The organism is Haladaptatus cibarius D43 (genome assembly GCF_000710615.1).
GTDB lineage: Archaea > Halobacteriota > Halobacteria > Halobacteriales > Haladaptataceae > Haladaptatus > Haladaptatus cibarius.
On the sequence record NZ_JDTH01000006.1, the window covers coordinates 115,344 to 324,664 of the forward strand.

General features: G+C 58.8%; 200 protein-coding genes, 1 rRNA gene and 3 pseudogenes. 96 read left to right on the forward strand and 108 right to left on the reverse strand.

What is annotated here, in order from left to right; translation table 11 throughout:
- The first annotated feature begins 5 nt into the window (after nt 1-5).
- A complete protein-coding gene (locus HL45_RS16445; RefSeq protein WP_049972280.1) occupies nt 6-2,567 on the forward strand; it encodes a heavy metal translocating P-type ATPase in 2,562 nt (853 codons plus the stop codon).
- 78 nt (nt 2,568-2,645) lie between these two features.
- Here HL45_RS16445 and HL45_RS16450 read toward each other — a convergent pair whose 3' ends face one another.
- Both HL45_RS16450 and HL45_RS16455 read right to left on the reverse strand, forming a co-directional pair.
- Nucleotides 2,646-3,995 (reverse strand): sodium:calcium antiporter, encoded by a 1,350-nt coding sequence (locus tag HL45_RS16450; protein ID WP_049972281.1) that lies wholly within the window; start codon nt 3,993-3,995, stop codon nt 2,646-2,648.
- 320 nt (nt 3,996-4,315) lie between these two features.
- On the reverse strand, nt 4,316-4,504 hold the full coding sequence (locus HL45_RS16455) for an HVO_2922 family protein (protein ID WP_049972282.1): 189 nt from the start codon (nt 4,502-4,504) through the stop codon (nt 4,316-4,318).
- A 148-nt stretch (nt 4,505-4,652) separates the two neighbouring features.
- Here HL45_RS16455 and HL45_RS21675 point away from each other — a divergent pair, with 148 nt between their 5' ends.
- From HL45_RS21675 to HL45_RS16475, 6 genes are all read left to right on the forward strand, one after another.
- Nucleotides 4,653-5,213: a hypothetical protein gene (locus tag HL45_RS21675; protein ID WP_233274825.1), complete on the forward strand. Its 561-nt coding sequence runs from the start codon at nt 4,653-4,655 to the stop codon at nt 5,211-5,213.
- A gap of 84 nt (nt 5,214-5,297) precedes the next feature.
- A complete protein-coding gene (locus HL45_RS21680; RefSeq protein WP_233274826.1) occupies nt 5,298-5,783 on the forward strand; it encodes a hypothetical protein in 486 nt (161 codons plus the stop codon).
- Nucleotides 5,780-6,256 (forward strand): hypothetical protein, encoded by a 477-nt coding sequence (locus HL45_RS21685; protein WP_233274827.1) that lies wholly within the window; start codon nt 5,780-5,782, stop codon nt 6,254-6,256. Before HL45_RS21680 ends, HL45_RS21685 begins: the two co-directional genes overlap by 4 nt.
- A 132-nt stretch (nt 6,257-6,388) precedes the next feature.
- Nucleotides 6,389-7,270 (forward strand): universal stress protein, encoded by an 882-nt coding sequence (locus HL45_RS16465; protein WP_049972283.1) that lies wholly within the window; start codon nt 6,389-6,391, stop codon nt 7,268-7,270.
- Between the two features lie 170 nt (nt 7,271-7,440).
- On the forward strand, nt 7,441-8,862 hold the full coding sequence (locus HL45_RS16470; protein WP_049972284.1) for a DUF6498-containing protein: 1,422 nt from the start codon (nt 7,441-7,443) through the stop codon (nt 8,860-8,862).
- Nucleotides 8,863-9,071: 209 nt separating this feature from the next.
- Nucleotides 9,072-9,500, forward strand: a complete 429-nt coding sequence (locus HL45_RS16475) for a DoxX family protein (RefSeq protein WP_049972285.1) — start codon at nt 9,072-9,074, stop codon at nt 9,498-9,500.
- A 97-nt stretch (nt 9,501-9,597) separates the two neighbouring features.
- On the opposite strand, the gene HL45_RS16480 is transcribed toward HL45_RS16475, so the two are convergent.
- Together HL45_RS16480 and rdfA are read right to left on the reverse strand one after the other, a co-directional pair.
- The gene (locus HL45_RS16480; protein WP_049972286.1) at nt 9,598-11,025 is read right to left on the reverse strand and encodes an amidohydrolase; all 1,428 of its coding nucleotides are present in this window, start codon (nt 11,023-11,025) and stop codon (nt 9,598-9,600) included.
- Nucleotides 11,026-11,503: 478 nt separating this feature from the next.
- Nucleotides 11,504-12,124, reverse strand: a complete 621-nt coding sequence (gene rdfA / locus HL45_RS16485; protein WP_049972287.1) for a rod-determining factor RdfA — start codon at nt 12,122-12,124, stop codon at nt 11,504-11,506.
- A 324-nt stretch (nt 12,125-12,448) separates the two neighbouring features.
- On the opposite strand from rdfA, the gene HL45_RS16490 reads away from it, so the two are divergent.
- The 3 genes from HL45_RS16490 to HL45_RS16500 all read left to right on the forward strand — a co-directional run bounded on the left by HL45_RS16490 (nt 12,449) and on the right by HL45_RS16500 (nt 17,192).
- On the forward strand, nt 12,449-13,774 hold the full coding sequence (locus HL45_RS16490) for a glycerate kinase type-2 family protein (RefSeq protein ID WP_049972288.1): 1,326 nt from the start codon (nt 12,449-12,451) through the stop codon (nt 13,772-13,774).
- Nucleotides 13,775-14,358: 584 nt separating this feature from the next.
- Entirely contained in the window at nt 14,359-16,164 is a 1,806-nt protein-coding gene (locus HL45_RS16495; RefSeq protein ID WP_049972289.1) for a formate/nitrite transporter family protein, read from the forward strand.
- Nucleotides 16,165-16,277: 113 nt separating this feature from the next.
- A complete protein-coding gene (locus HL45_RS16500) occupies nt 16,278-17,192 on the forward strand; it encodes a DMT family transporter (protein WP_049972290.1) in 915 nt (304 codons plus the stop codon).
- A gap of 289 nt (nt 17,193-17,481) precedes the next feature.
- Here HL45_RS16500 and HL45_RS16505 read toward each other — a convergent pair whose 3' ends face one another.
- A complete protein-coding gene (locus tag HL45_RS16505) occupies nt 17,482-17,865 on the reverse strand; it encodes an amphi-Trp domain-containing protein (RefSeq protein ID WP_049972291.1) in 384 nt (127 codons plus the stop codon).
- 319 nt (nt 17,866-18,184) lie between these two features.
- Here HL45_RS16505 and HL45_RS16510 point away from each other — a divergent pair, with 319 nt between their 5' ends.
- The gene (locus HL45_RS16510; RefSeq protein WP_049972292.1) at nt 18,185-19,363 is read left to right on the forward strand and encodes a M24 family metallopeptidase; all 1,179 of its coding nucleotides are present in this window, start codon (nt 18,185-18,187) and stop codon (nt 19,361-19,363) included.
- Between the two features lie 45 nt (nt 19,364-19,408).
- On the opposite strand, the gene HL45_RS16515 is transcribed toward HL45_RS16510, so the two are convergent.
- Nucleotides 19,409-20,380, reverse strand: a complete 972-nt coding sequence (locus tag HL45_RS16515; protein ID WP_049972293.1) for a D-2-hydroxyacid dehydrogenase — start codon at nt 20,378-20,380, stop codon at nt 19,409-19,411.
- 131 nt (nt 20,381-20,511) lie between these two features.
- Between HL45_RS16515 and HL45_RS16520 the strand changes: the two genes are divergently transcribed.
- Together HL45_RS16520 and ilvA are read left to right on the forward strand one after the other, a co-directional pair.
- The gene (locus HL45_RS16520; protein ID WP_049972294.1) at nt 20,512-21,792 is read left to right on the forward strand and encodes an amidohydrolase; all 1,281 of its coding nucleotides are present in this window, start codon (nt 20,512-20,514) and stop codon (nt 21,790-21,792) included.
- On the forward strand, nt 21,789-23,075 hold the full coding sequence (ilvA, locus tag HL45_RS16525) for a threonine ammonia-lyase (protein ID WP_049972295.1): 1,287 nt from the start codon (nt 21,789-21,791) through the stop codon (nt 23,073-23,075). Before HL45_RS16520 ends, ilvA begins: the two co-directional genes overlap by 4 nt.
- A 14-nt stretch (nt 23,076-23,089) precedes the next feature.
- On the opposite strand, the gene HL45_RS16530 is transcribed toward ilvA, so the two are convergent.
- From HL45_RS16530 to HL45_RS20910, 3 genes are all read right to left on the reverse strand, one after another.
- A complete protein-coding gene (locus tag HL45_RS16530) occupies nt 23,090-24,430 on the reverse strand; it encodes an aminotransferase class III-fold pyridoxal phosphate-dependent enzyme (RefSeq protein WP_049972296.1) in 1,341 nt (446 codons plus the stop codon).
- Between the two features lie 129 nt (nt 24,431-24,559).
- Nucleotides 24,560-26,191: a BCCT family transporter gene (locus tag HL45_RS16535; protein ID WP_049972297.1), complete on the reverse strand. Its 1,632-nt coding sequence runs from the start codon at nt 26,189-26,191 to the stop codon at nt 24,560-24,562.
- Nucleotides 26,188-26,349, reverse strand: a complete 162-nt coding sequence (locus HL45_RS20910; protein ID WP_158413709.1) for a hypothetical protein — start codon at nt 26,347-26,349, stop codon at nt 26,188-26,190. Before HL45_RS20910 ends, HL45_RS16535 begins: the two co-directional genes overlap by 4 nt.
- A gap of 384 nt (nt 26,350-26,733) precedes the next feature.
- On the opposite strand from HL45_RS20910, the gene HL45_RS16540 reads away from it, so the two are divergent.
- Entirely contained in the window at nt 26,734-27,387 is a 654-nt protein-coding gene (locus HL45_RS16540) for a hypothetical protein (RefSeq protein ID WP_049972298.1), read from the forward strand.
- 10 nt (nt 27,388-27,397) lie between these two features.
- On the opposite strand, the gene HL45_RS16545 is transcribed toward HL45_RS16540, so the two are convergent.
- The 3 genes from HL45_RS16545 to HL45_RS16555 form a co-directional block, all read right to left on the reverse strand.
- Nucleotides 27,398-27,787: a Rid family detoxifying hydrolase gene (locus tag HL45_RS16545; RefSeq protein WP_049972299.1), complete on the reverse strand. Its 390-nt coding sequence runs from the start codon at nt 27,785-27,787 to the stop codon at nt 27,398-27,400.
- Between the two features lie 29 nt (nt 27,788-27,816).
- Entirely contained in the window at nt 27,817-29,196 is a 1,380-nt protein-coding gene (locus tag HL45_RS16550; protein WP_049972300.1) for an aspartate aminotransferase family protein, read from the reverse strand.
- Between the two features lie 104 nt (nt 29,197-29,300).
- Entirely contained in the window at nt 29,301-30,329 is a 1,029-nt protein-coding gene (locus HL45_RS16555; RefSeq protein ID WP_049972301.1) for an LLM class flavin-dependent oxidoreductase, read from the reverse strand.
- A gap of 287 nt (nt 30,330-30,616) precedes the next feature.
- Between HL45_RS16555 and HL45_RS16560 the strand changes: the two genes are divergently transcribed.
- Nucleotides 30,617-30,853: a hypothetical protein gene (locus HL45_RS16560; protein ID WP_233274828.1), complete on the forward strand. Its 237-nt coding sequence runs from the start codon at nt 30,617-30,619 to the stop codon at nt 30,851-30,853.
- A 50-nt stretch (nt 30,854-30,903) separates the two neighbouring features.
- Here the strand turns inward: HL45_RS16560 and HL45_RS16565 are convergent, their stop codons facing one another.
- The 5 genes from HL45_RS16565 to HL45_RS16585 all read right to left on the reverse strand — a co-directional run bounded on the left by HL45_RS16565 (nt 30,904) and on the right by HL45_RS16585 (nt 36,838).
- A complete protein-coding gene (locus tag HL45_RS16565; protein ID WP_049972302.1) occupies nt 30,904-33,489 on the reverse strand; it encodes an efflux RND transporter permease subunit in 2,586 nt (861 codons plus the stop codon).
- Between the two features lie 212 nt (nt 33,490-33,701).
- Nucleotides 33,702-35,084: a S8 family peptidase gene (locus tag HL45_RS16570; protein ID WP_049972303.1), complete on the reverse strand. Its 1,383-nt coding sequence runs from the start codon at nt 35,082-35,084 to the stop codon at nt 33,702-33,704.
- A gap of 182 nt (nt 35,085-35,266) precedes the next feature.
- A complete protein-coding gene (locus HL45_RS16575) occupies nt 35,267-35,818 on the reverse strand; it encodes a PH domain-containing protein (RefSeq protein ID WP_049972304.1) in 552 nt (183 codons plus the stop codon).
- 74 nt (nt 35,819-35,892) lie between these two features.
- Nucleotides 35,893-36,480 carry a PH domain-containing protein gene (locus tag HL45_RS16580; RefSeq protein ID WP_049972305.1) on the reverse strand — a complete coding sequence of 196 codons (588 nt, stop codon included), beginning with the start codon at nt 36,478-36,480 and terminating at the stop codon, nt 35,893-35,895.
- Between the two features lie 61 nt (nt 36,481-36,541).
- Nucleotides 36,542-36,838, reverse strand: coding sequence for a HalOD1 output domain-containing protein (locus tag HL45_RS16585; protein ID WP_049972306.1), 297 nt, complete (start codon nt 36,836-36,838; stop codon nt 36,542-36,544).
- Between the two features lie 159 nt (nt 36,839-36,997).
- On the opposite strand from HL45_RS16585, the gene HL45_RS16590 reads away from it, so the two are divergent.
- On the forward strand, nt 36,998-37,183 hold the full coding sequence (locus tag HL45_RS16590) for a hypothetical protein (protein ID WP_049972307.1): 186 nt from the start codon (nt 36,998-37,000) through the stop codon (nt 37,181-37,183).
- A 114-nt stretch (nt 37,184-37,297) separates the two neighbouring features.
- Here the strand turns inward: HL45_RS16590 and HL45_RS21955 are convergent.
- Nucleotides 37,298-37,522, reverse strand: a pseudogene (locus HL45_RS21955) (transcriptional regulator FilR1 domain-containing protein); the annotation flags it as partial.
- Nucleotides 37,523-37,614: 92 nt separating this feature from the next.
- Here HL45_RS21955 and HL45_RS16595 point away from each other — a divergent pair.
- From HL45_RS16595 to HL45_RS16605, 3 genes are all read left to right on the forward strand, one after another.
- Complete coding sequence (locus tag HL45_RS16595) at nt 37,615-38,160, forward strand: Ntn hydrolase family protein (protein ID WP_049972308.1); 546 nt, start codon at nt 37,615-37,617, stop codon at nt 38,158-38,160.
- 56 nt (nt 38,161-38,216) lie between these two features.
- The gene (locus tag HL45_RS16600; protein ID WP_049972309.1) at nt 38,217-38,918 is read left to right on the forward strand and encodes an SDR family NAD(P)-dependent oxidoreductase; all 702 of its coding nucleotides are present in this window, start codon (nt 38,217-38,219) and stop codon (nt 38,916-38,918) included.
- A gap of 309 nt (nt 38,919-39,227) precedes the next feature.
- Complete coding sequence (locus HL45_RS16605; protein WP_049972310.1) at nt 39,228-39,482, forward strand: hypothetical protein; 255 nt, start codon at nt 39,228-39,230, stop codon at nt 39,480-39,482.
- A gap of 43 nt (nt 39,483-39,525) precedes the next feature.
- Here HL45_RS16605 and HL45_RS16610 read toward each other — a convergent pair whose 3' ends face one another.
- On the reverse strand, nt 39,526-40,878 hold the full coding sequence (locus HL45_RS16610; protein ID WP_049972311.1) for a cytochrome P450: 1,353 nt from the start codon (nt 40,876-40,878) through the stop codon (nt 39,526-39,528).
- An 88-nt stretch (nt 40,879-40,966) separates the two neighbouring features.
- On the opposite strand from HL45_RS16610, the gene HL45_RS16615 reads away from it, so the two are divergent.
- From HL45_RS16615 to HL45_RS16625, 3 genes are all read left to right on the forward strand, one after another.
- Entirely contained in the window at nt 40,967-41,626 is a 660-nt protein-coding gene (locus tag HL45_RS16615; RefSeq protein WP_049972312.1) for a helix-turn-helix domain-containing protein, read from the forward strand.
- Between the two features lie 72 nt (nt 41,627-41,698).
- Complete coding sequence (locus HL45_RS16620; protein ID WP_049972313.1) at nt 41,699-42,145, forward strand: universal stress protein; 447 nt, start codon at nt 41,699-41,701, stop codon at nt 42,143-42,145.
- A 79-nt stretch (nt 42,146-42,224) separates the two neighbouring features.
- Entirely contained in the window at nt 42,225-42,587 is a 363-nt protein-coding gene (locus HL45_RS16625) for a DUF7344 domain-containing protein (RefSeq protein ID WP_049972314.1), read from the forward strand.
- 30 nt (nt 42,588-42,617) lie between these two features.
- On the opposite strand, the gene HL45_RS16630 is transcribed toward HL45_RS16625, so the two are convergent.
- Nucleotides 42,618-43,160 (reverse strand): SprT-like domain-containing protein, encoded by a 543-nt coding sequence (locus HL45_RS16630; RefSeq protein ID WP_049972315.1) that lies wholly within the window; start codon nt 43,158-43,160, stop codon nt 42,618-42,620.
- Nucleotides 43,161-43,266: 106 nt separating this feature from the next.
- Between HL45_RS16630 and HL45_RS16635 the strand changes: the two genes are divergently transcribed.
- Nucleotides 43,267-43,713 carry a DUF6653 family protein gene (locus HL45_RS16635; RefSeq protein ID WP_049972316.1) on the forward strand — a complete coding sequence of 149 codons (447 nt, stop codon included), beginning with the start codon at nt 43,267-43,269 and terminating at the stop codon, nt 43,711-43,713.
- Nucleotides 43,714-43,747: 34 nt separating this feature from the next.
- On the opposite strand, the gene HL45_RS16640 is transcribed toward HL45_RS16635, so the two are convergent.
- A complete protein-coding gene (locus HL45_RS16640; protein WP_049972317.1) occupies nt 43,748-44,593 on the reverse strand; it encodes an aldo/keto reductase in 846 nt (281 codons plus the stop codon).
- A 113-nt stretch (nt 44,594-44,706) separates the two neighbouring features.
- Here HL45_RS16640 and HL45_RS16645 point away from each other — a divergent pair, with 113 nt between their 5' ends.
- From HL45_RS16645 to HL45_RS16655, 3 genes and pseudogenes are all read left to right on the forward strand, one after another.
- Nucleotides 44,707-45,198: a DUF6789 family protein gene (locus HL45_RS16645; RefSeq protein ID WP_049972318.1), complete on the forward strand. Its 492-nt coding sequence runs from the start codon at nt 44,707-44,709 to the stop codon at nt 45,196-45,198.
- A gap of 120 nt (nt 45,199-45,318) precedes the next feature.
- Nucleotides 45,319-45,726 (forward strand): annotated as a pseudogene (locus tag HL45_RS16650) (sugar phosphate nucleotidyltransferase); the annotation flags it as partial.
- A 208-nt stretch (nt 45,727-45,934) separates the two neighbouring features.
- Nucleotides 45,935-46,858 carry an NAD-dependent epimerase/dehydratase family protein gene (locus HL45_RS16655; RefSeq protein WP_049972319.1) on the forward strand — a complete coding sequence of 308 codons (924 nt, stop codon included), beginning with the start codon at nt 45,935-45,937 and terminating at the stop codon, nt 46,856-46,858.
- A 295-nt stretch (nt 46,859-47,153) separates the two neighbouring features.
- On the opposite strand, the gene HL45_RS16660 is transcribed toward HL45_RS16655, so the two are convergent.
- A complete protein-coding gene (locus HL45_RS16660) occupies nt 47,154-48,884 on the reverse strand; it encodes a cbb3-type cytochrome c oxidase subunit I (protein ID WP_049972320.1) in 1,731 nt (576 codons plus the stop codon).
- 164 nt (nt 48,885-49,048) lie between these two features.
- A complete protein-coding gene (locus tag HL45_RS16665; protein WP_049972321.1) occupies nt 49,049-49,447 on the reverse strand; it encodes a universal stress protein in 399 nt (132 codons plus the stop codon).
- Between the two features lie 124 nt (nt 49,448-49,571).
- On the opposite strand from HL45_RS16665, the gene HL45_RS16670 reads away from it, so the two are divergent.
- Together HL45_RS16670 and HL45_RS16675 are read left to right on the forward strand one after the other, a co-directional pair.
- Nucleotides 49,572-50,327, forward strand: a complete 756-nt coding sequence (locus HL45_RS16670; RefSeq protein WP_049972322.1) for an SIR2 family NAD-dependent protein deacylase — start codon at nt 49,572-49,574, stop codon at nt 50,325-50,327.
- 66 nt (nt 50,328-50,393) lie between these two features.
- The gene (locus tag HL45_RS16675) at nt 50,394-50,852 is read left to right on the forward strand and encodes a hypothetical protein (RefSeq protein WP_049972323.1); all 459 of its coding nucleotides are present in this window, start codon (nt 50,394-50,396) and stop codon (nt 50,850-50,852) included.
- 24 nt (nt 50,853-50,876) lie between these two features.
- Here the strand turns inward: HL45_RS16675 and HL45_RS16680 are convergent, their stop codons facing one another.
- The 3 genes from HL45_RS16680 to coxB are packed head-to-tail and all read right to left on the reverse strand — an operon-like array spanning nt 50,877 to nt 54,414.
- Nucleotides 50,877-51,137 carry a cytochrome C oxidase subunit IV family protein gene (locus HL45_RS16680; protein ID WP_049972476.1) on the reverse strand — a complete coding sequence of 87 codons (261 nt, stop codon included), beginning with the start codon at nt 51,135-51,137 and terminating at the stop codon, nt 50,877-50,879.
- A gap of 35 nt (nt 51,138-51,172) precedes the next feature.
- The gene (locus tag HL45_RS16685; protein WP_049972324.1) at nt 51,173-53,635 is read right to left on the reverse strand and encodes a cbb3-type cytochrome c oxidase subunit I; all 2,463 of its coding nucleotides are present in this window, start codon (nt 53,633-53,635) and stop codon (nt 51,173-51,175) included.
- On the reverse strand, nt 53,632-54,414 hold the full coding sequence (gene coxB / locus HL45_RS16690) for a cytochrome c oxidase subunit II (protein ID WP_049972325.1): 783 nt from the start codon (nt 54,412-54,414) through the stop codon (nt 53,632-53,634). The genes HL45_RS16685 and coxB overlap by 4 nt, the downstream gene beginning before the upstream one ends.
- Before the next feature lie 89 nt (nt 54,415-54,503).
- On the opposite strand from coxB, the gene HL45_RS16695 reads away from it, so the two are divergent.
- Nucleotides 54,504-55,025: a DUF6789 family protein gene (locus HL45_RS16695; protein WP_049972326.1), complete on the forward strand. Its 522-nt coding sequence runs from the start codon at nt 54,504-54,506 to the stop codon at nt 55,023-55,025.
- A gap of 125 nt (nt 55,026-55,150) precedes the next feature.
- On the opposite strand, the gene HL45_RS16700 is transcribed toward HL45_RS16695, so the two are convergent.
- Both HL45_RS16700 and HL45_RS16705 read right to left on the reverse strand, forming a co-directional pair.
- Nucleotides 55,151-55,357: a hypothetical protein gene (locus tag HL45_RS16700; RefSeq protein ID WP_049972327.1), complete on the reverse strand. Its 207-nt coding sequence runs from the start codon at nt 55,355-55,357 to the stop codon at nt 55,151-55,153.
- Between the two features lie 100 nt (nt 55,358-55,457).
- On the reverse strand, nt 55,458-56,810 hold the full coding sequence (locus tag HL45_RS16705; RefSeq protein WP_049972328.1) for a M28 family peptidase: 1,353 nt from the start codon (nt 56,808-56,810) through the stop codon (nt 55,458-55,460).
- A 166-nt stretch (nt 56,811-56,976) separates the two neighbouring features.
- Here HL45_RS16705 and HL45_RS16710 point away from each other — a divergent pair, with 166 nt between their 5' ends.
- The 5 genes from HL45_RS16710 (at nt 56,977) to HL45_RS21315 (ending at nt 64,215) form a co-directional block, all read left to right on the forward strand.
- Nucleotides 56,977-58,836 carry a bacterio-opsin activator domain-containing protein gene (locus tag HL45_RS16710; protein WP_049972329.1) on the forward strand — a complete coding sequence of 620 codons (1,860 nt, stop codon included), beginning with the start codon at nt 56,977-56,979 and terminating at the stop codon, nt 58,834-58,836.
- Between the two features lie 472 nt (nt 58,837-59,308).
- Nucleotides 59,309-61,564: a beta strand repeat-containing protein gene (locus HL45_RS21440; protein WP_049972330.1), complete on the forward strand. Its 2,256-nt coding sequence runs from the start codon at nt 59,309-59,311 to the stop codon at nt 61,562-61,564.
- A gap of 168 nt (nt 61,565-61,732) precedes the next feature.
- Complete coding sequence (locus HL45_RS16720; RefSeq protein WP_049972331.1) at nt 61,733-63,514, forward strand: asparagine synthase-related protein; 1,782 nt, start codon at nt 61,733-61,735, stop codon at nt 63,512-63,514.
- A 276-nt stretch (nt 63,515-63,790) separates the two neighbouring features.
- A complete protein-coding gene (locus HL45_RS16725) occupies nt 63,791-64,036 on the forward strand; it encodes a hypothetical protein (protein WP_144240110.1) in 246 nt (81 codons plus the stop codon).
- A gap of 17 nt (nt 64,037-64,053) precedes the next feature.
- Nucleotides 64,054-64,215 (forward strand): hypothetical protein, encoded by a 162-nt coding sequence (locus HL45_RS21315; RefSeq protein WP_162833892.1) that lies wholly within the window; start codon nt 64,054-64,056, stop codon nt 64,213-64,215.
- 9 nt (nt 64,216-64,224) lie between these two features.
- Here the strand turns inward: HL45_RS21315 and HL45_RS16730 are convergent, their stop codons facing one another.
- Entirely contained in the window at nt 64,225-65,970 is a 1,746-nt protein-coding gene (locus tag HL45_RS16730; RefSeq protein WP_049972477.1) for a helicase HerA domain-containing protein, read from the reverse strand.
- Nucleotides 65,971-66,261: 291 nt separating this feature from the next.
- Between HL45_RS16730 and HL45_RS16735 the strand changes: the two genes are divergently transcribed.
- Nucleotides 66,262-67,287, forward strand: a complete 1,026-nt coding sequence (locus tag HL45_RS16735; RefSeq protein ID WP_049972333.1) for an NAD(P)/FAD-dependent oxidoreductase — start codon at nt 66,262-66,264, stop codon at nt 67,285-67,287.
- Between the two features lie 6 nt (nt 67,288-67,293).
- On the opposite strand, the gene HL45_RS16740 is transcribed toward HL45_RS16735, so the two are convergent.
- Nucleotides 67,294-68,076, reverse strand: coding sequence for a helix-turn-helix transcriptional regulator (locus HL45_RS16740; RefSeq protein WP_049972478.1), 783 nt, complete (start codon nt 68,074-68,076; stop codon nt 67,294-67,296).
- Between the two features lie 147 nt (nt 68,077-68,223).
- On the opposite strand from HL45_RS16740, the gene HL45_RS16745 reads away from it, so the two are divergent.
- Genes HL45_RS16745 through HL45_RS20525 form a run of 3 tightly spaced genes read left to right on the forward strand, consistent with a single transcriptional unit; the run spans nt 68,224 to nt 69,541 of the window.
- Complete coding sequence (locus HL45_RS16745; protein ID WP_049972334.1) at nt 68,224-68,634, forward strand: DUF4870 domain-containing protein; 411 nt, start codon at nt 68,224-68,226, stop codon at nt 68,632-68,634.
- 1 nt (nt 68,635) lies between these two features.
- Complete coding sequence (locus tag HL45_RS16750; protein ID WP_049972335.1) at nt 68,636-69,325, forward strand: hypothetical protein; 690 nt, start codon at nt 68,636-68,638, stop codon at nt 69,323-69,325.
- Between the two features lie 24 nt (nt 69,326-69,349).
- Nucleotides 69,350-69,541, forward strand: coding sequence for an FmdB family zinc ribbon protein (locus HL45_RS20525; RefSeq protein ID WP_158413710.1), 192 nt, complete (start codon nt 69,350-69,352; stop codon nt 69,539-69,541).
- On the opposite strand, the gene HL45_RS16755 is transcribed toward HL45_RS20525, so the two are convergent.
- Nucleotides 69,538-69,879: a DUF192 domain-containing protein gene (locus HL45_RS16755; RefSeq protein WP_049972336.1), complete on the reverse strand. Its 342-nt coding sequence runs from the start codon at nt 69,877-69,879 to the stop codon at nt 69,538-69,540. The genes HL45_RS20525 and HL45_RS16755 overlap by 4 nt on opposite strands.
- 124 nt (nt 69,880-70,003) lie before the next feature.
- Nucleotides 70,004-70,222, reverse strand: coding sequence for a hypothetical protein (locus HL45_RS16760; protein WP_049972337.1), 219 nt, complete (start codon nt 70,220-70,222; stop codon nt 70,004-70,006).
- A gap of 335 nt (nt 70,223-70,557) precedes the next feature.
- Here HL45_RS16760 and HL45_RS16765 point away from each other — a divergent pair, with 335 nt between their 5' ends.
- The 7 genes from HL45_RS16765 (at nt 70,558) to HL45_RS16790 (ending at nt 77,170) form a co-directional block, all read left to right on the forward strand.
- On the forward strand, nt 70,558-70,869 hold the full coding sequence (locus tag HL45_RS16765; protein ID WP_144240112.1) for a HalOD1 output domain-containing protein: 312 nt from the start codon (nt 70,558-70,560) through the stop codon (nt 70,867-70,869).
- A gap of 38 nt (nt 70,870-70,907) precedes the next feature.
- On the forward strand, nt 70,908-71,048 hold the full coding sequence (locus HL45_RS20915) for a hypothetical protein (protein ID WP_158413711.1): 141 nt from the start codon (nt 70,908-70,910) through the stop codon (nt 71,046-71,048).
- Entirely contained in the window at nt 71,045-72,157 is a 1,113-nt protein-coding gene (locus HL45_RS16770; RefSeq protein WP_049972339.1) for a tyrosine-type recombinase/integrase, read from the forward strand. The genes HL45_RS20915 and HL45_RS16770 overlap by 4 nt, the downstream gene beginning before the upstream one ends.
- 97 nt (nt 72,158-72,254) lie before the next feature.
- Nucleotides 72,255-72,560 (forward strand): DUF7344 domain-containing protein, encoded by a 306-nt coding sequence (locus HL45_RS16775; RefSeq protein ID WP_049972340.1) that lies wholly within the window; start codon nt 72,255-72,257, stop codon nt 72,558-72,560.
- Between the two features lie 89 nt (nt 72,561-72,649).
- On the forward strand, nt 72,650-74,017 hold the full coding sequence (locus HL45_RS16780) for a hypothetical protein (protein WP_049972341.1): 1,368 nt from the start codon (nt 72,650-72,652) through the stop codon (nt 74,015-74,017).
- A gap of 90 nt (nt 74,018-74,107) precedes the next feature.
- Nucleotides 74,108-75,379 carry a DUF7405 family protein gene (locus HL45_RS16785; RefSeq protein ID WP_049972342.1) on the forward strand — a complete coding sequence of 424 codons (1,272 nt, stop codon included), beginning with the start codon at nt 74,108-74,110 and terminating at the stop codon, nt 75,377-75,379.
- 732 nt (nt 75,380-76,111) lie between these two features.
- Entirely contained in the window at nt 76,112-77,170 is a 1,059-nt protein-coding gene (locus HL45_RS16790) for a DUF7350 domain-containing protein (protein WP_049972343.1), read from the forward strand.
- Between the two features lie 140 nt (nt 77,171-77,310).
- Here the strand turns inward: HL45_RS16790 and HL45_RS16795 are convergent, their stop codons facing one another.
- Nucleotides 77,311-78,300 (reverse strand): transcription initiation factor IIB, encoded by a 990-nt coding sequence (locus HL45_RS16795; protein ID WP_049972344.1) that lies wholly within the window; start codon nt 78,298-78,300, stop codon nt 77,311-77,313.
- Nucleotides 78,301-78,655: 355 nt separating this feature from the next.
- Nucleotides 78,656-79,282 carry a phosphoribosyltransferase gene (locus HL45_RS16800; protein ID WP_049972345.1) on the reverse strand — a complete coding sequence of 209 codons (627 nt, stop codon included), beginning with the start codon at nt 79,280-79,282 and terminating at the stop codon, nt 78,656-78,658.
- Between the two features lie 135 nt (nt 79,283-79,417).
- Here HL45_RS16800 and HL45_RS16805 point away from each other — a divergent pair, with 135 nt between their 5' ends.
- The 7 genes from HL45_RS16805 (at nt 79,418) to HL45_RS16835 (ending at nt 87,747) form a co-directional block, all read left to right on the forward strand.
- Nucleotides 79,418-82,102, forward strand: coding sequence for a PAS domain S-box protein (locus tag HL45_RS16805; protein WP_049972346.1), 2,685 nt, complete (start codon nt 79,418-79,420; stop codon nt 82,100-82,102).
- Nucleotides 82,103-82,714 carry a hypothetical protein gene (locus tag HL45_RS16810; RefSeq protein WP_049972347.1) on the forward strand — a complete coding sequence of 204 codons (612 nt, stop codon included), beginning with the start codon at nt 82,103-82,105 and terminating at the stop codon, nt 82,712-82,714. It begins immediately after the preceding gene.
- Nucleotides 82,715-82,742: 28 nt separating this feature from the next.
- Nucleotides 82,743-83,780, forward strand: coding sequence for a zinc-dependent alcohol dehydrogenase (locus HL45_RS16815; protein WP_049972348.1), 1,038 nt, complete (start codon nt 82,743-82,745; stop codon nt 83,778-83,780).
- Between the two features lie 29 nt (nt 83,781-83,809).
- The gene (locus HL45_RS16820) at nt 83,810-84,187 is read left to right on the forward strand and encodes a 6-pyruvoyl trahydropterin synthase family protein (RefSeq protein ID WP_049972349.1); all 378 of its coding nucleotides are present in this window, start codon (nt 83,810-83,812) and stop codon (nt 84,185-84,187) included.
- On the forward strand, nt 84,187-85,272 hold the full coding sequence (locus HL45_RS16825; RefSeq protein WP_049972350.1) for a glycosyltransferase family 4 protein: 1,086 nt from the start codon (nt 84,187-84,189) through the stop codon (nt 85,270-85,272). The genes HL45_RS16820 and HL45_RS16825 overlap by 1 nt, the downstream gene beginning before the upstream one ends.
- On the forward strand, nt 85,269-86,150 hold the full coding sequence (locus HL45_RS16830) for a class I SAM-dependent methyltransferase (RefSeq protein WP_049972351.1): 882 nt from the start codon (nt 85,269-85,271) through the stop codon (nt 86,148-86,150). The genes HL45_RS16825 and HL45_RS16830 overlap by 4 nt, the downstream gene beginning before the upstream one ends.
- A gap of 199 nt (nt 86,151-86,349) precedes the next feature.
- Nucleotides 86,350-87,747: an arylsulfotransferase family protein gene (locus tag HL45_RS16835; protein ID WP_049972352.1), complete on the forward strand. Its 1,398-nt coding sequence runs from the start codon at nt 86,350-86,352 to the stop codon at nt 87,745-87,747.
- Here HL45_RS16835 and HL45_RS16840 read toward each other — a convergent pair whose 3' ends face one another.
- From HL45_RS16840 to HL45_RS16865, 6 genes and pseudogenes are all read right to left on the reverse strand, one after another.
- A complete protein-coding gene (locus tag HL45_RS16840) occupies nt 87,748-88,209 on the reverse strand; it encodes a NuoI/complex I 23 kDa subunit family protein (RefSeq protein ID WP_049972353.1) in 462 nt (153 codons plus the stop codon).
- Complete coding sequence (locus HL45_RS16845; RefSeq protein ID WP_049972354.1) at nt 88,206-89,843, reverse strand: NADH-quinone oxidoreductase subunit D; 1,638 nt, start codon at nt 89,841-89,843, stop codon at nt 88,206-88,208. The genes HL45_RS16840 and HL45_RS16845 overlap by 4 nt, the downstream gene beginning before the upstream one ends.
- Nucleotides 89,840-90,454: pseudogene (locus tag HL45_RS16850) on the reverse strand (NADH-quinone oxidoreductase subunit B); the annotation flags it as partial. The pseudogene HL45_RS16850 and the gene HL45_RS16845, both read right to left, overlap by 4 nt.
- Nucleotides 90,455-90,671: 217 nt before the next feature.
- Entirely contained in the window at nt 90,672-92,036 is a 1,365-nt protein-coding gene (hflX, locus tag HL45_RS16855; protein ID WP_084157063.1) for a GTPase HflX, read from the reverse strand.
- Nucleotides 92,037-92,302: 266 nt separating this feature from the next.
- Nucleotides 92,303-92,893: a DsrE/DsrF/DrsH-like family protein gene (locus tag HL45_RS16860; protein WP_049972356.1), complete on the reverse strand. Its 591-nt coding sequence runs from the start codon at nt 92,891-92,893 to the stop codon at nt 92,303-92,305.
- A 2-nt stretch (nt 92,894-92,895) separates the two neighbouring features.
- The gene (locus HL45_RS16865; protein ID WP_049972357.1) at nt 92,896-93,153 is read right to left on the reverse strand and encodes a sulfurtransferase TusA family protein; all 258 of its coding nucleotides are present in this window, start codon (nt 93,151-93,153) and stop codon (nt 92,896-92,898) included.
- A 222-nt stretch (nt 93,154-93,375) separates the two neighbouring features.
- Here HL45_RS16865 and HL45_RS16870 point away from each other — a divergent pair, with 222 nt between their 5' ends.
- The 10 genes from HL45_RS16870 (at nt 93,376) to HL45_RS16915 (ending at nt 102,940) form a co-directional block, all read left to right on the forward strand.
- A complete protein-coding gene (locus tag HL45_RS16870; RefSeq protein ID WP_049972358.1) occupies nt 93,376-94,575 on the forward strand; it encodes an MBL fold metallo-hydrolase in 1,200 nt (399 codons plus the stop codon).
- Between the two features lie 18 nt (nt 94,576-94,593).
- Nucleotides 94,594-95,112: a YeeE/YedE family protein gene (locus HL45_RS16875; protein WP_233274830.1), complete on the forward strand. Its 519-nt coding sequence runs from the start codon at nt 94,594-94,596 to the stop codon at nt 95,110-95,112.
- Nucleotides 95,109-95,603 (forward strand): DUF6691 family protein, encoded by a 495-nt coding sequence (locus HL45_RS16880; protein ID WP_049972359.1) that lies wholly within the window; start codon nt 95,109-95,111, stop codon nt 95,601-95,603. Before HL45_RS16875 ends, HL45_RS16880 begins: the two co-directional genes overlap by 4 nt.
- Nucleotides 95,604-95,703: 100 nt before the next feature.
- Nucleotides 95,704-96,102 (forward strand): helix-turn-helix domain-containing protein, encoded by a 399-nt coding sequence (locus HL45_RS16885; RefSeq protein ID WP_049972360.1) that lies wholly within the window; start codon nt 95,704-95,706, stop codon nt 96,100-96,102.
- Between the two features lie 108 nt (nt 96,103-96,210).
- Entirely contained in the window at nt 96,211-96,648 is a 438-nt protein-coding gene (locus HL45_RS16890) for a CopD family protein (RefSeq protein ID WP_049972361.1), read from the forward strand.
- 171 nt (nt 96,649-96,819) lie between these two features.
- Nucleotides 96,820-97,251, forward strand: coding sequence for a universal stress protein (locus HL45_RS16895; protein ID WP_049972362.1), 432 nt, complete (start codon nt 96,820-96,822; stop codon nt 97,249-97,251).
- 132 nt (nt 97,252-97,383) lie between these two features.
- Nucleotides 97,384-98,643 (forward strand): ABC transporter permease, encoded by a 1,260-nt coding sequence (locus HL45_RS16900; protein ID WP_049972363.1) that lies wholly within the window; start codon nt 97,384-97,386, stop codon nt 98,641-98,643.
- 207 nt (nt 98,644-98,850) lie between these two features.
- Nucleotides 98,851-100,479 carry a glycosyltransferase family 39 protein gene (locus HL45_RS16905; RefSeq protein ID WP_049972364.1) on the forward strand — a complete coding sequence of 543 codons (1,629 nt, stop codon included), beginning with the start codon at nt 98,851-98,853 and terminating at the stop codon, nt 100,477-100,479.
- Nucleotides 100,480-100,573: 94 nt separating this feature from the next.
- Complete coding sequence (locus HL45_RS16910) at nt 100,574-101,815, forward strand: outer membrane protein assembly factor BamB family protein (protein WP_049972365.1); 1,242 nt, start codon at nt 100,574-100,576, stop codon at nt 101,813-101,815.
- Nucleotides 101,816-101,917: 102 nt separating this feature from the next.
- Complete coding sequence (locus tag HL45_RS16915) at nt 101,918-102,940, forward strand: Gfo/Idh/MocA family protein (protein WP_049972366.1); 1,023 nt, start codon at nt 101,918-101,920, stop codon at nt 102,938-102,940.
- A gap of 11 nt (nt 102,941-102,951) precedes the next feature.
- Here HL45_RS16915 and HL45_RS16920 read toward each other — a convergent pair whose 3' ends face one another.
- The 3 genes from HL45_RS16920 to HL45_RS16930 form a co-directional block, all read right to left on the reverse strand.
- Nucleotides 102,952-103,194, reverse strand: coding sequence for a DUF6684 family protein (locus HL45_RS16920; RefSeq protein ID WP_049972367.1), 243 nt, complete (start codon nt 103,192-103,194; stop codon nt 102,952-102,954).
- The gene (locus HL45_RS16925; RefSeq protein ID WP_049972481.1) at nt 103,194-104,960 is read right to left on the reverse strand and encodes a cytochrome c oxidase subunit I; all 1,767 of its coding nucleotides are present in this window, start codon (nt 104,958-104,960) and stop codon (nt 103,194-103,196) included. The genes HL45_RS16920 and HL45_RS16925 overlap by 1 nt, the downstream gene beginning before the upstream one ends.
- A 757-nt stretch (nt 104,961-105,717) precedes the next feature.
- Nucleotides 105,718-106,572: a succinate dehydrogenase/fumarate reductase iron-sulfur subunit gene (locus HL45_RS16930; protein ID WP_245800208.1), complete on the reverse strand. Its 855-nt coding sequence runs from the start codon at nt 106,570-106,572 to the stop codon at nt 105,718-105,720.
- Nucleotides 106,573-106,841: 269 nt separating this feature from the next.
- Between HL45_RS16930 and HL45_RS16935 the strand changes: the two genes are divergently transcribed.
- Nucleotides 106,842-108,416 carry an acetolactate synthase large subunit gene (locus tag HL45_RS16935; protein ID WP_049972368.1) on the forward strand — a complete coding sequence of 525 codons (1,575 nt, stop codon included), beginning with the start codon at nt 106,842-106,844 and terminating at the stop codon, nt 108,414-108,416.
- A 57-nt stretch (nt 108,417-108,473) separates the two neighbouring features.
- Entirely contained in the window at nt 108,474-109,397 is a 924-nt protein-coding gene (locus tag HL45_RS16940) for a phosphorylase family protein (RefSeq protein WP_049972369.1), read from the forward strand.
- Here the strand turns inward: HL45_RS16940 and HL45_RS20055 are convergent.
- The 8 genes from HL45_RS20055 to HL45_RS20920 form a co-directional block, all read right to left on the reverse strand.
- On the reverse strand, nt 109,302-110,471 hold the full coding sequence (locus HL45_RS20055) for an aldo/keto reductase (RefSeq protein ID WP_084157064.1): 1,170 nt from the start codon (nt 110,469-110,471) through the stop codon (nt 109,302-109,304). The genes HL45_RS16940 and HL45_RS20055 overlap by 96 nt on opposite strands.
- On the reverse strand, nt 110,468-112,108 hold the full coding sequence (locus tag HL45_RS16950) for an MBL fold metallo-hydrolase (RefSeq protein ID WP_049972483.1): 1,641 nt from the start codon (nt 112,106-112,108) through the stop codon (nt 110,468-110,470). Before HL45_RS16950 ends, HL45_RS20055 begins: the two co-directional genes overlap by 4 nt.
- A gap of 137 nt (nt 112,109-112,245) precedes the next feature.
- Nucleotides 112,246-113,076 carry a phosphosulfolactate synthase gene (locus tag HL45_RS16955; RefSeq protein ID WP_049972370.1) on the reverse strand — a complete coding sequence of 277 codons (831 nt, stop codon included), beginning with the start codon at nt 113,074-113,076 and terminating at the stop codon, nt 112,246-112,248.
- Between the two features lie 129 nt (nt 113,077-113,205).
- Nucleotides 113,206-113,553 carry a hypothetical protein gene (locus HL45_RS20530; protein ID WP_144240113.1) on the reverse strand — a complete coding sequence of 116 codons (348 nt, stop codon included), beginning with the start codon at nt 113,551-113,553 and terminating at the stop codon, nt 113,206-113,208.
- A 168-nt stretch (nt 113,554-113,721) separates the two neighbouring features.
- Nucleotides 113,722-114,063: a hypothetical protein gene (locus HL45_RS16960; protein WP_049972371.1), complete on the reverse strand. Its 342-nt coding sequence runs from the start codon at nt 114,061-114,063 to the stop codon at nt 113,722-113,724.
- A 333-nt stretch (nt 114,064-114,396) separates the two neighbouring features.
- Nucleotides 114,397-115,740, reverse strand: a complete 1,344-nt coding sequence (locus HL45_RS16965) for an MmgE/PrpD family protein (protein WP_049972372.1) — start codon at nt 115,738-115,740, stop codon at nt 114,397-114,399.
- A 73-nt stretch (nt 115,741-115,813) separates the two neighbouring features.
- Complete coding sequence (locus tag HL45_RS16970; protein WP_049972373.1) at nt 115,814-116,770, reverse strand: DUF3179 domain-containing protein; 957 nt, start codon at nt 116,768-116,770, stop codon at nt 115,814-115,816.
- A 57-nt stretch (nt 116,771-116,827) separates the two neighbouring features.
- Nucleotides 116,828-116,971, reverse strand: a complete 144-nt coding sequence (locus HL45_RS20920) for a hypothetical protein (protein ID WP_158413712.1) — start codon at nt 116,969-116,971, stop codon at nt 116,828-116,830.
- A gap of 283 nt (nt 116,972-117,254) precedes the next feature.
- Between HL45_RS20920 and HL45_RS16975 the strand changes: the two genes are divergently transcribed.
- On the forward strand, nt 117,255-118,727 hold the full coding sequence (locus tag HL45_RS16975) for a stage II sporulation protein M (protein WP_049972374.1): 1,473 nt from the start codon (nt 117,255-117,257) through the stop codon (nt 118,725-118,727).
- A 21-nt stretch (nt 118,728-118,748) separates the two neighbouring features.
- Here the strand turns inward: HL45_RS16975 and HL45_RS16980 are convergent, their stop codons facing one another.
- Nucleotides 118,749-120,383, reverse strand: coding sequence for a potassium channel family protein (locus HL45_RS16980; protein ID WP_049972375.1), 1,635 nt, complete (start codon nt 120,381-120,383; stop codon nt 118,749-118,751).
- Between the two features lie 207 nt (nt 120,384-120,590).
- Between HL45_RS16980 and HL45_RS16985 the strand changes: the two genes are divergently transcribed.
- Nucleotides 120,591-121,376 carry an HAD-IIA family hydrolase gene (locus HL45_RS16985; RefSeq protein WP_049972376.1) on the forward strand — a complete coding sequence of 262 codons (786 nt, stop codon included), beginning with the start codon at nt 120,591-120,593 and terminating at the stop codon, nt 121,374-121,376.
- Nucleotides 121,377-121,423: 47 nt separating this feature from the next.
- Here the strand turns inward: HL45_RS16985 and HL45_RS16990 are convergent, their stop codons facing one another.
- From HL45_RS16990 to HL45_RS17030, 9 genes are read right to left on the reverse strand one after another with little or no spacing between them, the layout of a single operon-like run.
- Complete coding sequence (locus tag HL45_RS16990; RefSeq protein WP_049972377.1) at nt 121,424-123,142, reverse strand: Na(+)/H(+) antiporter subunit D; 1,719 nt, start codon at nt 123,140-123,142, stop codon at nt 121,424-121,426.
- The gene (locus tag HL45_RS16995) at nt 123,142-124,890 is read right to left on the reverse strand and encodes a cation:proton antiporter (protein WP_049972378.1); all 1,749 of its coding nucleotides are present in this window, start codon (nt 124,888-124,890) and stop codon (nt 123,142-123,144) included. Before HL45_RS16995 ends, HL45_RS16990 begins: the two co-directional genes overlap by 1 nt.
- Nucleotides 124,887-126,419, reverse strand: coding sequence for a monovalent cation/H+ antiporter subunit D family protein (locus HL45_RS17000; RefSeq protein WP_049972379.1), 1,533 nt, complete (start codon nt 126,417-126,419; stop codon nt 124,887-124,889). The genes HL45_RS16995 and HL45_RS17000 overlap by 4 nt, the downstream gene beginning before the upstream one ends.
- Nucleotides 126,412-126,768, reverse strand: coding sequence for a cation:proton antiporter subunit C (locus HL45_RS17005; protein ID WP_049972380.1), 357 nt, complete (start codon nt 126,766-126,768; stop codon nt 126,412-126,414). Before HL45_RS17005 ends, HL45_RS17000 begins: the two co-directional genes overlap by 8 nt.
- Nucleotides 126,765-127,253 carry an MnhB domain-containing protein gene (locus tag HL45_RS17010; RefSeq protein ID WP_049972381.1) on the reverse strand — a complete coding sequence of 163 codons (489 nt, stop codon included), beginning with the start codon at nt 127,251-127,253 and terminating at the stop codon, nt 126,765-126,767. Before HL45_RS17010 ends, HL45_RS17005 begins: the two co-directional genes overlap by 4 nt.
- Complete coding sequence (locus HL45_RS17015; protein WP_049972382.1) at nt 127,250-127,783, reverse strand: DUF4040 domain-containing protein; 534 nt, start codon at nt 127,781-127,783, stop codon at nt 127,250-127,252. Before HL45_RS17015 ends, HL45_RS17010 begins: the two co-directional genes overlap by 4 nt.
- Nucleotides 127,780-128,094 carry a monovalent cation/H(+) antiporter subunit G gene (gene mnhG / locus HL45_RS17020; RefSeq protein WP_049972383.1) on the reverse strand — a complete coding sequence of 105 codons (315 nt, stop codon included), beginning with the start codon at nt 128,092-128,094 and terminating at the stop codon, nt 127,780-127,782. The genes HL45_RS17015 and mnhG overlap by 4 nt, the downstream gene beginning before the upstream one ends.
- A complete protein-coding gene (locus tag HL45_RS17025) occupies nt 128,094-128,369 on the reverse strand; it encodes a cation:proton antiporter (protein ID WP_049972384.1) in 276 nt (91 codons plus the stop codon). The genes mnhG and HL45_RS17025 overlap by 1 nt, the downstream gene beginning before the upstream one ends.
- Nucleotides 128,366-129,418 carry a monovalent cation/H+ antiporter subunit E gene (locus tag HL45_RS17030; protein WP_049972484.1) on the reverse strand — a complete coding sequence of 351 codons (1,053 nt, stop codon included), beginning with the start codon at nt 129,416-129,418 and terminating at the stop codon, nt 128,366-128,368. Before HL45_RS17030 ends, HL45_RS17025 begins: the two co-directional genes overlap by 4 nt.
- 308 nt (nt 129,419-129,726) lie before the next feature.
- On the opposite strand from HL45_RS17030, the gene HL45_RS17035 reads away from it, so the two are divergent.
- The 4 genes from HL45_RS17035 to HL45_RS17050 all read left to right on the forward strand — a co-directional run bounded on the left by HL45_RS17035 (nt 129,727) and on the right by HL45_RS17050 (nt 133,750).
- Nucleotides 129,727-130,188: an Lrp/AsnC family transcriptional regulator gene (locus HL45_RS17035; protein ID WP_049972385.1), complete on the forward strand. Its 462-nt coding sequence runs from the start codon at nt 129,727-129,729 to the stop codon at nt 130,186-130,188.
- A gap of 136 nt (nt 130,189-130,324) precedes the next feature.
- Nucleotides 130,325-130,756, forward strand: coding sequence for an NAD-binding protein (locus tag HL45_RS17040; protein ID WP_049972386.1), 432 nt, complete (start codon nt 130,325-130,327; stop codon nt 130,754-130,756).
- A gap of 70 nt (nt 130,757-130,826) precedes the next feature.
- Nucleotides 130,827-133,022 (forward strand): amino acid permease, encoded by a 2,196-nt coding sequence (locus HL45_RS17045; protein WP_049972387.1) that lies wholly within the window; start codon nt 130,827-130,829, stop codon nt 133,020-133,022.
- A 110-nt stretch (nt 133,023-133,132) separates the two neighbouring features.
- Nucleotides 133,133-133,750 carry a class I SAM-dependent methyltransferase gene (locus HL45_RS17050; RefSeq protein ID WP_049972389.1) on the forward strand — a complete coding sequence of 206 codons (618 nt, stop codon included), beginning with the start codon at nt 133,133-133,135 and terminating at the stop codon, nt 133,748-133,750.
- A gap of 40 nt (nt 133,751-133,790) precedes the next feature.
- On the opposite strand, the gene HL45_RS17055 is transcribed toward HL45_RS17050, so the two are convergent.
- From HL45_RS17055 to glmS, 12 genes are all read right to left on the reverse strand, one after another.
- Nucleotides 133,791-134,018 (reverse strand): hypothetical protein, encoded by a 228-nt coding sequence (locus HL45_RS17055; protein ID WP_049972390.1) that lies wholly within the window; start codon nt 134,016-134,018, stop codon nt 133,791-133,793.
- Entirely contained in the window at nt 134,011-134,484 is a 474-nt protein-coding gene (locus HL45_RS17060; protein ID WP_049972391.1) for a universal stress protein, read from the reverse strand. The genes HL45_RS17055 and HL45_RS17060 overlap by 8 nt, the downstream gene beginning before the upstream one ends.
- 53 nt (nt 134,485-134,537) lie before the next feature.
- On the reverse strand, nt 134,538-136,181 hold the full coding sequence (locus HL45_RS17065) for a VC_2705 family sodium/solute symporter (protein ID WP_049972392.1): 1,644 nt from the start codon (nt 136,179-136,181) through the stop codon (nt 134,538-134,540).
- On the reverse strand, nt 136,178-136,606 hold the full coding sequence (locus tag HL45_RS17070; RefSeq protein ID WP_049972393.1) for a DUF4212 domain-containing protein: 429 nt from the start codon (nt 136,604-136,606) through the stop codon (nt 136,178-136,180). Before HL45_RS17070 ends, HL45_RS17065 begins: the two co-directional genes overlap by 4 nt.
- Nucleotides 136,607-136,653: 47 nt before the next feature.
- A complete protein-coding gene (acs, locus tag HL45_RS17075; RefSeq protein WP_049972394.1) occupies nt 136,654-138,645 on the reverse strand; it encodes an acetate--CoA ligase in 1,992 nt (663 codons plus the stop codon).
- A 159-nt stretch (nt 138,646-138,804) separates the two neighbouring features.
- Nucleotides 138,805-140,694 (reverse strand): bacterio-opsin activator domain-containing protein, encoded by a 1,890-nt coding sequence (locus tag HL45_RS17080; protein ID WP_049972395.1) that lies wholly within the window; start codon nt 140,692-140,694, stop codon nt 138,805-138,807.
- 157 nt (nt 140,695-140,851) lie between these two features.
- The gene (acs, locus tag HL45_RS17085) at nt 140,852-142,786 is read right to left on the reverse strand and encodes an acetate--CoA ligase (RefSeq protein ID WP_049972396.1); all 1,935 of its coding nucleotides are present in this window, start codon (nt 142,784-142,786) and stop codon (nt 140,852-140,854) included.
- A gap of 63 nt (nt 142,787-142,849) precedes the next feature.
- Nucleotides 142,850-143,872 carry an L-malyl-CoA/beta-methylmalyl-CoA lyase gene (gene citE, locus HL45_RS17090; RefSeq protein WP_049972397.1) on the reverse strand — a complete coding sequence of 341 codons (1,023 nt, stop codon included), beginning with the start codon at nt 143,870-143,872 and terminating at the stop codon, nt 142,850-142,852.
- 29 nt (nt 143,873-143,901) lie between these two features.
- Complete coding sequence (gene mch / locus HL45_RS17095; protein WP_049972399.1) at nt 143,902-144,975, reverse strand: 2-methylfumaryl-CoA hydratase; 1,074 nt, start codon at nt 144,973-144,975, stop codon at nt 143,902-143,904.
- Nucleotides 144,976-144,978: 3 nt separating this feature from the next.
- Nucleotides 144,979-146,289 (reverse strand): methylaspartate ammonia-lyase, encoded by a 1,311-nt coding sequence (locus HL45_RS17100; protein WP_233274831.1) that lies wholly within the window; start codon nt 146,287-146,289, stop codon nt 144,979-144,981.
- Nucleotides 146,286-147,734 (reverse strand): methylaspartate mutase subunit E, encoded by a 1,449-nt coding sequence (locus HL45_RS17105; protein WP_049972400.1) that lies wholly within the window; start codon nt 147,732-147,734, stop codon nt 146,286-146,288. The genes HL45_RS17100 and HL45_RS17105 overlap by 4 nt, the downstream gene beginning before the upstream one ends.
- A 14-nt stretch (nt 147,735-147,748) precedes the next feature.
- Nucleotides 147,749-148,189 (reverse strand): methylaspartate mutase subunit S, encoded by a 441-nt coding sequence (gene glmS / locus HL45_RS17110; protein ID WP_049972401.1) that lies wholly within the window; start codon nt 148,187-148,189, stop codon nt 147,749-147,751.
- Nucleotides 148,190-148,341: 152 nt separating this feature from the next.
- Here glmS and mct point away from each other — a divergent pair, with 152 nt between their 5' ends.
- Both mct and HL45_RS17120 read left to right on the forward strand, forming a co-directional pair.
- Nucleotides 148,342-149,496, forward strand: a complete 1,155-nt coding sequence (gene mct, locus HL45_RS17115) for a succinyl-CoA:mesaconate CoA-transferase (RefSeq protein ID WP_049972403.1) — start codon at nt 148,342-148,344, stop codon at nt 149,494-149,496.
- A gap of 70 nt (nt 149,497-149,566) precedes the next feature.
- Nucleotides 149,567-150,607: an enolase-like domain-containing protein gene (locus tag HL45_RS17120; RefSeq protein ID WP_049972404.1), complete on the forward strand. Its 1,041-nt coding sequence runs from the start codon at nt 149,567-149,569 to the stop codon at nt 150,605-150,607.
- A gap of 7 nt (nt 150,608-150,614) precedes the next feature.
- On the opposite strand, the gene HL45_RS17125 is transcribed toward HL45_RS17120, so the two are convergent.
- Nucleotides 150,615-152,867, reverse strand: coding sequence for a PAS domain S-box protein (locus HL45_RS17125; RefSeq protein WP_049972405.1), 2,253 nt, complete (start codon nt 152,865-152,867; stop codon nt 150,615-150,617).
- A 556-nt stretch (nt 152,868-153,423) separates the two neighbouring features.
- On the opposite strand from HL45_RS17125, the gene HL45_RS17130 reads away from it, so the two are divergent.
- The 5 genes from HL45_RS17130 (at nt 153,424) to HL45_RS17150 (ending at nt 158,920) form a co-directional block, all read left to right on the forward strand.
- Entirely contained in the window at nt 153,424-154,389 is a 966-nt protein-coding gene (locus HL45_RS17130; protein WP_158413713.1) for an outer membrane protein assembly factor BamB family protein, read from the forward strand.
- 358 nt (nt 154,390-154,747) lie between these two features.
- Nucleotides 154,748-155,944, forward strand: coding sequence for a hypothetical protein (locus tag HL45_RS17135; RefSeq protein ID WP_144240114.1), 1,197 nt, complete (start codon nt 154,748-154,750; stop codon nt 155,942-155,944).
- Between the two features lie 110 nt (nt 155,945-156,054).
- A complete protein-coding gene (locus HL45_RS17140; protein WP_049972409.1) occupies nt 156,055-157,110 on the forward strand; it encodes a hotdog family protein in 1,056 nt (351 codons plus the stop codon).
- A gap of 86 nt (nt 157,111-157,196) precedes the next feature.
- On the forward strand, nt 157,197-158,171 hold the full coding sequence (locus HL45_RS17145) for an aldo/keto reductase (RefSeq protein WP_049972410.1): 975 nt from the start codon (nt 157,197-157,199) through the stop codon (nt 158,169-158,171).
- Between the two features lie 122 nt (nt 158,172-158,293).
- Complete coding sequence (locus tag HL45_RS17150) at nt 158,294-158,920, forward strand: hypothetical protein (RefSeq protein ID WP_049972411.1); 627 nt, start codon at nt 158,294-158,296, stop codon at nt 158,918-158,920.
- Nucleotides 158,921-158,928: 8 nt separating this feature from the next.
- Here the strand turns inward: HL45_RS17150 and HL45_RS17155 are convergent, their stop codons facing one another.
- Nucleotides 158,929-159,261 (reverse strand): SHOCT domain-containing protein, encoded by a 333-nt coding sequence (locus tag HL45_RS17155; protein ID WP_049972412.1) that lies wholly within the window; start codon nt 159,259-159,261, stop codon nt 158,929-158,931.
- A 103-nt stretch (nt 159,262-159,364) separates the two neighbouring features.
- Between HL45_RS17155 and HL45_RS17160 the strand changes: the two genes are divergently transcribed.
- Complete coding sequence (locus HL45_RS17160) at nt 159,365-160,048, forward strand: haloacid dehalogenase type II (protein WP_049972413.1); 684 nt, start codon at nt 159,365-159,367, stop codon at nt 160,046-160,048.
- Here the strand turns inward: HL45_RS17160 and HL45_RS17165 are convergent.
- Nucleotides 160,045-161,832, reverse strand: coding sequence for a S9 family peptidase (locus HL45_RS17165; protein WP_049972414.1), 1,788 nt, complete (start codon nt 161,830-161,832; stop codon nt 160,045-160,047). The genes HL45_RS17160 and HL45_RS17165 overlap by 4 nt on opposite strands.
- Before the next feature lie 247 nt (nt 161,833-162,079).
- Between HL45_RS17165 and HL45_RS17170 the strand changes: the two genes are divergently transcribed.
- Together HL45_RS17170 and HL45_RS17175 are read left to right on the forward strand one after the other, a co-directional pair.
- Nucleotides 162,080-162,475: a DUF302 domain-containing protein gene (locus tag HL45_RS17170; RefSeq protein ID WP_049972415.1), complete on the forward strand. Its 396-nt coding sequence runs from the start codon at nt 162,080-162,082 to the stop codon at nt 162,473-162,475.
- Between the two features lie 124 nt (nt 162,476-162,599).
- Nucleotides 162,600-163,079: a twin-arginine translocation signal domain-containing protein gene (locus HL45_RS17175; RefSeq protein WP_233274832.1), complete on the forward strand. Its 480-nt coding sequence runs from the start codon at nt 162,600-162,602 to the stop codon at nt 163,077-163,079.
- A gap of 105 nt (nt 163,080-163,184) precedes the next feature.
- Here the strand turns inward: HL45_RS17175 and hemG are convergent, their stop codons facing one another.
- From hemG to HL45_RS17195, 5 genes are all read right to left on the reverse strand, one after another.
- Nucleotides 163,185-163,739 (reverse strand): menaquinone-dependent protoporphyrinogen IX dehydrogenase, encoded by a 555-nt coding sequence (hemG, locus tag HL45_RS17180; protein WP_049972416.1) that lies wholly within the window; start codon nt 163,737-163,739, stop codon nt 163,185-163,187.
- A gap of 174 nt (nt 163,740-163,913) precedes the next feature.
- Complete coding sequence (locus tag HL45_RS17185; RefSeq protein WP_049972418.1) at nt 163,914-165,332, reverse strand: sulfatase-like hydrolase/transferase; 1,419 nt, start codon at nt 165,330-165,332, stop codon at nt 163,914-163,916.
- A 132-nt stretch (nt 165,333-165,464) separates the two neighbouring features.
- Nucleotides 165,465-165,632, reverse strand: a complete 168-nt coding sequence (locus HL45_RS20925) for a hypothetical protein (protein WP_158413714.1) — start codon at nt 165,630-165,632, stop codon at nt 165,465-165,467.
- Nucleotides 165,633-165,856: 224 nt separating this feature from the next.
- Nucleotides 165,857-167,194, reverse strand: a complete 1,338-nt coding sequence (locus tag HL45_RS17190; protein ID WP_049972419.1) for a tryptophanase — start codon at nt 167,192-167,194, stop codon at nt 165,857-165,859.
- Nucleotides 167,195-167,322: 128 nt separating this feature from the next.
- Entirely contained in the window at nt 167,323-167,880 is a 558-nt protein-coding gene (locus HL45_RS17195) for a DJ-1/PfpI family protein (protein WP_049972420.1), read from the reverse strand.
- 99 nt (nt 167,881-167,979) lie between these two features.
- Between HL45_RS17195 and HL45_RS17200 the strand changes: the two genes are divergently transcribed.
- Nucleotides 167,980-168,789: a DUF7537 family lipoprotein gene (locus HL45_RS17200; protein ID WP_049972421.1), complete on the forward strand. Its 810-nt coding sequence runs from the start codon at nt 167,980-167,982 to the stop codon at nt 168,787-168,789.
- A gap of 24 nt (nt 168,790-168,813) precedes the next feature.
- Here the strand turns inward: HL45_RS17200 and HL45_RS20535 are convergent, their stop codons facing one another.
- Both HL45_RS20535 and HL45_RS17210 read right to left on the reverse strand, forming a co-directional pair.
- Nucleotides 168,814-169,629: a hypothetical protein gene (locus tag HL45_RS20535; protein ID WP_144240115.1), complete on the reverse strand. Its 816-nt coding sequence runs from the start codon at nt 169,627-169,629 to the stop codon at nt 168,814-168,816.
- A gap of 412 nt (nt 169,630-170,041) precedes the next feature.
- Nucleotides 170,042-170,791 (reverse strand): ABC transporter ATP-binding protein, encoded by a 750-nt coding sequence (locus HL45_RS17210; protein ID WP_049972423.1) that lies wholly within the window; start codon nt 170,789-170,791, stop codon nt 170,042-170,044.
- Between the two features lie 155 nt (nt 170,792-170,946).
- Here HL45_RS17210 and HL45_RS17215 point away from each other — a divergent pair, with 155 nt between their 5' ends.
- Nucleotides 170,947-172,176: a M20 family metallo-hydrolase gene (locus tag HL45_RS17215; RefSeq protein WP_049972425.1), complete on the forward strand. Its 1,230-nt coding sequence runs from the start codon at nt 170,947-170,949 to the stop codon at nt 172,174-172,176.
- 21 nt (nt 172,177-172,197) lie between these two features.
- On the opposite strand, the gene HL45_RS17220 is transcribed toward HL45_RS17215, so the two are convergent.
- On the reverse strand, nt 172,198-172,899 hold the full coding sequence (locus HL45_RS17220) for a DUF502 domain-containing protein (protein ID WP_049972427.1): 702 nt from the start codon (nt 172,897-172,899) through the stop codon (nt 172,198-172,200).
- A 128-nt stretch (nt 172,900-173,027) separates the two neighbouring features.
- Between HL45_RS17220 and HL45_RS17225 the strand changes: the two genes are divergently transcribed.
- Nucleotides 173,028-173,696 carry a helix-turn-helix domain-containing protein gene (locus HL45_RS17225; RefSeq protein WP_049972428.1) on the forward strand — a complete coding sequence of 223 codons (669 nt, stop codon included), beginning with the start codon at nt 173,028-173,030 and terminating at the stop codon, nt 173,694-173,696.
- 16 nt (nt 173,697-173,712) lie between these two features.
- On the opposite strand, the gene HL45_RS17230 is transcribed toward HL45_RS17225, so the two are convergent.
- Both HL45_RS17230 and HL45_RS17235 read right to left on the reverse strand, forming a co-directional pair.
- Nucleotides 173,713-174,948 (reverse strand): AI-2E family transporter, encoded by a 1,236-nt coding sequence (locus HL45_RS17230; RefSeq protein ID WP_084157072.1) that lies wholly within the window; start codon nt 174,946-174,948, stop codon nt 173,713-173,715.
- Between the two features lie 61 nt (nt 174,949-175,009).
- A complete protein-coding gene (locus tag HL45_RS17235) occupies nt 175,010-175,384 on the reverse strand; it encodes a winged helix-turn-helix transcriptional regulator (protein WP_049972429.1) in 375 nt (124 codons plus the stop codon).
- Between the two features lie 262 nt (nt 175,385-175,646).
- Between HL45_RS17235 and HL45_RS17240 the strand changes: the two genes are divergently transcribed.
- Nucleotides 175,647-176,021 (forward strand): hypothetical protein, encoded by a 375-nt coding sequence (locus HL45_RS17240; RefSeq protein WP_144240116.1) that lies wholly within the window; start codon nt 175,647-175,649, stop codon nt 176,019-176,021.
- Between the two features lie 42 nt (nt 176,022-176,063).
- Here HL45_RS17240 and HL45_RS17245 read toward each other — a convergent pair whose 3' ends face one another.
- Nucleotides 176,064-176,354, reverse strand: a complete 291-nt coding sequence (locus HL45_RS17245; protein ID WP_049972431.1) for a hypothetical protein — start codon at nt 176,352-176,354, stop codon at nt 176,064-176,066.
- A 146-nt stretch (nt 176,355-176,500) separates the two neighbouring features.
- Nucleotides 176,501-176,623 carry a hypothetical protein gene (locus HL45_RS21840; RefSeq protein WP_267879602.1) on the reverse strand — a complete coding sequence of 41 codons (123 nt, stop codon included), beginning with the start codon at nt 176,621-176,623 and terminating at the stop codon, nt 176,501-176,503.
- 281 nt (nt 176,624-176,904) lie between these two features.
- On the opposite strand from HL45_RS21840, the gene HL45_RS20930 reads away from it, so the two are divergent.
- The 3 genes from HL45_RS20930 to HL45_RS20935 all read left to right on the forward strand — a co-directional run bounded on the left by HL45_RS20930 (nt 176,905) and on the right by HL45_RS20935 (nt 178,335).
- The gene (locus HL45_RS20930; RefSeq protein WP_158413715.1) at nt 176,905-177,063 is read left to right on the forward strand and encodes a hypothetical protein; all 159 of its coding nucleotides are present in this window, start codon (nt 176,905-176,907) and stop codon (nt 177,061-177,063) included.
- A gap of 71 nt (nt 177,064-177,134) precedes the next feature.
- Entirely contained in the window at nt 177,135-177,791 is a 657-nt protein-coding gene (locus tag HL45_RS17250) for an O-methyltransferase (RefSeq protein ID WP_049972432.1), read from the forward strand.
- A gap of 376 nt (nt 177,792-178,167) precedes the next feature.
- Entirely contained in the window at nt 178,168-178,335 is a 168-nt protein-coding gene (locus tag HL45_RS20935; RefSeq protein ID WP_158413716.1) for a hypothetical protein, read from the forward strand.
- 12 nt (nt 178,336-178,347) lie between these two features.
- On the opposite strand, the gene HL45_RS17255 is transcribed toward HL45_RS20935, so the two are convergent.
- From HL45_RS17255 to trpS, 5 genes are all read right to left on the reverse strand, one after another.
- Nucleotides 178,348-179,121, reverse strand: coding sequence for a sulfite exporter TauE/SafE family protein (locus HL45_RS17255; RefSeq protein WP_049972433.1), 774 nt, complete (start codon nt 179,119-179,121; stop codon nt 178,348-178,350).
- Nucleotides 179,122-179,134: 13 nt separating this feature from the next.
- Nucleotides 179,135-180,415 carry an NRAMP family divalent metal transporter gene (locus HL45_RS17260; RefSeq protein ID WP_049972434.1) on the reverse strand — a complete coding sequence of 427 codons (1,281 nt, stop codon included), beginning with the start codon at nt 180,413-180,415 and terminating at the stop codon, nt 179,135-179,137.
- A 192-nt stretch (nt 180,416-180,607) separates the two neighbouring features.
- The gene (locus HL45_RS17265; protein WP_049972435.1) at nt 180,608-181,405 is read right to left on the reverse strand and encodes a creatininase family protein; all 798 of its coding nucleotides are present in this window, start codon (nt 181,403-181,405) and stop codon (nt 180,608-180,610) included.
- 83 nt (nt 181,406-181,488) lie between these two features.
- Nucleotides 181,489-181,959, reverse strand: a complete 471-nt coding sequence (locus tag HL45_RS17270) for a GNAT family N-acetyltransferase (RefSeq protein WP_049972436.1) — start codon at nt 181,957-181,959, stop codon at nt 181,489-181,491.
- Nucleotides 181,959-183,062 carry a tryptophan--tRNA ligase gene (gene trpS / locus HL45_RS17275; RefSeq protein WP_049972437.1) on the reverse strand — a complete coding sequence of 368 codons (1,104 nt, stop codon included), beginning with the start codon at nt 183,060-183,062 and terminating at the stop codon, nt 181,959-181,961. The genes HL45_RS17270 and trpS overlap by 1 nt, the downstream gene beginning before the upstream one ends.
- 249 nt (nt 183,063-183,311) lie before the next feature.
- Between trpS and HL45_RS17280 the strand changes: the two genes are divergently transcribed.
- Nucleotides 183,312-183,542 (forward strand): hypothetical protein, encoded by a 231-nt coding sequence (locus tag HL45_RS17280; protein WP_049972438.1) that lies wholly within the window; start codon nt 183,312-183,314, stop codon nt 183,540-183,542.
- Between the two features lie 50 nt (nt 183,543-183,592).
- Here the strand turns inward: HL45_RS17280 and HL45_RS17285 are convergent, their stop codons facing one another.
- From HL45_RS17285 to HL45_RS17295, 3 genes are all read right to left on the reverse strand, one after another.
- Nucleotides 183,593-183,802 (reverse strand): hypothetical protein, encoded by a 210-nt coding sequence (locus HL45_RS17285; protein WP_049972439.1) that lies wholly within the window; start codon nt 183,800-183,802, stop codon nt 183,593-183,595.
- Between the two features lie 105 nt (nt 183,803-183,907).
- Nucleotides 183,908-185,203 carry an MFS transporter gene (locus HL45_RS17290; RefSeq protein WP_049972440.1) on the reverse strand — a complete coding sequence of 432 codons (1,296 nt, stop codon included), beginning with the start codon at nt 185,201-185,203 and terminating at the stop codon, nt 183,908-183,910.
- 74 nt (nt 185,204-185,277) lie between these two features.
- Nucleotides 185,278-187,368, reverse strand: coding sequence for a heavy metal translocating P-type ATPase (locus HL45_RS17295; RefSeq protein WP_084157076.1), 2,091 nt, complete (start codon nt 187,366-187,368; stop codon nt 185,278-185,280).
- Nucleotides 187,369-187,578: 210 nt separating this feature from the next.
- On the opposite strand from HL45_RS17295, the gene HL45_RS17300 reads away from it, so the two are divergent.
- Nucleotides 187,579-189,012 (forward strand): sulfatase-like hydrolase/transferase, encoded by a 1,434-nt coding sequence (locus tag HL45_RS17300; RefSeq protein ID WP_049972441.1) that lies wholly within the window; start codon nt 187,579-187,581, stop codon nt 189,010-189,012.
- A 146-nt stretch (nt 189,013-189,158) separates the two neighbouring features.
- Nucleotides 189,159-190,700 (forward strand): oligosaccharide flippase family protein, encoded by a 1,542-nt coding sequence (locus tag HL45_RS17305; protein ID WP_049972443.1) that lies wholly within the window; start codon nt 189,159-189,161, stop codon nt 190,698-190,700.
- A 24-nt stretch (nt 190,701-190,724) separates the two neighbouring features.
- Here the strand turns inward: HL45_RS17305 and HL45_RS17310 are convergent, their stop codons facing one another.
- From HL45_RS17310 to HL45_RS17330, 5 genes are all read right to left on the reverse strand, one after another.
- On the reverse strand, nt 190,725-191,324 hold the full coding sequence (locus HL45_RS17310) for an HdeD family acid-resistance protein (RefSeq protein WP_049972488.1): 600 nt from the start codon (nt 191,322-191,324) through the stop codon (nt 190,725-190,727).
- A 119-nt stretch (nt 191,325-191,443) separates the two neighbouring features.
- The gene (locus HL45_RS21960) at nt 191,444-192,694 is read right to left on the reverse strand and encodes a hypothetical protein (protein ID WP_049972445.1); all 1,251 of its coding nucleotides are present in this window, start codon (nt 192,692-192,694) and stop codon (nt 191,444-191,446) included.
- An 89-nt stretch (nt 192,695-192,783) separates the two neighbouring features.
- On the reverse strand, nt 192,784-193,224 hold the full coding sequence (locus HL45_RS17320; RefSeq protein WP_049972446.1) for a PIN domain-containing protein: 441 nt from the start codon (nt 193,222-193,224) through the stop codon (nt 192,784-192,786).
- A complete protein-coding gene (locus HL45_RS17325) occupies nt 193,221-193,517 on the reverse strand; it encodes an AbrB/MazE/SpoVT family DNA-binding domain-containing protein (protein WP_049972448.1) in 297 nt (98 codons plus the stop codon). Before HL45_RS17325 ends, HL45_RS17320 begins: the two co-directional genes overlap by 4 nt.
- Nucleotides 193,518-193,589: 72 nt before the next feature.
- On the reverse strand, nt 193,590-193,853 hold the full coding sequence (locus HL45_RS17330; protein WP_049972449.1) for a hypothetical protein: 264 nt from the start codon (nt 193,851-193,853) through the stop codon (nt 193,590-193,592).
- Between the two features lie 218 nt (nt 193,854-194,071).
- Between HL45_RS17330 and HL45_RS17335 the strand changes: the two genes are divergently transcribed.
- From HL45_RS17335 to HL45_RS17355, 5 genes are all read left to right on the forward strand, one after another.
- On the forward strand, nt 194,072-194,620 hold the full coding sequence (locus HL45_RS17335; RefSeq protein WP_049972451.1) for a ribbon-helix-helix protein, CopG family: 549 nt from the start codon (nt 194,072-194,074) through the stop codon (nt 194,618-194,620).
- Nucleotides 194,621-194,804: 184 nt separating this feature from the next.
- The gene (locus HL45_RS17340) at nt 194,805-196,022 is read left to right on the forward strand and encodes an Nramp family divalent metal transporter (RefSeq protein ID WP_049972453.1); all 1,218 of its coding nucleotides are present in this window, start codon (nt 194,805-194,807) and stop codon (nt 196,020-196,022) included.
- Entirely contained in the window at nt 196,023-198,029 is a 2,007-nt protein-coding gene (locus HL45_RS17345) for a hydantoinase/oxoprolinase family protein (protein WP_049972454.1), read from the forward strand. It abuts the gene before it with no gap.
- Complete coding sequence (locus tag HL45_RS17350; protein WP_049972456.1) at nt 198,026-199,654, forward strand: hydantoinase B/oxoprolinase family protein; 1,629 nt, start codon at nt 198,026-198,028, stop codon at nt 199,652-199,654. The genes HL45_RS17345 and HL45_RS17350 overlap by 4 nt, the downstream gene beginning before the upstream one ends.
- A gap of 28 nt (nt 199,655-199,682) precedes the next feature.
- A complete protein-coding gene (locus HL45_RS17355) occupies nt 199,683-200,456 on the forward strand; it encodes a maleate cis-trans isomerase family protein (protein WP_049972457.1) in 774 nt (257 codons plus the stop codon).
- Nucleotides 200,457-200,501: 45 nt separating this feature from the next.
- Here the strand turns inward: HL45_RS17355 and HL45_RS17360 are convergent, their stop codons facing one another.
- The 4 genes from HL45_RS17360 to HL45_RS17370 all read right to left on the reverse strand — a co-directional run bounded on the left by HL45_RS17360 (nt 200,502) and on the right by HL45_RS17370 (nt 204,982).
- Nucleotides 200,502-201,266: a cytochrome b family protein gene (locus HL45_RS17360; protein ID WP_049972458.1), complete on the reverse strand. Its 765-nt coding sequence runs from the start codon at nt 201,264-201,266 to the stop codon at nt 200,502-200,504.
- A 138-nt stretch (nt 201,267-201,404) separates the two neighbouring features.
- Nucleotides 201,405-203,780, reverse strand: a complete 2,376-nt coding sequence (locus HL45_RS17365) for a cation:proton antiporter domain-containing protein (RefSeq protein WP_211250886.1) — start codon at nt 203,778-203,780, stop codon at nt 201,405-201,407.
- Nucleotides 203,781-203,838: 58 nt separating this feature from the next.
- The gene (locus HL45_RS20940) at nt 203,839-204,003 is read right to left on the reverse strand and encodes a hypothetical protein (RefSeq protein WP_158413717.1); all 165 of its coding nucleotides are present in this window, start codon (nt 204,001-204,003) and stop codon (nt 203,839-203,841) included.
- A 418-nt stretch (nt 204,004-204,421) separates the two neighbouring features.
- Nucleotides 204,422-204,982 carry a metal-dependent hydrolase gene (locus tag HL45_RS17370; RefSeq protein WP_049972460.1) on the reverse strand — a complete coding sequence of 187 codons (561 nt, stop codon included), beginning with the start codon at nt 204,980-204,982 and terminating at the stop codon, nt 204,422-204,424.
- Nucleotides 204,983-205,200: 218 nt separating this feature from the next.
- Here HL45_RS17370 and HL45_RS17375 point away from each other — a divergent pair, with 218 nt between their 5' ends.
- Nucleotides 205,201-206,409, forward strand: coding sequence for a glycoside hydrolase 5 family protein (locus tag HL45_RS17375; RefSeq protein WP_084157078.1), 1,209 nt, complete (start codon nt 205,201-205,203; stop codon nt 206,407-206,409).
- A 40-nt stretch (nt 206,410-206,449) separates the two neighbouring features.
- Here HL45_RS17375 and HL45_RS17380 read toward each other — a convergent pair whose 3' ends face one another.
- The 3 genes from HL45_RS17380 to rrf all read right to left on the reverse strand — a co-directional run bounded on the left by HL45_RS17380 (nt 206,450) and on the right by rrf (nt 209,144).
- Nucleotides 206,450-207,076: a right-handed parallel beta-helix repeat-containing protein gene (locus HL45_RS17380; protein ID WP_049972461.1), complete on the reverse strand. Its 627-nt coding sequence runs from the start codon at nt 207,074-207,076 to the stop codon at nt 206,450-206,452.
- A 321-nt stretch (nt 207,077-207,397) separates the two neighbouring features.
- Nucleotides 207,398-208,762: an outer membrane protein assembly factor BamB family protein gene (locus HL45_RS17385; protein WP_049972462.1), complete on the reverse strand. Its 1,365-nt coding sequence runs from the start codon at nt 208,760-208,762 to the stop codon at nt 207,398-207,400.
- Between the two features lie 260 nt (nt 208,763-209,022).
- Nucleotides 209,023-209,144, reverse strand: a 5S ribosomal RNA gene (rrf, locus tag HL45_RS17390).
- Nucleotides 209,145-209,321: the final 177 nt, after the last annotated feature.

The following is a 209,321-nucleotide window of genomic DNA, read 5'->3' on the forward strand; positions in this document are numbered from 1 at the left end:
GCACAATGACTACGGACACAGCTGGTTCGGATAGTATCGAATCCCGAACCGTGAAGCTCACCGTGCCGGGGATGGATTGCCCCTCTTGTGCGGAGAAAATCGTCAATAGCGTCTCGGAACGTGACGGCGTCGTCACCGTCGAACCGCAGGTCATGACCGGCACCGTTCACATCGAATATCTCCCTGAAACCGTCGCAGTGAATTCTCTCGTCGAACGTGTGCAGGCGGCTGGCTACGACGTCGAGGCACGCGACGACCTCCAAACTGAACGATTCGACGTGCCGACGATGGACTGTGCGTCCTGTGCTGGTAAGATAGAGAACGCCCTCGATTCCGTCGCGGGGATTCAGGAACGCGAGACGCTTCCGACGACCGGAACCGTCATCGTCACCTACGACTCCGGACGAACTTCTCGCCCCGACCTCGTCGCGGCCATCGAGAGTGCGGGATACACCGTCGGAGAGACCGAGCCAGATACAACAGAGGAAGACCTCGCGGAGGAGAACCGGGCACGAGACGTGTGGCTGAGTTCCCGTGCGCTCAAAACGTGGCTCGGCGGTGGGTTACTGCTTCTCGGACTTGGACTAGAGTTTTTACTGTCGGGACTCGACGTGACGCTCGTCGCATTCCTTGGGCGCGAATTCGGCACTGCCGAACTGTTCTACTTCGTCGGTGCGGTTGTGAGCGGCCAGGAAATCCTCCGAAACGGATACTACTCCGTGCGAACGCGCTCGCTAGACATCGACCTTCTGATGAGCCTCGGCATCCTCGGTGCAATTATTGCGAGCGTCGCCTTCGGCGAGGCTCTCTACCTCGAAGCCGGGATGCTCGCCGTGCTGTTCAGCATCGCCGAGTTGATGGAGGAGTACGCGATGGATCGCGCCCGCTCCTCGCTCCGTGAGCTAATGGATCTCTCGCCGACGACTGCGACTGTCCGCAGGGACGGCGAGGAGACGACCGTCCCGGTGGGGGAACTGCGCGTGGGCGACCGCGTCGTCGTGCGCCCCGGCGACCGTATCCCCGCCGATGGTACGGTCGCCGAGGGCGAGAGCGCGGTCAATCAGGCTCCAATCACGGGCGAGAGCGTCCCCGTGGACAAGGCGGACGGCGACGAGGTGTATGCCGGGACGATCAACGAGGAAGGGTATCTCGAAGTGGCGATTACGGCAGAGGCCGAGGATAGCACGCTTGCGCGTATCATCGAACTGGTTGAGGACGCACAGCGGGACAAGACCGACCACGAGCAGTTCGTCGACCGATTCGCCAGCCAGTACACTCCAGTGGTTGTCACGCTGGCCGTTCTCACCGCCACCGTGCCACCGCTTCTCATCAGCGGTCGCGTCTCGTTCGACATCGTCGGTCAGTCGCTCGTGTTCGTCGGCGACTGGGCGACGTGGTTCAAGCATGGGTTGGCACTCCTCGTACTCGCGTGTCCGTGTGCGCTGGTCATCAGCACGCCGGTCAGTGTCGTTTCCGGAATCACGAGCGCCGCGAAGAACGGCGTACTCATCAAGGGTGGGAGACATCTCGAATCGGTCGGGACGGTACAGGCCGTCGCGTTCGACAAGACGGGGACGCTCACGCATGGTCAACTCACCGTGACCGATGTCGTTCCGGCCAGTGGCGAGTCGCAAGAGTCGGTGCTGTCCGCGGCGGCGAGTCTGGAAGCGCGAAGCGAACACCCCATCGCGGAGGCAATCGTGGAGGCCGCTGACGAGGCGGGTGTCGAAACCGACGATATCTCCGCGTTCGAGAGCCTGACTGGGAAAGGTATTCGAGCCGAACTAGACGACGAGACGTACTTCGTCGGGAAGCCAGCGTTGTTCGAGGAACTGGGTTTCTCCCTCGACACCGTCCGTGTCATGTCTGACGGTGGCGTCGCGGTCGAAGATTCCGACAGTCACGATGCTCCCGCCGTTGGTAGTAGGGAAATCGAAGACTTGCAGGCCGACGGGAAGACCGTCATCCTCGTCGGAACCGAGCAACGGATTGCGGGCATCGTCGCGGTGGCGGATGAAGTACGCCCGGAGGCGAAGCAAGCGGTTGCCCGACTCCACGAACTCGGTGCCGAGCGCGTCGTGATGCTGACCGGCGACAACGAAGTGACGGCACGAGCAGTCGGTGAGATGGCGGGCGTCGATGCGGTGCGTGCCGAATTGTTACCTGCCGATAAAGCCGAGACGGTGGCAACACTCGGTGAGGAGTTCGATGGGGTGATGATGGTCGGCGACGGGGTCAACGACGCACCAGCGCTTGCGACTGCGACCGTCGGCGTTGCGATGGGTGCGGCGGGGACTGATACGGCAGTTGAGTCGGCAGACGTCGCACTGATGGGAGATGAACTGTCGAAACTCCCGTATCTCTACACGCTGTCGAAGAAGGCAAACGGTGTCATTCGGGAGAACATCTGGATCAGCATCGGTGTGAAGGCGTTGTTGGCCATCGGGGTGCCCCTCGGATTGGTGAACGTCGCAGTCGCCGTTGTCGTCGGCGATATGGGGACGAGCCTCGGTGTAACAACGAACGCACTCCGATTGTCGAGCATCGAATCCGACGATTTCGAGTAGCGATACTTTCGGCAACCGTTCTCCCGTGGGACGGAAGCGCGGACACGGGACAGCTATCTGCTGTCTTCCTCCGCGGCGTCAGTCCGCTTGTTCGGACTGTCCTCGGAATGCGCCTCGGACACTCGCGTTCGTGTGCTTGAGGAGGTCACGAAGACTTCCGGAGCGGGAGATGAACAACCCAAGACCGAGGACGATGTAGACTCCGGTAAAGACGTACAGGATGAGAAGACTGAGATCTGCGGCAGTCGCTCCCGCGTATGTCTGAATCACGTAGAACTCGGCGCCGACCTGCGAGACGAACAGGACGAGCAGGGCGATTGCCTCGCGGGCACTAATTTCGAAGTTCGCTAGGATGGCGATGGCGAAGAAGCTCTGTGCAGCGGTTATCCATATCTCGGCGGCTTGCTTCTGGTCGAACGAGAGCGTCCCGATGTGTCCCGCAGCAATCGAATACACGATGGCGAGCGTCCCAATGAGGAGCGTCCATTGGTTGAGCTTCGAGGAGATGAGTGCGTTGAACCCGGCGGTCGAGCGCGCCTTATTGACGAGGTACGCGACGACGATGAGTTCGGGACTCTCACTCGCCAGCGGCGCGAGCCACTGAATCATGAAAAAGGACGGGATACCGAAATCGGTTCCGAGTTCCTCAAGACCTAGTGCAAACGGATGAACCGCCTCGAAGATGACCGCTCCCGAAAAGACAAACAAGAACAGTACGACTGCGATTCGTGGTGCTTTCGCGTACTTTTGGAAGTACGCTGGAACGCCGACGTGCGCGTCGGTTTCTTCGACATCGCCACGAACGACGATGCCAATGTAGAGGGCGTACAGTCCCACGAGGACGAGGGTGTCCACGATTCCGATGCCGCCACCCAGCGGGATGAAAAACGCGTAGGCAGTGGCGGCGAGCAAGAATGCGATTTCGAGAGATATTTCGCGGTCGATACTGACTGCGTCAGCGAGGAATCCATCGCGGTGGATGACGGCCAAATCGGTCGCCCGCCTCGCTCGGTAAATCGTAAAGAGTGCGATACCGGACCATCCAAGCCCGATAAGGATGCGGTTTGCACCGGTCATGTTTGCGATTGCGAGGTTGGCCGATTCCATCCCACGACTGGTTCCCTCAAACGCCCCAGCGTTCCACGCGTACAGTGCGTCAACCGCGTACTCGGGCGCGACGGCGAGCACAGCGAGGACGGCGATGGCGAACGCGGTCGGAACGTCCTTTTCTGCTGTTTCTGCTCCCCACGCAAGCAGAAAGGCGGCGCCGAGGATTGCGAGTCCGCCGACGAAAACGGCGGTTAGCGGGATGATATTTGTTTTCGGGTCGAGGTGAAAACCGTGCGTGACGAACAACGCGATGAACGGAAGCGTCAGGAGTAATGCACCACAGACCGCGACGAGCGGGTGTTGGAAGCGTTTATACATGGCTCACCTCGGTCGAAGAGATTGATAGAACGTTCAATGAACTCTCGATGCGCTCGTTTCTGTCTTCGAATAGACCTGTTTTCATGTATATCGAACCATGCGATAGACAGTCAAAAATCACAAGATAACCGGTAGAACCCTCAGAACGGGTAGGAGAGGACACGAATGGACGATATTCCCTATTAATCGGGGGCGGTTCGAATGTGGCGGTGTCAGCGTCTCAAAGGCACGGTCTGGACATTTGACGGTACAACGCGACCGTCGGGACGGTATCTGCCATGGGGGCCTCGAAGTTTTCACTCTAAATCCACTACGTTCGTTCAGTTCGAGACGACGACTTGTGCGTCCGGTGCGCTGGCTTTTACGCTCCGTATCCCACGTTGTGCACCCTGTTTAGATGCATATCCTTCCCCGCTGTCCGCGATGATGTTTCCGTTCGAAGCGACAAGTCGCCACCGCCATTCGTCGGCGGCGTCTTGGTACAGTTCGAATATCGGCTCTTTCGGCATATCTCAGCGTAGTAGTTGAGTAGTAGTAACGGTACTCATTTTTTCGACCTTTTTCCGGAGAATCAGACACTGGTTCGGTCGGGGGCCAGTATCGGTACGATTGGGACATCAGTAGACACAATACCAGTCGTTGCAATCAACCACACGAATGTCTCTCAAGGCCCGTCTGGGTGTGTTCTTCAGCATTGACGGGAAGGGCGACAGGTTGGAGAACGACGGGTTCTGGCTTTCGATTGCCGTAACCGTTGGTGTTGGCGTGTATTTGGCGTATCTCGCGCTGTGCCCGTTTCCAGCGCACGGAGCGGGATTGTACCTCGCAATCGCGGAGCAGATTAGCGCACACGGCTACCGACTACCCGAAACGATTCCACATTACACCGCAGAGGGAGTCCCGTTCGCATATCCACCGTTGCTGTTTTACGTGATTGCCGTTCTCCGCGACACGTTCGGTATCGACCCGGTTTCACTCACGCGATATGTACCGAGATTCATCACCGTCGTGTATCTGATTCCGTACTACTACCTTGGGAAAGAGATTCTCGAATCGCCATCGCAAGCAGGTACCGCCACGGTACTGCTCGCCGTAACGCCGGTCGTTCTCAAGTGGCATCTCGCAGCAGGCGGCATCGTTCGCGCGGCGGCGTTTCTACTCGTTCTCACTGGCCTGTACACTGGCATACGAACGTTCAAACGAAAGAATCGGCGATAGCTCATTCCGTCCATCGCGCTATTTTCGCTCACCATACTCACTCATCCCGTCTACACGACGCTCTTCGGTCTGAGCTACCTCCTCATGGTCGGCTTCTTTGACCGGTCGTGGACGGGGTTGGGACTCGGTGCGTCGGTTGCGATAGGTGGTGCCGCACTGGCGTCCCCGTGGTGGTGGCACGTCGCTTCGACGCATGGATTATCGATATTCACCGCAGCAGCGGGAACACACGACGGACTCGGCGGTGGATTCGCCCGCCTCTTCGATTCGTTCGTCGGGCCGTTGCTGTCCAGCACCCAATGGCCGTTCTATCTCCTCTCGGTCGCTGGCGTCTCGTTTTTGGTTCGACGGCGGCGATTGTTCATCTCCGTTTGGATGGCTCTGACGGGATACCTCTTCACTCAAAATCGACTGTTGTACGTCGCAGGAGCGATGGCGGCGGCAGTGTTCGTTTGCGAGGTCTGTCTTCCGGTCGTCAGGGAGCAGGTACGAATCGATAACCGGGGACGATATATCCTCTTTTCCTGCTCGTACTGGTCGTCGGTTCGACCCTCGGCTTCGGTGTCTTGACGACGGGCGATACTGACGCCAAAGCCGAAAGTCGAGTGGAAACGCTCCTTCCCGAACCGTATATGAACCAACACGACGAACACGCCATGGGATGGGTGAAGCGCCATACTGCCCCGTCGTCACGGTTCGTAGTACTCGGCGACGCCGCGGAACTGTTTCCGTTCGTGACTCAGCGGACAAGCCTCGCGAGTCCGTGGGGTGTCGAGTGGAAAGGCAATACCCAGTTCGAGCGACAAAAGAAGCTGTACGACTCGACGTCGGCTTGCACGACCGCTGATTGTCTTACGCAGTCGCTTCAGAACGCACATCTACGGCCGGATTACGTGTCCGTTCCGAAAGGCCACTACACGATACGGCGGGACGACCACGTCCAGCCATCACGGATGCGTCGCTCATTAGTAAAGTCGCCGAACTATTCACTCGCGTTCGAAAATCGGAACGTGATGATATACCGGGTGAGTGCTCTCGATTGATACTCCGAACGAATCGGCTGGCGAGCCTGCCGTTGTAAGAATCCTCGGTGGAACGAAAAAGACGTAGAATGTGTTCCACGCTAGACGGATACAAACGCATTAACGCTTTCATCCCGTAGTTCTCGAAGGAACATGTACGAGGACATCCTTCTCCCATTCGACGGAAGCGACGGTGCTATAGACGTGCTCCATCACGGCAGTGCTATTGCACGATGGGCCGATGCGACTATCCACGTCCTCTTCGTGGCGGACACCACTCGTGACAGCGTTGTCACAATCGAAGGGCAGGTAATTGATGCATTGGAAGACCAAGGAGAAGACATCGTCGAAGAGGCAGTGGCGGCCCTCAAAGACATCGGAATCGATCATAAAACCGATGTCATCCAAGGCAATCCCGCACCAACGATTGCCAACTATGCCGAACGATACGGTCACGACCTGATTATCATGCCAACACACGGCCGCACGGGTGTTTCTCGCTACCTCATCGGGAGTGTGACCGAAAAAGTCGTCCGTCTTTCTTCAGTGCCGGTACTAACGGCACGGATACAGCCTGATGAACGACTCGACTTCCCGTATGAAGACGTTCTCATTCCGACAGACGGGAGTCGCGGTGCGACTCACGCTGCTCAACACGGCCTCTCGTTCGCGGCGGTTCTCGATGCAACCGTTCACGCGCTTTCAGTAGTGGACGAGACTTCGCTCGGATTCGACGTTCGCGATACGACTTCCGAAATGAGCGGCGAACAGGTCGCGAACAACGCCGTTGACGATCTTCTCTCCAAGGCGAAGACACATGGAGTCACAACCACTGTTTCCCACATTGCGCACGGGTCGCCGTTCGAGGAGATACTCAGCTATATTGAATCGAACGACATCGACGCTGTCGTCATGGGAACTACGGGTCGGCGTGGAACGGATCGAATACTGTTTGGCAGTGTTGCCGAAAAGACGGTCAGGTCTGCCCCCGTTCCGGTTGTCACTGTCGGAGAGGGCGACGCAACCAAATCCTGATACGAGAGTCCGCTGATTCGGACGAATAGACGGCATACAGGCTAAAGAAAAGTTAGGACAATTGTGATTGGAAAAATCACGGCGCTTCAATTAGACAGGGATTCTGAAACCGGGATGCCGAGAATATCGTTTCGTCAGCTATATGATTTGATGATGCGATTGGGTAGCCAATGTCGGCCACCCGGTACGGCAATTCCCCGTCAACTGTAATCGAATTTCTCCCGGTTCTCCTCGCAAATCTGCTTCCGCTCGCAGGGGTGTTGTGGCTCGGGTGGAATCCCGAGACGCTTGCTGCCGTCTACGCGCTTGAGTTGCTGTTTTTGTTTCCCCTTGCGGGGGTGAAAGCGCTATTCGCGGGTAGGCCACCGGTTTCCGACCGTGGAAACGGCGTCGTCAGCGTCTCGGAGAGCGACCTCGTTGACAAACGCGGGAGTGTGACCATTCACGACCGCATTCCACCGATTTACCCGCGTACCGTTCCGTTCGCCACCGCAGTCGTCAGTGGTGGCGCATGGGTCGGCGTCTTCGTTATCGCACCACTGTCGGACGTTATCTCGATGATCGAGGTCTTCAGCCGTCCGGAGGTGCTCGTCAGCGTCGTCGCGCTACTTGTCGCTCAACTCGCCGAAACAGCTTACAGCTACATCAGACGCGGCCAGTATGCGGATCTCTCACCATACGCTGTCGTCGAAATTCCCGCTCGGCAAGGGTTCTTTCTCGCGTTCCTATTGTTTTTCGTCCTCGCGGCGGGAGCGACGTTTGTTCTCGTTGGATTCGTGTTCATGAAGGTGCTCTTCGAGTGGTCGGGCTTCCGTGCCGAATGCGGTGGTGGTGGGCGGCTCACTCGCTGGCTCTCCGGGCCAAACAGTGATTCGATGGTCGAGTCGGTGGCTGTACCCGAAGGGCAGTTCTCGACCGAGATTGACGCCGACCGACGTTCGGTCGTGGTGGCCGCAGTCTGGCGGACGATTACCACGACGGGGCCGTTCTACGTCACCATGACCGGAATCGTCTGGGTCGCATCAGTCGCCTTTCTCAGCGAGGGAGAAGTCTCGCTAACTCTCTGGCTCGGGGTTGGCCTCGTCGCAGTTCTTCTGTTTGGAATCATGCTCGCTGGTGACATTGTGGAGGATGTGCTCACGAGTGGTTGGATGACGTACCGCCGTACCGGCGACCAACTCGTCGCCTACGACCGGCTGACCGACGAGTTACAGTGGGTAACGCCAGTGGATGTCCTTCGCGACGCTGAAGTCGTGAAAAATCGGCCCTCCGACCGGTACTTCAGGACACGAACCATTACCGTGACGACGGGATGGGGAAACGACGAAACCGAACGCACGCTCGGGCCGGTCAGCGACCCGGAGCTATTCGTCGAGACGTTCGACATTCCGATTCGTTCGACCGACCTCTCACCGCTCAACCGATGGTTCGCTGGTGTCGCGGTCGCTTCGGGTATCTTCATCCTGGTTGGCGCTGTCGCCTTGGTCGTCACGTCGTTCGGTTCTCCCGGTAGTTGGCTCTTCGTGGCATTTCTGTTTCCATTCTTTACCGCCATCCCGATGGGCTTCTGGAAACTCGCACACTCATATTAACTATAGTTGTTACAATAGATTTTAACGGATCTGAATTCTTTCACCTATCTACTTATTGTAGCTGGACTATCTATCTCTGCTTACGCAGACGGCTTTGGTATGAATGCGTTCTGGCCCCTCCCTGTTTTCCTCTGCCAGTTGCAATGAACCAGTGACGTATCTCGCCGAGAATGGGTTACTGTTTTCAGCTATCGCTCTCTACTCCTCGTATGAGCGACAAGATTGACAGCACCTTCGATCGGCTCATGCGCCCACTCCTCTACGTGATGAGCTTCGTCTACGTCGTCACTGGGGTGCTCCATTTCGTTGTACCGAAGGTTTACGCCCGCATCATTCCGCCACAGTTTCCTCGACCAGTTTTTCTCGTCTACTTTTCCGGTCTTGCCGAGGTCGTCCTCGGAATCGGCGTGCTGTTCCAGCGAACGCGCCGTCAGTCCGCGTGGGGACTCATCGCACTCCTAGTCGCTGTCTTCCCGTCGAACGTCTACATGGCGAGAAACGAGATACTACCGGATGGTGTGCCTGACTGGGCCAACGGCATCGCTCGGGTTGCGCTATGGGTGCGTCTCCCGTTCCAAGGTGTGCTCATCCTTTGGGCGTGGTGGTACACGCGCGTGGGGTCTGGAAATGGGGAGTAACAAGTGACGGCACCAATGCCGTACAAGTAGCGAAAGAGCGGTTTTGTGCAGCGGGGATGCGTGTCAAGTAGGGATACGTCGCGATATTCAGCGATACTCAGCGCTTCACGAGTTCGTAGGGGTCTGCCCCGTCAGGAAGTGGACTCTCATATTCGTGCCCGGCTAATCGCTCCTCGAACTCCATCCGGGCCTGCTTCCGGAGTTCTGGGTCTTCGAGTAAATCCGCGAGCGTCGCCGCAATCGTTTTCGAGGCGAATTCCATTCCCGCGGTTCCCAGACTCTCTCCGGCTGCCACAGCTTGCCACGAGTGAGCGGGAGTCCCGACGGGCCACGTTGCGGCCCTGAATCGACCGAGCGGGACGTTCCACGAAACGTCGCCCGAATCTGTAGAGTAGGACCCGGTTCGCCCTTCATCAAGCGCATCGATAGATTCTGCGAATATCGCTTCCTCGCGGGCAACCTCGCGTTTCGGTTCGGGAATCTGCTGAAGGGAGTCTTCTACATCACCGAGCGTCTCGCGAAGTTCGGCTGCGAACTCGTCTTGTTCGCCGTCAAGCGGAAAATCGGCGTGTTCCATGTTCTCGCGGATTGCGTCGGCGATGGTATGATTCGGCAAGACGCCGTACATTCCGGAGGTCTTCGTCGCGTTGAGGTCTGTCCGGGTCATCTGGGCGGCGGCGTCGGCGATGTCACGAACCCACTCGGAGATTCGCTCGACCTCCTCGCGCTCGGGAGCGCGCACGAGATACTCCACGCTCGCGTCACCGGGGACGACGTTCGCCGCCGAGCCGCCGTTCTGGATGACGTAGTGGATGCGCGCGGCGTCGGACACGTGTTCACGCATGTACTCGACACCAGTGTTCAAAAGTTGCACCGCATCGAGCGCTGACCGACCGGATTCGGGCGAGGCCGCGGCGTGAGACGTTTCTCCGTGGAACGTGAAGTCGAACGCATCGACTGCGAGACACGACCCTTTTCCGGGTGCATTGTACCAGCCGGGATGCCAGGAGACGACCGCGTCCACGTCGTCGAAGGCACCGTCACGAACCATATACACCTTGCCGCCACCGGCCTCTTCGGCCGGCGTACCGAAGAAGACGACCGACCCAGACAGCTCGTTCTGTTCGATACCGCGTTTGACTGCGATGGCTGCGCCGAGACTGCCGACGCCGAAAAGGTTGTGTCCGCAACCGTGGCCGGGAGCGCCGACTTCGACTGGTTCGCGCTCGGCTTTCGCCTGCTGGCTCATCCCCGGGAGGGCGTCAAATTCGCCCATCGTCCCCACAACGGGGTTTTCCTCCCCGTATCGAGCGACAAAGGCAGTCTCGATGCCACCAATACCGGTTGTTACCTCGAATCCCTCCTCTCGCAGAATGGACTGGAGCCGCTCGCTTGATGCAGATTCCCGCAACGCGACCTCTGGGTTCTCCCAGATGGTACGTGCGACCGTCTTCAACCGGTCACGCTCGGCCTCGATGGTTTCGAACAGTCCCTGTTTTAGCGACTCGTGCTCTTGCTGCGACATATGTTACCATCTGTGGACGGGAGCAAAAGCGTTTGTTCACCGGCAGTCGGTGTTGCCACGGTCGAAAGCGACTCTCGTCTTCCATAGCTGACCTCTACCAGTACAATAGCTAGTTTAGCTATCTCATCTGCACCTAATCTACCTACTGTAACTTGGCCGTCTACTTACTGCACATTTATCGGATATCTTACGAGCCGTGAACTTTATCATTCGTATCCTACATGAATTGCACTATGTAGAACTACTGAAAACTTTCCTGTGTTAGAATAATACAAAGATCTGACAAATATACTACTAGGTATGTAAATAGTATATCCCTATAGAATACGCCACGGTTTGGGTCGAATAGAGCCTCGGAGAGAGGAAGCTATTGGCAATGACCTATACAAGACTCGTTCACTACCCATCAAGTACGAGCTTAATTGAACTTTCAGGTATACATATTTGACGAATATCGGAAATTTTTCTCTGATAGGGACTATCTCATACATTCACAACCTCCGCTATCGAAGAGATCGTCTATCGAGTATGATTGACCGCATTCGTTACAGACGACTCGGATGTCGCTGATTACGTCAAAGTCCGCCAGTTCGATTCGATCCGTATTCCGAAGGTTAGTGAGTGTCGTTTCAGCAACCGCAATCGCCCGGTTCTGAAGACGCCGAATGGTGTCCGCACCCTTTTCGACCTGCGTCTGAGCGTCATCCGCTTTTGATTCGTGGGATACTTCTCGATATTTGGTGAGATAGGTGTAGATTGCTTGGTGAGACACGAAATCTTTCTCGAGTTGTTCCACGTCGATTCCGTCACGAGCGAGCGAATTTTCAGTCTCCGTCCGAACCCCACTACTCACCGTCTCATCAGTTAGCAATCGGTAGGTATTTTCGATTTCACCTTCCAACAGTGACGCATTCTGTTGGTCTAATTCGACGCGCAACACTTCTTGATTGAAAAAATCAGCGAGGTTTCGAAGGCTGCGTTGCTCGTCACCCTCGTCAGTCCAGTACGTTTCAAGCCTTTCTCCCATACCATCTAATTCATATTTTCGAATTATCCGCTCAATCTTACTTGTCTTTTTTTGAGAATTATTTTGATCCATATTTAGTCAGATTTCTGCTATTTGATTCAAATCGGCTAACCAGTTGCGCAGTCTCCATTACGACTATAGAACTGTAATTTATTTAAAAGTAATGATTCTTCCTAAACAAAATCGAACCGATTCTCTCAGAACCCTCGATACCGAATCAGTCAGCCGAGAGCTTCGCCCGGGGTTCAACCTCTGGATGACAGCGGCGAACGCAGCCGTCTTTCTTGGGTTTTGTGTTAATGATAAATTTCTTATACTACAGCTGTATCGAGACTCCGCCAAAAGTACGATTCGACAGTCGGGACTTCTTTGTGCGAGTATGACAGACTGACGGTCATGATCGAGAACTATGACGCTGTTGACAATCCAGAGCAAAAACTAGCACTCGATTGTATCATCGGCGGAATCCACGCTTCGGAGCCAGCGACCGTCATCGACGAGCGTCTCTCGCTCGATGGGACAGAGATGGTCATCGACGACGTCCGGTACGACCTTGCGGAGTACGACGACATAATTCTCGTTGGCGGGGGAAACGCAGCCGCTACGGTGGCGAGGGAACTAGAAGCCGTACTGCGAGACAGGCTTGACAGCGGTGTCGTTGTCACCGACAATCCGGTAGAAACAGAACGAATCGATGTACTTCCCGGTGACCATCCTGTTCCAAGCGAACGCGGCGTTGAGAGCACACGAACGCTCTTGGAAATCACCGAGTCTGCGGGGGCAAGCGATCTCGTGATAGTCGTCGTCACTGGTGGTGGCAGCGCGCTCATGCCTGCGCCAGCCGAAGGTATCGACCTCTCCGATCTTCAAACCACGACTGAGAGGTTACTGGAGTGTGGTGCTGATATTGGCGAGATAAACGCTGTGCGCAAACACTGTTCGGATATCAAAGGCGGCCAACTCGCCGGTGCCGCGACGCCAGCGACGGTCGTCGGTTTCGTGTTCAGCGACGTTGTCGGAAATCACCTCGACGTCATCGCCAGCGGCCCATTGACGGCCGACGAATCGACGTTTGCGGACGCGCTCGACGTCATCAACCGGTACGATGTCGACGTGCCCGACGCAGTCAGGATTCGTCTCCAGCGCGGCATAGACGGCGCATATCCCGAAACCCCGTCTCCGGGTGAATCGCCGTTCGAGTCCGTTAGACAACACGTTCTCGCCGACGGGAATACTGCACTCAAGAAAGCTGCCGAAGTCGCACGCGAGGCGGGATACGAACCGTTGATACTAAGCTCGCGGATTCGAGGGGAAGCGCAGGAAGTCGCCAAGACGCTGGTCGGCATCGCGGAAGAAACCGCTGACACCGGGAATCCGGTAGAGCCACCCGCAGTAATCCTTTCGGGAGGTGAAACGACTGTTACCCTCCACGGTGACGGCACCGGCGGTCCAAATCAAGAGTTCGTTCTGAGTGCAGCCCTGCAACTTACGGAACCCGGCATTACCGTTGCCAGCGTCGATACTGACGGCATCGACGGCGCTTCCGAAGCTGCGGGAGGTATCGTCTCGCCGGAAGCGGTGGGGCCGATAATAGAAGCGCGGACGGCACTTCGGGACAACGACGCTGGGGGATTTTTGAGCCGTCACGGCGGCCAGATCATTACCGGCCCGACGGCGACGAACGTCAACGACCTTCGCGTATTCATCGTCTCAGAGCAGTGATGATGGAGTACTCCTCACCTTCTATTGAGAAATTCTGGCTGTTACGTCCCAAAAACTCCATGCCACGCTTCCGCTACTTCCGTTCGCCTGCTCCTCTTTGACGTAGCACGGCGTCGGTTAGCTGTCTGTAGTCTCATCTACCAACACCCCGATTTGATATAGCATTATATAATTTAAAGATATCTGTCTGTGAGTTTCATACGCTCATTCGCTTGTTTTGTACGCTTCCGTCGAAATGTCGATGACTTCCGCTTAGAACCGTAATGGGAAGTGGATTGTCCCGAGTCGGTGCTGTCGGCGAAGCACGAAACGTAATTTCGAAGAAAAGCGGGCTTTCTGGTCGAAGCTGGTCTTTCCGTGCACAATCCGACGGGTGTCCGGATATTTCGGACATCGAATTAGGTGGAGGTGACTGAGCCGGACAACAGTATCCGTGAGTTCAGAGCGCTTGCCCACAAACCTGAGAGGGACTGTAGTTACGGACATATTTTCGGACGTAGCTGTTGATTCGCGCGTCTCTCAGCGCCCGATCTCAGACAATAATTCGGCACAAATAGTTTAGCTTGTCGGACAGTACTGTGGACATGGTGGACTCGGAGCAGGAGGAAGAAGAGACGGTTCGTGACGCTGTCGAAAGCGCGCGAAGCGGTGCTCCTGCCGTCGGAGCAGTCGTGCGAGATCGGTTTTCGTCGGACGAAATATTTCAGCGGATTATCGCCGCTGCCGACGAGGAGGTCACGTCAAGTTCCCGTGAACTGTTTTTTAGTGCGCTCGCAGGGGGGTTTGCTATCACGATTACATTCTTGCTGTACTCTTCGATGTCGGCGACGATGGGCGGCGACCCGCTTTTGGACGTCCTCTTGTACCCTCTCGGATTCATCTATATCATCATCGGTGGCTACCAACTGTACACCGAAAACACGCTTCCGCCGGTTGCACTGACGCTGGAACGACTTGCCAGCATCCCAGCGTTGCTTCGCCACTGGCTCATCGTCCTCGGTGGTAACTTCGCGGGCGGTGCCATCGGTGCAGTTGCGCTTACGTGGGGAGATGTTTTTTCGCCCGAAGCGAAGAGGGCAGCCTTGAGCCACGCTGAACACGGTATCGAGACACCGGCGGCATCGCTGTTTGCGAAGGCCGTCTTTGCCGGACTCATCGTCGCCGGTGTCGTTTGGGTGGTGTACGCCTCCCGTGACACGATTTCTCGACTCGTAGTCATCTATCTGGCATTCCTTGCGATTCCGCTCGGTGATCTCTTTCACGTCGTCGTCTCCTTCACGGAATTGGTGTACTTGGTTCTTGCAGCTGACGTTGCACTCTCTGTCGGAATAACGCAGTTCGTCGGGCCGGTACTGCTCGGCAACACGGTGGGCGGTGTCGTCTTAGTGACGGTCGTCAACTACTTCCAAACGAGCGAACACCGCCTCGAATCGGCTCGGTTCGAAGGGGTCGATCGCCAGTTGTCGATTCGAGAGTGGCTGTTTGGCACGCTCGTCGGTCGGTCGTACGTTTCGATGATAGACACCAGCGAGCCGGTTGCCGATGACGATGCCTATCGAATAGTGGTCCCGATCGGCAACCCCCGCACCGAGTCAGAAATCGTTACTCTGGCGTGCATTCTCGCTAATCAACGTCCGTCCGCGATCATCCACGCGGTTCACATCGTGCAGACGCCATCTCGTATGTCGATGAGCTACGACCACAATCAGCGAGAGCGAATCATTACGGAATCCAATCAACTCATGGCGAACGTCCGCGAAACCGTGGATTCTTACCACGTGTCGTATGAGTCATCGACGGTCGTTTCCCATCGCTCGTTTCAAGAAGTGTTTACGACGACCGAACGTGAACACGCCGACCTCGTCGTTATGGGATGGGGAACCGACCGACCGTGGGGAGACGCTCGCGCAGAGCGACCGATAGACGAGCTGACGAATCGGCTTCCCTGTGATTTTCTCGTACTCAAAGACCGCGGATTCGACGCATCAAAAATCCTGTTGCCAACCGCAGGAGGGCCAGATTCGGAGTTGGGTGCCGAAGTTGCACGAGCATGCAAATCTGCTCTCGGCTCGACGATTACCGTACTCCACGTCGTAGACAACCCCGACGAACACGAATCAGGTGAACAGTTTCTCGCCGAGTGGGCCGCAGATAACGATGTAGACGCTGCCGAACTCGTGGTTGACGATTCGGGTGACGTTGGAGACGCAATCTATCGGGAATCGAACGAACACTCGTTGGTGATCGTCGGCGCGACCGAAAAAGGACTCCTCTCACGACTCGTCACCGAGTCACTCCATTTCGACGTTCTCAACGAGGTCGATTGTTCCGTGGTGCTCGCGGAGCGCCCCGACAGTCGAACGATATTCGAACGGTTGTTCGGCGACTAATTGTGTGATTTGTTGCTGTACTGGCCGTTGAGAATGCGATAGCTGATTGAGAATGTGATAACTGAGTAAGTACCTGCGAGAAGCAAACCGGGGACGATAATTAGCTGGCGAGCATGCAATCGTTCGTGAACCGTCGTTTCGTCATTATCGGACTGTTCGGCGTCCTTGCGACACTTTGGGGATTTTCGTTTCTGGCGATCTCCGTCGGACTCGAATCGCTCGAACCGATACTCTTCGCGGCGTTCCGGTACGACATCGCTGCGATTCTGTTACTGGGGTATGCAGTGTATGGCGATTCCACGTGGCGTCCGACAGATAGATCGAACGCTGGCGCCGTCCTCGCGGGAGGCGTTTTTCTCGTCGGCGCGAATGCGTTCCTCTTTATCGGCCAACAGACCGTTGCCAGTGGAATGGCCGCTATCCTCCAGAGTCTTCTTCCAATCATGACATCGCTGTGGGCGGTCGGACTGCTGCCAGAAGAGCGTATCTCGGCAACGGATGCGGTCGGTATCGTGCTGGGGTTCATCGGTGTCGGCCTCATCATCCGTCCGAATCCGGCCAACTTGCTCGGAACCGATGTCGTCGGCCGACTGCTAATCTTCGTTCAGGTTACGGGCGTGGCGCTCGGTGGTGTTCTCATTCAACGATTCGAACCGACCCTCGACAAGGCCGCACTCTCCGGCTGGTCGATGTTCACGGGTGGACTCCTTCTCCACGTCGTCAGCACCAGTACTGGGGAGGCGTTCTCGTTCCCGACTGGCGTTAGAAGTGGTGCCGCCGTCGCGTATCTCGGAATCTTCGCCACGGCCATCGCCTTTTTGATTTACTTTACGCTCCTCGACGTTCGCGGCGCGCTCGAAACGTCGCTCGTCTCGTATCTGATACCTATCGTCGCAACTATCGTCGGCGTCGTCGTATTAGGAGAGTCGATAACGTCATTCACCATCGTCGGATTCGTCGTCGTCTTCACCGGTTTCGTCCTGCTCAAGCGGCGCGATATTGCCGACGTGGTAACCGGAGCGACGTGATGGGAGAACGTACGAAAGGTAGAATCGCGGCTCATTCCTCTCTCCGTCGTTCTTCGACCCGCTTCTTGCCGAAAGGCGAATGCTTATCACCCCCAGATTCCACGCTATGGCATGCCTGCGGCCCGTTGTCGTCACTGCGGTTCGGAAATGATCTGTTCGACCTACCCGAAAGCGACGAAGTGGTACCACGACCATCTTCGGAAAAATCATCCAAAGGCGTGGCTCCACGCGTGACCGTAGTTGGTTGGCGAGAGCACATCCAAGAGATTTTTCGCCTCGGCCAGTTCGTTCAGTGAACACTCAGTTCGTCGTCTTCTCCCACTTCTTCGCTGGCCCATCGAAGGGTGAAGCTAACACTTTCTTCGGCACCCGATTCCATTAGCGAAGAGTCCGAATCGACGGCGACACTAAACGAGAGCGTCTCGGGGGGGTTTACCGTTGCGCTGTCGTTGCCGACGAGAATCGTGACTTTCTCCGAACTGCGTGTCTCGGACGGTTGTTCCGTCCCGCCATCCACCGAATCCGTCGGAGACGCGGTCTCGGTGGAGTGGTGCGTTCGACCACCCGATTCGGTGAGGGACGCTTCGTTTGCGTCCAGTTTGGTAGCAAACTCACGGAGGTACGACGCGATTTCAGACCGGCTTTTTTCAAACTCGGCTTCGAGCTCTGCCATACAGCGTATGGCAACGTATTTTTTGATAGTCGAACTGGTTGCTGAAGCAAGTTATTTTTACTGCAGAACGTGGTTACTGTTGAACTATCCGTATGAATTTGGTTCTCTGAATGCTGTATTCACTGGAGACGAGTCGTCTCTGTCCCGTCATCGAGTCCGATTCGAACTGTCTCTGGTCTTTCTCCGCCACAGTCTCACCGTCGTTCAACAAGCGTCCGAACTAACTGATTCGGGGGAACGATTTCTATACACATAATCCGTTTGTGTCGTACACACAAAACTTAAACAATATCCGGTTGACCACTAGAGTGACGTTGTTATGCCACAAGCCGTTTTCGACAGAAGCGAATACGAACGGCGGATAGAACGGACGAAAGAACGAATGCGCGAGGCGGAGTTGGACGCACTCGTCGTTTCCGACCCGTCGAACATGAACTATCTCGCGGGATACGACGGCTGGTCATTCTACGTCCACCAAGCCGTTATCGTCACTCACGACCGCGAGGAGCCGGTTTGGATTGGACGAGAGATGGACGCGAACGGCGCACGCGCGACGACGTGGCTTTCCGAGGAGAACATCCGCTCGTACAGCGACGACCACGTTCAGTCGCCGTACGACCTCCACCCGATGGACTTCTTCGCCGCGATATTGGAAGAACTCGACGCCGACGATGCTCGCATCGGCGTCGAGATGGACGCCTATTACTTCACCGCGAAATCCTACACTCGCCTCCAGAAGAATCTCCCCGACGCCGAGTTCGACGACGCCACACTTCTCGTCAACTGGGTTCGTATCATCAAATCCGAACAGGAGTTGGAGTTCATGCGACAGGCCGCCCGCATCTCCGAAAACGCGATGCGGGCCGGACTCGATGCGGTCGGCGAAGGTGTCCCCGAATACGAAGTCGCGGCCGAAATCTACGACAGCCTCGTCAGAGGAACGGACGAGTTCGGCGGCGATTACCCCTCCATCGTTCCGCTGATGCCGTCCGGCGACCACACAGGAACGCCGCATCTCACGTGGACTGACCGCCCCTTCGAGCGCGGCGATCCCGTCATCATCGAACTCTCCGGTTGTCGAAATCGGTATCACTCCCCGCTGGCGCGAACGACCTTCGTCGGCGACCCGCCCGACGAGATGCAACGCAGGGCGGAAATCGTCGTCGAAGGACTCGAAGCGGCGCTCGACCACGTCGAACCCGGCGTCACCGCCGAATCTGTCGAACGGGCGTGGCGCGACGTTATCGAGAAGTACGACATCGTGAAAGAAGACCGAATCGGTTACTCGATGGGACTCGGCTATCCGCCGGACTGGGGCGAACACACCGCCAGCCTCCGCCCCGGCGACGAAACGGTGCTCGAAGAGAACATGACCTTCCACTCGATACCGGGCCTCTGGTTCGACGACTTCGGCGTCGAACTCAGCGAGACGTTCCGCGTTACCGCGAACGGCGCCGAAGTGCTCGCCGAGTTCCCGCGGGAACTCTTCACTGCCTGACGCCCTTCCGTCTCCCATTTCTCGGTTCAGCGCGACATCGTTTCTCTACGTCGAATCCGGCGCGAGCACTTGGTTGTCCAGCGTCTCGCCGTCAGCGAGACGCTGGACGTTTTCCGCGACGATGTCGGCAAGACGCTCCCAGTGGCGCGGCGTGTGTCCGCCGATGTGAGGCGTGATGAGACAGTTTTCGAGGTTCCAGAGTGGATGGTCTTCCGGCAGTGGTTCGGGGTCGGTCACGTCCAGCGCCGCCCCGCGAATCGCGTTCGACCGGAGTGCGGAAACGAGCGCGTCAGTATCGACGATGGGACCGCGCGCGGTGTTGACGAGGACGGCGTTCGTGGGGAGCGTTGCGAACTCCGATTCCCCGACGAGGCCGCGCGTTGTCGCCGTAAGCGGGCAGGCGATGACGACGTAGTCGCTCCGCGAGAAGGCGTCGTGGATGGCGTCCTCCTCGAAGCCGAGAACTTCGTCCGTCGGGCCGCCCTTCTCCGGCGAGTACCGAACACCGATTGTTTCGACCTCGAAGCCCTGTAGGCGTTGCACGACTGCTTTTCCGATGGAACCAAGCCCGACGACCGTAACGGTGCCGTCGGTGAGTTCTCCCGACTGAAAATGCCGCCACTCGGCGCGCTGCTTGCGCCGCCAGCCTTCGTGGAGGCGGCGCGCGAAGACGAGCATGTTGCCGATGGCTTGCTCGGCGATTCCGGGCGCGTGGATTCCGCCAGCGTTCGTCACGGCGATGCCGCGTTCCGCGAAGGCGTCCATCGGAACGTGGTCGGTTCCGGCGAAGGTGCACGCGAACAGTTCGAGTTGCTCGGCGCGGGCGAGGAGGGTTTCGTCAACTGTGATGCCGGTGACGACCCGCGCGTCGGCGACGAGTTCGCGTTCCTGTTTTGGTGTCCGGGCGAGCGCAACTGTTCGGTCGGGAAGACGTTCGCGCAACGCCTCGGCGTACGATTCCATCGAGAGTCCTTCCGTCCCCTCGCGGAGGACGGTTATATCCGGGTTTGTACTCATTCTTTCACCACCGCGTCAGCCGACGCGAATCGATAATCGATCCATTGTCACTGTCCACCTTAGCCCTTTGTGTAGTCGATGTCCACGAAAAGCGTTTACAATTAAGTGTGTTGAGAGTGTCACTGTCACACATGGCCGAATCGATACGAGAACGCCTCTCCGATGTTCGGCGCGAGTTCCACCGCTATCCGGAGCCTGCGTGGTGCGAGTTCCACACGACACACCGACTCGTCGAAGAACTACGCGCAATCGGCGTTGACGAACTCGCCGTCGGAACCGAAGTGTACGACAGCGACGACCGGATGGCTGTTCCCGAAGCGGACGAGATAGAACGGTGGTACGAAACGGCGCTCGAACGCGGTGCTGACTCCGACCTCCTCGACGAAATGGCGGGCGGAAATACGGGCGTCGTCGCCGTCCTCGATAGGGATTCCGGGCCGACGGTCGGAGTTCGGGTTGACATCGACGCCCTGTTCATCGAGGAATCGACCGCGGACGACCACGTACCTGCGGCGGAAGGGTTCCGATCTGAAGGCGACGGAACCATGCACGCTTGCGGACACGATACCCACATGACGTGGGGACTCGCCACCCTCGAAGCTATCAAGGAGAGCGACTTCGAGGGGAAACTCGTCGTCTTCTTCCAACCCGCCGAGGAGGTGTCGGGTGGCGGCCATCCGATAGCCGAAAGCCGGTTCGCGGACGACCTCGACTATCTCTTCGCCGTCCACGTCGGCCTCGACCACCCGACCGGCGAAGTCGTCGCTGGCATCGAGCGACCGCTCGCCATGTGCCACCTCGACGTGACGTTCGAGGGAACGTCGGCGCACGCGGGGAAAGCGCCCGAAGAGGGGGACAACGCGATGCAGGCGCTCGGCACCGCCATCCAGAACGCTTACGCCATTCCTCGCCATTCTGAGGGAATGACCCGTGTCAACCTCGGGAAGGCCGAAGCGGGCACCGCGAGCAACATCATCGCCGAACGGGCGCACATCGCGGCGGAGGCACGCGGGGAGACGACCGAACTGAAAGAGTACATGAAATCCCGCCTGACGAGGACGCTCGAATCCGCCGCCGAGATGCACGGTTGCGACGCGGACATCGACGTGGTGAGCGAATCGCCGCGCGCCGACAGCGACCCTGAACTCGTGGAGGTGGTTGCAGACGTGGCCCGCGGCGTCGATGGCGTGGATTCGGTCGTCCCGACCGCGGATTTCGGTGCTAGCGAGGACGTGACGTTTCTGATGGAACGGGTACAACAAGAAGGCGGTTTGGCGACGTATCTCATCGTCGGCACTGACCATCCGACGAGTCATCACACTCCGACGTTCGACGTGGACGAACGAAGTCTCGGTATCGGCGTCGAGGTGCTGACGAACTCGATACTCGCCGTCGCGGCGGACGAGCGATGAGTTCCGACGGGCCGAACGATGGAATTTCCGACGCCGACGGGATTCCGACCGCGGAGGAGGTCGTCACGCTCGCCGACGTGGAAACTGCACGGAACCGCCTCGAAGAGGTGGTTCACCGCACGCCCCTCGACGGTTCGACGACGTTCGCGGAGCGAAGCGGAGCAGCGTCGGTCGGACTCAAACTGGAGAACGTGCAGCGAACCGGGTCGTTCAAAATCCGCGGCGCGTACAACGCGATGGCCCAACTTTCGCCTGCGGAGTGCGAGCGCGGCGTCGTCGCGTCGAGCGCGGGCAATCACGCCCAAGGAGTCGCCCTCGCAGGGCGACTCCTCGACATCGAGACGACCATCGTCGTCCCCGAGGTAACCCCCTCCGCGAAGCGAGAAGCGACTCGCGGGTACGGCGCCGAGATCGTCGTCTCCGGCGACATCTACGAACGCTCCTACGAGCACGCCCTCGACCTCGCCGACGAGGACGGACTGACGTTCGTCCATCCGTTCAACGACGAGAGAATAATTGCCGGACAGGGAACCGTCGGCCTCGAACTGCTCGAACAGTTCCCCGAACTGGACACCGTCCTCGTCTCCATCGGCGGCGGCGGGTTGATTTCCGGCATCGCAACCGTACTCAAGGCCCACGACCCGGATTTCCGGGTCGTGGGCGTCCAGCCCGAGGGAGCGTTCCACGCTAAACCGTCGCTCGAACGCGGCGAAATCCACGAACTTTCCGACGTAAACACCGTCGCGGAGGGCATCGCCGACGCACGCTTATTGGAGAAAACCTTCGCCGTCGTCCGCGAGCGCGTGGACGACGTGGTCAGCGTCAGCGACCGTGAGATGAGCGTCGCCGTGACGCTCCTCGCCGAACGCGCCAAAACCGTCGCCGAGACTGCTGGCGCAGCGCCGCTCGCGGCGCTCCTCTCCGGCGCAGTGGACGTGGAGGATGAGAACGTCGCCGTCGTCGTCTCGGGCGGAAACGTGAATCTCGCGGAGCACGCCGAACTGACGCGCACTGGACGAATGGAACTCGGACGATACGCCGAGGCGCGCCTCGGCGTTGACGACTGGCCGACGGTTCTCGACACCCTCGGGGCGATATTCGACCGTCACGGCGCAGAACTCGACGTCTTGGAACGCGCTCGCCGCACCGCCGCGGACGACCCGAGTCGAACGCCCGTGATTGTCGGTATGGAGGGAAACGGGCCAGACCATCTTTCGGACATCCTGAATGCGTTGAACGAACGGGGCGAAATTTCGGTCGAAAACAGTACGCTCGATAGCTGAGGTCACTTTAGTGCTCACGCCGCCTCGATGGCGTCGTTCAGAATGCTGATACCGAGTTCGATTTCGCGCTCGGTCGAATCCAGCGGCGGGAGCAGGCGGATGGTTTTCTCGCCACATCCGAGGGTGAGCATCCCGCGTTTTAGTGCTTCCTTGACGACCGAATCGCGTCGCTCCGCCGTGTCAAACTCAACGGCGAGCATCAACCCTTTTCCGCGCACGTCGTCAACTTTTGAGGAGTCGCCGTCGCGAAGCAACTCTTTGGCCTGCCGACCGCGTTCGGTCGCGTTTTCGAGCAGGTCGTACTCTTCGATGGCTTCCAGCGTGAGCGCACCCTGCATCGACGACAGGAGGTCGCCGCCGCCGAACGTCGAGCCTAACCGATTCTTCTCCGAGGGGAAGACGTCCGAGCGCGAAATGGTCGCACCGACGCGGAGGGCTTTCGCGCTGGCGATAACGTCGGGTTCGATTGGGTAGTGGTCGGATGCCCACATTTTCCCGGTTCGACCGACGCCTGACTGGATTTCGTCCACGACCAGCGGAATGTCGTACGTCTCACAGACATCGCCTACTTCCGCCATGAACTCGGTGCTCGGGAACCGATAGCCGCCGACACCTTGTATCGGCTCTATGACCACAAACGCCACCTCGTCAGGGTTGACGTGGCCACCCTCGGGCTGGAGCACGTTCCGGAGCCGTGAGTCGTCTCCCGCGAAGAATCCGCAATCGCAGGTTTCGGCGGTGCAGTCGCGGTCGTCGCAGAACGGAACTGTGCGAACTCCGGCGATTTCGGGGTAGTGGCGCGTGTAGACTTCGTTCGAGCGAGTGAGGGAGAGGGTGCCGAGCGTCCGGCCGTGAAAGCTTCCATCGAACGCGAAGGCGTATTTGGCAGGGGGATTCCGGTCGTGGGTTATCTTCATCGCGTTTTCCATCGCCTCTGCGCCGGAGTTCGAGAGAAAGACGGTGTCCATCCCGTACTGGCTGGAGACGGAAACGAGCTTCTCGACGAGATGGCTCGACGCCGGAAAATCAGCGGTTTCCGGACTCTCTCCGGCACCGAAATACATGTCCTGTCCGGCGATTTTCATCGGTTCGACCAGCGAAAATTCGCGGAGTTTTCCGAGAATTTTCTCGTTGTTGTATCCGAGCGGTGCCGCACCGATATGACAGGTAAAATCGAGGAGGACGTTACCGTCCACGTCGGAGACGAACGGCCCGTCCGCTTCGCCCGTCACGTCCCAGACGAACTCGTGTGAAAACTCGCTCGGTGCCGCGTGTTCGTGGTGGAACTCGATCCACTGCTGTGCGTTCTTCCCCGGAAACGCGCCAACGTCGGGTTGTTCCGTATCCCTATCCATACACAAAGTTCGTATATCCCATTATTAAAAGTTGTTGTCGGTTCTGTGAGAGTAGCCGACCGCCGGTTTGTCCGGCGGTCGGTTTTCGTTGGCGGTCTGTCTTCGTTGGTTGTTGTCTGTCGTTGTCTCTCAGTCGTCGTCAGCAGTCGGCGGTTGTTTGGGGGAACTACCCGGTTGCTCCGCCTCGGACGAACCGATGAGTCTCGTCTGGTCTTGTAGCAACACGCGGCCGTACTCCGAACTGAACTCCCTGATGAGGCCGAGCATTGCGATAAAGCAGACGAATGCGAACGGCGCACCCGTGATGATGGCCGCCGACTGAAGCGCGCTGACGCCGCCGAGGGTCATGAGAATCGCGGCGGTCATTCCCAAAACGACCCCCCAGAAGATTCGATTGATGCTCGATGGGTGCGCTTTGCCGCCGGTGGTCATCATCGACACCGCGAGGGTAGAGGAGTCGGCCGACGTGATGAAGAAGGTGGTTACGAGAATCATGAACGCAATCATGAACATCGACCCCATCGGGAACGCCTCGAACAGGGCGAATCCGGCGACTGAGGCCCCGTTTTCGTTGACTGGCCCGAGGATTTCTGCGATGCCGTTGTGCTGTGCCCAGACTGCCGACCCACCGACGATGGTGAACCACGGAATCGTCGCCGCCGACGTTGCGACGATGCCGGTGAAGGCGACCTCGCGGACGGTTCGCCCGCGCGAGATGCGCGCGATGAACAGTCCCGCGAACGGCGACCACGAGAGCGCCCACGCCCAGTAGAACACCGTCCACGTGTTAGCCCACTCTGTTCCACCTTCGACGCCCGCCCCGGTGAACAGACTCATCGAGACGAAGTCGGTAATCATGCCGCCGACGGCTTGCGTTCCGAGCAACACGAGGAAAACCGACGGGCCGACGATGAACGTCATCAGCATGAGGACGACGAAGAGAATCATGTTGAAGTTCGAAAGCCGACGAATACCTCGGTTCACTCCGAGCACCATCGACAGCGTGAACAGCAGCGTCATCATCGTCACGACGAGGATGACGCCGGTCGTTCCCAAGTCGATTCCCCACTGATAGTCCAATCCGGTGATGAACTGACTGCCGATAAAGCCGAGTGACGTCGCCACGCCGCCGATGGTTGCGAAGACGGCGATGACGTCGATGAACTTCGCGGTGATGCCGTCTAAATTGTCCTTACCGAGAACCGGCGTGAGCGCCGACGAAACCCGGAGCGGGACGTTGTCGTAGTTGTAGGCGAAGTAGCCGATAGCGATTCCCATGATGGTGAAGACGGCCAATTGTGGGAGCGCCCAGTGGAAGAGCGTCTGTTGAACCGCGATGGTCATCGCCTCGGCGGAGCCACTCGAGACGTCGAACAGCGGCGACGGATTATCGTAGTAGAACAGCGCTTCAGTTGGGCCCCAGAAGACGACGCCAGCGGCGAACCCCGCCGAATATAGCATCGCAAAGAACGATAAGAAACTGTACTCCGGCGGGTCGTCGCCGAATTTGATGTTCCCCCACGGCCCGACGATGAGGAACAGGAGGAAGATAACGACGAGGAAGACGATGAGCAACAGCGCCCAGTTGAGATACTGGTTCATCACGCCGTTGGCGGCGTCGATGCCGTTCTGAACCGTGCTCGGACTGATGAAGTACAGAGCGATTATGCCGACCGTCAGACCGGCACCAAAGAGGAAAACAAACGGGTCGAGTTCCTCGCGGAAACGTCCGATTGCACCCGGTTCGTCGGCGTTGCTCACGCGAAATCACCTCCGTCGAATCTGTGACTTCGCACGGAATCGTCCATCGCCGAATACGTCGCGGCGGCGGAGTGGCATTTGAACCGAACCCCGAGGCGTTCTTCCGGCGGTACTCCCTTCCGTCCGAACCGTTCGCATCTGTGTATGCTATCGTTCATGGATTACCCCCATCCGCCATTGTTGTATGATGACGTTCCTCATGATAGTCGTGGAATATCGTGATAAAAGTTACGCTTATTGAATCCTATGAATACAGAATACGTTTACAAAATCAGGTTCGGAACGCTTTCTGTGTATACCGATAACAGTATATCTGTGTGTCACTTGTTGTCTGTGAGAACACGTTGACGAAAGTCATTAACTAACGTGATTTTGATATGATATGGTGGTGTTACAATTGACCGCAAACGGTCGCCGACCCCGATTCACATCAGTTCGTCACGGGAGGAGGGAGTAACAGAACCCGCGTGGCAGTTCGACCGAGAAAAAGCCGACTTCGGGACTTCGCAACCCTTAATCACGACTATACACAAAATTTGTGTATGAGTAATCATTCCGATGCTACCGAGTTCCCGAACGAACTCGCTTATTCCGCCGACAGGGACAGAGGTATTCTCACGCCGAGCGATAGGGAGTTCCTCATCGGACGGAAATCGGATTACACCGAACATTCGAAAAAGCAGAAACGGAACCGAATCCGCCGCCGCCTCCGCAACGCCATTCTCGACTGTACGATTCTCTTCGAACACCTCGAAGACCGCGACCGAGAAACCGTCTTCAATCCCGACGACGACGACAGAGACGCCTACACGCAGGGAATCACCGACATGCTCGCGTTTCTCCATCTCGGAACGATGGGCTACTACACGCCGTTCAAGGACATGCTCGGTCAGGGCGTTAACAAAGCAGAACAGGAGTTGGCGGGGTCGGACTACCGGATGGTGAACGTGGAGTTCAACGTCGACCCGGTCGGACAAATCGACGTAGACGAAGTCATCGACAAACTCGAATTTGGCGACTTCGAAGATATAACCGACGAGGAACTTCGCGCGTTCGTCCGCCTGCTCGCCGAGTCGGATGATTTCTCCGCGACGTCCATGCGCTCGGATATGAAAGAACAGATGACGGAGTTCATCGAGAAAGTCAACGCCGCGGCGGCACAACGCGACCAGCACGTAGAAGAGTTAAACGACTGATTTTCCGCCCTCAACCGAGGTACGCTATCGCGTCCATCTCGATACGAACATCTCCCGGCAGGCGAGCGACTTCGACGCAGACTCTCGCAGGTGGATTCTCCGAAAATCGTGCGCCGTAGGCTTCGTTGACCTCGTCGTAGTCGTCTAAGTCGGTCAAATAAACGGTTGCTTTGACCACGTCGGCAAGTCCGTCGCCGCCCGCCTCGCTGACGACGGCGGCGACGTTGTCTAGCACTTGGTCGGTCTGAGCTTGGATGTCGCCCGCAACGTCGTCGCCGGTTTCGGGGTCAACTGGGCCGTATCCGGACACGTACACCGTATCGCCAGCGTGGACGCCTTGTGAGTACGGATTGTCGTTGTGCGGTGCGTCGTCCGTTACGATTGGGTCGATGTCGTTCATGGTTCTGTTCTGTATGGTAAAAACGCGATTCAAGCGGTCTGCTGTTCGGCGGTCGTCTGCCGAATGGCCTCGACGATGATGTCCATCGCCGTCTCGGCCAACTCTTCGGTGATAACCAACGGCGGGAGGAGGCGGAGAACGTTACCGTGTCGCCCGGCTTTCCAGACGAGGACGCCGTGTTCGTAGCAGTACTGCTGGACGGCTTTGACGGTCGCTTTGTCCGGATTTCCGTTCGCATCCACGAACTCGGCACCGACGAACAGTCCCTTTCCTCGAACCTCGCCGATGCCATCCGTTTCCGCCGCGACGTTGCGCAGACGGTCGCGAATGGTCGTTCCGAGTTCCCGCGCGTGGGCGAGCAGGTCGTGGTCTTGAATGTACTCTATCGCCCGCGTTCCGGCGCGCATCGCCACGACGTGGCCGCGGTAGGTTCCGGCGTGGTCGCCCGACCCCCACGTATCGAAGTCCTCGTGATACATCGTCGCAGAGAGCGGGAAGCCGATACCACCAAGCGCTTTGGCCGTCGTCATCGCATCCGGGGTGACGTCGTACCACTCGCTCGCCCACCACTGCCCGGAGCGACCGAGGCCGCTCTGAATCTCGTCGAAGACGAGCAACACGTCGTTGTCGTCGGCGATTTCTCGCAACCCTGTGAGGAAGCCCTCGGGCGGCGCGATGACGCCGCCCTCGCCCTGAACCGGTTCGACGAAGATGCCCGCCGGGTTCGCCAGCCCACCGTATGGGTCTTCGAGAATCGCCCGCACCTCTTCGAGCGCGTGGTCAACCGCTTCTTCCGGCGTTTTGTCCTGCCCGAACGGGTGCGGATACGGCGCGTGGACGACGTCCGAGAGAAGCGGCGTGTAGTGACCCTTGAAGTCCTTGTTTCCGGTGAGACTCATCGCGCCGCTGGTCGCGCCGTGGTACGCGCCGCGGAAGGCGATAAGCCCGTCTCCGCCCGTGTTGTACTTGGCGAGTTTTATCGCCGCCTCGATGGCGTCGCTCCCGGTCGGGCCGCCGAAGACGACCCGATTGTTCCCTTGCAGTTCGCCGGGAGCTATCTCGTCGAGTTTTTCGATCAGTTCGAGACGCGCTTCGGTCGGAAAGTCAACGGTGTGAACGAACTTATCCGCCTGTTCGTGTACCGCGTCGAGGACGTAGGGATTCGAGTGCCCTACGTTCAACACACCGATACCAGCGAACATGTCGATGTACGTGTTTCCGTCGGCGTCACGAACCGTCGCACCGTTCCCCGATTCGAACGCGATTGGAATGTCTTCGGGATAGGCAACCGCGCTGCTATCGATTTCGCGTTGCTTGTCCAGCAACTCCCGCGTGTTCGGTCCGGGAACGGTATCGACGCTCGGCGCATCCTCGTAGTGTAGTTGGTCGATTGGTGGACCAGCCGTCATATGCCATACCATGTGAAACGATTATATATAGGTTGTCCACGAATTTTATGGAAAATATATACAGATTCTGTGTCCGTTTTGCGCCTCCTTGACCGACTGTCCAGTTAGCGAGGCGTGAGTCCGACGCCATCGGCCAACAGTTCGTGAGACTGAAGTCCGTCGTCGTGGTCGGCGACGACGTGTTGAATCATTACCTCGTCAACGCCGACACGGTCGGAAAGTTGCTCTAACAGACCGGCGAGCGTCTCCGGACTTCCGGAAATCGCTCGCGGCCATTCGTCGGAATCGAGCGTCGCAGGGGTTCGCTCGGGGACGCCACCGAGTTCGTCGATAGACTCCTCGATTGATGGTGTGGCTCCGACGACGCCACGTCGCATCTGCTTGTACGACGCTTCAGCCACCGCTCGAAGCCGCGCCGCTTTTTCGTCGGTTTCGGCACAAACCGCGTTCACCGCAATCATCCCTTTCGGGTTCTCGATGCTTCCGGCCAGCCGAGACGGTTGGAACTGCTCACGATACACTTCGAATGCGCGGGTGGCGAACTGCGGTCGAATGAACGCCGCGAAGCAGTACCGCAGGCCGAGTTTCCCCGCGAGAGCCGCGCTCGACGGACTCGACCCGAGAACCCACGGAACTGGTGCATCTTCGCCCGAACGTGGAATTTCCAAATTGCTGTAGTCGTGCTCGTCGGGGTAGTCGTCGTAGAGGTGATTGACGACGGCCTCGATTTTCTCGGCGTGGTCTTCGTCCGGGTTCTGGACGTGGCGCTCGGTTCCGAGGGCACGGTCGGCGGCCGGAGAACCGTTCGCCCGACCGAGGCCTGCGTCGATACGCCCGGGTGCGAGCGCATCCAGCGCGCCGAACGATTCCGCGACTTTGAACGGACTGTAATGGTTGAGCAACACCGCCCCCGACCCGAGTCGAATGGAATCGGTTTCGGCGGCGAGATGGCCGAGCAGCACCTCGGGCGTCGTCCCCGCAAGGGTGCTCGCCATCCCGTGATGTTCGGCAACCCAGAACCGGGAGTAGCCGAGTCGTTCCGCTTGTTGTGCGGTCGCAACCGTATTCCCATAGGCATCAGTCGCAGTGCCATCGTCGGGAACCGGCGAGAGGTCAACGACGGAGAGATTCATACCCGGTTTCGGAGATTGCAAAGGATAACGGTTTGGCTAGCAGCAGTTTCTCGCTTGTAAATTCTGCCCGAAATTTCAGCCGTGACGTAGCGTTGCTGGAGTCTGATAAACTGTATGTGGATATAATAATGCCAAATTCTTTTGTCAGTGGCTAGCATACCTGTGACGATGCTCGCACACATTTACCAGTACCAACACGAACAGGTCGAAGAGGGAAATCGAACGGCAGGGGAGTCACAGACCGAAGATTCGGTGACAAAGATGCAGAGGAATACTTCGGCAAGAGCATGAGCGAGTTCGACGCCAACGTCTGGGAAACGGTTGAACACGAAGGCGACCCGATTCAGCGCCGAGCCATCACTATCGACGAAATCGTCGCCATCTCCGTTCCCGAGGAACCGGCCGACGATGACGACCCCGACCTCCCCGGCCAGACGATTCAAGTTCGGACAGGCGGCGACGAGACGTTTATTCCACAGGCAGAAATCGTCGAAGTGCAGGACACCAGTCCGGGGGAAATCTAGCATCCTTCCCCTCCCAATCGAGTTAAAATCGTTCCGGCCTCTTCCGTCGATTACGCAGTTGTTCGCCAGTCGAGAACTCGTTCCCGAACCGCGAACAGACACGGAAGGAGGATTACGCACGCGACGAAAGCGTAGACGATACTCAATCCGGTCACGATGCCAAAGCGCTGGAGCGGCGGCGACAGCGCGAGTGCGAGGACGCCGAAACCGCAGGCCGTCGTGGCGGCGCTTCCCAACAGCGCCCCGCCGGTTCCGGTGACCGCCGCGGAGAGCGCGCTTTCGAGTGACTCCCGGCGACTGCGTTCGTCCACGAATCGCTCGCTGAGGTGGATGCTGTAATCGACCCCGAGTCCAATAGCGAGGCTGGTGATGACCGCCGTTTCGCTGTTGAATGCGATATCGAATACGGCCATCGTGCCGAGCAACCACGCGAGGGCGACCACCACTGGAGCGAGCGTCACGACGCCCAGACCGGGTGCGCGATGTCGCCACCAGTACAGCGCGACGAGGAAGACGAGAATCACGACCAGCGTGACGGCGAACCCTTGGATGAGCGTTTCGAGCAGCGCGTCTTGCAGTCCGGCGGAGATTACCGGGCCGCCCGTTGCAATCGCCGTAACTGGCGCGTTGCCCTCTATCGTGGAAGCGAACGCTTGCACGTCCTCGTTTATCGACTGCGACGACGCGTCGGCCTGCACGCCGACGAGCAGCCGTGCCGACTGATACTGTTCGTCTTCACCGCGTGCGAGCACCGACGAGGCACGTTCCGAATCCGCGTCGAACAGCAGGTCGTACACCGCAACGACGTCCCTGTCCGGCAGGCCGTCATCGTCGGTATCCCGCTCCGCAACCGCGTTCGCAACCGTTTCGTTCTGTCTGGCTACCGTGCGAATGAGCGAAACCGGACTTTCGACCGCCGCGGTTCCGTCTGAGCGGCGGACGATAGTGCTCTCTTCGTCCGGACTGTTGGTTGTCTGCTCAATCGCGTCGAGCGTGGCTGGCGAAGTCACGTTCTCACGTAACAGGATTTGGGCTTCCGATCCTTCTCCCTGCTGCCGGAAGTTGTCGCTGAGATATGCGAGATTGTTCCGAACGTCGTAGCTGTCCGGCGCAAACGGGCCGGGCAGCGATTTCGCCCACTCCGGCGCGTCTTCGGGAAGGAAGTCGGCTTGGTTGAACTCCGTGTCGATGGTCGTCGCGCCGTAGCCTCCGGCCACGGCGGCGACGAGCGCGACGGCGATAATCGCCACCGGCGCGCGCTGTGCGAGCGTCACGGTTCCGGAAAGCAAGTAGTTTATCGGCCCCGAACCGCCACCGACCGCCGGTTTCCGCCGGTCGCGTCCGAACCGCTGGAACAGTCGTTCGACTTCCAGTTTCATCGCCGGAACGAGCGCGATGAAAACGAGGAACGTGGCCACGATTCCGGCGGCGCTCAGGACGGCGAAATCCCGTATCGCGCGGAGCGGACTCACGTAGTTCGAGAGGAATCCGATACCGGTGGAAAACGTCGCCGCAGCAAGCGCGAGCGCGACACCGACGACGGCGAGGCGCATCGCGGTTGTCTGGTCGCGGACGCCGGTAGATTTTCCGTCCGTGTCGAGTGACCCGTTGCGGGCCTCCCGATAGCGCATGACGACGTGAAGCGAGTAGTCGATGCTCAGCCCGATGAGCAAGAATGGAACCGCAATCAGCAGTTGACTCGACGGAACTTCGAGCCAGCCCTGTACGCCCGCGAGCCACGCCATGACGATGGCGATGCCGACGACGCTGACCAGCACGTCCGCAACGTCTCGATAGGCGATTCCGAGAACCCCGAGGACGAGGATGAGCGCGACGGGCGTGATGATGGTGAAACTGTCGCCGACCGCCCGCGAGGAGGCGTCGTCGGTGATTCCCTGTCCGAAAACGAAGGCGCCGTCGAATCGCTGGTCGACCAGCGATTCGATTGCCAACTGCGCGTTGTACGCGTCCGCCGGGTCTTCGCCGGAACCGCTTTCGTCGGCTTGGAAGACGAAAGTGATTCGCGCGTCCGCGCTGGTCGTACCGGGTTCGTAATCCGACGGAAGGAACTCGTAGGGGTCGCCACCCGGAACGGTCGCGTCTGGGTCGAGCACACGCTGGAGGAGGCTTTCTACTTCTTCGTCCGACCGCGATTCGAGCGCCTCGATCTGTACGTCGATTGGCGGGAACTGACCGCTTTCGCCCGCTTCGGCGGCACTGCCGTTCCCTCGCTGATTCCGTCTATCCTCGACGGATGCGGCGGTCGCAACCACGTTTTCGATGCCGACCATTCCACCCGTTTCCTGAAGCGTCGAGTTTATGGACTCGTTTTCGCGGATTTCCTGCTGAAGACGTAAACTGTTCAGCAGTGATTCGCGGGTGAGAACGTCCCCGTCTTCCTCTCGCACGACGATCTGTGTTACGATTGCATCGTCGGTGTCGTAGGTCGATTCGATTTCCTGAAGCGCGTCACGCTCCGGCGAATCGGTTTCGAACTGGCCGATTTCTCCGTCTTCGCTCTCACCGACGATTGCTCCTGCTCCGACGAGAGCCGTGATCACGAGAAATGCGAGAATGACGAATCGACTGTTCGACGCGACGAACGACGCGTATCGCTCCACGATTCCCTTCGACATTCGTCAGCGTTCCCTCGTGCCGTCTTGCATCTTCGTGCCGGTTTGGTGACTATCCGAAAACTGACCCCAAAACGTCACAGTTCGTTCGTGAGTAAAAAATCCGGCTGGAATCATCTAGCGGATACTGCACAGAGTACGGCGAAATAGATTCGGATTTGTGAAAACTGTACCTGCAAAATACGAACACCTCGACGGAGTTCGTGGCGAACCGATTACTCCAGCGCGTCCAGCGCGGCCTTCGTGTCGAGGTGCCCCTCGCCGTGGTAGGTCGGGTCGCGGGGCGTGGCCGTTTCTATCAGGTGTTCGCGGACTTCCCGCGGCGACATGTCGGGTTTGAGACTGCGGATCAGCGCCGCGACGCCGGACACTGCCGGGGCCGCCATGCTGGTTCCCGCTTTCCACGAGTAGGTCGGGGAGAACGAATCGTCGAACGTCGTGCTAAGCACGAGGTCGTACTTCGCCGCGTCGATTTTGTCGAGTGCTTCGAGGTCGGCGTCTCCGCCGGGCGCGCTGATGTCAACCGCACTCTCGCCGTAGTTCGTGTAGAACGCTGGCGACCACGTTTCGTCTTGGACGTGGTTCAGTGCGGCGTGATAGTTGCGCTTTTTCTGCGCGTTTCCGTTGCCGGGGCCGCCCCACCGGTAGCCGATCGGACCGGTCGCGCTGATGCTCATGTAGTTATCGACCTCGTTCGGGAGGCTGATGACGTCGCCGTCGGTGTCGAGGTTCGTACTATCGTTGCCTGCGGCGGCAACCATGAGCGTTCCCTGACTGTTTGCGTAGTTGGCGGCGCGGGTGTAGCCCTCGATTCTGACCTCTGCGGCCTCGGTTCCCTTCGGCACGGGATACGCGCCGAGGCTGAGGTTCGCAACGTCCGCTTCAACGTCACCCGCGTAGACGATGGCCGCGAGGATGTCCCCGAGGTTTGCGTACGGCCCGGAGAAGACGCGTAGACCGAGCAGTTCCGCGCCCGGTGCGGTACCGACGACGCCTTGTCCGTTGTCGTCCGTCGCGGCGACGATGCCCGCACAGTGGGTTCCGTGGTCGCTGTCAACCGGTGCGAAGGTGCCGCCGTCCGAGGTAAAGTTCCGCGAGAGGTCTTCGTTGAGCGACTGAAGGTCGGGATGTCCCGGTAGGATACCGGAGTCGATGATTGCGACGCTCGTTCCCTCACCGCGCGTTTTCGCGTGCACCGCCGGAACGTCCTGTACCTGCTTGTCCCACTGGAGGTCGTACAACGGGTCGTTCGTCTTCTTCTTACCTTTCCCGAGGTTTTCCGGCGGGCCACCTGCCTTGCTGTCGCGCTCGACTGGCGGGCCGCTGTCGCCAGCTTTCGAACTTAGTTCCAGTTTTAAGTCGGGTTCGGCTCTGACGCCAGCCAAATCGCTCTCCGAGCCGCGAACGACTGCGATGTCGATTTGGTCGAGTTCGTGAACGACTTCGACGCCCGAAAGCGCACCGGGGGATGCATCCCGCGTGTCAACGATATACCGTTCGGTCGAATCGACTGCGGAAACCCGTCGTGTTCCGATTATCGTGCTTGCCAATGCCGCCCCACCTGCTGCAAGGAAAGATCGCCTGCTGTGTTTTCCCATATCATTCTAGCAGTGGTTTGTAACTATATATTTTTGGATAACGGTAATACAACAATTTGTGAACGAGATATTGGTAACTCAGGAAAACAATATTTTATAGTTAGAACTCGATAAAATACGGCTCGTTTTCTACAATATTCTCAGCGAATCCGTTTTGGCATCTATTTTCGCCGACGGTCACGTTATCGGTGGTTTCGTTCGGTTCCGTCTTCCACTGCAAATCGAAGCGCCCGAACTGCTTCGAGAACGTCGTTCCACTGCGCGAGCGTTCCGGGAATCGAATCGGTCGTCGTCTGGCGGTCTATCGTTGCGCGAACGTCCCGCGGATTTTCGATATTTTGAAACTGAACACCACCGCCGCCAGCCACCTCGATGGAGACAGTTCCGTAGTCGAACATCGTCCCACGGATTCCCTGCCGGAAACTGCTGTTCTGTACCCTGTCTATCGACAGCCGACGAACGTTTCGAGAGAGAACGCCGGTTTTTCGGTAGAGCGCGCGGTCGGTCACGACGAATCGCGTGTTGGAAACGGAAAGATAGGAGAGGGCTGGAATCGCGATTCCGAGCGGAACGAGCAACAGCACGAGCGGTTCGCTCGTCGTCACGACGACGAGCGAACCGCCAACGAGAACCAGCCCGACGAGGAACGCGGGAAGCACGCTCATCAGTCGCGGGTGGCCTTGCCACTGGATTTCCTCGCTGTCGTCCAGCACGAACCAGTCGGTGCCGGTCATGGGTTGTCGATTCTGCTCATTTTGTCGTCTCCGTTCATCGGTTGTCACCGCCATTCATCGGTTGTCAGCCTCGTTCATGGTCGGTCGTCTTCGGATCCGTTCCAGTCCCAGTCTCCGTCCGCATTCGGATTTGTATTCGTATTCGCAGGGTCATCGCCGTTCTCGACGGCGTCTCGAATGGCGCGCAGTTCGACCAAAATCTCGTCCAAGACGGCGTTTTTGTCTCCTTCGGAGCCGCTTCCCGTTCCTCGTTTTTTGTTTCGCTCGTTGATGAGCGACTGCAAATCCCGCGGCGCATCGACGTTGTCGAAGCTCATTTCGACGCCGCTCCCTCCAGCGGTGCTGATATCGACGGTTCCGTAACCGAACTGCGCGCCGAAGAAACTCTGTCGGTAGGAGGTGTCCTGTACCTTGTCGAACTCGATTCGTTGGACGTTCCGCGAGAGTATTCCCGTCTTTTTGTAGAGTGCTTCGTTCGTCACCAGATAGTTCGTGTTCTGATGTGAAAGATACGCGCTGATGATGATGAGAAGTCCGAAAACGACGAGTGTAAGCGGAATCCCGACGACGAACGCCGGGACGAGACTGTACGGATGCTGTTTGCCTGCCCAAATTACTTCCTCGCCGTCGTCCGGCGAAAACCAGTCGAACGATTCGTCCATATTTCAATGTCAAACCGACACGGGATAATAATTCCGTGCGGCGAAGGTGAAACGCTATTACTCAGTGCAGTTCGACAGCATCGGCGGTGACGACGACGGTGTGGCCGTGGTAGTCGAAATGAACCGCCGTTTCGTCGTGGTGCCGACTCGGGTGGGAACGAAAGAGGTCGTCCAGCGCGTCCGGGTCGATGTAACTGTACAACGGTTCGTCACACTGCAACTCGGTCGCGTTCGCGCTCGAAACCGCTCGGACGACCGCCTCGCTCGGTCGTTCGTTCGGACGAATCGCGTAGCACTGCGGCGATTTCATCGCATCGGAACTCGTCTTTTTCGATATTGTCGGTTGATGTGGTGGCATGATGATTCGCTCTCGCTGTCTGAAACTGTGCGCAACGAGGTTATATTTAAAACCCCGTCAGACGCATCCGCATTTCGCGCCGATATTTAAATATTTTTGACAACTCATCCAGATTACTACTAAACATACGTTTATATGCAACAAAGTTGCGGTGGTGGTATGGCAACCGGACTAACCGACGACGATTTGCGACAAATCCAGAAGTTCGCACAGACGCCACGACACCGGCGAACTCCCGAACTGCTGTGTTCGAAACGTAGAGGGAGACGGGACGAGGACGGCGACAGTGCGAACTCGGCTCAGTCCAACTCAGATCAGTCCAACTCCGCGAAAAATAGTCCGTGAAAATCGAACGAAATCGCGTGTGGCACCCGCGCCATCCTCCGATATTGATACTCGGCGATTCCTAATTCTCCGGGCACGTTTCAACTCTTCGGCCTTCCCTCCTTCCGCACGTCCTTACTTCGGCATTTCCGCGTCACCGATCGGTTCAGACCGCTCTCGATAGACGTCGTAGACGCGCTTCGCCCACTTTCGGGCGATTGTCGTCTCGGAGTCAACGAACACCTGCATCGTTCCGGTTCGCTCGTCGTAGCCTCCGATTCCGACCCGGTCGTCGAAGATGGCGAGTCCGTAGGGGAGTGCCTCCCGCGTCCGAAGTTTGAGGTGGCCGCGTTCGAGCGCGACGAGTTACACACGCCGAAGAACTGGCGTGAGAATCGGCACGGAACTCCGATAGCAACAACGTTCTTTTCGTCACCTCTCGTTGGTCACCCATGGCAACTGTCGTTGGAGTCGTCTGTTCTGCGGAGGGCGGAGTCGTTCTCGCTGGTGACCGCCGACAGACGAAGGACGGAACCGTCGTCTCTGACTCGGTACAGCGGGTGTTCGACTACGATTCCGCCGGTTATGCAGTCGTGGGTAATCCCGGTTCAATCGAGGAGTTCGACCGCCGATTCGATGCCGAACTTCGCAGGTACCGAACCGAACGCGACGAACCGATGTCGTCCACCCGACTCGCACGAACGGCGAGCGAAATCGCAACGGAAGCGGGTGTCGATGCGCTCGTCGCGGGACGAGACGAGGAGGGTTCCGTCGTCCTCCACGAAGTCGGAACCGACGGACGAACCGTCGAAACCGAAACTGCGGCGCTCGGGAGCGGTTCCCCGGTCGCGTTCGGACGACTCGAAAATGGAAGCATGCCGGACGATTTGGACGCCGCGGAAACGCTCGTCCGGGATACACTCCGTGCCGTTGCAGAGCGAACGACTGACACGGGGGGCGAAATCGACGTGTTTCGATTGGAACAAACGAGCGAGTAACACCACCAACAGAAAACAGGAGGTTCGACTATATCGATTGGCCTCGTGAATCGGCTATGGACGGAGACCTCCACGAATCGCTTTCCGGGCAGGTTGCACTCGTTACGGGGGCAAACCGGGGTATCGGCGCGGAAATCACGAAACAACTGACCGAACTCGATGCGACGGTGTACGCCGCCGCGCGCACTCCAGAGGACGTGGAAACGAGTCGTTCGAGGACGTTTCCGGTTCGACTCGACGTTACCGACGAATCGACGATTCGAACCGTCATCGGGACGATTTCGGAGAAACAGGGAAAACTCGACATCCTCATCAACAACGCTGGCGTCTACGGGGAAACGGGAAAACTCGGCACGCTTCCGACTGGCGAAATCGACACGACGCTTCGGACGAACCTCCACAGGCCGATGATTTTGACGCGACACGCGCTTGCTCTGCTTTCCGAACAGAGCGGTGCCCGAATCGTAAACGTTTCCAGCGGTTCCGGACAGTTCAGCGGCGGTGGAATCGACGTCGGACACCTTCCCTACGGTGTTTCCAAGGCGGGCCTGAACGCATTCACCAACTCCCTCGCATCCCAGTATCCGGGGTTGCTCGTGAACGCCGTCTGTCCGGGGTGGGTTCGCACCGAAATGGGTGGCTCCGGCGCGCCGCGAAGCGTCGAGAAGGGTGCGGAGACACCGGTTTGGCTCGCTCAATTTCGGAGTGGTAGTCCGAGCGGTCGGCTTTGGCGAGATAAGCGACTCGTCGGATGGTGAGCTAAAAACTGAACTCGAAGAAGTAGACACAATTGCGGTTGAAACTGCCAAACACCGCGCATTTCGGACAAGTGATTGGTACTCAAACAATATAACTGTGCTTCTTTCGGAAATAGACAGACTTGTGGAGTTTTGGAACTATTCAGAAGAAGTTATTATAATGGAAAATAAAGCTGATTGTGTGGAAACAACGACGAGTGAGGGACGTTCATACGAAAAACCGCTTTTTTACTCGTTAGATCGGTGACCAAAACCTGCATATGCAATCAAAAAAAAAAATACAAGCTCACAACCGACAAAAATATGTCGATGAAAATAACAGATATCCCTCCCTCTCGGCTCACAGAACAACAGTTGTTCGCCGAATACGTCGAACTAATGGATGATTCTTCACGAACCTTCAAAGGATACAACGCCGTTCAGTACGAGAAACGACGGATGGAACTCCTCGCCGAAATCGGCGAACGATTGGAAATGTTGGAAGCGGTAAAGGCGCTCATCGGGGACGAGTTCGCCCACGACCCGGAGTTCACACAACCGAACCGTGACGAGATGAGGCGGTGAGACGGCGGACGATTTTTCCCAACTCCGACGACAAATCGTGCTATTAGTTCGTTCGGCGACGCACAGTCATCGGAATTGCTTTTTTCGGGCGCGCGGTAACCGTCGCCATCAGGTCGAGTTCCGTCTCCGGCGTCAGTTCGAGATGGAACTGCTGGTAGATGGTTGCAAGCAGCAGTCGGGCTTCCAACATGGCGAATCGGTCGCCGATACAGCGCCGCGGCCCCGCCGCGAACGGGAAGTACGCCAGTTTCGGTAGCGATCCTTCGAACTCCTCCGTCCAGCGTTCCGGTTGGAACGCGAGCGGGTCGTCGTACCATCGCGGGTCGCGGTGGACGACCCACTGGTTCATCTGTACGGTCGAACCGGCGGGAATCTCGTAGCCGCCGATGATGTCTGGTTTGACCGGTTGGCGGATGATTCCCGGCACCGGCGGATAGAGTCGCATGGACTCTTTGACCACTTTCTCGGTGTATGTCAGGTTCGGCAGGTCTGTCATCGTCGGTGGACGTCCGTCAAGGGCGTCGTCCAACTCCGCCACCAACTTCTCCTCGACTTTCGGATGTTCGCCGAGAACGTACATCGTCAGGGTTAGCGAGAGCGCAGTCGTTTCGTGTCCCGCGAGCAGGAGGGTCACCACTTCGTCCCGAATCTGTTCGTCGGTCATCCGATGCCCGTCGTCGTCGGTTACGTCGAGAAGCGTCGAGAGAACGTCGTTCTCCCCCGGATTTTCGCGTCGTTGCTCGATGAGGTGGTACACCACCTCGTCGAGTTTCTTTCGGGCATCTCGAATTTGTAGCCGCGCTGGCGTCGGAATCCCCGGCGGAAGCACCATGTTTGCGAGGCTCTCCGTGGCCTGCATGAACTCCTCCAACGATTCGGCGATAGGTTCCACGTAGTCGTCTATATCGACGCCGAACAGCGCTTGTGCGACGATTTTCAGCGTCAACGTCATCATGTCCTCGTGAACCAATCGCGTCTCGCCGTCCGCCCACGTTTCGAGCATCTCCTCGGTCAGGTTCGTCATCATCTCGGCGTAGGCTTCGATTCGACCGGGATGGAACGCGGGTTGGATGAGATGGCGGTTTCGACGCCAAACGGCACCTTCGCTGTTCAAAATGCCGTTTCCCGTCATCGGGCCGAGGGTGCCTTGAAAGATGTCCCCTTTGACGTAGTTCTGATTGTTCTGCACGAGCACCTGTTCGATGTACTCCGGATGGTTGAGTTGGTAGAGATTTCCGTGTGGTTCCTCCATATACGCGATGTCGCCGTACTCGCGCGCGGTTCGCGTCATGAACCCGAACGGGTCGCGGAGGAAGGCTAGCCGAGTTCCGACTATCGGTAGTCCGTCGGGACCGGGCGGCGTTTCTTTCGTGACCGGAGGTGTGTCGCTACTCATTCTTACTCGACTAATGTCTCCCGCTCCCTCTATCTCTGTAGCCGAGCATCCTAGGTGGATTTAAATATCGTCGAATCGAACTTTAGCCATGCGGTCTGCCACTGTCGTACTGACGTGGGACGACGTGCAGGTTCACCCCATCGACGACCTGTTCGCGCGAGACGACGACCTGACCGTCGAGGCGATTCGGTACGTGAGTCCCGTTCACGAGGGGATGTACGTCGAACTGCTCGAACTGCGGGGTAACCTGGAGCGTGCCAGAACACTACTCGAAGCGTCTCCGGACGCAGTCGAGTTCGATGTGGTCGGTAGCGACGGGCGCGGCGTCGTCTACCTTCAGTGCCGAACTGCCGGACTCGTAGACGAACTGCTCTCCCTCCTGCACGAACACGAACTCGTTCTCGACTGGCCGATGCAGTACATCGACATCGGAGACTCGCGGGGACTTCAACTCACCGTTCTCGGTACGGACGGAGCGATTCGAACCGCGGCGAGCGAACTTCCAGACGGGATTCACCTCCGACTCGAACGACTGGGGGAGTACCGACCGAGTGCGGGACGACTCTCCTCGATGCTAACCGACCGTCAGCTAGAACTGTTCGAACTCGCTGTTCAGGAGGGGTACTACGAAGTCCCACGGGAGACGACCCACCGAGAACTTGCTGGCGCACTCGGCATTGCCACCGGAACAGTAAGCGAACATCTCCAGCGAATCGAAGCAAAACTCGTCTCTGGCTATCTCGGATAGGTCGGCGAACACGAAAAAGTCGGCTCCGACGAAGGACAATTTATTTAGCTTTCGTCTGTGGCAATACCTGGTATGAATAAAGCACTCGCCGTCGTCGAAGCGTCAGAATCCGCAAAGGAACTGGTCACGGAAGCAGGGGAACTCGCGGAGGGCGTCGGGGCGAATCTCGTTTTGCTCCACGTCACGAGCGACGAAGAGTACGAAAAGACACGGAAGTCGCTCGAAAGCATCCCGAAACTCGAAACGTCGTACACCGCCGGTCAGGCGCTCGAAGGTGCGCGTCAGTTCGCGGAGGACATCGGTCGAGAAGTTCTCGAAGGCATCGAAGTCGAGTACGAATCCACAGGTCGCGTCGGTGACGAACGCGACGAAATTCTGTCCGCCGCAGAGGAGTTCGGCTGCGACCACGTTTTCCTCGCGGGGCGCAAACGGTCACCAACCGGGAAAGCAATTTTCGGCGACCGAACGCAGTCGGTCATCCTCGACTTCGACGGCGCGGTTACCGTCGTTACCGAATAGTGCATCGAATAGGCTTCGATACATCAACAAACATCGAATCGGAACTGGTAAGGTGACGCTTCGATGACAATCCAACCGAATGTTGAGTCGATTACTCGGCAGTAGTCCGGTTTCGAAGCCGATAGCTCTGTCAGCGGACGAGCTATTCAATCTCTGCCGTGTAGAACGTCGGAGACACGCGATTTTTATCATGTCTGAAATGGAGACTCCGATACAGATGCGGACGCTGGTCGATGAGGTGACGGCGCGGGAGTTCGGCCCCAATGCCACGAGCAACCAGCGAACCACCGTCTACACGACGTTCTATCAACAACACGTTTCCGTGCTGGAGGATGCAAACGTTCTCTCCGCGCCCGACGGGCCGAGTCGGATGCTCCATCCCGAGGAGAACGCAGAACCCCTCGCCGAACTCCTCTCGTTCGTCGAGGACGTTTCCGAGTGAGATTTCGACAGTCTTCTAGCTCCTCTCGACTCACCACTCGTCGCCGAGTTTCCTGCGCGCGACCAGATACCCCGCGTGGGTTCGCCAGCATCGCCCGCTTTCTGAGTGTTCGACTCGATAGCGAGAACCACAGTCTCCGCACCGTCGCTTTGCCGGGTTTTTCACCGCCTTCGATGCGCGATACCGGCGTGCATCCCAGTCACAGGACGAACACCGCAATCGGAGTCGAGCCTCCGAAAACGTCCGGCAGTGTCGCGGTGCGTCCAACTCTTTCGCTTTTTCTGCAAATCGCGTTCCATGCCCCGATTCGCCGAACTGCTGGAACTCCCACGCATGTACCAGTTCGTGCCGAATCGTCCCGGTGAACTCCTCCCACCCGAAGGCGCGGTAGGCGCTCCATGTCAGTCGAATCGTGATGGCTTCGGTTTGGCGGTCGTAGATGCAGACGCCTGCACGACGCACCGCGCGCTCCGAACACTCCCAGTCGATGTTTGACAGTTCGACCTCGATTGGAACCGTCTCCGCGTAGCTCTCTGCGCCCGAGAGCAGTTCGTCGCGCGTCGTCGGTTCCATTCGTCATGGCGTTCTCACCTGTGGAATATAACTGTCTCTCTTGAACTCCCCACCGTCACGCTCCGATTCGACTCGCGTTTTTCTCCCCTGCCAGCGAACTCCCCGTATGACAGACATAGGGGAGCAACCGACGCAATCGTTCTGGGGACGCCGCTCCAACCCGAAAAGCGACTGGACGCGGGTGCTGTCCTTTCCTGTCTTGCTGATTTCGCTGTATCGCCACGACTGGAAACTACTGGGTCTAACGGTGCTGTTCGTCGTCGTCAACCCTGTTCTGTTTCCGAAACCCGATCCCGAGGAAGTCGGAGATAGCTGGATGTACAAGGGTGTTCTCGGCGAACAGTTTTGGCTCGTCCACGGGGATAAATCGGGCTATCCGGACGTGCTGAACAGGCTCAACGTTCCGATTTTCCTGTATGGGTTGTATTCTGCGTATCGGCAAAACCCACGAAGAACGGCGATTTGTACCGCCCTCTCCGCTGGACTCAAATTCTGGTTCGTCAGCGAGATGGTGCGATACTACGAGGCAAATCAGGCGGCAGAAGCCGCCTGATTCGCACTTATTACGATTGATTCGCTTTTATCACTCAATCCAGTCGCTCCATCTCGTCAGACGAGAGGTCGATGGAAGCAGATTTGACGTTCGAGTGAAGGTGGTCAACGCTCGACGTGCCGGGAATCGGGAGCGTGACGGGCGAATGGTGAAGCAACCACGCGAGCGCGATTTGCCGCTGTGAGGCGTCGTGGTCGTTCGCAATCTCGCGCAGCGCGTCGGCTTCGTCGCCCAAGTCACCAGCACCGAGCGGGTACCACGGGATGAACCCGATTCCGGCGTCCTCGCAGGTCGAGAGGACTTCCTCGTGTTCCCGGTTGGCCACGTTGTACTGGTTCTGCACCGTCGCAACCTCGACGATGTCGCGAGCCGTTTCGAGTTGGTCTACGTCCACGTTGCTTAGCCCGACGTGGTCGATTTTCCCCTCGTCTTTGAGTTCCGCGAGGGCGTGTACCGAATCCGAAAACTCCACGTCCGGGTCAGGGCGGTGGAGTTGATACAGGTCGATGCTGTCGGTTCCGAGACGGTCGAGACTTCCCAAAATCGCGTTTCTGAGGTAGTCCGGGTCGCCGTTCGGAAGCCAATCTCCTTCGTCGTTCCGCAGGAGGCCGCCTTTCGTCGCAACGACCAGAGTATCGGGGTACGGATGGAGAGCGTCCCCGATGAGTCGCTCGCTGACACACGGGCCGTAGGAGTCCGCCGTGTCGATGAAATTCACGCCGAGGGAAATCGCCTCGTGGAGGACGCGACGTGCTTCCTCTTCGTTGTCGGGCCTACCGATGATGTTCTCGCCAGTGAGTCGCATCGCGCCGTAGCCCAGTCGGTGGACGGTCAGCTCGCCACCGATGTCGAACGTGTCGCTTTCGTTTTCGAGTACCATGCAGAGACGTTGTGAGACAGCGGGTAACCTCTTTTGGCAAACTGGGTTGGACAGGATTGATTTCTCGCCGAGAGGGCAGTACTTATAAATCGCTTCCGCTCCTGCCTGTTAGTATGTCACAAGAAGTTGCGGGATTCGACGACGAATCCGGCCTCCCACCTGCCGTTTGGGAGGCGCTTCAGACCGTCAAGGCGGGTATCGTAAGCACCGGCCTGATGTTGTTTATCTTCGCCATTGCCGAAGCGGAAACCGGATTCAAACTTGGCGTTCCCGCTGCTGTTACGGAGTTTGTCGGCATGCCTGGTCAACTGCTTCTCGGATTCGCGGTGTTCGTTTTCGCGGGCGTCGTCGTATGGCCCCTGCTGTTCGCAGCGATAGACGATAATCTTCGGATGATTCCCGCCGGAGAGGATGCCGGAATCCGCGGTATCGTCTTCGCGCTGGTTCTCTGGGGTGCGTTCCTCCTGTTGGGTTCGGCAGGCTTGCAACTCGCAGGGCCGTTTTTCGTCCTCTATCTGGTTTTTACTCTGCTCGCCCATCTCGCGTATGGCTACTCTCTTGGAATTTTGTACGCGCGATTTACGCATCAGCCGACGACGCACTGACCAGCACGTTTCAGTTGTCGAAATTCGTTTTCCGATGGTATCTACACGAAAAGTCATGCTGGTTCGATGACTTACTCTTTTTATACTACGGTACTATGTCCACGGTAGCCCCTGAGGAACAATCTGGAAGACGTCGTTCGTCGCCAGCGAGAAGACCGCGCAGATGCCGCCTTCCTCACCGAAGAGGTGTCGTACGAGGATGCGAGTCGGTTCGGAGTCTGTGATACCAACAGCTACGGTGAGATTACTGATGTCGTCGAGAAACCCGAAGATCCGCCATCGAACCTCGTCATGACCGGATTTTACACGTTCACACCCGCAATTTTCCACGCTTGTCACCTCGTCCAACCGTCGAACCGAGGTGAGTACGAAATCAGCGAAGCAATCGACCTGCTCATTCAAAGTGGTCGCACTATCGACGCAATCCGCATGGACGGATGGCGCGTCGACGTCGGCTATCCAGAAGACCGCGACGAGGCCGAACGGCGACTCAAAGACGAGCAAGAAGTGGTGGATGCGACCACATAACTACGCTCGAAGCAGAGACGCCTCACCGGAACGTCGCTCCCTTCGCAGTTTTCTTTTCGCAATGATTGCGAATGAGTGTTGGAATATTCGGTGCTGTTGAACCTTTCCGTTAACTACAGATTCCTCTATCGCCATCGTTACCCAAACACCGCTCCGACCGAACGAAATAAGTCTGCACTGTGAGGTAGATGAAAATAGCGTGGCCCAAATGCAACTAACTGAAAAACGAGTCCTCGTTACCGGCGGTGCGGGTTTCATCGGTTCGAACCTCGCAAACCACCTCGCCGAAGAAAATGACGTCATCGTCGTAGACGATGGCTACCTCGGAACCGCCGAGAACCTCGACGATGCGGTAAAGTTTCACGAAAAGAGCGTGCTCGACGACGATTTACCGACCGACGTTGACGCCGTGTTCCATCTTGCCGCCCTCTCATCCTACAAAATGCACGAGGAGAACCCGACGAAGGGTGCTCGTGTGAACGTCGAAGGCTTCGTCAACACGGTCGAGCAGGCACGAGACGACGGCTGTGACACCGTCGTCTACGCCTCTACCTCGTCCATCTACGGGAATCGGACGGAACCGTCGCCGGTCACCATGGACGTGACGGTCAACACCGGATACGAAGCATCGAAACTGGCGCGTGAACGCTACGCCGAATACTTCGCCAATCACTACGACATGAACATGGCCGGAATGCGCTTTTTCTCGGTGTATCAGGGCTATGGCGGGGCTGAAGAACACAAAAAAGAGTACGCGAACGTCATCGCGCAGTTCGCCGACGACATAGACAACGGGGAAACTCCCGTGCTCTACGGTGATGGCACCCAAACCCGTGACTTCACGCACGTTTCCGACATCGTTCGTGGATTGAAACTCGCCGCAGAACACCAACTGACGGGAATCTACAATCTCGGGACTGGCGAGAGCTACGACTTCAACACGGTCGTCGAGATGCTGAACGAAGAACTGGGGACGGATATCGAACCGGAGTACATCGAGAATCCGATTCCGGACGACGTGTACGTCCACGACACGATGGCTGACACGACGGCGATGTACGAGGCAACTGGGTGGGAACCGGAGGTTTCGTTCGAGGAGGGTCTGGAACGGGTGTGTAGACAGTACACCTGAACTGGTGTCTCGGACAAACTCTTCGCAGTCGATTGAGCCGTGATTGTCGATAGGCAGAAAATTGATTGTCAGTACAGCACGTCTTATTTGTGCGATACTATCAATCAAACAGTTCGCCGTTGAGTCCTTCGTTGGCGCACCAGTACGAGCGAAGGTAGGTGTATCCGATACCGAACAGGACGAAGTAGCCCAGAATCGTTCCGATCGACTTCATATTATATATAATTTTACACCAACAAGTAGTTGCTGGTCAGCAATAACACTAATCCAGTATCAATTAGCTGGTCAGCAAACACTACTTCAGTCGTTTCTCGAACCACTGCCATTCGCCCGTAAAGAAGCCGTACTCTTTGAGATTCCACACGTCGGCATCAGTGACGATTGGCCCTTTCCGAACCGACTGAAGCATGTTCCACATCCAGACGAGAGTTCCGAGCGTGATGATGACCGCGCCGACCGTAGCGACCTGCTGCAGCGGTTCGAACTGCGGCGAATACTCTGCGTATCGGCGCGGCAGGCCGAGCATCCCGAGGACGATGAGCGCATTGAACGTAATCGTCACGCCGATGAAGGTGAGCCAGAAGTGGACTCGCGCCAGCGTCTTGTTGAACATCCGGCCCGTAAACAGCGGGAACCAGTAGTAGACGGCGGCGAACATGGCGAACGGAATCAGCCCCATGATGATGAGATGGAAGTGGCCGACGACGTAGTAGGTGTCGTGGAGCACCAAATCGACGGGAATCGACGCGAGGAAGATGCCCGTCACGCCGCCGATGATGAACGTCGCAATCGACCCCACGCAGAACAGCATGGGGGCCTCTAGCCTGACGTTGCCGTTCCACATCGTGGAGATCCAGTTGAACACCTTCACCGCGCTCGGGACGGCGATAGCGAGCGAGACGGCCATGAAACTCGCGCGGATTCGCGGGTCGATGCCGGTGGTGAACATGTGGTGTGCCCAGACGCCGAACGAGAGAACGCCGATGGCGAGCGTCGAATAGACGACGAACTTGAAGCCGAACAGTCGCCGTCCGGCGAATCGTGGAATAATGAGGCTGACGAGGCCCATCGGCGGCAGAACGAGAATATACACCTCGGGGTGCCCGAAGAACCAGAACAGGTGTTGCCACAGAATCGCCCCGCCACCTTCGGCCGCGAAAAAGGTGGTGCCGAAGTTTCGGTCGAGCAGGAGCATGATGAGGGCACTGCCGAGCAGCGGGAACGCGAACAGGATGAGTCCGGCCTGCGTGAGGAACGTCCACGAGAGAATGTCCATCTCGGCCCACTCGACTTCCCGCAGTGTGAACGTCGTGGCGATGATGTTAATCGCGCCAATCGTGGTGCTGACCCCGGACAGGTGCAGACCGAGGAGCATCAAATTAATCGTCGGATTCGGCTGTTCCGCCGATAGCGGGGTGTAAATCGTCCACCCCGTTTCGGGCGGCTTGAGTTCGAAAAACGGCTGTGCGGCGGCTTGGCCCAGAATCGGTTGGATGATGTGACCGCCGACGTCGGAGATGAGGCCGAACCGAACCAACAGCAGGGCGGGCGGCAGGAGCCAAAAGCCGATGGCGTTCAGGCGGGGAAACGCCATGTCGTCGGCTCCGAGGAGGAGGGGGAGGAAGTAGTTCGCAAACCCGAACAGGACGGGCGTGGCGAAAAAGAACAGCATTGTGATGCCGTGCATCGTGAACAACCCGTTGTACGTTTCGGCGTTCCACACGTCCACCTGCGAGGTGAACAACTCAGTCCGAATCATCATGGCGTCCGTGCCGCCCCAGAGGAACGCCACCGCGCCCAGTAACAGGTAGAGCGCGCCGATGTCTTTGTGGTCAACCGTCGTTATCCATCTGACGAGGCCGGACGGTTTGCCGTAGCCGGATTCGAAGCCGGTGGCGTATCCCCCGTCGGGTTTGGGGGTCGGGGTTCGTGTTTGTTCGTCTATCGAACGGGACAGCCAGAGTGCGACCGCTACCAGTGCGATACCGAGTCCTGCACCAGCGGCGGCTTCACCGAAGAGATTCATTGTGGTCGGGTACGCGATGTCGTCGAATGCTGGCGATGGTTACCGCGCGATACGGGTGTCTTAGCCGGTGGTTAGGACGCATATCTCTTAACCCTCCGGGCCATTCTCACCGAGTGAAAACGGAATCGGGTTGGAAATCCGAACCGAGCCCGAAGAGTCCATTCTCAGTCGGATGTCAGCGGAACGCCGACGACTGGATGTCCTGTCTGCGTAAGCACTGATTGTGTGATGCTACCGAACAACACTTTCTGTGCAGGGCTCCGCTTTTGACTCAGTCCGATGACAATTTCGTCGGCGTCTTCTTCGTCCGCCAGCGTGAGAATGTCGTGGGCCGGGTCGCTGGCCCCCGTGTTCTGTTCCGTCTCGACGGCCGCGAGTTCGCCCAGTTGTTCTTCGAACACCGAGAGGGCTTCCTGTCCGTCTCTCACCTTCTCCTCGTCGTTTCCACCGTGGAGCGAGTTGAGAACCGAAATGGATTCGTTCCCGTCGAGTCGCGACTGGAGGTAGTCACAAATTTTCTCGCTCGTCTCGGCGCTGTCGGTTCCGACGACGATGTGGATCATGCGCGGAAAGAGAACCGGGGACGATATAAAGCAGATGGCAGGGAAAAATAATGGCGTATCTCTGGTCGAACGACCCGCCGAAACTTCCACAACTATTCAACCCCGCCGCTCCTGACGCAGTCGTATGGAACAGGTCGCACCCCTCGCGGCGGCAATCCGTGATGCTGACTCCGTGGTTGCACTCACCGGTGCGGGCATCAGTACCGCGTCAGGAATACCGGATTTTCGGAGCGATTCGGGCATCTGGAACCGATTCGAACCCGAGGATTTCCACTACCGTCGATTTTGCAACGACCCCAAGGACTTCTGGGAAGACCGCGTCGAACTTCACGAGACGATGTTCGGCGAAAAAGTCGAACCGAACCCAGCCCACGACGCACTCCACGAACTCGCCGAAGAGGGCTATCTTCACACGCTCGTCACGCAGAACACCGACGGTCTGCACGACAGCACGGCCGAAACAGCCGCCAAACTCATCGAACTCCACGGCAACGCCCACCGCGTCGTCTGTGATTCCTGTGGTCGGAAAACCGAGGCTGGCCCGGTTCGAGAGCGCGTCGAATCGGGCGAGCGACCGCCGCGCTGTGGAGATTGCGACGGAATATTCAAGCCCGACGTGGTGCTGTTCGGCGAGCAGTTGGGAAAAAGCGACCTGCAGTGTGCCCGCGAACGGTCGCGGAACGCGGACGTATTTCTCGCAATTGGGTCGTCGCTGTCCGTCGAACCGGCGGCCTCACTGCCGCGAATCGCCGAGCGAAATAACGCGACGACCGCCGTCGTGAACCTCGACAAAACGCCGTTCAGCGCGCTCGCCGAATACGATATTCGCGGCGACGTAACGGACGTACTTCCGGCGTTGTGTGAAGAAATCGCAGACTGAGGTCGATTCGTCCCCTCGGCGGGCGAACAGTTATGCGGTTGGAAGTACATTGCTAATTGATAGCGTATGGCACCAATCGGCTACGTCGTCAGCGCCTTCGTGATGGGATTTCTGCTCGTCCTGCTCGGAGTTGGACTGATACGTGGGAGAGATTGGCAACAGTACGCCATGCCGAATCAGTCCGAGTCGAATTGGAACGACGGCGAGGCCGAGTTCCAACTGCTCCAAAGGATTGCCACGAACCCGACAGTTTGGGTGGTATGCTTTCTGTTTCTCACCCTCGGAATCGGTGCGGGGGCCGTCCTGTTCGTCAGCGGCACCGCAGTTCCGTCGTCCATACGGCAAACCGCGTGGCTAGCGCTCGTTTCGCTGTCGATTGCACTGGTCGCCGGATACATTTTCTGGGGAACCTACCAATCCATCCGCTATCGAGGATTGGACAGCGCGAAGGCGACGCTTACGGCGTTGTGGGTCTGGGGAATGCTATTCATCGTGATCGTAATTTTGCAACTCGTGATGGCGTGAGTTCGTGGCTGCATAGTTAGGATTTCACAGAATCGAATACGAGGCCGCGAGCGTCAGCGCCAGCGCCGCGAGCAGACCGACCAGCACGACGAGCAAAATCGACCGCGGTTCGGAGCGAAGATGCTGGTAGTAGCCCGCGATGAGCAGGGCTTTTACGAACGACAGCGCGATGATTGCCCCGAAGGCAGTCCAGTAGGCCAATCCTGCGAACTCCACGAGAACCTGTACGGTCGCCATCACGAACAGCACGATGTAAATCACGGTGTACAGTTTTGCGTTGGTCATGGGTTTCAGTTGATTGTAGATCCCGTTGGTCGTGGTCACAAAATGTAGAACAGCGGGAAGAGGAACAGCCAGACGATGTCCACGAAGTGCCAGTAGAGGCCGAAATACTCCACCGGCCGTTCGTCGTCCAAATACGCCCCGTTCCACGCTCTGGCGACGAGATACAACACGATGAACAGGCCGACGATGACGTGTGCGGCGTGCAGTCCCGTCGTCAAGTAGAACGTCGAGGTTCGGACGCTACTGGAAATCGTCAGTCCCTCGTGGAACAACTCCTGCCATTCGAGTGCCTTGTTCACGAGGAAGGCGACTCCGAGTGCGAACGTGACGACGAGACTGGCGATGAGTCCACGCTTGCTGTTTCGCTCCGCCGCGACGAGCGCCAGCACGACGCTGAAACTGCTCGTCAACAGGAGGTAGGTGTTCACCAGTCCCGGCAGTGGGTCGTGGGGAACCGGTTCCCACTGCACCCAGCCACTCGCGACCCGGATGAACGCATACGACCCGATGAAGGCCCCGAACAGCACCACATCGGAAGCGAGGAAAATCCACATCCCGAGTTTCGTGTTTTCCACGCCCGTAAAGGGCCAACTCTCGCCGAACGGGCCTTCTGGACCGTGGAATCGCTCCCTCGCCATCGAAACGAGGGAAAAGCCACCGAGCGCGAGTCCGCCGCCGAGAACGACGAGATACGCCATCCCGCCGGTGAGTTCGCCCTGCTCGAAGCCCGACATACCGAGAAAGGTGAAAAACGCGCCGACGCTGACGACGAAGGGCCAGATGCTCGCGTGGTCTTCGTCGTGTGCGCCGTGAGTCGCCTGTTCTGATTCAGTTCCGTATGCAACCATTCCCCCGTCGGTCGCACCGTCCGCGACTGCACTGTCCAACGGAGTTCGCTCGCTGCGCTCGTCGCGTTCGAACCGGAGCGTCCCGTCCGCGAAACTCGGGATTCCGGGGAAATTTCCGAGCGGCGGCGGCGAGGGAATCGCCCATTCCGTCGTCGTCGAATACGACCACGGGTTGTCGTCCGCGGGGGTACCCACGACGAGACTCTTCGAGAGGTTGTAAAACATCACGAGGAACGAGGTTCCGAGGATGAACGCGCCGACAGTGGACAGTTGGTGCCACGGGATGAACGCCGGGTCGTAGACGAAATCCCGCCGCGGCGTCTCCCACGCGATGAACATCGGGAAGTAGAGGAGGTTGAAGCCGACGAAGTACATCGCAAAGTGAACCTTCCCGAGGAACTCGTCGTACATCTTCCCAGACATCTTCGGGAACCAGTAGTAGAGTCCGCCGATGAGCGCCGTCACGCCGCCGACCATCACGTAATGGAAATGCGCGACCACCCAGTAGGTGCCCCGGAACTCGTAATCGAGGACGACGGCCCCGAGAAAGACGCCCGTAACGCCGCCGAGGATGAACAGGAGGAGCGCACCGAACGAGAAGAGAAACGGCGTGGCGAACCGAACGCGACCCTTAATCATGGTGTAGATGAGCGCGAACACCATCAGGTCGAAGGGGAGCGAGATGCCGATTGTCGTCGCCATGAACAGCGTCTTGATTTGCAGGTTGATGCTCGTCAGGAACATGTGGTGCATCCAAACCATGAAGCTCTGAATCGCCACGAGAATCATCGCCAGAATGAACCACTTTCGTCCGACGAGTCGCCTGCCGGTGAACGTCTGGAACGTTTCTGCCATCACGCCGACCGCCGGGAAGAAGACGATGTACACCTCAGGGTGGCCGAAAAACCAAAACAGATGCGCCCAGAGAATCGATCCGCCAGCCTGCGCGGTGAAGTAGGTCGTTCCGAGCAGTCGGTCGGAGGCGAGGATGAGCAAGGCTGCGAGCAGTGCCGCGAACGCGAACAGCATCATCCACACCGTGAGTAGAATCGTCCACGAAAACAGCGGCATTCGCCAGAGCGTCATCCCCTCCGCGCGCATTCGGTGCATCGTCGTGAGGAAGTTCACGGAGGAAACCGTCACCGACGCGACGAACAGTATCAGCGCCAGCACCGCCGTCGAAGCGCCGATGTTCGGCGTGTAGACGGGCAGATTCAGCGGTGCGTACATCGTCCATCCGCCGGCCAAACTCCCACCCTGAAAGAAGGAGACGCCGAGCAGGATGCCGGAGAAGAGATACAGCCAGTACGAAAGCGCGTTGAGTCGGGGAAATGCGAGGTCTTTTGCACCGATTTGGAGCGGAACGACGTAGTTCGCAAAGCCGAAGGCGAAGGGCGAGAGGAACCAGAAAATCATGATGAGTCCATGCGTGGAAACGGCCTGATTGTACGACATGGACGAGAGAATCCCGATTCCCGGCGTCCACAACTGGAGTCGCATCAACAGCGCGAGCACGCCGCCGAAGACGAGGAAAAAGAGTGCGGTAATCGTGTAGAGGATACCCACGTCCTTGTGGTTCGTCGTGACGAGCCATCGCCGGACGGAACTCGTCGGAGGAAAGTCGCCGTGGGCGTGGGTGTCGTCGGTCATGCTGCCCTCGTCGTCGTCAGGTTGTCGGAACTGTTCGCGGAGTTGTTCACTGAGTCGTTCGCAGAGTTGGCTGTCGAACTAGTCGCCGAACTGTTCGTCCCCTCGTACCACGACTCGTATTCGCTTCGCTCCATCACCACGACATCCGCAGTCATGTAAGAGTGGCCCGCACCGCAGAGTTCGAAACACCGCACTTCGTAGGTTCCCGTCTCGTCCGCGACGAACCACGTATTGGTCTGCTGTCCCGGTATCGCGTCCGTTTTTACGCGTAGCTCGGGGACGCCGAACGTGTGGAACACGTCGGTGGACGTGACGGTGAGTCGAACCGTCTTCCCCTCTGGAACTCGCAGTGTACTACTTTCGTGGCCGTTCGGATAGACGAACTCCCAGTTGAACTGCGAGCCGACGACTTCGACGTGCATCGAATCTTGGTTTTCGACCGACGTGTCGTCCTCGACGTAGAGGAGCGTCCCGTACGTCCAGAGCACGAGCGAAACGACGATGATGGCGCTCAGGGAGAACGAAAAGAGCAGCTTTCGTCCACCGTCGCTTCCGGTCGGCAGTTCGCCGAGTTTGGGTGGGTCGAGTTCGTGCGTTCCGTTGCCGTCCCGGTATCTGTACGCTGTGTACAGCATGTAGCCGACGACGACGACGCTTACGAGAATACCGAGGAGGAGAAACACGCCGAAAATTTGCTGGAACACCTCCGCACGCGTTCCGCGTGGAATCAGACCGCTCGCACCGTCGTGAAGTGGGAAAAGGCGGATATGCTCCAGCATCCCGCTATTATTAATGATTTTCCATTACCTTAGTGGTTTCGGGGAGGGTGCTGGGAAGGTTTTTGCTGTTCGAAATGGTAACGTACAGCATGGCAGATAATGACACACAACCCGTCGTGGATGTGAGCGAGAGCACCACCGAACCGGATTTCGACAGTCTCACCGGAATCGTCGTGGACGGCTTCATCGGCGCTGTCGGCGGTTTGGTCGGCACTGCGGTCATGACCGCAGTTCTCATGGTCGCGGCAACGCTGAACGCGTTCGATTTGAACTCGTTCACCGTTCTCGCCGAACTCACCGGAACGACAGCGCTGTTCCCGGCAAATCCGGCAGCGATTGGGTATTTGGTTTTCCTCGGCGGCGGTATGATAACGTGGCCGCTCCTGTTCGCCTCCATCGGTTCGTACCTGCCGGGTGAGAAGTACGCGACGAAAGGGATTCCCTACGGATTCGTCCTCTGGACCGGGTTCGCCCTCGCGTTCTACGACGGCTACACCGGCCTCCTGCTCGTGCTGTATCTCGTGTTGACCCTGCTTTCGCACTTCGCCTACGGGTTCGCACTCGGGGCCGTGTTCGATTATCTCTCGAAGCGCCCGACGACGCTGGTCTGACGACGCCACTTCTGTAGCGTCGTCAGCCGTTTACAGTCGCCCACTACCCCTTACTGCCGCCTACAATCCCTCACTGCCGTCTACAACCGCCTACTGCTGTCCACTGTCGTCCGTTTCCTTTGTGGCTACTCCCACGACGATTCGTCGTCCGTTTCACCGCTCTCGTCGGGTGGTTGCATCGACGTCGAGTACACTTCCTGCGGTTCCTGTTTTTCCTCTTGGAACGTTTCGAGCAAGTCTTCGACGTCGTTCCCCGTCCGCATCTGGTACTCCGACAGTATCGAAACGAGACGGTTGATGTCGCTGTTGCTGAGTTCGATTGTGTTCATCATACTCTCAAAACAGAGCTTGCGAGTGAAAGGCCCCATGCCTGAATGAGCAGGGTACACCATTTCACGGTTGCGTGCCGTCGGTTATTTCAACCGATTTGCGCTACTCGTCGTATGGCCATCTGCCACCGAGTTTCAACTCCTCGACGTAGCCCTCGTCGATTTCGTCTCGGATTTGCTCGCGCGATTTGTGCGGAATTTCGCGGTCTTCTTCGGCAACCGCGACGACTACGTTCGAGAGTGCGAGCGCCATCGCCCGCAGGTCCCGGATGTCGAGTTTGTCCAGCGTGTCGGCGTGGGTGTGGCCCCACCCGCGACCGCTTCCGCCCGACCGCGAGTAGGTCATCACGGACGGAACGCCTTCCTGCACGAACGCCCACTGGTCGCCGTGGGGACTGATTCGTTCGTGCGTCGAGAGCGGGAGACGCATCTCGTCTGTTACTTCCTCGAAGGCGTCACCGAGTTCGTCGAAGCCGTTCGTTCCGACGCCGAGATTTCGGGAGTTCCCCGCGCCGTCGATGTTGATGACGCACTTTATCGACTCCAAACCGTGCGTTTCGGCGGCGTGGTACGCCCCGTACAGTCCGATTTCCTCCGACCCGAAGGTGACGAGTCGAACTCGCGTGTCGAGTTCGACCTTCCCCAGCAATCGGCCGATTTCGGCGACGAGCGCACTCCCTGCGCCGTTGTCGTTCGCGCCCTCGCTGACGTCGTGGGCATCGACGTGCGCGGTGACCAGCACTTCTTTTTCCGTGTCCGGGCCGACGACCGCCTCCACGTTTCGGGAGTTCGTCGGTTCGTTTCGACATTCGACGGAAATTGTCGTCTCGCTTCCACTTCCTTCCTCGCCTTCATTGCCTTCCACTGCGTGTTCGCGGAGGAGTCGCGTTCCGACCTCTTTCGAGACGCCGACCGCCGGAATCGGCCCGGGGCGGTTGTGGTAGCCGATTTCCCCCGTCGGGGGAAGACAGCCTTCGACGTGGTTTCGGAAGACGAATCCGGCCGCTCCGGCGTTCGCGGCGCAGACGTACTTCTCCATTCGGTGAATCCATCGACCGTGGTCGTCCGGCGTCTCGCTGGACGCCATCACGATTTTGCCGTCCAAATCGCGTTCCTCGAAATCCTCTGCGAGTCCATAGCCCACGTCCACGAGTTCGCCCGTCGCGTCGCCGCCGGGTGTTCCGGGGAGCGCGATGACTTCGTGGTCGGCGACGAGCGTCTCCTCGCCGACCGAAAGCGAGGACGACCCGCGCCACCAGCCGGGAATTTCGAACTCGTTTATTTCAACGTCTCGCGCACCACCGCGCTCGAAGGCGTCGGCGATGATTTCCGCACCCTCCGCCTCGCCCGTCTGCCCGGCCATTCGATTGCCAACCGAGACGAGCGCTTCGAGGGTGTCCCACGATTCCGTGCTCGTAACGGCGTCGCCGACGACCGAGTTGGGTATCCGTGACATGGTTTCCCGTCCAGCGCGGCAACCAAGAACCCCCGGAACCCGGCACGCCTTACAGCAATCTTCCTGTTTCGCCCACGGTGGGACGGCCAATCGGCGGCCTGCGACGGCGGCCAGACCTGCAGTCGATAACTGAACTACTATCTTCCGGCAGGACGTACAAACCCGCATGGATACCACAGACCAGACTCGCACGGCCCGGCAGGCCGTCGAGCGTCTTGCCGACCCGGTCGTCGCGTTCGACACCGACTGGCAAGTCACCTATCTGAACGACCCGGCCCGCGACATCTTCGGATTCGGTATCGGCGAGCAACTGCCCGAAGCACTGCCGACGACGGCAGTCGAGACGATGCGCGAACGCTGTCAGGCGTCGGTTGCGGATGGCGACTCCCGCTCTTTCTGGCTGTCGCTCGGCGACGCACAGTACGAAGCGACGACGCATCCCGACGAAGACGGGGTAACCCTCGTGTTCCGGGAATGCGACGTGTTGGAGGATGTGGCCGCGGAACTCCAACTGAAAGAGCGCGCCATCAACGAGGCACCGGTCGGCATCACCATCGCCGACGCGCAACTGGACGACGAACCGCTCATCTACATCAACGAGGCGTTCGAGGAGTTGACGGGCTACGATTCCGAAGACATTCTCGGGCAGAACTGCCGATTCCTGCAGGGAGTGGATTCCGACCCCGACGCGGTTGCGGAAATGCGAACCGCAATCGACAACGAGGAACCCGTTTCGGTCGAACTATGCAACTACCGAAAGGACGGCGAGAAGTTCTGGAACCGGGTCGATATTGCGCCGATTCGGGACGACGCGGGCGAGGTCACCCACTACTGCGGGTTCCAAACGGACATCACAGAGCGGAAGAACGCCGAGTTCGCGGCCCGCAGACGGGCAAAAGAGCGCGAACACTTGCTCGAACGAATCGAGGGACTGCTTGGCGACGTGACCAGCGCGGTGGTCGAAGCACCGACCAGAACGGCAATCGAAACGGCCGTCTGCGAGCGCGTGTCGAGCGTCGAACCGTACAACTTCGCGTGGGTTGGCGAGCGAGATATTAGAACCGACAGCGTCGAAGTACGGGCCGTCGCAGGCGACTGCGACCCGAAACCCGAACATCCGCTCGTCATCGACGCGCTCGAAACCGGCAAACTGCAGGTAGACGAACTCGACGTCGAAGGCTGTGAGGCAGTCGCCGCGCTCCCCATCGCCTACGACGATACGGAGTACGGCGTTCTCGTTATCTGCGCGACGGAACAGGATGCCTTCGACGAACGGGAACAGGTCGTCCTTCGGTCACTGGGCCGAGCAATCGCCAGCGCCATCAACGCCCGGGAGACGCGCAGAATCCTCATCGCCGACAGCGTGGTCGAGGCCGAATTTGCCTTCCGGAGCGCCGACCTCTTTTTCGTTGACATCGCAAAACAGACGAATGCGGACATCGAGTATCTGCAATCGACCAACCGGGACGACGGCTCCGTCGTTTCTTTCTTCTCGATTCGCGGTGCGTCCCCCGATGACGTGATTGCCGCCGTCGAGGACAGAGAAAGCGTCACCGAGGCCCGGTTGGTCGCCGAGCGCGATGGAGAAGCCCTCTTCGAGTTCGTCCTCCCGGCGGGAACGCTCGTCTCCACCATGTCGGAGTACGGCGGCAAGACGCAAGCGATTTCGGCGACGCCAGACGATTCCCGCGTCGTCGTCGAGTTCCCGCAAGAGGCGGACGTTCGCGGCCTCGTCGAGCGCCTGAAAAAATCGTATCCCGGAACCGAACTGCTGGCGTACCGCCACCGCGAGCGACCTGCGAAGACGAGACAGGACTTCATCGAAAATCTCACCGAAAAGCTCACCGAACGACAGTTGACCGCGCTCCAAACCGCCTACGTCAGCGGTTTCTTCGACTGGCCGCGGCCCGTCACCGGCGAGGAACTCGCCGAGTCGATGCAAATCTCGCGTTCGACATTCCACGAGCACCTGCGGGCCGCGGAGCGAAAACTCTGTGGCGAGTTCTTCGGCGACGAAGTCGCTTGACCGTCGTTTTCGAGCGAGGGGATTGAAACTCTCCGACCTCGCCCCGCAGAAGGCGGCGAGGTCGAAAACGGAGCGTGAATCGTCGTTACCGAAGCACGTCCCGTTCCGAAAGTTCTGCTTTCTGAACGTCACGGGGGATTGCCGTGGCGAAAATGCGGGAACGAGCACGTTACCCGAGTAAGACGTTCGAAGTGATGTTGTGTTCGTTCGGGTATGCCGGATTCGGTCTCGGAAAACTGTGATTACTGTTTCAGTTTGGGGATCTATTTTCGGTTTTGAAGAGTACCTGTCGGTCACGAGCGAGATATTTCCATTACTCTCATTAAACGTAATTAACGCTAAGCTGGGTTAAAAACGATTCACCACGATACAGGTTTCGAGCGGCGTCGCCGCTACGTGAAATCATGAATCCGACATCGAACACCGTTCGTATCGCGCGTCAACCACAACGAGTAGACCAGCAGGTGGCACGATGACCGCGACGGCAAAACGGTTCCTCGTCGCTGTCGTCGCCGTCCTACTGATCGTCGGAACGAGCAGTCCGTTCGTCGCAGTCGGGAACGCCGACAGCGCAGAGAGCGCATCAACGGCAACCGACCTCTCTCAACTGCAGGACGCACCGAAGCCGGAGTATCTCTCGCAGACCGCGCCGGTAGACGGATTACGCTCGTTCGACGGGCCGCCGAGAATGAGCATTAGCAGTCAACAACTCGGCAATCAGACGACGCAAGCAGGTAACGAGACCACAGTCGGGAACGCGACACAGGGCAACGAAAGCCGACAAGCCGCGGTTCGAGGTGCGCTCCAAGGCGTCGAAGACGCCATGGACGCCGGAGTTGACGTGAGTTCCGCGGAGCGAGAGGCCGCAGTTACCGGAGCAGTTGGTGGTGCGCTCCAAAGCCCGGATGCGAGCACCGAACAACTCGAAGCGTCCGCACAGGGGGCCGCCTTCGGTGCCCTCACCGGCGCGTCAAATGCGAGTGAAAACGCGACTAGCGGAAACTTCACCGACGGAGCTATCGGAACGACGACCACCTCCGACAACGCGAGTTCGGCCTCGCGCGTGGCGCTGAAGCAGAATCAAATAAACCAGAACGTCAACATCAACGTCATCCAGAATGCCGCGTTCGGTGCGGCCGCCGGAGCGATCAACCAGAACGCAAACGTCAATGTCGTTCAAAACGCCGCACAGGGGGCGGCACAAGGTGCGGCGCAGGAAGGAATCAACCAGAACGCGAACGTAAACATCGTTCAGAATGCCGCACTCGGTGCGGCTGACGGTGGTGTTCAAGGGAGCATCGCAAATCAGAATACCAACGTGAACGTCGTCCAGAATGCCGCGCTTGGAGCGGCTTCCGGAGCGATCAATCAGAACGCGAACGTCAACGTCGTCCAGAACGCCGCGTTCGGCGCGAGTGGTGGCGCGGTCTCAGCCGCAAACCAGAACGCCAACGTGAACGTCATCCAGAACGCCGCGCAGGGTGCGGCACAGGGCGCACTTCAGGAGGCAATCAACCAGAACGCCAACGTGAACGTCGTTCAGAATGCCGCGCTCGGTGCGGCCGCAGGAGCAGTTCAGAGCGCCGTCAATCAGAACGTCAACGCAAACGTCGTGCAGAACGCCGCACAGGGTGCGGCCGCTGGGGCGATTAATCAGAACGCCAACGTCAACGTGATTCAGAACGCCGCCCTCGGCGCGGCGAGTGGTGCGGTACAGGCCGCGGCGGTCAACCAGAACGCGAACGTCAACGTCGTCCAGAACGCCGCGCAGGGTGCGGCACAGGGTGGCGTCGAAGCTGGCACTGCGAACCAGAACGTGAACGTTAACGTCATCCAAAATGCCGCACTCGGGGCCGCTGGCGGAGCCATACAAGGTGCAGTCAACCAGAACGTCAATATCAACGTCATCCTCAATGCGGCGCTCGGTGGAGCACAGGGCGCTGTGGAAGGTGCGGTGAACCAGAACGTCAACATCAACGTCATTCTCAACGCCGCCGCCGGTGCGGCGCAGGGTGGTGTGGGCGTCGGGGCGACGAATCAGAACGTCAATATCAACGTCATCCTCAACGCCGCACTCGGCGGAGCACAGGGTGCTGTTCAGGGTGCCGTAAACCAGAACGTCAACATCAACGTCATCCTCAACGCCGCACAGGGCGCGGCGTTGGGCGCTGGACAGGCCGGTGCGGTGAATCAGAACGTCAACATCAACGTCATTCTCAATGCGGCGCTCGGAGCCGCGCAGGGTGGCGTCGGCTCGGCCGCAGTCAACCAGAACGTCAACATCAACGTCATCCTCAATGCGGTGCTGGGCAGTGCCGAGGGTGCTGTCGGTGCGGCCGCGGACAACCCGAACGTGTCACCGCGCGAAGTCCGAGCCGCCGCGGATGGCGGGGCGACCGGTGCGATAGAGACGGCGTCGGTCAATCAGAACGTCAACATCAACGTTATTCAGAACATCGCGGCGAACGGTGCACAGCAGGGAGTCAACGCCGCAGCGACTGGCGCAAGCATCCAAGCGATTCAGAACGCCGCGGAACAAGCCGCAGAGGTCGATGGTGCTGATGGAACGGCAGAAGAGCCACAGCCGACCGAACCGGAGCCTGAGCCAACCGAACCCGAACCGACCGAGCCACAGCCGACCGAACCGGAGCCTGAGCCAACCGAACCCGAACCGGAGCCGACCGAACCAGAACCACAACCGACTGAACCAGCCAACGAATCGGCCTGACCGACTGTCGTCGTCGGTTCAAACCATTCTTTCATTTGCACACGACAACTGCCACGTCCAGTAGGTAGTTCCAAACTGATTTTTCTCGCCCTACGATTCGACCCAAGTGAGGCCTAATTCCGCCGAAGGCGTCTCATAACAATATAGGCAGTCGTGAACGGTTCTGCTATGCCCGGCGTAACTGGTGGTACTGTCAGCAGTCGTGCTCTCGACGAGATGATAGACACGATGGACGACGAATCGTGGTATGGCACTGCCGAACGCTCGACTGGCGACTGGCGAATCGGACTCGTCCATCACGGCGAGCGAGACGCACGCGGATGGACAACGTGGCGAGACGGCGACCGAATCGGCGTTCTTCACGGCGTGATTTCGAATCGCGAAGAACTGGGGTTGACGGCCGACGAAATCTTCGAGCGAGTGCTCGCCGACCCAGACCGCACCCTTCCGAAACTCAGCGGCCCGTTTTTGCTCGCGGTGGCAGATGGAAGTTCTACCATCGTCGCAACCGACAAAATTGGCACGCGACCGTGTTACTATTCGACGGTTCACGGCTTCCTGTTCGGAAGCGAACTGAAATCGCTGGTCACGCAACTCCGCGAACCGCGAGTGGACGAGCGAGCGGTGAGCGACATGCTCCATATGGGCTACGTGTTCGGAAAGAAAACCCTCGTCTCGGACATTCACTCTCTGCGTCCCGCCTCGTACATCCACTACGAGGGCGGCAATCTCCGGACGAAGCGATACTGGGAACCCGACTTCGGCATCGCGCCACAGGAGGGCTACGTCGATGAGGCGGTTCGGCGCTACCGCCGGGTTGTCGGCAACGTTGCAGACACCATCGACGGACGAGCCGGTGTCTGGCTTTCGGGCGGACTCGACAGTAGAACGCTCGCCGCCGCGCTGAAAGATGAAATTGGCTCCGTTCAGACGTTCACTTACGACAACTCCGCGACGCAGGAAGACCGAATCGGTGCGGAGCGCGTCGCCGACTCGCTCGAACTACCCAACCAGTTCCACGACTACTCCGCCGGGGAGTTCGTGAACGCCATCGAACGCGGCGTGGACATCATGGACGGGATGTTGCAGTGGTCGTTTTTCGTCAACCTCGCACCCTCGCTGAACAGCGTTTCCGGGCAGGTTGACGTGCTGTTCGAAGGAAGCAGTCAAGGCGAATTTTTCGGCGACGTGATGTATCGGTCGTATTTGACCGGAAAACAACCTGTTGATGCCCTCTCTGCCCTGAAGAGTCAGCTGCCCCCCGCTGACGTTCAAACCCTCCTCTCCGCGGAAATTTCCCCGAAACAATCGTTGGGCCGTGTGGTCGAACGAAGCACGCAACCCCGGCGAGAACACAGAACCCTCGACGCACTCTGGGAAATCTTCGCGGACTCGCATTTCCGCTCGAATCGCCTCTATCGAAGTCAGGCCGGAACTCGCGTCCCGTTCGCAGACGGCGAGTTCATGAACCACGTCGCGCGAATGCCATACAATCGGTACCGAATCGGGTCGATTCCCGGCACTCGCGGCACGGTTCCGTCCGCCGTCGCGCCGCTCAAACTCGAAGTTGCCCGTCGAGTCGCTGGCCCTGCCGCAAAAGTCCCGTACAATCGGACGAAGCGCCCGCCCACCTCGCCTCTCACACTTCACGCCGCGGGATTCGTCGCGGACAACGTGAAAAAGCGAGTGCTCGGTCAAACCACGTCGCAGATGGGAACGTGGTACCGAACGAACAACGACATGCGAGCCTTCATCGACGACCTCCTCGACGATGCGTGTGCCCGTGACATCTTCGATTCGGACGGGGTGCGTGACCTCCAACGCGAGCATCTCGACGAGCGCGGTGACTATATCAAACCGATTTCGGCGCTGACGACTGTCGAACTCTGGTTACAGAAGCACCTCGACGCACTCCGTCCGTCCGCGGGCCAGCGCGTTCCAGTTCGATAGCGAGAATATATTTAAACTATTTATTATAAATCGAATCAAAGTAGGAAGTTTCAATCACAGCCGATTTGACCATTCTACTGCATGGCAGGCGGCATATCGGCACGCCAACTCCCTCAAGCATGGTCACAAACGATATTAAATATATAGATGTAGATACTCACTGAATTTTGATATTTATTGAGTTTCGAACTATTTGTTGCCGTTTCTCTACTTTTCAGTTCGTCTGACAAAATTTTATAAACCTTGGGGCAACAGTGGGAGACAGGCTGGTCACGAGTGGACCGACGAACAAACGACAAACAGACAAACGAAACATCCGAAAACCGCCGGAACACACTCATCCTTCCCGCACTGGGCACCTGCTGGCTGGCGTTTCTCGGCTACTCCGAGCTGTACGGCGGCGGGGCGAACGTAGATTTCGTCGCCATGACGCTCGGTGCAGGATTGATGGTTGCTGGCACGATCCGGTTCCTTCGCACGACCGATTCCGTGGAGAGAACACCGGAAGAACAAGGCAGATAGGGCACGTACATCGCCCGATGAACGTCGGGGTATTCCTCCTCATCGAACTTCTCGTCGCAGTCGTACTCCTTTCAGTCGGTGGCGTCCTCGTCCACCGCTGTCGGGCGTCCGGCGAGTGGCAACCGCGAGGATTACAAGACGCGGAACGTGACGCCGGAATCGACGAGGAGTGGCGCTAATCGCGCCGATTATTCGCGCCACTGCCCGTGGAGCTCGGTGTTGTGCGCTCGCTCGTCCGGGTCGTTGATAATCGAAACCATTCCCGCCCGGTCGAGGGCGTACTGTCGAGCATCGTTTCGCGTGGCGAGCGATCGAGTTCTGAGTTCGGCGAGGAGGCTCTGAATCTGTTCGACGGACGCCGTCACACTTGCTTCGATTTCGTGAACCGTCATCGGGCCGTCCGCCGCGAGTGTGGCGATAACGTCCCACGTATGGTCGTCGTTACAAAGTGATTCCCGCCGCGCCGCGTCGATGCGAACCACAACGGGGTCTGCGTTCGCCAGTTCCACGAGCGATGCGGTGTCCGACACTGATTGCTGTGAAACGGCTTTGCCGAGTTCGTAGCCGCGCTGACGAAGTCGTTTTCGGTACGCTTCGACGGAATCTTCGCCCTCGGATGGTTCAACACCGGGAGATTCGACGGTGTCGGCGGACGAGGTCGATTCCCCGACCTCGTCCGCTGTTGCGGTTTTCTCGGGGTGCTTGGATTGCTCGATTTCTTCAGGTTTCCCTGGTTGTTCGATTCTTTCTGATTTTTTGGTTTTCTCGATTCCTTCGGTTTCCTCACTCGCCTCGAACGCGTTCAGGTCGGTCTGCTCGTTCTCCAACTCGACGACCTGCGCTTCGAGTTCGCGGATTCGCTCGTCTTTCTCACGGAGTTGCTGTCCGAAATCCTCCGGGCCGCCAACCTCCCCGTGGGCGAGTGCGTTGGCCATTTTCCGCGCGGCGGCGGACACGTCGCGCGCGGTTTGAAGCTCGTCCTCCAGCGACGCGATTCGTTCTTGCTTGCGCTCCAGTTGGCTTTCGAGTTCCGCAACCCGATTGTGTTCTTGCTCCTGAAGTTCCGTGATGTCCTCCAAGTCGCCCATCAGTGCGTCGCTGACCGATTTCAGTTCGGGGCGCTCGAAGTCATCGAGTCCGGGGGTTGCCCCCGCGTCGAAGGTTTGTTTTCGGTTGAACTGTACGCGACGAATCCCGCCGTCTGTCCAGTCCGTCTGGACGAATCCCTCCCCTGCGTTGAGGTCTGGAACCGCGTCACCGTACTCGTCGCCGACGATTCGGCTGACGACTTTCGTGTCGTTTTCCCACGTCAGCCGATGCCAGACGAGCCAGTTCGCCTGCGTGATAAAGTCCTTCTTCACGTCGGCGGGGCGCTGGCTGATGCCCATCACGCCCAGTCCGTGTTTTCGCCCGCGCTTGCCGACCTTGATGAGCATCTTTCCGGTTTCGCCCATGCCGCCGCCTTCCGGGATGTATTCGTGGCACTCCTCGACCACCAGCAAGAACGGCTTTTTCAGCTTCTTTTCCTTGGCGAACAGATGTCGCGCCGTTTCACGGATGAGTTCGTCGGCCTCGTCCTCGTCCAGATAGCCGGACACGTCCACGATGACCGGGACGTTCTGTTCGAGCGCAAGCGAGGCGATTTTCTCGGCGTGTTCGGCCCCGACTTGGATGTCACACTCCTCGTCCGCGCCAGCGTGGAGCAGTTCGTACTCCTCTTTTAAGCCGTAGTACTCCCCGTCAGCGTCGATGATGGCGACCGGATAGCCTGCGTCCAGCAGTTTTTCAACGATGACCGACGCGGTGTTCGACTTCCCCGACCCGGATTTTCCGGTGACGAACCCGCGCCCCGTCAGGATTTCGACAACGGGAATCGAAACCTCGGTGTCGTCGGCGACGAGGTTGCCCACCGGCAGTTGTTGTTCGTTGTCCATCTTCTTGGTGCTGGATTCGACAGAGATTCCTTGAATTTTTGCATCACGCTTCGAACTGCTGACCATTGGTGACTTGGTTGGCTGGTTGGATGGGTGATCGGCGAATTGCTCTGGTTCCGCTTTCGAATATAACCGTTCGTTTCTCCCAGACGTGCTCGAAATCCCGACATTACAATCCGCGACACCGCCACAATCGCTTTGCTGTCAGCCCTCGAACCGCCGGACAATGAATTTCCATGTCGATGCCGAAACTGTTGAGCGGAGGCAAGAGCGAACTGGGGGAAGCACAACGTGACCCGTGTCGCCGTCGTCGGGGCAGGTGTCGCAGGACTCGGCGTCGCCTACGCGCTTCGAGATTCGGCAACGGTCACCCTGTTCGAGCGATGCGAGCGCGTCGGCGGCCGCGCCGCCACGCGCGAGCAAGCCGACTGCGTCTACGACACGGGCGCGAACTACGTGAAAAGCGAGGAGGAACGTGTTTCTCGCGTTATCCGAGAACTCTCGGATGGATTGGTCGATGTCGAAGAACCGGTTTGGACGTTCGACGCGGGCGAGACGATTTCGGAGGGACGTGACGAAGATACGGAGAAATGGACGTACCGAAACGGAATCGGAACGCTCGGTCAGCGACTACTGAATGTGAGTGATGCAACTGTTCGAACCAATACGCGGATTGTTGGGATTCAAAAGAACGAAGACGACGGATGGTACGTCGAAGACGGTGGCGGGAACGAGCATGGGCCATACGACGAACTCGTGTTGACACCGCCAGCGCCGCTTACTGCATCTCTGCTAGAGTTTGCGGAGTGGGGCGACGACGAAACCCGACGGGAACTCCGCGAACATATCGGCCACGTTCCGTACCGAACGATTCTCTCTGTCGTGCTTCACTATCCCTTCGAAATCGACCGGCCCTACTACGCGCTGGTAAACACGGACAAGGAACACGAAATCGGCTGGCTGGCGCGCGAGTCCTGCAAATCGGGTCACGTTCCGGACGGCGAGAGCCTGCTGGTCGTCCAGATGGCTCCCGACTGGTCGGCAAAACAGTACGACCACGAGAATTCGGAAATCGTTGCGGCGGCGGCAGACCACGTCGCGGACTTGCTTTCCGACCACTCGCTTTCTGCTCCGGACTGGTTCGACGTGATTCGCTGGCGCGATGCGCTCCCGGATTCGGGTGCCGATGCGGACGTTCTTCGGAGGGCAACGGAAGTGAACCTCTATTTCGCTGGCGACTGGGTCGCAGGAGATGGTCGAGTGCACCACGCGCTGGGGAGTGGACTCGACGTTGGCGAACGAATCCGCGAGGAATAGTCGCAATTACACCGCCGCGTCGGAGTCCGAAGGCTCTTCGAGCGGCATCGCTTCCTCGTAATACTGCTCGTACAATGATTCGGCCCACGTTCGAACGTCGGGGTTTGTCGTGTCTGCAAAAATGCGGAGCACACCGGTATCGTCGTAGCCACCGATACCGATTCTGTCGTCGAACATCACCAGTCCAAACGGCAGTTGCTCGTGAACGAGCAAGTCGAGGTTTCCAATTTCGATGGCGTGAGACGTTGCTTCGCGGTGGTCGGTGAACAGTTGGTCGATGACGGTCGGAAGATAGATGATTTCGGTCTGCATGCCGTCGAAGATGTTTTCGCGGATTTCGTCCACGTACATCGGGGCGATTGTCGTGGTGTCGAACCCGCGGAGAGTTTCCGAATCGCGGAGAAGCGAGACGAATCGACGGACTGGACGGTACGGGTCACCCGGTTCCTGCACCGTTATCGTCGCGTCGGTGAACAGTTCGACGTTGATGCCGGTTCCGTCAAGCGCTGGCAAGAGTGGTTCCAATCGAGTCGCCAACTCGACGGTATCTTGTAGTTCACCGACTTCGGTTGCAACGATTCGACCCAACGGCGTGAGTTCGTAGTTTCCATCGACGCGACGAACGAGCGACTTCTCGGTCAGGTCGCGTACGATTCGGTGCGTCGTCGTCCGCGACACGCCGATGTCCGCTTGCAGTTCCGACCGCGCCAGTGGGTGCTCGCTAAGCGCCCGCAGGGTATTCGCTCGCTTGACGGCAGTGACCACGATCTCTGAATCACTACTGGTCATTACGTTCATTACTCATCCCTATGGTATAGTGTTTCACACCCCGAAAACTGTTTCACGGGGTGGAAACGGTTCGTTTTTCGAAATCGTTCCGCGTTTCGGGAAAATATCATTGGATAATTATATACAATATTCGTTCCATTTCATGCCATGGCTGTCGAACCAAAAACGACGACCGAAGTACCGGAATCAACTAGCTCGAAAACCGGAACCGGGTTGGACGAGAATCTCGCCGGGGCGCTCGCATATCTCTTGGGTCCGCTTACCGGCATCCTCTTTTTCGTCCTCGAAAGCGAAAACGAGTTCGTGAAATTCCACTCGGCACAGAGTATCGCGTTCGGAGTTGGACTGTTCTTCGTTTACGTGGCGATGACGTTCGTGCAGTTCGCACTCATCTTCGTTCCTAGAGTGGGTGGTTTGTTCTCGCTCATGTTCTCGTTCGCCTACCTCGTTGTCGGGTTCGTCGCGTTCCTCGGGTGGTTGTTCCTGATGTACAAGGCCTACTCGGGCGACGCGTACCACATGCCAGTGTTCGGGAACGTCGCGGACAGAATCGCGTAAAATGGCTCGAACGGCAACGATTTTCGCCATCGTTCTCGCTGTCGTTTTTGCCGGGTGCGCAGGATTCGGCCCCAGTGTCCCGAATGCCGAGGATATGAATGCAGGCGACGGTGCAGGTGATGAAGTAGGAAGTGGCAACGGAGACGGTGCGAACGACGACGAAACGACTGACAACAGCTTTCAACCGTTCCGGTTCGACCGGCCCGGAACGTACACCTTCGACGTAATGGACGCGAACGAAGGAACCGGGAAACTCGTCTGGGACGTACAAGCCATCGACGGCGAAAACGTCACCTTGAACAGCATCTTCGAATTTGGCGGAGAGAGACACGAATCGTCCATGACCGTCAACCGCGACGACGCAATCATCGACCTCGCATTCGTTCCCGGCGGGCAGTATGCCGTCCAGACGATGTACGCGGGCGCGATGAGCAGTGCCTACGGCAAAGACCTCCGGGTCGGCCAATCGTGGAGTTTCACGACGCAGGACGGAACGATGACTTACGAAGTGACCGAAAAGCGAACCTACGCTGGAATCGAGTGTTACTACTCGGAAGTCCGAATCGACGGTTCGGTTGTCAGAGACGGATGCTACTCACCCGACCACGGCGTCGCGCCGTACTCCGCGTACTACGACGAGAGCGGAAAAGCGGTGTTGGAAGTGAAACTCGTGGAGTACGAAGCGAACTAACAGTTTCACTTTCACTCCGCTCTGGTGAACTATTTAGTTGTCACCTTCGAACCGGCGGACATGGGACTGATGCGACGACTCGGAGTAGGTTCGGAGTCGGAATCGGATTCGAACGACCCATACGAATGTCGAGGGTGTGAAACCTCGTTCACGGTTCGGTATCAAGTCTGCCCCGAATGCGGTGGCTATACCATCGAACGGGACGACTGGGACTAACGAACGACCAGTTCGTCGTCCGGTCGAACGACGTCTGCAACACCTGCTGGAAACTCCACCACGCTGTCCCCCCTCCCACGCGCGAACCCCGTCCACGGATTCAAACGGGCAACTCGCGTTACCTGTCCGTTTTCGGTCCATACCACGTCAAGCGCCAGCGGCGTGAATAGCGTCGAAGCACGGCGTTCCGCGACCGAATCGAACTCGAATACGAGCGCACAGTCCTCGCGCCGAAAGAGACGAAACAGTCCTCTCATCCGCGAACCGAGCGAATCCATTCGGTCTGTCCGCGAGGAAAGCGTCCGCTCGACTCCGTCTCGTCGCCGAATGACGTGCATAGGGCGGCTATCGGTTCGTTACCCCTCGAACGTTTCGCCGCCGTCGTGAAAATCGGCGAAAATAATAGTAGGCCCTCGACGCGAGACGTTCGTTTTCGGGTCGCTATCGCACTCCGGGTCGTCGCTATGCGTTTTCCTGTCGGTAGTTCCGCCCCAGAAAGAGCGTTATGAGGTGAAAGGATAGTAGTCCGACAAATAACGGAAGAACCTTCGCACCGAGTCCATCGAAAATCAATGGGATGTAGAACAGCGGAAGGATAACTGAAAGCCAAAAGCTTGCGATTTGGACGGGAGCGGCAACGAACTGGTGGCTGACTGCGGTAGCGATTTCGACCAACGACATAAAAAATTCTACGATATTCGGTATGAATACTATTGACCGGTTAAACGGTTCTAACTAGCTGTTAAGTTCGTTGTTAAGTGGGCGCGGAGCCACGGTGTTCGATGGTAAATACGACGAATGCTCATCTGTACTTCGTCCCCTGTTTTCGACCTTCGAATCGTAGAATCGCATGACTGCGGCGTGTAAGACGAACAAAAAAGGCGATGAGATTGTTCCCCGCTTGCCTTTTCACCTCGTGCGTATGACTACAACCGGTTTTTCGTCTGACAGGGCTTTATGATTTTTCAGGGTGTATGTGTGACGAACACGAATCACGTGTTTCGAAGGTGTCCCCAATGAGTAAATCGAACACATCCCAACCGGGAGCACCCCCGGCGACGTACCACACGACTCACGACTGGACAGACGCGGAATCACTCAGTACGACAGTCATGACGGCGATTGCGGAAGCGATGGACGAAGATCCGACGGAAATCGGCCCGCTCTACGACCAGTTCGATCCGGACGCCTTGGACGGACTGTTTGCCCCGCGACGGGGGGGAAAAATCCGGACGGACAGTCACGTCGGATTCACGTTCGAGGAGTACTACATCTTCATCCAAAGCGACGGCCTCATCGCGGTTCATCCACCCGAAGAAGGAACGTAGATTTTTATCCCTCCCGGCCCCACGAAACGACAGATGCGATGATTCAGCTACCGATACGGCGATGTTCCGCCTGCGGCTATCTCGGCCCAGTCGGACGGTTCGTGGACGAGGAACGGAAACTGACGTGTCCCCGATGCGGCACCGAACTGAGTGGGACGTTCGACCCGCGACTAGCATGACAGGGACGACGCTCACCGCCGCAATCGAAGAATACCTCTCCAGCATCGAGGCCGGAAACTACCGCACCAACGCCGGTTCCGCGCTCACGCAGTGGTCTGAGTGGCTCGCACAGGAACGAGCCGTAACCCAACTGGACGGCGTGGAAGTCATCGACTGCCGTCGGTACGCCCGCCACCTCAAACGACAGGTGCGCGAGGACGAACTGAAATCCTCGACTGCCCACACCTACTACGCCTACGTTCGGGCGTTTCTCGGGTTCTGCGAGGCCGACGAACTCCTCTCTCGGAATCCCGCCGCCGTCTCGCGGGCGCAGGCCGAACTGCCGGAGAACACCGCCGACGCGAACCGCCAGTTCTGGTCGGAACGCGACAGAAAAGCCATCCTCGCGTTCATGGACAAACGAGTAGAGCAGGCGTTGGAGGCGGATGGCGAGGGCGATGGTAATGGAATTTCGCGCGAACGCGCCTACCGCGACCGGGCACTCGTTCGGTTACTTGCACTGTCAGGCGTCCGGGGCGCGGAAGTGTTCCGCGCCCCGGCGGACGACAAGCGACCCGGAATCACGTGGCGAGACGTGGACATCGAAGGTGGGTCGCTTCGCGTGTTCGGCAAATCCCGAGAGTACGAATACGCACAACTGCCGAAAAAAGCCGGAGAGGCGTTGGAGCGCTATCACCGGGTTTTCGACCCACCGACACCACGGTTTCCGGTGTTTCCGACCGACCACGCGCCGTCGAAATATCGCGCCGTCCGCGAGCAGTTAGCGGGCGACTACACCGAGAGCCAAATCGAAACCATCCTCGACGAAAACGACATCGACGACGTGGTGCGCGAGTACGAAATCGCCATTCCCGCGATTTCGACCCGCGGCGCGCGCAACCTGATGAAACGCCTCTGCGAGGCGGCCGGACTGGATATCGACGGCGAATATCTGAAACCCCACGGAGCGCGCCGCGGACTCGGCCATCAGTTGTACAGCGAAGGCCACGCGGAACTGGCCCAATCCGCGCTCCGCCACGCCTCGATTGCGACGACACACGAAAGCTATTCGAACATTCGTGCGAGCGAGACGGCGGAGCGCGTGGACGACGTACTGGACGATTCGTGACGTTCTGTAGACTCCAACCTTCTCCACCGACATCCACATCTTCGTCCCTAACAGTGCAGGGTATATTTGTTTATGACGTCCACCGCTAGCGAGGGGTATGAGTCACTGTGAATGGCACGACAAACCGGCGCAACTCGACGCGGTATTCCACGTGCTTTCGAGCGCCTATCGGCGACGAATCCTGTTCGAACTGGACGCGGGACGCCTCCGCGTTTCGGAGGTGTCCCGCCGATTAGAGGCGGAGTACGGCGATGACCGTGACCGAATCGAACTGGCAGTGCGCACTATCCACCTGCCGAAACTCGCCGATTTCGAGTTTATCGAGTGGCACAGCGATTCCGACGAAATTCGACGGGGAGCGCGATTCGAGGAAGTCCGTCCGGTTCTCGACGGACTCGACTGACGCGACGTGGTGGTGAGAATGCGATTCGAAATCGAAGATTCGAATCGCATACCAACAACCCCTTTTTCCCGCACCACCGATTTCGACTCATGCGACTTCGCCGGACGCCCCTCCTCGTCTTCGCCTCCCTCGTTTCTGTAGTCCTCTTCGCGGGCGTTGCAACCGCCCACGGCGTCACCACGCGGTTCGACGCGCCGATTCCGCTCACCTTGCTGTTCGGCGGAGCGGGGGCCACCGTCGCGCTCACGGCGCTCTTTCTCTCCGCTACGGTCGAGCGCACGCCAACCGGAATGCACCGGGTTTCCGTGTTCTCCCCCGACACGGTTGCCGCCCTTCGACTCGTGGCCCGAGTACTGTTTCTCGCGGTTTTTCTGTTCGTTCTCGCCGTCGGTTCGGTCGGCCCGGCGAACGCGCGAGACAATCCTGCGACCCTGTTTACGTGGTCGATTTGGCTGAAAGGCGTCGGCCTGCTCGCGGTGCTGTTCGGCAGTCCGTGGCGGACGCTCGCACCGTGGCGGACGATTTACGACGGTCTGTCCACGGTCGAGGGGAAGGAGTTGGCGCTGTTCGACTATCCCGACTGGCTCGGCGATTGGCCCGCTCTCGTCGGCTTTCTCGCCCTCGTCGGTGTCGCGGAGAACGTGACTCGGATTCCGGATTCACCGCGACTGACCGCCGTGCTTCTGGCGGCCTACGCACTCATCATGCTGTTCGGCGGCGTGCTGTTCGGAACGACGTGGTTCGAGCGCGCCGACTCATTAGCGGTTCTCTACCGACTGTTCGGACGAGTTGCGCCCCTCAAAGTCGGCGGAAACGGAATCGACCTTCGCCCGCCGTGGCGTGGCTGTCTCCCTCCCGTTCAGTCGCTCTCGGTTTCGGCATTCGTCGTGGCGAGCGTCTACACCGTCAGCTTCGACGGCTTTACGGAGACACCCGAATATCAGACGATTCTCTTCTCGGCGCGAGACGCCACTGGACTCGGCTCTGTCGTCTCGGTGCCGCTGTATCTCGGCGGGTTTCTGGCGTTTCTCGCCGTCTTCGCGTTCGTGGCGATATTGACTCAGCGAATTTCGGGAGATGCAAAACGCGGGCAAACCCACGAATCGTGGCGCGAAATGGCCCTCGCGCTTGCGCCGACCGTCGTCCCCATCGCGGTGGCCTACGAAGTGGCGCACAACTACCCCTTCGTCCTCCAGCAGTTGTCGCGTCTGTTGACGGTTCTCGGGGGGACGGAAATCGAACTACTGGGTTGGCTCTCGCTTCCGGCGTTCTGGGCCTCGCAGGTGCTACTCATCGTTTTGGGACATCTCGTCGCGGTCGTCGCGGCGCACTACGTCGCGCTGGAGCGCACGAACCGCACCGCTCGCGTCGGTCGAACCCATCTTCCGCTGACCGCGTTGATGGTCGGTTACACCGTCCTCTCGCTGTGGATAATTTCGCGTCCGGTTGCGACCTGAGTCTGGTCTGAGTCTAGTCGATTGTATTCAGTGGTGATTTCGACGGACGTACCAGAACTCCTTTTCTCGCGTGGTCGCTAGAGTCACCCAATGAGCGACTCGACGCGCGGAATCCCCCGACGCGAGTTCATGAAGGCCGCGGTCGCCATCGGCGGGTCGGCGGCGCTGTCGGCCTGCCTCGACCGGGGCGGTGGAATGCCCGACGTGGAGCAAGGGCCGGACGACCTCTCTTCCCTTCCGGAGCGCCAGCACGCGTGGAATCAGTTTCTGGCGACGGACGACCACGACAACGATGTTGCCCCTCGGCATCAAGTGCTCCTCTTTCTGAACTACGCTGGAGGGGACAACGGAACCCCAAGCCAATCCGAGCGCGAAACCGTCGAATCCGCGTTCAAGAATCTCGAACGCGCCTACAAGCGAAGCCACGACGGACTGCTATTTTCGGTCGGCTACTCCCCATCGTACTTCGCCCGGTTCGGTGCCGAGGACGTGCTGCCGAAACCGAAAGCCCTCGCGTCCTTCGAAGACCCCAAGCTAGACGAACAGGACGCCGTCGTCCACCTCGCCAGCGACCACGCGGAACTCGTGCTGGCCGTCGAAGAAGCCCTACTCGGCAATCGGGACGAGTTGAACGGCGTTTCCGTGACGGGCCTCGCGGACGTGTTCGAGAAAGCAAATCGCCGAACCGGATTCGTCGGTGACGGCCTCCCTGCCGAGCATCAGGACGTAAACGGAATTCCCGATTCGGAGCCAGTTCCGGAGGACTCTCCGCTTTACATGGGGTTCAAATCCGGCTTCCGGAAGAATCAGGCCAACGAGGACAGCGTGACGATTCAGGACGGCCCGTTTGCCGGTGGTACCACACAGCACGTCTCCAACATCAGCCTCCACCTCGACCAGTGGTACGAACAGGACAGTCGTGACCAGCGCGTTGCGAAAATGTTTTGTCCGGTTCACGCAGAAGAGGGCCGCGTCGAGGGCGCGGGCGACAACCTCGGCGATTCCAGCGGGATGGGAGACGACTGCATCGGACAGGTCGAAGAACACGCCCGAAAGCGAGGGATGGTCGGCCACTCCCAGAAATCCGCTTCCGCCCGGAAAGACGACTCGCCGCTCATCCTCCGCCGGGATTTCGATTCGACTGATGGCGGCAAGGCGGGCCTGCATTTCGTCGCGGTTCAGCGTTCGATTTCGGATTTCGAGGAGACGCGAGAAGCCATGAACGGCGACGACCTCGCCGAGAATTCGTCGGTCGGCCAGCGCGTCAACAACGGCATTTTGCAGTACATGACCGTGGAGCGCCGGGGGAACTTTTTGGTGCCACCGCGCTCGCGTCGGTCGCTTCCGAATCCGAACCAGTGAGATGGGTTCGCTTCCGTTTGTATTTCGAGTTCTGCGGTTCTGATGTTTGGATTCTAGCTGTCGTGTGGTTCTGTCTTTGGACGAGGAGGAACTTGGCAATTCTTGAAGCTAGCTACTACCGACCCCAATGAAAACCACCACCGTACCGCAACTGCCCACGTGCCTCTCCGACCGATTCCCGCCACTCCTTTCAGTCGTTCTGGTCATCCACCGTCGGAGTTCGTCTCCGACGAGCCGTTCGCTCGCTCCGGAAGAGTACAGCACTTCCGTGCTCTCGTTCGCTCCGCTGTCACTCACGAGAACTCCTGCGTCGCTCACGAAGACCGCGCGCGGATACTGCGCAAGCCCTCAGACGACAAGTCCCGGGCTTGCCAACGCACGCGCCATAGGGTTTGCGTCCATCCGAAAGTTCCGAATTTGCCGTGTGGCGCGCGCTGGCGAGACGGTGAGGACACATCGTCCGAACCGTCTCAACGAAGCGCGCGAGGGATGAGTGAGCGAGCGTAAGCGAGGGAACGAATCGGTTGGGGAGGGTGTGGCCCGAGGTTGCGGTGCGGTGGCGGTCATTTGTTGTCGGCAACAGTCTACGAACACCGGAAAACAATCATATGAAACTGAAAAGATACCACCGACAAAGTTCTGCGGATACAACACAGCCATCATGTACGAACACACGCCTTTTCGAGGGATGTACCAGAACCCCTTTTCAGAGTCGATGACAAATCCCATCCAATGAATCGTCGCAGGTTTTTGCAGACTGCGGGCCTCACGAGCGCGACTGCGCTCGCGGGATGTTCCGGACTGTTTGAAACGGACACGACACCGACCGAACCACCGTTGATCGAAGACCGGCCGGACGCGGTGTACTATCCGACCCACTCCGAAGGGATGGAGATGGCCGGGATGGCAAAACAGGGACGCTGGCGACTCGGACTGATGTACTCGTTCCCACACCGCTTCTGGCTGATGGGCGGCGGAACCTCCCAACAGCAGGAAAAAGTAACCATCGAGAACGGCGACGACGTGCATCTGATGGCGACCGTTTGGGACGCGGAAACGATGACGGTACTTCCGGCCGGAGATGTCCGCGTCGAACTGTCGAAGGACGATTGGAGCGACACCAGAACGATGTGGCCGATGCTCTCCCAGAACATGGGCTTTCACTTCGGCGACAACATGGGGTTGGACGGTGACGGCACCTACACCGCCGACGTGCAGGTGAGCGGACTGGGCATCCGTCGAACCGGCACGCTGGCGGGGCAGTTCGGTTCCGCGGTGACGCTCTCAACGGAGTTCGAGATAACACAGGAGAAAATAGACGGCGTATCGTTCGAGGAGTACGACCAGAAGAAAGGGTCGCAGGGCGCGTTGCCCATGATGGAAATGGACATGATGCCGATGAGTACGGTGCCGTCACAGAACGACCTGCCGGGGCAGTTCATCGGAGAACAGCGAAGCGGGGATGCGAAGTTCCTCGCAACCGCCGTGGACGACACCGAAATGACCGAGGACACCTACCTTGCTGTCTCGCCGCGGACACCATACCGGAGCTATCCGATTCCAATGATGTCGCTCTCGGCGACGGTTAGCCGGGGCAGTGAATCCGTCTTCGACGGCACGCTGAAACCGACGCTCGACCCCGAGATGGGCTACCACTACGGCGCGAACGTTTCCGGTATCGAATCGGGCGACGAACTGGTCGTGTCCGTCGATTCGGTGCCACAGGTGTCCCGGCACGAGGGATATGAAACCGCGTTCCTGCAGATGCCGGAGATGACGTTCTCGGTCTGATTGACTGTCCGTTTCCTGCTGACGTTCTCGACCCTCCCCACACAGTTCCTTTCACAGCGCCAGTTCGCGGTGTCGCCACTAGTTGTCAAATTTATTTTAGAACAAAACAGCGTTACAGAAACAGTCGCGAAAAACGAGATTTAGGCGACTGCACGGCGGTCTTCCTCGGATTCGAGCAGTTCCTGATAGCGGTTGCGAATCGTGACTTCGCTCACGCTGGCCACGTCGCTCACTTCGGACTGGGTGACCTTCTCGTTGGTGAGCAGGGAACCGGCGTACACCGCCGCGGCGGCGAGTCCGACCGGCGATTTGCCGCTGTGGACGCCCTGTTTCTTTGCGGTTTCGAGCAGGTCGTGCGCTCGGCGCTCGGATTCGTCGCTCACGTCGAGGTCGGAGGCGAACCGCGTCACGTAGCTCTGTGGGTCTGCGGGCTGAATTTCGAGGCCGAGTTCGCGCACGATGTAGCGGTAGGTGCGTTTGAACTCCATCGCCTCGATTCGACTGACGCTCGCCACCTCGTCGAGACTGCGCGGGACGCCGGACTGGCGGGCCGCCGCGTACAGCGAGGCGGTTGCCACGCCTTCGATGGAACGACCCGGAAGGAGGTCTTCGTCAAGGGCACGGCGGTAGATGACGCTTGCCGTCTCCCGGACGTTCTTCGGCAGTCCGAGCGCGGACGCCATCCGGTCGATTTCGCCGAGCGCTTGCTTGAGGTTTCGTTCCTTGCTGTCGCGGGTTCGGAACCGTTCGTTCCACGTCCGCAGTCGCTGCATCTTCTCGCGCTGGCGGGAGCCGAGGGTGTTGCCGTAGGCGTCTTTGTCCTGCCAGCCGATGTTGGTCGAAAGCCCCTTGTCGTGCATCATTTTGGTCGTCGGTGCACCGACACGGGATTTTTCGTCTTTCTCCGTGGCGTCGAACGCGCGCCATTCCGGGCCGCGGTCTACGTTGTCCTCGTCTACAACGAGGCCACATTCGGCACAGACGGTTTCGCCGTGGCCCTCGTCGTTGACGAGGTTCCCACCACATTCGGGGCAGATGTTTTCCTGCTCCTGTTCGTCCTCGCTCTCGCGCTCTTGGTCGTGGGTCGCTACGCCGGACTCGTCGTAGCGTTGGATTCTGGTTGAAGTCATGGTTGGTGCGTTGGCGGAGGCTCCCGGCAGGGTAAATCCTGAAAAAACCCGGAAGCTTACTTCCTAACTATCGGTTAGGACGAAACATACTTAACTGTTTCGGTGTATGGTGCGATATTCACTGTACCGTATTTCGAGTTAATGAAGGCTGTACCTCGCGTTAATCGCAGTTTGAACGCCTAACATTCCACGAAACGTGCATCGAAACGGACAAAAATCTATCGGTCACGGACTGACGGTTGTTGTTTCGACTGCTGAGTTGCTGTCAATTGTGTCCTCGCTATCGGGTCGAAAATGGGTGCATACGATGATTGTTCTCATACCACATGATTTAAGTGGGCATCGGTCTGTTGTTTCACTCCGCGCGCAGATACGTCTGTGCGACTTCGTCCGGAACCTGCTCGAACACTCGGTAGAACTGTCCGACTGCACTGAAATGCGGCGGCGTTTCGAGACACATCACGTCGTCTGCGTCGTCATACAGGCGTTCGATGGAACGGGGTGAGCCGACCGGAACTGCGAGAACGACGTAGTCTGCACCCGCGTTTCTCACCTGTCGAAGGCACGCGATAGTCGTCGCACCGGTCGCAACGCCGTCGTCCACGACTACGACTCGCTTGCCGTCTATGTTCGGTATCGGCCCATTACCACGGTATTGTGTGGCTTTCACAATAGCCTGTTCTGCTTTCCGCTCTCGCTCCCGTTCGACATAGACGTCGTCTACCCCGATTCGCTGGATGAGCGCGTCGTTCAACCACACGCTTCCGTCGGCACCGACGGCCCCGATTGCGAGTTCTGGATTCTGTGGTGCTCCCAATTTCTTCGCAACGACGACGTCGAGCGGCGCTTGTAGCGCGTCAGCGACCGGTCGCCCAATCGGTAATCCACCGCGCGGAATTGCGAGTACGATGTCGGCGGTGATTCCTTCGTCCCGGACGCGTTCCGCGAGTTGCTCGCCTGCGTCAGTTCTGTCCTCGAACATGGCTCCCACCCATTCTAGAGAAGAGCGAAGCCCGGATAAAGATGGACGCTTCTCCGCACCAGTCACTTATAAATCAAATGTACCATTCATAACAATTATGGTAGTATACCATCTCTATCGAGTACCCTGAGCAAAATGAGTGCTACGTCTCCTATCGTCGTTCTCCACGTTGACGACGACCACAGTTTGCTCGACCTCACGAAGACGTTTCTCGAAGCGGAGTCGGAGCGGCTACATCTTCACACCGCCACCTCCAGCGAAGCGGCGCTTTCCGTTCTTCGGGAGACGGACATCGACTGCATCGTCAGCGATTACGAAATGCCCGAAATGGACGGCCTCGAACTCCTCGATGTCGTCAGAGAGGAGTATCCCGAACTTCCGTTCGTTCTCTTTACCAGCGCCGGAAGCGAGGAAATCGCAAGCCGTGCGATTTCCGCTGGCGTCACCGACTACATCGAAAAGGAAATCACGTCGGACGACTGTGCGGTATTAGCAAACCGAATCGAGAACGCCGTCCACACCTATCGCACCGAGAACGCGCTTCGAGAGAGCGAGGAACGCTATCGAACCGTCGTGGAAGGAAGCCACGACGCGATTTACATCTATCAGGACGACCGCTTCGCCTTCGTCAACGAACGCGCCTGCGAGATTACCGGCTACGACGCCGAGGAACTGCGAGGGATGAACGTCTGGACGCTTCTCCACTCGGACGATCACGAACGCATACAATCCATCGCAGCGAGTCGAAAGCGCGGCGACCATTCCGTTTCGACCTACGAAGCGAAGTTCAGAACGAAAGACGACGACATCCGATACGGTGACTTCTCCGTGCGCAGAACGAGTTACAACGGCAAACCTGCGACAATCGGAACCGTTCGCGACGTGACCGACCGCAAACGAAGCGAGCAACGCCTGCAAGCCCTCATCGAACATTCGCAGGACATCGTCACGCTCATCGACGAAACGGGCATTATCCGCTACGAAAGCCCCTCCGTTTCCCGACTCGGCTACGACATGGACGACCTGTTAGGTGAACTTGCATTCGATTACATTCATCCCGACGACCGCCAGCACGTGATGGAGACGTTCTACCGGGCGCTAGAAGACCCGACCGTCACACCGACGATTACCTATCGGTTCCAACACGCAGATGGGTCGTGGAACTACCTCGAAACGACGGGTGAAAACCATCTCACCGACCCCGCAGTGGAAGGCTTGGTTCTCAATTCGCGGGATGTTACCGAACTCCGAAAGATGAGGGAAGAGCGCAACGAAATCCTCGCGCGGATGACCGACGCCTTCCTCGCGCTTGACGACGAATGGCGATTTACATATCTGAACCGCCGAGCAGAACAGATTCTCCACCGAACCGCATCGGAAATAATCGGCGAGAACATCTGGGAACGGTTCCCCGAAGTCGCCAATTCGTTCTTCTCCGAGGGCTGTCGAGAGGCCATGCGAACACAGGAACCGACCACGTTTGAGGGCTATTACGAACCCTTCGACGGGTGGTTCGAAGCGAACGTCTATCCGTCCGACAACGGCGTGTCGATTTACCTTCGGGACGTGACCGAGCGCAAGAACCGCGAGGAGACGCTCGAATCGCTCCACGATTCGACCCGCAAACTCATGCAGGCGGAGACGAGCGCCGACGTGAGCGAACACGCGGTCACAATCGCAACCGACGTTCTCGAACTACCGGTCACCGGCATCTGGCAGCACGAAAACGACGAGTTCCGACTGGCCGCCAGAACCGAAATGCATCGGGACGAGTACGGAACGGGGGTTTCCGTCTCCGACCAGCGTGCCACGTTGGAAGCGTTCGAATCGGACGAGACGGTCATCAGACGCGAGCAGGAAGACGGGAAAGAACGGGAAAGCGAGGAAGAACGGGTAGACGGAGAAGAACAAGACGGGAAAAAAGAGTGGGAAACCGAAACGGAATCGAAGAAATCGGAGGCGTTCGTCCCGCTCGGCAGTCGCGGCGTGATGGCGTTCGGCGGCGACGAATTGGACGACTTCGACGTGTACTACGCGCAACTGCTCGCCGCGAACACCGCCGCCGCGCTCGACCGAGCGGAGCGAGAGGACGAGCGCAAGGCCAACCAACGCGAACTGGAGCGCCAGAACGAGCGACTTGAGGAGTTCGCCAACCTCGTTTCACACGACCTGAGAAATCCGCTCAACGTCGCACAGGGCTATCTCGACCTGTACCGGGCAACGGGCGAATCAGAGCATCTGACGCGAGTGGACAACGCCCACGAGCGAATGGCGGGAATCGTAAAGGACGTGTTGACGCTCGCACGGCAGGGCCAGACGGTGAGCGAGACGGAAGCGGTTTACGGGTTGGAAATCACGACGAACGCGTGGGCGTCCGTCGAAACGGGTTCGGCCACGCTCGACGTCTCGTGGGAAACCACCATCGACGCGGACGCGAGTCGCCTCCAACAGGTGCTCGAAAACCTGTTCCGAAACGCCATCGAGCACGCCGGGTCGGACGTTGCGGTTACCGTCGGCGAACTGAATGCAGTCGGCAAAGCGGAAATCGGGAGAAACGGGAACGAAACGAGCACTGCGAGCGGTGCTCACTCCGTCGCACCCGACGCTGGCTTTTACGTCGAAGACGACGGGCCGGGGATTCCCGAATCGTCGCGCGAGTCAGTGTTCGAGACGGGCTACTCCACCGCCGAAACCGGCACCGGATTCGGGCTAACTATCGTCAAACAGATTGCCGAGGCGCATGGATGGGACGTGTCGCTCCGGAAGGGCGAAACCGGAGGCACACGATTCGAGTTCACCGGCGTCGAACTGGCAGAGTGAATGACGCGCGTTTCACAGGAACACGTCATCAAACGATGGCTCGAACTCGAAGTTCGAAAGCCCGAAGTTCCCTCGGCTGACGTCGAGTCGCTCACGGAGCGCGAGGCGCTAGACGAACTGCTAAACGCGAAACCGGGTGCCGCGTCGTTCCTCTGGCGAGAAACGCCGATTGAATGGCGGGAGGTGACGCTTTCTCGACACGCATTCGAGCGACTTCGGCTTATCGACGGGCCGGAAAAGCTGTCGTGGCGGGCGCTCTCCCCGGACGAAACGGTTCTCGGGGCGGCCCGGAGAATCGCCCGCTGTAACGCGGCTGGCGGGACGAATTTGGACTACCTAACCGCAAAAACCGGAGTCGATGTTCGTCGGGTACGTTCGATTGCCGAAAACCCGCTCAACGAGCCGTTGGTGTTGCTAGACCGCCGAAACTGCCACCCTCCGCGCGTCATGGATGGAAATTATCGGGCGACTGCACGGGCGCTGAACCTCGTCGAGATGGGCACCTACGACCCAGTCTCGGCGTATATCGGCGTTCCGTCTCGGCTCGTGCTGAAGCCGATTCGGACGTTCGTCTACGGACTCGTTCGCCGACGGCGTCGGCGAACGTGGTAGCCGAAAGGAATTTCTTTAAATCCGTCGCATGGCATACGTGCCATCCGCACGGACGGTCTACTTCACGGGGCCGCGCGAACTCGACGTTCGCGTGGAAGGGGTTTCCGAACCGGGGCAGGACGAGGTGCTCGTTCGCGCCGAGGTGTCGGCGGTCAGTCCGGGCACCGAACTCCTCGTCTATCGAGGGGACGCACCGACCGAACTGGCGACCGACGCGACCATCGACGCACTGCCCGGGTCGCTTGCGTTCCCGCTCAAATACGGCTACGCGACCGCCGGAAGGGTTGTTTCGACCGGCGGGAACGTTTCCGACGACTGGATGGATGAATCCGTGTTCGCGTTCCATCCGCACGCGAGTCGTTTTCTCGCGTCACCGTCCGACCTCGTTCGGATTCCGGACGAGGTCACTCCGGCGGAAGCCGTCTTCCTGCCGACCGTCGAAACGGCGGTGAACTTCGTTCTCGATGGGACACCGCGAATCGGGGAACAGGCCGTCGTTTTCGGGCAGGGACTCGTCGGGTTAGTGACGACGGGAGTACTCGCTGACAGTCCGCTTTCCGACCTCGTGACGGTTGATTGCTATCCCCAACGGCGCGAACTCGCGGAAGCAATGGGTGCTGATTGCAGTCTGGATGCGACCGATTCTGTGCGCGAAAAAATCGACACCGAACTCTCCCGTGCAGAAACGCCCGCGGGAGCGGATTTGACCTACGAACTCTCGGGCAACCCACCCGCACTGGACGACGCAATCGCGGTGACGGGGTACGACGGACGGATCTTGGTCGGGTCGTGGTACGGCGAAAAGCGTGCCGACCTAAATCTCGGCGGGGCGTTTCACCGGAGTCGCATCGACATCGAGAGTACGCAAGTGAGTACGATTTCCCCGGAACTTCGAGGTCGATGGGATGCAGACCGCAGACTCGCGGTGGCGTGGCGGCGACTCTCGAATCTCGATGTGACATCGCTCGTCACTCATCGGATTTCGATTGGGGACGCCCACGACGCATATCGACTGCTGGACGAACGCCCGAACGAGGCAGTGAGCGTCCTTCTGACATACGACTGACACCTGCGGAGGACATCAGATTATCGAACATGTACGAAGTAACCGTTTCCAAACCGTTCGTCGCACAGCATTACCTGACAGTTCCAAATCCTGGCCCGGAGGGGGAACTGCATTCCCACCGGTACGGGGCTGAGATTCGTCTCCGAGGCGAATCGCTGAACGAATTCGGCTATCTCGTGGACTTAGACCGATTACGCGAGTCGCTGGACGACACTATTGCCTACTATCGAGACGAGACGCTGAACGACCTGCCGGAGTTCGAGGGGTTGAATCCCAGCGTCGAGCATTTTGCACGGCTGTTCTGTGACCGCGTTCTCGCCGGAATCGACGCTCCGGAAGTCAGCGAAATCGAGGTGACACTGCGGGAAGACGACGACGCGTGGGCTAGTTTCGAGCGGTCGGTGTGATGAACCTCGGACTCGTCGTCTACGGCTCGCTTTCCGAGCGTTCCGGTGGATTTCGGTACGACAGAAAGCTGGTCGAGGGACTGCGCAGGCGAGGTCACAGCGTAGAAATCATCGGCTTTCCGTGGGAGTCGTACTGGCGCTGTCTCCTGCACAACTTTTCGCGCCGACGTTGCTCCCGACTTTCGGGATTCGACGTGCTTCTCGAAGATCACCTCTGTCATCCATCGCTGGTTCGGATAAACCGCGGGATAGACGCCCCAATCGTTGCTATCGTCCACCATCTTCGGTCGGACGAGCTACGAGCGGCGTGGAAAAACCGAGGCTACCGTGCGATTGAGCGAGACTATTTCCAGCATCTCGACGGCGTGATTTGCAACAGCGAGACGACGCGACAGTCGGTTTTCGACCTGCTCGATTCACAGGAAGGAAACGACCTGAAGACGGCAGTGGCATACCCCGCAGGCGACCGATTCGACCGATTCGTTCCAGTGTTATCGATTGGCCGAGAGTTCGAGGGAACCCTTCGACTCGTCTTCCTCGGAAACGTCGTTCCCAGAAAGGGGCTTCACGTCCTACTGAATGGTCTTGCTTCCGTCTCCGGAAACTGGCATCTCACGGTTATCGGTGCGAAGACGGACGAGGAGTATGCGAACCGAGTTCGTCGTCTCCGCGACGAACTCGGCCTGCGCGAGAAGGTTTCGTTTGCGGGCCGACTGCCGGATGAGGCTGTCACCGGACAACTCACTCGGAGCCACGTTCTCGCGGTTCCGTCGCTGTACGAAGGCTTCGGCCTCGTCTACCTCGAAGGGATGGCGTTCGGTCTGCCCGCGATTGCCACGACGGCGGGCGGCGCGGGAGAAATCGTCTCGGACGGCGACGACGGATTTCTGCTTCCGCCCGACGACCCCGACGCGATTGCCGACGCAGTTCGCACGCTTCGGGACGACAGACGCCGACTCGCGCGAATGAGCATCTCGGCTCGGGAGCGATACGAACGCCAACCGGGATGGAATGAGGCGACCGAATCGGCCGAAAGACTGCTGAGGAAAATCCGCGGAAATAGAAGGGTTCCACCGGAGCAATGACGTTTCAACAGTATCTCGACGCGAAACGAACCGTGGACGACCGGGCGCTGAATCGGCGGGTACTCCGCCGATTTCAGCGTGAACTGTGCGCCGTCGCCGAATCAGCCACGCCCGGCGACCCCGTGCGAGTGCTCGAAATCGGGGCCGGAATCGGCACGATGATAGAGCGACTTCGCTCGTGGAACTGCCTGCCGAATCGAGTGCAGTACACGGCACTGGATGTGAATCCGGAAAACATCGAGATGGCCCGCGAGCGACTGCAATCGAGTGGGTTCGAGCGAGACGGCGACGAAGACGAACTCCGGTGCAAGCGAAACGGACAGTCCCTTACGGTTCGTTTCGAAGTCGCGGAGGCAGTCGAATTTGCGCGGAAAACCGACAGACAGTGGGACGTTCTCGTCGGACACGCAGTCGCCGACCTGTTCGATTTGGATTCGGCATTTCCGGCGTTCCGCTCGATACTCGAACCCGGCGGTCTGTGTTACTTCCCGATTACCTTCGATGGGGAGACGATGTTCGAACCGGCACACGAACTGGACGAGCAAGTCGCAGAACTGTACCACCGGCACATCGACGACGGCGATGGGTCGAGCAGAGCAGGACGGCGACTGCTCACCGAATGTCGAAATCGGGGGACGGAACTGCTCGCCGTCGGGAGTTCCGACTGGGTGGTGTATCCCGAAAACGGGTCGTACCCCGCGGACGAGGGGATTTTTCTCCGGCACATCCTCGGAACGATTGCAGGTGTTCTCGACGGCCATTCGGAAATCGACGCGGCGGCGTTTTCTGACTGGTTGACGACTCGCCACAGACAGGTCGGCGAAGGAGAACTCACCTACATCGCACACCAGTTCGACGTGCTGGCGAAGGCGGTGTGACCGCGGTGAGAGAGCGTGAGAAAGGTGCTTCGGAGAAGATTTCTCGGTTTTCGCCGCGAGATAGTCTATTTACTAACCAATTCGAGAAATTGTTTCCTTACTGTCCATTTCGTATCCGCGTCGTGTCACCGGAATCAGCAGTCGAGAAATGGTAGAGAAAACACAAAATATACAAAGTGAAGGTTACCCAGTATAGCTTATGGACTGGACGGAACGACTCCCGCCACGCCCGTGGTTCGTGCGCGGAGTCGTCTTATTGTTGGTCGTCTCCTTACTCGCGCCCTCCGCCGTCTCCGCGATTACCTACGACCAGGAGGAATCGAATCTGACCAAAGGAACCATCGAAAGCCCTGCAAACGGGTCAACAGTTATCAGCGTGCAGGGATACCACTTCCAAGGACAAGGGAACAAGAAAAAGCCCGCCCGCCTCGTCTCCGTCGGCCCGAAGGGGAACGTCGAATGGGTTCACAACGGGTCGAAAGAAGGTGCATCGTGGTTTTACGACGTTGACCCGATGGACAACGGCAACCTGCTCGTCACCTCGACGCAGCGCGGTGGCACCCTCGTCTACGAATACAACCCCGACACGCAGGAAAAAGAGTGGGAGCAGTTCCTCGACATCCACGATACACACGACATTGATCTCATCAACGGTGACCAACTGCTTGTCGCCAACATGCGCGCCTACAACGAGAGCACCGGCCAGAACAACGACCGACTGTTCATCTACGATTTGGAGGAAGACAAAATTACGTGGGAGTGGTACTTCCGCAGTCATTACGAGAAGCAAGACGGTGGCGACTACACGAACGACTGGACGCACGTCAACGACGTTGACAAAATCGGCCCCGGGAAGTACATGGCCGACCCGCGAAACATGGACGAAGTCATCGTCGTTGACCGCGAGTCGAAAGAAGTCACGATGAAACTCGGGGAGGACGGCAACTACGACGTTCTCAAAGAACAGCACAACCCGGACTACCTCGAAAGCGAATCGGGCAACCCGACCATCCTCGTCGCTGACTCCGAAAACCACCGAATCGTGGAGTACGAACGACAGAACGGCGAGTGGGAACAGACGTGGCAGATGGGAACCTCCGAGAAGTTCAACTGGCCCCGTGACGCAGACCGCCTGCCGAACGGCAATACGCTCATCACCGACTCCTCGAACCACCGCGTCATCGAAGTGACGCCGAAAGGCGAAATTGTCTGGGAGTTCTACTCGCCGTGGCTTCCGTACGACTCGGAGCGCGTCGTCCACGGTGACGGGTCGAACGGCCCGACGATGGCAGACCACGGAACCACCGGCGAGTACCAAGTCTCCGGAAGCGCGAACGTAGACCCCGGTACCGGTGACCGCGTGAAGATGTCCGTCCTCCTCGGCAACACGTTCTCGGGAACGGCCATCGAGGAAGACATGCGAGAGTACGGCGAGGTGTGGGACCAAGCCACGCCGTTCATCCGCCCCATCTGGATGAACGAGTACGCCTTCATCGCCGCAATCTTTGCCATCCTACTCGTGCTAGGATGGCTCATCGGTGAGTTGGTGTACCAGCGACGCCGAATTTACTACGGCGTGAAACACCGGTTCGCCTGATTACTGATAATCCACCGACCCCTCGCCTTCGCCTATCCACGCACCTCTATCCGGTTCGCGGGATTCGAGCGGATCGATGTCCTTGTACCACGGCACGTTTTTCAACTGCTCTTTGTTGTAGACGAGGTCGTCTTTCGTATCCCCCGTAAATTCGAAGTTCTGCGTGAGCAAGATTGCATCCACTGGACAGACCTCCTCACAGAGTCGGCAGTAGATGCACTGCCCGACGTGGAGGTTGTACTGTTCGCCGTTGCGCTGGTCGTCCATCACGATTTGGATGGTGTCGTTCGGACAGACGTTTTCGCACTGGCGACACCAGATGCATCGCTCCTGACTGAACTTGTGAATCCCGCGGAATCGCGGGCTGACTTCCGGCGGCACGTCGGGATACTCCACCGTGAACGTCTCGCCGTCGAGCGCGTGCTTCATCGTCGTCGCCATTCCTTTGAGTAAGCCAATCATCGGTCAACACTCCCGAGGACGATGTCGAGGCTTCCCAACGAGGCGATCAAATCCGGCACGTACTCTCCGTTCGCCATCTCCGGAAGCGCAGAGAGGTTGTGGAAACACGGGCTTCGAATCTTGAACCGCGCTGGCTTCGACGTGTTGTCCGAACGAATGTAGACGCCGAGTTCGCCCTTCGCGGCTTCGACCGCGCGATACGTTTCTGCATCCATCGGCGGTTTGAGCGTTCGCGGCACGTTCGACTGGAGTTGCCGGTCGTCTTCCGGCCAGTCGTCGAGTATGTTGACGCACTGCTCTACGATTCTCGCGGACTGTTCGATTTCTCGCAGACGAACCAGCACCCGAGAGAAGTTGTCGCAACCGGGTTCCGTAACGACGTCCCAATCGAGTCGGTCGTAGTAGCCGTAGGGGTCGTCGCGGCGAATGTCGTAATCGACGCCCGAACCGCGGGCAACCGGGCCGGTGACGCCGTACTGCTTCGCAACGTCAGGTTCGAGAACGCCGGTTCCGACGCACCGCAGTTGGAAGATTTCGTTGTTCGTGAGCAGGTCGTGGTACTCTTCGAGCGCCTGCGGCAGTTCGTCGACGAAATCCATCGTCTTGTCGAAAAACTCCTCGCGGGGTTCCGGGATGTCCCAGATGACGCCGCCGATGCGGAAGTAGTTGAACATCATGCGCTGACCCGTCAAATCCTCCAAGATGTTCTGGGCCTTCTCCCGGTCGCGGAACGCGTACTGGAAGATGGCGGTGAAGTCGCCGTACACGTCCAGCGCGAACGTTCCGAGGGCGAGGAAGTGACCCGCCATCCGCGAGAGTTCGACGCCGAGCGTTCGGAGCACTTTCGCGTACTCGGGAACGTCGATGTCCACGAGGTCTTCGATGGCCCGCGCATAGGCCCACTCGTTGGTCATGTTCGCGGTGTAATCCCAGCGGTCGGGGTACGGCATGATTTCGTGCCGGTAGTTGCCCGACTGGGCCATCTGTTCCTCACAGCGATGGAGGTAGCCGATGTCGGGTTCGACGTCGAGCACCTGCTCGCCGTCGAGGACGGTTTCCAGATGGAGAACACCGTGCGTAGCCGGATGATGCGGCCCGATGTTGATGAAGACGGTGTCGGAGTCACCGCCGACGTGGTCTTCTAACAGTGGGTTTTGATGTTCCTCCAACGCCACGACCTGCGGTCGGTCTTGGTCGTAGTCGAGCGAAAGCGGGTGGCCCTGCCATGTCTCGGGCAACAGAATCCGGCGCATATCCGGATGGCCGTCGTACTCGATTCCGACAAGGTCGTAGGCCTCGCGTTCGTGCCAGTTCGCGGTCGTGTAGACGGGTTCCGCCGTCTGACTTCTCGGGTCGTCTATGGCCGTCGGGACGACGACGCTCACCTCCTGTCGCGGGTCGTCGTACTTTTTCAAATGGTAGATGCTCTCGTATCGGTCTTCGTACTGCTGAGCCGTCAAACACGAGAGATGGTCGAATCCGGCCTCGTCGCGAAGGACGCTCAGCACGTCCTGCACTTCGTCCGGGCGAATGACGAACGCGGGCGCGTTCGAATGTTCCTCGCGTCCGATGACGGAGTCGCCGAGCAGGTCGGCGAGTTCGTCGCCGTCTACCTGTTGTTCCTGCACGCTCATGGTGAATCCACCCAGTTGTATCGCATGACGAGCGTGTCCTCGTCGATTTGGTCGGCCAGCGACTGTACCAGTTCATCGCGTTCTAAATCGCCGAACTGCTCCAGTTCGTAGGGTTTTACGACGACCGGACTGGCTTCCCCGTGGGCGATTCGTTCCTGTAACTTGGCGACGCCGTAGATGAGCGCCTCCGGACGCGGCGGACAACCGGGAACGTGGATGTCGCACGGAATGACCTCTTCTGCACCCTTGATAACGTTGTAGCCTTCCTGAAACGGCCCACCGGAGCAGGTACACGACCCCATGCTGACGACGAATTTCGGCTCCGGCATCTGGTCGTAAATCCGTTTCATTCGCGGCGCGAACTTCGAGACGATGGTTCCCGGTACGATGATAACGTCGGCCTGTCGCGGCGATGCTCGCGGAACCCCCGCGCCGAAGCGGTCTAAATCGTGTTTGACCGCGTAGGTGTGCATCATCTCGATGCTACAGCAGGCGATACCGAACTGGAGCATGAACATCGACGACCCTCGAACCCAGTTCATGAACGCGTCGAACTTCGTCAGAATGAACGGCGACGTTCCGAGCGCATCGCGCAACTTCGAATCGAACCGACTCGGCAGTTGGTCTTTCGCCTCCGAACGACTGGCTTGGCCGACCGGTCGCTGGTCTGGCGGACTATCCGTCCCTGTTGCTGACGGTGTATCGTGGCTCATATCCCCCTCCCCCGAAACCCGTGTTACCGGGCATCAATGAGCGTAAGGGAAGGACAGTGATGAATATTTGGTGGCTATTTCAGGGGTCGGTTTCGAAACGGCGTTTTGGTTCTACTCACGCCGAAATCGTGTCGGCTTTAACCGTCGCACGCTCGGCAATCGCGGGGTCTGCGGCGAACTCGACCACGACTTCCTCGCTCTCGCTCGGATACCACACCGCCTCCACGCGGGCGTGGTCGTACAACCACGAGAGGAGCGACATCGTTTCGCTCGTGTTCGGAAGCGTCAACCGGTCGGTTTCCCACGCCGGAAGTTCGTCCACGATTCGCTCCCGAAGCGCGTCGATACCGTCGTTTTCGGTCGTGCTGACGACGACGGGGTTCGGTACGAGGTCGGATACGCCCGAAACTCGTTCGTTCAATTCGACAGCCGAAACGCAGTCCGCCTTGTTCAGTACCGTCCCGATTCGCTCCGCGTCGCCGTCGAGCAAATCGAGCGACGTCTGAAGCTTCTCGCGCAGTTCGGGAAGTGGGTCGCTCACGTCTGCGACGAGAAGCACGAGATCGGCCTCATACGTCTCCGTGAGCGTCGTCTCGAACGATTCGACCAGCCAATGGGGCAGGTCGCTGATGAATCCGACCGTGTCCGTGATAAGTGTCCTCCGGCCCTGAATCTCGGCCCGGCGAGTCGTCGTTTCGAGCGTTTTGAACAATCTGTCCTCCGCCGCCGCGCTCTCGTGGAGGTCGTCGTGAGTGTCCGGGTCGAACGCCATTTCGTCGGCCAATCGACGCAGAAGCGTCGATTTCCCGGCGTTGGTGTAACCTGCAAGTGCAACGAGGTCGAAGCCCTGTTCCCTGCGCTTCTCGCGTCGCTGGTCGCCCACGTCGGAGAGACTCTCCAGTTTCGATTTGATGCGGTCGATTCGGTCTTTGATGTCCGTAACTTGTCTGTCTTCTTTCTCGCCGAGTCCGTTCCGAGAACGGCGTTCGTTGGCGGCTTCCTTCTCCAATCGAATTTCGGCCTGCACCCGCGGGAGTTCGTACTGTAACTGCGCGAGTTCGACCTGTAGCTTCGCCCGGCGGGTTCCGGCCTGCTGGCTGAATATTTCGAGGACGAGTCGATAGCGGTCGATGATTTGGGTTCCGTCGGGGCACAACTCCCCGAGTTCGTAGGTCTGCTGTGGCGAAAGCGGGTTGTCGAAGATGACGTTCCGGGCGTCGCTTGTTTTCACTCGCTCCGCCAGCGTTTCGGCCTTTCCGCGCCCGAACTGGTACTTCAAATCCTCGACCCGTGTTTGCGTGACTTCGCCGACCACGTCGTAGCCTGCCGCGTCGGCGAGCGCGCGAATCTCTGCCATGTCGCGCGGGTTCGTCGTTCCGCCGTCTGTGGATTCGTTGCCCGCCGCTCCGCCGTCCGTTGTTCCGTCGTTCGAAGTTCCGCTGTCCGTCCGTTGTGCGATAATTGCTGAACCTGATTGCATAGTGATCTCTTATTGGGAGTATTTCTGACAAACCAACTGTCGAACATCGACAGTCGGCGCTATTCGACGGTAACGAACAAAACCGGGAAGCAGGGGAGACAGCCGTGGCTATCCGAAGATAGACCGTGTACTACCCCGCGACGACCCGGTCAGTGAAGGAGAGAGGTGGTCATGATTCGACCTTGGTTCCCGATATGACGACACCCATGAAAAGCTTTGTGGTGGTGTCAACGATGGGAACTAATTGGGAAGCCGAAAACGAATCTTCAGACGAGCAGTTGAATGTCGGCCTCGGCCATATGTTCGAGGGCGGTGGCCGCGCCGACGCCCGAAACGACGCCGTCGTAAAACTCATTTTCGTCGTAGTCCATCAACTCCATCGTCATCTGGCAGGCTTGCAGTTCCACGCCGGTTTCAATCGACACGTCGATGAGTTCCTCGATGGTCGCGGTGCCGTTCTCCTCGATTTTCTTCTGCATCATCTTCGTCGCCATGGAGTCCATACCGGGAAGCGCCGCCATCGCGTTCGGCATGGGCATACTCGGGTTGCCGACCGCACTGAGTTTGAGATTTTTGGACTTTTTCTCGTGCAGGATGTCCAGTCCCCAGAACGTGTGGAAGACGACCACGTCCCACCCGAACGCGGCGGCGGTGCTGGCGAGGATGAGCGGCGGGTACGCCATGTCGAGCGTGCCTTTCGTGGCGATGATGGTCATCTTCTTCTGGCCGCCGACTTCCTCTTTCAGGTCGGCGAGTTCGCCTTCCAACTGCTCAATTCGCTCGTAGAGTGCGTCGTCGGTTCCGACGCCATCATCGTTTTTGCCGGTCTGCTGGGAGTGTTGCGTGTCGGTACTCATGCTTACTCCGTTTTCCGGACGAAGTGGCGGTAGACCGCTTCGCCACCCGCCTCGTCTTCTTCCTGTTCGAGCAGTTCGACGCCGTCGGTCGTGTTGGCCCAGCCCTTTAGGTCGCTCATGCTCCCGGAGTCGGTTGCGACGACCTCCAGCACATCACCCTCGGTCAGTTCGTCGGTCGCCTGTTTCGTCTTGACGACCGGCATCGGGCAGTTCAGTCCTTTTACGTCCAGCGTCTCCGTGATGTCGAATTTCGTACTCATTGTGAAGTCACCAATGTGTTGTCTTGGATGTACTGGACAATACCGTTCGAACCATTAAAAGTGTGTTGGATATTGTGCCTTATGCGCACAACAGAATAACATAGATGCACCGTCTGAAGGCCCATATAATTCAGTTAGGAATACATCCCATATCGGTATTGCAGAGAATTTGGAATACTATGCGAACTCTTTTGTGTCTGTGCCCGGTATCTACAGCTGTCCATGAGCGAATCACCGTTCCCGTCACCGACTGCCGAAGTCGCGTCGGTAACCCCAAACGAACTGTACGAACGAATCGACGCGGACGAATCCGTGACCCTACTCGACGTTCGCGCGACGGACGAGTACGAGAAGTGGAAAATCGACGGCGAGAACGTCGAGAGCATCAACATTCCCTATTTCGAATATCTCACGGACGACCCGGACGACGAACTGTTCGACCCGGTTCCGAAGGACGAGGAAGTGACCGTTCTATGCGCAAAAGGCGGGTCGAGCGAGTACATCGCCGGACTGTTCACCGAGCGAGGTTACGACGTGAACCACCTCGAAGACGGAATGAAAGGCTGGGCGCGCGTTCTCGAACGCCGCGAAATCGAGGACGAGAATAAGAACGCAGACACAACGGTTATCCAGTATCAGCGACCCTCCAGCGGATGTCTCTCCTACCTCGTCGTTTCGGACGACGAGGCGGCGGTCATCGACCCACTTCGAGCGTTCGCCGAGGAATACGCAGAAGACGCGAAAAACCACGGAGCCGAACTGAAATATGCCATCGACACGCACGTCCACGCAGACCACGTCAGCGGCGTTCGAACCGTGACACAATCAGGCAGTGCTGAATCGGTCGTCCCCGCACCCGCAGACGCCCGCGGCACCGAGTACGACGTGCCGTACCGAACCGTCGAAGACGGCGAGAAACTCCCGCTCGGGAATACCGAAGTCGACGTGGTTCACACCCCCGGCCACACGACTGGAATGACCTCCTACCGGGTCAGCGGCGTGCTGTTCACCGGAGATACTCTCTTCACCGAGAGCGTGGCTCGCCCCGACCTCGAAGAGGGCGACGAGGGCGCACCAGCGGCCGCAGGAACCCTCCACGAGACGCTTCAAGAGCGGATTCTGTCGCTTCCCGACGAAACCGTGGTCGCACCGGCGCATTTCAGCGATTCGGCGACTCCCGCCGAAGATGGCACGTACACGGCGACTATCGGCGATTTGGCCGACTCGATGGACGCGCTCTCGATGAGTCGCGAGGAGTTCGTGGAGTTCGTGCTGTCGGATATGCCGCCACGGCCTGCGAACTACGAGGACATCATCGAAACGAACTTGGGCGAACAGCACACAAACGACGAGGAAGCGTTCGAACTCGAACTCGGACCGAACAACTGCGCCGCGAGTCGAGACTCGCTCACGAGCGACTAACGCGGCGGGAGACAGAATATGGCACTTTCGTTACTACAATCGGCACTCATGCCAGCACTCACGTTCGCGGAACTGTTCCCGAACGGCGTTTCCCACTACGCCATCGGCGGCGTGTTCATCGGACTCGGCGTCGCCGTCATCTACCTCGGCACCGGCATCATCGCCGGGGCGAGTACGTTCTTGGAGACGACGCTGTCCTACGTCTCCGGCGTGCCGCGATTCCAGAAGGGGAAATACGTCGCCTCCCGCGATTGGCGCGTCGTCTTCACGCTGGGAATCATCGGCGGTGCGGCAATCTACCAAGTTATCTTCCACGGCGAAATCTGGACGACAGACGTGGAGTGGTGGCGACTCCTCAGCGGCGGCGTCCTCGTCGGTATCGGAACGCGAATCGGCAAGGGCTGTACGTCCGGCCACGGCGTCTGTGGCGTCGGATCAGCCTCGTTCACCTCCATTGTCAACGTGGCGACGTTCATGACGGTTGCAATCGGAACCGCACAACTGATACAAGCGATGGGTATGGGGATTTCGCCATGAGCGAAAAAACGAGTGGGAAAACGACGGGAAAACAGAACGAACGCGGGCCGCTATTCATGCCGTTGATACTGGTCGGCGGCCTCATCTTCGGGTTCGGACTCGGATTCAGCCAGATGGCCAAACCCGAAGTCGTACTCCAGTTCCTCCAGTTCGACGATTTCGGCCTGCTGTTCGTCATGGGCGGTGCGGCGGTCGTCACGGGAACGACGTTCGCCGTCGCAACCAGACTGTCCGGAAACGCACCACTGACCGGAAAAGCGTACACCCGGCGACTGAAATCGTTCGACAAGAACGTCCTCGTCGGCGGTGGCATCTTCGGCATCGGATGGGGCATCTCCGGCATCTGTCCGGGGGCCGCTTACGCCAGCGTCGGGTTGGGGAACTACCTCATCCTGTTCGGCATCGGCGGGATGTTCCTCGGCGCGTATCTCCAAGGGTTGTGGCGAAAACACCGTACAGACGCCACGAGTCCCACAACGAGTGCGGACTGATCCGGACTATTGAAATCGCCTATCGACCTCTGCCGAGTGGAGTGTTGTGAAAACCTTGCAAAACCCTTTTACGTCTCAGCGACCAACTCTCGCGTAGACAATGGCAAACTCGATGGCGGAGTATCTTCAGCAGGATATGGAGTGTGAGGGCCTGCTGGAGTGTATTCACGGGCTGAAAGAACTCGACAGACAGTGCTATCAGGTCGTCGTCGAGAGCGAGGAATCGCTGACCATCGACGACATCGCAGACCGAATCGAGCGCGAGCGTTCGACCGCCTACCGCTCCATCCAGCGACTTCTTCAGGCTGGCTTCATCCAGAAAGAGCAGGTAAACTACGACCAAGGTGGCTACTACCACGTCTACCGGCCGACCGACCCCGGCGAGGTGTCCCACGAAATGCAGCGAATGCTGAACGAGTGGTACGCGAAGATGGGCCAACTGATTCAGGAGTTCGAGGACAAGTACAACGAAACCGAACGAACCGGCCAACCGGTCTAACCAAACTCGTTCGTTTCTGTCTGTTGTTTGTTTCGCATTCCGTGATCGATTCTACGATGCCGATAGTCATGGGAAGCTATTTGAGGAGTCTGTGATAACCTCCGGAAAATGGCACTACTCGACGTACTGATGCAGGTTTTACATACCGTTTTCGCTGGCGTCTGGGCAGGATGGGCGCTGTTCATGGCGCTCCTCGTGATTCCCGCGGCGCAGAAAGGCCATCTCGGAACGGAGGGACTCAGATGGCTCACGAAACGTTTTTCGCGGTTTTCCATGCTGGCTTCCTTCGTTCTGTTCGCCACTGGCGGTCACCTCGCCGGAACCCGGTACACCGTCGAACTTCTCGGCGGAAGTCCGCGCGGCCACCTCGTCCTCACGATGGTCGCGCTCTGGTTCGTCCTGACCGGTATCAGCCACGGCGCGAGCAGCGGTCTGCTGAAGAACCTCGATGACGGTGCGATGCGCGCCGCCTCCAAATACGCATCGTGGTATTACGCCGGGGGCGTCGTGGCTATCGGCCTGCTCGTCGTCGCCGGGCGATTGTAATGGTGAACGAATGGGTTCGAACCAGGCGCTGGCGACGGTGTTCGACATCGTCTTCGTAGAAAGTGAAATTGCGACCACGGGTAGGTGTAATTTTATATATGAAAACGAAACCACTCCGAGCTATGTGAACCGCCAGTAGCCATTTGCCGATAGGGAACGTGAAAGAGATGGATGTACGAGCGAATTCTCCTGCCCACGGACGGGAGCGACGCCGCGGACAGAGCAATCGAACAGGCCCTCAATCTGGCGAAAACCTACGACGCGCGGCTGTACGTCATTTCGATAGTTGACCAAACAGCGATTCCGCCGGACGTTCGCGCGGACATACTGTATGAAGAGCTACAGGAGGACGGCGAGCAGGCGGTGGACGACATCGAGCAAAAAGCGAGCGACGCGGGAATCGACGTTCGAACGTCGATTCCCCAAGGAACGCCGTACAGAACCATTCTTGATTTCGCCGACGACCACGACGTAGACCTCATCGTGATGGGGACGCACGGAAGACGCGGCATCGACCGCTATCTCCTCGGGAGCGTGACGGAGAAGGTCGTTCGCCTCTCCGAGCGACCGGTGTTGACGGTTCGAATGGACGAACCGTCGTAGAGACAAATAGCCGATAATCTCGTGTTTCAAGCGTTTAAGCCCGCATTTCCGGTCACAAGCTTTTGATGGATGCTACCGTAGAGCGGAGCGGGTAGTCGGGAAAATGAAAGACACAATGAACGATTGGGGCGGATGAACCTTTTCGAAAGCCTTCGAATCAGTTGGCGAAACATCCGCGAACACAAACTTCGCTCGACGCTGACGACGCTCGGCGTCATCATCGGCGTGGCCGCAGTCATCACGTTCGTCACGCTCGGCGCGAGTTTGCAGGCGGACATCATCAGCACCGTCGCGGGGGGAAACGCGGCGACGATGTACGTTTCGGCGCAATCACAGAGTGAAACCGGGCTTCCGGACATCGGAGGCGGAGGCCAAACCGTTCTGACGAAACACGATATGGATGGGATTCGGTCGTTACAGGGCGTCGAGGCCGCCGTCCCCGAAAGTGGCGTCGCGGCTTCGACCGTCGAGTTCAACAACTCGACGGTCGGGCGACAGTGGGTCGTAGTGACGACGCCGCCGTATTTCGACGTGAGAAATCAGGATTTCGTTTCGGGCGGGTCGTTCCAAAGCGGCGAGCGGGAAGTCGTCTTGAATCGCCCGGCAGTGAGCATGTTCGGCGAGGAAAACGTCACCGTCGGCGACAACATCACCGTCACGCGCGCCGCGGGCGGGGAGCGAGTGAACGCGACGGTGGTCGGCATCGTCGAACCCACTGACCAGTCGGCGCTCGGAATCAGCGAAGGCGCGTCACCGCAAATCTACGCGCCGACCGACCCGTTCTACCAGCGAACGGTGTACAGCCCCTCCGCAAACGAGAACCAGCGCGTCTACGGACGTGCGCTGGTGCTGGCCGAAAGCCCTTCTCAGGTTGATTCGGTACAGGGTCGGGTGTACACCTACCTCGGCGAGCAGTCCGACGCACGGGAACTGAAATCCGATAGCTATCGGTTCAAAGTCACGACGCAGGACGAACTCGTCAATCAGGTCAGACAGGTAAGCAACACATTCACGGCGTACATCACCGGCATCGCGCTCATCTCGCTCGTCGTCGGTGCCATCGGAATTGCGAACATCATGCTCGTCAGCGTCACGGAACGAACCCGCGAAATCGGCATCATGAAAGCCGTCGGAGCGCGGAACAACGACGTGCTCCAATTGTTCCTGTTCGAAGCGGTTCTGCTCGGCCTGTTCGGGTCGGCGGTCGGCGCGCTCGTCGGACTGGGCGGCGGATACGTCGCTGCTTCGATTATCGGCCTGCCGTTGGCGTTCCGGCCCGAATGGTTCGGTATCGCGGTCGCAGTGGGCGTGTTAGTCGGCGTCCTCGCGGGAATCTATCCCGCATGGGACGCCGCCCAGACAGACCCCATCGACGCGCTGCGATACGAATGATTTTGCTTTTTTGCGTGTTCGAGCCACGACGACCACCGCAAGCAACCGTTACCGCGGCGTGAACGAACGCTTACCGTCACTTCGCAAGCAGTATTCGACGGTATCCCCCCGATAGCCACTGGATAACAAAGAGTGAATCCTGCGATAGTTTTCTCGAACGAGAACACCGCCGCCACGCGTTCTTGAGCGGCCGCTCAGATTCCACCCATGGCCAGCCATCAGACGGATTCGAAAACGACACCGGAATCGCGCGGACTTGGATACGAACTGCCATGGCTCGTTCCGGCGCTGCTGGCCGGAATCTGTATCTTTTATTTTTACGTGAGTTCGCACTCGTATCCGTCGTTCGGTGCGGGACTCTACATCCACATCGCGGAACACATCATCGAAAACGGATACGCGCTCCCCGAAACCATACCGGGCTACACCGCCGAAGGAGTGCCGTTCGCGTATCCGCCGCTCATGTTTTACGTTTCTGCGGTACTACTCGACGTGACCGGACTCGACCCATTTACCATCGCGCAGTATCTCCCCGGACTGGTCAGCATCGCGTACCTGATTCCGCTGTACTTTTTCACGCGCGATTTGCTGGGGTCACGCCCACAAGCGTCTCTGGCGACGCTCATCGTCGCCGTCAGCCCGCCGGTTTTGCAGTGGCACATCTCCGCCGGAGGTATCGTTCGCGCCCCTGCTTTGCTGTTCTCGCTCGTCGGACTCTACGCCGGATTGCATCTCTTTCGGGAGAAGAATACGAGATGGCTCGTTCCCGCACTCGTCGCATTCACGCTGACGATTCTCACCCATCCGATGTACACGATTTTCTTCGTGATGAGCTATCTCCTGCTGTACGTTCGGTTTGACCGGTCGTTCAACGGTCTGCTTCGAGGACTGTTCGTCGGCGTCGGTGGCGTTCTCCTGACGACGCCGTGGTGGAGTTCGGTACTGGTCGCACACGGTTCGACCGTGTTCACCGCCGCCGCGGGAACCCACGGCGGAATCGGAAACACGATTCCGACGCTGGAACGGCTGGTCGAACAGCAGTTCAACGAATCGCCGCTGTTGTCGGTGTGGCATCTAACCGCCATCGTTGGCTGTCTCTGGTTGGTGTTGAAACGCGAATATTTCCTCCCGGTGTGGCTGTTGCTCATCGCCGTAACAATCGAGGAAGCTCGATTCATATTTCTCATCGCGGCGCTCGTGAGTTCACGGTTCGTCTTCACCGGACTCGTGCCGTGGCTTCGACGGGAATCGTCGGGGATACTCGGCCGGGAAGAGATCGTGACGTTCTCCGTCGTGCTACTTGTCACAATTAGTCTCAGCGGCGGCGCGCTGTACGCGACGGGCGGCCTGAATGCCCACGCTGGAAGCCCGTCGCTTCCACAGTTCGTGACCCACGGAGACGTGGAAGCGATGGAATGGACGAAACAAAACACCGAACCGTCGTCGGAGTTCGTCGTCCTCGGCGATGCCGCGGAGTGGTTCCCACAGCAGACGGACAGGACGATGTTGGTGGCCCCGTGGGGTGTCGAATGGAAAGGACAACATCAGTACCGCGACCAATTACGACAGTTCCGCCAGCTGTCGCGGTGTCACAGTTCGAACTGTCTGACCGTGCGATTGATGCAGATGAACGTCCATCCGGATTACGTCTACATCCCGAAGGGCACCTATACGGTTCGTGGAATGCAGCGAGAACAACCGAGCGAAATGGTGTCGAGAATGGTGACATCGCCACAGTATCGCCTCGCGTTCGAAAACGAGGATGTTGCCATCTTCAGGCTATCCGACGGCTGGCATCCACCGAAGCCGGGAACGACGGGGCCGGTTCCGATGTAGTCATCGACAGAAATCGACCGATGACTGTGGTTCACGGCTCGAATCGGGCCACCGATGGACAGGGCTTTTGCCCGACGACTGCCAACTGTAACCGATGCGCTTCGCAACCGGAGCAGTCCTCCTCATCATCGTCGCCGTCCTCGCGGGTGTCGGGGTCGTCGCGTTCGTGGGAGACGACGGCGGAACCCTCTCGGAACGCTGGGTGAGCGACACTGGCCGAGACATGAAAGGAAATCATCACGCTCCGGTGGCAGCCACGGTTGGAAACCAGTCGTTCGTTTTCGCACCGATTAGCGACCGAGGAAACGGAACCGGATGTGGCCTGTTCGCACTCGATGGCGAAACTGGGGACACCGTCTGGAGGCACCAAGTTCCGCCCGCAAACTGCACGATTCACGCCGTCGCCGACCCGACCGTCGCCGACTTCGACGGCGACGGTACGCGGGAAGTCCTCGCCGCGAGCACGGAAGACCGAGTGACGGCCTACGACGCACGTTCGGGAGACGAAGAGATGCGACACGAACTCGACGAGTACGGCTACACGAAACCAGTGGTTGCGAACCTTACGGCGGATTCAGCGTCGGAAACCGCCGTCGTAGACGTACAAGGGCGACTCTCGCTCGTCCGAACGAACGGAACCGAACTCTGGTCGCGGGATTTGGGCGGCATGGTGTGGGCACGCCCCATAGCAGCTGATTTCGACGCGGACGGTAGCAACGAACTCGCCGTCGGTGTCACACCCGGAGGCGGTAGCCACGTCCGTCTGCTGGACGGCAACAACGAAACCGTCTGGCAAAACGACGACATTACCGGTTCCGTTCTCTGGATGGGGTCGGGACAGGCCGACGACGACCCCGCGGTCGAGATTTCGGTTGCGACATCGGACGGCGAAATCGTCGTTCTCGACGGCGCTGACGGAAGTGCCGAATGGCGACGGTCGGTCGGCGACCTCGCCGCGGTGCACGACATTACGGACGGAGACGGGGACGGAAATCCGGAAGTGTACGCCGTCTCCCGCGAAGGGACGCTGTTCGCGCTCGACGCGGCCGACGGGAGCGTCGAGTGGGAAACCTCGCTGACGACGGAAACCCAGATGACCCCACCGCCAATCGTCGGCGACGTGGACGGCGACAATGAGACGGAAATCGTGGCCGCCACAAACGACGGGAAGGTGACCGTCGTCGCGCCGGATTCCGGCGACGTGTTGGCAACCTACGAACGGTCGGTACCGATTTACACCCATCCGACGCTGGCGAACTTCGACGGCGACGGTGCCGAGGAGATATACGTCATCTACGGCGATGGACGGGTCGTCTCGCTCTCGTACGAATCGTAAGCGACGCGCGTGAAAGCGGTACTGGAACTTGCCACGAGGGCATGAATTAAGCCCCTCCGCACTGTACGGCAGTACGGATTTTTGTCCTCGCACGGTGAAATTATGTCAGGAACAACCACAAATCCCGAAAAGCTCCGCGTCGGTGTCATCGGCGGCGGCTACATCGGAACGACAGTCGGTAGACAGTTCGAAGAAGACCCACGTTCGACGGTCGTCGCAATTGCGGACGTGAGCGAACCGGCGCGAGACGAGGCCGGAGATACCCTCTACGTCGGTCAAGGCTCGCGGTACGAAGCGTACACCCAAATGCTGGATGCCGAAGAGTTGGACGCAGTTCTCATCGGAACGCCGCACGTCTTCCACTACGAACAGACGATGGCCGCGCTGGACGAGGGACTTCACGTCCTTTGTGACAAACCGCTTACGACCGACCGCGGGAAGGCCCGTGAACTCGCCGAGCGAAGCGAGCAAAGTGACCAACTGCTGATGGTCGGCTATCAGCGACACCTGAATCAGGCGTTCATCCGGGCGCGAGAGCGATGGGACGAAACGAATCTAACGCCGCGGTTCATCAGCGCCGAAATCACGCAGAACTGGATTTCCCGATTCGAAGAAACGTGGCGAACCGACCCCGACCTCTCCGGCGGCGGCAACCTCTACGACACCGGAAGTCACCTCATCGACGCGGTTCTGTGGACGACCGGGTTGAAACCGACCTCGGTACAGGCGGAGATGAAATTCGCCGACGAGGAAAATCGGGTGGACGAGCGCGCACAGCTCATCGTCGAGTTCGAAGGCGAGTCGTCGGCCAGCATCTCGGTGTACAGCGATGCGCCGTGCGTGCGCGAGCACATCCACGTTTGGGATGACGAGGGCGCGCTCTATCTCGAAGGAAGACAGTGGGAGCCACGCCAGTTGACCGAAATCGAAGAAGACAGCACGACCGTCATTCCGTACATGGACAACCGACGCCACGAAAGCAAAGCCGGGGCATTCATCGACTGCATCGAGAGCGGAAAGGAACCGCCCGCGACCGCCCGCGATGCCTTTGCCGTGACTGCACTGACCGAGGCAGCATACGAATCAGCGCGAACTGGCGAGCGAATCTCGATCAATTTGGACTGAGAGCAGAAAGGCTATCTGACGTAGTGGGCCGCAATCCACGTCAGTAAGCCGAGCAAGACGAAGGGGATGATAGTCAGCAGGTGGGACATCACAAAAATCAGCGGTTCGCCCGACCACGGCGTCCAGAGAGCGAACAGGACGATGAAAAAGAGGAGGATAACCATCGGAACGATGTTCACCGAGATGTCGAGGAGGGTTTCGCGGTCGAACACGACGTCGGATTCCGCCTCGGGGTTGGCGTCCGTCTCGGCCATCAGTTACCACCCTCCGTTGATTCGCGCTCGCTTCGCTCGCGCCCACTAGCGTCAGATTTGTTTTCCTCCACCAATTCTCTTTCACTACTATCCGTTTCGCCACCGTCCGCCAGCGCCGTCTCGCGTTTCTTCTCGAACCACGTCCATTCCGGCGACTCCATTCCGTCGGCTTTGAGATTCCACGGGTCGCCGTCCTCGACGACTGGGCCTTCGAGCCACGACTGAACGATGTTCCAGACGAAGATGAGTTGGCCGATTGCGAGGATGACCGCCCCCAAGGTTGCGACCTGATGCCACGTCGTGAACTGCGGAAGGTAGGTCACGTATCTGCGCGGCATGCCGCCGTAGCCGAGGAATATCATGGCGAAGAACGTGACGTTCGAGCCTATCATCGTCAGCCAAAAATGCCAGTGGGCGAGTCGCGTCTGATACATCTTTCCGGTGTAAATCGGGAACCAGTAGTAAAACCCGGCGAACAAGGCGACCGCGATAGCACCCATGACGAGGAAGTGGAAATGACCGACGACGTAGTAGGTGTCGTGAAGAACGAGGTCAACCGGAATCGCCGCCAGAAAGATCCCGGTGACGCCGCCGATGATGAAGTTTTGGATAAATCCGACACAGAACAGCATCGGCGCAGTCATCCGGAGGTTGCCGTTCCACATCGTCGTAATCCAGTTGAACACCTTCACCGCGCTCGGGATTGCGATTGCCATCGACACCGCCATGAAACTGACGCGAAGTCGCGGGTCGATGCCGGTAGCGAACATGTGGTGTGCCCAGACGCCGAACGAGAGGACGCCGATAGCGAGCGTCGAATAGACGACGAACTTGTAGCCGAACAGCTTTCGCCCCGCGAACCGAGGCAAAATCAGGCTAACCAACCCCATCGGTGGGAGCACGATGATGTAGACCTCGGGGTGTCCGAAGAACCAAAACAGGTGTTGCCACAGAATCGGGCCACCACCGCCTTCGACCGCGAAGAAGGTGGTGCCGAAGTTGCGGTCGAGCAGGAGCATGATGAGTGCACTACCGAGGAGCGGGAATGCGAACAGGATGAGTCCCGACTGCGTGAGAATCGTCCACGAGAACAGGTCGAGTTCGGGCCACTCGATGTCGCGTTCGGTGAAGATGGTGGCAGTGAAGTTGATTGCCCCCATCGTCGTGCTGATGCCCGAAAGATGCAATCCGAGGAGCATCAGGTCGGTCGCCGGACTCGGTTGCTCCGCCGAAAGCGGCGTGTACATCGTCCAACTCGTCTGTGGTGCCGGAATGTCCGCTATCGACGCGAGCGGGAACCCGATCCAGATGAGAATCGCTGCGGGTGGCAGGAGCCAGAACGCGATGGCGTTGATGCGAGGGAACGCCATGTCGTCCGCGCCGATGAGGAGCGGGATGAAGTAGTTGGCAAAGGCCGCTATCATCGGCGTCGTGAACAGGAACAGCATCGTGAGGCCGTGCGTGGTGAGCAAGGCGTTGTAGAACCCGGCCTGCATGAGGTCGAGGTCGGGCGCGACCAACTCGGCACGCATCAGGACGACGCCCAGTCCGGCCCAGATGAACGCGATGAGCGCGTACAGGCCGTACAGCATGCCGATGTCCTTGTGGTCAACCGTCGTCAACCAGCGAAGGATACCGCTCGGTTTCTCTGCGTATTCGACGCGTCGCTCTTCGACTTGCCCCAACCCCCCTCCCGCGGGTGTGTACGACCGCCAGTCTTCGACCCGGAGGACGAAGAACAGAACGGCGAGTAAGAACCCACCCATCAGGACGGTGAGCGCCAAGTCCATTGGTAGCGCTGCCATCGTACTGTAGTTGGGCGGAGCGGGGTAATTCCTTTCGGTAAATTGTCATTTGTTTCGGGGAGGATAGCGTCCAATCAATTACCTGAACTAAATGTGACGGTAGAAGGTCGAAAATTCTGAACGAGCGACCAGTTACCGAATCCCGACAAACCACGATGGCGCGTGCGTCGGCAGGCTTGAGGCGAGCGAGATTTCGGAGAAATCTCGAAAGCGAGCGGTGTAACCGCGAGACACCGCCGAGAGCCTGCTGATTTCCGCGCGAGGGATGACCGAAATGAGTGAAGCGAATGACGGGAATCGGTTGGGGAGGTGTGTGGCCTGCGGTTGCGGTGCGGTTTGCGGTTTTCATTGGAGTCGTGGTTTGCTGAAACACGATATAATCAAATGGGGATGAGCAAACCACGACTCCAATGAAATCGCCCCAACACCGCAGTCTCCCCACTCCTCCCCGCCAGCGCGGGAGTGCATTCGCGCCTCACTTCGTTCGTCGCTCGTGCGAAACGCGCTGGCGCAACCTTCCGGCTGAGCAGTCAAGACACCCAAATCCAGTTACCGCGAGAAAGCACGCGGTTCAGAAGGGCCACGAGAAAGAGGCCGATAGTTACACCCCGCCGACGAACACCACCGCCCGCAGTTTGGGCTTTCGAGCGATATGCTCGCCCTGTCCCTGCGGTTCGACGTTCATGTAGCCTAACGACAACGCGAGTGATGATAAAAATTACCAGAATTTGAGATTTCGTTTCACCGCCTCGCGCTTGAGCTCCTGAATGTGTTGGGTCAGCGGGATATCCTTCGGGCACACTTCGGTACAGGAAAACTGCGTCTGACAGCGCCAGACGCCGTGTTCTTGGTCCATGAGGTTGATTCTGTGTTCCGTCGCCGCCTCATCTTCGCGTTCGTCCATGGCGAACCGGTAGGCCGTGCTGATGGCCGCCGGGCCGAGATACTGGTTGTCCCCCGCCGCGATGTTGCAGGAGGACATACAGGCACCGCACCAGATACAGCGCGTGGCCATCTTGATTTCCTCCCGATTCTCGCGCGATTGGCGCTGTTCAACCAGTTCGTCGTCCGGAAGCGAGTCGGTCTGTAAAAACGGCTCGATTGCGTGCATCTGGTCGTAGAAATGTTCCATATCCACGACGAGGTCTTTGATGACTTCCTGATGCGGAAGCGGTTCGACCTGTATCGGTTCGTCCAATTCGGTGACCTGCGTTTTGCAGGCGAGTTGCTGGCGACCGTTGATGAACACGGCGTCGCTCCCGCAGATGGCCTGCCGACAGGAGTGGCGCACCGTCAGCGTCGAATCGAACTCGTCGCGGGCGTAGAGAAGCGCGTCGAGAACGGTTAGCCCGCGCTCATAGGGAACGTGAAAATGGTCGAATCGCGGCTTTTGCTTTTCGGGCACGTCCGGGTCGTACCGGAACACCTTGAGGTGAACCGTGTCGGCCGAGGTTTCTTCTTCCGCCCGGATTTCGGCTTCGCGTTGTTCGCGCCGCCGTTGCCGTTTTTCGGCCATGCGGCGTTCCTGCGGCGATTGGCTGGCCCGGAACTCCTCGGCCTGCGTATCCTCCATCGGTTCGTCTGTCCGCATCTGTCCCTCCCCCTCGGATTGCTCCGTTTCCTGTTGACTCACTGGAAACCCCTTTCCGGAGTGTACGTCGGGTTCGACGGCAATAAACCTCGTCACCGTCCTGTAGATTCCCCAGTGAATTGTTTGGAGTGTAATGGCGGCACCAATGAGGGGGAAAACGGACTGGCACAGGTGCAGATGCTGGGCGCAGACTACGCCCGCTTCACAGAGGTGCCAACACAAACTAATCACCCTCCGCCGTATCTTAGACGATGAAAGCATCCGACCTACTCGTGGAGTGTCTTGAAGCCGAAGGAGTCGAATACGTGTTCGGCCTCCCCGGCGAGGAACTCGAAGACGTGCTGTTTTCGATTCGTGATTCGGACATCGAGTTCATTCCCGTGCGTCACGAACAGGGCGCGGCGTTCATGGCCGACGTTCACGGGCGCGTGACCGGGCAAGCGGGAGTCTGTCTCTCGACGCTCGGGCCGGGCGCGACGAATCTCCTCACCGGGGTTGCAGACGCGCATCTCGATAAGAGTCCGCTCGTCGCAATCACGGGGCAGGCTGGACTCGAACGACTCCACAAAGAGAGCCATCAGGCGCTCGAAATCCTTCACACCTACCGGTCGGTGACGAAGTGGAACGCGCAGTTGAGCGACCCGGAAATCGTCAACGAATCGGTTCGGAAGGCGTTCAAACTCGCAGAGTACGAAAAACCCGGGGCGACCCACCTCGAATTTCCGGAAGACGTGGCGGGCGAGGAAACGGACGCCGAACCGCTCGAACCCCGGGGACGAGTCAGACGACCCGACCCTGACCAGAAATCCGTGGAACAGGCCGCAGAACTGCTCGAAAACGCAAACCATCCGCTCGTCATTGCCGGAAATGGTGCGGTTCGGACGCGTTCCGCGAACAGCCTCCGCGAGTTCGTCGCAGAAACCGCTGTTCCGGTCGTCGGAACCTACATGGGAAAAGGGGCGCTCTCGGACGCGGACGACCACTCGCTGTTCACGCTCGATTCGGGCGAAAACGGCGAATCTTCGGACGCCATCTCGCGGGCGGACTGCGTCTTCGCGGTCGGTTACGACATCGCAGAACACGACCCCGAGAAGTGGAACCCGACTCTCGACAAGAACATCGTCCATCTCGACCACGAACCAGCCGAAGTGTACGAGCATTACAATCCGGACGTGGAAATCGTGTGCGACATTTCCGCGGGACTGGATGCACTGCGAGAGGAAGTCGATGTGGCCTGTTCCGAAGATTGGTACCACGACCAGCGTGAGGCACTCGTGGAGCAGACGACGAGCACGCCGGGCGAATCCGACCCCGTGACGGTTCGAAACGTCCTTCCCATCCTCCGCGATGTGATGGCCGACGAAGACGTACTCGTCTCCGACGTCGGCAGTCACAAGATGGCCATCGCACAGGCGTTTCCGACCTACGAACCGAACTCCGTTATCATCTCGAACGGACTGGCCAGCATGGGAATTGCGGTGCCGGGCGGAATCGCGGCAGACCTCGCCGTCGATTCGAACGTCGTGGTCGCAACTGGCGACGGCGGATTTCTGATGAATGCGGCGGAAATCGAGACGGCGACGCGACTCGGTTGTGGCTACACGATAGTCGTGTTCAACGATTCTGAGTATCGACTCATCACCGAGGAACAGGAAGAAGACCGCGAGGAACACTACGGCACCGAACTGACGAATCCGGATTTCGTGGCGTTCGCCGAAAGTTTCGGTATCGACGCGATGCGCGCGGAATCGTGGGACGAAATCGGGAATGCACTGCAATCCGCGGTCGAAAGCGACGAAATGACGCTGGTCGAAATTCCGATGTAGCTACCAATCCATCGGCGGAATTACTATCACCGTTCATCCGCCACTGTCACGCACCGAATGCCGAAAACGACCGAACAACGACACTCGTCTCCAATCGAACTCGAAATTCTCCTCCTGCCAGCCTTCGCAGCGGATGATTTCGTCTCGGACGACGACCTGCCGAACGAGGTCGAACGCTGGTTCGACGCCTACGATTTTGCGAACAAAATCGACGTTCCCGGCGCGAATATGCCGATTCAGTATACCGACGACGGAGTCGCCATTACATCGACTGGAATGGGAAAATCGGCAGCTGCAACGACTGTCGCCTCGATACTCGCCTCGCCGAAAATCGACTGTTCGGACATGTACTTTTTGTCGGTCGGAATCGCAGGAACGACGCCGGAAGTAGGAACACTCGGGTCGGTTTTCATCGCAGATTTCGTCGTCGATTGGGACTGCAAACAGCGGTGGGCCGAGCGCGACGATTCGGATTCGGCCCGCAATCTCCAACTGCTTCCGTATCGCCCTCGGGATTACGTGTACCGACTGGACGAAGCCCTCGTTTCGTCGGCATACGACCGGGCGCGAGAGGTCGAACTGTGCGATTCCGAAGCCGTACAGGAGCTCCGGGACGAATATCCACAAAAATCAGCTCGCGGAAAGCCGACGGTCGAAATCGGCACGACACTCTGTGGCGACGAGTTCTGGCACGGAGAATCGTACTCCGAGGATGCCCAGTGGCTCGTAAAGCAGTACGATGCCGGAAGCTACGCAACGACCGAGATGGAAGATTACGGAACTGCGACCGCACTCGACCGATTTGGCCTCTTGCATCGCTATCTAAGCGTCCGCAGTGTCGTGAATTTCGACCGACCGCACGAGGGGCAAACCGTTCGAGAAAGTTTAGAAGAGGACCTCGGACAGGAGACGATGGGACTTGGGCTGGAAAACGCCTTCCGGGTCGGGTCGCGGATTGTGGAGGGGTTGCGAAACGGATGAAATGATGAGCGGCAGGTCAGTCGGACATCCTATGCGGCGGGTTTCCGAAGTCGGTTTTCCGGTTCCCAGAGCGAGTACGGGCCGGTTCCGAGAGAGAATTCCGATTGACGCGAGCAGTATCGTGAGATTGAGCGGGTTCGCCCCGGCGGTGACGATGGCGACGAGCATGATGCTCACCAGTGCGAGCGCCGCGACTCGCCCGGCAATTCCCAGTAAAAGCATGACGGCAGATGTCGCCTCGATGGTTCCAACAACGAGAACCATCAATTGGGGTGCTGGAATACCGAGGCTAGTAAAAAACTCCACTTGTCCGGCGTAATCCAGAAACTTGCCAGCGGCGGGGAGCGCGACGAGAAGGACTATCAGCACTCGCAGGACGAGCGGAAGCCACCTGGTGAGAAGTTGGTCGTGCATGGCTCCGCCGTGGGCAAGCGGACTGTAAACCGTCAGCGTCACGTCGTTTTCTTGGCAGTAGTCGAGCAGTTCGCGCTGTGGATTGTAGGGATGAAACTGCACTTGGTCGGTGAGAATCGGTGCTGTAGCCTCGTTTCGTGCAGATTCCAGTTGTTCCACATCGAAGTTGCTCACGCCGATATGCCGGGTCAATCCGTCGTTTTGTGCGGCGGAGAGGCCACGCATCACTTCACGAGTGGAAGCCACGGGATTCGGCCAGTGAATAAGCAGTAAATCGACGTACTCCGTCCCAAGTTGCGCCAAACTCTCGTGAACCGAATCGAGAATCGCGTCGTATTTTCGATGTATCGGCCACACCTTCGTCGTCAGGAAAATATCTTCTCGAGCGACCTCGGCGTTCTCGATTGCCTGCCCGACCTGCCGCTCGTTTCCGTAGGCTTGTGCCGTGTCGATATGTCGATAGCCCAAATCGAGCGCCGTTTCGACCGCATTTCGGCAGGTCGAACCCCCCATTCGCCACGTTCCGAGGCCGATTTTCGGAATGTCGGTGTCCTGTATCGTCTCGTATTCTATGCGAGTTAGTGGATAGCTGGAGGTAAATACGAAGTGGCGGACGACAGCGAACGAGAGGTCACGAACGAGCCTCTTTTTGTCGGTCACTCGCTGTCGGTCACTCGCAGTTCCACTTCGTCACCGTGTTCGAGGTCGGAATCTCCGAAAAGGCGGAGAAGCGTCATGCCGTCGCCAGCGTCCACGACGCGGGCACGAACCAGCGAGTTGGAAACCGACGCTTCGATGTCGTCCAATCGGTCGAGAACGTTTCGCCGAAACTCGGCATCGGCGGATTCGGAAGCTGATTCGGTTTCGACGGGTTCCGTCTCGCCTTCTTCGGCCCGTTCTGGTTTTGCATCAGTACGTTCTTGAATCACGGGCTGTGAGTCGAACTGCCGGTCGAATCGTTCGACCTCGACACCTTCGGCATCGAGGTCAACGGACTGGTCGCGTCCGAGCGTCGCGGTGTCGGAATCATCCCCGTTGAAATCCTCGAACAGACTGCCTCCGTTTGCCTGCCACTCTTGTGCTCGAATCGACCGCACTGCACGGTCGCTCAACCACGGCGGGGCCGACCAACGACCGTCCTCGTACAGGATGTACTCCTCGGTGTCGTCGTTTGCCCAGACGAACGCCGAGTCGTACTTCCCTCGATACCGTTTGAGTCTCCGGCGACTGGCGTGTACCGGAACGACGTTCGTCGGATTCAGTCGCTCGACCACCGTGTCGATGGTTTCTTCGGTTGGATGGTTGCGAAATTCGTAGTCGTAGACGGTACAAGTCGCGCTTTCGACCGGGGAAATCGCACCGCCAGTGAGTTGAACGAGCGTCGCCGTCGGGTCGTTTTCGATACACTCGAACAACCGTTTCGAACTCCCTTCGACCGGAACCTCCGGGCCTGCGACGACGATATCGCTCGATTCGAAAAGCGTCTCGGGTCGGTCGAATACGGGAACGGATTCGACGTTCGGAACGTCGTAGTCCAAGTCGTCGTAGAGTTTAGCTACCTGACCGGTGAGCGTGATTCCGGCGGGTTCGCCGATTCGGTCACAGAGGTGGCCGAGCGCATACGCATACTGCACGCCGGTAAGGCCGCTCGTCGTGACGAGGACGGACGACCCCGCGCGAACCCGTTCGAGGACGGTTTCGAGCGAGTCGGAAAGCGTCGCCTCGAACCTCTCGTTCGTCGAGGCGTTGACGAATAATGCGTCTACTTTCATCGGGAGATTCGTCGGCAGTCCCGAATAGCCACCCGCGTTTCGGGCGGTAAAATCGCCGGTCAGAAGAATCGTGTTCGTTTCCGTCCCATCGGAAAACCGAACCGCGAAGCAGGCAGCACCCGGAACGTGGCCTGCCGAAATCGGACGCAGTTCGAGTTCGCTCGTGACAGTTACCCAGTCGTTGATTGCAGTAACCGCGTCGAGAACGTCCGCAACCTCTCCCAAACGGTAGTTTTTCTGACCTTCTCCCAGTACGGTTTCCAGCGTCGATGCAGTTGCCGATGAGGTGTATATCGGCGCACCGTCGCGGAGGGAGTCGCCGATGGACAGATAGTGGTCGAGATGTGCGTGCGTGAGAACGATTGCGGCGAGATAGTCGTCCGGGGAGAGAAGTGTATCGAGGTCAACGCCGTCACCCGAATCGACGAGAATACAAGCGGTTCTGTCGTCGATGTCGTCGTCGAAGCGAAGGAGCGTAGATCCACCTCCTTTCGATGGGTTCGCGCGTTGGAAGCTAAATTGCATTATTGTACCACAGTCGCGCGAAAGGTTCTCACTCACCACGTAAACAATTTTCCCATGATTAGTAGTATGTTATTTTCTAGAAATGAGAGTGGCTGACAGCCGAGGCTTGTTCGCTCCCGGTTCGTGTCAGTTATGAGTCACTGTTCGCCATGGTCGTACGACACCACCCGACCCCACGAACTCTTTTTCCCCCAGAGGCCGGAGCGCATGCACTCCAACTCAACGATTTGGGAGTTGTCCACGAACAGGTTCACCTCCGGCCCGAAGTTCTTGATGTACCACTCGAACACCTCGGGGTCTGCGGCCTCGAACACGCAGTTTTCGATGCCGACCTCGTTGGCGATTGCGAACGCCACGTCGGTTCGCCACTCGCGCACCTGTTCCGTGATGCCTTCCGATTCGACCATGATTTTGTACGCTCCGGCGTCGAGATGGCGATTTGCCTCCCGAATCGCACTCGCCGGGTCGATGGCCTCCTCGCTCTCCAGTTCTTCGACCGCCGAGGCCCCGCCAGCGCCGAACTGGACGTTGATTTCGGGTTTCGCTTTGAGGCCGTGGTCTTGTACCAGTTCGGTCAGCGCCACCAAATCATCGGTGTCGATGGCGATGAATCCCGAGGAAATTTCGACGATGTCGAAGCCGAGGTTTCCGGCCTCTTCGACGTATTGGTCTACCTTGTCGTTGTCGCGCACGAGGACGTTCTCGATGAATCCACCCGTCGAAACTTGGACGTCGTAGTCGTGACACACCGAAATGAGTTCTTCCACCACGTCCTCGGGCATCAGGGCGAATGACCCGCCCGAGAACTTGTAGATGTCCACGTACTCACCCATCGTGTCGAGGATGTCCTGAAGCTCGCGCGGTCCCATCGGGTCGTAGTACGGCCCGCGCATCTCGGTAATTCCCTTCTCGCGTGGTTTCGATTCGCGCTCGTTGACGTGCAGAAAGTCGAATGCTCTGTCGGTCATGAAACCCCCGAATCCGGTACGACGAACTCCTACAAAAGAGATGGGGCGGATAAAATCGTTCGACACCACCTAAAGCAGCATTCTCGAACGAACGTGTGGAGTGAGACGAACGCCGAGCAGGGGAGATTTTCACGGCGAAGGGTCGATTCCACCAGTTCGCTCCCCTACAGGAGACCCACCAGTTCGCTCCCCTACAGGAGACCCACCAGTTCGCTCCGGACACCCGGCACCGTAGCGCTCCAGATGCCACAGAACACTTTCACCTTTGGCAGGGACACACGCATCCGCGGTATCCTCGACAGGTGCGAAATCCCCTGCTGGCGGCCCACTCTGAACTGCCGACTCCGTGACATCCATCCCAGCCGTCATGCCGAAAACGACGCAGACCGCCAGCACGGAGAGCAAAACGACACAGATTATCGCCGTTTTGTGGTTTGACTCACCTATCTGATTACTCCCACTCCCCCGTCTGGACATACTTCTCCGAAAGCGACACTCATCCTTTGTTATTCGGCGGACACCAGCCCCGTACTCCGGATTACCGAAACGAAAAACACGGCCATCTCTGTCGTGTCGTACAAAAATCGAAAACGCGATTGTGTGGGGAGAATCCCCCGATGATTCTGCGCCGAGTGTGCTCCGCGTTTATGCCTTCTGCTTCTGCTCGTTTTCGTTTTCAGCTTCGGAGTCCGCGTACTGGACGTTCGTGTTATACTGCTCGTTTTCTTGTTCGGCCTCGGCTTCACCGTAGTACGCCTTAGCGACCGCGTAGCCCTGCTTATTATCGTTGCTCTGGTAGACGAACTGCTTCTGGTCAACGTCGGAGTCAGCGTACTGCCAACTCGCTTGTTTCTGCTCTACTTTTTGCCACCATTTGTCCTTTTTATCGTCTTTCTTGTCGGTTGCGGCGGCGGTTCCAGCGAACCCGGCGGCGAACAGTGCGCCGACGAGCGAGAGTGCGAGTAGTAGCCTGAGTGCTTTCTTCATGGTTGTAACCTCGGCCAACGTCAGGAGCACCGTTGTGCCCCGTGTCGGCCAGTTACTCGTGTTGCCGCGACTGTATTTCAACCCACAGTACCGTTCAATTCAGCCGTCAGCGATGACGGGAACGGCTAACTACGTATAAGCAATTAAAACGCTCAGAACCGCCAATATTAGGAGATAGAAGAAAGCGAGTTTCGAAGCGCTTACCGAATATGGACGCTCTACTCTCCAATGTAATGACATCCGGATGTCAACATTGACAACCCATCTACAATGGTATATGATATCAGACGACAGTGACTATTCGAGTTAGCGAGAGATTAGCGAGAGAGAAAATCAGTCGAGGAGCGCCACGAGGTCGCCAGTTTGGTGATTTTCGAGTTGCAGTACGGTGTCCACGATTCGTTCCCGCCGGGAGTGGTCGTATCGCTCCTCGGTCATCCGTTCGAACTTCGTCTCTATCTGCTCCCACGACATCGAGTTGTTCGGATGCCCCTCGAAATCGTCCTTTTCGACGCGGTGTATCGTTCCATCCGCCATCGTTATCTCGATAATCGCTGGCATCTCGCCCGCCTCGAATCGGTCGGTCAACTCGTCGTCCTCCGCCACGTCCACGGTTCGAAGCAGTTCCTGCACGTCGTCGCGCTGAATTCGTTCGGGGTCGTACTGCGCGTTCGTCATCTCCCGGTCGATGAGCGCCGCGGCCAACATGTAGGGGAGAGAGTGGTCTGCCTGCGCCTTCGTCTCCACTTCGTATCGGCTTCCCTCGCCGCCGCCGATGATGAGTTTCGCACCCGCGAAGGTGTCAAGGTGAATCGAGTCCACGTCCCCGGGGTCGATGTCCTCGCCCTGCGCCAGTTCGATGATGCCCTCGACGGCGGATTGGGCATACGTCTCGGCGACGTATTTTTTCGTCATCACGTCGTGGACGCGCTCACTCGGCGAGAAATCGACCTCGAAATCGCCGGAGACGATTTGTTTCCACCCCTTTTGACCCTCGAACAGATTCGTCGGCCCCTCCACTTCATTTTTTGCCAGCATGGCCGAGTAGACGCCGTTTCTGGCGGCGTTCGCCGAAGCGATTCCTTTCCACTCCGAAATCCCTTCGGTTCGCGTCACCCGGAGGGCGTTGTGTGCGGTTCCCGCGATACCGATTGCCGACCGAATTTCTTCGGAATCGAGTCCGAACAGTTTCGCCGCGCCCGCAGTCGCCGAAATGACGGTGTGGGTGACGTGGTCCCACCCCCGGTCACGAACCGGCGCGTTCCACGCGAGTTCGGCCTGTACCTCGTAGGCGATTCCAATCGCGGTGAGCAGGTCTTTCCCCGAACAGCCCTCGTACTCCCCGACTGCGAGTATCCCCGCGATGTTGTCGCTGGGATGCGGCGTTTCGCCAGGTGCGAGAAACGAATCCATGTAGTCGAGATACCGAACGTATGCAGTGTTCAGCATGGTCGCATCCGGGGGAGAAGCCGTGTCGCCACCCCAGAGCGTACATCCCTCGCCGTTCATCTCCTCGACAGTCGCGCGGACTGCTTCGACCGGTTCAGCCCCCATCGCCCCCACCGCGATGCCAATCGAATCGAGAACGCGCTTTTTCAGTTCATCGACGGTCTCACCCGAGAGGTCGTCGAACTCCGTTTCGGTAACGAACTCTGCGATTTCTGCTGTCGTCGTCATGCGAGGTTTCTGCAACCGGCACGACCAAAAGCACCCTTGGGCGTTCAGCGCGGTTCGCGGCGGAAAGTCGGCGTTACTCGGGTGACCAAAAACTGTCCGCGCCGTGGTCGTCCTGCCACGCGAACGCGAACAGCCTGCGTGCCGGAAGTCGCGTCAGTTCGCGCCCGTCCTCGCTTTCGCCACTCGCTGCGTGCCAGCGCACCCCATCGGCGAGAAAATACGACCCCTCGTCGTGTTCGAACTCGTATCCGGGTGCTGGATTCTCGTAGGCGTGAATCCCCTCGCTGGAAACGACGACCACAGCAGTTTCGCCGACTGTCGCAGTGATGATTCCGCCAGCGTCCTCCACGCGCGGAAGCGGAAATCCGACCGCTTCGCCGCCGGATTCCACGCCGAGAACGACCGCTTTCGGGTCGAGGTCGTCACGATTCCAGTCGCGCGAGTCGCCGCCGCGATGGGCATCCAGTCCGAATCCGTCGCGCTCGAAGTACGCCCGGTACGGTTCCTCGTCGTAGTCGATTGGCTCCGGGTCGTCGCCGGGGCCGCTCGCTTCGCTTTCGCCCCCCGGCGACTGGAGGACGAGACCGTTCGGATACCGGTCACGGTATCGTTCCTTCGAAAGGAGTCCGGCGGGGAGGACGGTGAGCGATTCGCCACGGAGTTCGCCCGCGATTGCCTCGCCGCTCGACTGTTTCCATTCGGTTTCCGTCTCGCGGTCGTACATCACGAGGTCGTCGTCCGCGAGTTTGCCCGACACGCCGAACTGAAGCGTCTTCCCGTCAATCTCGCGGGAGTAGACGACCGCACTGCCACAGAGGGGACACCACGTCACCGCAATCGGCGTTCCTCCGGCCCGGTCGTTGACGATTTCGTGATAGTGGAGATACCGAATCGGATACGCTTTCGCTGGTTCCTTTTCGGGTACGAAGACGACGACCGAGTCGTCGTCTTCGCCGTCGTACACGGAGCTGAATTTGGGGTCGTCCACGCTCGGAATCGCGTCGCGTGGAATAACCTGCCTGACGTTCATAGACGGGGGTTCCGCGGGATGAAATAAAAAATAACGGAAGACGGCGTTTCCGGGCGGTTATTTTGGATACCGAACGTAAGGACCGGGAAGCAGCGCGCGGAGCGAAAACGACCGGCGACGACGCGGTTTTTCGTCCGCTTCTTCCTGCGTCACCTCGGTCGTTTTCGTCTTCTTCGATTTCGTTTCTGTGTCAATCATCATGTGTATAAAACACCTCATCGTCCTTTATTATGAACCGAATAACCCACCGACAGGGAACAACTGAATCGAGACACCGATTCGACTAATAGATTAGTATGAACGTTCTGAATCGATACTTTCTATGCCCTCTCTCTGGAAAGATTCCATCGCTCGTCGTTCAAAATGGGATAGGTGGCGGCTATTATAACCGAAAGGACATATTTGTAGATGAATGTAATGAATAACCCATTTTGCTGATTCGAACACCACCACACATATCTAACCCGAGTGAAATGTAAATAGTATGAAGTTCAGTGATGCAAGTTCCTCGGTTCGGGCAGTCCTCCTCTCCCGACCTGCGACGATACTCCCGGTATTTCTCGCCGGGACGAGCGTCGGCATGGTCGCACAGTCGGTGCCAATCGTCGGCGTCGTGTTGGCCTACCTGCTCCTCCTCGGGTCGGGTCGCATCGAATCGGTTTTCACGACGATTCAGGGCATCGATTTCAACCAATCGACCCTGAGCGAGGCGGAAAGTGAACGAATCAGGGAAGCGATGATGGAGTTGGTCACGCCGGAAGTAATCGCCGTCCTCGTCCTCTCGGTTATCGGCGCAATCGTCGTGGGTATCCTCGGCCGCGCCGTCGCGGAAGCGGCACAAGTTCACACGACCACGGCGGCGCTTCGAAACGAACCGGCACTCCCGTCGGGAGTCGCCGGTGCGAGCGACGACTGGTGGACGTTTATCAAACTCGCCATTGTCCGCGTGCTTGCGTACCTCTTCCTGCTGGCACCGGTTGTGGTGCTGACGTACCTTTCCATCACCGTTAGCTCTGCACTCCTCCTGTTGGCCTTCCTCGGGGGCCTCCTGCTGATTCCCGGCGGATTCCTCATCTACCTCCTTTTCATGTTCGTTCCGCAGGCCATCGTCATCGACGGCGTCGGCGTTCGAACCGGAATCCGCCGGAACGGACGTTTCGTATGGAACAATAAAGCCCGCGTCGGGGCCTACTTCGTCGTCGTGATTGGCCTCGTGGGAATATTCGGCTTCGTTTCGTTTTTCTTCCAACTTCTCGGCGTCGGTCGCCTCCTCGGAATCGCCGTCGCCTTCTTCCTGTTGCCGACACTCGGCGTGCTGAAGACGGCGCTCTATCTCGATGACGCGACCCTCGAACCCCGAGCGCGCGGGTCGGTTCGCGGTGCGTTCGGACGCGGACTCGGCGAACTCAAATCGTTCGTCTTCGGCCGTCTCGGACTCGTCGCCCTTTCGACCGCGCTGTTCGCCGCCGGAACCGCTGGCGGCTGGCTCGCAACCAGCCAGTTCGCGCTCGAAAGCCTCCAGACCGACGTCTCCCAGAACGTGTTCGGTGCCATTCCCGTCGATACCTTCGTCATGCTGACGGCCAACAATTGGCTCGTCTCCATCTCCGCAGCGTTCTCCGGACTCGCGTTCGGCGCGCCGACGGTCGTCGCACTCGTCTTCAACGGACTCATCGTCGGTGCCGTCGTCGGACTGCTTCCCGACACGTCGCTCGCCGTCGCGCTCATCGCACCGCACGGCATCATCGAAATTCCCGCACTGGCAATTGCAGGGGCACTCGGCCTCCATCTCGGTGGGTCTGTGTGGTCATACGTTCGCGGTTCCGCGACTGCAACCGACCTCGCGGGAGAACTCAGCCGAGCGTACTACATCCTGCTCGGACTCCTTCCGGTGTTCATCGTCGCAGCGTTCATCGAAGCGTTCGTGACGTGGTGGGTCGCCGCCGCGCTCACGTAAAGCGGATGAAGCAGACAATCGTCACTGTGCGAGTTCGGCAAACTGATTCGTATCTTCGTCAGTTCCGGCGATGATGAGTTGGTCGCCCGCCCGAATCGTAAATCTCGGGCCGAGGTCGGTGATGACTTCGCCGTTTCGCTCGACTGCGATGACGGTACACCCAGTTCGAGAACGGATTTCGGCATCTCCGAGACTCTTCCCGACGAGGCCCGGTGCAGTCGTTCGGACGATGTCTACCTGTTTGTCCGGCGAGATAACTTCCTCCTCGTCCAGAATTGTCGAGGCGAGCATCCGACCGCTGACCGTTTCGAGTGCGAGAACGTAGTCCGCACCCGCACTGTACAGTTTGCCGATGTTGTCCGTCTCGTTGGCCCGAGCGACGATTTCGACGCCGGGTGCGAGTTCGCGCGCGACGAGGGTTGCGAAAATCGTCGTCGTATCGTCCCCGAGCGCTAAAATAAGCGCGTTCGCGTGTTCGACACCGGCATCGCGCAGAACGTTTTCCTCGGTCACGTCCCCGACGACATCGACGTCGGGTTTGTCTTCAATATCGACCACGACGGGTCGCATCGACGTCGATTGCATTTCGCTCTCGACCGTCGAGCCGACTTCGCCGTATCCCGCAACGATGACCGACCGACGTGCCGTATCGAGTTCACCAGAGAGTGTCATCTCTTTTAGCTGTTCGAGTTGTGTCTCTCGACCCGCCACGAGCAGAATCGTATTTTCGTCGAGCAGGATGTCAGGGGACGGTGAACTCTGAAATTCACCGCGCCGCCACAGGCCGATGATACTCGCTCCGGTTCGTTCGCGGATTTCACTTTCCGCGAGTTTCGTGTTCGCAACCTCGCTGCCGTCTTGAATCGACAACTCGACGATTTGGAAATCCTCGCCGATGGTGACAGTCTCGCCGAGGTCGGTAGACACCGATGCGGTTACTTTTTCCGCGAGACTGCGGCCGAGCAGGTGGCGCGGCGAGAACACTTGGTTCGCTCCGGCGTATTCGAGATAGTTGGTTAGACTGGCATCCTCCACGAGGGTGATAATCCGCACGTTAGACGAAATTTCCCGAACCGCCAGCGCGATACTGGCGTTTTGTTCGTCGGTCGCATCCGCGATGGCCGTATCCGCCTGCTGGACGTGAACGTTTTCGAGTACGTCAGCGGATTCGGGGTCACCGTGAACGACGTTGATATTCTGTTCGTACAAGTCGAGGGCCGCCTCGCGGTCGCTAACCACGATGACGTAGTCGTGGTTCCACGCCAGCAGTTCGTCGATAAGTGTCTCAGCGCGTGGTGAGTAGCCACAGATGACGACGTGGTCGTCCAGTTCGTCCACGGAAGTCGGCGGCCTCGTGCGTATCACCTCCTGTATCCACGGCGCGACGAACAGCGGTAGGGCGATGAAAATGAGAAAGACGCCCGTCATCTGCATTACACTCATGAGAATTTTCATCTCTGTGGAATTCCAATAGATGGAATCTATCCCGTATCCGGTCGTCGTGAACGTCTCGATGACGATAGCGAACGCTTCGATGAAGCTCCGGTCAACGTTTTCAAAGGTTCCCATCGCCCACGAGTAGAGAAACGTGTACACGACGAGAATAGTGAAGAATGCGCCAATGTAGAGTAGCGCCCGTCGCCATTGTCGTTTCATTCTCATGTTCGGTCTATCACCTATCCCCTTTATCTTGCCGCCTTTACTACAACAGATCTCTGTGTGAGTGAGCATAGGTTTATACGACAAACCGACGCCAAAACCGCTGGATGCCCGTATCGTCGTTCGTGTTCGCGTTCCTTCCGCACGTCCCGTATCACAACTCGTTCGGGCGATTGAACACCATCCGGTTCGTTGTCCAGCGTAATGGCGAGCTATCGCGGTGCAATCGTAGATATGGACGGAACGTTGGTTCGGGGCGGCAACCCCCTGCCCGGTGCGAACGAGGGTATACGAGCACTCCGAGAGAACGGGATAGACCTCCTCCTCTTTTCGAACAATCCGACACAACCACCCGAGCGGTACGTCGAGCGACTCGCCGCACACGGCATCAGCATCGACGAAGAGCAGGTGCTCACGTCGGCGCTCGTCACCGCCGAATTTCTGGAAGCCGAGTACGGCGAACGCGACCTGTTCGTCGTTGGAGAGACGTATCTCCGCGACCTCCTGCGCGAGCGGGGATTTACGGTGCTGGAAGACCCAGACGCCGCGGAACTGGTCGTTGGCTCTATCGACCGCGAGTTCGATTACGACGAACTCACGCGCGCATTCTGGGCGCTCGAAGACGGTGCCCCCTTCGTCGGTACCGACCCGGACGTGACGATTCCAGCCGCGGAACGTCTCGTCCCCGGGTCGGGTGCTATCATCAACGCCATAGCGGGCGTTGCCGGGAGGGAACCAGAGCACATACTCGGTAAGCCAGCACCGGAAGCAGGAGCGGCGGCGCTCGAACGCCTCGGCGTTCGAGCGGAAGACTGCCTCGTCGTCGGCGACCGGTTGGACACCGACATCGCGCTCGGGGAGCGTATCGGCGCGACGACGGTGCTCGTCCAGTCGGGAGTAACAACGCCGGACAGTCTCGACGAAACCGCTGTGCAACCGGAGTATATTCTCGACAACGTCGGACAGATTGGGAAACTGCTTGAGAACTGACCTGCGAATAGGTGTTGAAAATTGCTGTTCGAAACGTAAGATAGAGATTATATCAGCATCAGCGAGAGGATGCTAACCAGAACGAGCACCACGAGGACGACGCTCATCCCGATGCCCGCGCTCAACCGAACGCGGCCGTGACCGGTAAGCCGACCGAGGGTAGAGTTGGGGTGTTTGATGGCATCGGTCGAAACGCGTGACAGTTTCACCACCGCACGGTCAACACCAGCGTACAGATTCGTCGTCCCGACGACCACTGCGCGGGTTCCGTACAACGCAAGTGGGTTGTAGAGATTGTCGATGTCGGGGACGCGACCGACTTTCTTGAGCGGTTTCTTCAGGAACACGTAGCCGACGGCACCGATAGCTGCCAGTATCAACCCTTCTTCAATGTGCCCGATGGTGTAGGTCGTGTAGTCGAACCCTTCGGTGGGGAGGATGGCGAACAGCGCCGAAGGGAACAGTCCGTACAGCACGCACAGTCCGGCGACGAGAATCATTCCGACTGACTGTCCCCAGTTGGCGTCTCGCACCGAGCTATCGTACTCACCTTCGACGAAGGCGCTGTAGCCCAGTTTGATGAACGAGAGGAAGGTTCCGACGCCACCTGCCAGGAGGAGATACCAGAGAATATCGTAATGTTTCTTGTGCGCCGCCGCGAGAACCATCCCCTTCGAGACGAAGCCGTTGAAGCCCGGAAATCCAGCAATGGAAAGCGCCGCGATGGTGAATGTAATGGCGGTAATCGGCATCTCGCGCGCGAGGCCGCCGACCTTCTTCAGGTTCTCTTCGCCCGTTCTGAAAATAACCACTCCGACGGTCATGAACAGCAGGCTCTTATAAAGGATGTGATTGAAGACGTGGCCGAACGCGCCGCCGGTTGCGAGCGCGCCGCCGATACCAACGCCAGCGACCATGTAGCCGACCTGTGACTGAATGTGATAGGAGAGCAGTCGGCGCATGTCGCTCTGCAAGAGCGCCATGCTCGCGCCGAAGACGGCCATGAACGCACCCATGTACGCGATGGTGAGGTGGCCGTCGGGGAACACACGGTACATTCCGTACACGCCGGTTTTGGTCGTGTAGACACAGAGGAAGACGCTCGCGGCGATGTGCGGTCGCGGATACGTGTCCGGAAGCCACGCGTGGAGGCCGACGAACCCGACGTTGACGCCGATACCGATTGCGGCGAGGATGGGTGCAACGTCGCCCGCCATACCGACATCGGCGCTGGTCGCCGTGAACAGGAACGACCCGACTTCGGTGTAGTGCCACACGACTGCTCCGAGCAGGAGCGTTCCGCCGATGCCGTGTAGGAGTGCATACCGGAATCCGGCGCGCACCGCCCGACCGCCGTAGTACCAGACGAGCAGGGTGCTGGTAATCGCCATCAGCTCCCAGAATAGGATGAGCGTGAGCCAGTCGCCGCCGAACACCGCGCCGAGACTCGTCCCGACGTAGGAGAGCGCGAACGCGGTCTGCACCGAGTCCGCCTTCGAGTAGAACGAGTAGAGAACGGCGACTGCGCCGATGAATCCGAAGATGAGTCCCATCAGCGTAGAGAAGCCGTCCACGTTGTACAGAACCGCGTCGAAGCCGAACAGCGACACGGGAAGGTGTTGGCCCTCCGGCGACAGCCAAACGTATGGAACGACGACGGCCGTGGCCAGAATGCCGAGCGCGTGGCCGACTTTCCGACCGACGAACGGCAGGAGGATGGCGGCGAGCAGAACCGGCACGAACGGCGGAACGAGTGGGTCTACCATTAGACGGTCACCCCCGTGACGCCGGAGACGATGAGCCTGACGATTCGAAGGAAGACGGCGCTACCGGGCACGATGCCGAGCACAATCGACCCCGTCGCCGCGAAGAGAATCGGCCCGAGCATGAACCACGTCGATTCGTCGCCGTTCCACCTGCGGTGTTCCCACGCGAGGCTGTCGTCGTGGCCGTGTTCCGGTCGAATGTGCGCCTCGGCTTCGCTTCGGTCGATGGCTCCCTGACCTTCGTGGTCGGGTGCATATCCGTGGTCGTCTCGCTCGATAGGGTCGTCGTCGGGGGAACGGCCGCCGTCGGTGGCCGTTCCGGTTGTGGTGTCCGTGGTGTCCGTTCCGGCAGTCGCGTCTGCTTCACCGTACCGACCACCCAGCACGTTCTCAACGACCGGTTTCGGGTCAGCCTTCCCGGGCGACTCGAAGAAGGCCGTGTAGATGACCGGCCAGAAGTACGCGATGTTGAGCACGCCCGAAACGAGCAATGCGCCGGTAAACACCACGTCACCGGCCGTAACGGTTCCGATGAGCAGGTAGTATTTGCTCACGAATCCAGCCACCAGCGGAATTCCGGCCATCCCCAACGCCGCGATGCCGAAGGCGGTCATCGTCAACGGCATTCGCTTGCCGATGCCCGCCATGTTGCTGATATCGTCGGTGTGCGTCTCGACGTGGATGGCTCCAGCACAGAAGAACAGCGTGAGTTTCATGAACGCGTGTGCGGGGATGTGGAGCAGACCGCCGACGAGCGACATCGGATTGAGTACTGCCAGTCCGAGAACGATGTACGAAAGCTGACTCACCGTCGAAAAGGCGAGTCGGCGTTTTAAGTTGTCCTGTCGGAGTGCGATAATGCTCGCGGTGACGAGGGTGAACGCCGCGACGCTCGCCAACAACAGACCGAGGCCGAGGTCGGCGACCACAGCAGGTCCGTACACGTCGAGGATGACGCGCGCGATTCCGAAGACGCCGGATTTGACGACTGCCACGGCGTGCAGGAGTCCAGAAACAGGCGTTGGAGCAACCATCGCATCGGGAAGCCACGAGTGAAGCGGCATGAGCGCCGCCTTGACGCCGAATCCGGTCACCAACAGCGCGAAGGCCGCGCGGGCGAACATCGGGTCGGCGTCTGCCAATGCGGCAATTCCGCCGGGCGTGAACGTCGTCGTTCCGGTCATCCAGAACACGAGAACTGCACCAGCGAGCACCGCAACGCCGCCGCCGAAGGTGTACGCGAGGTACTTTCTCCCGGCGGCGCGCGCCTCGTCGGTTTCGTCGTGCGCGACGAGGGGATAGGTCGCCACCGTGAGCAGTTCGTAGAAGACGAACAGGACGAGCAGGTTGGAGGCGAACGCGACACCCACCGCCGACGAAACGCTGGCGGCGAATGCCGCAAAATATCGCGTCTGGTTGTGTTCGTCCAATCCGCGCATGTAGCCGATGCTGTAGAAACTCGTTACCAGCCACAGCAGACTTGCCAGCAGACCGAACAGAATGCCGAGGGCGTCGGCCTGCAGTGAAAACTCCACGCCCGGAACGAACCGTCCGAGGTCGGTGACGTAAACGTTTCCGTCGAGGACACCCGGAACCATGCTCGCCACAATACCGAGGTTTGCGACGGCCGCGAGGATGGTCCAAAATTCTCGGACGTTCGGTCGTCCTCGCGAGGCGAGAATCGGGACGATAGCGATAGCCGATACCAACACTGCCGCAAACGGTCTGAGGGATGTTATTTCTGTCATGCGAGAAGGCGTTCAATCGTTGGTTCGAGGAGCTGTCCGTACTCGAAAGCGCCGAGGCCGAGAACGATGGCCAGCACTGCCGCCGCCAGAACCGTCGCTCGCATCCCCGTCGAGACAGGTGCTAGTTCGGCATCGGTTCCGTGTCCATCCGCAACGACGCTGGCGGCCGTCTCTGTTTCCGCCGTTTCGACCGCTTCGGACGGTTTTGCGGGTTCACGGAAGTACATCCGCTCGATAATCCGGACGAAGTAGGCCAGCGTCAGGAGCGTACTGGCGAGGATAACGACCGCGAGCGGCCACGCTTCCGCTTCGACCGCACCCACCGCGATGTACCACTTCCCGACGAATCCGACCGCCGGAGGAACGCCCACCATCGCAAGCGCGAGGACGCCAAACACCGCCGCGCCGATTGACGAACGCTCGGCGAGTCCTTCGTAACCGTCGATGGTGCGGTCACCGGTCGAGTTTGCGACCAGTCCGGTCGTCAGGAACAAACCGCCTTTCATGATGGCGTGGCCGACGAGGTGAATCATCGCACCCGTCAGCGCACTGACGTTGGCGACTGCGATAGCGCCGACGACGAGGCCGAACTGCGAAACCGACGAGTACGCGAGCATCCGTTTGATTTCGGTCTGCGTGACTGCTAGAACGCTTCCGAAGATGATACTCACCACGGCACCCGCCACGAGGACGGTGCGAGCGAACGAATTGGCGACCAAGAAGTCCACGGTGAAAACCGAGAGGATGATGCGCATCAACGCATAGGCCGCGACGGTGGAGACGAGCGCGGAGATGTACGCGCTCACCGAATCCGGTGCCCCGGCGTATGCCTCCGGTTGCCACGTGTGAACCGGGAAGACGGCCACTTTGACGAAGAGGCCAGCGACGAGAAGGCCGAAGGACGCCTGCACGAGCGGGTCTGTGTAGCCCATCGAGCCCACCGCCGGGAGTTGTTGCGAGAGGTCGGCCATGTTGAGCGTCCCCGTGGCGACGTAGGCGTAGCCGATTCCAAGCAGGAACAGCGACGCGCCGACCGTTCCGACGAGCAGGTACTTCAGCGCCGCGAGCGCGGAGCGTCCACCCTTGCCGCTTGCAACCAGCGCGTATGTCGCCAGCCCCGTGATTTCGAGGAAGACGTACATGTTGAAGATGTCGCCGGTGATGCTCATGCCGGTCAGTCCGGCGACGAGGAGCAGGTACGTCGCGTAAAACGAGTTCGAACGCGGGCCTGCGACGCGTGCGTAGCCGAGGACGCCGAGTGCGACCACCGCGATGAGGACGACCATCGTCGCGGAAAGGCCGTCGATGACGAGTTCGATGCCGTAGGGCGCGGTGAATCCACCGACGACGTACTCGACTGGCTGTTCGTCGAACGCTCGAACCGCAATCAGTCCCGCCCCACCAAGTTGGACCAGCGACGTGAGCACCGCAATCGGCCACCCGGATTCCGACCGGACGAGTCCGGCGAAGAACACCATGATCGACCCGAAGATGGGAAGCGCAACCAGCAAGGGAGCGAGGTCACTCATCGGCGGTCACCTTCTGGATAGCCTCCTCGTTTAGCGTTCCATACTCGCTGTAGATGCGAACGATGAGTCCGAGTGCGACCGCGGTGAGACTCACGCCGACGACGATAGCGGTGAGTATCAGCACATGTGGAAGCGGGCTGACGTATGGTTCCGCGGCCGTCAGCAGTGGGGGGCTTCCTCCCTCGACGAACGCGGTGACGATGAAGAAGAGGAAAATCCCCGTCTGGAAGATATTCATACCGATGACTTTCTTCACGAGATTCTGATTTCCTATCATCATGTACGTGCCAACACCTAGCAGAGAGAACGCAACGAGGTAGTAGAGTCGGGACGCGAGTATGTCTATCATACAGTCTCACCTCCGCTGTTCCGCATTCCGGCCGCGATGGCGAAAAAGAGGCCGGTGACGATGCTTGAAACGACGAGTCCGATGGCTAACTCCACGAACTCGATTCCGTATTTAGACGCGTGGTGGATGCCGTAGACGGAGTACTCCAAGAATCCGCCCCCGAGTATCACCGAACCGACGCCGGTCAGCAAGAACGCGAGGACGCCGATGCTGATAAATACGACCGGAAGCTTCGGGCCGACCCAGTCGCGCGTGGTTTCGATGCCGAACGCGATGCCAAGCATGAGGACGACGGTGCCGACGATGACGCCGCCTTGGAATCCCCCACCCGACGAGTCCGCACCGTGGAACATGATGAACAGTCCGAACGTGAATACGAACGGCGTGATGACGCGAACCGTCGCCATGATGATGGGACTCTCGACGTAGGGTATCCGTGAGTCGTTCACCGCGGCCTCATTAGCCTCGTTTGTGTCTTCGTTCATTCGAACGCCTCCTTGTGGAGAACCAGCAACAGCCCGACGCCTGCCGAATAGACGACGACGGCCTCACCGAGCGTATCGAACCCACGGTAGGCCGCGAGGACGGCAGTCACTGCGTTTTTCACTTCGGTTTCTTTGTATGATTCTTCGAGATAGTAGTCGGTCACGTTGTCGGTGGCGACCGCCGAGTCGTGCGCGCCGACCGGCGGGAGCGCGAACAGCGTCGTCGAAAGCACTGCAACGAGCGCGACCGCGACCCCTAATGCGCGGAAATCGATATTTTCGAGGGTCTGATTGTCCGTCGGCCGAACCGTCTTTGCGATGGTCAACAGGAACAACACGGTCATCACACCGGCACCGACTGCGGCCTCCGTGAGGCCCACGTCGGGCGCTCTGAGGAACACCCAGACGATTGCGATGCCGAGGCTGTACGCGCTGAACGCGATAATCGAACCGAGAACGTCCCGGAGGAGCGCCGTCGCAAGCGCACAGGAGAGGACGAACACCAACAGTGTGATTTCTATCGCGCTCATGATTCGTCCTCATCTACGGTCCACGGTTCGATACCCTGTTCGGTTGCGGCACGAGTGATGGCGTGTGCGGCGGTTGGATTCGTGATAAACATGAACAACAGGAGCAAGACGACCTTCACCGTCGAGAGGTCGATGCCGAACGAAATTGCGACCGCAGTGAGCGTCAGCATAGCACCGAGCGTCTCGCTCTTCGACGTGCTGTGTGCACGCGTGTAGAGGTCTGGAAGTCGAACCAGTCCGATGACGGCGACGACGGCGAAGAAGACGCCGCCAGCGGCCAGCACGAGCACCGCGATTTCCCGTGGCGTCATCACAGGACACCTCCGCGTTCGACGGTGAACTTCGAGATGGCGATGCTCAACAGGAAGTTAAGCAGTGCGTACACGAGCGCGATGTCGAGCGCACCGGGTTCGCCGATAGCCGCCGCCAGCAGCGCGATGACGATGACGACGTTCGAACCGATGACGTTGATGGCGATGACGCGGTCGGGCATCGTCGGGCCGCTGATGATGCGGTAGACGCCGACTAAAGAGGTGAGGACGAATCCCGCGGCGGCCGTCAACAGAATATCGTTGATGAGCGTCATTGGGTATCCTCCTCGTCCCTGTCCATTCGCTCTACGGGACTAGGAATGCGTGCGGCCGAGAGTCCGTAGAAAACGAACCGAACCGCTCGTTCGAGGGAACCGTCGAACAAATCCTCGCGTGAGCTACCGGTGAGCGTGTGCACGGTGAAATGTCGGCGGGAAACGTCCACGGTGAGAGTTCCCGGAGTGAGGGTAATGCTGTTTGCGAGCGTCGTCACTGGTAGTTCAGACCACACGGCGGCGTCGAACTCCACCATTTTCGGGTCGATTGGAAGGTCGGGATGAAGAACCACGCGAGCGATTTCGACGTTCGCTTTTACGATTTCCCACAGCAGATACGGGATGTAGAGTGCGAACCGTCCAAGCCGTTTAATTGTCCGGACGGGGTGTACCGGCGTCGTAAGCGAGACGCCCCAAAGTGACACCGCAACGATACTGGCGGTGATTGCGCCCGTTGCGAGTTCGAACGGCCCAAGGGAGCCTGCGAGCAGTAAGTAAAAGAAATACGAGACGCTGAACAGCGAAAAGAACTGTGCGAGCGTCCCGCGTTTTACCAGCAGTGGACTCCGTCGTTCTCGCTGGACTGGCGCCTCCTCGACGGCGAGGCCAGTCCTGCGGACTTCAGCCTCCAACGTCGGCAGGAGCGGAGTGGTTCCAATCGGGTTGAATCCCGGGTCGAACACCGCACAGTCCAGGTCGTGGTCACGAGCGTACCGGGCGAAAACGTCGGCGTAATCCGCAGGGCTGAAGAGGTATTCGCGGGTGCCGACCATCGTGGTTTCGAGGGTCACGTCGTCGGCGTTGTCGCCGAGGTCTTCTTCGGCCCAAACGGCCACTCGGTCGAGGAGGGTGTGAGCCGTCTCCGTTTCTTTCGTCTCGGCATTGTACGTGAGTCGCTCCGAGAGCGGGTAGACGAAGTGGATTGTTGCCGACGAACCGGTTTCGGTGGCACGTTCGAGAGCTTCCTGAACGACATACGCGACCGTGTTCCGGAGGGTTCTCGACTCTGAAACCGGAACCAGTAGCCGTGAACTGGTCAGCGTGACCACCTCGCTAGAGGCGGGGTTGCTGTTCGAACGAGAGTAGGTGACATCGATGCTTCGCGTAACGTTTTGACCACACAGTTTAAAGGGTTTCTTTATCGAGTTAGTTTCGCCAATTCTCATCTGATAATCTGCGCTCTAGTCAAAAAAACACCCCATTATTCGACGTAACGTGTGCGAGGCGGACGGTATATTCCTGCAGACGCGATAGTAGAAGTCAACACTTCGACATCCAATCGACGGCCAGTGCAGTTCGGTTTATACCGACTCTCGTATTCAACAGGCATATATTCCACGGATTCGAGAACAGGTACATGACACTCGAAGGAATTGACGAGTTAGACCAAACGATTCTCTATATGCTCCAGCGCGACGCGCGGAAAACGACCTCTAACGACATTGCCGAAGCCGCAGGCGTTTCTGCAAGCACGGTTCGGAACCGCATCGAGCGATTGGAAGAAAACGGGATTCTTCAGGGGTACGATGCTGATGTGAACTACGAACAGGCGGGCTACCAACTGTATACGCTCATCATCTGTAGCGCGTCCGTCCGTAATCGAGAAGAACTCGCCGAAGCCGCACTCAACGTTCCCGGCGTCGTCCGCGTGACGGAAGTGATGACCGGGGAAAACAACGTCCACGTCAGCGTCGTCGGGAACGACAGCGACGATTTGAGTCGTATTGGACGCGAACTCGACGAACTCGGCTTGGAGGTGGTGGACGAAGACCTCATCAGAAACGAATACACCTGCCCGTCGGATGATTTTAAATGCTAATGAGGACACAATAGTAAATTTTGCCCGTGTTTTTTCGATAGGCGCAGAAAATAAGCTACATTTATATTCGTTCATCTCCCAAAAGAGTCCAAGGTGCTTCTCGTAACCGGACGGGAAGTAGTGGAGAACGATACTCATGAGTCAGTCACAGAAAGATTCGATACACGACACACGACAGACCGACGGCCCCGACGCGTGCATCGTCGGCGGTGACCACGTTGGCCGTGACGTTGCCAACAAACTCGTCAACGAGGGGGTGTCGGTTACACTGGTGGATTCGATGCCGCCGAGCGACCCGCCCCCTGAACTGACGGTTCATCACGTCACATCGCTCGATGCGACCGAACTCCGTCACATAAACGTCCACGAAGAAACGACGATTTTGGCGATTAGTCCGAAAGACAGCGCAAATCTGTTGATAGCACAACTGGCCCGGACGAAGTTCGGCGTCAACCGGACTATCGCACGAGTAAACGACCCACAACGCGTGTCCGCATTCGAAGACCTCGGCATCGAGGCAATCGACGCCACGGCCGCCCTTAGCCGCGAGATTACGGAGCGATGGTAATGTCGAAACGGGTAGTAAAAAAGCCACCACGAGTTGTTACGCTCGATAACAGTAAGGAATTTTAGACACTATGGCAAAGAAGCTCGAACGGGACCTCGGACTCGGTGCAGTGTTCGCTATCAGTATCGGCGCAATGATTGGTAGCGGTATCTTCATTCTCCCTGCATTGGCGCTCGAAATCGCAGGGCCAGCGGTGATTTTCGCGTACTTGCTCGCCGGGGTGCTAGTCGTCCCGGCCGCCCTCTCGAAATCCGAAATGGCGACCGCAATGCCGGAAGCAGGCGGCACGTACATCTACATCGAGCGTGGAATGGGACCGATTTTGGGGACGATTGCGGGCGTCGGAACGTGGTTTTCCCTCTCGTTTAAGAGTGCGCTCGCACTCGTCGGCGGGGTGCCGTACCTCGTCCTGCTGTTCGACCTGCCGGTGAAGCCGGTTGCACTCGGACTTGCGGCGTTTCTCATCCTCGTAAACATGCTCGGCGCGAAACAGACCGGCCGACTCCAAGTCGGCATCGTCGTCGTCATGCTCGCGGCGCTCGGCTGGTTCGTCGCGGGAAGCGCCGGAAGCACACAGACGACCAACTACGAGCCGTTTTTCGTCGGAGGCTTGGAAGGGCTGCTGGCCGCAACGGGACTCGTGTTCGTCTCGTATGCCGGAGTGACGAAAGTCGCAAGCGTCGCGGAGGAAGTCGAAGACCCGGGGAAAAATATTCCATTGGGAATTCTCGGGTCGCTGGCGTTCACGACGTTGCTGTACGTCGCAATCGTCGCCGTCATGGTCGGTGTAACCGAGGCAGGAAGTATCGCAGGGTCGGATACCCCGGTGGCGGTCGCCGCAGAAGCGACGCTCGGGCAAGCCGGTGTGTGGGCAGTCATCGGCGCGGCAATCCTCGCACTGGTATCGACCGCGAACGCTGGCGTCCTTTCGTCGTCGCGCTACCCCTTTGCCATGAGCCGCGACAAACTCGCTCCGCCCTCGTTTGCGACGATAAGTGACCGTTTCGGCACCCCGGTTTCCGCTATCACGCTGACCGGAGTCGTCGTACTGTTGCTCATCGCCTTCGTTCCAATCCTCGAAATCGCCAAGCTAGCCAGCGCGTTCCAGATTCTCGTATTCGTACTGGTGAACCTCGCCGTCGTCGCCTTCCGTCACGGAGCCGCCGACTACGAACCCGTGTTCGAATCGCCGCTCTACCCGTGGATGCAGGGCTTCGGCGTCATCAGCGGCCTGCTGTTGCTCACACAGATGGGACTCGTCCCGCTCGTGGGAGCGGCGGTTATCATCGTCGGGAGCATCATCTGGTATGTAGTTTACGCGCGCCCACGCATCGAGCGCGAGGGGGTCGCCACGGACGTTGTCCGGCGTCGGGTCGGCAAAAACGTCCTCGCGGAAACGGAGACGCTGATGACGGGAGAATCGGTCACCGAACGGAACGGAAACGAGATACTGGTCGCACTCACACGAGACGTCGAGTTGGAACGCGAGCGGTCGCTACTGCGGCTTGCCGCCGACCTCGCCAGACCGGACGACGGCCGCTTGGTCGTCGTCCGATTCGACGAGGTTCCCGACCAAGCACCGCTCGACCACGCCGCAGAAGTCCAGTCACCGGCGGACGTTCGGTTCGAAGAACAGACAGATACGCTCGCCGACGAACTAGACGTCGAGGTCGAGTACGGTGAAATCGTCAGTCACGACACGAAGCGCGCTATTGTCAACTTCGCAAGCGAGCGCGACGTGTCCGCAGTCGTCGCGGAACACGAACGACTTCGTCTGCGGTCGCGGCTGTTGGCCGACCCAATCGACTGGGTCGTCCGACACGCTCCGTGTGACGTGTTACTGGTCGAAAACCGCGGTTACGACCGACCACAGCAGGTCGTCCTCTCCAGCGAGGGTGGCCCGTACGACCCCACGACGGTCGCCGTGGCCGACGCCATCGCGCGTGAAACTGGCGGACGCGTCACCCTCCAGTTCAGCATGGCGGACGGCCAATCAAATCAGCGCCAACAGACGATAGAGGAGTATCAGGCGGAACTCGCCGAACTGCTCTCTGCATCGGTGTCCGCAAACGTCGTCCGGTCGGACGGTGGCGACAACGTCCCGAATCCCGAGGTCGTCATCCGTCGTGGCGTCGTCACCCGAGTGTGGGGCGGAAGCGACTCGCAGGAGCGCACCGCCGTCGATTGCACCGAGGTAACGGTCTATCCACACGAGTCGCGTCGTCCCGGCCTCTTGCGTCGGTTGGTAGACCGACTCGTCTTCTAACCGCCGTCAGCTCTAAACATCTATCACGACCGAACGGCACCACTCCGAATTTTTCCCGAGTTTCGGGGTGAGACGATGACGCTTAACTTTCCGGCCACGAGACGGTCGGTATGGAACCGGACGACAATCATCGCAGTTGGGCCGAACGGTCGGGGGATTTTTCGCCCGCCTACTACGCCGAAATCGGCTCGAACGAGGTGAGCGATACCCTCGCCAGCGTGTTCGAGTACTACGCAGACGAGGATGCCGAAATCCTCGAAATCGGCTGTAGCTCCGGCCGTCACCTCGCCCGCCTCCGCGACGACGGGTACAAAAACCTCACCGGCATCGACATCAACGACGAATCGTTCGACGTGATGGCCGACCGGTATCCGCGACTCGCGGAGACGGGGACGTTCCGAACCGGCGCGATAGAGGACGTGCTTCCAGAATACCCCGATGATGCGTTCGACGTGATTTACTCGGTGGAGACGCTACAGCACATTCACCCCGAAAACGAGTGGGTGTTCGAGGAACTGATTCGCGTCACGAGCGACCTGCTGATAAGCGCCGAAAACGAGGGCAACAGCCCACAGCGCGGCCGAGGAGATGCTGAAGTCAGCTACGTGCACGACGATTTTCCGCTCTATCACCGCAATTGGAAACAGGTGTTCTCCGACCTCGGCCTCGCCCAACTCGTCTGCGAACCGGGGAGTCGCGACACGGTTCGCGTGTTTCGAGTGCTCTGATGGCAGTCACTCGAAGAACAACGAAAAAACAATTACGGCGTTAGGAGTCGGCGTCGAGCGCCGACTCCAGCGACATGAAGAAGGCGAAGTAGCCGATAACGCCAGCGAACAGGGACAGGTGGTACGCCCACGTCGGCCCCTGAAGAAGATCGAACAGGGCGGTGACGACCGCTACCCAAATCACGGCGAAGGCGAGGTCTGCGACCATGCCGGAGCGATGTTCCTTGACGTGGTCGAGGAGTGTTCCGGTGAACTGCACGTCACTCACCGTCCTCCGGTTCGTCTCGCTCGTCCACGACCAACACCGAGCGATGCGTGGAGCGGAGAACGCGTTCTGTGACGCTGCCGAGGAGCATCCGCCGGACGCCGCTTCGACCGTGACTGCCCATCACGACGAGGTCGATATCGTAGTCCTCGGCGAAGTCGGCGATGACTCGGTGGGGCTGTCCGGCGCGGAAATGCTCTTCGGCCGAAATGTTTCGGCTTCGGCCTTGCTCAACGACGTACTGGGTCGCGTCTCCAGCTCGGTCTTCTAAGTCGTCCATCTCGCCGAATCGACCGGCCCGGATGCGGTCGATTTGCTCGGTGCCGAGACTCACGTCCATGGCGTCGGTATCGATGACATAGAGCGTGTAAACCTCGGCTCCGAACTTTTCGGCGATGTCGAGCGCGGATTCGACAGCCAGTTCCGCGGTTTTGCTCCCGTCCGTGGGAATGAGGATGCGTTCGTACATTGATTGGTGGTTTGGGATTCGTTGATAGTTCGTTGGTGATTATCTACCGTTAGCTAGTCGTCCGCGGGGCTGTGCCCGCTCTTTGCATCGACGATGTCCTCGGCGCTCTGCTGTTGGCCCATCGGTTTGGGGCTGTGACACTGTCGAACGATTTGTTTGATTCGCTCCGGCGGTTCGCTGGTCGCCATCGACACGCCGATGGTGATTGCAAACACGATTGGCGTTCCGACGAGTGCGGCTCCGACTGCCGGGAACACTTCGGCGTAAATCGGCACGAGCGGCCCGGATTCGGTGGCGAGGATGAGTTCGTTGAACACGGCAGCAGTCCAGATGAGGAGTCCGGTCGTCATCCCGGCGAGGGCACCCTGTCGGTTGGCGTTCTCCCACCACAGGCCGAGGAAGAACATCGGGAACAACACGAGTCCGGCCAGCGAGAAGGCAAGCGCGACGAGTTCACCGACCAGCGCTGGCGGGTCGAGTGCGGTAACCGTGACGATAGCACCGAGCACGATGATGGTACTGCGACCGACGAGGAGTTGTTGGCGCTGTGTCGCGTCCGGGTTGATGATGTTCGTGTAGATGTCGTGCGCCGCGGCCGACGAGGCGGCGATGAACAGCCCCGCAGTCGTTGCAATTGCGGCGGCGATACCGCCCGCCGCGACGAGGCCGACGAACCACGTCGGGAGATTTGCGAGTTGCGACGCGAGAACGACGATAACGTCACCTTCCGCGCCGCTCATACCGTTTGCTCCGTAGACGGAACCGACGTTATTGGCGTAGAGGTCGGTTCCGAACGCCGCGAACGCGGGGGCGCTCAGGTACAGCAGACAGATGAAAAACAGCCCCCAGACGGTTGACCAGCGGGCGGTACGCTCGCTTTCGACCGTGTAGAATCGAACCAACACGTGCGGAAGGCCACAGGTACCAACGATGAGCGAGAACGCCGTCGCAATCCACAGGAAGTAGCTCGTTCCGCTGAACGGTTCGGTGAACTCCGTGTTCAGTTGGCCCAACAGCGCGCCGTACTCGACTTGCGGCAGGAAGGTCGAATAGCCCTGCGTGTAGCCGACGGCGTACAGGCCCGCGAGGAACGCCACGATGAGGATGACGTACTGGACGGCCATGTTCTTCGTCGCGCCGAGCATTCCCGACAGCGCGAGGTAGCCGACCGTGATTCCCATCATGAGAATCACCATGGTGGCGTAGTCGCCACCGAACACGTAGATGCCGACCAATCCCATGCCGCGGGCCTGTCCGACCGAGTAGACGAACCCGATGAGAATCGTCGTCAGCGCGCCGATTGCGCGCGCGGTGTCCGAGTTGAATCGGTCACCGACGAAGTCGGGCGCGGTGTACTTGCCGAACCGGCGCATCTGCGCCGCCATGAAGATGAGCAGGACGAAGTAGCCGGTTGACCACCCGACGACGAACGCAAGTCCGTAGTAGCCCGACAGCGCGATGAGTGCCGCCATGCCGAGGTACGACGCCGCGGACATCCAGTTGGCACCGATTGCCATCCCGTTTTCGACGTTTCCGATGGAGCGACCGGCGACCCACAGGTCTTCGGTGTCGGCCACGCGGAACGCGTACCCGATGCCCAAAAACAGCAACAACATTCCCGAAACCATGGCGGCCGGGATGATTTTGAACGACGCGTTGAGCGCGTCCGGAAGCAGTTGAAGCGGCGTGAACGTCATTGTTCGGCCCCTCCGTCGGGGGCGACGGTTTCGGTGTCCGGCGCGGCCTGCTTTGTAGAGTGGTCGATACCGTACTTGTCGTCCAGTTGGTCACGCTTTCGCGCGTAGATGAACGAGAGAATCAGCGCACCGCTCGGCGCACCCATCGCGGTCAGCAGGTAGTGCAGTGGGAACCCGAGGATGGTGATGCTCGTCATGAGGTCGGGTGCGAGAAACGTCGCCGTTACCGGGCCGAACACGATGATGGTCCACGCGACGAACATCATCCATACGATTTTGAGGTGGTCGCGCATGAACGGTGTTGCCGGTTTGAAAATGTTAATTTGCGCATCGAGATAGTTGACGTTCCGCCGACTGGTTTGGACGCCGCCGTCCGTTTCGATGTCGGGAGCTGTCCCGTCTGATTGTGAGCTATTGTCTGTCATAGTTGACTGGTTTCGATGAGTTGTGGTCGTCCCGATTCGAGCGGCGTTCAGTCGTCTCCGACCGTTTCCGCGATGTCTTCGACGACATCTGGATTGCGGAGGGTCGAAGTGTCGCCCAGTTCCTCCTCGTTGGCGATGTCCTCCAAGAGTCGGCGCATGATTTTCCCGGAGCGCGTTTTCGGCAGTTCCGGCGTGAAGACGATTTCCTCGGGGCGAGCAATCGGGCCGATTGCGTCCTCCACGCCCGCGACGATTCGGTCGTGCAGGTCGTCGCCGCCGTCGTAGCCCTCTTCGGTGATGACGTAGCCGTACACGGCCTCGCCTTTCACGTCGTGGTGACCGCCGACGACTGCGGATTCGGCGACACCTTCGACGCCGACGATGGCCGATTCGATTTCCATCGTTCCGAGGCGGTGGCCGGAGACGTTGAGTACGTCGTCAACGCGGCCGAGAACCGTGATGTAGCCGTCCTCGTCTATCTTCGCGCCGTCTTCGGGGAAGTACACCCAGTCCGCCGGGTCGTCGCTCTCGGTGTCCGAGTACTCTGCCCAATACTCGGAGATGAATCGCTCGTCGTTGTCGTAGAGCGTCCTGAGCATCCCCGGCCACGGCTTGTTGATGGTGAGGTATCCGGCCTTTCCGGGGTCAACTTCCTCGCCGCGCGTATCGACGACGCGAATGTCGATACCGGGAAGTGGTGGGCCAGCGGAACCGGGTTTCGCGTCCGTCACGCCGGGGAGCGTGGTGAGCATCATCCCGCCGGTTTCGGTCTGCCACCACGTGTCCACGATTGGGCAGTTCTCATTTCCGATGTGTTTGTAGTACCATTTCCACGCGCGTGGATTGATTGGTTCGCCGACCGTGCCGAGCAGTCGAAGCGAGGAAAGGTCGTGTCGTTCCGGATACTGACTGCCCCATTTCATGAACGCGCGAATCGCGGTTGGGGCGGTGTACAGTTGGTCTACCTCGTACCCTTCCACGATTTCCCAGAGTCGGTTACGGTCGGGATAATCCGGCGTCCCCTCGTACATCACGCTTGTCGTCCCGAGCGTGAGCGGGCCGTAGACGATGTACGAATGGCCGGTAATCCAGCCGATGTCCGCTGCACACCAGTAGGTGTCCTCCGGTTTGATGTCCAGAACCGCCTGCGATGTCCACGCCACGTAGGACAGATAGCCCGCCGTCGTGTGTTTCACGCCTTTCGGTTGTCCCGTCGTCCCCGAGGTGTACATCAAAAAGAGCATATCTTCCGCGTCCCGCGACACGGGTTCGACGTCTGCTCCCGCGTGCTCGGCCACGAGGTCGTCGTAGTCGTGATGTGACTCAGCCATCGGATGGTCGTACTCGTCGCCAAGTCGGTCAACCACGGCCACCGCGGTTACGTCGTGGTTGACGCCCGCAAGTCCCTCATCGGCCTTCTCCTTGTGCTGAAGCGGGTCGCCTCGGCGGTAGTAGCCGTCGCAGGTGACGAGGTATTCGGAGTCCGCGGCGTTCATCCGCGTTGCGAGCGCGTCCGCCGAGAACCCGGCGAAGACGACGCTGTGGGGCGCGCCGATTCGTGCACACGCCAACATCGCGATCGGCAGTTCCGGCACCATCGGCATGTAGAGCGTAACGATGTCGTCCTCGCCAACACCCTGTTCGCGCAGTGCTGATGCGAACTCGTTGACCTCCCGGTGGAGGTCGTCGTAGGTGTACGTCCTGTTCTCTTCGTCGGTCGGTTCCCCGACCCACTCGATTGCGACCTCGTCCCCGCGATTTTCGAGATGGCGGTCGAGGCAGTTCGCCGACGCGTTCAGTGAACCGCCCGTGAACCACTCGTAAAACGGCGGGTTCGAATCGTCGAGAACCGTGTCGTACTCCACTTCCCAGTCGAGCAAATCGGCCGCTTGCGTCCAACACTCCGGCCAGTTCTGCTCGAACTCGTCGTAGATGGCGTCATCCACGATGTTCGCCTGCTCGACAAACGACTGTGTGGGTTCGAACCGCTCCCGGTTTTCGAGACGCGCTTCGAGTTCGACATCGTTGTTTTCCGTCATGGGCCAAGTTCACAAGACTCACTATATTATATAAGTGGTGGAGCTAACTATACAAAACAGTCGGTTTTTCAACACAGCGGCCCTCATCGGAAAGAATAGGAGTTCACCACCGCCGAGAGAGGATTCATCCGACGCCAGTACGCGAGCGAAATTAAGCAATTAGTGTCTCTTTGCGTCCGACGAACCGCTGTCGTCCTCGAACACCGTATCGAACACTTTCTGTTGTGCCTTCCGGAGGTGGTTGTGGAGCGTCGGCGACGAAACGTCCATCGACGCCGCGAGTTCCTCGGCGGTACTCCCACGAGGCCATTCGAAATATCCGGCGAGATAGGCGGCCCGGAGAACCGTCTGCTGGCGCTCGGTCAACCGGTCGTGTACCGACTGCTGGACATCGACCGTGCTCCGCACGGGTTCGGAAACCTTGCGTTTCGAGCGCAAATCCGTCGCCGGAAACGACCGTTCGACGGTTTCCACGACGCGACGGACATCGACCTGCTCCGAGAAAACGCCGGAAACGTCGAGGACGCCCGATTCGGCCGACAGTTCGCGGACGGTGCCGCCGCGTTCCACGAGTATCGTCGCGAGCGAGTCGCCGGAAACGACGAATTCGAAAAGCGCGTCGTCCTCGTAGTCCCGGATAAGACGAGCATCCTCGACAGCGTCCGCGGCGGTTATCCTGTCGAGAACGTCGCCGACGGCGGCCCCGCTGGCCGTGACGAAGTAGAGCAACGAGTGGTTCGCTATCGGCACCACGCCTTCGAGCGCAAATCGACAGTCGAGTTCCGCCGAAGCCGAGACGAGAAAGACGCCATCGTCGGTACTGCGCAGGGAAAGCACCACGCCGGTGTCCGCCAACAGCAGGCGTTTGCGCGCAATCGACGTGATAGTTCGGCCGACTCGTCTGCCGACATCGGCGAGGAGCGTCCTATCTGTCGGCCGAAACGTGTCGTGGGCGACACAGAGCAATCCGTGAACGGTTTCGTTCGACCGGAGCGGCGCGACGGCGAACGAACACCGGGCCACTGTCCCGGCAAGCGACGCTCTATCGACCGACGAAGTAGCCGACGTATCGGCCGACACACCGACCGACGACCCATCAGCAGATAGGTCGTCGGTCACCGCTTTGCCGACTATCGTCACGTCGGGAATCTCGTCCTCCAGCACGCCGATACCGTCGAGGACGCCACCGAGAACGTCGTTCTCGATTCGTTCGGGCACAGCAGTCGTCCGTGGCGAACCGTCCGCGTCGCAAATCCAGACGGCGCGGTAGATGCCCGAGAGATGGTCGCAAACGGTTCGTTCCACGGCTTCGGCCGTGGACGCCTCGGCGAGGGTTTCTCCCAACTCGCCCATACATCGAAGCAGTTCGGAGCGGCGAGAGTCCGATCGGCCATCGTATTCGCGGTCGCGTTCCCAGTGGTGGTATTCACGGCGGTCGTGATGGTGTTCGCGGTGGTCGTGACGGCGATCGGGCCGACCGCCGTCACGACTCGACTGCTGGTGCGGATGTGCGAACGCGTCGATGACGTCGGTCGTGGTCGGCCTGTCGAGGTACGGAGCGAGGCTTTCGAGGTTCGTCCATCCGCCGACGGCCTGCACCACCCGCGGGTCGATTTCCTCCTCGACGAGACTCCACCAGGCGAAATACTTGCGGAGGTCGCGGCAGGTGACGTCTCGAAGGCCGTCAACGCGGTCTGCGACGTCGCTGACCACCATCTGAACTCGGCGTGGTGACACCGCGACGAACGGGTCGTACCGGGAAACGTCGTTCGCGGTGGCGAACTTTCGGAGGTCGTGGGCGATTTCGGGCGGGACGTATGCCTCCCTCGTTTCGCCGTCTCCATCTGGGACGGAGAGAAAATAGAATCGCTTTCCGTCGCGTTCGCGCTCGGTGAGGTCGGCGGGACAAATGCGGGTCAGTTCCGAGGGACGGAGTCCGACGCGTCCCGCCAGCGCCACGACGAGGTCTTCGCGGTAGGTTTCGGTTCCGCGGCGGAGACGCTCGTACTCCGGTGTCGTCAGGAACTCCGTGTTTTCCGCACCGCTCATATTTCGTGTTTCTCTGGAAAGGCGAATAAATCTTCGGGGTAAGAACGGAACGGTTCTCGACTGTTCTTCCTCTAGGAAGAAGAGAACTGACAGAACCGGACGAGAACAGTTTAAAAATCGGGAACGAGTTGTTTCGCCGTTGTACGAAAGCACGAAACTATTCGTTCAGAAGCGATTCGAGTTCGCCGACGACCTCCGGATTTCGGAGCGCGCTCGTGTCGCCGAGGTCTTCTCCGTTTGCGATGGCTTTCAGGTACCGCCGGACGACTTTGCCCGACCTCGTTTTCGGCAGAGATGGCGTGAACGTGACGGAATCGGGTGCCGCAATCGACCCGATGGCCGATTCGACGGCCGACTGGACGCGCGTTCTGAGCACCTCGTCGCCCGCGACGTTCGATTCGGGGCTGACGAATGCGTGAACTTTCGACCCTTTCATCGTGTCCGTCCCGCCGACGACGGCGGCCTCGGCGACGCCGTCTACGCCGACGATGGCCGACTCGATTTCCGCTGTACTCAATCGACGGCCCGACACGTTGAGCACGTCGTCGGCCCGCCCGAGAAGGTGGAGGTAGCCGTTCTCGTCCCGGACGGCGTTGTCGCCGGTGTCGTACTGCCACTGCCCCTCGACACGATTCGTTCGACGGGCACCCCAAGCGGCGTCTTCGCAGAGCGACCGCGCCATCCCCGGCCATGGCCGAGTGAGAACCAAGCGCCCCGACTCGCCGGGCGCGACTTCCTCACCGACTTCGTTGACGACTGCCGCCCCGATTCCGGGGAGTTCCCGTCCGACGGCACCCGGTCGCATTCGGTCTGCGCCGGGAAGCGTCGAGAGGACGACGCCGCCGGTTTCGGTCTGCCACCACGTATCTACGATTGGGCACTCGCCGCCGCCGACGTGTTCGCGGTACCAGCGCCACGCGGTTTCGTCGATGGGTTCGCCCACGGTTCCGAGCAGTCGGAGCGAGGACAGGTCGTGTTGTTCCGGATACTCGCTTCCCCACTTCATGAACGCCCGAATCGAGGTCGGCGCGGTGTAGAACACGTCCACTTCGTTGCGCTCGATGACTTCCCAGAGACGGTTCTTTTCGGGATGGTCGGGCGTCCCTTCGTACAGAACGGTCGTCGCCCCGAGCGCGAGGGGGCCGTAAACGGCATAGGAGTGGCCGGTAATCCAGCCGACGTCCGCGGAGCACCAGTGTGTATCCTCCGGCCTGAGGTCGAACACGGCGTGACTCGTCCACGCGACGTGCGACAGATAGCCACCGGTCGTGTGCTCGACTAACGTCGGTTCGCCCGTCGTTCCCGAGGTGTAGATGAGAAACAGAGAATCGTTCGAATCGCGCTCGACGGGGGCGATTTCGACCCCGTCGTAGTCGCTGATGAGGTCGGCGTAGGAGTGAGCGTCACCGATTTCCCCGTCGTCACCGAGCCGATTGACGACAATTTGTTCGACGTCCTGTTCGACGGAGAGACAGGCGTTGTCGGCCATGCTCTTGAGGTGGAGCGCGGTTCCCCGGCGGTAGTAGCCGTCGCAGGTAACGAGATATTCGGAGTCCGCACCGGCCAACCGAGTTGCGAGCGCGTTGGCCGAAAACCCGGCGAAGACGACGCTGTGCGGTGCGCCGATGCGCGCACAGGCCAGCATCGCAATCGGCAGTTCCGGCACCATCGGCATGTACAGCGTGACGACGTCGTCCTCGCCGACGCCGAGATTTCGGAGGGCCGCCGCGAACGCATTCACCTCGTCCTTAAGTTGGCGGTACGTGTAGGTTCGCGTTTCCCCGAGTTTTCCTTCCCAAACGAGCGCCGCCTCGTCGCCGCGACCATCCGCTACGTGACGGTCGATGCAGTTGTACGAGGCGTTCAACCGACCGCCGGGAAACCAGCGCGTCGAACCATCGTCGTCGAGTACCGCGTCGAACAAACGATGCCAGTCCAGTAGTTCGGCGGCGGTCTTCCAGCACGACGGCCACCCCGTTTCGAGAAGGGCGTCGCGGTCGCCCGCGGTGACGTTTGCTCCGTTAACGAACGACGATGGTGGCGTCTCCCGGTCGCGTCCGTGGGTTGTCTCCTTTCTACTCCCGTTGGCCATTCGTTTCGAGGTTCGTGCAAAAAGACAAAAATCGTTCGCCTACACGGCGGTTGGTGCTACCGGCTACCAAATTTCAAGCGCCCGGTCGAGCAACCCCTCGTCGTATCGTTCTTTCGTCTGCTCGTCCTGCATCCCGTGGACGGTAGCAACCGTCTCGACAGTGTTTTCGAAGTTCTTCAACGTCGCTTCGTCCACCATCTGACCGTCGATTGCGACCGCTCCCGTCCCGGTTCCCTTCGCTTCGACGAACGTCTCGATTTTCGAAACCGCGGTGCGGAGTTCGTCTGCGGTTGGTAGGTGGATGCGGTTCGCTTGCGCGGTCTGATTGGGGTGAAGCGACCAACTGCCGTCGAGGCCGACCCGCGCTTCGCGCTCGACGTGGTCGGCGTAGCCGTCGCCGTTGTAGAACGAAACGCCTGCGCGCTCGCGGAACAGGCGGTCGAACGGCCCGCCGATGGAGAGCAGGTCGTTCGCGCTCGCTTCGTTCGAGAGGGCTTCGTAGAGTCCCGACCAGTCGGGTCGCTGGCCAATCTCGCGCCCGCCGAGTTCTGCGGTGTAATCGACCGGCCCGAACACAAGTGCGGTCAGAAGGGATTCCTGCCCAAATTTGGATATTTCTCGGAGGTCAGAGCGCGCCCGCGCCGATTCGACGATGACGGCCAGTTCGATATCCGTGCCAGTTTCACGGCCCGCGGCGGCGACGGCCGCTTCCGCGGCGTTTACGTCTCCGAGACGCCCCACCTTCGGAACCACGAATCCATCGACGTGTTCGCCGACGGTTTCGGCGAGCGTTTCGATTTGCTCGACGCCGCGCTCGCGGAGCGATTCGCTGTCGTAGGCCCACTCGACGCGCAGCCAGATTTCGCCGGAGAATGCGGGCGCGTATTCCGGAAGCAACTCCCGGACGTTTTCGAGCGCCTCGTCTTTCATCTCCGGCGCGGTGCCGTCTTCGAGGTCGGGCACCAGCCAGTCGGGGGCCGAAAATCCCTCCGCGGTGAGGCCGGAGCGGAGATATTTCGCGCTGTCGTCCCGAGGGACGGCGGCGGGTGCGGTCTGGAACGTTCGGCAGAGTCTCGTCTTAGTCATTGGTAGTGGGGTGTGTTTCGTGATTTTGTCTACTGGTTTCGTCTTCGAATCAGTGCGGTTCGGGTGCCGGAGTACACCGGTTCGTCGCGCTGGTTGAACGCGTAGTGTTCGAACGTGACTTGGCCTGCCTCCGGGTCGCCCGTGTCCTCGATACCGAGAACGCGGGTAAATCCGTAGATTGTGTCGCCAACGGTCACGAAGTCGTAGAACCGCTCGTTTCCGTAGCCGATTTCGCGGTAGGTTTTCTCGTCCGAGCGAGCGTGTCCGAGCGCGACCGACCGAGTCACGTCGCCATACGCGACGATTTCGCCCGAGGGCGAGTCGGTCATGTAGTCGTCGTTGTGATGCTGTTTCGCGGTGTTGAGTGTCACGAGCGGCAGCGTCGCCACCATCACGTCGTCCATGGTTCGCCCGCGTTCGTGGCGGTAGGCGACCGCCGCATCGCGGTCTGTCGTTCGTTCGTGAGCGTCGCAAAAATCCTCGAAATACGGGCCGTCGGGCGAAATGAACTCGCTCGGAAGGCCGGAATCGTCGGGTTCCGCGGCCGCGCGCGAGTCCGTCGGACTCTCGCGCCCGCCGTCACTCGCCATCGGTTCCCGGCGCGGAATCATGTTCGTCCGAGTATACGACAGGAGGGGTTCGTCCGTTTCGGCGTCGAATCCGGTCGTTTCCCACGTCACGATGCCGTAGTCGGGGCGAGAACTCGATTCCCGTTTGGCTTCGACCGTCGATTCGACGCGAATCTCGGTGCCCGGCATGACTGCCGGGTCGTGAAGCGACACGTTGTCCCTGCCGAGGAAGTAGCCGCCTTTCTCGCTCAAATCCTCGACGCTCGGCCCCATCACGCTGGCGAGCAGGTAATCCGGGTGAATCGGACAGCCGTCGTAGCCAACTGCTCGCGCGGCGTCAGACCGCCAGTACACTGGGTCGTGGTTGAGTGTCTGGCTCATCCACAGTTCGTTGGCGTGCGCAGAGAGGGTGAATCCCGGCGCGTGTTCGATTGTCTGTCCGTCGCTGAAATTCTCGAAGTAGTTTCCCTTTTCCAGCGTCTCTGCTCGCTCCAGCGCGTTCGAAAACGTCCGTGAGTCTGCCCAATCTGTCATCTGTTATCTCCGATTTTCATTCGGTGTCTCTTTCGTTCGTGTCTGCTTCGTCCGTGCTTTGCGGCGGTAAATCGTCCGCCGCATCTCGTTTTCCATCACCATGTACCCTTCATCGAAACCCATGCCCGGTTTGGCGAGCGTCTGGGCGGCGTCGGTGGCGAGCGCGACGTGCGCGCACGCTCGCGCGGAGGTGACCGTCTCGTTGCACGTTCCGCCGAGATACGCCCGGGTGTCGGTGCCGTCGCAGTACAGCACTGCTTCCGCACTTCGCCCGATGCCGCCGAGGTCGGGGGTCTTGATTTGCACCACGTCGGCCGCGCTCGCGTCCACGAAGGCCCGCACGTCCGCGAACGTGTTGCACCATTCGTCGGCCACGATATCCACGTCAACGCCCGCGTCGGCGAGTCCGTCGCGGAGTTCGGCCATGGCGTAAATCTGCTCTTCCCGCCCGCCAACGTCCATCGGCCCTTCGACCTGTAGCGGAAACGGGGCCGCGGCCTCCCGGAGGTCGGCGAAGTAGTCCGCGATTTCCGCGCGGTCGTATGGCGGCGCGAAAATTTTCCCGAGGATGCCGTACACGTCGACGTGGAATCGCGGGTTGTAGCCCTCCGGGCCGAGTTCGACCGCGCGGTTCGAAAGCCACGCCAAATACTTGACCAATCGCTCGCCGTCCGAACCGACCTTCTCGACGCTGTTGAATAGACCGTGGGGAAGGACGGGAACACCCTTCAACAGCATCTTTTCGGCGTTTTTGCGCCGATTGTCGCCCGACTGCCCGAAGACGGGAATCGGGTCGCTCGCGGGAACAGTCCCGTAGGTGTCGGCCAGAACGTCGGTTTTCGTGCCGCGTCGGGCGATTGCCGCGGCGTCGAGCAGCGCCTGCGAGACGCCGTACCGAATCGCGGTGTGCAGTCGTTCGCCGTCGTTGGTGAGTTCTTCGAGGATGTCCGCGTTGTCGCGGAATTCGCGCACAGAGCGTCCGAACAGCGCGTCTGCGACCGTGTTTTCCACCACGGGCGCGAACGCTTCGGCCCGAAAGAGCGAATCGCGGCCGCCCGCGCCGGAGTACTGCACCGCGGCACAGTCGCCGCGAGCGACTGTGCCGTCGGAGAGTTCGAGCAGGACGCTAACGGACTCTCCGGCCTGTCGAACGCGGTCGAATCCGGGCGTCACCGGGTCGCCCTGATACGCGAATCCGTCCTGTTCCGCGCCAGTCTTGATGGCGCGCTGGTCGTCGAAGAAAAATCCGGAGACGGCGGGCACCGCACGAACCGATTCGATGGTTTTCGCGGGGTCGGATTCGACGGAAGTCACGCTCCGCCACCCCCGGACCGACTGCTTCCGCGACGGCCGATGAGTCGGCCGTCGCTGATGGCGTCCACGTCGTCCGCGACCATCTGGAACGAAGTGGTTCGGTTCTCCGCGCGCGCCCGACGGTCGAGTCGGTTGGTGTGAACCGCCTTGAGTTCCGGTTCGAGCGCGAGGTCGCCAAATTCGAGGATTCGAACCCGACCGTCGTCGTCGCGGGCCGGTAACACGGCACTCTTTGCACTCTCGCTCGGGGCGAACGGCACGTCGATATTTCCAGTTTCGAACGCCGCAACGATGCCCTGTGCAACGTCTTCGTCGCCGAATTCGAGAATCGTCTCCATGAGCGACCGCACCGATGCTTCGATGAACTCGCGTTCCTCCTCGATGCCCTCCACGTCGATGTCCTGTTCGCACATCATATCGAGTATCTGTCTGGTGGTTCGCAGACCTGCCGCGTTTGCCTCCTTCGTCGGAACCCCGCCGAACTCCTGCGGCGATTTGGTGATAACCTTGTCCGGTTTTGCGATTGCGGCGGTGGCCGCGCCGAGCGCGATAACGCCGCTCGCGCGGGCCTCGTCGGGTGGGAAGCCACCCATCCACTCGTGGAAAACTGTCGTCACGGTCACCTCGTCGAGGAGGTACTCCTCGCCGAGTTCGCGGAGGGCTTGCAGGGCCGCAATGTCCTGCACGAGGTTGCCGACTTGCCCATAGCCGAGCGTGATGCTCCGGACGCCCTGCGTGGCGGCGAGTAAGCCTTCGACCACGCCGATGACGATGGCGATACACGGCGGGACGAGCGTGCCCGTTAATGGGCCGAACGGTTCGCGGTTGATTTCCACGCCGCGAGCGGTGTAGGCTCCGGCGAGGCGGTCAACGTACTGCCAGTGTTCGATGGTCTGGGCGAGGCCGCGCTCTTTCGTGTACGGAATGTTGTACGAGATTGGGCCGCCTTCGAAGCTCTGGAACCCGCCGGCGAAAGTGACTGCGGCGAGAAGGCGGGCGTCGGGCGTCCCGTGGCGCACTTCGATTGGGGCGTCCACCGCTTCGATGAGTTTCCGACAGCCTTCGACGCCGTGGTTGACGGCGGGAAAGCCGTTGAGCGTGTCGTCGCCACTGTCGCGGGCGTCTTCGAGGCCCTGCTGGGCTTTTTCGTACTCGTTGTCCCGCGTGTACGAGTCGATGGTCGTCGGGAGCAAGTCCGCGCCGCCCGCGCCTTCGAGGTGGCGAAGGAGGGCGATTTGGTCGTCCAGTCGCGGAACGCCGGCACGAGGTTGGAGGAGCGGCCGGTCGGCGCGCTGGAGCACCTTCGCAAACCGCTTTTTCTCGGGAAGCGAATCGTGGTAGGCGACCGCTTCCTCGAAATCGAACGGTTCGACCGGCCAGTTTTCTCGTATTTTTTCGTCGATTCGTGACAGCTTCTCTGCGGAAAGTCGTGTATCGCGTAACATGGGGAGAGAGGGACTCAGGACGTGAGCCTCGTTCGTTCGGCTTCGGATTCCGCGATGTTCATGTCGGCTTTGAGGGCGGCAATCGCTTCCATCGGCTTCGTTTCGGAGTCGAAAACGCGGTCGAACCCCATCGCTCGGAAGCATTCTTTCGTCTGCTCGAAGTCGTCCTGTCCGACGGCGAGATTGCCACCAATGTAGGTGATGGGGTCGAGACCGGCGGACTCGATGGCCTCGTGGAAACCACGGCAGTCCTGTTCGGCGTGGCCGTACAACGAGGAGACGAGTACCGCATCACCCTCGTGTGCTTCCACCGCGCTGATGAAGTCCTGCTGGCTGGACTGGACGCCGATGTTGACCACATCGAAGCCAGCCGTCGAGAGCGCTTGGTCGAGTATCGTGATGCCGACAGCGTGTGCGTCGGACCCGATCACACCGAGGATTATTGTGGCAGACATCGCATCGGTATCTACAATGGACAGAAGTTAAAGGTAATGTTTTTTCATGATTAATGCGTTTAAGGCCCTTTAGGGAGTTGGAGTGTGCCTAAGCCACAAACCACATTATTAATTGGGAAGATTTTTGTTTCGGGTTGGCGACGGATGGAGCGATGCCAGCGCTTTCCGACCTGCGCGTTCTCGACCTCACACAGGTGCTCGCCGGGCCGTACTGCACGATGTTGCTCGCGGATTTGGGAGCCGACGTGGTGAAAGTAGAACGCCCCGGCGGCGACCTCATCAGGCCGAATCCACCGTTCGTCGGGGACGACGACGCCTACGGAGGGTATTTCCAGAGCATCAACCGTGGCAAGCGAAGCCTCGAACTCGATCTGACCGACGAGGACGACCGCGCGGATTTCCTCCGACTGGCCAAGGACGCCGACGTGGTCGTAGAGAACTTCCGCGCCGGGACGATGGAGAAGTTCGACCTCGAATACGAAACCCTCCGCGAACGCAACCCCGAACTGGTGTACGCGTCAATCCGCGGGTTCGGCGACCCGCGCACGGGCGAAACCCACCGCCAAGGACAACCCTCCTTCGACCTCATTGCACAAGCCCTCGGGGGCGTGATGCAGATTACCGGCGACAAGGACGGCCCGCCGACGAAAGTCGGGCCAGGAATCGGCGACCTGTTCACCGCCACGCTGAACGCCGTCGGCGTCCTCGCCGCGCTCCACCACCGCGACCGAACCGGCGAGGGCCAGTACGTCGATACCGCGATGTACGATTCGATGATTTCGCTGTGCGAACGAACCGTCTATCAGTACTCCTACACCGACGAGGTTCCGAACCGGCGCGGGAACTCCCATCCGACGCTGTTTCCCTACAACGCCTTCGAAACCGCGGACGGATACGTCGTCATCGCCGCGTTCGGCGACAACCACTGGACGGCGCTCTGCGAGGCGATGGAGCGGCCCGACCTCGCCGCGGACTTCCCTACGACGGCCGACCGGCTGAAGCACCGGGAACTGCTCCGCGGGGAAATTGCGGAGTGGACAGCCGTCCACTCCGCTGACGACGTGTGCGACCTCCTCGAAGGCGCGGTTCCCTGCGCCCCGGTGCAGGACGTGGCCGACGTGTTCGAGGACGACCACGTCGATGCCCGCGACATGCTCGTCGATGTCGAACAACCGGGAACGGACGAATCGGTGACCATCGCAGGGACGCCTATCAAGATGAGCGAAACGCCGCCGGAACCCGGCACCCGCGCGCCCTTGCTGGACGAACATCGTGAGGAACTGTTCGGCGAGGAAAAATCCGTCTGAAGGTGAGAACGATGGTTATAGGGTGAGAAAAGCCCCCGACAGTTATCCCGCCTCCTGCCTTCTACTACCTATGGCGCTTTACCACGAAGTCAAAGACCTCCCGCTCTCCATCGAAACCTGCGAGTACGAAACCCACGAACGCGAAACGTCGAGCGATTTCACGCGCGTCACGACCGAAATCGTCCTGCGCGGCGCTGGCGAAACCGGCAGGGGCGAGGACGTAACCTACGACGCGGACGACCAGTACGCGCTGGCCGACGCAGAGTTCGACCTCTCCGGCGAGTACACGCTCGACGAGTTTTCCGCGGCAGTCGCCGACCGAGATTTGTTTCCCGAAGGCCCATCCCGCGATGATTTCCGCCACTACAGACAGTGGGGTTTCGAGAGCGCGGCGCTGGATTTGGCGCTCCGGCAGGCCGACACCGACCTGCCGACCGTGCTGGGTCGAACGCCGTCTCCGGTGACGTTCGTGATGAGCACGCGACTGGGCGACCCGCCGAGCGCGGAGCGCGTGACGCGATGGCTCGACATCGACTCCTCGCTGGCGTTCAAACTCGACCCGACGCCGGAGTGGTCTGCCGACCTGATTTCGAAACTCGCCGACACCGAAAAAGTCCGAATCGTGGATTTGAAATCCCAGTACGAAAACACCGAGGTCGGCCAATCCGCAGACCCCGAACTGTATCGTCGTATTCGGGACGGGCTTCCGAACGCAATTATCGAAGACCCGGCGTACACCGACGAAACCGAACCGATTCTCGACGCCGCACAGGAGCGGATTTCGTGGGACGTACCGATTACCGGCGTCGAGAGCGTGAAATCACTCCCGTTCAAACCCGACTGGTTGAACATCAAGCCGTCGCGGTTCGGAAGCGTCGAATCGCTGTTCGATACGCTCGAACACTGTGACCGCCGCGGAATACAGTTGTACGGCGGCGGCCAGTTCGAGTTGAGCATCGCCCGCGGACAGATTCAACTGCTCGCGTCTCTGTTCTACCCGGATTCGCCGAACGACGTGGCTCCGCGCGGCTACAACGACCCCGAACCGACCGAGGGTCTTCCGTCGAGTCCGCTGGATGCGCCGAGCGTCGAAGGATTCCGGCGAGAGTGAAACGAACTCAATCGAGTTGAATCAGAAACCGCGCACCGCCGTCGCTCCCTTCGTCCGCCGAAACCGACCAGCCGTGTGCTTCGGAGATACCTTTCACAATTGACAGACCCAACCCCGAACCACCATCCGCAGTCGTGTGACCGTGGTCGAACACCGCTTCGCGCTCGTCGAGTGGGATTCCGTCGCCGTCGTCTTCGACGTAGAAACCCGCAAAATCGTCCGTTTCGGCGACGTCCGACTCGTCAGCTATCTCGCCGACGCGAACCGTCGTTTCACTCCCTGCATGTTCGACGGCATTGCGAAACAGATTTTCGAAGAGTTCTTGCAGTCGTCCCCTATCCGCGTCGATTTCCGTCTGCGTCTCGACGATGAGCGTGCTTTCTTCCGTCTCGACGTTTGCCCACGCCTGCCGAACGATTGTTTCCAACTCGACCGATTCGGTGTCGCTGACGACCAACCCCTGCCGGGCCAGCGTTAACAGGTCGGCGATGAGAGTTCCCATTCGGTCGAGAGCGCCTCCTGCCTTCTCGAAATGGATTTCGTCGCCACGCTCTCGTGCAAGTTCGAGATGGCCCTGTGCGACGTTCAGCGGATTTCTGAGGTCGTGTGAGACGACGCTCGCAAACTCCTCCAATCGTTCGTTCTGGCGTTTGAGTTCCTGTTTCCGCTGTTTTCGCTCCGTCACGTCGCGGGCCGACCCAAGTTGGGCCGCTTCCCCCTCGTATGTGATTTCGCGGACGTTGAACTCCGCATATCGGAGATCGCCGTCTTTCGTCACGACGCGGGCGTCGTAATGCGGTGGGTGATTGCCGCGACTGCGTTCCTGTGCGATGTGTTTGACCCGTTCGCGCTCGTCCGGGTGTATCAACTCCCAGAGATTCATTTCGGCGAGTTCGTCGCGGTCGTAGCCGGTGAGTTCACACACGCGCTGGTTGACGAACACGAAGCTGTCGTCGCGGTAGATGTAAATCGCGTCGTGGCTCTGTTCGACCAGCGTTCGATACTTTTCTTCGCTCTCGCGGAGTGCGGTTTGCGAGTGGATTCGACGGAGCGCCTCCGTGGTGTGTGAAAGAAGCAGTTCGGCCAGCTCCGCGTCGTCGTGGTCGAACGCACCGACTTCGCGCGACCCTGCTTGGAATATCCCTTCCTCGCCAACCGGCGCGCTCAACAGCGACCGGTATTCGGCCTGTGCCGGAGCCGCATCGGCCTCCTCGCGCACGTCGTCCAACACGCACGTTTCGTGGTTCTGGTAGGAGCGCCCCGCGACGCCTTGGTCGGTTCGGAGTTTGGTGTAGCCGTCGTCGGTCATTCCCGTCGAGATGGCTTTCGGAATGAAGTAGCCGTCTTGCGCGAGGTCAACGCCGCAGATGTCGAATTCGAGGATACTTTCGGCGGCATCGACGGTCAGTTCGCAGATTTCATCCGGGGTTTGACACGCCTCCATCTCCGAGGCGATTTCGTGGAGGTCTTCGATTTTTCTTTTCTGTTCCCGAAGCGCCGCTTTGATTCGCTCGTGGTCTGCGATGCTCCGGAGGACACCGACGGTGCCGCGAAACTCGTCTCGGTGGGTCAGCAGGCCGATTCTGGCCTCGCACGGAATGCCGTCCCCGTCCGCGGTTTTGAGTTCTGCTCTGAGTTTGCCGACGTCCGCGTCACCCTGAAGCAGACTTTTGATGAGTCGGTCGCCGCGCGACACGTCCACTCCATCCAAGAGGAGCGAGATGTGTTCGCCGACGAGTTCGTCGCGGTCGTACAGTGACATCTCCAACAGGGTGTCGTTGACGGCAGTGACGTAGCCCTCCGTATCCAGCGTGTAGACGCCGTCGCCCATCGCCTGCACGATGGACTGATACCGGTCGAATCGCTCGGGGGGACGTCGAGCATCGCTGGTGACGCGCGTAATCGTTTCCGAAAGTGCGGTGGTGCGCGATTCGTCCGGTTTAGTCGGGACGTAGCCGTCGATTCCCGTTTCGAAAGCGTCGCTCGCAATTCGCTCGTTTCCGGACGTGGTGCAGAGAACGAACGGAACGTCCGGGAACTGGTCACGGACTCGTTTCGACAGCGAGATTCCATCCCCTTCCGGAAGTGCATATCCACTGACAACGCAGTCAACGTTCTCGTCGGAAATCACGTCGAGAACGGCTCGTTCGTCGTCCGCAGTACGAACCACTAGCGCCGGTGCATCTCGCTCCAAATCGCTCGGAGTGACGCCCGTGTCGGCAAGTGGGTCAATGTATAGCACCCGGAAATTCGTCGTCATACTATCGACTCTCCCTACTGTAGGAGTTTATCCCTAAAAACTAATACTATTTGTTTTGTTCGTTTGTTGCCACGTATGAGAGTAATAATTTAGTAGATGACCTCACTACAATTCGTGGGGCTATTTTTGAGACGGATATTTCGGAGTGCCGAGGTCGGAGACATCGGATGGTGAACGTGGGGTGACAATAATACACCAAAGGTTCATATCATTCTACAACTAGTTCGTGAGTACTGATTTGGTTGATAATTTATTCATTTGTATGAATTTTCATTTCAACTATTATTAAAACGGAAAATTTATCTGACCAGATTATAAGCATGCTAGTATGTCCTCCAAAACTCCACCCATCAGTCGCCGTGATGCTCTCTTCGCTACTATAGGATGTGTCTCCGCACTCACGGGGTGCGTTTCGACCACTCCTTTCTCCACGGATCAGTCACCGAATGACAAGTCGCTCGACAGTCCATGGCCAACAGTCGGAGCGACCGCACAGCGAACCGGAGTTGCTACCGACGCGCGACTGCCGCAAACGAATGCCGGGACAACTGCGTTGATGGAACGAGATGACCCTGCTTTTGGTGGTATCACGATGCCGCCCGTCGTCGCCGATAGAACCGCCTACGCGACATCCCGCACAGGTCACATTATCGCCCGTGGTGATACTGAGTGGACAGTAGAAACAGACACACAAGCCGGACTGACACCAACGATTGCACACGGCATAGTGTACGCACCTATCGCAAGTGGTATTGTGGCGCTTGACCCCAAAGACGGAGGCGAACAGTGGCGAACCGAAACCGATGCCGTGAGTCGTGACATCGGAGACGCAACCCCGACCGCGACGAACGAATCCGTCATTCTCGGAACCGAAGTTGTTTCAGCCCTCGACAAGGGTACGGGAAAAGTACAGTGGGTAGGGGAGTATCCGAACCCGACGACGACGTGGGGTGTTGCTACGACCGGAAAACGGACGATTGCTATGACAGCACTCGACGGGAAAGAGGGTCTCATCTGTTGTTTTGGGCCGAAGGGCAACCGACAATGGAAGAAAACAGTAGACGTAAATAACGCTCCGCCACGTCCCACGATTTCCGACGGAACGGTGTTCGCTGCGACCGACACAGGAACGCTCTACGCAGTGGATTTGAAAACCGGTTCGACAAAATGGGAAGCAGAAATCGACGATAACGTGAAAACGGGACTCGCGGTCACCAACGAGATAGTGGTTGTGCCGGGCGCAACAGGTGGAACGCTCCGAGCGATCAATGTCGCAGACGGAACGGCTCGGTGGACCCAAACTGTTGGAAACACGACCGCCCCAGCAGTGGTGAACGACCGCGTGGTCGTCGGTGCAAACGATATCTCGGATATTTCGGAAACCGGGTTCGCCGTATTCGACCCTGCGACAGGAAACAGGACGCGAAAGTACGCAGTCGGAACCGCTGGTTCCTTCACCGTTGGTGATGGACGTATATACTTCTGCCACGAGGCGGATTCCTCGCTTTGGGTTGTCGGTTGACCCCGTCAGTCACCGCTTAGACTGGGACGCCCATAACCAGTAGCATCTCGAACGTGATAATAGCAATATTATACCTCGACTATGCGTAAACCTCTTTCAGACGTACTGGCCCAATTCTTACCCTATTCGCTCATCTCTCCACGCCAACACGGTCTACGTGTGAATTAGAGCAGATTGAAACAGTAACATACTTAAAATTATTTATTTTAAATTAAAATTTTATAGTAATTATATTTTATTTCTATCTAGATTAAATTTTTGTATAGTAACTAAATATAACTAAATGCAGATGGAGTCAAATAAAAGAGCTGATGGATGTTCGCGGAGAACCGTACTGAAAAATATCGGTGTCGGTGCTGTGGTCGGCAGTGCTGTGGTTAGCGGCGCAGGGACGGCAAGTGCCCTCAGTACCAGTGCCTTCGAGCGACGAGAGGTGTTCGTCGAACGAGACGCACCCGTCAAACTTCCAAAAAACGCGACGAAGGTCAAATCCCTCGAAAAGGCAGAGACGGCTGTCGCCAAGCCCGACACGAATCTCGCTCGCTCACGTATCGTCGATTTTATCAAACAGGGCAAAACGCTCTCTTTCGCTGGCCGTAATTCGGAAGAGGCACTTCACGCTGTCTTGACCGACCAACGACCTGGACGAGTTCCGGAGACAGTTGGAACGTCCGAACACTCCCGACCTGCCGACCTTGAAGAGTTCTCGTTCGGAGCGGAGTACAACGAAAATCTCGGCAGCTCATCATCAACCATCGTTCCGTTGGATAACGACTCGCTCGCCCTGTCGGTGCGGCGGAACTCGGCAAAGTCTAAGGAAATTTCCATGGACATCAGCAAGTCGCTCACCAAGTTCGGTGCTGGCGGCGGTGGCATGAGTGCACAAGGCGAGTTCGAAACCGACCCCTCGTGTGTGAACTTCAACAGTGGATGGGAGTGTAAAGGCGAATACAACGACGCCGGTTCGTACGAACCATACGGCAAATACGACATCAATATCAAATGCTCAGAGTCGAACGAAACCTCAGACAATAACGACGACTACGTGATCTTTGAAATCAATCAGGCATCCACACCCGGTGAGGCAGTCAACGGCTGGAGTTCGGACTACGAGAATTACGAACTCTACCGCCTTACAGACTTTTACGAGTCGAACGGCGTTGATCTTGACAAAATCGGGCCGAACAGTACGGTCGGACAAACGACAGAGAGTGCGTCTGTCTCCGTTGGCTTCGATTCCTCGGGTGCGACCGGTTCGACCAGTTACGAGTACAGCTACACGGCCAGCGAGGTTCGCATCGAGAACAGTTCGAACAAGTCCGACGACGTGGTTGCCGAACACTGGCACAAGTTCAAGGAGAATCATACCAGCGTCACCGACGGATACTACAACGCAAACCCCGCATACCGAGTCAAAGTCGGGGAATACCAGAACGAAGTCGCCTACAACCTCGACGAGTACTGGAAGTGGGAAGACCCGAACACCTGCTTTGCTTGCGGTGACCCGTCTTACTACACGGTAAACGGTGGCGGCACCGGGCAGTGGAACCTCTGACTACGGAGGCGATAGGCGAGAGGAATAAATTTTTATAATTTATTTATTATTAAAAGATAAATTTACTTATAATAAGATTTAATATTATATAATTTCAGAGTTAAAATGTGATGGCGGAAGAAAAACCAGACAACAGTAGTACAGCATCCTCAACTCGACGATCCGTCCTTCAAGGAATCGGGGCAGTTGCCCTTGGGAGTTCAATCGCAATTTCCGGCAGTGCAAGTGCGGCCAATACAAAAGTTCACGTCATCACCGGCAGTGAACGAAGCCCAATCACGGAAGCGGAGATGCAGGACATTCGGAACAGTGCGGCATCAAAAGCCGGCGTCTCCGAGCCACGGGTAACGACAGAATATTCGGACTTAGACGACCCAATCGTCGGTTTTACCTATGCCGTTGACGAAAACGGTCGAAGCGAACAGACGACGACTATTGCGGGTGATAGCGAATCCATAGACGACATGCGAGAGCGCGCCAATCAAGCCGCGAGCGATATCAGCAGTAGCCTCAAGCACGGACGCACGGTTGGGACGAGCGACGTTACAACTAGCGGAGACGTGACCACGCAGGCGAAGTCGTGGGATAACATTCACTCCGATACCGACTACTACAAGAAAAGTCCGTACGGTGAAGTCGGCAATGGCCACGACTGGTACGAACTCAGCGACGATTCGTACAGCAACTTTACCCCAATGGCAATTCATCAGAAACATATTACGACACCCGGTGCGTCCTTATGGGATAACGAATGGGAAAACTTCCGAGCGTTCTGTACGCACGATTGGACGCTCGGCGACGGTGACTACATCACAGACCACGGGCCGACTGGCACCACGGACACCAGTAGTGGCTCTGTTGACACGACCGTCAACCTCACAGTCGATGGAAAGACGCTCTCGTACGACGACTGGGTTCAGGATGACGTAGAAATCAAAGACCAGACGACGAAGTCGACCGGCGTCGCCGAGTGGCAGAACACGTACTTCGGCAATTCGAGGGACGGTTACGGCCTGTTCGAACCCGGTAGTGCCGTCCTCATCCCAGACAACGACAGCGGAACCTCAGAGAAAGTCGTTGACCTCATCTCGAAACAGAAATACTACGGGCCGAGTGCTTCGTTCCACAACCTCAAGTACACCTACGGGCTCGTGTACAACTTCTAAGCCGATTTCCGACAGGCAGTTTCCCAGAAGTCGTTCAGCAGTCCTCCTGCCGTAGCTTTTTGCCATCAGCACGCGAGAATCAAGGTATGGAGTACACGACGCTCGGAGACACCGGAATGGAGGTCAGTCGCATCTGTCTTGGCTGTATGAGTTTCGGGTCGAGCGACTGGCGCGAGTGGGTGTTGGACGAGGACGAAAGTATGCCGATTATCGAGCGCGCAATCGACCTCGGCATCAACTTCTTCGATACCGCGAACATGTACTCGCGGGGCGAGAGCGAGCGAATCCTCGGGAAAGCGTTGGAGGGGCGGCGCGACGAGATGGTCGTCGCCACGAAAGGCTACTTCCAGATGGACGAAACCAACCCGAACTCCGGCGGCCTATCCCGAAAGGCAATCGAGCAGGAACTTGATAGCTCCCTCTCCCGACTCGGAATGGACACAATAGACCTGTATCAGACCCATCGTTGGGACGAGGAGACGCCAATCGACGTAACCCTGCGAGCGTTGGACGATGCGGTTCGACGCGAGAACGTTCGATATTTCGGCGCGAGTTCGATGTGGACACACCAGTTCGCCGAGGCGCTTCACACGAGCGAGCGCCTCGGACTCGACCAATTCGTCACGATGCAGAATCACTACAACCTCGTCTACCGCGAGGAAGAACGCGAGATGCTCCCGCTCTGTGACAAAGAAGGAATCGGCGTCATTCCGTGGAGTCCGCTCGCTCGGGGCTATCTCACTCGGCCACACGAGGAGTTCGAGGACACGACGCGGGGAAAGACCGACGACTACGCTCACGAACATCCCTACGCCGACAACGGGGGCGCGGAAATCAACGAGCGCGTACAGGAACTCGCCGCCGAAAAGGGCGTGACGATGGCACAGATTTCGCTCGCGTGGCTGTTCCACAAGGAGGAAGTTGACGCGCCAATCGTCGGGACGACCAGCATCGAACATCTGGAAGCCGCTGTCGAAGCACTGGACATCAGCCTCTCGTCGGGCGATATAGCCTATCTCGAAGAACCATACGAACCGGTTCCTGTGTCGGGACATCAGTAACCAACGTTTGGAGGTGGGCAGAGGGAGGCTGAAGCGAACGGCACCGTAGACCTGCACTAATCTATTTCAATTGTGCCATAGCTTTGAAACCCTTGAGGAGCGACAGCGTTCTGTGGGGTATCATGGGGCACCCGACAGATCATCTATCACGACGGCGACTGCTCGCGGGAGGGGGAGTTCTTCTCACGGGAGCAATCGCTTCGGGGGTTGCACAGCGAACAACGAGTTCCGGAGACGGTTCACAGTCCGCGACCGGAAGCCGACTGCTCGTGGAAAATCCGACGAAACAGTCACACCAGTTCTCGCTTTCGGTGTCGAATCGGCCGATTTCGGCGTATCGGATAACGAGTCGGGATGGAAAAACGGAGACGATAGAACTCGGAAACGAGGACGGAGACGAGGACTTTCCGTTCCCCGTTTTCATGCAGGCCGAGGCGAGAGCAATCAAACCGGCGAGTAACGTTATTTTCGACCGAGAGTACGACATTCGACCCGATTCCGCACACTCGTTTCTGTTGGAGGGGATGCCGGAACAGGGCGAACTGCTCTACACGCTACGAGAAAACCCGGAATCGGCGGACGAAGCGACCGTCGTCGAATCGTGGGGAACGATGGGATGCGATTCGCGCTTCGAGGTGTACTTTACGCCGTCCGAAACCCGGAGTTCTTGTGGCAGTCCGCTCCCGGACGTGAACGAACCGAGGGGAGCGAAACAGCATACGATACGGTTACAGAACTCCTCGGGATGAGTGTGGCGTTACTGTAACCGCTCCCGCCGGATTTCGAACTCCTCGTCGGAAATGTCGCCGCGAGCGTATGCCACCCGCAGTTCTTCGAGTGCCGGGTCACCACCAAATTCGTCAGCAGCGAACGCCCGATACGCGAGATAGCCGAGCGCGACGACGAAACCGAACGGAACGAACAGCACAACCCATCCCCAAACTGGGACTCCCTCAGCGTATCCACCCATCATCCATCCGCCCAGCATCGGGAACGCGAAGGCCATCATCAGCATCGGAAACACCAACAGAGCGACGAGGGCAACCAGTACGAATCGTATCAGCGAGCCGTTGTGGTCTGTCGTGGCCATAGTCGAACTACGATTCGAATCTCAATAAGTTGTTCAGCCCCGAACCGGAAACCCTTGCGTTTGCCCGCATGACTAACTCAGTACCGAACCAACTCGGCATATCATGACTTTCGATTCCGAGCGGGTGACGACCCTCACGTTCGACTCCTACAGCACGCTGGTTGACGTTGACGCGGCCGAAAACGCCCTCGCGGAGCGCGTCGAAACGCCGGAACCGATTTCGAAACTCTGGCGCGCCCGGTCGCTCGAATACACCTTCGTCGCCAATCACACCGACTCCTACCAGCCGTTTTACGAGATAAATCGGGATGCCCTTCAGTACGCACTGTCGGCCCACGACGCCGATATTTCGGAGAGCGAGCGCGACGAAATTCTTGCCGTCTACCACGAACTCGACGTGTTCGACGACGTGCGCGACGGCATCGAACGCCTCCGCGACGGCGGCTACGACTGCTACGTCGTTTCGAACGGCAATCCCGAAATGCTGGATTCGATGGTCGAACACGCCGACATCGGCGACCTTCTCACGGACACCATCAGCGCCGACGAGATTGAGACGTTCAAACCCGATGCCGAACTCTACCGCCACGCCGCGGGGCGAACCGGAACCCCAACCGAGGAAATCGCGCACGTCACCGCCGGATGGTTCGACGTGCAGGGCGCGAAACACGCCGGAATGCAGGGCGTGTGGGCGGATAGGAAGGGAACGCCATGGGAACCGTTCGGCGACGAACCGGATTTAGTTATCGAGTCGTTCGACGACTTGGCCGACGAATTGGGGGTCTAAACGTGTTCATCCAAAAAGTCCGAAATCCGCTCGAACTCCTCGATTAGATTCTCCCGCGAAGTCGTGTGGTGGCCTTCGTCCTCGAAGATACACGTCTCGACCGGAACGCCGCGTTCTCGAACTTTCTCCGCAATCTGTTCGGCTTCTCCGACCGGAACACGGGGGTCGTTCGCACCGTGTTGGATGAACAGCGGGCAGGAAATCCGGTCGGCTTTGTGAATCGGGCTGATTCGTTCGAGTAGTTCGGGGTCGTCTAACGACCCGTACTCCTGTGCGCGATGCGAACGCCGCCACTCGCCCGTGTTTTCGAGGAACGTCTGGAAATCGGCGATACCGACGAAATCGACCGCGGCGGCCCACAGGTCGGGATACTCCGTAATCGCGGCGAGCACCATGAACCCACCATACGAACGACCGTACGCGACGATTCGGTCGGAATCCACCGCCTCGTGGTCATGAAGCCATTCGACCGCGGATTCGATGTCGCCGACGGAATCCATTCGCTTTTCCACGTCGTCCAGATGGGTGTATTCCGTGCCGTAGCCCGACGAACCGCGGACGTTGGGTTCGAAAATCGCGTACCCCTGCTGGAGGAAATACTGCTTCGTCGGGTAGAACCACGGTTTTCGCTGGTGTTCCGGCCCGCCGTGAATATCGACAATTACAGGCGTTTCACCGGGGGATGCGTTTTCAGGAAGCGTCCAGTAGGCCGGAATCTCCCGCCCGTCGAACGTCTCGTATCGAATCGTCTCCGGTTCGAGAAGGCTCTCTTTGGGAATGCCGAGCGTTCCGGGGTTCGTCCATCGCTCCGATTCGCCCGTCTCGGGGTCGAACACGAAGACGCTTCTCGGGTCGTCGCTTCGGCTGAGCGAGAGCGCGCACCGTTCGCCATCCGGGCCGAAGGTCAGGTCGTATGCGACGCCTTCTGGAAGATTCGGCTCTGCAAGTGCTTCGATTTCGCCGTCCGCGAGGCGTCCGGTGTGAATCTCGGAGTACCCATCGACGTTGCGACTCCACACGACGTTCCCGGTTTCGCCGTGGAGCGCGAATCCTTCGACGTTCCAGTCGCCGCCCGCCAGAATCGTTTCGTGCGTTCCGTCGCCGAGGTCGATTCGGGCGATGTCGGCCGTGTCCGAATCGTAGTTGGTCACGCAGTACAGTTCGCCTTCGGGGCCGAACCGGACGTTTCCGTAGCGGGTTTCGGTGTCGTCGCTCAATCGACGGTGGTCGTCCGTTTCCGGGTCGAGCAGGAACAGGTCGTAGTCGAAACTGGCGTGCGCTTTCGAGAGGACGATACCGGGTTCTCCCCACGTTTCGATGGAAAGGAAACCGCCCTCGCCCTCGTGGACGAGCGTCGCCTCCGAATCGTCTCGGCCCTGTACGTACACGTCGAAGGTGTCCGGTTGGCGGCGGTTGGCGGTGAACGCAAACTCGTCGCCATCGGGACTCCAGTCGCCCCAGAGGTGTATCGAACTCGGGTTGTCCGTGAGCGGGATTTCGGTACCATCGCGCAGGTCGTACCGGAACAACTGGTCGTGTTCGTTGCTCCCTTCGTCCATGCCGAAAATGACCTCCGGATGGGTCGGCGAGGCCGAGACGAACGAAATCCGTTCGTCGTGTGCGGTGCGGCGAGATGGGTAGGTGTCCGGCGCGTCGAGCGACCAAACTTGCGGCGTGCCGGTCGTGTCGGAGCAAAAGACGAGGTCGCCATCGACCGAAATCGTCGGCGATTCCGTACTGTCGATGCTTAGATACCGTGCGACTGAATACCGTGGTTCGGACATGCTGTGGTCGAAGAACGGGGGCGGCAAAAGGATTCGGCTGGGGTGCGTGTTTCCCCGGTTCTCCGTCACGAGCAGTGGTTAGCAGTAGGAAGGAGTTTTCGAGAGTGTATTGTACGAGATGAGCAATACGAATGCGGCACCTTCACACGAACACCATCAGAGGATGTGGGACGAACTCCGAACTGCAGTAGATGTTTGCACGAAACGACCTCAACTACTAACTACTCATACGCTGTAGTTCACGGCGATGACCTACTACGACAAGCAGCACGTCAGTGGCGAGTTCGAAGCAGTCGTCGAAGAAACCACGAACGCCCTCAACGACGAGGGGTTCGGCATCCTGAGCGACATCGACGTGAGCGACGCGTTTGCGAAAAAACTCGACATCCAAGAGTATCCCGAATACCGGATTCTCGGCGCGTGTAACCCGCCGCTGGCAAAGGAAGGATTGGATGCCGAAACCGACCTCGGCGTGCTCCTGCCCTGCAACGTCGTGGTGTACGAAACCGACGACGGCGTCGTCGTCAGCATGGTTGACCCGGAAACGATGCTCTCAGTTGTGGACAATCCCGAGTTGGACGACATCGCAGAGGACGTTCGGGCGCGTTTCGACCGCGTTCTGGATACGCTTTCTGCGAACTAGCGATCCGTTCGGCGCAGTTCGCTGGAGAGGACACGAGGGAAGAGGAGTAGGGTATTTGTCCACAAACATAACAATAATACGTGCTTATATATTTGAATGACCAATATCCGAACTGCGGTCGAATATGGCAGAGAGTGAAAAAATAGACACAGACGACTCGGGAGAGGACGCTGGGGGCGTCTTTGCAAACGAGTCACGCCGAACGTTCATGAAAAAGGGCGCGCTTGCGACGGGTGCGCTCGCACTCGGTCTGGGCAGTGCTGGGACTGCTGTCGCGCAGGATACCGATAGCGTTCTCGTGTACACGTATGCCTACCACCCGAACGTGCCGTTCCGCGTCACGAATGCGCTCGAACAGTCAACCACGGTGCGACTGCTTGAGCGTCCCGGTGGGGGCGATGTGGACGAAATCAGCCAACCGGACGACTACAGCGGATGGGTCATTCGCTACGACCTCGGTGGCCGGAATGGCGCAATCACGACGATAATGTTCTCGCGCGACGCGAGCTTCAGTCAGGGTGACCGACGGCGGTTCTCCGGGGATGCAACCGTGTTCAGTAGCCAACTCAACCTGCTGAGCACCACGGTTCGGAACCCAGAGTAAAACTGTGGGAATGGGGGGGCGCTCCCTCGCCCACGTTCAATTTTACCAGCCATCGCTTCACCCGTCAATCGCTTCACCCGTCATTCGCTTCACCCGTCATTCGCTTCACCCGTCATCACGAGTCGAGAGAGAGCGAGCGAACGAGGTCGCAAATACCTCAACCTCATCCCAATCGGTGTACTCGTAATCGCACGAGGTGTCGGTTCCGCCACCCGCCTTCGTTGCGACGTACTTCATCAGCAGTCGCGTGAGCAGGCCGTATCGGCTGTATTTCAGCGCACCGGCAACGACCGCCGTTCGGTCAGGGTTCCATCCCGTGTCAGCGAGGAACTTCGTAACTAAGTTCTCGGCTGTCGCCCGTGCTTCGTCGGTATCTTCTGCGGCGGTCAGACTCACCGAGAAGAACGCCGACGGCAACCGGTTCAACTCATCTGCGTGCTCTCGAACGAATTCAGTAATATATCTCTGATGTTTTCCTCTATGAATCGACGCGCCAACGATGGCGGCGTCGTACTCCGAAAGACGAAATCTGTCGGGAACGCGATTACCGTGAAGTAGCGTCGAATCGTGACCCGCGGAGACCAGCACCTCGGCGATTCGCTCCGCGATTGTCGCGGTCTGTCCCTCCGTTGAACCGTAGAGGACGAGCACACGCGCCATCAGCCGTGACCTCCGAAAAGTCCGTGATTGGAACCGCGCCATACCCACTGATTTCGATGTGACCGGGAATCGTGTGCTACCATCGTACCACTGCAAATCAGCATCGACAGCTATCGACTAAAACGTCCGGTGGTCGAACCGTCGTGGGCTGTGAGACGGTTCGAAGCCGAAAAATCACTGATAGCCGAGCGCCTTCAACTGGTTCGTTACCTCGGATGGAACGTCGCCCGATTCGTTGTCCCCGTCGGTTTCGATTCGCTCGATTCGCATCTCGACCGCGTCGTGAAGGCGGCTTGCGAGTTCGGAACCCTCGTACTCGCCCCACAGATTGTCCTGTTCAGTTGGGTCGCCGCGTCTATCGTACAGTTCCCGATTCTCGGATTCTGTGTGATAGATGTACGACCAATCAGCGGTTCGGGCGCTCACGAGAAGTTCGCCGTCGTCCAGATGGCGCGGAATCGGTTGCCGAGTAACGTGTTCGCCGCGAACAGCGACTGAGGTGACCGGCGTCGTAGCAGATGGAGCATCGAGGCCGATTTCGGAATCAGTTTCGGATTCGACAGCGGTGTCCAGCAAACTCGGGGCCGAAAAGTCGTGTTCGACGCCCATCGCGTCACAGATGGTCGCCGGAATCGACGCCAAACCGACCGCCTTCTCTACCGATTTCGTGTCTACGCTCTCTTTTTTGTCGTCCGCCTGCCGGACAAGGAGCGGGACGTGGGTCAGTTCCTCGTACAGTTTCGGATAATGCGCCAGATGGCCGTGTTCCATGAACTCCTCGCCGTGGTCGCCCGCGAGAACGACGCAGGCGTCGTCACGAAAGCCGCGTCGGTCGAGTGCCGACAGCACTCGACCGACACTTTCGTCCACCTGCCGAACCGTAGCCCGGTACAGCGATTTGAGGTCGGAAAGCGTGTCGTCACCAACTTCGCGCCCCAATCCGGCCCGGAGGTGGGCGCGAAGCATCTTCAGCGACCCGACGTTCGCGCCGGTTTCGTCGCGGACGAACTTCGGCGCGGGAACGTAGGGCGTATGAACGTCCATGTAGTGAACCCAGAGGAAAAACGGCGGTTCCGCCCGCTCCACGAAGTCGATAGCGCTGCGTTCTACGTCGAGCATTCGTGATACGTTTTTCGCGCCGCCTTTCTGTCCGAGCAGTCGCCGAACCGGCGACGAAATGACTTGAAGCCACGCCTGCACGGTCGGATGGGCCGTGAGATATTTGCTGTAGAGACTGTCGCCCGTCCCGGAGGTGAACGTCTCGAACTCGTCGAATCCACGGTCGTAGCCCCAGTGTTCGGTTAAAAATCCGTTCGCGCCGTTGAATCCCGCGGTCGAAATTCCCGCTTCGGAGAGGGTTTCGGCCAGCGTCGGGGCATCGGCGACGCCGATGCCCCGCGAATCGGTGAACACCTGTTTTGCGCCGAGAATCGACGGGAACGAGAACGGCGTCCAGTTCCCGTGCGCGAATGCGTTTTCGAAGACGGTTCCACGTTCACCGAGGGCGGCGACGACGCTGTCGGACGTGAAAGCGTCCGCTCGGAGCGAATCGACGGTGAACAGCACGGTAACGGGGGTGTCATTTGCGCTCATTCTGTCGGGCACGGTGACTCCGCTACCCGAAAATTCGTCACGGAGGTAAAATACCTTTTGCGCAAACAATCACTGCGACCGAGGAGGAGACAATAGCGCTCAATATCCCACGAGAGTGCAAAATAGTGCATCTCAGCTACTTTTACTGCGAAGCGGCGGGAGCGAAAATCGTTCGATGAGGCCCAACTGGCCGAACAGGAGTATCACCATCGAAACGACCACGCCGCCAAAGAACACGGCGAGGACGACCGGCCCGCTCCGGATAAACGGAAGCGAGGAAACCGAAAGGGAAAACAGCACCCATCCGAACGCCAGCCATTTTTCCCCCGGTGATAGCGAACGAATCCAGTAGCAAGGCCGAAAATCACGAACAGTCCGAGGACGATTTTCATACTGACGAGTTCCGTGAGGCTAAGCGCCGCCAGCACGCTCATCGCAACGAATTCCAGAGTATCGACCTCGTCCATCATTCAGTGAACAAAACACGTTCGGGCGATATAATCGTTTCCGTGCGTTTTCGATTGTTATTCCACGGGTTCGAGTTCCGCGCTGAAGTGACGCAGTTCCGCCATCTCGGGTTCCGCGACGACTTCCAACCCCGAGAGTTCGTCGCGTCGCTCGGCGACTTTCTCGAACGACTCCGCGATGTGCACGAGATGGTCGCGGAAGTACGACCGGCGGGGGAGACACAGTCGAACGAGTTGCGGACGATCTTCGCCCGGGAACGCAAATTCGCCGAGTTCGACGCCGCGAACGCCGCCTTCGCGGTAGAGTTCGCAGGTCAAAACCTGTCCCGGGAACTCCTCGCGCGGGATTTCGGGCAGGAACTTCTCGGCGTCCACGTACACCGCGTGGCCTCCCGTCGGGGCGAAAATCGGAACGCCTGCTTCCTGAAGCAGTTCGCCGAGTTCCGCGACCTGTTCGACGCGAGATTCGATGTAGCTCTCGGTGACTGCTTCTCGGAGGCCAACCGCCATCGCTTCCAAGTCGCGCCCCGCGAGTCCGCCGTAGGTCGTGAATCCTTCGTAGAGAATGCCGCGCTGTTTCGTGGCTTCGAACAAGGATTCGTCGCGCACGCCGACGAATCCGCCGATATTCGACAGTGCGTCCTTCTTCCCGCTCATGACAATTGCGTCGGCGGAGGAGAGTTCCTCGCGAGCGATGTCCGCGACACTGGCGTTCGAAAATTCGTCCTCGCGCTGTTGGACGAAGTACGCGTTTTCCGCGAATCGGCAGGCGTCGATGACGAAGGTTGCGTCGATTTCGTCCGCCACGTCGCGCGCTTCGCGGATATTCTCGACGCTCACGGGTTGGCCCGCCATCGAATTATTCGTGACGGTGACGACGAGCGCGGGGATGTTTTCGGCACCCACCTCGTCAGCCAGTTCGCGGACTTTGTCGGGGTCGAGATTTCCTTTGAACGAATCTTCGTCCTCGGCATCGACGTCTATCGGGCAATCGACGGGCTTCCCGCCGTTGTTCACGATGTGTGCCCGCGTCGTGTCGAAGTGCGTGTTGTTCGGGACGTAGTCGCCCTCCGAGATGAGCACGCCGTAGAGGACGTTTTCGGCACCTCTGCCTTGGTGGGCCGGGACGATTTTCTCGAAGCCCATCACGTCGTTCACGCTCTCCTGAAGCCGTTTGAAACTGTCACTACCTGCATATGCCTCGTCACCGCGCATCATCGCGGCCCACTGTTCGTCGCTCATGGTTCCGGTTCCGCTGTCGGTCAGCAGGTCGATGAAAACGTCCTCCGCGTCGAGGTTGAACACGTTGTAGCCCGCGGATTCGAGGTTGGCTTCACGTTCGTCTCGCTCGGGGAGGTGAATCGGTTCGACGACTTTCGCCCGGTAGGCTCGCATATTCGATACCCCGACAGCGTCGTTCTTAACCTTGCTGAGATAACGTCGGGGGAAAACGAGCGATTCCGGGCGTCAAGGGGCGAAATTGACCATCGTTAGTAGGGGACGTTCATTGCGAATGTGCGTGGTCAATGCGAATACGGATAGTCCATCTGAACTGTGATAGCGTCGCGGGTTTCCTCGTCTTCCAGTTCGGCGCAGAGCCACAGGCCGAGGTCGATGCCTGAACTGACGCCGCCCGCCGTCGCCACCGTTCCATCCACGACGATTCGCTCTTCGACAACTTCGCAAAAATCCGCCAATCGCTCGTAGGCGTCGGGGTGCGTGGTGGCCTGTTTGCCATCCAGCAATCCCGCCGCGCCGAGTAGAAGCGACCCGGTACAGACCGAGGTAATCCACTCCGCATCCGCAGTCGCCAGCCACGAAGTGAACTCGTCGTCCTCAGCGAGTTCACGGGCGACGAATCCGCCCGGAACGACCAGCATGTCGTAGCCAGAAAGCGGTTCGTCCACCACGTCGGGAACGATTTTTAATCCCGCGTTCGCGGTAACGCGTTCGGTTCGGGCGCAGACCTCCCACGAAACGTCGTCGCGGAAGCCCATCGTATCGAGTCTGGTCAGCGGGTCGTAGATGCCGACGAAATCCAGCGCGGTCATGCCGTCATACGCAACGAACGCGATGTGCATGGAGGAAGGTTTAGGGTCATATGATATAATCCCCATGAAAAATATTGAGAGAATGATGAGATCATAGGATAGATAAAATTTCAGATCATAGATTAAAATATGATTGAGAAAGATAAAGTATTAAGTATCTTTTTAGTAGTATCTCTATCGCTTTCCATATTTTTAGGCATAAATATCACGAATAAAGATACTAGTTCAAAAGAAGAGATTACAGCTACGGGATTATCCGAAGATGAAATATCAGACGCTAATAAACTTATTCAAAGGCACGAAGATATTATAAAATCGAGTTCATTCATATATAATACAACTACGGTTAGGAATTTCCAGAACGGTACACTTCTGCAGCAGAAAGACGAGTCAATTAAAATGGAGAATAGCTCGAATTTTCTTTTAAAGGCAAGTTCAAGGGGAGAAAATAATAAATTACGGTATTTTAGCTCTAATCGGGTTGAATATTACGCCGATGGTGAAAAAGTTATTGGAAAGTTATATAAAAACAATAAGACTAGATATCATGTACCGACTTCTGCAAGAGGTGAGCCCATTAAACCAAGGCAGTGGTTATCTCAAGACCCTGCAAATAGCGACCAATTATATATGATATTATCATTAGCCAAAAATGAGACAGTCAGGGAAATATCACATAGTGGAGAAGAAAAAAGATATAAAATATCAATAATAGAATTCGTAGAAACCCCAAATATATATAACGAGGAGCATACCAACATTAATAGTATGAAATCGGAGATTATAGTTGATAAGTGGGGGATGGTACAGAGATACAGTATTGAATTCGAAAGTTCTCTAGATGGTAAGACAATATATACAAAAGTAGAAAAAGAATACAAAAATATCGATAAGACAACTGTGAGCGCACCAAATTGGTTCAAAAATAAAACAATTTAGTGGAATACTATATATTTTGTTAAGTCAGCAAGGGGTAGTATATCCAGAATCACAGGGAGTACCACCGTCATCTGCACAAGAGTAGTCTCCACAAAGCTCACAGCACCAGTCTTCCTCCTCACAGGTGCAGCATCCGTCATAGCAAAGGTTACCTGAACAATCGTGGAGAGTACACGAATCACCAAGACACTCACCTTCCCAAGCGTAACAACTATATGAGCCACAATTTTCAATCTCACCTTTATTTCGGCAAAGTCCAATTATCATACCATTTGGAGAAACACCATCCATTTGAGTGAGCGAGGAAACCCCCTGAGTGTCGTGTTCTTGTTTGAGAGTGTTTAAACTCTGAGTGGTGATTGTTTTTTCAGTTTTGGTTGGTTTTGATCCTTTGGTACGAGCAAGATATCGGACAGCTTTCTTGCCATCAGCCAGTGATTCCGCTTTGACCCCATCTGGCTTATAGAGCGCGCGAGGGCCAATATCCAAATCAGGATTAATCGAAATCACTAGACGACCACCGAACACTTTCCGTCGAATCGTGATGTGAGCAGTTGGGCCCTCCCCAGGATAACTAAGACCCCACACTCTTGCTCCGTTTTCACTCTCAAGATAATCACATGAGGACTGAGATTTTTCAATTTTTAATTCCGGTTTGTCAAGAAGGCCATCCTGTGACAAGACGTTCAAAAAGTCTGTTCGGTCATCAACGATCTGTTGAAGTGCATCCTTAGGTGCGTAGGGTTTGCGCACCCTGGCGAAGATTTGCTTGGTATTCTGACTGGCAGAGGCAGAACCAACGAAAGCACCTGTAGTAGTTGATGCACCAACGGCCTGCATGAACTTTCTTCGATCAATTTTCTGGTTAGGATTACTTTTGCCATTTCTACAAATATGGATTCATTCAGCCATCATGTAAATACTTCTACTCTAACCAATTTAAGAAGGTGAAAATCCTTATGTACTCTGTCTACATAGGTTTGATAAGATGAGAAAATCGTCAAGAAAAATATCAAAATTTTTAGATAACCATTGGATAATCAAGTGATTTATAGTACCAATACTTTTTATGGGGTTAATACTGCTATTACTCACATTTATTGTCACAAATAGCATTTCAGAGCCATCTACGATATTTGCACTATATGTATCTGCGTCTACATTAATAGTATTCGTGGGTCTTATCATAGAGAAAGTCGTTAATACTATGACAGGAAGAAATGTATTGAGTCCAGAGGATTAATTCATAAAATCATCGTGCCTCTTCGACCCGCCGCGGAGCCTCGATTTCCTCCACGCGCTCGACGGTGCCATCCAAAATATGCACGATTCGCTCGGCGTGTTCCGCGATGTCGCGCTCGTGGGTCACCATCAGCACGGTGTGGCCGTCGTCGTTGAGTTCCTCGAACAGACCCATAATCTGTTGGCCCGTTTCGCTGTCGAGGTTGCCAGTGGGTTCGTCCGCCAGAAGGATGGCAGGGTCGTTCGCCAACGCGCGCGCGATTGCGACGCGCTGGCGCTGGCCACCCGACAGTTCGTTGGGGCGATGGTCGCCCCGGCCTCGAAGTCCCACTTTATAAAGGAGGTCGTCCGCCCGTTCCGTTCGCTCGGAGCGCGAAACACCCCGAAAAATGAGCGGGAGTGCGATGTTCTCCCGGGCGGTCAGGCGCGGCATGAGATTGAACGTCTGAAAGACGAATCCGATTTCCTCGCCACGAACGTCGGTTCGTTCGCTGTCGGAGAGTCCCGTCACCTTCCGCTCGTTGACGTGGACAGTCCCCTCGGTGGGCGTGTCGAGACAGCCGATGAGATTGAGCAGGGTGCTTTTTCCCGACCCACTCGGCCCCATGACTGCGGTGTACGACCCTCGCGGAATCGACAGTGTCACGCCATCCAGCGCATGTACCGGTTCTCCGAGATGGTACGTCTTTCGAACGTCGGTCAGTGTCACGGCGTCCCTCGGCCCCTCGTCGGACTCCGTCACCGAGTGGCTGGCGGCCATACCCACTGTTACCACTTCGACTGTCTAAACCCTGCCCCATAGCACGAATGTCGGGTGACGGAAAATAAGCGAAGCAGAGAGCGACACCTCGCGGCAATCGGCAATCCGGAACCAGCACCCGGAACTTCTTGCCCACACCTCACGACCATCAATGCATGAAAATCGACGGCGACCGACTACGGAAGGACATCGAAGCGAACGCCGAGTTCGGCACGCTCGACGTGGAAGGCCACGGACGAACCGTTCTTACCGGAACCGAAGCGAATCGAAAGGCGCGCGAATATTTCGTGGAACGACTGGAAGATGTCGGGCTCGACGTTCGCGTGGATTCGGTCGGCAACATCGCGGGGCGCTGGACGCCCGAGAGCGCAGACCCGGAATCGAAACCAGTCGCGGCCGGGAGCCACCTCGATTCGGTTCCGGAGGGTGGAATCTTCGACGGGCCGCTCGGCGTCTACGCCGCACTTGAGGCGGTTCGGGCGATGCAGGACGCTGGTGTCGAACCGAGTCGTCCGATAGAAGTCGTCTCGTTCACGGAGGAGGAAGGCCAGCGGTTCTCCGACGGACTTCTCGGGTCGTCCGTCGCGGTCGGAGAGCGGTCGGTGGAGGAGGCACTCGAACTGCGAGACGGGCGAACAACGCTTGCGGACGCACTCGACACGATGGGTTTCGACGGCGACGGAAAAATCGACGCGAGCGAATGGGATTCGTGGCTCGAACTCCACGTCGAACAGAGCAGGAGACTCGAACGCGCTGACTGCCCGGTCGGCGTCGTGACGACGATTACGGGAATCACGCACTGTGCCGTGGAAGTGCTGGGTGAAGCGAACCACGCTGGAGCGACCCCGATGCCGGAACGAACGGACGCACTGGTCGCCGCGAGCGAATTTGTGCAGGATGTCGAGGATGGAGCGAACGAAGTCGGCGAAACCACGGTCGGCACCGTTGGCAAACTCGACGTTCGTCCCAACGCGACGAACGTCGTTCCGGGCGCGGTCGAGATGGGCGTCGATATTCGAGACGTGAGTTATGACGCGATGAACGAACTCGTCTCGCTGGCGCGAGACTCGCTTTCCCGCCTCGAATCGGAGCGCGGCGTAGAAACGAGCTTTTCCCGCGAGTTCGACCTCGAACCGATCGAAATGAGCGCCCGCTGTCGGCGAGCGCTCCACGACGCCGGAGACGAGGCGAATATCGAACTCCTCGATATGCACTCCGGAGCGGCCCACGACACGATGCACGTCGCGGACGTGACCGACGCAGCGATGCTGTTCGCGCGGTCGCGGGACGGTATTTCACACAATCCGGCAGAATGGACGGAGTGGGGAGATTGTGCCGCCGCGACGCGAGTACTCGCTGGCGCACTCGCGTCGTTGGCGCGGTGAATTTTGGTTTTCAACTCGATTTCAGCTCTTTCGTTTGACTGCGTCGTAGCCCGTCAACTGCCGAAGTTCTTCTTCGGTCAACCCATTTGTACTGGCGTTCATCTCGTCTAATCCGACGCCGCTCGTCACGATGCCGCGGAACGCCTCTTCCAGCGAGAGGTCAACGTCCACGAGGTCGTCCTCGGGGACGTTGACGACGAAGCCGCCCATGACGGGGTTCGGAGCCATCGGAAGGAAAACGGTCGTCATCGGGCCTTCACCGAGCGCGCTTTCGATGCCGTCCGGCGTGTCCGCAGTCACGAACGCGAAGGTGTAGGTGCCGTCGGTCGGAAATTCGAGCAGTTTCACGTCGCGGAAATGGTCGGCGTCGCTCTCGACCATGGCGTCGCCCATCCGCCGAAAGCTGCGGTAAATCGTGCCGAATCCGGGAACTTGGCTGATAGCTTGGTCGAAGTTGTCGATTGCTCGCTCACCCATCGGCGAGTGAGCCATGAATCCGATGACGAGAATCAGCGCGGAAACCGTCGCCATGGTGACGCCGCCCAAGACGTATATCGAGTCGATAGAGACGAATTTGAGGAGCGGGCGCAACACTTTGGCCACGAAATCGAGCAACACGACGAGCACGTACACCGTAATGAGCAGTGGGACGACGACGGTGACACCAGTCAGCGCCGCCTCCCGAAGCATGCCGAGTGGAGAGAGACTCTCGGAGTCGTCCATCGTTCAGGGAACTCGGACGCTTCATAAAGAGCGTACCGCCTGCGTGTGCCAGCAGAAGATGCAGGCTATTCGAAATGTCAATTTCATTTGCCAGTAGAGTCATCCGTGAGAAGGCCCTAAGACGGGGTATGAGTACAATCGCCATCGTGCGACTCCCTGCCGATGGATTCGCACTGCAGGCGACGCTCGAACGAGTTCCCGGCGTCTCATTCGAAGTCGAACGCGTCGTCGCCTCGGAAGTCGGGCGAGTGATGCCGTACATCTGGGCGACGGCGGAATCCGAGCAGTTCGAGTCCCTCCGAAATGCGCTCGAAGACGACCCGACGACCGAGGACGTGGAACTGCTCGTCGATTTGGACGACGAGTGGCTGTACCGAATGTCGTGGGTCAACCAAACCACGTTCGCCATCCACCTCCTCGTCGAAGAAAATGGCACCGTCATCGATGCGAACGGAAAGGGAGAAGAGTGGCAGCTCAGAATCCTGTTTCCCAACCGGGACGCTCTCTCCGCAACCTACGAGTTCTGCGAAACGAACGACATCCCCATCGAAATCGAGCAGATATACCAGTTGGACGAATCCCCACGGCGTGGTCAGTACGGACTCACCGAAGAACAGTACGAAACGCTCGTAGCCGCGCTCGAATCGGGCTACTACGACATTCCCCGTGAAATCTCCGGCGAAGAACTGTCGAGCGACCTCGGCATCTCCCATCAGGCGCTCTCGGAACGCCTACGACGAGCCTACAAAAACCTCATTTCGAACGCGCTCGTCGTCGGTGAAAACGAACTTCGGTAAGTTGCAGTACTATTTGTTATGACCGAGGCGAAGAGTCGTCGGGGCCGAACTCACCACGGTCGCGTTCCTCAAATTTTGATTTCGAATCGTCGGAAACGTCGGTTGTATCGGGCGAATCGCCCCCTTCCCCCGTATTGCTCTTTTCCGTACCACTCACTTCCACCGCATCCCCCGTTTCGGTTGACGCGTCGGGGAGCATATCCGGAAACACTACCCAAAGGAACTGGACGGCGATGACCATGATAAGCGGGCCGAGAAAGATGCCGTACCAGCCGAAAATCGGCGGGCCGAGGAGGTAGGCGAACATGATGAGTCCGGTGTGGAACATGCGTCCTGAAAGATACGGGCGGACGTAGGTTCTGATGACGTTGTCGAAGACGAGCGCCATGAAGAGATAAAAGAAGATAGGAAACCAGAGCCGTGTTGGGTCGGTTCCGACCGCAATAATCGCAAGATAGAGGACGACGACGAGGTAGACGATGGAACGTCCGACCAGCGGAATCAAGGTTGCGAGTCCGGTCGCAACCGCGACGAGCATCGTCTGCGGGATTGCCATTCCGGGCGGTGCGATGAGATTCAAGCCGTTGTAAATCAGTGCGGACGTGATGATGATGACGAGGATGGTCAGTGTGTAGCCGAAAAAGACCGAGTTCAGGCCGCGGTCGATGGCGTCCAGATAGTCGTGCGTCGTCGTTCCGCTTCCGGCCACGGTCGTTTCGAACCATCCCGAAATCCGGTCTTCGTCGCGCACCAGAAAGAAGACGAAAACGAGCGCGAGAAACAGATTGTACGACTGTGTAGCAAACGTCCCGACGAAACCCCCGAACTGACCGAGCACGTTTCTGATGGACGGTTCGCGGAGCAACTGCGTGCCGGCATCGTACAACTGCGTCGGATCGGTCGGTATGGTACTCGTGTCGAATCCGGGAAACAGGGTTCGTGCGAGTTGCTCAATGTCGGCAGGTCGGATTGCAGACAGTTGTCCGAACGTGATGGCGACGATGGCACCCAGTAGCCCGATGAACGGGAGAATGATGAGCGCAAGCGTGAGCAGTGACGCAAGCCCGGGCGACAGTCCTCGATTCCGCAGCCGTCTGGCTATTGGCCGAGCGACGTAGTACAGAAACAGCCCGAACACTATCCAGCCGAGATACGTATCGAGCGAGACGACGAGAACGATAGCCAGCGCGATTCCGAATAGCCACCAACCGATTCCCACACCGTCTGACCCCCGTTCGTTCCAGATATTCACCGCACTCCCCCTCAGAGAAGACGGGTGGAACGAAGATAATGTATTCGGAGAAGAATGTGTGTCACACGACGGACGATTCCGGGGTTTCTGCGGGAGCGAGATACTCCGTCCCCCAGTCGCGCATGGAGACGATGACCGGACGGAGCGATTCGCCGTGCTTCGTGAGCGAGTATTCGACGCGAACCGGTTTTTCGTTGACTATTTCACGGGACACGAGCTGTTTCGATTCGAGGTCTTCGAGACTATCGGAAAGAACTTTACTCGAAATGCCATCGACGGCCCGTTTCAACTCGTTGAACCCGCTTGGGCCGTATTCGAGCAGACGGTGAATGATTACCGGGTGCCACTTCTTCCCGATGAGTGTCGTCGTGGAGGTAATCGGACACCATTCCTCACCCAGACACCACACGTGGAGTTGATTGAGCGTCTCTGTCATCCTACTCAGTCTATAGTCGTCCAGCGAGTATAGCAGTACCTTAGGTAACTCAGTTTTGAATAGTAATCGGATATGTTCGTATCAAGCGAGCTGAACGCGGACGGCGCCGGAGAAAACTGCGTCAGTCTATCGTCTGACGCGGTTTGAAGAGGGATGCAAACGTCAGTAACCGACGATGACGCGGAGGCGGCGAAATCGGGAGTCATTAGCACACTGCTACGGGTCGGGTTCTGTACCGTTTCGAGCCACCGGACGACCCGACGTGAGTGTCGGGCAACTGCTCGCGTGGGTCGTCTCACAGTCTCCAATTCATTACCAAGAAGGCGATATGCGGCACGATTACGGCTGGACGGGAGCCCTCCTTCGCGCCGTTTGCTCGGTCAGCGCGGTGGGATTGGCCATTCGAGCGATACTGACGGGACTGTTCGTCGCGTTCGTAACGACACATATCGCTCTCGTGGTGCTGTTCAACCTCTGCCTGACGGCGTTCGTCGGGCGACTGCTCCTTTCGAGCGTGAAAATACATCCCAAAGACCGCCGTCAACAGCGGCCACGGTACGGATGGACACGGCCACTGCGGACGGACACCCGAAAACGACAGTCACGCAGTTCCGGGACGGGAATCGACCGGCTGTAGCAACTGTACCGAAAAATCACGGTTCCGCAACCCTTTCGACGGTTACGCCTCGGTGAGCGTATCGAACGACGCCGGGTTCTCCCAGAGTTCGCCCAGCGTCGCGGCGGCCAAATAGCGCGTCGGTGCGGCGACCCACTCGGACGTCACGCTGGAATCGGGGGCGGGTGCCGTTGGCCCGAACCACCACGCCACGTATCGACCGTCGACGAGTTTCGCGGTCGGATACATCTGCCCGTTTACCGAAACATCAACTCGGGAGTCGGTTTCGACGGCCGGAGCGTCTTCCGGCGAGTCCGCGATTAGCACCTCGATTTGAACGCTTCGTTCGGTCATACAGGCTCACCGGCGACTGTCGCATCCGCTGTGTCGGTTCTGCTGGGTGCGACAGTTACGAGTACCATATCACGACCCGACGACAGCCACCTACAAGAAAGTCAGTCAGGCGTGTGTCTGACGGAGCGGGTTTTCCGGACATACTTCTACTGGCGAACTTCGACCGCCGTATCCGACATTAACCACTCGTCGTCGGTTTCGTCCGGGTTTCGAATCTCTATCCACCCGGTTTCGGAGACGACCATCTCACAGGTCGGCTCTTGCGTCATCGGACAGCCTCGCAGTGGTCACAGACGGTCGTAAGACGGTTCTTGGCTCCGTGTTGTGTGTGGTTCGAAGCGAGCATGAGGATTTCTTCGGGGAAGTGAACGCTCGAAATCCACTTTGGTATGACCAGCCTGTTGTCGAGTAGTCGGTACCTACCCGCTAATGTTCGTGGAAATTTTGAAATGTATGGCCTGAATTTGGGATTTCGGAAGTTGGTAGTGTCGCACGTCGCCGACGAACTCGCCCACCATCTTTATTCTCGTTCTGCCCGTTTCGGAGGTCTATGCGAACGGGGAAATCAAAGATGCGGGAGGCGGGCGAACCTGAAACCGAACGAGCGACCGAAACGACGGAAGCAGGCATCCGAATGGTCGCCCTCTGGATACTGCTCACGATTGCGCTGTTCGTCTTCGGAAGGTGGACACGAGGACGAAGAGAGTAGACGAAAGTCAATGAGGAACGGTCACAAACAACACACCGAACGTTAACCGCACCGCCATCGTTTCGTGGTGTATGACGGACATTCTACCGGAAGAAACGAAACGGTTCGTGCGCGCCGCACTCCCCGAAGCGGACGAGACGTTGAAAGCGATGGAAGACCGCGGAGAGGGATTTCCAACCGTCGGGCGCGAAGTCGGACAGTTCCTTCGCCTGCTCGCGCACGCCGTGGATGCGGAGCGAATTTTCGAATTCGGGTCAGGATTCGGCTACTCGGCGTACTGGTTCGCCGATGCGCTCCCCGAGGACGGCGAAATCGTCCTCACCGAATACGACGCAGACGAACTGCGCGAGGCCCGCGAGTTCCTCGAATCGGCGGGGTTCGCAGACCGCGCGGTCTTCGAAAACGGTGACGCGATGGACGCAATCGAGCATCACGACGGGCCGTTCGATGTCGTCCTCATCGACCACAACAAGGACGGCTATCCCGAGGCGCTGGAAGCGGTCCGCGACAAAATCGCCCCCGGCGGCGTCGTCGTCGCCGACAACGCGATGGTCAGCGGGATACAGGATTTCGACGCGATTCTCGCCGCACTGGAGGGAGACGACCCCGAACTGGACGAGGACAGTCGCGGCATCGCGGAGTACCTGCTGGCGATGCGCGAAGACGAGGCGTTCGAAACGTCGATCGTGCCACTCGGCGAGGGCATCGCGGTAAGCTACCGTCGATAACGGGAGTCCGGTGGGGGAGGAATTTCGTGAAATTCGGTGCTCATTTCGATGGAATTCCTAACGTAGTTGACCAACTATTTTTATCCTAATTCTATATATTATAATATTTTTTCTGTAAAATTAGCGGAGTGGACGAAACTGTTTTTCGGTGAGGAATGTATTACTCACATCAGTACCGTCGAGAGAGAAGCTATGAACAGTGGAACGGAGGTCACGCCCGATTCAGGAGTAGGACAGACCGAGAGCCATCTCGATACCCTGCTTCAGCTTTTGGACGGCACCGACTCGCTCGCTATCGTCTGTCACGACAACCCCGACCCAGACAGCATCAGTAGCGCGCTCGCGCTCTCGGCCATCGCGGATTCACATCGGCGACGTGCTGACCACGGCGTTCGACGGATTCGGAAGCGCTGGCGGCCACCGCGATATGGCGGGCGGCGTCGTTCCATTAGGCGTTTTCGGGGAGTTGGGCAACGACGACGAACTCGTCTCTTTGCTCGCCGAGGCGCTGACGGAGCGATTTTTCGACTGCACGATGGGATGAACTCCTCCCGAGTTACGGAAACAGGAGGGCGAATCCGGCCGCGACGAGCACCCCGCCAAGTGCGAGTTTTAGCCGTGCTGGTTCGATGTGGTGGGCAACCCGCCAACCGACGACGACGCCGAGGAGTTCGGGAATCCCGATAGCGACAGCGAGCGGAATCGACACCGCACCCTGCATCAAATACGTCGAGGCCGCAAACGCGGAGAGAAACACCGATTGCACCTGCGCGGCGGCCAACGCGTCGAGCATCGAGACGCCCACCACGACGAGGAGGGGGACGGCGATAACCGGCCCGCCGACGCCAAGCAGGCCGCCCAAAACGCCGATAGCGAAGCCGAGTGAGCCGAAAACGACCACGCCGACCGTCGAGTCAATTCGGAACGACCATTTCGAACCGAGGCCCTGTTGCTCCCGATAGACGATGCTCGCGCCGACGAGCATCGTGAATCCGGTCAGCATGAATCCGAACAGGGCGTCGGAGAGAATCGTGTTGACGAGCGCGCCGACGACGGCACCGACGACGCTCGGAATCGTCACGAGGGCGGCGAGTCGTTGGCCCGATTGGGTGCGTAGTTCACCCGACCGGAGGTAGGTGAGGCTTCCGAGGATACCGGTAAAGACGAAAGTCGTCATTGCTGTTCCGGCGACGACCGAGGACGAAACATCGGTGAGCGCGAACAGGGCGACGGTAATGAAGATGCCGCCAGGCCCAACGGCGGTGATTCCGATACCGGAGAGGAAGGCGATGACGACCAAAACCGCCAGCATCGTCGGTTCAGGGAGCATTCGTCTCGGTTTTTTAGAGTCCGCCCGATGTCAGTGCGTCGATGAATCCGGGGAGCGAAGTTACGGCGAGATACGCCGAAAGAGCGACGAGCAGGAAGTTGAGCGACATGAGCGCGATTCCGTTTCGATGGTCGCCCATCGTCTCCCGGTCGTTGACCGCCCAGAACAGCAAGAGTGCGGTAATCGGCAGTCCCACAATCGCGTTGTACGCCGGGAACAGGAGAATCATGTCGATGACGCTTAACCCCAAGAACTCGTGAACGAGCGGTGACAGGCTTCCGATACCGACGCCGACCGCGTAGATGATTTTGAACTCTCTGCTCGCGCTGTCGGCGACCCGGCCGCGTGCGTTCTGGAACAGATAGGCAGGCGTCCACATTATCGGGACGATGCTGTTGAACGCGGCCGCGAGGGTTCCGAGGAGGAAGACGACCATCGCCCACTCGCCGAACACGTCGGCGAGCGCGCGGCCCGGCGTGATGAACGTCTCCAGTTCGGTGTATCCAGCAGGGCGCAGCACCGCCGCCGCGACGACGACGATTGCAACGGTCGTCAGGCCGCCGACGAGGTAACCGATGCCGAGGTCGCGCCGCATCTCCGAGACGCCCTCTTCATCGACCCATCCCTTCTGTTTCACGAGATTGGATTCGAGGAAGAAGTTCGGCCAGAGCGCAGTCGTCCCGATGATGGCGGCGGCGAGCGTCAGCGCGCCGCCAGCGGGAACCGAGGGAACGAACCCGCCAGCAACGTCGGCCATCGACGGACTGCTCACGCCAGCCACGCTCATGTAGATGACGAGCAGGATGAGCATCATGGCGGTCATGATTCGCTCGACGCCGTCGTAGTTCAGCACGCCGATGAGGATGGCGAGGAGGCCGGTAACCAGCGCGAGGGGTTGCCAGCCGATAGCTCCGTTCAGGAGAATCGAGATGCCCTTCCCGACCGCGGCGGTGAGTTCGAGTGTCCACGCGACACAGCCGATAGAGAGAAGTGCGGCCAGTGCTGTCGCGCCAGTTCCTCCGATTTTTCGGCGGGCGAACGTCATCAGAGGTTCACCGAAAATTCCGAGTCGGGCGCTCATATCCTGCGCCATGAAGCCGAACAACACCGCGCCGACGACGGCCCAGAGCAGACCGTAGCCGTACCGAACCCCGGCAGAACTAGCGATGAACACCGACCCCGAACCGAAGTAACTCGCAACCATCACGAATCCCAGCCCGTACTTCTGGAAGAAGCCGCTCGCAGTATCGCGGAGGCGACTTCCGTAGGAACTGTGCGCCGATTTTGTTTCCATTACTGTTTGTTGCATGGAGCGTTATAGGTTATTGCGGCATGGCTGTCTACGCAAGCCGTTTTTATGACCGACAGTAATTTTAAAACTGTTGTGGCTGTTCCGGTTGGTGAATGAATTGATAGCAAAAAGTTCGAGGATGGGTAACATTACACTGAGTTTGAGGAAATAGCAACTAGTGAAAATCCAACGCTACTACTCCCGCCGACTGCCGGGTTGCGGGTCAACGTGCGGTTTCGCCATCAAATCCGAAAATCGCGCGTCGTCCACCCAGTCGAGCAGTTTCACGAGTTGCTCCGTCGCGGCCTCGAAGATTTGTTCGCCCTTTTCGGGCGTTGCGTCGGTTTGGTCGCCGAGGACGCCGTTTTCGGTGTTGTCGATTGCGTCGTAGTAGTTGCGCGCGCCGTGAATCATGAAGTTCCCCTCCCCGAGGTTGGAGAGGCCTCCATCCCGAGCGCGTGCGAGTTGGTCGGTTCTGACCAACTCGCACGCGATGTGCATAATCATCGCCGTCTCCTTCGGCCCGCCGTGGGGGCCGTTGTGCTCGAACAGGTCGGAGACGAGGTCGGGAATCGACTCGTCCCACATCCACTCGACGGCGAAGGCGACTTCGTCCTGACGAAGTCGCCGACCGACCTCGCGCAGATGTTGCATGTTCCCGCCGTGGGCGTTGACGTACACGACGCGGTCGATGCCGTGGTACGTCAAATTGCGCGTGAAGCTTTCGACGTAGTCGCGGAACACGCGTGCATCGACCCACATCGTTCCGTGGAACTGCTTGTGGTGGGGGCTGACGCCGATGTTTATCGTCGGCGTGCAGAGGTAGCCCGCTCGGTCTGCGGCCTCGCGGGCTACCGCTTCCGCGATGAGGTGGTCGGTCGCAAGCGGCAGGTGCGGGCCGTGCTGTTCGGTCGAACCCAGTGGCACGACGGCGACGGATTCTTCGGCGACGTAATCGCCCAGTTCCGGCCACGTCTTGTCGGCGAGGTACATGCTGAAACAAGCGTGGGGAAGGAGCATAAAATTCCGCTCGGCGGAAATCGACTCTGGCCAGAAGCGGTAGCAGTTCGAGAGAACTACAACCGCTTCGTCATCCGGTGCCGCTTGATTTCGAACTCGTCGCGCCGGTACAGCGACTGTGCGATTTCGTTGTCGGCGTGAACGTCGAGCGAGAGGTACTCACAGCCCTGTCGCCGCGCCCACGATTCCGCGCGGAGCATGAGTCGGGTGGCGATACCACTCTCTCGGCGACTCCGGACGACGTACAGGCTATCGATGTATCCCCGCGGGCCGCGGACGAACACCGGGGGAGAGGCCCGCTTTTCCACGGTCACGTAGCCGACCAGTTCGTCGCCGTCGTCGGCGACGAACGTGGCGATATCGTCGTCCGAGTAGCGATCTTTGATGTACGAAAAAACGTTCGCACGAACCCCGTGCTCGGCGAGGGTGTCGAACTCGTCCATCGCCGCCATCTCGCGGGCGAACGGCAACCAGAGGTCGTCGACGAAGCGGACGAGTTCGGTCGCACGGAGTCGCCGGATTCGCATCAGGTGAGTTCCTCGGTGTGCTCCGCGACGTACTGTTCGACTTTCGGTCTGGCTTCCTCGCGCTTTTGCTGATGGTCGCGCAGGAACCGCTCTAGTCGGTCTTTGGCAATCGCTTTCAGTTCACCCGAGAGCATCGCGCCGGATTCGTACTCCGTTCGAATCCGGCGCAGTTCGTCGTCGTCCTCCACGAGATGGTACGCGAGCAGTTCGAACACCATGTCCTCCTCGACGTTCGCACCCTTTTCGCGGTGTTCCTCGATGCTGACCCGGCCGCCGGTTTTCGCCTCGTCGATTTTGCGCTTCGCGTCCGCAATCGAATCGGTGAGGGCGATGTAGCTTTTCGGGTCGGACGAACTCATCTTCCCACCCTGCAATCCCCGCATGAACCGATGGTACGTACTGGCGGGCTTTAGGTACGGCGCATCGCGGTAGCGAGAGGCTACGTCCCGCGTCAACCTGACGTGTGGGTCTTGGTCGATACCAACCGGGACGACGGTCGGTTTCGGCCCGCCGTGCTCCGGCGATTGCGGGCGAAGGATGTCCGCGTACTGGGTCAGCGCCGACACCATCTTACCGGGGTCTGCGTTGCCGTAGGTCGCCTCGAACTCGTTTTGCGTGACGTGCCGGGCGAACAGTTTGCTTCGAACCAGATGGTCGTTACCCGCCTGCGACTGGAAGTAGAAATCCGTCGAATCGAGGTCTAATCCCAGCGCGACGTAGTTCAGCAGGTACTCCTCAACCACGAGTTCGCGGGCGTCTTCGAGCGACATCTCTCTGGTCGCGTAGGACTCGATGTCCGCCGCACAGAGCGTGAGTTCTGCGCCCATGTCCTGAAACATGAGCACCTGCTCGACCACACCGAGGTGACCGAAGTGGAACACTCCGGAGGGCATGATGCCGGTCATCATGGCGAACGGGTCGCCCTCGTCGCGGGCGTCCAGCACGGTGTCTAAGTCGCGGTGCCCGAAGACGATGTTCCGCCGAACGAGGCGATTGTCCGGCAGTCGGTCTGCGAGGTCGGCAATCGGTTCGATGCCGAACTGTTGCATCGTCGCCTCGTAGTCGGTGATTTCGACGTTACCCCACGGGTCGATTTCGGGCATAGCTATCGCTCACCTCCATATCGTCCCTCCGCGGTAGTTCGCGGTCGCTCTATCGGTACAACAGAAGTCTTGTTACTGTGCCGCGGTCGGCCAAAATCGACCACCGGCAGTGGCAGATGGATACATGCCAGTTTCTACTCCAGCGGTAGCGGACAAAAACGTTTCGTCCGGACAACAACACGCTGGCAAATCCGGTTCGGCCGCCCAAGCGGCCGAACCGACCATACACTTCGACAACGGAGGGAAACCATGGTCACGGGGCAACCGACCATCGAAACGGAAGAAATCGTCGCCGCGATTCGAGGCGCGCCAGCGCCGGTCGTGAACACGCGGTACCTCGCGGACGAGTTCGACACCACGATTGAATGGATGAAAAACCGACTCGCCGAACTGGTAGAGGAGGGCGTTCTCGAACACACGGAAGCGCGTAATCGAGGGCATCTGTGGTGGCTCTCCGTCGAAACTGAGATGGAACGTTGAAACCGTAACTACCTCGCACTCCACTATACGAACAAAAATCCGAGTGCAGTTTACTGTTCTACCGTGTTCCGGTTTCGTCTACGATTGATGGTGAGCAGTGCGAAGCCGATGAGGGCGAGGGAGGCGGCGAGAACGCCAGCAAACCAGAGTCCGATGACCTCGCCGAGGAGGATGAAGTTCGGAATCAAAAGCAAAGCCAGAATGAGATACTGGCGTCGCTTGATTCGATGAAGTCGATTCTGGAGGGCGGATTCGTCCATACAGGACTGAACAAAAGTGGGACATAAAAAGTATTCTTTTCAATGACATTTTAAAGACGATTGGCGTTCCTGCTACGAATTTCGACGAGGCCGTGATACGCTATGCTACCGCGACGATTCCTCGTCCGGAAGCATCGCGTACAATCCAAGCGCGACGGCCGACAGACCTGCCAGCACGAGAAACGCGAAATCGAACCGATCTGCATCTGCAAAATAGCCGACGAAGGTGGAACCGGTCGAGCCGACCAAGAAAAATCCGGTTCGGAGGAATCCCCACGCAGCGCCTTCGATGTGCTCCGGGAGCGCCCCGACGACGTAGGCGTTCGTAACGGGAGCAATCGCCATCCGGGAGCCGAGGATGGTAACGACGACGGCGAGAACCGCGGTTCCGGACGTGACCGTGAGAACCGCCGGAGTGACGACGCCGACTGCGGTGATGACCAGAAGAACCGGTTTGACCCCAACGCGGTCTGCGGCGCTCCCGGCGGCGACCTGCGAAATCGCACCTGCGACGAACATCACGCCGAACAGCAGGGCGGCGGTCTGCTGGCTCATTCCCTTCGTCTGGAGATACGTCGGCAGAAACGCGGTGAGGCCCTGAAAGACGAACAGCAGGAGCGCCATGGCGACGACCGCGAGGAAAATAGAGCGGTCGGAGAACGTTCGGACGATGTCCCGGAGCGCGCGGCGGTCAAGGAGTTTCGTAGATTCGGAAGCAGGATTTCCGCCGTCAGTGGATTCTTGAGTTCCACTGTCGGCCGACTCCCGACTTTCGTGGGTCGTCCCTCGCTCGCGCTCGGGAACGACCTGCCACGCCAGCACCGCGACGGCGAAGAACGGAATCGAGAGTCCGGCGAGGATGTATCGCCAGCCAACCGCGCCGACCACGGTGGTTGCAAGGTTCGGCAGGATTGCCGAACCGATGCTTCCGACGGCGAGCGTGACGCCGAACGCCGCGCCAGCATTTCGCGTGTAGGTGCGCGAAAGGACGGTGCCGCGACTCGGGCCGTACAACCCGGAACCGAGGCCGAATGCGGTGCTTCCGGCGAAGAAGACGAGGAAAACAGGGGAGAATCCGATGAGGCACAGACTGATTCCCGAAAGGCAGAGGCTCGTCGAAAGAAGCGTTCGCTCGCCGATGCGGTTAATGAGCACCCCGGCGGGGAACTGCATCAGGGCGTAGCCGACCCAGAGGGCGGTGATAGCGAGTCCGGCAGTCGCGTTGGTGACTTCGAACGTCGATTTGATTTGGGGCAACAGCGCGGGAACGAGAAATCGCAAACCGAGGGTGAACGCCCACCCGAGCGCAACCGCGGTGAGAATCCAGCCGCGGCCGTCACCGCGTAATCTGCGAACCGCGGTTTGCAGGTGACTCGTGACTGACCGGCGACTGGACGACATCGGATGACTCGCACGATGTGTGGTGGGGTGTTAAACGAGTGGGTGCATACCCAATGTTTCCGGAAATCGTTCGTCTACGCGGATAGGTCGGCGTTCCGAAGTCGCTGGGCGTTGATTGCCACGATAACCGTGCTCGCAGACATGAACACCGCACCAACCGCTGGCGAGAGGAGGATGCCAATCGGGGCGAGAATTCCGGCCGCCAGCGGAAGCGCGAATACGTTGTACCCGGTCGCCCAGACCAAATTTTCCTGCATTTTTCGATAGCTCGCACGACTCAGTTCCACGAGTTTCACCACGTCGAGCGGGTCGTTCTCCACGAGGACGATGTCCGCGGATTCGATTGCGACGTCGGTGCCGCTCCCGATGGCGATTCCCACGTCGGCGCGGGTTAGTGCGGGCGCGTCGTTGACGCCGTCGCCGACCATGGCGACCAGTTTTCCCTGCCGTTGGAGTTCGACGACTTTCTCGTCTTTCTCGTCGGGAAGCACTTCGGCGAAGGAAGTGTCGATGGCGAGTTCGTCTGCGACGAATCGGGCGACCGCTTCGCTGTCGCCCGTCAGCATGGCGACTTCGATGTCCATTCGGTGAAGGGCGTCGATGGCCCGTTTGCTCGCCTCGCGGATGACATCCGCGAGGGCGAGCGCCGCGACGACCTCGCTGTCGGAAACGAGGTAGACGACCGTCTGGCCGTTTTCCCCGGCTTGTTCTACGAACTCCGTCAGGGTCGTCGGAAGGTCTGCATCGGCCAGTTCGAGCAGGTTCGGCCCGCCGACGAGCAGTTCGTGGCCTTCGACCGTCGCCCGAACGCCCCTGCCTTTGATGGCTTCGAACCCGGTTGCATCCGGAATTTCCGCACCCGTTTCCTCGGCTTTTCGGCGAATCGCCTGCGCGATGACGTGTTCCGAATCGCCCTCGACGCTGGCGGTGAGCGCGAGTGCGCGTTCGTCGTCCCAGCCATCCACGGTTTCCATGCCGACGACGCCCTGCTCGCCTCTCGTGAGGGTTCCGGTTTTGTCGAAGATTATCGTATCGAGGTGCCGGGCGTTCTCCATGGCGATTCGGTCGCGGACGAGAACGCCGTTTCGGGCCGCCAACGAGGTGTTGATGGAGACAACCAGCGGAACCGCCAACCCGAGCGCGTGCGGACAGGCGATGACGAGAACGGTGACGACGCGTTCCACGACCGCGATGTCGAATCCCGTGGCCAGAATCCACGCGACTGCGGTAACCCCAGCGACAGCCAGTGCGATGTAAAACAACCACCCGGCGGCCCTGTCGGCCAACACCTGCGTTCTGGATTTGCTTCCTTGGGCTTCTTCCACGAGGCGCATGATTCCGGCCAGCGTCGTCTCCTCGCCGGTTGCAGTGATGCGGACGCGAAGGCTTCCGTCGCCGGAGTTGACGGTTCCGCCGATAACCTCGTCGCCGGGTTCTTTGCCGATTGGTCGGGATTCGCCGGTAATCATCGACTCATCGGCAGTCGAATCGCCGTCTTCGACCACGCCATCCGCCGGAATACTCGCGCCCGGTCGGACGAGAATCAAGTCGCCGCCTCGAAGGTTCGCGGTCGAAATCTCCTCGGTCGTGCCATCTTCTTTGATTCGCTCCGCGGTGTCGGGCATCAACTTCGCCAATTCGGAGAGCGCACCGGAGGCTTGCCGGACGCTCCGCATCTCAAGCCAGTGACCGAGGAGCATGACGTCGATGAGCGTCACCAGTTCCCAGAAAAAGCTCGTCGTGCCGGGAAGGAAGAAAAACGCGGCGATGCTGTAGACGAACGCGACGGTGATGGCGAGCGAGATAAGCATCATCATCGCCGGTTCGCGGTTTTTCGCCTCCACAGAAGCCATGCGCAGGAACGGCAAACCACCGTAGCCGAAGATGATAACGGCGAAAATCGGCGTTATCCACGCACTGCCGGGAAACGAAATCGCGGAGTAACCGACCGTTTCCTGCACGAACGGGCTGAAATACAGGACGGGAATCGAGAGGACGAGACAGACCCAAAAGCGCCGCCGGAACATCGTCTCGTGTCCGTGGTGGTCAACGTGGGCGCGATGCTCGTTCTCGTGTTCCGAACCGTCGCCGTGTTCCGCGTCGGCTTGCTCGTGCGAAACTGGTCGTCTCGTGCGGTCGTAGCTTTCCTCGTGTCCATCGGTCATGCTCCCCAACCCGAGAGGAGTACGCGGGACGGACACTTCAGTCTGTTCTGCACACTTGGAAGAAGAAATGACAAATAAAACATTCCCGAGACTGATATAACCGGAATGTGGCGTTCGAAGAACCCGCAAAACACCTCTATTTATCCAACACACCATTTTTTGAATAGGTGGCCATCATCGTTTTACCTCAGTTGCGTATTTGCAGTACTAATGCCCCCCGCTGAAAGAGAGACAGAGACTTCGACGCCGCGAAACGTTGTCGTCGTCTGTCTCGATACGGTGCGCGCTGACTTCTTTTCGCAGTACGCAAAGCGACTCCAGCGCCTCGCGGACGTGTCGTTCACGCAGTGTCGCGTGGTGAGTTCGTGGACGGTTCCGAGTCATGCGAGCATGTTCACCGGGAAACTACCGTCGGAACACGGTGTTCACACGCACAACCGGCGATTCGACAGCATTCCGCGCGAGGAGACGTTTCTCGCCGACCTCGACCACGCCACGTTCGGCGTGAGTGCAAACGCCTTCGTCAGTTCGACCTACGGATTCGATTCGTGGGTGGACGAGTTGTCAGAAATCGAGCCGAAACACCGCTATCCGGAAGCGACCAGCCTCAACGAAGTGGGCAAGGAAACCGACGCGACCGGCGTGAAAAAGTACACTGAATACCTCCAGCAGGCGGTGAAACACGACCATCCGGTTTTGAGCCTGAAAAATACCGCGTTCGGCTACCTCCACGCCATGACCAAAACGGGGCCGATTTCGAAGCAGGTGGACGACGGCGGCTCTGCGGTGGTTCGAACCGCAAAACAGCATATCGACAGCATCGACGAACCCTATTTCGGGTTCTGCAACCTCATGGATGCGCACACGCCGCTTCACCCCTGCAAGTGGTTCGATTCGTCGCTCAACGACGTGCCGGATTCGTGGACGTCTAGCCAGTACGACGTGTGGGAGTTGATGGACGAGTCGGAACGTCACGACGAATACTGGCACCTCCGCGAGCAGGTGTACGGCGCGACTATCGAGTATTTAGACCGTATTCTCGCGGAGTTCGTCCATGACGTTCTCGATTCGGGAGGGAGAGAGACGACCATCGTCGTCACCGCAGACCACGGTGAAAATCACGGAACGGAAGCCGACGATTTCCTCGCAAATCACAAAAGCAGTCTCTCGGAAGGACTGCTTCACGTCCCGTTGTTGCTCATCAATCCGCCGGAGGGCTACGACAAGGAAGAAGACGGATACGTGTCCCAACTCGACTTCGGCGACCTCGTCGTGGGACTGGCGAACGGAGAGACGCCTGACGTGTTCCGCGACCGATTCCCCGCCGAACTGGTCGGGATGAGCGCAGGGCCGGAACCGCCGGAAAACCGCGAGTACTGGGACAGAATGATTCGCTGTGTGTACGACGGAACGAAAAAGACGGTGTGGGATTCGCTCGGAACCAGAACCGAATACGAGTTAGACCCAGATCGACTCTCGTGGCAAAAAAGGGTCGAGACAGGTGAGGGAACGCCCGAAGTCGAACCGGACTTCTTCGACACGCCAGTCGCGGAAGCGAAGGCGACTGCGGCGGCAGACAAAAATGATGGAACAAAGATAGATTCCGCAACCGAGTCACGGCTCGAAGAGCTAGGGTATCTATAAAATAGCGTATTCATCCGATTTCGTGCAACTGTGGTTTTGTTCGGCCGTTCGACAGTTATTCCGTGTATGCGACACAGACGCTCACACACGAGGGGCGAAAGCGCAAGAGATAATCGGCTCTAATCGTATAGCCCTAATCTAAGATAATGGCTGACCAATCGTCGGACTCATCGCTCAAATCCGTTTCTCGCGGTGCGTCTTTTTTTATGGCTGGGAAGGGTCTCGACAACGGACTTCGATTTCTATTGAATTGGATACTCGTTCGGGGACTGGGAGGAACGCTGTTTACGGTGTACACCCTCGGATTGGTCGTCCTTACCTTCGCGCAGGTGTTCACCAACCTCGGGACGAACCAGTCCATCATGAAATTCGTCCCAAAATACGACGATAACCCGGTAAAACGCCGCCGGATGCTCGGACTGTCCTATCTGACTTCGCTGGTCGGGGGAGTTACCGTCGGCGTAGCTATCTATATCGCCGCCCCGTGGATTACGCAGTTCGTTGACCCCGAGTATCAGCCGTACTTCGTCGATATACTGCGCGTTTTCGCGTTTTTACTCCCCCTCGACACGCTCATTAGCTGTTTCGGGAGCCTCTTCAAGAGTCTCGAAATGCCGGAGTACCAAGTCCTCATTCGAAACATTCTGACTCCACTTCTCCGCGTCGTGGGCGTTACGGTCGCTATTCTCCTCGGATTCGCCCTCATTGGGACGGTGGCCGCGACGGTTATCGCCTCAGCCATCGTGTTCTGTATCGCCATCTATCTGGTGGTGGAGAAAACGAACCTCAAACCGAAGTTCGGTGCCTCGCGGAAGGAAATGGTCGAGTTTTATGACTTCTCACTGCCGCTCACCGCCAATCAGACGGGACAGGTTCTCGCAAGCAAGGTTGACCTCCTCATGGTCGGATTTCTGGCGGGGGCCTACATCACGACGCAAGATGCGGCAGGTATCTACAAAATCGCCACCGTCCTCGCCGGAATACTCCTCCTCCCCCTCAGCGCGTTCAGTCAACTGTTCCCGCCCATCGCGTCGAAGTTGTACAACAACGGGAAGATGGACGATTTGGAATCGCTGTACCGCAGAATCACCCGATGGACGTTCACGCTGGGATTGTTTCCGGCAATCGGAGCCACCATCTACGCACACGAACTGCTGGTCGTGTTCAGCGATTCGTTCGCGCAAGAAGGAACGTCCGTCCTGCTGCTGTTGGTCGTCGCCCAACTCGCAAACGTGAGCGTCGGGCCGTCGGGATACGTGCTGATGATGACCGACCATCACTATCTCACACTCGTCAATCAGTGGATGCTCGGCGTCTGTAACGTGGTTTTGAACTACCTGCTCATCCAGCAGTTCGGACTCATCGGTGCGGCAATCGCAACCGCGAGCGTCATCGTCTCTATCAACGCCCTCCGAATCATCGAAGTCTGGTATACGGAACGGCTGTTTCCCTACTCCAGACGGTACATCAAACCGGTGTTGGCCGGGGCCGTCTCCGCGGCAGTGATGTTTGGAACCAAAACGGTGCTCGAAGGCTACGTCGCGGGACTGGGTTCCAGCGCAGTCGTCGCGCTCATTCAGGGAATCGTCGGCGGCGTCCTTGGACTCGTCGCGTTCGCTGGCGTGCTCTACCTCCTCGGAATCGAGCAGGAAGACCGGGACTTCTTCGCGGAGAACCTCCCGACCTAAGGGAGCCAACGACCCCAAAGACGACTATCCCGTCTCTCCGACTTTTTCATCGACTACCCCCTTCGCAACCGCTCGTCCGCCCATCGCAGTCGCAACTATCGACAGACCGCTGGTAAAGAGGCCGATTCCGAACAAGAGTCCGACCGCCCACAGCGCGGAACTCGGATACTCGAGCCAGACGAATAGGGCGACAGCGAGCGATATAATTCCGCTGATAACGACCAACAGCCACCCTCGCGCCGGACGCAGGCGAAGCCCCATGCCGATTTCCACCAATCCTTCGACGAGGAAAAAGGTGATCAACAGCAGGGTCAACGCCGACAGTCCGATGAGTGGGTTCAACAGGAATGCAATCCCCGCCACCACGAAGACGAGCGCTAAAATCGCCTGTCCGAGAAATCCGGCCCACCCTCGCCCCGAAACGGCATGAGCGAAGTGTGCGATGCCACCGACGACGAGATACGCGCCGAGCAGGAACGACAACGTGATACTAGTGAATAGCGGCGTAAAAATGGCCGCCAACCCGACGACGGTCAGCACGACGCCGACCCCCATCAGCAGTCGCCACGTATCCTGTACCGTGTTCGCTAACTCCTCTCCATCCCGTGTCCTGACGGTACTCATTTCGATTTCCCCCATGCTCGTGCAACGTAAGCGACCATAACGGCAGTGGTAGGGTGATGATGTTTTGCGGCTGAAAATGAGAATGTATCATGAATCGATACTCATGATTCAATCAACGCTCATGATTCGAACGTTTCCGACGCAAGCGCGTCGGAAACGTGAGACAGATACCGCGCACCCCAGAGTGCGACCACGACGCCGCCGACCGTGTCGAACACCAAATCGAGCATCGTGTTGCCGAGCGAATACTGCGCGAGAACGCTTTCGGTTCCCGTCATGGACGCGACCCCATCGAGTCCGAACTCAAGTAGTTCCCACAGCACGCCAAAGGCGAGCGTAAACAGGAGGATGAAGACGAACATGAACTCCTTCGGCAGATAGATGGAATCCGCGTGAACGTCGAGCGCGCGAACGACCGTGTAGCCCGCCGCCGCGACGACCGAGGACGAAAGTGCGTGGGTCAGTTGATCCCACAAGCCAATCGACTGGTACAGGCCGACCGTCCCGATTGCGTGCAAAAATACGGGAACGACTATCCAGAGTGTTAGTCGCGTATCCATCGGCAGTCCGTAGTTTCGTTCGAGCAGGGCCGGAACCTCGGTCAGCGCGAGAGCGACCGCCGTATTGACGATGATGCCGACGTTCACCTCGAACAAGCCGAAAAGCAGGACACCAACGAGGACGAGCTGAAACGCACGAACGACCTGTCGTTGACGCGTTTCGGACAGGTTCCAGCCTTCGGTCGCTCCGACGGCGGTCGTATCCTCAGTTCGTGCTCGCCCGTCGGCGGGCCGAAACCCGAACCGTGCTGTATCGGCGCGCCGGAAGTAGACGGCGAACAGCACACCGGCGACAATTCCTGCGCCCGTCGCCGCGAGAAGCGACCACATCACGTCGTTGAGACTCGACAGATTTTGCGTGCCGAGCATGCCGTCGGCAGTCCACTGCACGACCGCCCACAGCCCCGCGCTCGCCATGGTCGCAACGACGACGAACAGCACCGCAAAAAACGGAGAGAGTTCGACAGCCGTGAACGAGTCTAGCTCGACGGCCACCACGAGCGCCAATCCCGCGACGGCGACGAACGTCGCAATCGAGCGCGGAAGGAGTGACCCGACCGGGACGCTGATGAGGCCGAGCGCCACCGCGAGGAGCGACTCCCACGGAACCATCGCGGTCGATCGCCGGAAGGCGAAAACCGGTATCAGCGCGAGAAGAATCGACGCGACGCCGAATCCCGCCCACAGGTAATCGCCGCGGAGCGCGCTGGCGAGGACGGCGACGGCCATGCTTGCGACGAGAATCCACGCGAGCAGTGCGTTTCGGTTTCGTTGCGTGGCGTTTCCGTCGGTCGTTCCCGACCCGAGCATGGGAGAGCTACGTCGGGGAGTGGCTAAAGTGTGAAGTGTGGGAAAGGGGCTTGAATAGTAGCGACGGAATTGTTCCCTTCAGACACACATCAGGCGGGATTGTTTCGGAAGCGTTCGATGAGGTGTGAGAACTCCGCTGTTTCTTCGAACACATCATAGTCGTCGTCCGCTCCGACGAGAAGGGTTACATTTTGTCCGTCGTCAGTATCGATAGCTTTAGCGGCGGCGACTGCGTATGCATCCCCGAGCGATGGACTGTACGAGGCTTTCAAATCCGACGCGGATTGCCATAGGTCGTCAATCTTGCATTCGGTCACCCCCATCTCCCGAAGGTCGTTGATATGGGCGTCCGCTGCCGTTGCTGACGTTTGGCGAGCGGCAATGTACCGAAATTCCGCAAGGTTGATCGTCGTCACGTAGCCGTCGATTTCGCTGTCGTACACGCGGCCAAGCCAATGCTCAACTTCGGCGGCACCGGGTTCATCGAACGAGAAGGCGAGAAGTGGCTCGGCATCGAAGACGACCGTCATTCATCGCGCTCCGACCGGCTTTCTTTCTCTTCGGCTTTCTTTTTGTCTCGCTCTCGTTCCTCGCGGAGCAGTTCCGTGGCCGACTGTTCTCCGTCTTCGGCCTTGGATGCGAGTGCGCCTCGAATCTCGGACGGGCGCTTGACCGGTCGAATCACGATTTCTCCCGTTTCGTTCTCAACGAATCGAACACGCCCTGGCGTGTCGATGTGGAGCTTATCGCGGAACTCTTTCGGAATCGTTGCCTGTCCCTTGCTCGTGACGGTAACAGTGGTTCCCTCTTCAGCGTCGCTCATATGTAATGGGTAGTGTTCTGTAATACTTGAACCTTTGTAATACATCTATTCGGTATTTCCACTCCGAGGCCGTCACTCGCGCGAAAGTTGCATCCCACGAGAGACGACGTACAGCAGAACGATACCGGAACCGACTGCGAGGATGAATTGACCAATTAACGTAAACAGCACGTCAATTATCGAGTAACCACCCAGCAGAAACGCTATCGAGAACGGAACGAGTGCAATCGCCGCAAACAGTCCAATCAGCTTGGCGAGCGGTGCTGCTTCGACAAGAAGTTGCGTCGTGTCTATCGTACCAGTTCCACGGTCGAAGAACGGAGGGGAGGGTGACATCTTTCGTGCGGTTATGATTCTAAACCTATAAATATTCACTAACAGATAGCAAATCGAGAACTGCACATCGACATCATCTACATTCCAGAAATTCCGCCGAAAAGGTAAGCGTTACAGAACAAATCGAATGGTAACTGTGAAAATAGTTCAGACAAGCCGAATCAAGTGCGAAAAACGGGGACAGAACGATAACCCTCCTCGCCCGAGATAGAGACAGGATGACGAACCGCATCACGGTGTCGCTCGACGACGACGCACAGACGGCGCTCGACAACCTCGTCAATCAGACCGGCAAGGCCCAGAGCGAACTCGTCAGACAGGCGCTCACCTTCTACGCGGCGAACTACGACGCGGCGACGGCGGACGCCGGGGAGAATTTGGAAGCCTACCACCAGATGCTGTCGAGCGGCGAGCACGTCCTGCTGGACGTGGATTTCCTCCACTGTTTTCTGGATTATGTGGAAGACGAGACGGGCGAACCGAATCGGGCGTTCTTAGAGCAGGCCGACAAAGTGTCCGAATACCACGCCCGCGAGTACGTAAACCGGTTCGACAGCCTCGGCGAACTACTCGATTGGCTGTCGCTGTGCGGGTTTTTGACGGTTCGGGCGACGGAGGGAGACACCTACCACGTCGTATTCCCGACCGAGTCGGTGAAATGGTTCATGATGCGATTCATCGAGTTGAGTACGGCCCGACTGCCGTTCGAACTCGAAATCGAAGAGGGAGTTTCGAAGGTGCTCATCACGGAAGTTCGAGACGACTGAGGGAAAATTGGGAGACTGGAATCAGAAGGGGAAGGGAGACAGAATTTGACACTGTGTGAATACCACATACGATTTCATACTACTTCACAACGACCACATAACGGTGTAGACAGCAGTACACGGCGTTCTTAGAAGGGTTTTAAGTCCAAATCGTGGGTTGAGACACCATAGCACGTCAACAACCATGAACATTATAGGTAAACTACAATCCATCGGCCCGGGTGCAATGGTCGCAGCGGCGTTCATCGGCCCCGGAACCGTGACGACCGCGAGCGTGACGGGGGCGGAGTTCGGCTACGCTCTCGTCTGGACAATCGTGTTTTCCATCGTCGCAACCATCGTGTTACAGGAGATGAGCGCCCGTCTCGGCGTCGTCTCGCGCAACGGACTTGGCGAAGCGCTCAAAGAGCAGTTCGACAACCCCGTTCTCTCGACCGTCAGCATCGCGCTCGTGGTGAGCGCAATCGGCGTCGGAACCGCGGCCTACGAAACCGGGAACATCCTCGGCGGGGCCGCCGGACTCGCCGGAATCACGGGTATCAGCGCGAACATCTGGGGGCCGCTGATGGGACTCTGTGCTGGCGTGCTGTTGTGGACTGGCCGGTACAAACTCATCGAGAAGGCTCTCGTCGGACTCGTGGCGATCATGGCCGTCGCGTTCGTCGTCAACGCGATACTCATCGATCCCGACCTCAACGCGCTGGCGATGGGATTCGTTCCGAGCGTTCCCGAAGGTTCTATCTTCCTCATCACGGGTCTCATCGGAACCACCGTCGTCGGCTACAATCTGTTCTTGCACGCCGGGAGCGTGCAAGAACGCTGGGCTGGGCCGAACGAGTTGGGCGAATCGCGCGCCGACACGATACTCTCGATTTTCATCGGTGGCGGCATCACCATTGCCATCCTCGTCACCGCGGCGGCGGCATTCCCCGCCGGTACCGAAATCAGCGACGTGAGTCGGATGGCGGAACAAATCGAACCGCTCGCGGGGACGCAGGCGACGGTTCTGTTCAGCATCGGCCTGTTTGCCGCCGGATTCACGAGCGCGACGACCGCGCCGCTGGCCGGAGCCTACGCCACCGCTGGCGCGCTCGGGTGGGACACCGACCTCAAATCGACGAAGTTCCGTGCAGTCTGGGGTTCAATTTTGCTCATCGGCATCGTCTTCTCTGCCCTCGGCCTCAAACCCGTGGAGGCAATCGTCTTCGCGCAAGTTGCAAACGGAATCCTTCTTCCCATCGTCGCCGTCTTCCTCATTTACGTGATGAACGACCGCGACATCCTCGGGGAGTACGTGAACAGCACCGCACAGAACGTCATCGGCGTGGTCGTCACCCTCGTCGTCGTTTGGTTGGGACTCCGCTCGCTCTACGGCGTCGGGCAGAGTTTGGGGGTGTTCTGAATGGCCGGGAACACCCGCGTCGGCGTGGACGTCGGCGGCACGTTCACCGACGTGGTTCTCCTTCCGCCGGACGACGAACTCGTGACGGCGAAAGTTCCGAGCACGGACGACCAGAGCGTCGGCGTCATCTCGGGCATCGAAAAGGCCTGCGAGGAGGCCGGAATGGACCCGAGAGACGTGGACGCCTTTACTCACGCGATGACGGTTTCCGTCAACGCCCTGCTGGAAGAGAACGGTGCGAAAACGGCACTTGTGACTACTGAAGGATTCCGCGACGTGCTGGAAATCGGGCGACAGGCCCGACCCGACCTGTACGACGTGAACGTGGACAAACCCGGGCCGCTCGTTCCACGGCGGCGCAGGTTCGAGGTTTCGGAGCGAACCGCAATCGACGGCGTCCGAGTCGCTCCCGACGAGGACGAGGTTCGGCAAGTCGCCGAAAACATCCGCGACTGCGGCGCAGAAAGCGTCGCAGTCGCGTTTTTACACGCCTACCAACATCCGGAAAACGAGCAGGCAATCACAGACGTCCTTCGTGAAGAACTCGACATTCCCGTCTCCGCGTCGCACGAAGTGCTCGCGGAGTTCCGCGAGTACGAACGAACTTCCACGACGGTCGTGGACGCCTACGTCACGCCAGCAATCGACGCCTACATCGGTCGATTGGAGGAGCGCGCCGAAACCCTCGGCGTGCCGGTTCCGCGAATCATGCAAGCCAACGGTGGCATCGCCCCGGCGAAAACCGTCCGCGAACACGCCGTCACGACGACGATGTCCGGCCCCGCCGGGGGCGTCGTCGGCGCGGCGGAGACGGCAAATCAGCGTACGCTCGACGGCTTGGTCACCTTCGACATGGGCGGAACGTCGAGCGACGTGAGCCTCGTCCGCGACGGCGAGGTCGAGCGAACGACGAACGCCGAAATCAACGGTCGGCCAATCAAAACGCCGATGGTTGACGTGAACACGGTCGGCGCTGGCGGCGGGTCGATTGCGTGGGTGGACGCGGGCGGCGCGCTCCGGGTCGGCCCGCAGTCGTCCGGCGCGAATCCCGGCCCGGCCTGCTACGGGCGCGGTGGAACGAAACCGACGGTCACGGATGCGAACGTCGTCCTCGGCTACATCGGCGGGAGTTCGGCGCTCGGTGGCGAACTCGAACTGGACGAGGAGGCGGCCCACGACGCGCTTTCCCGACTTGCTGACGAAGCAGGACTGGACAGCGCACTCGACGCCGCACGCGGCGTCTTCCGGGTCGCAAACGCGAACATGACACGGGCAATTCGGGCCGTAACCGTCGAACGCGGCCACGACCCGCGTGGGTTCGGACTCGTCGCGTTCGGCGGGGCGGGGCCGATGCACGCCGCCGCGCTCGCAGACGGGTTGGACATGGACTCGGTCGTCGTCCCCCACGCCTGCGGCGTCTTGTCGGCCTACGGCCTCCTCGCCGCCGACGAAAAACACGATTCGGTCAGAACCCTGCGAAGTCAGCTTTCGGGAATCACGTTGGAGTCGGTCGAATCGACCTACGACGAACTCACGGCGGACGTGCTTTCGGACGTTGAGAACCCGAACGACGCGGTGGTTCAGCGGGCGGCAGACCTGCGCTACGTCGGCCAGAGCTTCGAACTCACGGTTCCCGTCGGGGAATCGTTCGATGCGGAAGCGGTCGCGGAGCGATTCCGCGAGGCGCACGAGAACGCCTACGGCTACACGATGGACGACCCGATAGAGCTGGTGAACCTGCGGGCCACGGCGGTCGTGGAGCGCGAATCGCTCTCCGTTTCCTACCGAACTGCGGGCGAAGCCAGAAACGGAACCCGCGAGGTCTTTTTCGGCGACGAGTTCCACGAAACGGCGGTTTTCGACCGCGTTGGACTCGAAGAAGGGACGACAATTGACGGCCCCGCAATCCTCGAACAGAACGAAAGCACCGTCGTCGTTCCCCCGGCGTGGTCGGGAACAGTGCAAGCCGATGGCACGCTCGTGCTGTCGGGAGGTGAGGACGAATGAGCGAAAGAGAATCAACGGAGGACATCGACCCAGTGACGCTCGAAATCATGCGCAACCAGTTCGAGGGTGTCGCCGAGGAGATGGGCCAAGTGCTCATCACCTCGTCGTACTCGCCGAACATCAAGGAGCGACGAGACTGCTCTACGGCCCTCTTCGACGAATCGGGCCGTCTGGTCGCGCAGGCCGAACACATCCCGGTTCACCTCGGCGCGATGCCCGCGGCGGTGACGACGGTGCTCGAATACGACCCGAAACCCGGCGACGTGTTCGTGCTGAACGACCCATTCGAGGGCGGCACGCACCTCCCCGACGTGACGATGGTGTCGCCGATTGCCATCGACGGGGAGATCCTTGGCTATGCGGTTTCCCGCGCACATCACGCCGACGTGGGTGGGATGACCCCCGGAAGCATGCCCGCCGGGGCGCGCGAAATCTATCAGGAGGGCATCCGACTGCCGCCGGTTCGACTCGTCAAAAGTGGCGACGTGAACGACGACGTGATGAGCCTCCTGCTCGCAAACGTCCGGAATCCGGGCGAGCGCAAGGCGGACATCCGCGCGCAAATCGCGGCCAACGAACGAGCGGAAAAACGACTCGGCGACCTCGTGGAAGAGCACGGAAAAGGCCGCGTCGTCGCGGCCTTTTCCGCCGTGATGAACTACTCGCGCGACCGCATCAGCGCGGAACTCGCCGACCTGCCGGACGGCGAGTTCCATGCGAGGGACGTGATGGAAGGGGATGGGGTAACTGACCACGAAATCCCAATCGAAGTCGCTGTGACGGTCGATGGCGACCGAATCGAGGTCGATTTCGCCGGAACCGCAGAACAGGTCGCCGGAAACGTGAACGCGCCGCTGGCAGTGGCAAAGAGCGCGGTGTATTTCGTCATCCGGTGCGTGACAGATCCCGAAATTCCGCCGAATCAAGGCTGTTATGACCCGATTTCCGTCGCGGTTCCCGAAGGCTCGCTGTTGAATCCCCGTGTCCCCGCGGCAGTCGTCGGCGGCAACGTCGAAACAAGCCAGCGGGTAACCGACGTGGTGTTCACCGCGTTCGCGGAGGCGGCCCCAGACCGAGTGCCCGCGCAGGGGCAGGGGACGATGAACAACCTCACAATCGGCAGTCGAGACGGCGGCGAGGACGGCTTTACCTACTACGAAACCATCGCTGGCGGGTTCGGCGGCAGGCCGACCAAGGACGGCATGGACGGGGTACAGGTCGGAATGACCAACACGCTGAACACGCCCGTCGAGGCGATGGAAGCCGAATACCCCCTGTTCGTGGAGGAGTACGGACTCCGCCAAAACAGCGGCGGGCGCGGCGAACACCGGGGCGGCCTCGGCGTCGTTCGTTCCGTGACGGTGGAATCGGACGCAACGGTGTCCCTACTGACCGAACGCCGCCGAGTCGCCCCGCGAGGTATCGCGGGCGGCGAGGACGGCGAACCCGGCGAAAACCGCATTTCGGGCGAACTCGTTCCGGCGAAGACGACGCGAGACGTTCCCGCCGAAACGACGATTACGGTCGCCACGCCGGGCGGCGGGGGTCACGGACTCGCCGAGAAACGCGACCCGGAAGAAATTGAACGTGACCGCAAGGACGGGAAAATGGAGTGGGACGAATGAGCGAAAATCGGGCACGGAGGTGCCGATAATGTTCGGTTGGCGCGCCCGCCTCGGCGTCATCGTCCCGTCCTCGAACACGACGGTCGAGGGCGAGTTCCGGCGGGCGCTCCCCGACGGCGTGAGCCTTCACGCAGCGCGAATGCCGCTCGAATCGGTAACCGTCGAGGAACTGGATTCGATGGCGGACGACGCCGTTGCCTGCGCGGAGCGACTGGCCCACGCGAACGTGGATGTCGTGGCCTACGCCTGCACGACCGGAAGCCTCCTGCACGGGAAGGGGTTCGACAGCGACCTCGAAACGTCGCTGTCGGAGACAACGGGCGTTCCCGCCGTAGCAACTGCCCTCTCGGTCAAACGCGCGCTGAAGGCACTCGACGCGAAACGAATCGCGGTCGTCACGCCGTACACCGACGAACTGAACGACCGAGAGGAATCCTATTTGAACGACGCCGGATTCGACGTGGTGGAACTGGACGGGCGCGGCATCGAGGCGAACACCGGGATCGGGTCGCTGCGGCCCGAAGACGCCTATCGGCAGGTTCGGGAAGTCATTGCGGAACTCGACGCCGAATCGGCGTCGAGTTCCCCGTCTACGTCGGCGAGCGATTCGAAATCGCTCGCCAACGCCGTAGACGCCGTGTTCGTCTCCTGTACGAACTACCGGACGTTCCCGGCGGTAGAGCCGCTCGAATCCGACCTCGGGATTCCGGTCGTGACGAGCAATCAAGCGACGCTCTGGGACGCGCTTCGGCGACCCGGCGTTGCCGGAAGCACGCCGGGTCGCTTGGGCCAGAAAGGCTGATCGGAAAGGGCTGATTGAGACGGTGTTATCGCTTTTTGACCGCGCTCATTTCGGCGGGCGCAGTCGGTAGTACCGCCGGTTGAGTTCGAACATGTACCCCTCGCGCATCGCCTTGAGAATCGCGTAGGTCATGAACCCGCCGACGAACGGCAGGAGGAACGTGAGGTCGAAGAGCAGGTTCGCGTCGATTGGAACGAGGTTCTGCACCGCGAAGGCGCTAATCGTGGTGGCGAAAATGACGCCGAACACGCCGACAGCGGCCCAAAACGGTTCTTCGACCGGCCGCCGGGCGCTCCCCTTGTTCAGGAACGGCACGATGGCGATGACGCCGACCACGACGATGTTGGCGATGACGCCGTAGGTTCGGTCGGCCATGAGTTTGTCGCCGCCGAGGATGGACAGTTCCGGGTTCAGTGGCCCAAGTTTTAGCAAGCCGAACGACCAGTACAGATACCAGTCAGGGAGGATGATGAGCGGCGTCGAACTCGGGTCGGCCGGCGGGCCGAGATGCGGCGGCAGTGTCGCCGAGAGGAGCAGAATCATTCCGACGAAAAAGCTCACGATGGAGAGGTTGCGAATCATCTCGTGGGGCCACGTCGGGAACGCGAGCACGTCGCGTTCGACGTAACTGGATTCCTCTCGCAACTGTTGGTCTTCGTAGCGCGCGCGTTCGAAATACTCGTAAGTCAGTCGGGCAAGTCCCTGCGTTCGCTGTTTTCGTTCGAGCCACGTCGGCGATTCGTCGTCCGGCGGGACGATGAGTGAACCGTCTGTGCGTAGCTCCTCGTTTGTGTCGTTTGAATCCCCCATGCTAACATCCCCCACTCAGTCCGTACTAGGTCTGGGTCGCTGTTCGGGCATGAATCTTTTCGAGAAATGCTCCGTACCGCACGATTATCTCAATCGCTGTGGCTGTGATTGCAGCGTTCCGAGCGGATTTTTCGCGTTCTACCGAGAGCTAACCACCGCGACCGAGCAGGGCGCGTTTTTCAGCACGTATTCGACGTGATAGCCGAAAAACGCACGCCGCGAGAGCGACCGCAGTTCGCTTCCGAGCACGATGAGGTCGATCTCGTTCGTCGTCGCCCGGTCGATGACCGCACGTTCCGGATTGTCGTCCGCGAGAACGTCGGTCAACACGTTCGCACCGAGTTGTCGGCCGAGCGCCGCCTCCCTGTCAACGATTTCCGCACCGATTTCGGCCGCTTCGGACACGTCCGCCTCGCCGACGAACAGTTCGTGGAGTCGCCTGAGGTCGATGACGTGAACGACTTCGACCAGTGCGTTGCAGTCGAGCGCGATTTCGAAGGCGATTTCGGCGGCGTGACGGCTGTACTCGGTTCCGACCGTCGGAACGAGGATTCGGCGAATCGGAACCGAATCGAGCGGCCCGCCCGCGCTATCGACGTTGGCGTTCACCGCCATGACGGGCGTCGATGTCGCCCGAAGCACGTCTTCGATACCGAGTTCAAACAGCGGTCGTCCGGTGCCATTTACGGGGTTGCGGCCTGCTCCGCTTCCGTCTCCGGGGTTGCGATCTGTTCCGTCGCCGGTTTTGCGAGCGCTTTCGCCGTCCGCGATACCCATTCCGAGTGCAAGGAAGTCATACCCCCGGTGGAGTTCCCGAGTGACGGTTTCGCCGACGGTTCCTCGTCGGGGGCGAACCCGATTGTGAACCATCTCTTGGGAGAGCGATAGCTGTCGCGTGGTGTTGTCGAGACAGTCCTCCGCGACGGCGTTTTTTGTACGATTTGTGGCCGAGGGGCCGCCGTTACTTCGTGGATTGGGCGAACTGCGAGTGTACTTCGATAGGCGTCGGCGTATTCTGTGCGCGAGCGAATCGGAAACCGATTTGCTCGCGCCGACAACGTACATATTCGTCACTTCGATGTCCCGATTTCGACCGATGTGGCCGAGCAACTGTGCGGCGAGTTGGGCGTGGACGCTACAGCGGGTCGGAAGCAGGACGCGGGAAACCGACCCCAAAAAACTCCGTGCGTCGCGCTCTTTTTGCTGTAATCGCCGCTTTTCTTCGCCAGAAAGTTCGACACGGTCGATAGCGAAACGGAGAATCGGCGGCGCGAACAGCGAGGTGACGATGGCGATGACGACGATTATCGTGTACATCGTCTCCGTCAGCACGCCGAGGCTGAGGCCGACAGTTGCGACGATGATTTCCAGCGCGCCGCGGGCGTTCAATCCCGCGCCGATGGCGATACCTTCCCAGTTCGACAGTCCGGCACCGCGCGCACCGACGAACGCGCCGATGAACTTTCCGGCGATGGCGACGCCCAACACGGCGGCACCGACGAGCAGGATGGACGGCGTGGTGAGGGCCGTCAAATCGACGCGGAGTCCCGCCGTGGCGAAGAATATCGGAGCGAAAATTCCGAGCGTGATGACCTCGAAGACGTGCCGGACCCCTTGGTCGAACCGGTTCACTCGGCCAACGAGAACCCCGACGACGAACGCGCCGAGGACGGCTTCCAGTCGGAGTGCGTGCGTGAGCGTCCCGACGCCCAGCGCGAGAATCATGACCGTCGTGACGAGCGAGAGGTCGCTGTTGAACGTGCTATCGACCCAGCGAATCAGGCGGGAAACGAGGCGGAGGCCGACGGTGAACGAAAGGACAAGGAAGATTGCGAGAAAAAGAATCGTCGTCCCGGCGGTCGTTATCGCCGTCTCCTCGGTGCCGCGGGCGAGTCCGGCGACGACGGCGAGGAGAATCCAGCCGACGGTGTCGTTTATCATCCCCGAGGCGATGGTCAACTGGCTGATTTCGCGGTCGATGATGCCGAGGTCGAGGAGGATTTTTGCGATGACGGGAATCGCAGAGATGGAAAGCGCGGTGGCGATGAAGAGGCTGAACACGAACCGGTTTCCGTCCGCCGCGAGGAACGCCGCCGGGAGCATCCACGCGATGCCGAATCCGAGGACGAACGGAACGACGATGCTCGCGCTCGCAATCGAGGTGGCTCTGCGGGCGCGACTGGCGATGAGGTCGAGGTCGGTTTCGAATCCGGTGACGACCAACAGCATGAGCAGACCGAGCCACGAAACCGCTTCGAGCAGGTGATACTGCGTCGGGTCGGGCGGAAACAGCGCGACGAAAAGGCCCGGAAAGAGCGCCCCGAGAATCGATGGCCCGAGGACGATTCCTGCGAGCAGTTCACCCAACACTGAGGGAAAGTCGAAGTATCTGGCGACCTCGCCGAGAACGCGGGCCGTCAGTAGGAGGACGAACAACTGTCCGAACAGAAACAACAACTCGTGACCCGCGAGCGGCGGAATGACGCCACTCGAATCGATTTGAAACACTGACACCTCTCCCCGTCCCTGTTCGACAACCGGACAGAAATACTCTTGTGCGAGGACGGGTGACTCAGTCTCTCACCAGCAGGGTCAGTCCCAAAAGACAGGCCAGCAGAACGACGATGACGAGTCGCGTGTTCGTGATGTGTGCCATTTCCGTCATCGTGTTGATGAACGTCGTGAGCATAGTGACGACCGTGAGCAGTTCCTTGAGCAGCTGTGGCGTGATTTTCATGATGGAAGGCCGAAGGGGGAACAATGGTTTCGAATACGGTTCAGGTCGGCAAGTCGGGCGGCTTCGATTCCTGACTCGGGCGAATCGCGTAGTCGTCGCGTGTCATTTAGTTTCTCTGTATCGTTTGGCCGCACCGGGTAATCGGATTGTGTCGTTTGACCGGGTTGGTGTGTCGCGTGCCATGTGCCGTTTCGCTCGCGCCGGGGTGGCGCGCATTCGACCATGTACCCGCAGGCCTTATCATCACCATCGACCGTTTTCAGTTCACGAACGGTCAAAACGGGTTAGAAACCGGCTAAAGCGGCGAAATTCGGCGGGACGACGGACGAGACGCGATACCCACCGCGACAGACTCGAATCAACGATGAACGAAATGAATGGGTTACGTCCGTCCTAAAATCGTGGAAGGTTCGCGCCGTTATCGAAATTCGCCGAGACGGTAGCGAGTGTCGAGCGGGTATCGGCGATTTTTGGCGAGAACGAGGTGCACTCCGATGGCCACCGCAAGAAGGCCGAAGTTCCAAAGCGGTGAGTCGTAGTAGATAACGTCGATGATGATGGGGTCGCTGTACACGGGCCAGAGCGGCGACAGCGGGGCGGCGATGTCAGGTGCCGAAAGCAGGTCGGCAAAAATGTGGCTGATTCCGCCCGTGAGAAGTCCGGCGGTAGCGAAGACGAACACCGTTTCTCCGGTGATTTCGGTGCTGCGAATCCACCGATTCGCGTTCAATGACGTGGTGAGAAATCGCGCGCTGACTGCTCCGCAGAGGACGCTCACAACCGCGACGAACAGGAACGTGTGCGTGATACCGTGGTGGGAAACAGGAAGTACATGCCGGAGTGCCAAATCCACGTCCGGAAGCATTGACGTCACCAATGCAAAGGCCGTGAATCCGATCGCCCCGCGGCGACCCCAGATGGCCCACGCTGGCGCGGCGAACAACAACGCCATCCCGAAATGCCCACTCACATCAACCATGTGAAAACTGAATGAATCGCGGGGTGATACGTGTTCTGGCTGGTTAGACTATCTCTTTCAGTAGTACAATACGAATTGTGTGACGAGAAAGTATTTGTCAGAGTGTCGTATATGGCGGTTAAACGTGCGTGAGATATATCTACACAAACATCGCGATTCAATCAGACGGAAGCGCCATCGGGGAATAGTTTGTTCACCCTTGAGCGCGAACGCAAGGTATGAGCAGACGAGTTGGTCGCCGTCAGTTCCTCGCAGGCGTCGGTGCGAGTGCTGGTGGACTCCCCGCAGTCGCGGGCAGTACGCTATTCGGAACCTCCACCTCGAATCGAACCCGAAACCCGAAAAATCGTCAAAGGCAAGTCAATCTCCCGCCGGAAACCGACGCACCCGTAAACGTTCGCGGCGCGATTTACATCCCCGCGAGGGCGTTCAACCGCTATCAGATGTGGCGAGATTACGACCCCGAAATCATCGAACGGGATTTGGGCTACGCCGACAGCGTCAACTTAAACGCCATTCGGACGTGGATGAGCTACGAATACTGGCTCGAACATCCCGACGAACACTGGGAGGCGCTCGAACATTTCTTGGACACGGCCGACAGCTACGGCATGCGCGTCCTGCTCGGCCTGTTCGACAGCGTCGGGCGCGAACCGACCTACGAAAATCTCATCAACGACGACCCACTGACCGCGGTGCAGGCGTTTTCACCCTCCACGAGAACGATGGCGAGTCGGGCACTGTGGGACGACCCGCGCGATTTCATCGTCGAATTTATGGAGCGATACCGCAACGACGAGCGCCTGTTGGCCATCGAGGTGACCAATGAACCCGGCTGGAATCAAAAAGACATCCGGTTTTTCCGCCAGATGTCGAAAACGTTCACGCTGTATCAGGGCGAACTGCCGCTGTCGATGGGTTCGACCAGTTTGGCGAACAACGCCGACTATCTCGACTGGGGGATGGACATCCTCCAGTTCCACTACAACTTCGCCCGGACGACTGACCGCTACGAGCGCGTACTTCGACAGGCAAAGCACATTCAGGACAAAATCGGTGCCCCGGTGTGGCTTTCCGAATGGCAGCGAATCCGCCCCGGAGATACGTTCTTCGCGGAAGTGTCCGGCGAGGCCGCAGTTCCGGATTACGCCTCCCTCGCACCGACGATTCAAAAATTCGGTACGGGGAACTTCTTCTGGTCACTGATGATAAAACCGGCATTCTCGCTCTACCTCCGCGAGCACGGCGTCCTCAATGGCCTGTTCCACGAGGATGGCGCAGTGTGGGACGTAGACGACGCACGCAGTATCAAAGCCATGTCCGGCGAACCAGAGTACGAAGGCGAAGAGCGAACGGAGTACCCGGACTGGGCGGGCGAGATTAAACAGAAAGCGGAGCAGGCACCCGGAGAGGAACAACCCGAGTGAGGCACCGCCGACGAACGTGCCGACTACCGACTGCCAGTAACTACACTTCGCCCGTCCCGCGCGTGCTGTTCGCCGCGGAGTTGTCGCCGTATCGAGCGGCCGTGAGGTTCACCCGCTCACTTCGGTTGTCGGCGACGACACCGAACAGATTGCGGGAAATCCACGTGTTTTTGACCGTGACGTCAGTGCCGTTCCACACCGTGATTCCGGTGGCACTCCGAACCGTACTCGCATTTCGAATCGTCACGTCGGAGGCGTTTCTGAGGTGAATCGCGCGATTCCAGCGTTCGACTCGAACCGAGTGAATCGTTACGTTCGAGACGCCGGATTCGTTATCGACCACGATTCCCGTGGAGTCGGTGACGCCTCTCCCCAACAGCGTGTGTCCGGAACCGTTTATCCGAACGTCGCTGGAGTTGATGACGAGGCAACTGCTCGCCAATCCGGTCGCGCCGCCGAAATCGTCGGTGAGAACGTACTCACCGGGACTCGAAATCGTTCGGCAGTGGTCGAGGGCGGTCGGGTCGGGGGCCTTCGGTTCGGGCTGGTCGTCACCCGGCGACAGTTCGACGAAATCGACCGCGACGGTCAGTGCAACGAGGAGAATCAATGGGGCGATGATGAGGAGGTACTTTCGCCCGGAAGACGACACATCGATGGAGACCATTCCTACCGGTAGTATTCTTCGCTCTACGTATTAAATATCGTTGGCCACGACCGGCACTGAAAGCCGTCGCGTCTCTCGAAAACCGAAAAGAAAATGTGGCGGGGTCGAGCGTGCGCGCACGCCCGACCCAAATAGCTACGCCGTTCAACCCGGTTTCGCCGAATTAATTAAAATGATTCTGAAAGGAAATCGGCCATTTCCGAAACACGAATGACTGCAAGGAGAGCAACGACGTAACCAAAGCAACAGCGTGGCCAGTGACACACCAATCAGTAGCAGTAACAGAGCATTGCCGACAGTAACGCGTCGATAACCGGTCGTTTATTCCTCACTAATCGACCTGAGTTGCCCATCTGACGCACCGATGAAGACGCGACCAGCGGCAACTGCCGGAGAAGATTCCACGTATGGGGAGTCCTCGCGTTCGCCCTCGAAATCGAGTCGCCACGCGTTTTCACCATCGACCGTCACCGCCGACACGCCGTTTCGGCATCCGACGTAGACGACGCCGTCCGCAACTGCGGGCGACGAGCGCGTGTCCGTCTTTATTTCCGCCTTCCACCGTTCCGTTCCAGCTTTCGCATCCACCGCGTACAGTCGCCCGCGCGTCACGCCGGAGCAGTTGTCGTCGTCCGAACCGCCCGACAGTAAGCAGACGCGGGACGACGAGGCAGGGACGTAGACGGTTCCGTCCGCCACTGCCGGGGAAATCTTCTGACTCGTATTGCCCAGTCCGTACGTCCACCTCGTTTCGCCGGTTTCGGCATTGAGCGCCCACAACCGACTCGGAGAGTCGCCGCGGTACGGAGCCGCGTAGTACACCAGTTCATCCCCAACTGCCGGAGAAGCGTACGAGCTTCCGACGATGTTCCGCGACCACACGACTTCGCCCGTTTCGACGTCAAGGGCGTACACCGCATTTTCGCCGGTAAAGTGAACCCGGCCGTCTGCAACGGCGGGCGACGACTCGATGTGGTCGCGCTCGCCGAAATCGTCGTAGCGCCACAGTTCGTTCCCGGTTTCCGCATCGAACGCGAACAGGGCGCAGGCCTCGAATTTTTCTTCGTCCTCCGGGCCGGAGACGACAAGTGGGCCGTCACCTATCGTCCCGACGAAGATTCGCCCGTCCGCGACAACCGGCGACGACGAACTAAATCGGTGCCCGACATCGACCGTCCAGCGCTGATTTCCACTTTCGATGTCCACTGCATAGAACTGCTTCCCCCACGTTCCAGCGTAGAGAACGCCATCGACGACCGCGGGTGCCGACGAGACGTACCCGTCGGTGTCGAACTTCCAGACCTGCTTGCCGCTACTCGTCTCGACCGCACGGATACCGCCGGGGTCACCCGTCCCGGTCGTGTAAACCACGTCCTCCAGCACGACCGGCGAACTGTTCATCGTCGGCGTTCCCGCGTCGAACGTCCACTCAACTTGCGGATTCTGGGTCGGCCCACTCGCGGCTGGTGCCGACCCTCGGTTCCCCGCATCGTAGCCGAAACACGGCCACGAATCCGACGCGGAAGAATCTTCCTCGTCTTCTGACTCGGGAGTCGTATCCTGTGCGGGCGGAGACTGCCCCGGTTTTGACTCGGTGAGACATCCTCCAACCGCTACCATCCCTCCGACCGCGGCAATTGCGCGACGGCGCGACCACCCACCGTTCGACACTTCATCATCGATCATAGTTCACGATAGACGTGTTATGTGAAAACCATCACGAAGGGTGAAATAACGATTGTACTAAAACGTATCCAGCCATCTCGGTGCGAAAATCTTCTCTGAAATTCGGGAGTATGCGCAGGAAGCATAGTAATGACTGCTTGAATCGGTGTGACAGCGCACAAAAACGACGAAATGGCGTCGTTTTCGCATTGCTCTTTATAAATAGCAAAACCCACCGCGAGCGCCGTCGCTCGTGGTGGGTAATGAATGAGAGTATGAGTGGGAGGCGGCGAATCGGATTTCCCAGAGGCTCGCGCACTCCAGTACTGACCGAAACGCAGACAGGCTTAACTACCGTGTTCGGGATGGGTACGGGTGTGGCCCTGTCGCTCTGGCCGCCTTAACGTCAACTCACGGAATCGAACCGTGACTGTGGATACCAATCGTTGATGGTTCGGACAACCGTATGTAGTGTATGTGCAATCCAGTTTGCGCCTGGACTCACACGCGTGAGCGATGGAATTGCAATAGGCGGTATGGTTGTGAGGAGTTGCGGGGTTAGTGAGGGGGGACTGAAGGG

Excerpts from the sequence above, each read along its gene's own strand:
- HL45_RS16445 (WP_049972280.1), top strand. The coding sequence starts at position 6 with ATGACTACGGACACAGCTGGTTCGGATAGTATCGAATCCCGAACCGTG.
- HL45_RS16450 (WP_049972281.1), bottom strand. The coding sequence starts at position 3,995 with ATGTATAAACGCTTCCAACACCCGCTCGTCGCGGTCTGTGGTGCATTA.
- HL45_RS16455 (WP_049972282.1), bottom strand. The coding sequence starts at position 4,504 with ATGCCGAAAGAGCCGATATTCGAACTGTACCAAGACGCCGCCGACGAA.
- HL45_RS21675 (WP_233274825.1), top strand. The coding sequence starts at position 4,653 with ATGTCTCTCAAGGCCCGTCTGGGTGTGTTCTTCAGCATTGACGGGAAG.
- HL45_RS21680 (WP_233274826.1), top strand. The coding sequence starts at position 5,298 with ATGGTCGGCTTCTTTGACCGGTCGTGGACGGGGTTGGGACTCGGTGCG.
- HL45_RS16465 (WP_049972283.1), top strand. The coding sequence starts at position 6,389 with ATGTACGAGGACATCCTTCTCCCATTCGACGGAAGCGACGGTGCTATA.
- HL45_RS16470 (WP_049972284.1), top strand. The coding sequence starts at position 7,441 with ATGTCGGCCACCCGGTACGGCAATTCCCCGTCAACTGTAATCGAATTT.
- HL45_RS16475 (WP_049972285.1), top strand. The coding sequence starts at position 9,072 with ATGAGCGACAAGATTGACAGCACCTTCGATCGGCTCATGCGCCCACTC.
- HL45_RS16480 (WP_049972286.1), bottom strand. The coding sequence starts at position 11,025 with ATGTCGCAGCAAGAGCACGAGTCGCTAAAACAGGGACTGTTCGAAACC.
- rdfA (WP_049972287.1), bottom strand. The coding sequence starts at position 12,124 with ATGGATCAAAATAATTCTCAAAAAAAGACAAGTAAGATTGAGCGGATA.
- HL45_RS16490 (WP_049972288.1), top strand. The coding sequence starts at position 12,449 with ATGATCGAGAACTATGACGCTGTTGACAATCCAGAGCAAAAACTAGCA.
- HL45_RS16495 (WP_049972289.1), top strand. The coding sequence starts at position 14,359 with ATGGTGGACTCGGAGCAGGAGGAAGAAGAGACGGTTCGTGACGCTGTC.
- HL45_RS16500 (WP_049972290.1), top strand. The coding sequence starts at position 16,278 with ATGCAATCGTTCGTGAACCGTCGTTTCGTCATTATCGGACTGTTCGGC.
- HL45_RS16505 (WP_049972291.1), bottom strand. The coding sequence starts at position 17,865 with ATGGCAGAGCTCGAAGCCGAGTTTGAAAAAAGCCGGTCTGAAATCGCG.
- HL45_RS16510 (WP_049972292.1), top strand. The coding sequence starts at position 18,185 with ATGCCACAAGCCGTTTTCGACAGAAGCGAATACGAACGGCGGATAGAA.
- HL45_RS16515 (WP_049972293.1), bottom strand. The coding sequence starts at position 20,380 with ATGAGTACAAACCCGGATATAACCGTCCTCCGCGAGGGGACGGAAGGA.
- HL45_RS16520 (WP_049972294.1), top strand. The coding sequence starts at position 20,512 with ATGGCCGAATCGATACGAGAACGCCTCTCCGATGTTCGGCGCGAGTTC.
- ilvA (WP_049972295.1), top strand. The coding sequence starts at position 21,789 with ATGAGTTCCGACGGGCCGAACGATGGAATTTCCGACGCCGACGGGATT.
- HL45_RS16530 (WP_049972296.1), bottom strand. The coding sequence starts at position 24,430 with ATGGATAGGGATACGGAACAACCCGACGTTGGCGCGTTTCCGGGGAAG.
- HL45_RS20910 (WP_158413709.1), bottom strand. The coding sequence starts at position 26,349 with ATGAACGATAGCATACACAGATGCGAACGGTTCGGACGGAAGGGAGTA.
- HL45_RS16540 (WP_049972298.1), top strand. The coding sequence starts at position 26,734 with ATGAGTAATCATTCCGATGCTACCGAGTTCCCGAACGAACTCGCTTAT.
- HL45_RS16545 (WP_049972299.1), bottom strand. The coding sequence starts at position 27,787 with ATGAACGACATCGACCCAATCGTAACGGACGACGCACCGCACAACGAC.
- HL45_RS16550 (WP_049972300.1), bottom strand. The coding sequence starts at position 29,196 with ATGACGGCTGGTCCACCAATCGACCAACTACACTACGAGGATGCGCCG.
- HL45_RS16555 (WP_049972301.1), bottom strand. The coding sequence starts at position 30,329 with ATGAATCTCTCCGTCGTTGACCTCTCGCCGGTTCCCGACGATGGCACT.
- HL45_RS16560 (WP_233274828.1), top strand. The coding sequence starts at position 30,617 with ATGAGCGAGTTCGACGCCAACGTCTGGGAAACGGTTGAACACGAAGGC.
- HL45_RS16565 (WP_049972302.1), bottom strand. The coding sequence starts at position 33,489 with ATGTCGAAGGGAATCGTGGAGCGATACGCGTCGTTCGTCGCGTCGAAC.
- HL45_RS16570 (WP_049972303.1), bottom strand. The coding sequence starts at position 35,084 with ATGGGAAAACACAGCAGGCGATCTTTCCTTGCAGCAGGTGGGGCGGCA.
- HL45_RS16575 (WP_049972304.1), bottom strand. The coding sequence starts at position 35,818 with ATGACCGGCACCGACTGGTTCGTGCTGGACGACAGCGAGGAAATCCAG.
- HL45_RS16580 (WP_049972305.1), bottom strand. The coding sequence starts at position 36,480 with ATGGACGAATCGTTCGACTGGTTTTCGCCGGACGACGGCGAGGAAGTA.
- HL45_RS16585 (WP_049972306.1), bottom strand. The coding sequence starts at position 36,838 with ATGCCACCACATCAACCGACAATATCGAAAAAGACGAGTTCCGATGCG.
- HL45_RS16590 (WP_049972307.1), top strand. The coding sequence starts at position 36,998 with ATGGCAACCGGACTAACCGACGACGATTTGCGACAAATCCAGAAGTTC.
- HL45_RS16595 (WP_049972308.1), top strand. The coding sequence starts at position 37,615 with ATGGCAACTGTCGTTGGAGTCGTCTGTTCTGCGGAGGGCGGAGTCGTT.
- HL45_RS16600 (WP_049972309.1), top strand. The coding sequence starts at position 38,217 with ATGGACGGAGACCTCCACGAATCGCTTTCCGGGCAGGTTGCACTCGTT.
- HL45_RS16605 (WP_049972310.1), top strand. The coding sequence starts at position 39,228 with ATGAAAATAACAGATATCCCTCCCTCTCGGCTCACAGAACAACAGTTG.
- HL45_RS16610 (WP_049972311.1), bottom strand. The coding sequence starts at position 40,878 with ATGAGTAGCGACACACCTCCGGTCACGAAAGAAACGCCGCCCGGTCCC.
- HL45_RS16615 (WP_049972312.1), top strand. The coding sequence starts at position 40,967 with ATGCGGTCTGCCACTGTCGTACTGACGTGGGACGACGTGCAGGTTCAC.
- HL45_RS16620 (WP_049972313.1), top strand. The coding sequence starts at position 41,699 with ATGAATAAAGCACTCGCCGTCGTCGAAGCGTCAGAATCCGCAAAGGAA.
- HL45_RS16625 (WP_049972314.1), top strand. The coding sequence starts at position 42,225 with ATGTTGAGTCGATTACTCGGCAGTAGTCCGGTTTCGAAGCCGATAGCT.
- HL45_RS16630 (WP_049972315.1), bottom strand. The coding sequence starts at position 43,160 with ATGGAACCGACGACGCGCGACGAACTGCTCTCGGGCGCAGAGAGCTAC.
- HL45_RS16635 (WP_049972316.1), top strand. The coding sequence starts at position 43,267 with ATGACAGACATAGGGGAGCAACCGACGCAATCGTTCTGGGGACGCCGC.
- HL45_RS16640 (WP_049972317.1), bottom strand. The coding sequence starts at position 44,593 with ATGGTACTCGAAAACGAAAGCGACACGTTCGACATCGGTGGCGAGCTG.
- HL45_RS16645 (WP_049972318.1), top strand. The coding sequence starts at position 44,707 with ATGTCACAAGAAGTTGCGGGATTCGACGACGAATCCGGCCTCCCACCT.
- HL45_RS16655 (WP_049972319.1), top strand. The coding sequence starts at position 45,935 with ATGCAACTAACTGAAAAACGAGTCCTCGTTACCGGCGGTGCGGGTTTC.
- HL45_RS16660 (WP_049972320.1), bottom strand. The coding sequence starts at position 48,884 with ATGAATCTCTTCGGTGAAGCCGCCGCTGGTGCAGGACTCGGTATCGCA.
- HL45_RS16665 (WP_049972321.1), bottom strand. The coding sequence starts at position 49,447 with ATGATCCACATCGTCGTCGGAACCGACAGCGCCGAGACGAGCGAGAAA.
- HL45_RS16670 (WP_049972322.1), top strand. The coding sequence starts at position 49,572 with ATGGAACAGGTCGCACCCCTCGCGGCGGCAATCCGTGATGCTGACTCC.
- HL45_RS16675 (WP_049972323.1), top strand. The coding sequence starts at position 50,394 with ATGGCACCAATCGGCTACGTCGTCAGCGCCTTCGTGATGGGATTTCTG.
- HL45_RS16680 (WP_049972476.1), bottom strand. The coding sequence starts at position 51,137 with ATGACCAACGCAAAACTGTACACCGTGATTTACATCGTGCTGTTCGTG.
- HL45_RS16685 (WP_049972324.1), bottom strand. The coding sequence starts at position 53,635 with ATGACCGACGACACCCACGCCCACGGCGACTTTCCTCCGACGAGTTCC.
- coxB (WP_049972325.1), bottom strand. The coding sequence starts at position 54,414 with ATGCTGGAGCATATCCGCCTTTTCCCACTTCACGACGGTGCGAGCGGT.
- HL45_RS16695 (WP_049972326.1), top strand. The coding sequence starts at position 54,504 with ATGGCAGATAATGACACACAACCCGTCGTGGATGTGAGCGAGAGCACC.
- HL45_RS16700 (WP_049972327.1), bottom strand. The coding sequence starts at position 55,357 with ATGATGAACACAATCGAACTCAGCAACAGCGACATCAACCGTCTCGTT.
- HL45_RS16705 (WP_049972328.1), bottom strand. The coding sequence starts at position 56,810 with ATGTCACGGATACCCAACTCGGTCGTCGGCGACGCCGTTACGAGCACG.
- HL45_RS16710 (WP_049972329.1), top strand. The coding sequence starts at position 56,977 with ATGGATACCACAGACCAGACTCGCACGGCCCGGCAGGCCGTCGAGCGT.
- HL45_RS21440 (WP_049972330.1), top strand. The coding sequence starts at position 59,309 with ATGACCGCGACGGCAAAACGGTTCCTCGTCGCTGTCGTCGCCGTCCTA.
- HL45_RS16720 (WP_049972331.1), top strand. The coding sequence starts at position 61,733 with ATGCCCGGCGTAACTGGTGGTACTGTCAGCAGTCGTGCTCTCGACGAG.
- HL45_RS21315 (WP_162833892.1), top strand. The coding sequence starts at position 64,054 with ATGAACGTCGGGGTATTCCTCCTCATCGAACTTCTCGTCGCAGTCGTA.
- HL45_RS16730 (WP_049972477.1), bottom strand. The coding sequence starts at position 65,970 with ATGGACAACGAACAACAACTGCCGGTGGGCAACCTCGTCGCCGACGAC.
- HL45_RS16740 (WP_049972478.1), bottom strand. The coding sequence starts at position 68,076 with ATGACCAGTAGTGATTCAGAGATCGTGGTCACTGCCGTCAAGCGAGCG.
- HL45_RS16745 (WP_049972334.1), top strand. The coding sequence starts at position 68,224 with ATGGCTGTCGAACCAAAAACGACGACCGAAGTACCGGAATCAACTAGC.
- HL45_RS16750 (WP_049972335.1), top strand. The coding sequence starts at position 68,636 with ATGGCTCGAACGGCAACGATTTTCGCCATCGTTCTCGCTGTCGTTTTT.
- HL45_RS16755 (WP_049972336.1), bottom strand. The coding sequence starts at position 69,879 with ATGCACGTCATTCGGCGACGAGACGGAGTCGAGCGGACGCTTTCCTCG.
- HL45_RS16760 (WP_049972337.1), bottom strand. The coding sequence starts at position 70,222 with ATGTCGTTGGTCGAAATCGCTACCGCAGTCAGCCACCAGTTCGTTGCC.
- HL45_RS16765 (WP_144240112.1), top strand. The coding sequence starts at position 70,558 with ATGAGTAAATCGAACACATCCCAACCGGGAGCACCCCCGGCGACGTAC.
- HL45_RS20915 (WP_158413711.1), top strand. The coding sequence starts at position 70,908 with ATGATTCAGCTACCGATACGGCGATGTTCCGCCTGCGGCTATCTCGGC.
- HL45_RS16770 (WP_049972339.1), top strand. The coding sequence starts at position 71,045 with ATGACAGGGACGACGCTCACCGCCGCAATCGAAGAATACCTCTCCAGC.
- HL45_RS16775 (WP_049972340.1), top strand. The coding sequence starts at position 72,255 with ATGAGTCACTGTGAATGGCACGACAAACCGGCGCAACTCGACGCGGTA.
- HL45_RS16780 (WP_049972341.1), top strand. The coding sequence starts at position 72,650 with ATGCGACTTCGCCGGACGCCCCTCCTCGTCTTCGCCTCCCTCGTTTCT.
- HL45_RS16785 (WP_049972342.1), top strand. The coding sequence starts at position 74,108 with ATGAGCGACTCGACGCGCGGAATCCCCCGACGCGAGTTCATGAAGGCC.
- HL45_RS16790 (WP_049972343.1), top strand. The coding sequence starts at position 76,112 with ATGAATCGTCGCAGGTTTTTGCAGACTGCGGGCCTCACGAGCGCGACT.
- HL45_RS16795 (WP_049972344.1), bottom strand. The coding sequence starts at position 78,300 with ATGACTTCAACCAGAATCCAACGCTACGACGAGTCCGGCGTAGCGACC.
- HL45_RS16800 (WP_049972345.1), bottom strand. The coding sequence starts at position 79,282 with ATGTTCGAGGACAGAACTGACGCAGGCGAGCAACTCGCGGAACGCGTC.
- HL45_RS16805 (WP_049972346.1), top strand. The coding sequence starts at position 79,418 with ATGAGTGCTACGTCTCCTATCGTCGTTCTCCACGTTGACGACGACCAC.
- HL45_RS16810 (WP_049972347.1), top strand. The coding sequence starts at position 82,103 with ATGACGCGCGTTTCACAGGAACACGTCATCAAACGATGGCTCGAACTC.
- HL45_RS16815 (WP_049972348.1), top strand. The coding sequence starts at position 82,743 with ATGGCATACGTGCCATCCGCACGGACGGTCTACTTCACGGGGCCGCGC.
- HL45_RS16820 (WP_049972349.1), top strand. The coding sequence starts at position 83,810 with ATGTACGAAGTAACCGTTTCCAAACCGTTCGTCGCACAGCATTACCTG.
- HL45_RS16825 (WP_049972350.1), top strand. The coding sequence starts at position 84,187 with ATGAACCTCGGACTCGTCGTCTACGGCTCGCTTTCCGAGCGTTCCGGT.
- HL45_RS16830 (WP_049972351.1), top strand. The coding sequence starts at position 85,269 with ATGACGTTTCAACAGTATCTCGACGCGAAACGAACCGTGGACGACCGG.
- HL45_RS16835 (WP_049972352.1), top strand. The coding sequence starts at position 86,350 with ATGGACTGGACGGAACGACTCCCGCCACGCCCGTGGTTCGTGCGCGGA.
- HL45_RS16840 (WP_049972353.1), bottom strand. The coding sequence starts at position 88,209 with ATGATTGGCTTACTCAAAGGAATGGCGACGACGATGAAGCACGCGCTC.
- HL45_RS16845 (WP_049972354.1), bottom strand. The coding sequence starts at position 89,843 with ATGAGCGTGCAGGAACAACAGGTAGACGGCGACGAACTCGCCGACCTG.
- hflX (WP_084157063.1), bottom strand. The coding sequence starts at position 92,036 with ATGCAATCAGGTTCAGCAATTATCGCACAACGGACGGACAGCGGAACT.
- HL45_RS16860 (WP_049972356.1), bottom strand. The coding sequence starts at position 92,893 with ATGAGTACCGACACGCAACACTCCCAGCAGACCGGCAAAAACGATGAT.
- HL45_RS16865 (WP_049972357.1), bottom strand. The coding sequence starts at position 93,153 with ATGAGTACGAAATTCGACATCACGGAGACGCTGGACGTAAAAGGACTG.
- HL45_RS16870 (WP_049972358.1), top strand. The coding sequence starts at position 93,376 with ATGAGCGAATCACCGTTCCCGTCACCGACTGCCGAAGTCGCGTCGGTA.
- HL45_RS16875 (WP_233274830.1), top strand. The coding sequence starts at position 94,594 with ATGGCACTTTCGTTACTACAATCGGCACTCATGCCAGCACTCACGTTC.
- HL45_RS16880 (WP_049972359.1), top strand. The coding sequence starts at position 95,109 with ATGAGCGAAAAAACGAGTGGGAAAACGACGGGAAAACAGAACGAACGC.
- HL45_RS16885 (WP_049972360.1), top strand. The coding sequence starts at position 95,704 with ATGGCAAACTCGATGGCGGAGTATCTTCAGCAGGATATGGAGTGTGAG.
- HL45_RS16890 (WP_049972361.1), top strand. The coding sequence starts at position 96,211 with ATGGCACTACTCGACGTACTGATGCAGGTTTTACATACCGTTTTCGCT.
- HL45_RS16895 (WP_049972362.1), top strand. The coding sequence starts at position 96,820 with ATGTACGAGCGAATTCTCCTGCCCACGGACGGGAGCGACGCCGCGGAC.
- HL45_RS16900 (WP_049972363.1), top strand. The coding sequence starts at position 97,384 with ATGAACCTTTTCGAAAGCCTTCGAATCAGTTGGCGAAACATCCGCGAA.
- HL45_RS16905 (WP_049972364.1), top strand. The coding sequence starts at position 98,851 with ATGGCCAGCCATCAGACGGATTCGAAAACGACACCGGAATCGCGCGGA.
- HL45_RS16910 (WP_049972365.1), top strand. The coding sequence starts at position 100,574 with ATGCGCTTCGCAACCGGAGCAGTCCTCCTCATCATCGTCGCCGTCCTC.
- HL45_RS16915 (WP_049972366.1), top strand. The coding sequence starts at position 101,918 with ATGTCAGGAACAACCACAAATCCCGAAAAGCTCCGCGTCGGTGTCATC.
- HL45_RS16920 (WP_049972367.1), bottom strand. The coding sequence starts at position 103,194 with ATGGCCGAGACGGACGCCAACCCCGAGGCGGAATCCGACGTCGTGTTC.
- HL45_RS16925 (WP_049972481.1), bottom strand. The coding sequence starts at position 104,960 with ATGGGTGGGTTCTTACTCGCCGTTCTGTTCTTCGTCCTCCGGGTCGAA.
- HL45_RS16930 (WP_245800208.1), bottom strand. The coding sequence starts at position 106,572 with ATGGAGGATACGCAGGCCGAGGAGTTCCGGGCCAGCCAATCGCCGCAG.
- HL45_RS16935 (WP_049972368.1), top strand. The coding sequence starts at position 106,842 with ATGAAAGCATCCGACCTACTCGTGGAGTGTCTTGAAGCCGAAGGAGTC.
- HL45_RS16940 (WP_049972369.1), top strand. The coding sequence starts at position 108,474 with ATGCCGAAAACGACCGAACAACGACACTCGTCTCCAATCGAACTCGAA.
- HL45_RS16950 (WP_049972483.1), bottom strand. The coding sequence starts at position 112,108 with ATGCAATTTAGCTTCCAACGCGCGAACCCATCGAAAGGAGGTGGATCT.
- HL45_RS16955 (WP_049972370.1), bottom strand. The coding sequence starts at position 113,076 with ATGACCGACAGAGCATTCGACTTTCTGCACGTCAACGAGCGCGAATCG.
- HL45_RS20530 (WP_144240113.1), bottom strand. The coding sequence starts at position 113,553 with ATGTCCAGACGGGGGAGTGGGAGTAATCAGATAGGTGAGTCAAACCAC.
- HL45_RS16960 (WP_049972371.1), bottom strand. The coding sequence starts at position 114,063 with ATGAAGAAAGCACTCAGGCTACTACTCGCACTCTCGCTCGTCGGCGCA.
- HL45_RS16965 (WP_049972372.1), bottom strand. The coding sequence starts at position 115,740 with ATGACGACGACAGCAGAAATCGCAGAGTTCGTTACCGAAACGGAGTTC.
- HL45_RS16970 (WP_049972373.1), bottom strand. The coding sequence starts at position 116,770 with ATGAACGTCAGGCAGGTTATTCCACGCGACGCGATTCCGAGCGTGGAC.
- HL45_RS20920 (WP_158413712.1), bottom strand. The coding sequence starts at position 116,971 with ATGATGATTGACACAGAAACGAAATCGAAGAAGACGAAAACGACCGAG.
- HL45_RS16975 (WP_049972374.1), top strand. The coding sequence starts at position 117,255 with ATGAAGTTCAGTGATGCAAGTTCCTCGGTTCGGGCAGTCCTCCTCTCC.
- HL45_RS16980 (WP_049972375.1), bottom strand. The coding sequence starts at position 120,383 with ATGAAACGACAATGGCGACGGGCGCTACTCTACATTGGCGCATTCTTC.
- HL45_RS16985 (WP_049972376.1), top strand. The coding sequence starts at position 120,591 with ATGGCGAGCTATCGCGGTGCAATCGTAGATATGGACGGAACGTTGGTT.
- HL45_RS16990 (WP_049972377.1), bottom strand. The coding sequence starts at position 123,142 with ATGGTAGACCCACTCGTTCCGCCGTTCGTGCCGGTTCTGCTCGCCGCC.
- HL45_RS16995 (WP_049972378.1), bottom strand. The coding sequence starts at position 124,890 with ATGACAGAAATAACATCCCTCAGACCGTTTGCGGCAGTGTTGGTATCG.
- HL45_RS17000 (WP_049972379.1), bottom strand. The coding sequence starts at position 126,419 with ATGAGTGACCTCGCTCCCTTGCTGGTTGCGCTTCCCATCTTCGGGTCG.
- HL45_RS17005 (WP_049972380.1), bottom strand. The coding sequence starts at position 126,768 with ATGATAGACATACTCGCGTCCCGACTCTACTACCTCGTTGCGTTCTCT.
- HL45_RS17010 (WP_049972381.1), bottom strand. The coding sequence starts at position 127,253 with ATGAACGAAGACACAAACGAGGCTAATGAGGCCGCGGTGAACGACTCA.
- HL45_RS17015 (WP_049972382.1), bottom strand. The coding sequence starts at position 127,783 with ATGAGCGCGATAGAAATCACACTGTTGGTGTTCGTCCTCTCCTGTGCG.
- mnhG (WP_049972383.1), bottom strand. The coding sequence starts at position 128,094 with ATGACGCCACGGGAAATCGCGGTGCTCGTGCTGGCCGCTGGCGGCGTC.
- HL45_RS17025 (WP_049972384.1), bottom strand. The coding sequence starts at position 128,369 with ATGACGCTCATCAACGATATTCTGTTGACGGCCGCCGCGGGATTCGTC.
- HL45_RS17035 (WP_049972385.1), top strand. The coding sequence starts at position 129,727 with ATGACACTCGAAGGAATTGACGAGTTAGACCAAACGATTCTCTATATG.
- HL45_RS17040 (WP_049972386.1), top strand. The coding sequence starts at position 130,325 with ATGAGTCAGTCACAGAAAGATTCGATACACGACACACGACAGACCGAC.
- HL45_RS17045 (WP_049972387.1), top strand. The coding sequence starts at position 130,827 with ATGGCAAAGAAGCTCGAACGGGACCTCGGACTCGGTGCAGTGTTCGCT.
- HL45_RS17050 (WP_049972389.1), top strand. The coding sequence starts at position 133,133 with ATGGAACCGGACGACAATCATCGCAGTTGGGCCGAACGGTCGGGGGAT.
- HL45_RS17060 (WP_049972391.1), bottom strand. The coding sequence starts at position 134,484 with ATGTACGAACGCATCCTCATTCCCACGGACGGGAGCAAAACCGCGGAA.
- HL45_RS17065 (WP_049972392.1), bottom strand. The coding sequence starts at position 136,181 with ATGACGTTCACGCCGCTTCAACTGCTTCCGGACGCGCTCAACGCGTCG.
- HL45_RS17070 (WP_049972393.1), bottom strand. The coding sequence starts at position 136,606 with ATGACAGACAATAGCTCACAATCAGACGGGACAGCTCCCGACATCGAA.
- acs (WP_049972394.1), bottom strand. The coding sequence starts at position 138,645 with ATGACGGAAAACAACGATGTCGAACTCGAAGCGCGTCTCGAAAACCGG.
- HL45_RS17080 (WP_049972395.1), bottom strand. The coding sequence starts at position 140,694 with ATGAGCGGTGCGGAAAACACGGAGTTCCTGACGACACCGGAGTACGAG.
- acs (WP_049972396.1), bottom strand. The coding sequence starts at position 142,786 with ATGGCCAACGGGAGTAGAAAGGAGACAACCCACGGACGCGACCGGGAG.
- citE (WP_049972397.1), bottom strand. The coding sequence starts at position 143,872 with ATGACTAAGACGAGACTCTGCCGAACGTTCCAGACCGCACCCGCCGCC.
- mch (WP_049972399.1), bottom strand. The coding sequence starts at position 144,975 with ATGACAGATTGGGCAGACTCACGGACGTTTTCGAACGCGCTGGAGCGA.
- HL45_RS17105 (WP_049972400.1), bottom strand. The coding sequence starts at position 147,734 with ATGTTACGCGATACACGACTTTCCGCAGAGAAGCTGTCACGAATCGAC.
- glmS (WP_049972401.1), bottom strand. The coding sequence starts at position 148,189 with ATGTCTGCCACAATAATCCTCGGTGTGATCGGGTCCGACGCACACGCT.
- mct (WP_049972403.1), top strand. The coding sequence starts at position 148,342 with ATGCCAGCGCTTTCCGACCTGCGCGTTCTCGACCTCACACAGGTGCTC.
- HL45_RS17120 (WP_049972404.1), top strand. The coding sequence starts at position 149,567 with ATGGCGCTTTACCACGAAGTCAAAGACCTCCCGCTCTCCATCGAAACC.
- HL45_RS17125 (WP_049972405.1), bottom strand. The coding sequence starts at position 152,867 with ATGACGACGAATTTCCGGGTGCTATACATTGACCCACTTGCCGACACG.
- HL45_RS17130 (WP_158413713.1), top strand. The coding sequence starts at position 153,424 with ATGGAACGAGATGACCCTGCTTTTGGTGGTATCACGATGCCGCCCGTC.
- HL45_RS17140 (WP_049972409.1), top strand. The coding sequence starts at position 156,055 with ATGGCGGAAGAAAAACCAGACAACAGTAGTACAGCATCCTCAACTCGA.
- HL45_RS17145 (WP_049972410.1), top strand. The coding sequence starts at position 157,197 with ATGGAGTACACGACGCTCGGAGACACCGGAATGGAGGTCAGTCGCATC.
- HL45_RS17150 (WP_049972411.1), top strand. The coding sequence starts at position 158,294 with ATGGGGCACCCGACAGATCATCTATCACGACGGCGACTGCTCGCGGGA.
- HL45_RS17155 (WP_049972412.1), bottom strand. The coding sequence starts at position 159,261 with ATGGCCACGACAGACCACAACGGCTCGCTGATACGATTCGTACTGGTT.
- HL45_RS17160 (WP_049972413.1), top strand. The coding sequence starts at position 159,365 with ATGACTTTCGATTCCGAGCGGGTGACGACCCTCACGTTCGACTCCTAC.
- HL45_RS17165 (WP_049972414.1), bottom strand. The coding sequence starts at position 161,832 with ATGTCCGAACCACGGTATTCAGTCGCACGGTATCTAAGCATCGACAGT.
- HL45_RS17170 (WP_049972415.1), top strand. The coding sequence starts at position 162,080 with ATGACCTACTACGACAAGCAGCACGTCAGTGGCGAGTTCGAAGCAGTC.
- HL45_RS17175 (WP_233274832.1), top strand. The coding sequence starts at position 162,600 with ATGGCAGAGAGTGAAAAAATAGACACAGACGACTCGGGAGAGGACGCT.
- hemG (WP_049972416.1), bottom strand. The coding sequence starts at position 163,739 with ATGGCGCGTGTGCTCGTCCTCTACGGTTCAACGGAGGGACAGACCGCG.
- HL45_RS17185 (WP_049972418.1), bottom strand. The coding sequence starts at position 165,332 with ATGAGCGCAAATGACACCCCCGTTACCGTGCTGTTCACCGTCGATTCG.
- HL45_RS17190 (WP_049972419.1), bottom strand. The coding sequence starts at position 167,194 with ATGCGAGCCTACCGGGCGAAAGTCGTCGAACCGATTCACCTCCCCGAG.
- HL45_RS17195 (WP_049972420.1), bottom strand. The coding sequence starts at position 167,880 with ATGCACATCGCGTTCGTTGCGTATGACGGCATGACCGCGCTGGATTTC.
- HL45_RS17200 (WP_049972421.1), top strand. The coding sequence starts at position 167,980 with ATGATTGAGAAAGATAAAGTATTAAGTATCTTTTTAGTAGTATCTCTA.
- HL45_RS20535 (WP_144240115.1), bottom strand. The coding sequence starts at position 169,629 with ATGCAGGCCGTTGGTGCATCAACTACTACAGGTGCTTTCGTTGGTTCT.
- HL45_RS17210 (WP_049972423.1), bottom strand. The coding sequence starts at position 170,791 with ATGGCCGCCAGCCACTCGGTGACGGAGTCCGACGAGGGGCCGAGGGAC.
- HL45_RS17215 (WP_049972425.1), top strand. The coding sequence starts at position 170,947 with ATGAAAATCGACGGCGACCGACTACGGAAGGACATCGAAGCGAACGCC.
- HL45_RS17220 (WP_049972427.1), bottom strand. The coding sequence starts at position 172,899 with ATGGACGACTCCGAGAGTCTCTCTCCACTCGGCATGCTTCGGGAGGCG.
- HL45_RS17225 (WP_049972428.1), top strand. The coding sequence starts at position 173,028 with ATGAGTACAATCGCCATCGTGCGACTCCCTGCCGATGGATTCGCACTG.
- HL45_RS17235 (WP_049972429.1), bottom strand. The coding sequence starts at position 175,384 with ATGACAGAGACGCTCAATCAACTCCACGTGTGGTGTCTGGGTGAGGAA.
- HL45_RS17245 (WP_049972431.1), bottom strand. The coding sequence starts at position 176,354 with ATGACCGAACGAAGCGTTCAAATCGAGGTGCTAATCGCGGACTCGCCG.
- HL45_RS21840 (WP_267879602.1), bottom strand. The coding sequence starts at position 176,623 with ATGACGCAAGAGCCGACCTGTGAGATGGTCGTCTCCGAAACCGGGTGG.
- HL45_RS20930 (WP_158413715.1), top strand. The coding sequence starts at position 176,905 with ATGCGAACGGGGAAATCAAAGATGCGGGAGGCGGGCGAACCTGAAACC.
- HL45_RS17250 (WP_049972432.1), top strand. The coding sequence starts at position 177,135 with ATGACGGACATTCTACCGGAAGAAACGAAACGGTTCGTGCGCGCCGCA.
- HL45_RS17255 (WP_049972433.1), bottom strand. The coding sequence starts at position 179,121 with ATGCTCCCTGAACCGACGATGCTGGCGGTTTTGGTCGTCATCGCCTTC.
- HL45_RS17260 (WP_049972434.1), bottom strand. The coding sequence starts at position 180,415 with ATGGAAACAAAATCGGCGCACAGTTCCTACGGAAGTCGCCTCCGCGAT.
- HL45_RS17265 (WP_049972435.1), bottom strand. The coding sequence starts at position 181,405 with ATGTACCTCGCCGACAAGACGTGGCCGGAACTGGGCGATTACGTCGCC.
- HL45_RS17270 (WP_049972436.1), bottom strand. The coding sequence starts at position 181,959 with ATGCGAATCCGGCGACTCCGTGCGACCGAACTCGTCCGCTTCGTCGAC.
- trpS (WP_049972437.1), bottom strand. The coding sequence starts at position 183,062 with ATGCCCGAAATCGACCCGTGGGGTAACGTCGAAATCACCGACTACGAG.
- HL45_RS17280 (WP_049972438.1), top strand. The coding sequence starts at position 183,312 with ATGGTCACGGGGCAACCGACCATCGAAACGGAAGAAATCGTCGCCGCG.
- HL45_RS17285 (WP_049972439.1), bottom strand. The coding sequence starts at position 183,802 with ATGGACGAATCCGCCCTCCAGAATCGACTTCATCGAATCAAGCGACGC.
- HL45_RS17290 (WP_049972440.1), bottom strand. The coding sequence starts at position 185,203 with ATGTCGTCCAGTCGCCGGTCAGTCACGAGTCACCTGCAAACCGCGGTT.
- HL45_RS17295 (WP_084157076.1), bottom strand. The coding sequence starts at position 187,368 with ATGACCGATGGACACGAGGAAAGCTACGACCGCACGAGACGACCAGTT.
- HL45_RS17300 (WP_049972441.1), top strand. The coding sequence starts at position 187,579 with ATGCCCCCCGCTGAAAGAGAGACAGAGACTTCGACGCCGCGAAACGTT.
- HL45_RS17305 (WP_049972443.1), top strand. The coding sequence starts at position 189,159 with ATGGCTGACCAATCGTCGGACTCATCGCTCAAATCCGTTTCTCGCGGT.
- HL45_RS17310 (WP_049972488.1), bottom strand. The coding sequence starts at position 191,324 with ATGAGTACCGTCAGGACACGGGATGGAGAGGAGTTAGCGAACACGGTA.
- HL45_RS21960 (WP_049972445.1), bottom strand. The coding sequence starts at position 192,694 with ATGCTCGGGTCGGGAACGACCGACGGAAACGCCACGCAACGAAACCGA.
- HL45_RS17320 (WP_049972446.1), bottom strand. The coding sequence starts at position 193,224 with ATGACGGTCGTCTTCGATGCCGAGCCACTTCTCGCCTTCTCGTTCGAT.
- HL45_RS17325 (WP_049972448.1), bottom strand. The coding sequence starts at position 193,517 with ATGAGCGACGCTGAAGAGGGAACCACTGTTACCGTCACGAGCAAGGGA.
- HL45_RS17330 (WP_049972449.1), bottom strand. The coding sequence starts at position 193,853 with ATGTCACCCTCCCCTCCGTTCTTCGACCGTGGAACTGGTACGATAGAC.
- HL45_RS17335 (WP_049972451.1), top strand. The coding sequence starts at position 194,072 with ATGACGAACCGCATCACGGTGTCGCTCGACGACGACGCACAGACGGCG.
- HL45_RS17340 (WP_049972453.1), top strand. The coding sequence starts at position 194,805 with ATGAACATTATAGGTAAACTACAATCCATCGGCCCGGGTGCAATGGTC.
- HL45_RS17345 (WP_049972454.1), top strand. The coding sequence starts at position 196,023 with ATGGCCGGGAACACCCGCGTCGGCGTGGACGTCGGCGGCACGTTCACC.
- HL45_RS17350 (WP_049972456.1), top strand. The coding sequence starts at position 198,026 with ATGAGCGAAAGAGAATCAACGGAGGACATCGACCCAGTGACGCTCGAA.
- HL45_RS17355 (WP_049972457.1), top strand. The coding sequence starts at position 199,683 with ATGTTCGGTTGGCGCGCCCGCCTCGGCGTCATCGTCCCGTCCTCGAAC.
- HL45_RS17360 (WP_049972458.1), bottom strand. The coding sequence starts at position 201,266 with ATGGGGGATTCAAACGACACAAACGAGGAGCTACGCACAGACGGTTCA.
- HL45_RS20940 (WP_158413717.1), bottom strand. The coding sequence starts at position 204,003 with ATGAAAATCACGCCACAGCTGCTCAAGGAACTGCTCACGGTCGTCACT.
- HL45_RS17370 (WP_049972460.1), bottom strand. The coding sequence starts at position 204,982 with ATGGTTGATGTGAGTGGGCATTTCGGGATGGCGTTGTTGTTCGCCGCG.
- HL45_RS17375 (WP_084157078.1), top strand. The coding sequence starts at position 205,201 with ATGAGCAGACGAGTTGGTCGCCGTCAGTTCCTCGCAGGCGTCGGTGCG.
- HL45_RS17380 (WP_049972461.1), bottom strand. The coding sequence starts at position 207,076 with ATGGTCTCCATCGATGTGTCGTCTTCCGGGCGAAAGTACCTCCTCATC.
- HL45_RS17385 (WP_049972462.1), bottom strand. The coding sequence starts at position 208,762 with ATGATCGATGATGAAGTGTCGAACGGTGGGTGGTCGCGCCGTCGCGCA.